Genomic DNA, 229,260 nt, shown 5'->3' with positions numbered 1-229,260 from the left:
GCTCCAACTCATCCATGGTCGCCAGTTCACCACTTTTGGTGGACGCCACTTCATCCTTCTCGACCTTGCTCGGCTGACCTTCGGCCGCCAGCCAGGACATGCGCACTTCATAGCTCAACACCTGCACCGCCGCCCCAAGGTTCAGCGAACTGAACTCAGGGTCTGACGGGATGTGCACGTGATAATGACATCGCTGCAACTCTTCATTGGTCAGGCCGGAATCTTCACGGCCAAATACCAAAGCAATCTCGGCGCCTTGCGCCGCCTCCTCAACCACCTTCACCCCGCATTCACGAGGATCGAGCAGCGGCCAAGGGATACGACGGTCACGAGCGCTGGTGCCCAGCACCAGATTGCAGCCGACCAGCGCATCTTCCAGCGTGGCGACGACTTGGGCGTTTTCCAGGATGTCACCGGCACCGGAGGCCCGTGCATCCGCCTCGTGATGCGGAAACAAGCGCGGCTCGACCAGCACCAGTCGCGACAGGCCCATGTTCTTCATGGCACGCGCAGCCCCTCCGATATTCCCCGGATGGCTGGTATTGACCAGGACGACACGAATGTTCTGCAGCAAGGGAGGTGCTCTCTGACAGGGAAATGGGGAGCAAATCTTACAGAGCATCCTACCGTTAAGCTATGAAAGCGAACGTCGTCCTTCACCTGTAGAAACTTTCTGATAGAATGCTCGGCTTTCTTTAACAACCTTAGGTGACACATCCATGCAGCCCATGCTGAATATCGCGCTGCGCGCCGCCCGCAGCGCCAGTGAATTGATCTTCCGCTCCATCGAGCGCCTGGATACCATCAAGGTCGACGAAAAAGACGCCAAGGACTATGTGTCCGAAGTGGATCGCGCTGCCGAACAGAAAATCATCGACGCGCTGCGCAAGGCCTACCCGACTCACGGCATTCTCGGTGAAGAAACCGGCATGCACGCTGGCAGCGGCGAAGGCGAAGACTACCTGTGGATCATCGATCCACTGGACGGCACCACCAACTTCCTGCGCGGCATTCCTCACTTCGCTGTCAGCATCGCCTGCAAATATCGCGGTCGCCTGGAGCACGCTGTTGTTCTGGACCCGGTTCGCCAGGAAGAATTCACCGCCAGCCGTGGTCGTGGCGCTCAACTGAACGGTCGTCGCCTGCGCGTCAGCGGCCGCACCAGCCTGGACGGCGCCCTGCTGGGTACCGGCTTCCCGTTCCGTGACGACCAGATGGACAACCTCGACAACTACCTGGGCATGTTCCGCGCCCTGGTTGGCCAGACCGCCGGCATCCGTCGCGCCGGCTCGGCGAGCCTGGACCTGGCCTACGTAGCTGCCGGCCGTTTCGACGCATTTTGGGAGTCGGGCCTGTCCGAGTGGGACATGGCAGCAGGCGCCCTGCTGATTCAGGAAGCTGGCGGCCTGGTGAGCGACTTCACCGGCGGTCACGACTTCCTTGAAAAAGGCCACGTCGTTGCTGGTAACACCAAATGTTTCAAAGCAGTACTGACGGCCATCCAGCCGCACCTGCCAGCCTCGCTGAAACGCTAAGCGCCAGGCACAAAAAAGCACCCTTCGGGGTGCTTTTTTTATGCCTGAAATTTGATCTCGAAAACACCACACCCCCAAAGGATCGCAGCCTGCGGCAGCTCCTACGGATTCGACTGCTCGGCGTAGGAGCTGCCGCAGGCTGCGATCTTGGCGATCCTCTACGCGCCGAAAGCCTCCGGCTTTTTTGAAAATTTGACAATCAGCTCAACATCACTTCGCCGGTTCGTTCTGTCCCAGGATCAGATGACCGTCCTTGTCGACCGGAATCTGATTGCCCGGATCACGATCCATCCGCACCTTGCCTTCCTTGCCGCCCAGCGAATACCGAACGTCATAGCCTACGAGCTTGTCGCTGACGTCATTGACCGTTTCGCAACGCCTTTGCATCGTGGTGGTGGTATCACCGTTCTGCATGTGCTCCTGCACCTTGTTACCGGCATAACCGCCGCCAACCGCACCCGCCACGGTGGCGAGCTTCTTGCCATTACCGCCACCGACCATATTGCCCAACAGACCACCGCCGACCGCACCGAGTACCGTACCGAGGATCTGATGCTCGTCTTTTACCGGCGCCTGCCGGGTAACAGGCACCTCCCTGCACACTTCACGCGGAGTCTTGATCTGTGTTTTGACCGGATCAACTGCCAGTACTTGCGCATACTCAGGGCCGCCGCTTTTTACCAGGCTGTAGGTGGCAACAGCGCCTCCGGCAGTGACACCGACAGCACCCAATACCGCACCAACCAGTAACGACTTGTTCACATGAACCTCCTGACCATCACATGCGGGACATGCCCGCGCTTCTCCCAGCCTTGGAGCATAAAAAAAGGCGCGAGTTCAATACTCGCGCCTTTTGGGTATAAACAGGAGGAATGACGTCTTAAGGACGGTCGTCCACTTCCTTCTCGGTATTGGCAGGAGGAATCAGATCCTCGCTGCTCAGGTTCAGCCAGATCAGCACCACGTTGGCGATGTAGATCGACGAGTAAGTACCCGCCAGAACACCGATAAACAGCGCAATGGAGAAGCCGAACAGGTTGTCACCACCGAAGAACAGCAGCGCGGAGATCGCCAGCAAGGTAGAGATCGACGTCGCCATCGTCCGCAGCAGGGTTTGCGTGGTCGAGATGTTGATGTTCTCGATCAGGCTGGCCTTGCGCAGCACGCGGAAGTTCTCACGAACCCGGTCGAATACCACGATGGTGTCGTTGAGCGAGTAACCGATGATCGCCAGCACCGCCGCCAGCACCGTCAGGTCGAAGGTGATCTGGAAAAACGACAGGATACCCACGGTCACGATCACGTCGTGGATCAGCGAGACAATCGCACCGACCGCGAACTTCCACTGAAAGCGGAAAGCCAGGTAGATCAGAATGCCGCCCAGCGCCATCAGCATGCCGAGGCCGCCCTGGTCGCGCAGCTCTTCACCGACCTGCGGGCCCACGAACTCGACGCGCTTGACCACAGCCGCGTTGTCGCCGCCGACTTTCTGCAGCGCTTCAGCTACCTGGTGACCCAGTTGCGGGTCTTCGCCAGGCATACGCACCAGCAAATCGGTGGTAGCGCCGAAGCTCTGAACGATCGCTTCGTGATAACCCGCCTCAGTCAGCTGGGAGCGAACTTTCATGACGTCGGCCGGACGCTCGTAGGTCAGCTCGATGAGCGTACCGCCGGTGAAGTCCAGACCGTAGTTCATGCCCTTGTGGAAGCAGCTGAACAACGCCAGAGCGGTAAGGAACAATGTGACGCCGAACGCAACGTTGCGAACGCCCATGAAGTTGATAGTACGTAACATGGCAGCCCCTTAAATCCACAACTTCTTGAAGTCACGACCGCCGAAGATCAGGTTGACCATCGCGCGGGTCACCATGATGGCCGTGAACATCGAGGTAAAGATCCCGAGGGACATGGTCACTGCGAAGCCCTTCACCGGGCCGGTGCCCATGGCAAAGAGGATGCCGCCGACCAACAGGGTGGTCAGGTTGGCGTCGAGAATCGCAGTAAATGCCCGGCCGAAGCCTTCGTTGATTGCCCGCTGCACCGTCATGCCGGCCGCGATCTCTTCACGTATCCGCGAGAAGATCAGTACGTTGGCGTCGACCGCCATGCCCATGGTCAATACGATACCGGCGATACCTGGCAGGGTCAGCGTTGCCCCCAGCAGAGACATCAAGGCCAGCAGCAGCACCATGTTCACCGACAGCGCAACCGTGGCGATCACGCCGAAGAAGCGGTAGATGGCCATGATGAACAGCGAAACGAACAGCATGCCCCACAGCGACGCATCGACACCCTTGGTGATGTTGTCAGCACCCAGGCTTGGACCGATTGTGCGCTCTTCAGCAAAGTACATCGGTGCCGCCAGACCACCCGCGCGCAGCAGCAAGGCCAGCTCCGAGGACTCGCCCTGACCGTTCAGGCCAGTGATGCGGAACTGAGCACCCAGCGGCGACTGAATGGTCGCCAGGCTGATGATCTTCTTCTCTTCCTTGAAGGTCTGAACCGGCACGTCTTTCTCGACGCCGTTAACCATTTGCTTGACGTAAGTCGTCACCGGGCGCTGCTCGATGAAAATCACCGCCATGCTGCGACCGACGTTGGAACGCGTCGCACGGTTCATCAGCTCACCGCCGTGACCGTCCAGACGAATGTTCACTTCCGGCGTACCGTGCTCGCCGAAACCAGCCTTGGCGTCAGTCACCTGGTCGCCCGTGATGATCAGGCCACGCTCGATTTGCGCAGGAGGACGCTTGCCCTCACGGAACTCGAAGGTCTCGGAAGTGGCTTTCGAAGCACCCGGCTCAGCCGCCAGACGGAACTCGAGGTTGGCCGTCTTGCCGAGGATACGCTTGGCTTCGGCAGTGTCTTGCACGCCTGGCAGCTCAACCACGATGCGGTTGGCACCCTGGCGTTGAACGATAGGCTCGGCAACACCCAGCTCGTTGACGCGGTTACGCACCGTGGTCAAGTTCTGCTTGATGGAGTATTCGCGGATTTCCGCCAGCTTGGCCGGGGTCATCGCCAGACGCAGTACCGCCTGACCATTGAGGTCGGCCGGAACAATGTCGAAATCGTTGAAGTTCTTGCGGATCAGCGCACGGGCCTCTTCGCGGGAAGCTTCATCACTGAAACCCAGCTGAATGGCGCCATTGAGTTGCGGCAGGCTGCGATAGCGCAGACGCTCTTTACGCAACAGGCTCTTGACGTCGCCTTCGTAGACTTTCAGGCGGGCGTCGAGGGCTTTGTCCATGTCCACTTCGAGCAGGAAGTGCACACCACCGGACAAGTCCAGGCCCAGCTTCATCGGGTGCGCGCCGAGGGCACGCAGCCACTGCGGGGTCGTTTGTGCCAGGTTCAGCGCGACGACGTAGTCATCACCCAGTGCCTTGCGCACCACGTCTTTGGCTGGCAGCTGGTCTTCAGCCTTGGTCAGGCGCACCAAACCGCCCTTGCCATTGGCCGAAAGAGTGGCCGCCTTGACGTTGATCCCGGCGTCATTGAGCGCTTTGCTCACACGATCCAGATCCGCCTGATTAACCTGCAGCGCAGTACTTGCACCGCTGACCTGAATGGCCGGATCGTCAGGATAAAGATTGGGAGCGGAATAAATCAGACCGACCGCCAGCACCGCCAGGATCAGAATGTATTTCCACAGAGGGTATTTGTTCAGCATCACGCCGCCCGCTTATGACGCGGGGCGCCTTGCGCGCCCCGTCGATTGAGTAGAAGTTGGAACTTAGATCGCTTTTAGCGTGCCTTTTGGCAGCGTGGCGGCGATGGCGCCCTTTTGGAATTTCATTTCGACCGTGTCGGAAACTTCCAGAACAACGAAATCATCTGCCACTTTAGTGATCTTGCCGGCGATACCACCGGTGGTCACAACTTCGTCGCCTTTCTGCAGGCTGCTCAGCAGGTTCTTCTGCTCTTTGGCGCGCTTGGCCTGTGGACGCCAGATCATCAGGTAGAAGATGACCAGGAAGCCGACCAGGAAAATCCACTCAAAGCCGCCGCCCATCGGGCCTGCCGCAGGGGCAGCAGCATCAGCCATGGCATTAGAGATAAAAAAGCTCATTTAGCACTCCAGTTGCAAATGTTGAATCTTGGGGTCAGAAAACTCAGTCCAAAGGCGGCACAGGTAGCCCGCGTTTGGCGTAGAAGGCATCGACAAAGGCGGCCAATGTACCCTGTTGAATAGCCTCGCGCAAACCAGCCATAAGCACCTGGTAATGGCGCAAATTGTGGATGGTATTCAACATGCTACCCAGCATTTCGCCGCACTTGTCCAGGTGATGCAGATAAGCACGGGAGAAGTTCTGGCAGGTGTAGCAATCGCAGGTCGGATCGAGCGGCGAATCATCATGGCGATGGAACGCGTTACGAATCTTCAGCACGCCAGTATCTATGAACAAGTGCCCATTGCGGGCATTACGGGTTGGCATCACGCAATCGAACATGTCCACACCGCGGCGCACACCCTCAACCAAGTCTTCCGGTTTGCCAACGCCCATAAGGTAACGAGGTTTGTCAGCCGGCATCTGGCCTGGCAGGTAATCGAGCACCTTGATCATCTCGTGCTTGGGCTCGCCGACCGACAGACCGCCGATCGCCAGGCCATCAAAGCCGATCTTGTCGAGGCCTTCCAGCGAGCGCATGCGCAGGTCCTGGTGCATACCGCCCTGAACGATGCCGAACAGCGCCGCAGTGTTGTCGCCATGAGCGTTTTTCGAACGCTGAGCCCAGCGCAACGACAGCTCCATCGACACCCGCGCTACATCTTCGTCGGCCGGGTACGGCGTGCATTCGTCGAAAATCATCACGATGTCGGAGCCCAGGTCGCGCTGAACCTGCATCGACTCTTCCGGGCCCATGAACACTTTCGCGCCATCAACCGGCGAGGCGAAGGTCACGCCCTCCTCCTTGATCTTGCGCATGGCGCCCAGGCTGAACACCTGGAAACCACCGGAGTCGGTCAGAATCGGGCCTTTCCACTGCATGAAATCGTGCAGGTCGCCGTGCTTCTTGATCACTTCCGTGCCAGGACGCAGCCACAGGTGAAAGGTATTGCCCAGAATGATCTCGGCGCCCGTCGCGGTGATGTCCCGCGGCAGCATGCCCTTGACCGTGCCGTAAGTGCCCACTGGCATGAACGCCGGGGTCTCGACGGTACCGCGCGGGAAGGTCAGGCGACCACGGCGAGCCTTGCCGTCGGTGGCCAATAGCTCAAATGACATACGACTGGTGCGACTCATGCTTGATCCTCTGGGCCGCGTGGCGCGGGATTACGGGTGATGAACATCGCATCACCGTAGCTGAAAAAGCGGTATCCATGCTCGACGGCGGCCTTGTAGGCGGCCATGGTCTCGGGATAACCGACGAACGCCGAAACCAGCATCAACAACGTGGATTCGGGCAAATGAAAGTTGGTCACCAGGGCATCGACCACATGGAACGGCCGGCCTGGGTAGATAAAGATATCGGTGTCGCCGCTGAACGGCTTGAGCACGCCATCGCGGGCGGCGCTTTCCAGCGAACGCACGCTGGTGGTCCCCACCGCCACCACTCGCCCGCCACGCGCACGGCACGCAGCGACCGCATCCACCACGTCCTGGCCGACTTCCAGCCATTCGCTGTGCATGTGATGGTCTTCGATCTTCTCGACGCGCACCGGTTGAAAGGTGCCAGCGCCGACGTGCAAGGTCACGAACGCCGTCTCGACGCCCTTGGCGGCAATCGCCTCGAGCAACGGCTGATCGAAATGCAGCCCCGCCGTCGGTGCTGCCACCGCGCCCAAACGCTCGGCGTAGACCGTCTGATAACGCTCGCGGTCCGAACCTTCGTCCGGGCGGTCTATATAAGGAGGCAGCGGCATGTGCCCGACGCGGTCGAGCAACGGCAGCACTTCTTCAGCGAACCCCAGCTCGAACAACGCATCATGACGCGCGAGCATTTCAGCTTCGCCACCGCCGTCGATGAGGATCTTCGAACCCGGCTTCGGCGACTTGCTGGAACGCACATGGGCCAGCACGCGATGACTGTCGAGCACCCGCTCCACCAGGATTTCCAGCTTGCCGCCGGAAGCTTTCTGGCCAAACAGCCGCGCCGGAATCACCCGGGTATTGTTGAACACCATCAAATCGCCCGGGCGCAAATGCTCAAGCAAATCAGTGAATTGACGGTGTGCCAGAGCGCCGCTGAGCCCATCCAGGGTCAACAGGCGACTGCCGCGCCGCTCGGCCAAAGGGTGGCGAGCGATCAGCGAATCAGGGAGTTCGAAAGTAAAGTCAGCAACGCGCATGATGGGGTTCGTCTAGCAGGGCCGGGAAGTCTAGCGGAATAATCAAAAATTCTCCATGTACCTGATTGACCAACGGTTATCACCTCTCTATACTCCGCGGCCATTAAGCCCTGATGGCGGAATTGGTAGACGCGGCGGATTCAAAATCCGTTTTCGAAAGGAGTGGGAGTTCGAGTCTCCCTCGGGGCACCAAAATTAAGAAAGGTCTTGCTTAGCAAGGCCTTTTTTTTCGCCTATAGAAAAGTGAGCCAGCCTCCCCCTCCGTAGGAGCTGCCGAAGGCTGCGATCTTTTGATCTTAAAATCCTCACCCGGCAGGAAATTTCTCAAGGATTCCCCCATGGAATTGCCACTGGAAACAGTCGCCCTCTTCTCCCTCAAGCTCGCTTACGAAACGGAAGGTCAAAGCCCGATCCTGCGCGACGACCTGATGATGAGCGATTATGAGAGGGAGGTATTCGGCTTGCTGATACGCAGAGGTGACGTCACGACTATCAAGGTCAAAGTGGCTGAATGCGTGGGGCTGGCGCTTGAGGCGATAGGTGGGGCTGGTACGCCACTGGGTCGAGAACTGGATAGATTGTCGGTTGATTTCAGCGCGGCGCAGACGCTGGAGCAACTTGACGCCCCGCTCATAGCGCTTAAGGATTACTTGAAAGATATTCAGTGAATGATCGGGTTGGGGGCAAGTTTGGTGCCCCTTTACACCGACTGATACTGGGCAGAGGTTTGGCTGAAATGAAAATGGACCTCTGCCCTTTTCTCTGTCCCCTTTTCTCTCAATCCCACCGTCACCCCGGTAGGAGCTGCCGAAGGCTGCGATCTTTTGATCTCGGGAAATACAGAGAACGACAACGATTATGGGTGTGAGAAAACGTGATCTGTCCCTGTCTTTTTAAGATGACATACATCTCGCGATCTCCAGCTTTACCCGATCACTAAAGTCCGCGAGAGCACGGTAACGGTACGGGTGGCCACAGGGGAATACGTGACAGACCACGATTACGGGTGTGAGTAAAACGTAATCTGCCCCTCCCTTTTCCTGCTCAAACTTGAAATGGGCGACCTGAACAAGGTCGCCCATTTTTCATACCAACAGCACCTGCGCCTGCAATCGTCGCCCAACCACGTCCAGCAAATCGCAGCCATCGCGCAGTGAAGTCACCAGCACCCGTGCCAGTTCACTGTGAATACCCTCGCCCACAGCAATGTTCTCCAACAATTAGGTCGCGGTGCGGATGCGGTAGGCGGCGGTTTCGTGCAGTACGTCGAGTGGCGCTTGGGTATCGATCAGCAGTGACGGGACGGTGCAGTCAATGCCGGTGACTGGCATGTATCGATCCATGACAAACCTCCATTGGGTAAACGAGCGCGGCCACTCAGTGGTGGACGGTGGGCTGACTCTCACCTGTGCCATCGGGCTGGTCGAGGTGGTCTAGCGCTCGGTTTACCAACAACTCCGCCAACACGGTCAACTGTTGCATCGCCAGTGCCACATTGCGCCGCGAGCCTTCGAGTTCGAACGCCAGGTCGGTGGTCATGGCGTTGATCGAGGCGAGGGTTTCGCTGGCGTGGACCAGTAAGGTTGGCGTGTCTACGTCGGGGACGATGGTGAATACATGGCTGACGGGATCAGGGTGACTGGGGTTACGCAAACGGGCACTGACGGCGCGTTGGGCGGTTTCGGAGAGTTCTATTGGATCGAGGTCTTCTGGTGTTGAGAGCGACGGGGTTTCAAGTGGATTTCGGGTAGTTTTTTTCATAAGGAATCTCCAGGATTTTCAGGATCCCTGCGTTTTTTCGGTCTGTCAAAACCGTCCGCTCGGCTGCTGCGAAGACAGGAGATTATCTTCCTGGAACGTTACTCGCCAGTTCATGAAAGGCGCTACGAATTGCGGGAAATGTCCTAGGACGGGGAGAAATACGGGACAGATAGCGTTTTATCCAAAGTCTGAAACTTTAGGTTACCGAGTCAAATTGACTGGGAAGCGAGCTGATCGACAATCTCCTGTCTCGAGACGAAGTCACACAGGGATTGTCATGACCAAGGACAAACAGAAAAAAGATCCTTTCAACGACATTTGGAGCCGGAAACGTCCGAACGGTGGTGCCTCGTGGGCCGCCTGGAATCCGCCCCCTGAGCCAGAGCGGGAATACATCCCCAAAGATGAATGGCCAATTCCCAAGGAGCGTTCAGACCCAGTCTTTGCCAAGTGCTGCACTCCTGAAAACTGGGGGAGTACTCACGCCGGTAGCAACACCATGCCCGCCTCAAACTTTGGTAAGGTCATGCTGGCTGGGTCAATGCTTGTCCCGTCGGCGGCACAAGCTGCCGGACTCGCTCTAGGCTTCGACGCGGTACTGGGGCGCATAGCCGGTGGCGGCATCCTGCAAAAGGGATTCACCTGGGCATTGCGCGGCAATCCTGCCGGCGTGTTTGTGCTGGGCATGCTCCCGACCAAAATGGGCGACGGCACACTCTATACCGACGATCAGCTACGCAGTATGACCCGAGCTCCGACCCGCGTGCGCTTTCAGTTCCGTCGCGATGTTGAGGGCGTGCTACAGATTTACGGCATCCATACCGGCCCCTCAGGGGATGACACCGTGCGTACGGTTCAGGCCAAGTGGAACGCCACCAGAACCGCGATAGAAGCAGAGTTAAACGGGGCCACCATTCTTTGGACACCTAGAGGACGATCAGGCATACCGCCCTTGGTCCACCCTGACGCCAGCCACAGCCAAGACCCTATTCTCGTACACCCGATCCCGGAAGGAACAGACTCCCAGATCGAGGGCTATCCGACAGGGGACGACATAGAGACCAAGGACTGCATTCTGGTTTTTCCGGCAGACTCTGGCCTGAGTTCGTTGTATCTGGTGTTCTCGCGGCCTCTAGGCGGCGATCACAGCTTCCACCCTGCGCCAAAAGGTCTGGCGGCCTTTCCTGACGCGGTCAAAGTCGATTTTAAAACGAGAGTACAGGGCGGCGGCGGGGCTCGTAGACGCTGGAAGGATGGAAAGGGGCGGATTTATGAGTGGGATAGCCAGCACGGAGCGGTTGAGATGTACGACAAACAGGGAAAGCATTTAGGTGAGTTTGACCCGGTTACCGGCGAGCAAACCAAACCCGCCAAACCCGGCCGGAACGTAGAAAAATAGGAGTATTTATGTATCTCTGTATCAGTGGATTCCTGCCTGACAGTGCTGAAGACGACTCCCTCCATTTTGAACTTGATCTGGATGGTTCCTTTAACGATGAAATCGTACAACTCCTAGGTCATAGAAATCTTAATGCGATGGCAGAAGGGGAGTGGCTGCTGGCGGATGAGCAAGCCGCGCAAATATCAAAAATCATCGGGCAATCGCTTCCAACCCATTTAAAGCTATTCATCGGTGTTGAAGCTTAGCGAACCAATAACCGCAGCGTCGGAGGGACCGTCCGATGCGCTTACGCCTCAGCGGTGACAACCCTGGATCAAACCCTGCTCCATGCCATCCGCAACGTGCCCCTCGGCGAAGTGTTGGCTAGTCATCACGGTGCGGTTGAAATGTACGATCCACAAGGGAAACACCTTGCAGAGTAAGACCTCGAAACCGGCAGGAATACAGGAACAGGTATCACCAGCAATACCCCGATTTGAAATCGGAGAAATGCGCAATAGTGCAGTTCTGCTCCGTAGAATTGCCCACGGATCTGATGCTTTTTCTTACCTGTAACACTTGCTATACATCACCCATCGACAAGCCCTCCGGGCATTAGTCCAGTGAGTGAACGCCCCGTGCCACACGCATCTAGACTTAATGGATAGTCGTAGGCAGAACCAAACACGTCGCTTTGGTGCAGATGATTCAAAGGCAGCGTGGCAAGCTGCCGTATATGCCCTGAACAGGTGCGGCAAAGACCGCACCGGGCCCAACAAGATGCCCGCTCAGGGTGCCTGGCCAACGGCCTGAAAATGCCACGATACCGTGACGTGGTGTGAGTGCCGCAGCCGACACTTTTCGGACAACCGACAACCGCCTGGTGTGTCCGTGACCGTGAGGAATGCTGTATGCCTGATGAGATGTTGCACCTGTCTATGGTCAACAGCCTGCTGGCGCGCCACAAGGGTTCGCCCGGCGCACTGTTGCCGATCCTTCATGAGATTCAGGAGGGCATCGGTTACATTCCCGATGCCGCCATCCCCGAGATTGCCCACGCCCTCAACCTGAGTCAGGCCGAGGTTCGCGGGGTGATCAGCTTCTACCATGACTTCCGCACCGCACCGCCAGCCCGGCATATCCTGCGTCTGTGCCGGGCCGAGTCCTGCCAGAGCCGCGGCGCCGAGCAGCTCGCCGCGCAGTTGCGCGAACGCCTGCAACTGGACGACCACGGCCGCAGCGCCGACGGCAACATCAGTCTGCGCCCGGTGTATTGCCTCGGCGCCTGCGCCTGCTCGCCCGCTCTGGAGCTGGATGGCCAGGTGCATGCGCGGCTCAGCGCCGAGCGCCTGAATGCCCTGCTCGACGCTTGCCAGGAGGACGCGTGATGCCGAGTCTCTATCTGCCCTGTGATTCGCTTGCCCGTGCCGTGGGTGCCGATGAGGTGGCCACAGCCCTGGCCACTCAGGCCCGGGAACGCAATCTGCCGCTGGACGTGCAACGCACCAGCTCTCGCGGCCTGTACTGGCTGGAACCGCTGCTGGAAATGGACAGCCCGCAAGGCCGTATCGGCTTCGGCCCGCTGACCGCTGCCGATGTGCCGTCCCTGCTCGAGGCGCTGCAAGGCGAGCCGTCTACCCATCCACTGGCCTTGGGCCTGGTGGAGCAATTGCCTTATCTGAAGACTCAACAACGCCTGCTGTTCGCCCGCGCCGGCATTACCCGGCCGCTGTCCCTGGAAGATTACCGGGCCCACGGCGGCTTCGAAGGCTTGACCCAGGCCATCGCCCTGGGCGGCGAGCAGACCGCGACCGCCGTATTCGATTCGGGCCTGCGTGGCCGTGGCGGCGCAGCCTTCCCGGCCGGGATCAAATGGCGCACGGTGCGTGGCACTCAGGCGGCGCAGAAATACATTGTGTGCAACGCCGACGAAGGCGACTCCGGCACTTTCGCCGATCGCATGTTGATGGAAGGCGACCCCTTCCTGCTGATCGAAGGCATGGCCATTGCCGGTCTCACTGTCGGAGCCAGCTACGGCTACATCTACGTGCGCTCGGAATATCCACAGGCCGTGGCAACCCTGCGTGAGGCGCTGAATATTGCCCGGTCCAACGGTTACCTCGGCGCCAATGTCGGCGGCAGCGGCCAGGCCTTCGATATGGAAGTGCGCGTCGGTGCCGGCGCTTACATCTGCGGTGAGGAAACCGCGCTGCTGGACTCTCTCGAAGGCAAGCGCGGGATCGTCCGCGCCAAGCCACCCATCCCCGCCTTACAGGGGCTGTTCGGCCTGCCGACCCTGGTGCACAACGTGCTGACCCTGGCCTCGGTGCCGCTGATTCTGGCCAAGGGCGCGCCGTTCTATCGCGATTACGGCATGGGCCGCTCCCTGGGCACCATGCCTTTCCAGCTGGCGGGCAATATTCGTCACGGCGGCCTGGTGGAACGGGCCTTTGGCCTGACCCTGCGGGAACTGGTGGAAGACTACGGCGGTGGTACCGCCAGTGGCCGACCGCTGAAGGCCGCCCAGGTGGGCGGCCCGCTCGGCGCCTGGGTGCCGCCAGGGCAATTCGACACGCCGCTGGATTACGAAGCGTTCGCTGCCATCGGCGCCATGCTCGGTCACGGTGGCGTGGTGGTGGCTGACGACAGCCTGGACATGGCCCGCATGGCGCGCTTCGCGATGCAGTTTTGCGCCGAGGAATCCTGTGGCAAATGCACTCCCTGCCGCATCGGCTCGACCCGAGGCGTGGAGGTGATCGACCGGCTGCTGGCCGCGCCTGACCAGAGCGGTCGCGATGAGCAGGTGATCATCCTCAAGGACCTGTGCGACACCCTGCAATACGGTTCGCTGTGTGCGTTGGGCGGTATGACCTCTTATCCGGTGGCGAGCGCCCTCAAGTACTTCCCCGCCGACTTCGGTCTACAAGCCTTGGAGGCCGACCAATGATCACGCTCTTCGACCCGAATACCGATATCGACCTCGGCACCCCCGCCCGCGACAGCCAGGTGCAGGTCACCCTGAACATCGACGGCCGCAGCATCAGCGTGCCCGAAGGGACCTCGGTGATGCGCGCCGCCGCGCTGCTGGGCACCACCATTCCCAAACTGTGTGCCACCGACAGCCTGGAAGCCTTCGGCTCCTGCCGCATGTGCCTGGTGGAGATCGACGGCATGCGCGGCTACCCGGCGTCCTGCACCACGCCGGTCAGCGAAGGCATGAGCGTGCACACCCAGACGCCGAAGCTCGCCACCCTGCGCCGCAACGTCATGGAACTGTACATTTCCGATCACCCGCTGGACTGCCTGACTTGCTCGGCCAACGGCAACTGCGAGCTGCAAACCGTCGCCGGCCAGGTCGGCCTGCGGGAGGTGCGTTACGGCTATGCAGGCGAGAACCATCTGGCCGACCTGAAGGACACTTCCAACCCCTACTTCGACTACGACCCGAGCAAGTGCATCGTCTGCAACCGCTGCGTGCGCGCCTGCGAAGAAACCCAGGGCACCTTTGCCCTGACCATTACCGGGCGCGGTTTCGAATCCCGGGTCGCGGCCGCCGGTGGCGAGAACTTCCTCGACTCGGAATGCGTGTCCTGCGGCGCCTGTGTGCAAGCCTGCCCCACCGCGACCCTGATGGAAAAAAGCGTGGTCGAACTGGGTCAGCCCGAACGCAGCGTGATCACCACCTGCGCCTATTGCGGCGTAGGCTGCTCGTTCCGCGCCGAGATGAAAGGCGACCAACTGGTGCGCATGGTTCCCGACAAGAACGGCCAGGCCAACCACGGCCACTCGTGCGTCAAAGGACGCTTTGCCTGGGGCTACGCCACCCACCCGGATCGCATCACCAAGCCGATGATCCGCAAGCACATCAACGACCCTTGGCAGGAAGTCAGCTGGGATGAAGCGGTGACCTACGCCGCCAGCGAGTTCCGCCGACTGCAGCAAACATACGGCCGCGACTCCATTGGTGGCATCACGTCCAGCCGCTGCACCAACGAAGAAACCTACCTGGTGCAAAAACTGGTGCGCGCCGCCTTCGGCAACAACAACGTCGACACCTGTGCGCGGGTCTGCCACTCGCCGACCGGCTATGGCCTGAAACAAACCCTGGGCGAGTCCGCCGGCACCCAGAGTTTCGACTCGGTGATGCAGGCCGACGTGATCCTGGTGATGGGCGCCAACCCCAGCGACGCCCACCCGGTGTTCGCCTCCCAGCTCAAACGCCGCCTGCGTGAAGGCGCGCGGCTGATCGTCATCGACCCTCGACGCATTGATCTGGTGGACTCGGTGCATGCCCGCGCCGAACTGCACCTGGCCCTGCGCCCGGGCACCAACGTCGCCATGCTCAACGCCTTGGCCCATGTCATCGTCACCGAAGGCCTGCTCAACCAGGCCTTTATCGACGCCCGTTGCGAGGGCAGCGATTTCGCCCGCTGGAGCGAGTTCGTCAGCCGCGCGGAAAACTCGCCGGAAGTCCTTGGCGACATCTGCGGCGTCGCCGCTGCCGACATCCGTGCCGCCGCCCGTCTGTATGCCACCGGCGGCAATGCGGCGATCTACTACGGTCTGGGCGTCACCGAGCACAGCCAGGGCAGCACCGCGGTCATGGGCATCGCCAACCTGGCCATGGCCACGGGCAACATCGGCCGCGAAGGCGTGGGCGTGAACCCGCTGCGCGGGCAGAACAACGTTCAGGGCTCCTGCGACATGGGCTCCTTCCCCCACGAACTGCCCGGCTACCGGCACATCTCCAACGAAGTGGTACGGGCGCAGTTCGAACAGGCCTGGCACGTCACCCTGCAACCCGACCCGGGCCTGCGCATCCCCAACATGTTCGAGGCCGCCTTGGGCGGCAGCTTTAAGGGCCTGTATTGCCAGGGCGAAGACATCGCCCAGAGCGACCCCAATACCCAGCACGTCACCGCAGCCCTGTCGGCCATGGAATGCGTGGTGGTGCAGGATATTTTCCTCAACGAAACCGCCAAGTTCGCCCACGTGTTCCTCCCGGGCAGCTCGTTCCTGGAAAAAGACGGCACCTTCACCAACGCCGAGCGGCGCATCTCCCGGGTGCGCAAAGTCATGGAACCGTTGGGTGGCAAGGCCGACTGGGAAGGCACAGTGGCCCTGGCCAACGCCTTGGGCTATCCGATGAACTACCAGCACCCGTCAGACATCATGGATGAAATCGCCAGCCTGACACCGACTTTCACCAACGTCAGCTACGCCGCGCTGGAACGCCACGGCAGCCTGCAATGGCCGTGCAACGCTGCGGCACCGGACGGCACGCCGACCATGCACATCGAGGAATTCGTGCGCGGCAAGGGGCGGTTCATGCTCACCGGCTACATACCCACCGAGGAAAAGGTCAACACTCGCTATCCCCTCCTGCTGACCACCGGGCGCATCCTCAGCCAGTACAACGTCGGCGCCCAGACCCGGCGTACTGAAAACGTCGCCTGGCACGGCGAAGACCGCCTGGAAATCCACCCGACCGACGCCGAGAGCCGTGGCATCAACGAAGGTGACTGGGTCGGCATCGGCAGCCGCGCCGGACAGACCGTACTGCGTGCGCGGATCACCGAACGGGTGGCCCCTGGCGTGGTGTACACCACCTTCCACTTCCCTGAATCGGGGGCCAACGTCATCACCACCGACAACTCCGACTGGGCCACCAACTGTCCGGAGTACAAGGTCACCGCCGTGGAAGTCAGCCGCGTCTACCACCCTTCCGAGTGGCAAAAGCGCTACCAGGCATTCAGCGACGAACAACAGCACCTGCTCGACGAACGCCGCCAGGCACGCGCCGCCGGAACAAAAGCCGAGGTACGCCGATGAGCACCGCCAACCTGATCAAAATGGCCAACCAGATCGCCCAGTACTTCGCCAGCGAACCGGACCCGCAACAGGCCGTGCTCGGCGTGCGCAATCATCTGCAGATGTTCTGGACGCCCGGCATGCGCAAGGAGTTGCTGGCCTGGCAGACCGCGCATCAGGGGGCAGATTTGCACCCGCTGGTGCAGGCGGCGGTCAGCGGGGCGGGCTGGGAGGCGTAGGTCTACACGATCCCTCTGGATTGCCCCTTGGCCGGTGAAGACAGGCCAAGGGGTGTTCCAGAGGTTCAATCAGCCCCCTCATTAATTTTCTCTAATGCTCCTGCACCGGCAACACCACCCGCGCCTCCAACCCTCCACTTGAGCGGTTGCGCACGGTCAGCGTGCCGCCATGTTCCAGAACGATCGCCCGCGCCGCCGACAACCCCAGCCCCACTCCCCCCGTGCTTTTATTCCGCGACCCTTCCAACCGAAAGAATGGCGCGAACACCTGTTCGTAACTATCAGCAGGAATCCCCGGCCCACGGTCAAGTACGCGAACCACCACCAGCTCCTCCTCCTGCCGCAGTTCAATCGACGGTTCGCTGGCGTATTTGATCGCGTTATCCAGCAAATTGGTGATAACCCGTTTCAGCCCCAGCGGGCGGCCGAAGTAGACCCGTCGGGGTGGGCCGGTGAAGGTGATGTCGATGGACTGGTCGCGGTAGTCGTCGATCAGGGTTTGCAGCAGTTCGGCGAGGTCGAATTGGGTTGCCTGTTCCAGGCGGGCGTCGTCGCGGAAGAATTCCAGGGCGGAGTTGATCATGGCCTGCATTTCGTCGACGTCGCGAAACAGCCGTTGTTGCTGTTCGGGGTCTTCGATGAATTCGCCACGCAGGCGCATGCGGGTCAGGGGGGTGCGCAGGTCGTGGGAGATGGCGGCGAGCATCTGTGTGCGGTCCTTGATGAAGTGCTGTAACTGGGCCTGCATGGCGTTGAACGCGAGGATCGCCTGACGGATTTCATGGGGGCCGACCGGTTCGATGGGCGGGGCGCGAAAGTCGACGCCAAAGCGCCGGGCGCCTTGGGCGAAGTGCTGCAAGGGTTTGGCCAGTCGGCGGGTGGCGATCAGCGCGACGACGCTGGTCGAGAGCAACACCAACAGGATCACGATCAGGGTTCGCGGCCCTTCCGCCAGCCCCCAGCTGCGTGAAGGCGCGCTGAACATCAGCCAGGACCCATCCGTCAGCTGCATCAGCAACGCGTAATGCCCGTTCTTCTGTGGCCAGTCGCCGGGTTGATAGGCTTCGACCCGGCGGGTCGGTGTGTTGAACAGACGCTGCGCTTCCGGTGAGGCGGTGCGGTACGCCGCGTCGGGAGTGTCCGGCAAGTCCAGGCCCTCACGGCTGGCATGCCAGCTCACGCTGAAGGCGCTATCGCTGGCGGCCTCGGCCAGGCGTTCGCGCTGCGACGTTTGCGAGGCTTCGATTACCCGGGTGATTGAAGCGGTTTTTTCCAGAAGGCCGGTTTCAGCCAGCGGTGGATACGCCCAGACACCGGCCAGCTGGATAAACAATGCGTTGAAGGCCAGCGATGTGAGCATCGCGATGAGGGTGGTCAGGGCGATCCAGCGCGCCACCGTGTCCCGCGGGCGCAGACGCAGGCGCAAAGCTGCCATGAGCCTTTTCACTGGCGGGTCACGCTGGGGGTGAACAGATACCCGCCGTTGCGCACGGTACGAATCATCTCGGGGCGCTTGGTGTCGTATTCCAGCTTGCGCCGCAAGCGGCTGACCTGAACGTCGATGCTGCGATCGAACGCCTCATGCGTGCGACCCCGCGCCAGGTCCAGCAGCAACTCCCGAGTGAGGATGCGCTGCGGATGCTCGACAAACACCAGCAGCAAGTCGAACTCGCCAGCCGACAGCGGGATCATCACCTGATCCGGTGAGCGCAGCTCTCGACGAGTGAGGTCCAGTTGCCAGTCGGCGAATTTGATCAGCGGGCGCGGCGCTTCCCCGGTCTGCGGTCGGCTTTCCCCGGCCCGGCGCAATACCGCGCGCACGCGGGCCAGCAGTTCCCGCGCGTCGAACGGTTTGCTCAGGTAATCATCGGCGCCCATCTCCAGCCCGACCACCCGATCACTCAACTCGCCCATGGCGGTCAACATGATCACCGGTGTCGGGTAGTGCTGGCGCAGGCGCTGGCACAGCGTCAGTCCGTTCTCGCCCGGCAGCATCAGGTCGAGAATGATCAGGTCCGGCGCCTGACGTTCCATGGCCGCCCACAACGAGACGCCATCGGTGGCAACCTCCACCGCGTAGCCTTGTTGCACAAAAAACTTCTTCAGCAGCGCGAGGACCTCAAGGTCGTCGTCCACGATCAAAAGACTGCTCACCAGCGGCATCACTTATGGTCTGAAAGATCCCACATCTAAAACCATTCGGCGCGGCTCGTCATATATTTCACGCCAGTAACAAAGCGACAGCGCGGTAAAAAAGCGGACATCTTTGCGCAAGGCTCGAATGCCAGCATCAGGCTCCTTTTTCCGAAGACTGTTTGCTCATGCCCTCGCCCATGCGTTCCACCGCTCTGGCCCGCCACGCCGCACTGCTGTTGAGCCTGACTTACCTCGCCGGATGCACCAACCGCACGCCGGACGAAAGCACCGTCACCTGCGCGAAAGTCAGCTACCCGTTGTACGACCCGGCCGAGCGAGTCAACCGTGGGATCTTCGCCTTCAACCAGACGGTCGACGAGTACGCCCTGGCCCCCGTCGCCCGCGGCTATCGGTACACACCTGAGTTTTTTCAAAAGGGTGTGCACAACTTCACGAGCAACTTCGGCGAACCCAAGGTGTTTATCAACGACCTGCTGCAGGGCAACCCGCAACGCTCGGTCAATACCCTGGGGCGTTTCACGGTCAACACCACGGTCGGTCTGCTCGGCCTGATCGATGTCTCCGGCCCGCTGGGCATTCCCCGCCACACCGCCGACTTCGGCCAGACCTTCGGCGTGTGGGGCATCGGCAACGGCCCAATCGTTGAAATGCCGCTGCTGGGCACCGCCAACAGCCGCGACGCCACCGGGCGGGTGCTCGACCTGGCCTTCAACCCCTTTGGCAACAACAGCGACACCGTCCGCACCCTCACCACCGTCAACCTGGTCGGCAGCGTCATTGATAAGCGCGCGACCTTGCTGCCGCTCACCGACAGCCTGAAACCAATGCCCGATTACTACAGCGCCCTGCGCGATGTCGCCGCCGAGCATCGCGCCAACTTCGTGCTGGAAGGCAAACAAGGCGCCACCGAACCGCAAAAGTCCCGCTGCCAGGAAGCCCCGACCGATGACCTCTGAACGCCAGTCCCTGATCCTGCAACAACGTGTGGTGAAACACGCCAACGCCAACCTGCACTGCCGCGAAGTCAGCCTGCGGCTGTCGAGTGACCAACGCGAGATGATCCTCACCCGCTACATCGAGCACTACAGCCCCGACGGCCTGCAATGGGTCGAACGTAGCCACCGCGTGCCGGTGACCGACCTGCTGCGCTGGGTGATTGAACAGGGCGAGGCGCAGACCCTGGTGCAAGGGGGTGACGCTTTGGAAGTCTTGCCGATTGATCGTTCCCACGTAGAGCGAGAGAACGATCAAGACAGTATCCTGAACGCACATTGATCGGGCTGGACGCTCACTAAGGAGACGTATGCTTTCAAGGAACAGAATGGTCCCCGAACTGATGGTCGGTGACATCAGGAAAAGCCTGGATTTCTGGAGCACATTAGTTGGATTCAGGGTCGCGTATGACCGCCCGGAAGAGGGATTTGCCTACCTCGACTTCGACGGTGTGCAAGTCATGCTGGAGCAGTACGACCCGCTCGACGGGCAATGGGTGACCGGCCCCCTGGAAGCGCCGTTTGGGCGCGGCATCAATTTTCAGATGACGGTCGACAAGGTCGAACCGATTCTCCAACGACTGACAGCCGTCGGATGGCCGCTGTTTCGCCCGTTTGCCGATGCCTGGTATCGATCCGGCACGGTAGAGGTCGGTCAGCGTGAGCTGCTGGTGCAGGATCCTGACGGTTATCTGCTACGGTTGGTTGAGAGCCTGGGCGAACGTGCGCCCTCGAACAAAACCAGCGCCACGCTTTCAGGATAAGCAGCTACAGTCGAAATGGAACCCTCCGACAGCAGCCCCAAGCGCCCAAGCAAGCATGATGCTCAAAAGGTCACCAACCGTTCATGTTCGAACACATAGACCTCAACCACCTCCTCGCGACCTACGGCTATTGGGCGGTTTTCCTTGGCTGTGTCATGGAAGGCGAAACCATCCTGATATTGGGCGGCATGGCGGCGCATCAGCATTTGCTGAAGCTCTGGCCGGTGATCGCCTGGGCCAGCGCTGGCGGAATGTTGGGGGATCAGTTGCTGTTCTGGAGCGGTCGTTATTTCGGCGCACGACTCTTGCCTCGTCTCAAACGCCAGCAAGCGCAAATCAAGCGTGTCACCGGACTGATCGAGCGTTACCCGTCGACGTCGGTTTTTTCGGTGCGATTTCTGTACGGCATGCGGTTGGTGGGCCCCATGGTGATTGGTGCCAGTGGCCTGTCGCCGTTGCGTTTCTCACTGTTGAACATGTTCGGCGCAATGGTCTGGGCCACGCTGTTTGTCACCGGTGGTTATTGGGCTGGCGAAGCACTTGAGCGATTGTTCGGCAACCTCAAGCCTTACCGGCTACCGATTGCGCTGGGCGTTGTGGTGGTCGTTGCGGTTGTGGCGATGGTTCTGCATCTGAGGAACAAGCGTAAGTTGCGGCAGTAAGCCAGGCTGTTTTTACTCGGATCAAACCTACACTTTTCAAGGAAACGTCTTGAAGACGGCAACGTTGTAGCGAGCGTTTAATCGAGGCTGCTTTTGGACCACTTCCGCTCACAAAGACCACTCGTAGGTATCACCTTGCCAATACGTACTCATTTCTGTACGGTTTTCGCATCAAGCGAGGACAATACGATGCAAACCATTAATTACACCAATGCCCGGGCACACCTTTCCGAGACTATGGATCGAGTCAATGAAGACCGCGCCCCTCTGTTGGTAACCCGGCAAAAAGGGGAACCGGTGGTGATGATTTCCCTTGCCGAATACAACGCCCTCGAAGAAACCGCCTACTTGCTCCGTACTCCGGCCAACGCCGAGCGTCTGATCAAGTCGATCAACAGCCTGCGTGCGGGGAAAACCAAGCCAAGGCTGCTCATTGAAGAATGAACATTCTGTTCACCCCCGAAGGCTGGGACGACTACCTCTGGTTTCAGCAGAACGATAAAGCCGGGCTCAAACGGATCAACCTGCTGATCAAGGCAACCCTGCGGGATCCGTTCGCAGGCCCTGGAAAGCCAGAGCCACTCAAACATAACCTTAGCGGTTTTTGGTCCCGCAGGATCACTGCTGAGCATCGTCTGGTCTACACAGTAGAAGGTGAAAAACTACAGATCGTGATGTGCAGATACCACTACTGAGCACCGGCCACCATCACGTTCGCCACCGCACCGTAGGAGCCTGGCTTACCGGCGATGGCACCCGTGAGACTGCCATCGCGGGCAAACGGAACACCTCCCGGCCGCTCCTACGAGAATGGGGCAAGCGAGATCGATCAGCCCTCTGCCCCTCTCACCGCCCGCACTACCCCCCGCACAATCATCTCCACCTCGCGCTCATCAAGGGTCAGCGGTGGCAGCAAACGGATGGTCTTGCCCCGTGTCACGTTGATCAGCAGCCCGTGATCCCGCGCAGCGATCAGGGTCAGGTCACGAATGGGCTGGGCCAGTTCGATGCCGATCATCAAGCCTTGGCCACGGATCGCCAGCACTTGCGGTTCGCCATCCAGTTCGGCGTGCAAGCGTGCGAGCAAACGTTCGCCCTGACGCTTGGCGTTTTCCAGCAAGCCTTGCTCTTCGATGATGTCCAATACAGTGCAGCCCACCCGACACGCCAGCGGGTTTCCGCCAAACGTGCTGCCGTGGCTGCCCGGCGTGAACAGTTCGGCGGCTTTGCCGCGAGCCAGGCAGGCGCCAATGGGGACTCCGTTGCCCAAGCCTTTGGCCAGGGTCATGACGTCCGGCACGATGCCTTCGTGTTGAAAGGCAAACCATTGCCCGGTGCGACCGATACCGGTCTGGATTTCGTCGAGCATCAGCAGCCAGTTGCGCCGATTACACAGTTCGCGCAAGGCTTTCAGGTAGCCGGGTGGCGCGAGCTGTACGCCGCTTTCGCCCTGAATCGGCTCCATCAAAACCGCCACGATGCGCTGGCCGTAAGCCTGGTGAGCCTTATCCAGCGCGGCGAGATCACCGAACGGGACTTTGATGAAGTCCCCCGGTAAGCCCTGAAAACCTAAACGGACTGCTGGGCCATCGCTGGCAGACAAGGTGCCAAGGGTCCGGCCATGAAAGGCGTTTTCCATGACCACCACCAACGGCTGCTCGACACCTTTGTGCCAACCGTACAGCCGGGCCAGTTTCAGCGCGGTTTCATTGGCTTCGGCGCCGGAGTTGTTGAAGAACACCCGGTCGAGCCCCGACAACTGCGTCAGCTTGTGCGCCAGCCGTTGCTGCCAGTCGATGCTGTAGAGGTTGGAGGTGTGCAGCAACAGGCCTGCCTGTTCGCTGATGGCGCTGACCACCCGCGGGTGCGAGTGACCGACATTGGTCACCGCCACACCGGCCACCGCATCCAGGTACTCACGACCGGCCTGATCCCACAGGCGTGTGCCGAGCCCTTTGGTAAAGCTCAAGGCCAGGGGTTGATAAGTGGTCATCAGGCAGGCGGCGGTCATGACATCAAGCTCCATCATCAGTCGGTGTTTTTGCAGTATCGTTAGCCACCCAAACTGGATAAACACCTTAATACTTCAATCATTTTAAAGCTGAGCTTGATAATGGACTTACTGCTGGCGATGTCGGTTTACGTGAAAGTGGTCGAGGCTGGCAGCATGACCGCCGCCGCCCTGGAGTGCGAAATGTCGACCACCATGGTCGGCAATCACCTGCGAGCACTGGAGCAACGCCTGGGTGTCAGCTTGCTTCACCGTACGACACGGCGTCAGCGCTTGACCGAATTTGGCTCGACCTACTATCAGCGCTGTCTTGAGGTGCTGGGGCTGGTGGCCGACTCCGAGCGGCTGGCCGAACAAACCCAGGGCGACCCCAGCGGTACGCTGCGCATTACTGCCCCGCTGACCTTCGGCACAGAACGCCTGGCGCCGGCCTTAAGCGAATTCGTGCTGCGCTGCCCGCAGGTCAAGCTGGACGTGGTGTTGACCAATCAACGCCTTGATCTGCTGGACAACGGCTTTGATGTTGCGATTCGCCTGGGTAACAGCGAACCGTCCAACCTGATCGCCCGGCCACTGGAGGACTACACGCTGACAATGTGTGCATCGCCGGCGTATCTGGCACGCCGTGGCACACCGCAAAAGCCGGGGGACCTGGCCGATCATGACTGCCTGGCCTTTGCCTACCCGGCGGGCGATGAATGGCGCTCGGTGGAAAAACAGTGGCGCCTGAGCGGCCCTGACGGGGAAATCGTCGTGGCGGTGAGCGGCCCGATGCTGATCAATAGCTCATCGGGTCTGCACCAGGCGGCGCGCACCGGAATGGGGGTGGTGATGCTGCCGGATGCACTGGTGGATCAAGACCTTAGGGAAGGGAAACTGGTGGCCCTGATGCAGGACTATCAACTGCCCCGACGCCCGATGAATCTGATCTATGCGCAGGATCGATACCGTTTGCCGAAGCTGCGCAGTTTTGTCGAATTTACGTTGCAGATGTGGGGTAAACAGAACTAACCGCGCACGCCATTATTACTACGAAAGAGGCTTCTATCCCTTGATTCCCGGCGCTACAGTGTCAACGTGCCATGAGTTAGTCTCGACGACTGGCCGGCCACTTGAAGATCAGGGCAGCAGGGAGAGCGGTGATGGTTGAGTCGTCCAATATCGAGCCGTTGAAGGTCAGCCTGACTGATCTGAATGAAGACATGCTGCACGCGATTCTGGCACTGGTCAGCGACGGGATCTGGGACTGGAACGCCAACACCGGGTTTGTCTACCGCAATCGCGGTTGGTACGAAATGCGCGGCTACGAACCTCATGCACTTGAGAACAACGTGCTGGCCTGGGAGCGTGCGATTCATCCTGACGATTACCTGCGGGTAATGATGCATTTCGATGACCACCTGCATCAGCGCTCGCCCCATTACCAAGCCGAGTACCGTTGCCGCAAGCAGGATGGCAGCTACATCTGGATCGAGGATCGCGGTCATGTGATCGCACGTAACGCCAATGGCTCAGTGGCGCGGATGATCGGGGCGAACCGCAGCATTGAAGACAAGAAGCGTCTGCTCGAGCAACTCGAACGGCGCAATCATTCCCTCGAAGCGATGGTCGAGGAACGGACCCGCGAGTTGTCTCTGCTCAATCAGCAGTTACAGGCTCAGTTGGACGAGAACCGCACACTGGCAGAAAGCGACACCCTGACCGGGATCGCCAACCGCTATCTCCTGGAAAAAGCCCTGCCACTGGAGTGCGAGCGCTCCCAGCGTTTTCGTCAGCCGCTGTCGCTGATCGCCATGGACATCGATGACTTCAAATGCATCAACGACCATTACGGTCATGCCTTGGGCGACGCAGCGTTGGTGCATGTGGTCGAAAGCGTCAAACGCTGCGTACGCGAAGGCGACTTGCTGGCCCGCTGGGGCGGCGATGAGTTCATCGTGATCCTGCCCAACAGCACCGTTGCCGCCGCACGCGCCCTCGCCGAAAACATCCGCCTTGAGCTGTCGGGCCTGCCACCGGTGGGCGACTTCCAGGTCACGATGAGCTTTGGCGTGGCGCAACGCTTTGAGGACGAGCAACAAACCGGCCTGCTGGCTCGGGCGGATCAGGCGTTGTATCGCTCGAAGATCATCGGCAAGAACATGATTTCCGGTTGATGAGCCTGGGTTTTGAAACCTCTACCATCGCCATGGAGCATGCGCGTAACCAATAGAACGGTAGGTTCTCCTGCAGTTTGAACACCACGGACAGTCAACTCAAAAAGGACGATCACAAAAGACTATGGACACCCCACTGAGTTATCGCCGGGCGACAGTCGCTGACCTCCTGAGCATTTGTGGACTGGGACAACAGCTCAATAGCCTGCACCATCGCGAACGGCCGGATATTTATGCGCCTGAAACGCAAGACTTCAATCGGGACCAAACCCATTGGCTTCCTTATTTGGACGGTGAAAACCAGGCAACCTTCCTCGCCGAGCAGGCGGGTGTTGCCATCGGTTTTATCACGCTCCAGGTAACGCTACTCAACAGCCCACTGTTGCAGCCGCAACGAGTTTCCCGTGTCGGCTCGGTTTGCGTCGATGATGCATTTCGCGGACGAGGTATTGGTCGAAAGCTGATGGAAATGGCTCAAGACTGGGCCATCGAACAGGACGCCAGTGACTTGCGTTTGACCGTATGGGCGTTCAACAAACCCGCATTACGCCTTTACGAAGAACTGGGTTATGAGGTTCGCGCTTTCGAAATGGGCAAACGTCTGGAAAACGGGGTGGCCTGACTAGCCCCCCGTTTCTGTCTAAAGTCCCGCCTTCACCAACACCGGTTTCTCCTGATACCGCTCCGGGTACAGCTGTTTGAGCTGCGCCACTTTCGGCAGATCATTGATCACGATGTAGGGATACGTCGGATGCTCCGTCAGGAAGTTCTGATGGTAGGCCTCTGCCGGGTAGAAGCCGTTGTAGGTTTCCAGCTTGGTCACGATCGGTTTGTTGAAGGAATGCGCTGCATCCAGCTGTGTGATGTAGGCCTGGGCGACTTTTTGTTGCTCGGCACTTTCTACAAAGATCGCTGAACGATACTGGGTTCCGGTGTCCGGGCCCTGGCGATTGAGCTCGGTGGGGTTGTGAGCCACCGAGAAGTAGATTTGCAGCAAGGTGCCATAGCTCACCTGAGCAGGATCGAAAGTGACTTCGACGGATTCGGCGTGGCCCGTATCACCGTCGCTGACGCGCTCGTATTGCGCAGTGTTCGCTGCGCCTCCGGCGTAACCGGAAACAGCATTCTTGACGCCTTTGACATGTTGAAATACGCCTTGAACGCCCCAGAAGCAGCCACCGGCGAACACCACCGTCTCGCTGTTGGCCTTGGGCGTTTCGTCGAGGGCTGGCGGTGCGATGGCCACTGCGTCTTCGGCAACCCCGAATGAAAAGGCCATGCATTGACCTGCGACTACAGCGACAGCCAACCCCAGTAGGGTCTGGCGCCAAGGGAGAAGGGCTTTCATGGTGACGACTCCTGCATAAGTAAATTCAAAGATCGCAGCCTTCGGCAGCTCCTACGGGACCGCAAGCTCATCAACCGAAGGTAAACGCATACGCCGACACGCCCGGGTCAAGGAACTCGATGCTGAAGGTCCGATCTGCCACGTCGCCGGGTTGGCGCACCAACTGGTAGAGACGTTGTTCGCTGACGTTGCCGCTGCCGTCCGGTGCGACGTCAGTGCCGTGAGCATCGCCAGGGGCTTTGCCATCAATCATGACTTTGAAGCGCACCGCTTTGCCGTCGGCGCCGGGGCCCAGTACCAGGTGCAGGTCACGGGCATGGAAGCGGTAAACGATGCGACTGGCCGGGGCCGCCGATGTGGCGCGCTCCGAACCGACATTCCATTGACCGTCCAGCGTCCAGTCATTCAGCCCCAACGTCGCAGGCGCGCTGTACGCGGCAACCTTGTCGGGCGCGAGGCTCGCCTCAGGCACGAAATGTTCTGAGCGCTGGTAGCCGACGTAGGTTTCCGGCGAACGCACTTCGTTCATGTCCGGCGCCCGTTGCACACCTTGAGCGCTGGCGTCGATCAGGCCATCAGCGACTTTCGCCGCACCGGCTTCGCGCAACAGCTGCTGGATCACCCGTTCTGATTCGACGTAGTCGCCCTCACCAAAATGGTGGTAACGAATGCGTCCCTGAGCGTCGGCAAAATAGTGAGCCGGCCAGTATTCGTTGTTGAAAGCACGCCAGATCTTGTAGTCGTTATCGATAGCCACCGGGTAGTTGATACCCAGATCCTTCATGGCTTTGGTCACGTTGCCCACATCCCGTTCGAAGGCGAACTCCGGCGCATGCACGCCGATCACCACCAGGCCCTGGTCACGATACTTCTCGGCCCAGGCTTTGACATACGGCAGGGTGCGCAAGCAGTTGATGCAGGAGTAGGTCCAGAAATCCACCAACACCACTTTGCCCTTCAACGCTTGAGCGCTGAGCGGCGGCGAATTGAGCCACTGCACGGCGCCCTCCAGCGGTGGCAGGTTGCCTTCGACGGGCAGCGTCGCGGGACCGTTGGCGGCCATTTTCATCGCACCACCGGCAGCCATCATGCCGGAGCCGGACTGATCGTCCGCGGACGGCGGGATCTGCGCCATCATCGCCCCGCTGTTGGCCGGTGATTTACCCGCCAATCGACCAACCAACGCTTGTTCAAGCCCACCGGTGGACGCGGTCGACACCCGCGCCAGAATCCCGGTGTCCAGCCCCAAGGCGATGGCGGCCACACCCGCCAGCATCGCCGCACCAAGACCACGGCGCAGCCATTCACCGGCACCGATCGAGCGTTTCATTGCCGCGAAGACTTTACCGCCCAGCAACAAGGCGACCGCGAGGGAAGTGGCGGCGCCCAGTGCATAAGCCAGCAACAGCAAGGTGGTGCCGATGCTGGCCCCTTGCAGCGCCGCGCCGGTCAGCACCAGCCCGAGAATCGGCCCGGCGCACGGTGCCCAAAGCAGGCCCGTGGCGACGCCGATCAGAAACGAAGCACCGGGACGTGGCCGGGCATCGGCGCCCGCCACTTCCGACAGCCGACTGCCGGCGGCCACCAGTGGTCGAGTCAGCCGTTCGGCGAGTTGCGGCAGCAGCAGCGTCAGCCCGAACAGTGCTACGAACAGCAACGCGAGCCAGCGACCATACTGATTGAGTTGCACCACCCAACCGCCGCCCACCGCCGCCAATGAGGCGACGAGCGCGAAGGTCAGCGCCATCCCCGCCAACAGCGGCAAGCCACTCTTGATAAACGGCTGCCCGGTGCGAGCGAAGACAAAGGGCAGTACTGGCAGAATGCACGGGCTGACAATCGTCAGCACACCACCGAGATAAGCGAGGACCAGAAGCCACATAACGAGGACCTGTATGAAGTGAAGGAAAAAACCTGCCCATGGTGTCAGGCCGATTGCGGCTCAAAAGTCATTGCCAGGCCGTTCATGCAGTAGCGTAGACCGGTCGGTTTTGGCCCGTCATTGAACACATGGCCCAAGTGCCCGCCACAACGTCGACAGTGAACCTCTTCGCGCAACACGCCGAACGAGCGGTCTTCGCGGGTCGCGATGGCATGCTCCAAAGGCGCCCAGAAGCTCGGCCAACCCGTACGGCTGTCGAACTTGGTGCTCGATGAAAACAGCGCCAGATTGCAGCCCGCGCAGGCGAAAGTGCCGTCGCGGTGTTCATTGTTCAGTGCGCTGGAGTAGGCCCGTTCGGTGCCCTCCTTGCGCAGGATTTCGTACTGCTCGGCGCTGAGCATCGCGTGCCATTCGGCATCGCTGTGAGTGACCTCGAAGGCCTCCGCAGCGCTCGCCTCACTGACCAGCGCCGAACGCAGGGTCATTTTTGGCAATACACCGGCAACCAGCGCCGCAAGGCCCAGCCCGCCGCCCGTTAGAAGAATCTGTCGCCGTGAAAACATGGCCGTCTCCCTAAATTCGCCGTGGTTTACATGGAACACAGCCTAGGCTTGAGTTGATCGCCAAATCCTCACGTGGAGTTAAACAATTCGTGATAACTCACCGAGGGGAAAACCCGCACAATGCATTCACTGCGCAACAGGATTTAACCCAAATGGATCAACCCAAACGAGTTCTGGTGGTCGAGGACGATGTGCACATCGCCGACCTGATCTGCCTGCACCTGCGCGACGAGCAGTTCGAGGTCGTGCACAGCACCGATGGCAACGAAGGCTTGCGCCTGCTCGAACAAGGCAGCTGGGATGCACTGATCCTCGACCTGATGCTGCCGGGCGTCGACGGCCTGGAAATCTGCCGCCGCGCCCGCGCCATGGCCCGTTACACGCCGATCATCATCACCAGCGCCCGGTCGAGCGAAGTGCACCGCATCCTCGGCCTGGAACTGGGCGCCGACGATTACCTGGCCAAACCGTTTTCGATGCTTGAGCTGGTGGCGCGGGTCAAAGCCCTGCTGCGACGAGTCGACGCCATGGCCCGCAACCTGAAAATGGATGCCGGCAGCCTGACCAGCGACGGGCTGTTCATCGACCCGATCACCCGCGACGTGTCGCTCGGCGGCAAGCGCCTGGACCTGACTCCACGCGAGTTCGACCTGCTGTATTTCTTCGCCCGGCAGCCGGGCAAAGTCTTCTCGCGCATGGACCTGCTGAACGCCGTCTGGGGTTACAGCCACGAAGGCTACGAGCACACGGTCAACACTCACATCAATCGCCTGCGGGCCAAGATCGAGACCGACCCCGCGCAACCGGTGCGCATTCTCACGGTATGGGGCCGTGGCTATAAATTCGCCCCGGCGCAGGAGCAGCCATGAGACTGACACTCACCCAGCGCCTGTCAGCGGTGTTTGCCCTGCTGCTGTTGGTGTGCAGCGGCACCTCGGTGTGGATGCAGGTGCGCTCCAACCACATGCATGAGCTGGAAGTGGTGCAGGGTTTGTCCCGGGATCTGGCGCAGCACATCGCCCACGACACCCAGTTGATGGACGCCAATGGCTTGAAACCCGATGCGCTGCGCGAGTTGTTCAGCCAGTTGATGCTGGTGAACCCGAGTGTCGAGGTCTACCTGCTCGACAGCAGTGGCCGGGTGGTCGGCAATGCGGCGCCCGAAGGCCACCTGCGTCGCGAGCAGGTCGACCTGACGCCCGTGCGGCGCTTGCTCAACGGCGAGGCCCTGCCGATTCTCGGCGACGACCCGCGCAGCGTTGACGGACGCAAGGTGTTCAGCGCCGCACCGCTCAAGGTCAACGGCCAGCAGGTTGGCTATCTCTACGTGGTGCTGCTCAGCGAGGAACATGACCGCTTCGCCGAACGCGGAGCTACCAGCGTGGCGCTGAACACCGCGCTGTGGTCGATCGGGATGGTGGCGTTGCTGTGCCTGATCGCCGGTCTCACAGCGTTCACCCTGATCACCCGACCGCTGCGCCGCTTGACCGACACGGTCGCGCATTTCGACATTGATGGCGCACCGGTCGCCCCGCCCTCGCCGGCACCATCAGGCCCAGCGGACAATCTCGCCACGCACGACGAAATCGCCGTGCTCGATGCCGCCTTCCGGCAGATGCAAAAGCGTCTGGGCGAACAATGGCGTTCCCTGACCCGCCAGGATCAGGAACGCCGTGAGCTGGTCGCCAATATCTCCCACGACCTGCGCACACCGCTGGCATCGCTGCATGGCTACCTCGAAACCCTGTCACTGAAAGACGCCAGCCTGACCCCGGCCGAGCGCCGCCGCTACCTGGGCATCGCCCTCGACCAGAGCCGCAAGGTCGGCGGCCTGGCGCAATCGCTGCTGGAACTGGTGCGCCTGGAACACGGCTTCGTCCAGCCGGTGCTGGAGCGTTTTTCCCTGACCGATCTGGTGCAGGACATCTTCCAGAAATTCGAGCTGACCGCCGAAGCCCGACACGTGCAACTCAAGGCGAGTTTCGCGCCGACAGTTTCGGCGGTATGCGCCGACCTTGGGCTGATCGAGCGCGTGCTGACCAACCTGTTCGACAACGCCTTGCGCCACACACCCGATGGCGGGGAAATCGACATCAGCCTTGTCCCGCAAGGCAAGTTCGTCGAGATCACCGTCAGCGACAGCGGCCCGGGCATCGCCGCAGAACTGCGCGAAGGCTTGTTCCTGCGACCGTTCAACATCGGCGGTGCGCGCCGCGACGGCGGTTTGGGCTTGCGGATCGTGCACCGGATTCTGCAACTGCATGGCCGCGAAATTCACTTGGTCGATATGCCGGGCCAAGGCGCGACCTTCCGCTTTTCGTTACCGGTGGATGAGGAGACAGCAACTGCGCTGGCGGTTCGCTCGATGAATCTGAATACGCCCCAGCGATAATCTGCTAGCTTCCCTGACACCCACTCAAGCAAGGACGCCGACCATGTTTTACGCAACCACCCTGCATCAATCGTGCGCAGGTATCCGCTGATGCTCGATACCCTTCAAGGCACGCCACTGTGGGTCTACGGGGTTTTCCTGTTGGTCTGTTATTACGGGCTCAGGGCCAGAACGCCCAGCCGCGAAAGCGAACTCTCCCTGCTCATCACTCCGGGCATCCTGACGCTCTGGTCGTTCTTTTCGCTGAATTACAACGAGCATGCCGGGTTGGCGCTGGGCAGCTGGATTGCCGGCATCGCGCTGGGCAGTCTGGCGGCGATTGCGCTGTTCTCGCACCGCGGAGTGACACTGGACAGCGACGGCAAAGGCCTGATCGTTCCCGGCAGCTGGAAAATCTTCTGCATCTCGCTGCTGTTCTTTGCAGTGAAATACTTCATCGGCTATCAGGCCGCTGTTCACCCGGAACGCTCGGCCAGTGTGCAGATGCTGGCGCTCACCGGCACAGCCTCGGGGTTTACGGTCGGGCTCTTTTGCGGTCGGGCAACCACGCTGTACCGCAAGTTGATGGCGTTGCGGGCACTCAAAAACGCTTCCGTCGCTTAAAGAAAAGCCCGCACTTCACAGCGAAGGCGGGCCTTTTCCCAGCGTCGTGACGACTACCCGGCAATTCCGGTCATGTACAGGAAACCACCCAACGCAAACGCCAGCGCAAACATTGCGTGGCTTTCAAAACTGACCTTCCAGGGTGACTCATTCACCGACGCCGCAGCCGTTACCGCGCTGATGGACACTGGTGAGATCAATTGCGAGATCATGAACATCGCGATCCACGCCTGATACTCGACCGTGACGGGCAGTTGAGTAATGGGATGGAAGACCGGGAACGCTGCGGCGAACAAGATCATCGGGTGGATACCAATGATCGTCAGCAGCGGCATCAGCCCAAGAATCAACAGCAGCTGCACAGGCGCCGAGCTCAACAACAATTTGAAGTCGCCACTCAACGGACTAAACACCTGCGCGGTTTCCGGCGCACCGAGTGCCACTTGTAGCGCTCCGCAGGCGATGAACAGCAGGATTTCGGCACTTGAACGCTGAAAACCGTCACCGATGGTCCTGGCCAGTTCCGCGATGCCGTATTTGACCAACAGCGACACTGCACCGGTGATGGAAACCGCCAGCGCGACCGTCGTCACCGTGGCGTAACCGAGCAACAGTTTACCGACCACGATCACGCTGATGAAGATGGCCAGCGGCAGCATCAGCCCGTGTGACGCGCCGTCTTTTTCCGCAGGCGCCAATTCAATTGCCGGCTCTTTCTCGCTGCGGGTAAACAACAGGCACAACAGCGCCAGCGGTAACCCGGTGAGCAATGCTTGCGACCAACTCAGCTCGGGAAACATCGCGCTGACCGCCGCCGCCCCCGCCGTGGTCGGCGCAATGAACATCGTCGCCCCCACCGCACGCATGGCCAATCGCAAGTGGTACAGATGATTCAGGCGGGTACTGCGGGTGAGCGAGCCGACGATGGGCACGGTTGCCAGGCTCAGGAAAAACGCCATGGCGCTGTAGAGAAGAAAGATCGGTCGCGCACTGCGCCGGACCGCCGGATGGCTGAGCGCCCGTTCGATCCGCCCTTTGATGTCCTGCCGATCCAGGTAAGCGCGCAATTGCCCAATCCCCAGCAACAGCAAAATCACCCCTTCAAACGAACCTGCACCACGCACCGGATTGAAAGGCATCGTGGTGAAGACGGCGAGCGCAGCGACGATCACCAACAAGCCCAACCCAAGTCGTGCAGATGTTTTGCCAAGCCAACTGCTGAAGGTCAACGCCAACCCGGCGACGATCAGGCCGAAAGTGAACGCATCCGCCACCTCGCGGTGAGGAATGACCAGCACCTTGGCGATCAGCCATATCACCAGCACCGTAGCAATCACCGCCAGCGCAGTGGCGCGTGCCCCCCACTTCGACGCCACGCAAGCGTGGAGCGCGCGCGCATCCTTGGACATTAAAAATTCCCGAGCTGGGCCGTATCACTGTGGGCGATGGTGATCGGCAAGCGCTCCTTGGCCAGTGCATCGGTGATCACCAGTGCATCGCACACGGTTTCAGAAAACGACGCCATGGCCGGCGTCCAGGTGTTCTGCTGCGCCGCGGCGAAATAGGTGTCGACGATCGCGTAGCGCTCCGGCAAGTCGAGGCTATAGATGTTGAAGCGGGACTTCTGAGCGTCGACCGTGGACTTTGGCAGTACCGCATACCCCATGCCCGCCGCGACGCAACCGAGCATGGCGTCCAGCGTGCCGAAATCAATGATGCGCACGGCCGAGACGCCGCAAGAGGCCAGCAGCAGTTCAATGCTGTGGCGATAACTGCAACCTTGGCGAAAGGCCAGGAAGGTTGCCGTCAGCAGGGTTTCCTTGGACGGCATTTTCTCCAGCGGCCGGGAGGAAATCAGCACCAGCTCCTCGGTAAACGCTTTGTACAGGTGGAACCGCCGATGATCGACTTTACCGGCCACAAACACGCAATCGAAGCGCCCTTCCACCAATCCCCTGACCAGATCTGCGGTCGGCCCGGTGGTGAGTTTGAGATCGACTTCAGGATTTTTGCCGTGGAAGCTCGCCAGGATCCCCGGCAAGCGAAACGCGGTGGTGGTCTCCATCGCGCCGATGCGCAGCTCGCCACTCAGGGACTGGCTGCCTCGGAAAAAGGCCACAGCCTCGTCGTGATTTCGCTGAATTCTGTCAGCGTACTCACTAAGTGCATGACCGGCGGAAGTGAGACGCGCCCGGCCATTACGGTCGATCAGTTGAGCGCCCAACTCGGCTTCGAGCTTTTTGATATGTGCAGTGACGTTGGATTGCACGGTGTGCAGGCGTTCAGCGGCGGCCACAAAGCTGCCCGTTTCAGCCACGGCCAAAAAAATACGAAGCGATTTGAGCTGCATGGACCTGCCATCCCTGGACGTGAACATCTCGAAAAGTGATACGCAGTATCTCGGATAATCGTTGGCAAAGCTATTTTTGCGCTGCGTATCCTGCCCCGGTTTTAAACGCATACGAGGTGGCGCTGAGCAGAACACCGCCTGATTCTGGGAATGGTCTTGCAAGACGTCGAGGTAACGCCTCGCCAAGAATAAGGGAGTTGGGCAGATGCAACAGGCTACGCTAGCGATCGCGATTATCGGCATGGGGCCACGGGGTCTGAACGTGCTCGAACGAATCACCGCCTACGCTTGCGATCAAAAAAACCACAAGAATATAGCAGTGCATCTCATCGACCCCGGTGTACCGGGCGAAGGCATTCACCATTCTGCGCAACCTGACTACCTGCAACTCAATACCGTCGCCTCGCAAATCACCCTGTTCATGGACCCGACCGTGGTCGATGCCGGGCCGTCGATTGAAGGGCCAAGCCTGTACGAGTGGGCCGTCGGCAACTGGAAGCACCCGTTACCGCTGGGGCCCAACACGTACCTGCCACGCAGTGCTTTTGGCGAGTACCTGAACTGGGTCTTCACGTTCCTGATTGCCCGGCTGGAACAGCACTGTGAAGTGCATCTGCATACGTGCACGGCCAGCGATATCGAACAGACCGCGACCCAATCGTTTGTCATCCAGACCACGAATGGTAAAACGATCAACGCTGACTACCTGTTCCTGACCACGGGCCACTCGGAAAACCACCCGGACGCTCAGGACATCGAGCGTCGCGCCTTTGTTGCGACTCACCGTTTCAACAACGCCAATCTGCGCTACGTGGTCACCGGGCCACTGCCGATCCACAAGCAACTGGATGAGATTGCCCCTGACGCCTCGGTGGCGATCGAAGGCATGGGCCTGACCGCCATCGACGCAATCACCGCGCTGACCGTGGGGCGTGGTGGCCGCTTCGCGCGTGACGAGAACGGCAAGTTGAACTATCAGCCGTCCGGCGCAGAACCGTCGCTGGCCCTATTCTCGCGCAGCGGCATTCCGTTCGCCGCCCGCGCAGTGAACCAGAAAGGTGTCTCGGGCCAATACCAGGCACGCTTCCTGACCCGTGAGCAGATCAATCAATGGAAGCGGACCCACAAGCCTGGCGAACTCGATTTCCACGGTCATATCTTCCCGCTGATTCTGCGCGACATGGCCCATGCCTATTACTTGTCCTATGCCACCCGGTTGCATGGCAGTTCCTTCGCCGAGTTGCTCGACTCCACGCTGGTCCATCTCGACAAGCCGGCGGCCGAAAACGTGCTGCGTCAATGCTGCCCGCAGATTCCGCAGTTTTCCTGGGACAAGCTGGCCAACCCCATCAGCCGCAACGCTCTGGCCAGCAAGGAACACTTCCATCAGTGGCTGACCGACTATCTGGAGCAAGACCTGGCCGAGGCGCAAGAGGGTAATTGCGAAAACCCGATCAAGGCCGCCTGCGATGTGCTGCGCGACATTCGCGACAACCTGCGCCGGGTGGTCGATTTCGGCGCGCTGTCGGCCGCGTCGCACAAGCGCTTCATGAACGAGTTCGTCCCGGTGATGAACCGCCTGGCCGTTGGTCCGCCACTGCAACGCACCGAAGAAATGCTCGCGCTGATGCGTGCGGGTTACCTGACGGTCAGCTTCGGTCCTGAGACCCGTGTGCATATGGACGGCACGTCGTACTCGTTCGCCATCAAAAGCGCGAGTCTGCCCGACCACGAGTTCCGCGCTGATGTGCTGATTCGCGCACGGGTGCCGAAATCGTCGCCTAACCAGGACAAATCACCGCTGCTCTATCGTTTGCTGGAAAAGGGCCTGGTTCGTCCGTTTACCAATCAGGGCATGGAGGTCAGCGGTATTGATGTCGATGAAGGCCTGCACATCATCCCGCTGAACGGCAAACCGCTAAGCAATGCCTGGGCCTTGGGGACTCTTTGCGAAGGCGCCAAGTTCTATACCTACATCGTTGCGCGGCCGTTCGTGAATTCCACCGCACTGGTGGACGCCGGACGCAGCGTGGGCGAATTGTTCCGGCAGATCAACGCGCAGCAAATGACCAAGAGACCGACCGCCAGCGTCGCTGACTCTTCGCGATCGCTCGTTCACCTTTAACCTCTGAAACTCAACCCGGGAGTCATTGATATGGATCTGCGCGCCACCCCTGAAAACCTGACGCTGACGCAACGGCTCGGCATCCAGTATCCGATCATCCAGGCGCCCATGGTTGGCGTGTCTACACCGGCACTCGCGGCGGCGGTGTCGAATGCCGGCGCCTTGGGCTCGATCGGGTTGGGCGCGAGCAATGTCAGTCAGGCCAAGGCGCTGATTGCCGAGACCCGGGCGCTGACCTGCAAGCCCTTCAACGTCAACCTGTTCTGTCATTGCACACCCGAACCGGACAAGGCCTTGCAGTCCGATTGGCTGAAGTATCTGCAACCGCTGTTTACCGAGTTCGACGTGCCTGCGCCCACCACGCTGAATGAGATCTACACCAGTTTCCTCGATGACCCGGACATGCTCGAATTGCTGCTGGTCGAACGTCCGGCCGTGGTCAGCTTTCACTTCGGTCTGCCGCCGACGTCCTGGATCGATGCCTTGAAGAGGGCCGGCATCGTGCTGCTGGCCACCGCGACCGATTCATACGAAGCCGAACTGATCGAACGTGCCGGCCTCGACGCAATCATCGCCCAAGGCGTCGAAGCCGGCGGCCATCGCGGTGTGTTCAACCCGCAACAGGATGCCCTGACCGGCACCCTGGCGCTGGTCAGAACCCTCAGCCGGCAGTGTTCGATCCCGATCATCGCCGCAGGCGGGATCATGGACGGCCAGTCGATCAGTGCCATGCTCACACTCGGCGCACAAGGCGCGCAGTTGGGCACCGCCTTTATCCTGTGCCCCGAAACCGCTGCCAACCCGCGCTACCGCGCCGACCTGAAAAGCCCGAAAGCCGCCCATACGCGCATCACCAGCGCGATTTCCGGGCGACCGGCGCGGGGCATGGTCAATCGCCTGATCACCGACCTGGATGCCACTGGCGCACCGCAATGCCCGGCGTACCCCCTGACCTACGACGCCGCCAAAGCCCTGCACGCCGCCGCCAGCGCCAAGGGTTGCAACGAATTCGCGGTGCAGTGGGCCGGCCAGGGTGCTGCACTGGCGCGGGAAATGAGCGCCAAGGCCATGGTTGAAGTGCTGGTCGCCGAGATGAACTGATCGTCTGTTGGTCCGTGACAACACCGCAGCGGTCCAATAGATTAGGCGACCCGAAAACGCCGATGCTGTTCTCGTCTCAAATTCTGTTTAAAGAAGTAGTGAAATTTCAATGCCAGATTCCAACACCGCTGAATCCGTAATCACCTTGTCGTCCAAAGCGGAATACGAAAACTCCATCAATCTTTCACAGCACGTGCCGCAGGCCAAAACCATCAGCGAGATGGTCCTGGACGCCTTCCACACCTCGAAAGAAAGCGACCAGATTCGCGAGCTGCGCACGGCCATCCGTCAGGCTCATGACCGCTTCGACGACGACAAAGCCTACGAACTGATGGGCGAGCTCAAACAACTCAAGGACGCCGAGGCCGCGGATATCGCTGCCCTGGAAGACCTGAGCAGCAAGTTCCCGATCAGCCGGATTCTGTCGAGCTTCAAGGACGACCCAAGCTTTCAGGAGCTGGTTTACGGCTTGGCGCTGAAAGTGCTGAACCAGACCCATCAGGCCATCAGCAACCCAAGCGCCGGCAAAAGCAAAGCAGCCCGCGCCAAGAAAGAAATCGAAGTGTTCAGCATCAGCAAGGACGGCGTCAGCGTCAGCCTGCCACTGCGCAACCCGCGCTCCAAACCGAACGTCGACCGTGAAGCCTTTGAGTTCCTCGGTTTTGCCTTCGTCGGCGAAGGCGATGAAGCCGAGCTGGCAAGCGAGACCTTCATCGACACTACCGGCACCGAACAACCGGCCACCCGCAAAGCCATCGTCACCGCCCTGCAACAGCAGACGGCGTTCGACGGTTACAGCATCGCGGCGCAGTAACCACCAGCGATTGGCAAAGGTACCTACACATCTCTGATGACCGCCAAATCTCTCGTAGGAGCTGCCGCAGGCTGCGATCTTTTGGCGTCTGCAAGGACGCCGAAGATCAAAAGATCGCAGCCTGCGGCAGCTACAGGTGATCTGACCGGAACTTGGAGATGTGTAGATACAGACGCAGCGATTGGGCCACTCGGTCCGCCTGACAAATCCTGAATCCGGTCTACATTAAAAAGCCACTACCCAAAGCGCAGGGATTCGCTTATCCTTTTGGCTGTATATAAATACAGTAGTCGTAAAAGACAACTATCGTGAAGGCATGTGAGGTGGTGAATGGCCGTCGAAGTGGTATACCGCAGCAGCCGAGATCTGGAGCGCTTGTTCATGGATAAAGCCGAAGCTGACCGTCATGACAAAATGCTCGAACTGGCCGAGTTGCTGGCTGAAGTGTTGCAAAAAGCGGTTCCGTCGCTGACCGAGCAACAGGTGGAAGAAGCCGGGATCTACATGGCGAAAAATCGCGATGTGTTCGCCAAGGCGTTCAAGAGCCAGCCGGACGCCTTGTCCGAACTGCTCAACGTGCCTGCTGAAACCGTTGAGCCCGTTGAGCCCGTTGAGCCAACTGAATCAGCCGAGCCTGCCAAACCCGCAAAATCCGCTAAGCCCGCAAAGTAAGCAACGCCCGAATTGAATAGGCCCTGAGTCACAGACTCAGGGCCTTTTTCATGCCTGGATTTCAACTGTCCGGTTGTTCCAATGCCTCGACCAACACCTTGAAGAACCGCGCCGCCTCACCGCCCGTCACCACCCGGTGATCGAAGGTCAGCGACAGTGGCAGTATCGGGTGCACCAGCACCTTGCCGCCCATCGCCACCGGTTCGTCGCGAATAGCTCCGGCAGCGAGGATCGCCACTTGCGGCGGTACTACAACCGGGTTGGCATAGCGCCCGAACAAGGTGCCGAAGTTTGACAAGGTCAGGGTCGCGCCCATCATTTCCCTGGCCGGGATCGAGCGCGCCTGCACGTCGGCGCGCAAGCGGGTTACGCCTTCTTTCAAATCGGCGGACGAGCGATTGCCGACATCGCGCAACACCGGCACGAACAAACCGTCGGGGGTGTCGACGGCAATGCCCAGATGGAGTGTGTCGTGGTGCCTGACCGACAAGGACTTGCCATCAAACCCACTGTTGAGCATCGGCTCCACGGCACAGGCTGCCGCCATGGCTTTGGCCAAACGGATCAACGGCTCACGCGCACGGCCCCAGCGATGCAGATCGGCATCGGCGAAAATGGTCACCGGCACTACCTCGGCGTGGGACCTGGCCATGTTCAGCGCCATGCTGCGGCGCACTCCGCGCAGCTTCTCACCGCCAAATTTGTCGCGCTCGGCCTGTGAGGCACTTTCAACATCGCTGCGGGTGATCAGCCCCTCGGGGCCGGACCCGATTAGCCCATTCAACTCGACGCCCAACTGCCGGGCCAGTTGCCGCACCGCCGGGGTAGCGCGAGCGCTCATGTGTTCGCGGGTCGAGGGCGCGGCGCCCACGAAAAACCGGTCGTCCTGACGGCTGCCGCCATCTTCAAGCCGGCCTACCACCGTGCCGGCATCCGCCTCGCCTTCATACCCCAGCAAGGGTTCGCCGACATGCAGAATGTCGCCTTCGGCGCCGTAGGTTTTTGCCACCACGCCGTCGTAAGGTGCAGGAATATCCACCAGGGCCTTGGCGGTTTCCACCGAGACCAGCAGTTGATCGGCCTTCACCCTATCGCCGACCTTGACGTGCCATTCGACGATTTCCGCTTCTTGCAGCCCCTCGCCCAAGTCAGGCAATTTGAAATATTTCATCGCAGCCTCCCGGGCCTCAGGCGCCTCTTTAGACGTGGTGCAGCAGCACGCTGTCGCAGGCGTGAAGGATGTCTTCGACGTTTGGCAGGTACAGCAACTCTTGCCGATACAGCGGTGGCGGAATGTCCGGCGCGGTCACCCGCAGGATCGGTGCCTGCAAATCCAGCCAAGCACGTTCGTAGAGGCTGGCGGCGATTTCCGCGCCGACGCCACAGGTTCGTGGCGCTTCATGGACGATCACGCAACGGCCGGTCTTGCGCACCGACGCCTCCAGCGTGTCGAGGTCCAGCGGCTTGATGCAGGCGACATCGATCACCTCGGCCGAAATCCCTTGTTCCGCCAGCGCATCGGCCGCCTGCAAGGTTTCCAAGACACTGGCCCCCCAACTGATCAGGGTGATATCGCTGCCTTCACGCAAGGTGAAACAGCTGTCCAGCGGCAGACGCTTGCCATCGTCGATCAACGGCTGCGGGTTCATCCGGTAGAGCCGCGTCGGTTCGAGAAACACCACCGGGTCCGGATCGTCGATGGCCGCCAGCAACAAGCCATAAGCCCGCGCCGGCGATGAAGGAATCAACACACGCAACCCCGGAATATGCGCAAACAGCGCCTCAGTGCTTTCGCTGTGATGTTCCGGCGCACGAATCCCCGCGCCCATCGGTGTGCGCAACACCATAGGGCAAGTGATCCGCCCGCGCGTGCGGTTGCGCATGCGGCTGGCGTGAGACACCAGATGCTCCATGGCGGCGTAGATGAAGCCCATGAACTGAATTTCCAGCACCGGTTTCAAGCCTTGGGCGGCCATGCCAATCACCAGTCCGCCGAGCATGGTTTCGGCCAGCGGTGTATCGATCACCCGCTTGAAGCCAAAGCTGTCGCGCAGCCCTAGCGTGGCGCGAAACACACCACCGTTCACGCCGACATCCTCACCGAGCACAATGACGTTTTCGTCCTCGCGCATGGCCCGGTGCAACGCCAGGTTGACCGCCTCCAACAGCGTGACTTTGCCGTTACTCATGGGCGGGCCCTCCTGCACGCCGCGCCGCTCGTTCAAGCAACCATTCGCGCTGCTCGGCCAGTGCGGCCGGCCACTGGGCATACACGTGATCGATCACCGATTCGGGTGACTGATTGCCCGCCGCATCAAAGTGATCCACAGCGCCCTGCACCCGCGCCTGACACTCGGCAATCAGCGCCTGTTCACGCCCCTCGTTCCAGACGCCCTGCCCGGCCAGAAAACGTTGCAAGCGTTTAACCGGTTCTTCAAGCCAGGCCTGTTTGACCTCATCGGCCGGGCGATAACGCGTCGCATCGTCTGCGGTGGTGTGATCGCCGAGGCGATAACTCACGCACTCCAGCAAGACCGGGCCTTTACCGTGGCGTGCTCGTTCGAGGGCAATTTGCACCCGGTCGTAGACCGCAAGCATGTCATTACCGTCAACCTGCTCGCCATGGAAACCGGCGCCTATCGCCTTCTGTGCCAGGGTCGGCGCCGCGCACTGAATCCGCCGTGGCACCGAGATCGCCCACTGATTGTTGTTGATCACGAACACCACCGGCAACTGCCAGGCTCCCGCGACGTTCAAGGCTTCGAGGAAGTCGCCCTTGCTGGTGGCACCATCACCGCAGGTGGTCACGGCAACCCGGTGTTCGCCGCGAATCTTGAACGCACTGGCGACTCCGCACGCGTGCAGCGCCTGGGTGGCGATCGGCACGCAGATCGGGAAGTCCTCGGCCGCCGACGGCTCGGCAAAGTCGCTGCCGCGTTCATCGCCGCCCCAGTACAGCAAAATCTCTTCCATGCGCACCCCGCGCATCAATTGCACGGCGGTGTCGCGGTAATACGGGATCAGCACATCCTCAGGCTGCATCAGGCTGCCGACAGCCACGCCGATCGCTTCCTGGCCAAGCGTGGGCGCGTAAGTACCGATGCGCCCGGTACGTTGCAGGGCGACGGCTTTTTGATCGAAGAGTCGGGTCAGAACCATTTGCCGGTAGAGGCGGGTCAGCAGATTGAAGTCGTCGGCCCAGGCGGGAAGTTCGCTCAATGCCTGGCCGTCGGGGGATAAATAGCGGGTGCAGGAAAGGTCAACCTTGTTATGCGCCATGGCACAGCTCCTTGCACACCGGGTCAGCGTGCCGTTGTCGGGCACGACGCTTGTGGCGCCAGGCTCAGGGAGCAAGTCGACCGGGTAAGGCCCTCACTCCGTCATCGGTACAACACTTTCTCTGCCAGCTCATCCGCCACTCGGGCCGGCGAGCGTTTTTCAGCCTGGGCATGGGCGAAAACTTCAGTCAGCCGCGAGCTGATTTTCGAGAGGTGTGCGGTGATGTTCGACAACGCCTCGCCACGGTGTTTGAGCGAGACATAAATCAACCCGCCGGAATTGATCACGTAGTCCGGCGCATAGAGAATGCCGCGGTTCTCCAACTGGTCGGCAATCTGCAGATTGGTCAACTGATTATTGGCCGAGCCTGCCACTGCAGCGCAGCGCAATTGCGCAACGCTGTGGCTGTTGAGTACGCCGCCCAGCCCACAAGGCGCGAGGATGTCGCACGGGGTGCTGAGCAGCGATTCGTTGGCAATCGGACGAGCGCCCAACTGCTCAATAGCCAGTTGCACCTTGCCGGCGTCGATGTCGCTGACCAGCAATTCGGCCCCGGCAGCATGCAGTTGCTCGGCGAGGGCAAAACCGACATTGCCCAACCCCTGGATCGCCACCCGCAGGCCTTCGAGGTTGTCATTGCCCAACCGGGCCATGGCAGTGGCGCGAATACCGGCGAACACCCCCATGGCGGCATGCGGCGCCGGATCGCCGGCGGCAGTGGTGCTGGTGACATGCTGGGTTGTCTGGGCAATGCAATCCATGTCGGCGACCGAAGTACCGCTGTCGATGGCAGTGATGTAACGACCGTCGAGCTGTTCGACGACGCGTCCGAAGGCCTCGAACAAGGCAGCGCGGCTTTCTACGTGAGGCGGGCGAATGATCACCGCCACCCCACCACCCTGCGCCAACCCGGCCAGCGCGGCCTTGTAACTCATGCCTTGCGCCAGGCGCACAGCATCCATCACGGCGCTTTCATCGTCGGGATAGGCAAGGTAACGGCAGCCACCGAGGGCGGGGCCCAAACGGCTGCAATGAATGGCAATCACCGCCTTCAACCCGGTCACCGGGTCAACGCTCAGGTGCAGCGATTCAAGGCGAGTGCTTTGCATGAGAGCGAACATCGTAGGGCTCCCGAATCACTTCTTGTAGTCGCCAGTATAGGCCTGCGGCTGAAAATTGCTGAAGCGCACCGGAATAAGCAGAGAGGGGTTTACAGCCTTTAGACATAACCTGCAACGGCATGTGTACAGCACTGGACGAATGCTTGAGACGGGGCTAAAACGAGGCATCCGCCGGAGATTTTGATGAACCCGCGCCACGCTTTTTTCGCCTGTCTGCAACGCTCGCCACCGGCGCTCTTCGAAGCGGCGCTGTGGATCTCTGCCGAGCACGATCCGCAGGTGAAGCCCGAGGTGCTGCTGGAGCAATTCAAGGAACTGGAACAACGGGTCAGTGCTGGTTTACCCATGTTGCCGGTCAGCGAGTTGGCCCAACCGTTGTTGCGGCGACTCAATGACATGGGTTATCAACAGGACGAATCCACCCCGCTGCGCCCGCAGGTGGCGCTGCTCAATAAGGTGCTTGAACGCCGACGCGGGCAACCGCTGGCACTCGGTTTGATCGCGCTGGAGTTGGCCCGACGGTTGGAGATCCCAATGGTTGGAGTCAATTTTCCCGGGCACTTTCTGTTGAGGGTGCCGGGCGCCGATCATTTGCTCGACCCCTGTGGCGGTCGGCGCTTGTACCCCAACGACTGCCGCGAGCTGCTGCAACGTCAGTACGGCCCAAACATGCCGCTCAACGCCGAGCATCTGCTCACGAGCGAACCGATCCAGATGCTCCAGCGACTGTCGCGCAACTTGCGCCAGTTGCATTTAGCCAACGACGACAACATCGACGCGCTGATCGATGCCGAGCGGGTGCTGGAGCTCGGCAATGCCTGCGTCAGCGACTACCTGGCCCGCGCCAGCCTCTATCAACGGCTGGACTGCCCCAACGCCGAGCGTTTCGACCTGGAGCATGCCTTGTTGCTCAGCGACGACCCGATCCAGCGCATCCGCCTGACCGACCGGCTGGGACATTTGCCGCCTAATTCCATCGTGCATTGAAGGCAAAAGATTGCAGCGTTATTTCGGGGTATCGGGCTGATTGGCCGGGTGGGCTTTGATAAACGCTGGATGCTGCACCGCCAGCGCCGCGACCCGGCGAATCCGTGGATAAGCCTCAAGGGAAATGTTGAAACGCTCCGCCGCGTACAGCTGCGCGATCAAGTAGATATCTGCCAGCCCAGGTGCGCTGCCGAAGCAGTAACCGTCGTCGCCAATCAAGTGCTCGACTGCCGACAGCCCCTGAGTGATCCAGTGGCCGATCCACTGCACCACCTGCGGCTCATCGTGACCGAGCTGGCGCAGCTGATTGAGCACGCTGACGTTGTGCAGCGGATGAATGTCACAACCGATCAACGCCGCCACCGCGCGCTCATGCGCGCGTTTGGCCAGGTCTTTGGACAAAAGCGGCACCTGTGGATAACGCTCCTCCAGGTACTCGATGATCGCCGGGGACTGGATCAGTAACTCGCCTTCATCGGTGCGCAAGGCCGGCACCCGGCCTTGCGGGTTGATCTGCAGATAAGCCGGTTGCTGGTGTTCGCCACCTTGCGGCGCGATCAAATTGATCGGCAGCGCCTGGTATTCCAGCCCTTTGAGTGCCAGGGCAATGCGCACCCGAAAGGACGACGTCGAGCGATAGTAAGTAAACAGCTCCATAGCCTGAACCTCCTAGCGTGCTGGCAGGATTTTGCCGCGGCATTCGCCGAAACCAATGGAGGCGAAACCGTCACGGCTGCAGCGTGCGCGCAGGATGATTTCGTCGCCGTCTTCAAGGAACTTGCGCACCTCGCCCGACGCCAGCTCGATCGGCTTTTTACCGCCTTCGGTGATTTCCAGCAGGCTGCCGAACTGACCGTTTTCCGGCCCCGACAAGGTGCCAGAACCAAACAGGTCACCGGCCTGCAACTGGCAACCGTTAACGCTGTGGTGCGCGACCAGTTGCGCCACGGTCCAGTACATGTGTTGGGTATTACTCAGCGTGAGGCGATGGGCTGGCAGGTTCTGTTCGCGCATGGCTTCGGTGAGCAGCAGCACTTCCAGTTCGATATCGAAGGCGCCGCCCGCCTGATCGCGCTTGTCGAACAAGTACGGCAGCGGCTGCGGATCGCCCTCGGGACGCGCCGGTTGGGCACGACGGAACGGTTCCAGCGCTTCAGCGGTGACAACCCACGGCGAGATGCTGGTGATGAAGCTTTTCGACAGGAACGGACCCAGTGGCTGATATTCCCAGGCTTGAATGTCGCGCGCCGACCAGTCATTGAGCAGGCAGAAACCGGCGATGTGCTCGGCGGCGTCGCCGATGGCAATCGAATCGCCCATCTCATTGCCCTGGCCAATCCAGATGCCAAGCTCCAGCTCATAGTCCAGGCGCGCGCAAGGGCCAAACGTTGGTTCGGTCTGGCCGGCCGGCAGGGTCTGACCTTTTGGACGACGCACGTCGGTGCCGGACGGGCGAATGGTCGACGCACGGCCGTGGTAGCCGATCGGTACGTACTTGTAGTTCGGCAGCAACGGGTTGTCCGGGCGGAACAGTTTGCCGACGTTTTGCGCGTGCTCGATACCGACGTAGAAGTCGGTGTAGTCATTGATCTTCGCTGGCAGGTGCATCTGGCAATCGGCGGCCAATGGCAGCAGTTTTGCGCCCTGGGCTTCGATCTTGCCGTGCAGGGTGCTGCCTTCAGCGAACAGTTCCAGCAAACGCTCACGCAGGGCCACACGGGCACCCCGACCGAGGTCGAAGAACGCGTTCAGCTGACCGCCACCGGTGGCTTCAACGGCCGTGCGCGCCGCCCCGTCAAACAGACCGGCTTCGAGCGCCGCTTGCAGATCGAAAATATGCTCGCCGATCGCCACACCGCTGCGCGGCGCCGAACCCTTTGTGCTGAACACACCCAACGGCAGGTTTTGCAACGGGAAGTCGGCGTGGCCGTTGGCGGAGGCAACCCAGCTACGAGTGGGGGTGGTCTGAGTCATGGGTTATCTCCGATTCGGGTTGAAAGTCGCGGGCAGCGAGGCCCAGCAAGCATCGTAGGTGTTTTGCAGTTGCGGGCACTCGAGGGCAAAGCGGCTTGGGCGCAACACCTGGCTGGTCTCGAACATGAAGGCCATGGTGTTGTCGAATTTGCTCGGCGCCAGCTCGGCATTGATCGCCTTGGTGCAGGTTTCGCCATCCGGACCGTGGGCGCTCATGCAGCTGTGCAACGACGCGCCACCCGGCAGGAAACCTTCGGCCTTGGCGTCGTAGGTGCCCTGGATCAGGCCCATGAATTCGTTCATCAGGTTGCGGTGGAACCAGGGTGGACGGAAGGTGTTCTCGGCGACCATCCAGCGCGGCGGGAAGATCACGAAATCGAGGTTGGCCAGACCGTGGACGCTGGTCGGCGACGTCAGCACGGTGAAGATCGACGGGTCCGGGTGATCGAAGCTGACCGTGCCAATGGTGTTGAAGCGACGCAGGTCATATTTGTACGGCACATTATTGCCGTGCCAGGCGACCACGTTCAGCGGCGAATGGTCGAGCTCGCAGCCCCACAACTCACCGAGGAATTTCTGTACCAGAGTGGTCGGTTGCTTGAGGTCTTCATAGTGAGCGACCGGGGTCAGGAAGTCCCGTGGATTGGCCAGACCGTTGCTGCCAATCGGCCCGAGGTCCGGCAGGCGCAGCGGCGCGCCGTGGTTCTCGGCCAGATAGCCGCGGGCTTGCGGGTCGAGCAATTCGATGCGGAATTTCAAACCGCGCGGCAGCACGGCGATTTCCAGCGGTTCCAGCTCCAGCACGCCGAGCTCGGTGGCGATGCGCAACCGACCCAGCTCCGGCACCAGCAACCACTCGCCATCGGCGTTGAAGAACACCCGCTCCATGGAGCGATTGGCGCGGTAGTGATAAATGCTGATCCCGGCCGGTTTTTCCGAACCCGAGTTGGCCGCCATGCTCACCAGACCGTCGATGAAATCGGTCGGCTCGGCAGGAATCTCCAACGGGTTCCAGCGCAGGCGATTGGGCGTCACTTCGCCCAGCGGTCCGCCGGCCAATTGCCGCTCCAGCTTAACGAACGACGGGTGATTGGCCGACGGCTGAATGCGGTACATCCAGGTGCGTCGCGCTTCACTGCGCGCCATGGTGAACGCGGTACCGGAGAACAGTTCAGTGTAGAGACCGTAAGGGGCTTTTTGCGGGGAGTTCTGGCCGACGGGCAGTGCGCCGGGCAGCGCTTCGCTGCTGAATTCGTTGCCGAAACCTGACTGGTAAACCAGCGCTGGCGCCGTTGAATCGAGGTTCATGGAGCCTCCTGAACAGGGAGTAGGCCGTGGCCCTTGGCTCCTTTTCAGAAGTCTCGGCACGCCCGGGTTATTTTTATCGTAATTCGATTACGCATAACGTAATTTGATTGGTATTGACCGTCAAGCTATAAAGACGCCCATTCGTCCCGGGATCACACCGCCTCCATGGAAAAGCCTCGCAGCAGCACCGCCGACAACGGTAAACAGAAAGTCCGCTCGGCCGAGGTCGGCACCGATATCCTCAAGGCCTTGGCCGAGTTGTCGCCCTCCACTTCGTTGTCGCGCCTGGCCGAACACGTGCAGATGCCAGCCAGCAAGGTTCACCGCTATTTGCAGGCGTTGATCGCCAGTGGCTTTGCCGAACAAAACACCGCCACCAACCATTACGGTCTCGGCCGCGAAGCCTTACGCGTCGGCTTGGCCGCTTTAAACAGTATGGACGTGCTGAAAGTCGCGGCCCTGCCGCTGGCCGAGTTGCGCGACGACCTGAACGAAACCTGCTTCCTCGCGGTGTGGGGCAACCAGGGCGCAACTGTGGTGCATATCGAGCCCGCCGTGCGCGCGGTGACGGTGGTCACGCAACTCGGTTCGGTACTGCCGCTGCTCAGTTCATCCACCGGCCTGGTGTTCAGCGCTTATTTGCCGAACCGCGAAACCATCGAGTTACGGGAACTGGAACGACAGGCAACAGCAGCCCACCCCTTGGCCGATGACCAGGTCTACGCGACTTTATGTGAACAGATCCGCGAACGTGGTCTGCATCATGTCCATGGTTTGCTGATGCCGGGAGTCGATGCGCTCTCGGCACCCGTGTTCAATGCCGTCGGCCAGGTGGCGGCGGTGCTGACCATTGTCGGCCCGACGTCATTGTTCCACGCCGACGAAAACGGCCCGGCGGCGCAGCGATTGCTGGCGGCGACCCGAGCCGTGAGTTGGCGGATGGGGTATGAGCCACCCGCCTGTATCGGTTGATCGTTCGAAACCGAACGCCGTGCTTACATCAGGATCGTGCGCTCGCTGGACTCAGGCTCCGCCAGTGCCTGCTTCATCAACTCGGTCATCACCGCGAGATCCGCCTTTTTTCCACTGAACGCGGAGACAACGCTCAAACAGGTATTCGCATCACCTAACTGTCTGGCAATCGCCTTCTGTACGGGCGAGAACCCCAACTTGCCGATGCGCATCGTGGCCAGTTCCAGCATGCAATCCAGGTAGCTTGCGAACAGCACTTGATGATTACCTTCGTGGTAAGCCTTGGCTCCATCGAGTACCCCTTTTGCAATCACGACGGCGCTCAGTCCAAAACCAATCGGCGGGAACACACAGCCTACGACGGTGACAGCCGCTACTGTAGCGTCATAAACCAGTTTGCCGACCAGCTCGGCAAGACTCGTGGTTTGAGCATCGACGCCGTTAATCACCCGGTCGATCATGTCGGCGTAACAACGAGAAAAATCACGTACGCGGCTATCAAATTGCAGGTGTGGCGGCTCAACGTCGACACTGCTGCGCTGCACTTTTTCGATGTAAGCCTTGACCACCCGTCGGTCGGTGAACGTGGTGCGCTTGCAGTAATAACGGCCTAAACCCTTCACTTTGACCGACCTGGCGAACTCGGCCAGCGGTCGAAACCATCGGTCATCCGGGGCATGAGGGGTATACAGCAAGTCCTCGGCCACACCGTCGTTCATCCGGCGAAAAACATAAACGCCTTCGATCCTGCGACCGTCCAGATGAAACGTGTACACACCGTTGCGTTGGGGAGATTCAGGCTCTTCATCGTCCCAGCGATCAGAGGGTTCCGGTTCGCGCAATCGGTCAATGGCCTCGTCGATCCCCCAACTTTGCTGTTGACTCAGTCTGCCGCTGAACAGCTCCGATAACGCGGCACGCTGCATTTCATGCAGTTGCACGTTTACATATACATCGCGTTTCAGCGCGTAACCGGGTGCGTTGGTATCCCGATAGTCTGCGGACAGCATGCCGATATATTTTTCGCCCGGACGCAAGGTCTTCGACCAGCCCACGATGTAGTTCATCAATACGTCGGACATCAACTGATCGGAGATGGCTGGATGGCCGTCCAACAAACGAAGTGTTGGGTAGAGACCCGGGTTATGTATCGGCCCGCTCTCTTGCGTGATGTGATGTTCCTTGATGATGAGTTGAGACAAGGTCAACACTTGCGAGTCGTCCAGCTCCACGACCATCAGATCGGGATTCACAACAACTGTTTCACCGTGTTCCAGCAGAATATCTTCAACTCTCTGTTTAATGAGGTTGAACGCAAACTTCTCATAGCTGATCAGCGCCGTCTCGCGGGTGGCAAGCTGGATCAGCGCTTTGAGTTCGGTGTTCAGCCGAGCGAAATACTGTCGTTGGTAGGACGAGGCCGAGCGATAACCGGCGGGAACGACCGCCTCCAGTTCCCCCAGCAACCAACCGACATCGAGTAAAACAGCCTGGCGTAATGCACCGGGACCGTACGCCGGCCAAGGGTCGCGCTGGATACCGCGCCATAGAACTGGCAGCTCCTGTATACGCCGCATATACGCATCGAGACGGCCTCGATCACTGACGTGAGATTGCTGGAGCAAGTAGCTGCGTCCTTCGGGCAGACGCGTCAGGTCAATGACATGAAAGTTCAGTTGCTTGATGCTGATGAACTCGTACCAGACCTGGCCCCCAGGAGCTTCCGGCGAATAGAGAACGCAAGAACCGTCTTCACCTTCTGGCCCGCAATAAACAATCATTCCTCGCAACGCGGTTTCTGAACCAACAAGTGTCAGGCTCCCCAGCGTGTGATTCTCGGCCCCCTGGCTGGCCCGCTCGACGATATCGAGACTGTTGTCGCCGATATGCCCCTGCAATTTCGCGCTGAACAAACTCAGGTCCGTACGACTGTCCAGCACGGCCTGCTGAGCGTGCAATACCGCCTCACTGCGGTATTTCTCTTGAAACTTCTCGGCATACAACGAACGCATACTCGCGTTGCCCATCGCGTCCAGAAGATCTTGCTCGGTAAAACCTGAGGGCAACTTTTCGCCTTCAAGGGTGATCTCCAGCGGAACAGTAGCCGGGTCATACACACCGTTGATCATAAACTCGGGAAGCGTCAGGCGATTGGCTTGAACAACCTTCTGCTCCCCGACATAGAACGTATGGCGAACGCTGACCAACATCTGCTCCGGTTCGATGACTTCGCCGGTGAGAATTCTGACAATCTCTCGGGCATAGAAATGTGCAAAAGCTTTCAGGGATTTGGTTTCACCCAGTAACTCATCCAGCGCTTGTTCTTTCTTTGCCAGAGACTGTTCGACATCGAAATAGTACTGACGATCTTCTTCGCTTGCGCGCTGTAGCCAGTCTGGCATCCGATGAGAGTGCTCAACCATCGCTCGCCTGGAGGGGCGCAGAAGTGCACCCTGGACTTCATTATTCAACACCGCCTTTACACTATTAACGCTCATGCACTCTTCCTTTTGGCACTTGATAAAACGGCACACCGCCGCTGATTTATTCAATTGGCCAATTTAAAGCACACCCACTCCCCCTTAAAAACTCAATAGTTCTTTCCAATCTTGTATCACACGAAGAAACATCAATATTTTATAGGTCACTGTAATAAAACCACACGCCCCCAATCCCCCAACACGGTTGCCTGAGCAACAGGCTGGATGAAGGGTTATCAGTCACACGCATGACGCGTACCAGACGCCAACCGCGTAGCAGCTGCCGGAGGCGGCGTTCGGCGGCGAAGCCGTCGTGAAATCACGCGCCACGGCTTGTCAGGACAACCTTGCAGTCAGGATTTACGAGCGCTACGCACTCGAACGCAGGCTTCGCCAGCTGCTACGCTGTGTGTGCCAACGACTGTTGCCGAGGCTGTAACAGTCATTGTCCAGAATCGCTATTTTTCCTTTGGGGATAAGGACTTATCCTTGCCTGGCTTTCACGCCCCCCCTGAAAGCGCACACGCAGTGAAGTGTGAACAGCCCGCTTGCACTGCGACTGAGTTCAAATGAGTTGAAGCAGCCCCTTCAGTTCATCGCCCCGTGTTCACTGACGTTGATTTGTCGCTCCTTGATCCAACGTCTTACCTTGGCCGCTGCGTTTGCAGCGGCCTTTTTTATGGGCGAAATAAAAGAACTCCGTGAGCACGGGGTTCGATGGGGGGCGGAGGCAAAGGTGATTGAGTGCATGCCAGCAATAGTCTTCGGTATTACAGCGAATACTTCTGCAGATTCGCCATCATCTCCCTCAACGCTTCAATGTTGTCTTTGGGATGCGCTGCGCCTTCAAAGTCGCAGATCTGTTGCCAATGAGCGGCGACGTCTTCAGGCGAGAAACCCTCACGCGGATCGAAACCGGCGCCGAGGCTGCGTTCCCAGCGCACTTTGCCCATCCAGCCACCGCCGACTTCGAACAGACCGGAGGTTTCCTGGCAGTTCTCACTGGCCAGGTACACCACCAGCGGGCTGACCAGTTCCGGCTTTAACTGTTCGAAGACGTGCGGCGGGATCAGGCCTTCGGTCATGCGCGTGCCGCCCGTCGGGGCGATGGCGTTGACCAGAATGTTGTTCTTGCGGCCTTCGATGGCCAGGGTGCGGGTCAGGCCATAAAGACCGAGTTTGGCCATGCCGTAGTTGGACTGACCGAAGTTGCCATAGATGCCCGACGTCGAGGCGGTGAAGATCACTCGACCGTAGTTTTGCTCACGCAAGTGCGGCCATGCGGCGCGGGTGACTTTGTAAGCACCTTCGACATGGACGCGATAGACCAGCTCCCAATCGCCGTCTTCCATTTTGTGGAACGTCTTGTCGCGCAGAATTCCCGCGTTGTTGACCACCACGTCGATGCGACCAAAGGTATCGAGGGCGTGCTGCACAAGTTTGTCGCCGTCGGTCACCGAATCGTGGTTCGCCACCGCAGTGCCGCCGGCCTCACGAATCTCTGCCACCACACGGTCGGCTGCCGACGCATTGGCGCCTTCACCTTGGGCCGAACCACCGAGATCATTGACCAGTACCTTGGCGCCCTGCCTGGCGAATAACAACGCATGAGCCCGTCCGAGGCCGCCGCCTGCGCCGGTGATGATCACGACTTTATCTTCAAAGCGCACAGACTCTTTCATTACCAAACTCCAGCAGGCCAGGGACAGTGAGTCCGAGTGTCAGGCACGGCGCGGGTGGTCACAATCAACAGGGCTGCGGCTGAATGGTGCGCGATAAGGCGGGGGGATGATGAGCGCGAGAGGCGCTGTCGCCCCTACCCGTCAGTGTTCACGGCGTAATCGAGTAGGAGGCGGCTTCACAGCCGCCGTCCTCTCACACCACCGTACGTACGGATCCGTATACGGCGGTTCAAATTATGCGATTAAGCCGGTTGATTGCATCCAGTATTGAGACCAGTCCATACCGATCCCACAGTTTCTTCGGTAGCGCGTGATTCAAATGCGCAGCACCGGAACTCCACCATGGGCCTCGGCCATTGAACGCCGATATGCAGGCGCGGTGCCTGCTGAGCCCTAGGCGTATCAGGTTACGAGCCCTTGTTGAGGGCCGCTTCCATTGACGCCATATGGCGCAGCGCAGCTTACGACGCACCCAACCATCCAACTCCTCAAGGGGCCGCTTGCTCTGGCTTAGCTTGAAATAACCTGCCCAGCCACGCAGTACAGGGTTTATTCGCTCAATGACAGATGCCATCTTGCGACCCCGCGCTCCGCGCAGTAGTTCTCTGAGTCGGTCGCGTAAGCGACTCAGACTCATCGTCGCTACTCTCAGCCTCGGTCGTTGGTGCCAGCTCATCCCGTAGCCCAGATAATCACAGACCCAAGGCCTTGCCACGCGACTCTTTGCCCGATTAAGCGTCAATTTCAGACGCTGGCTCAGAAAGCGCTCGACACCGGCCATCACTCGCGCACCAGCCCGCTGACTGCGCACATAAATGTTCGCATCATCGGCATAACGCACGAAGCGATGACCTCGCCGCTCCAGCTCACGGTCAAGTTCGTTGAGCAAGATATTCGACAGCAACGGCGAGAGCGGGCCGCCTTGCGGCGTCCCTTCCTGCCGTCGGCCGGCGATCCCGCCCGACATCACGCCGGCCTCGAGATAGCGACGGATCAGCGCTAATACCCGCCGGTCTTCAACCTGACGCTGCACATAGGCCATCAAAACATCGTGGCTGACCCGGTCAAAGAACTTCTCCAGATCGAGTTCCACGCACCAGCGGTGACCCGCCGCCACATGGGCACGGGCTGTTTCGATGGCTTGGTGGGCGCTTCTGCCCGGACGAAAACCGTAACTGTAGTCCGAGAACAGCGGGTCGAAGATCGGCGTGAGTTGTTGCAGCAAAGCCTGTTGGATCAGACGATCCACGACGCTGGGGATACCCAGTTGTCTTGTCCCGCCTTTGGGTTTGGGGATATCGACGGCGCGTACACCCTGTGGGTGATACTCGCCGGCCAGCAACCTCGCCTTGAGGATCGGCCAATACTGTTTCACGTAGTCCGCCAGTTGGTCGACCGTCATGCCATCGGCACCCGGTGCGCCCTTGTTGCTGACCACGCGCTGATACGCACGCCTGAGGTTGGCGGGTGCAAGCACCCGCTCCATCAGCATGTCCGGCTCCGCGTTCGTCCACGTCACAGACGCCGTCGATACCTGTGCGCTGTCAGCCGTCATCCTCGGATTCTGTCCGGGACTCGGAGTAACAGTCTTCTCTGGGAGAAGTTTCTGCATTTCGGTATTCAACGAGACTTTGACACCTACTAGCGGCATAACTTGTTCAGCCCTTGGTGGCGCGGTTAACCGCCACTTACTACGGCTTCGGCTGACTTCTGCACGCTCATCCCGTCGCCTCTCGACGCTCGGTAGCACAGTGGCAAACGTGCAGATCTCCCAGGGTAATTCGCGCGACCTTCCTGCTTATGCCTGTCGGATCTACGTCGCAGCGTCCCGTGCAAGTATTGGGCTTTGAGGAAGTTTGCCCCCTTACCCCACTGCGCCGCCTCTATCCGCTTCCTGTTCGTCAGGCCAGCAGTTTGCCTCGGGCTTCCTTCAGATTCGCAGTCGCCCGCGACACCCTTGCCTCTGGCTAACACTTCCCCTTGCCGGGTGTGTAGAAGACTTTCACTTCCAAGTCACCAGCAAGACCACCACAGCCAAGCTGATTGCGCTTACGCGCAACGCGCCATGCCTGGCGCACAAACAAAACGGGCCTGCATCTGCAGGCCCGTTTTCATTGGGGTGGTAAGGGTGTTTCAGCCATCAGCTATTGAGCGCGGCCTGTTCGTTCTCGAGAAATTCTTCTTCGAGCAGCGCGTCGGCATGAGCACCCGAGTTGATCGGCGTGACAGTGGCGCGTTTACCGCGCAGTTTGCCGAACAGGTGTTCCAGCGCGTGTTCAAGCTTGGTGGCCGCCCCGTCGATGGCCAGTTCCAGTGTGGCGGCTTTATGAGTAACGGAAACCGGTTGGTGGCCTTTAGGCCGCGCTTCAAGCTGGCAGCGCATGTCGTGTGGACCGGGTTTATCGCCGTTCTCGTCCCGCAGGTGCACTTCGACCCGTGTCAGGTCTTCTTCGTAACGTTCGAGCGTGCTCTCAATGGTAGTACGTACCCACTCCTCCAGTCGGATGCTGCTTTGAATATGGTTATCGCTGTTGACTTGGATTTGCATAGTTCTTCCCTTATTTCAGCTAGCTCGCGAGAGGTCCGGTGCAGTATTTGAAACCTGGGTGACCGTGACCTCTTGGTTACAGAGTTGGGCAGACGGAGAAACAATTCAACCCCTAAAAAAAGATAAATTTTCATACGCAAAAAAAGCCGGACAACGGGCAAAAGCGCTGTTAATGTCGGGAGTTGGGTCGACCTGCAATGCCGCAACAAATCCTCATAATTGCCCCTCCCCCAACGGGTGCAATCCGCGAAATATCTCCGCTTCTTCCACCAGCCAGTCATGCACCGCGCGCACGCCGGGATGGCTCAGCGCACCCGGCGAATACAGCAACACATAGCGTTTGTAGTTGGGCACCGCGACGCCAAAGGGCACGATCAGTGTGCCGCGCTCCAGCTCATCGTTGAGCAAGGTCCGACGGGCGATGGCCACGCCCATCCCGGCAATCGCTGCCTCAATGGTCAGGTGGTTGCGGTTGAAGGTATGCCCGCGCCGTACGTCGGCGCCGTCGAAGCCGATGGCGTTCAGGTAAAACTCCCACTCCGCGTATTCATAACTGCCGCGCCAGGCCGTGATGTCGTGCAACAACGGAAAATGCACCAGATCCATCGGCCCATGCAGCGGCGGTCGGCCACGCAGCAGGCTCGGCGCGCAGACCGGAAAAATCTGCTCATCGAGCAAGGCTGTGGATAACAATCCCGGGTAACTGCCATCGTTCAAGTCGATGGCCAGGTCGAAGTCGCCTTCGTGCAGCGCCACGCTGCTGTCCTCGGCCACCAGCCGCAACTGGATATCCGGAAACCGTTGCTGCAAGCGCGGCAGGCGCGGCGTCAGCCATTTACCGAGAAACGAAGGGATCGAGCGCAAACGCAGGATGCCGCTGATCATCCCCGCGTCCAGCCGGCGCAATTCCGCGTCAATGCTGCCATAGGCCTCGTTGACGGTAATTGCCAGGCGCTGGCCTTCAGCACTCAATTCAACACCCCGGGCGCGGCGGTGAAACAGGCGAAACCCCAGGCGCTCTTCCAACTGGCGAATTTGCTGGCTGACGGCGCCGGGCGTGATGTGCAGCTCTTCGGCGCAGCGGGTGAACGACAAGTGGCGTGCCGCACAGGAAAACACATGCAGCCAGACATAGGTCTGGGCATGAAATTGACGACTCATCGTTTAGTCCTACTAAAGCCTGTCTTAGGAAGTTTCGTTGGTAAGGGCTGACCGAGGGATGCAGTATCGCCGACATTGCGCTTGTCCTACAAAAAATGGCAGCGATTCCTACTCCATTGCTTGTAAGGCTTTAGCATGGCTATCAGTGTTTTCGATCTCTTCAAAGTTGGCATCGGTCCGTCCAGCTCCCACACCGTCGGCCCGATGCGTGCCGCTGCGACCTTCGCCCAAGCGCTGTTTGACCGGGGTTTGCTGGAGCAAGTCCGGCGTGTGGAAGTCCGTCTCTACGGCTCACTTTCCGCCACCGGCGTCGGCCACGCCAGCGATCGCGCCTGTGTCATGGGCCTGATGGGCGAATGGCCCGACAGCATCGACCCGAGCTGCATCGGTCCGCGTATCCAGCAGTTGCGTGAAAGCGGCGAACTGCGGCTGGCCGGTCGGCTGAACATTGCCTTCGATTGGCAACGCGACTTGCTGCTGCTCGACGAAAGCCTGCCCTACCACCCCAACGCCATGTCGCTGACCGCGTTTGGTGAAAACGGCCTGTTATGGGAACAAACCTACTACTCGGTGGGCGGCGGTTTCATCGTCGAAGCGGCCGAAGCCGAGTCGGGCGTGCCGGCCGCCAGCGACGTGGTGTTGCCGTACGAGTTTTCCAGCGCCGTGGAATTGCTGTCGCTGTGCAACCAGCACGGGCTGCGGGTTTCCGAGCTGATGATGGCCAACGAACGGGCCTGGCGCAGTGATGCGGAAATCCGTAAAGGCCTGCTGCACATCTGGTCGGTGATGCGTGAATGCGTCGAGCAAGGCCTGCGCCACGAAGGCGTGCTGCCGGGCGGTCTGGACGTTCCGCGCCGCGCCGCGAAATTGCACCGCAGCCTGTTGGAAATCGGCAAACCGAACGTCATCAGTTCGACCCTCTCGGCGATGGAATGGGTGAACCTGTTCGCCCTCGCCGTGAACGAAGAAAACGCTGCCGGCGGACGCATGGTCACCGCACCGACCAACGGCGCGGCGGGGATCATCCCGGCGGTGCTGCATTACTACATGAAGTTCAACCCCGACGCTTCGGACGACGATGTCGTGGCGTTTTTCCTCGCCGCCGCGTCGGTGGGCATCCTCTGCAAAAAGAACGCTTCGATCTCCGGCGCCGAAGTCGGCTGCCAGGGTGAAGTCGGTTCCGCCTGCGCCATGGCGGCTGCCGGCCTCGCTGACGTCTTGGGCGCGACGCCCGAACAACTGGAAAACGCCGCCGAAATCGGCCTGGAACACAACCTTGGCCTGACCTGCGACCCGGTCGGCGGGCTGGTTCAGGTGCCGTGCATCGAGCGCAACGCGATTGCCGCCGTGAAGGCGATCAACGCCACCCAAATGGCCCTGCGCGGCGACGGCAAACACTTCATTTCCCTGGACCGGGTCATCCGCACCATGCGCGATACCGGCGCCGATATGCACGACAAATACAAAGAGACTTCACGGGGTGGCTTGGCGGTGAGCTGGGTGGAATGTTGATCGGCCTGATCGCACTGTCAGCGATCATCTACTCCGTCATGCCCTGAAACAGGCCCTGAATAAAAAGGCGAGCCATTGAGTGCTCGCCTTTTTATTGCCTGTTTATTGACCCGGAGCAGGACCGGCATGTCCTTTGCTTCGTCAGAATGGAGGCACAGGGATGTTGTCGAAACCTCCGCGAACAGCCTGCCGATGGTCTGGAAAAGCGAACCAATCCTGAACATGGCCAGTCAATACCTGCACGATCCAATCAAGCGGTGACGCATTATGGATAACCCCTTCCAACTGATCACCGACGCTTTTGCGCCGGATTATCAGGTCAACCTGAGCATTCAGGGGCTCGACGGCAGCATCATGCTGACCCTCTCCAACGCCGGCCGCATCGTCGCCAAACGGATGATCAGCGCCGAACAACGCAATGACCCACAACGCCTGAAACGGCTGGTGCAAAGCATTCAGTTCGGTATCGCCATCGAACAAGGCCACAGCGCCATGACGATCCTCGAAGCCATGACCGACGGCGACAACCTCACGTTGCCGCCGCTCTCACGCAAGGGTCAGCCACCCCTGCCGGCAAGGTTTTAAAGCTCGCCCTTCTCGACTTCCGGATGTTCACCCGAGCCCGCTCCCGTCTTGCGTTGCGGGTGTTCGATCTTCATCGACGGGAATTGCGAGGAGGCATAGCGCACCACCAGAATCGAAAACGCCAGCAGCAAAATCCCGCCGCACAGGTAAATGATCCCGATGTCCGGCGGGTTGTGGTGCGACACGTTGGAGATCAGCAGGCGCGTCAACGCGGTAATCGCCACGTAGATCAGAAAGCGCACCGGCATGTGGTTGGTCTTGAAGTAAATCCCGACCATCGCCCCCAGCTCGAGGTAGATGAACAGCAGCAAGATGTCATCGATCTTGATGTGCCCCGCCTCGATCATCTGCAAAAACTCCATCACCGCCGCCCAGGCAGTGACTGCACCAATGGCGAACAGCGCCATGTAGTGGAACGTCTCGACGAACAGATTTCCCAGCGACTCGGCCAACTGATGGACGTTCTGGCGAAGCTTTTCAGCCCAATTGATATTCACGGTAGTTCTTCCTTAAGTCGGCTCGACCGGATGATGCGGGTTTGACGTGACGGTTGTCCTGCATGCAGAAAAAAGGCCAGCGGCAGGGAGTGAGAGGGTGGCGGGGTGATATGAGGCACTTTTTTTGGGGGGCTTCGGGTGAATGTAGGACCGTTCTGAATTTGGTTTTTGAACATCGGATGGATTTTCGGGTGCGCGTCAGCAGGGACGTGCCCTGCGGTGATGAATGCCCCCAAACCCACCGGAAAATCGTGCCCGAGCCAGCACATCGCTACGATTGTGCCCCTCAACGTCTCCACGCTAGTTTCAAACCGTCGCTGCCCATTCAGCGACCGGGCCTGAGAACCCGGGTAAGATACTGGCGCACCAACGCCACACCTCACAATTGCCGGCGTTTTTTTATGCCTGCAATCTGTGCAATGGCGGCTGTGCGTGGGAGACCTTCGGGTCTGCCGGGTTCCTGTATCTCCGGTTTCTCAGCCTGCGCATAGCTGCCACCCATTCGCCTGAGAACGAACATGGTAGCTCCTACTTTGACTCAGGAGTTTTGCCAATGACTAACCTCCAAGACTTGAAAACCGCCGGCCTCACGCCCTTCTCCATCCATTCCGATCAACCCCTGTTCCGCGTCAACAGCGGCGTCTCGATCCACGAAGCTTTGTCCCACGTTTCCGACTTGCTCCACCTCTCCAAACTGCTGGCCGAAGACGCAGCGATGGAACGCGGCAAAGACCGCTATGCCTGGGCGTCGCACTATTTGCAGGAGATGAGCAAGGCAGTGATCGATGACGTGGTGAAGGTGCTGGGTGCGCCGGGTAACAATCGTAATTGAGTAAAAAGCCCCGCGCTTCTCTTGAAGGCGGGGCTTTTCAGGTGTTCGGCTATCTGCTCAAACGGCTATTAGCGATTTTCCTGATACACCGCGATGCGCCCTTCGCGAGCAGGCTCGCGATAGAGGCGACACGGTCCACCAGAAAAAAATCAATAAAAAGCCAAGATCAAAGGATCGCAGCCTTCGGCAGCTCCTACGGATCTCAGCCACCCACAATGAAGTGGCGCGCCCAACCACTCAGGCCGGCTGTCAGGCCGCCGTGCTTTGCTTTTGATCTACCCGCCCCTTCGGAAGGCCGAGCGCAGGTGTTCATCAGGGGGTTGGCGCGCAGCGCCGTACGGCGCAGCCGGACACATCGAGAGGAGGTCGTCGCGAAGCAGACCGTAGGCGATGCCCCCTGATGAATGCCGGAGCGAGGGAACGCCGAGCCTAGGCGAGGTGCCGGACGCTTGGGGCGAGCGTTTTTTTGCTTACTTTTTTTAGGCGCTTGTAAAAAAAGTGAGTCGCCGTAAGGGCGAAACCATAAGCCGCCGTTACCGCAGGAATGGATATGTACACCTGCAAGAGATAGGTCGGCTGTCAGGCCGCCAAGATCAAAAGATCGCAGCCTGCGGTAGCTCCTACAGGTGGGGGTGGAATTCAAGGCAATAAAAAACCCCGCGCTTCTCTCGAAGGCGGGGCTTTTCGTACAACCGCAAAACCTTAAGGCGCGTAAGTCAGCAACAACTCGCTCGGCACCTTGAAATCCAGCGACATCATCACGCTCAGCGCGGTGATGGTGAAAATCGAAAACACGAACAGCTTGCGTGCCCACACCGTGTCATCCACCGCCTTGTAGCCCGTCCAGGCCATGTACAACCAGTACATGCCCATGGCCGCCGCGACAGCGAGATAACTCATGCCAGCGTAACCGCTGAAGGTCAGCATCAAGGTCGCCACCAGGAACGCCAGGATGTAAAGCAGGATGTGCTTCTTCGCCACCTGAATCCCGCGCTTCACCGGCAACACCGGAATCGATGCGGCCAGGTAATCATTGAAGCGAAAGATCGCAATCGCGTAGGAATGCGGCATCTGCCACAAGCTGAACATCACCAGCAGCGTCAGCGCTGCCATGTCGAAGCTATTGCTGACCGCGACATAGCCGATCACTGGCGGCATCGCCCCCGACAGACTGCCCACCAGCGTGCCGTGAACCGACTTGCGCTTGAAGTACAGGCTGTAGAAGCCGACGTAGATGACAAAACCGATCACCGCGAACAACGCCGCCAGCGGGTTGGCCACGCGATACAGCAAGGCCACGCCGGCGACACCCAGAACGGTCGCGTAAACCAGTGCCAGTTTCAGGGAGATCAGCCCCTGGACCAGCACGCGGTTCTTGGTGCGCTCCATCTTCAGGTCGATGTCACGGTCGATGCAGTTGTTGAACACGCAACCCGACGCCACCACCAGGGACGTGCCGATCATCGCAGCCAGGAAAATGGCCAGATCGACATGCCCTTTCGAGGCCAGGAAAAACCCGCCTGCCACAGAAAGCACGTTACCGAAAATGATCCCCGGTTTGGTGATTTGGATAAAGTGCTTTAAGGACATCCGGACTTTCCTCAGTGCGCCATCATGACGGAATGGATGCTGAACATGATCCACAGCGACAGACCGACCAACAGGACAATAACCAGCGCCGCGAAGACAAACGCAATCACGTTGTTACGCTGGGCGGCGGAGCGGTCCAGGTGCAGGAAGTAGACCAGGTGCACCAGCACCTGGATCACTGCGAAGGCCAGTACGATCCACAGGGTCATGGCTTTCGGCAGGGATGGGTACATCACCAGGCCGAAAGGAATGACGGTCAGGATCACCGACAGGATGAAGCCGATGGCGTAGGACTTGACGCTGCCGTGGCTGGCGTCGTGACCATCGTGTGAGTGAGCTGCGTTAGCCATTTACAGAGTCCCCATCAGGTAAACAACGGTGAATACGCAGATCCACACAACGTCCAGGAAGTGCCAGAACAGGCTCAGGCAGCTCAACCGGGTTTTGTTGGTCGACGTCAGGCCATGCTTGTTGACCTGATACATCATGATCGCCATCCAGATCAGACCGCTGGTCACGTGCAGACCGTGAGTACCGACCAGGGTGAAGAACCCGGACAGGAAGCCGCTGCGGTTCGGACCGAAGCCTTCGGAGATCAGCGTATGGAACTCATTGATCTCCATGCCGATGAAGCCCAGACCGAACAGGAAGGTGATGGCCAACCAGCCCAGCACCTGAGTCTTCTTGCCTTTGAACAACGCCAGCATGGCGAAGCCGTAGGTGATCGAACTGAACAGCAGGCAGGCCGTTTCACCCAGCACGTACGGCAGTTCGAAGATGTCGTGGCCCGACGGGCCACCGGCTACGTTGTTTACCAGTACCGCGTACACCGCGAAGATCGACGCAAACAGAATGCAGTCGGTCATCAGGTAGAGCCAGAAACCGAATACGGTCATCTCGCCCGAGTCGTGGTGATGGTCATCGTGCCCATGGTCATGACCATGAGCGTGTCCAACATTGGTCACTAAGTTCGACATGGTTTAAGCCTGTTCCAACGAGGTTTCAACACGGGTGGCGGTGGCCGGAATCGCTTTGGCCGCAACCAGACGCTTGTGCTGCTCGGCTTCGATGCGCTCGATCACGTCGACCGGCACCATGTAGCCCTGATCATCACGGGCAGCGTGGATCACGAAATAGATCACGGTGCCAGCCAGGCCAAAGATGGCCATCCACCAGATGTGCCAGATCATCGCGAAACCGAACACGGTCAACAGAGCACCCATGACCAGACCGGTCGCGGTGTTGTTTGGCATGTGGATCGGCTCGTACTTGGCCGGAGCCTGGTACGCAGTACCGTTTTCCTTGGCTTCGGTGAACGGGTCGATGCCGTCGGCTTTTGGCAGTACAGCGAAGTTGTAGAACGGTGGTGGCGACGAGGTCGACCATTCCAGCGTGTGGCCATTCCACGGGTCGCCGGCTTCGCACATGTTCTGTGGCAGCTTGCGATCACGGATACTCACGTACAACTGGATCAACTGGCAGGCAACACCGAAGGCGATCAGTACCGCACCGACCATTGCAACGTGCAGGTACGGCGTCCACTCAGGGTTGGTGGTGCTGTTCAGACGACGGGTCATGCCCATGAAGCCCAGTACATAGAGCGGCATGAACGCGACGAAGAAGCCCGAGATCCAGAACCAGAATGCTGCCTTGCCCCAACCTTCGTGCAGCTTGAAGCCGAACGCTTTCGGGAAGTAGAAGCCGAAGCCTGCGATGTAACCGAACACGGCGCCGCCGATGATCACGTTGTGGAAGTGCGCGATCACGAACAGGCTGTTGTGCAGTACGAAGTCAGCACCCGGGATGGCCAGCAGTACGCCGGTCATGCCGCCGATGGCGAAGGTCACCATGAAGCCCAGCGTCCACAGCACCTGGCTGGTGAAACGCAGACGACCCTGGTAGATGGTGAACAGCCAGTTGAATAGCTTCACCCCCGTCGGGATCGAAATCAGCATCGTCGCCAGACCGAAGAAGGCGTTGACGTTGGCACCCGAACCCATGGTAAAGAAGTGGTGCAGCCAGACCATGAAGCCGAGGATCGAGATCGCGCCGCTGGCGTAGATCATCGAGTGGTGGCCGAACAGTTTCTTGCCGGTGAAGGTCGAGATGACTTCGGAGAAGATCCCGAACGCCGGCAGAATCAGGATGTAAACCTCGGGGTGACCCCAGGCCCAGAACAGGTTGACGTACATCATCGGATTGCCACCAAGTTCATTGGTGAAAATGTGGAAATCCATGTAACGGTCAAGCGTCAGCAACGCCAGGGTGGCAGTCAGGATCGGGAAGGAAGCGACGATCAGAACGTTGGCCCAGGTGCAGGTCCAGGTGAAGATCGGCATGTCCATCATTTTCATGCCCGGGGTACGCATTTTCAGCACGGTGGCCAGGAAGTTGACCCCCGTTAGCGTCGTCCCCAGACCCGATAGCTGTAGCGCCCAGATGTAGTAGTCCACACCCACGCCCGGGCTGTAGCCCAGTTCCGACAGCGGTGGATACGCAACCCAACCGGTACGGGCGAATTCGCCGACACCCAGGGACACGTTTACCAGCACCACGCCGGAGACCAGCAGCCAGAAGCTCAGGGAGTTCAGGAACGGGTAGGCAACGTCACGTGCGCCGATCTGCAGCGGCACTGCAAGGTTCATCAGGCCGGTGAAGAATGGCATCGCCATGAAGATGATCATGATCACACCGTGAGCGGTGAAGATCTGGTCATAGTGTTCAGGTGGCAGGTAGCCAGGCGAACCCTCAGTGGCCAGGGCCAGCTGGGAACGCATCATGATGGCGTCGGCAAAACCGCGCAGCAGCATGACCATGGCCACGATGATGTACATCACGCCGATTTTCTTGTGGTCGACCGACGTCAGCCACTCGGTCCACAGGTAGGTCCACTTCTTGAAATAGGTGATCAGCCCGAAGACCGCCAGACCACCGACCGCGATCATGGCGATGGTAATCATCACAATCGGTTCGTGGAACGGGATCGCTTCCCAACTTAATTTACCAAACATCGTTTACTCCTCTGCCCCGGCAGCTGAATGCGAACTCATGTCCATCCCTTCCATACCGGCCACTTCCTTCTCTTCCTTCTCGTGGTGCATCGGCTTGCCCGGTTTCATGCCTTCATACTTGTCGATGATGGTCTGGAACAGGTTCGGCGCGTACGAGGAGTAGAGTTCAACCGGGTTGTTCTGGCTTGGTTTGGAAAGGGCTTCGTATTCAGCTTTTTCAAGCTGTTTAGGTGCCTTCTTGACATCACTGACCCAGGCATCGAAATCTGCCTGAGAGGTGGCGATTGCTTTGAATTTCATGCCAGTGAAGCCAGCGCCGCTGTAGTTGGCGGAGATGCCGTCAAACTCGGCATTCTGATTGGCGATCAGGTGCAACTTGGTCTCCATGCCCGCCATCGCGTAGATCTGACCGCCCAGGCCCGGAATGAAGAACGAGTTCATTACGGTGTCGGAGGTGATTTTGAAGTTAACGGGCGTGTTGGCCGGGAACACCATCTTGTTGACGGTGGCGATGCCTTGTTCCGGGTAGATGAACAGCCACTTCCAGTCCATGGCGACCACTTGAATGGTGATCGGCTTGACGTCGGATTCCAGCGGACGGTAAGGGTCCAGGGCGTGGGTCGACTTGTAGGTGACATACCCCAGGGCAATGATGATCAGCACTGGAACAGCCCACACCGCGACTTCAATCTTGGTGGAGTGCGACCATTTCGGGGTGTAGACAGCGTCCTTGTTGGACGCGCGGTATTTCCAGGCGAACAGGAAGGTCATGACGATGACCGGAACCACGACCAACAGCATCAGCAGCGTTGCGGTGATGATCAGGTTGCGCTCGTCCAGGCCGACCTGGCCCTTGGGATCGAGCAGAGTCATGTTGCAGCCTCCCAGCAACAGCGTGCCGAGCAGCGGCAATAAGCCTAGTAGTCTGGGGTACCTGTTTTTACTCATCTCACGACCTCTAAAGCAGCTTGCGCAATGCAGTTGGGTTTTGATCGCCAACACTTCACCCTGCCAAGGGTTGGCATTTTTCTTGGATTGAATAAGGGCTTGCCCGTCGCGCGTTAAACGCTGGTCGACACATCCTGGGCTAGCGGTGAGTTCTTATTCGAATTCGTGGTCAAAGGCCTTGTTACAGACCAATTCCATTTGGTGCGGATAGTTGGAAGGCGCCGATACCTGGCGTCGAATGAAGCCCGTTACGGCCCCACGACCGCCCCTTGTGCCAAGGAGAGCGCCGCGCCGGAATTTCAGTGCGGGCGATTGTAGATATGTAACGTTGTATAAACCATGTCTCAACTCGAAATAATTTTTATCGGATACCGCAACAATCATTAACGAAATCTGCAAAGATTGCCCATGATATCGCGATTAATTCTCAACAATAACCCCAAAAAATCCAGGCCTACTGTCCACAGTTCAGACAGCTTAAGCCCCTCTCGAAGTATCGCCGACCTCGCCCAATCCCCCTTATCACAAGGCCTTTGGCCATTCGTCCGAGCCTGTTAAAACTGCCTGTTGCGGCGTATTTGCTGGCTGCCGGAAAGGCCCGTCAACAAGGTAAATTCCTTGTCAGTTTCAGCGACGACAACCGCCTTTGAAATGAGTTGCGACACTTAGGCTGTGACAACATGTCGCACATACGTCACGCCCTGCTTTGCTGCGCATCACGATCCTTTTACAAAGCCGCTGAAACGCAAAACGCCCCGGCCTCTTTACGAGACCGGGGCGTTTTTTAGGGACCTGTGTCGGGCGCCTCAGTTCAGGTGTTTGCGGTTACGCGAAATGAGCAGCGGCACCAACACGACGGTCAACACAAAGGCCACCAGCGCCCACTGTGCCAGCGACAGACCGAGGATCGGCGGGTACGGCGTCTCGCAAAAGCCGTCGACCTGGAAGCCCAGCGGGAAGATCTTCGCCAGCGGCAAACCGTCGACAATCGGTTGCAGCACATCGATGCCGCAGCTGACCGCCGGGTAAAACTGCGTATAGACGTGGTGCCCGGCGGCTGCAGCGCCCGCGAGGGCGAAGATCACCACCAGCCCTTCAAACACGCTGATGCTACGGCGGGTGCGCATGGCGGCACCGATAAAGGCACTGATTGCGATCAACAACAGCGCATAACGTTGCAGGATGCACAGCGGGCATGGCGCCTCGCCCAGCACCACTTGCATGTAGAGCGCGCCACCGATCAGCGCCAGACAGATGATGCCCAGCAAGACCAAAAAGCGCCGCTCGCGTCCCAACCGCATCATTTCCTCACTCATCGCGTTTCCCTTCTAGCTATCTATTGCCCGGAAGTCTACACGCTGACTCTGACCTTTGAGAGCCTGGTGTGTACCGGTGGATATCGAGGAATAGACGATAAACCGGTTAAGAAGGGATTAACGTTCAAGCAGAATTTGCGAATCGATCCCGAAGATCAAAAGATCGCAGCCTGCGGAATATCCCTGTAGGAGCTGCCGCAGGCTGCGATCTTTTTAGAAGCCTTACTCCAGCGCAGCAGCCGGGCCGAAGAACTCGTAGCGGCTCTGTTTCTCTGGCACACCCAAGGCCTTGAGGTGGCGCTTGATCGCCGCCATGAAGCCTTTCGGACCGAGGAAGTAAGCATCCAGGTCGCGCTCTTGCGGCAACCAGTCGGCCAACTGCTCCTGACTCAACAGCCCGACCTTGTGCGCCGCCGGGCTGACGCCGTCATCTTCGGCGTAGCAATAGAAGTGTTTGAGTTGTGGGTGACGCTCGGCCAACCCGTTGATCCATTCGCGGAAGGCATGCACGCCGCCGTTACGCGCACAGTGGATAAAGTGCACCGGACGCTCAGTGGCCAGCGCAGCTTCAAGCATCGGCAGGGTCGGTGTGATGCCAACGCCGCCGCTGATCAGCACCAGCGGTTTGTCGCTGGCGGTCAGGGTGAACTCGCCCGCGGGCGGGAACAGCAGGATGCTCGCGCCGACAGGGAACTGGTCATGCAAGTAACTCGAGGCGCGACCGCCCTCTTCGCGTTTGACACTGATGCGGTACTGACCGTCGTCGCCCAGGGACGACAGCGAATAGTTGCGGCGGATTTCTTCGCCATCGAGGATCAGTTTCATGCCGATGTACTGGCCCGGCTCTGCCGCAAGAATCGGCCCCTTGTCCGCCGGTTCAAAGTAGAACGAGGTGATTTCCGCGCTCTCGTCCACGCGCTTGGCCAGTGTGAATTCCCGCGCCCCGCGCCAGCCGCCGACCGCTGCGGCTTTCTGGTCGTAGATCGCGGTTTCGGCGCCGATCAGGATGTCGGCCAGTTGGTTGTAGGCAGCGCCCCAGGCGCTCATCACTTCTGGCGTGGCAATCTCGTCACCGAGCACTTCGGAAATGGCCCGCAGCAGGCAAGTGCCGACGATCGGGTAATGCTCCGGCAGGATTTGCAGGGCAACGTGCTTGTTGATGATCTTCGCCACCAAGTCGCCCAACTGGTCGAGCTGATCGATGTGCCGTGCGTACATCAGCACCCCGCGAGCCAAGGCTCGAGGCTGGTCACCGCTGGCCTGGTGCGCCTGGTTGAACAGTGGACGAACCTCTGGGTACTCGGAGAGCATCATGCGGTAGAAGTGAGTGATCAGGGCTTCGCCACCGCTTTCCAGCAGCGGCACGGTGGATTTGACGATGGCACGGTCTTGAGCGCTAAGCATAAGGGGGATACTCCTGAACGACTGGGTTTACAGCTTTCTACCCATTGCGTATCAGTTTCCATGCCAATAATTAAAACGATATAAATCAACAACTTAATAAAAATGTAGTCATAACGACACACGTGGATTTATAGTCACCTCGACTACACGGAGTCACTATGACTGCAAAAACCCTGCTCACCGCGTTGCTGCCACTGGTCTCTGACCTTTCCCGCGAACTGCCCGAAGGCGAGCGCTACCGGCGCCTGCTCGAAGCCCTGCGCGCCCTGCTCCCTTGCGATGCCGCTGCCCTGCTGCGGCTCGACGGTGAATGGCTGGTGCCGTTGGCGGTGGATGGCCTGAGCACCGACACCCTCGGGCGGCGCTTCAAGGTCAGCGAACACCCGCGCTTTGAAGCGTTGCTCAGCCGCTCGGAGCCCACGCGCTTCCCCAGCGACAGCACCTTGCCCGACCCCTATGACGGCTTGGTCGACGGCCACGGCGATCACCTGGAAGTCCACGACTGCATGGGCTGCCCGCTGTTTATAGACGAGCGCCCGTGGGGCTTGCTGACCCTCGATGCGCTCGACCCGGAGCGCTTCGAGCCGATCGAACTGGACGCCTTGCAAGCCTTTGCCAGCCTCGCTGCGGCCACGGTCAACGCCGCCGAACGCATCGAGCGGCTGGCCAATCGTGCAGAGGACGAACACCAGCGCGCCGAGGTCTATCGCCAGGCCAGCGGTCAGCAGAACCGCGAAATGATCGGCCAGAGCAAAGCGCACAAGCGCTTGGTGGAAGAGATCAACCTGGTCGGCGGCAGCGACCTGACGGTGCTGATCACCGGCGAAACCGGGGTCGGCAAAGAGCTGGTGGCCCAGGCGATCCACGCCGCGTCACCGCGCGCCGATAAACCGATCATCAGCCTCAACTGCGCCGCGCTGCCCGACACCCTGGTGGAAAGCGAGTTGTTCGGCCATGTGCGCGGCGCCTTCACCGGAGCGCTGAACGACCGTCGCGGCAAATTCGAACTGGCCAATGGCGGCACGCTGTTTCTCGATGAGGTGGGCGAGTTGTCGCTGACCGTGCAGGCCAAATTGCTCCGTGTGCTGCAAAGCGGCCAGTTGCAGCGCCTGGGTTCCGACAAGGAACATCAGGTCGACGTGCGCCTGATCGCCGCGACCAACCGTGATCTGGCCTTCGAGGTGCGCAGCGGCCGCTACCGCGCCGACTTCTATCATCGCCTCAGCGTCTACCCGCTGCTGGTGCCGGCACTGCGTGATCGCGGTCGGGATGTGTTGCTGCTCAGCGGTTACTTTCTCGAACAGAACCGCTCGCGGATGGGCCTCAACAGCCTGCGCCTGAGCAGCGACGCCCAAGCGGCATTGCTGGCCTACACCTGGCCGGGCAACGTCCGCGAACTGGAGCACTTGATTGGTCGCAGTGCATTGAAAGCGTTGGGCAACTCACGGGAACGGCCGAAGATTCTCAGCCTGAGCGCGGCGGATCTGGACTTGCCCCACATGCCCCTCGAAACACCCCAACCGTCAGCGAGCATTGACCAGGCACCCACCGCTGAAGTATTCGGCGACCTGCGCCAGGCCACCGAAAACTATCAACGCCAGCTGATCACCGCGTGTCTTGAACGCCACCAGAACAACTGGGCCAGCGCCGCCCGTGAACTAGGCTTGGACCGGGCGAACCTTGGGCGGATGGCCAAGCGGTTGGGGATGAAATAGCAACCCGGTTGCCCCTCAAAAGATCGCAGCCTGCGGCAGCTCCTACAGAAAAACCCGGTCGACCGCAGGCTGCGATCTTTTGAAGCCCCCCTTCAACACACCTGTAATAAGCCTAAAGCCCACCCCGTACGCGTCGATAACCCGATATCAATAGTTGCTGGCGGTCCCAAAATCGCCCGTCACCTTTTTCCACAGAAGGTTTTTATGTCTTCCAACAAAGCCCGCGCAGATTCACTTTCGCTTCTGCTGTTTACCTTGCGCAGCGGCAAGCTGATGGCGATCAACCTGCTGAAAGTCAGTGAAATCATTCCCTGCCCGCCGCTGACCAGGCTGCCGGAGTCGCACCCGCACGTCAAAGGCATCGCCATCCTGCGTGGCGCCTCGCTGTCGGTGATCGATCTGAGCCGGGCGATCGGTGAGCGACCGCTGGAGGACCCGGACGGTGGCTGCCTGATCGTTACCGACGTCAGCCGTTCCAAACAGGGCCTGCACGTTCAGGCGGTGAGCAAGATCGTCCATTGCCTGACCACCGACATCCGCCCGCCACCCTACGGTTCCGGCGGCGTGCGCGCGTACATCACCGGCGTGACCTCGGTCGACGGCACGCTGGTGCAGGTGCTCGACATCGAGAAAGTCATCCACGGTATCGCCCCGGCACAGATCGAAGCGGCCCCGACCGAGCTGAGCATGGAAGACGCCGAAGTGCTGGGCAACGCACGCATTCTGGTGGTCGATGACAGCCAGGTGGCGCTGCAACAATCGGTACACACCCTGCGCAACCTCGGCCTGCAATGTCACACCGCACGCAGCGCCAGGGAAGCCATCGACTGCCTGCTGGACCTGCAAGGCACCGCGCAGCAGATCAACCTGATTGTCTCGGACATCGAGATGTCGGAGATGGACGGCTATGCCCTCACCCGAACCCTGCGTGAAACCCCGGACTTTTCCCACCTCTATATCCTGCTGCACACCTCGCTGGACAGTGCGATGAACAGCGAAAAAGCCCGTCTGGCCGGGGCGAACGCGGTACTGACCAAGTTCTCCTCGCCAGAGCTGACCAAATGCCTGATCACGGCCGCAAAAGCCGTCGCACAGCAAGGTCATTGAGCCTTGGCGCAAGCGTATTGCCTGCTGCTGCGGCGCGACCTCGCCGGGGTGTTGCCCGCCATTGCCTGGCCTCCAGGCATTGTGCTGAGCGAATACCGCCCCGAACTGGCCGAAGCGGTTCATCAACTGATGGAGCGGGGCTATCAGCAAGGCGGCGGTCGAGTACCGACGCTCCAGGTGTGGCGCGAGCGCTTTGAAAGCGATGCCGAATATGACCCGGCGCTATGTTTCATCGCCTCGGATGCTCAAGGCATTGTCGGCGTGGCCCAGTGCTGGACCAGCACCTACATCAAGAACCTGGTGGTGCATCCACGTGCTCAGGGCCAAGGTTTGGGACGGGCGTTGTTGTTGCATGCCTTCAGTGTGTTTCAACAAAGGCGCGAAGGCTTTGTTGATCTGAAAGTACTGGAAGACAACCATCGGGCTCAGCGACTGTATGAAAGCGCCGGGATGCGTGTGGTTCGCCGGGAACAGGTTCCAGACTGATACATTGACTGGCGCACAACTTGCTTCGGGAGCGGTCCTCGCGGTGGTTTTTCGTCATCGCTGACGCCTCTGGAATGTGACCGGTCGCCTAATGAATACGACGTTTTCCTGCGTAGGGTGCGGCAAGTGCTGCACCGACCACCATGTCCCTTTGACCCTCGCCGAGGCCCGGATGTGGGCGGCTGACGGCGGTGCCGTGATCGTGCTGGCGGAAGGTTTTCTCGGCAATGGCCTGGGCCTTCCAGCCTTGCAACGTGAGCACGCCGAACGCCGTTCCGTGGTGGTGCCCAGCGGAGCGACCCAGGCCCATGTTGCGATCACCTTCGCCGCGTACAACGCCGGTCCCTGCCGGAATCTTGACGAAGACAACCTCTGCCGCATCTACGAACGCCGGCCGTTGGTGTGCCGCATCTACCCGATGGAAATCAATCCGCACATTCCCCTGATGCCAACGGCTAAAGACTGCCCGCCCGAATCGTGGGAGCAAGGTCCAGAGTTGATCATCGGCGGTCAGTTGGTTGATCAGGCGCTGGCCAGCCTGATCCAGCGCTCGCGTCAGGCAGACCGCGACGATGTTCAGACCAAGGAAGCGATTTGCGAACGTCTGGGAATTCGAACTACGGCGCTCAAGGGTGACGGGTTTACCGCGTACCTGCCGGACATGGCGGCATTTGCCCGGGCGATTGATCAGGTTCAGGCAGAGCCGTTGCCAGGTTCAGCCGGTGAATGGCAGTTCCATGTGTCGGGCAACGACATCGCTGAACACGTACAGGCCGCCGGGGCGCACGTGGTCACGGCAGAACCGCTGAACTACACGTTTATCTCGTTGCGCGCGGCCTGAGCGTGTTAACGGGCTGCAAGGGCCAGATCAGCCGAGGTTTCGACTCAGCGCTTGCCCATCGAGCGACGGGTGCCGGGAGGCGCTGCACCCGGGGTCTTGGTGTGGCCATTCTTGGCGCCGTTCTTGTACCACGGCTGATTGGCGTTTTTAGCCGCTGCCAGATCGCCCGGCTTGAACGGGAACTTGAAAGCCGGGATGGCGGATTTGGTTTCGCTGTCGGCGCTGGAGTCGACGCTGTCTGGCAGGTCAGCCTGTTCGTCAGCAGCAGGCGCTTGTATCGGGGAAGTCATGAATGCTCCGGGTGTTACAGTGAGTCGGGCCCGATGGGTGGGCCGGGAAGGCGGGCAGTATACCTGCGCGCCCGTGATCTTTAACCTCCCGACGCATGAATGGTCGCCTTTGCTGACAGCCCTGTCAGTTAGCCGTCACCCTGCTGACCGCTACGAAGGACTATAAATAGGCCATTACTCTCCATCTTTTTTGCCCCGGCGTTCGATGCTCATGCCCACTCCAGGAAAAAAACTGCTGATCGCCGCTCTGCTGGTGACGGTCACTGCCGTGGCCATTGGGGTTGCGATCAAACCCACGACGAGCAAACTCTTGCCCCCCACTGCGATTCCGGTGCGGGTGGTCAGCGTCGTCGAACGCGATGTGCCGCGATTTGTCACCGGCATCGGTTCGGTGCTGTCGTTGCACAGCGTGGTTATCCGCCCGCAGATCGACGGCATCCTCACCAGGTTGTTGGTCAAGGAAGGTCAATGGGTGAAGACCGGTGACCTGCTGGCGACCCTCGATGATCGCTCGATCCGCGCCAGCCTCGATCAGGCCCGTGCGCAACTGGGTGAAAACCAGGCGCAGTTGCAGCTCGCCGAGGTCAATCTCAAACGTTACAAATTGCTGAGTGTCGATGACGGGGTCTCCAAGCAGACCTACGACCAGCAACAAGCGCTGGTCAATCAGTTGAAAGCCACCGCGCAGGGCAATCAGGCGGCCATCGATGCGGCGCAGGTGCAGCTCTCCTACACACAGATTCGCTCGTCGGTGACGGGTCGCGTCGGTATTCGCACCGTGGATGAAGGCAACTTCCTGCGCATGAGCGATACCCAAGGACTGTTTTCGGTCACCCAGATCGACCCGATTGCCGTCGAGTTCTCCCTGCCACAGCAAATGCTGCCGACACTGCAACGGCTGATCAGCGCAACCCCTCCCGCTGACGTGAATGCCTACCTCGGCGCCGACACCAATGGCCAGACCGGCGACTTGCTCGGCGAAGGCCACCTGACGCTCATCGACAACCAGATCAATGCCAACACCGGGACCCTTCGCGCCAAGGCCGAATTCAACAACGCCGGGCAAAAGCTCTGGCCGGGGCAATTGGTGACGATCAAGATCCAGACCGCCGTCGACAAGCATGCCTTGGTGGTGCCGCCGTCCGTGGTCCAGCGCGGGCTGGATCAGCCTTTCGTTTACCGGATCAACGGCAACAAGGTCGAATCCGTTCCGGTGCAAATGGTCTATCAAGACAGCGGCCTGAACATCATCAAGGGCGTACAGGCCGGTGATGTGCTGGTCAGCGATGGTCAGTCGCGGCTCAAGCCCGGTGCCAGCGTGCAGATTCTCAGCGAGCCGGCGCTCACGCAAAATGCTCCGGCGGAGCAACAACCATGAAGGTCCATGGCGGTATTTCCGCGTGGTGCATCGACCATCCGATCGCCACGGCACTGCTGACGTTCGCGCTGGTGCTGCTCGGGTTGATCGCCTTCCCGCGCCTGCCCATCGCCCCTTTGCCGGAGGCCGAGTTTCCGACCATTCAGGTTGCCGCCCAGTTGCCCGGCGCCAGCCCCGACACCATGGCTTCGTCGGTGGCGACGCCGTTGGAGGTGCAATTCAGCGCCATCCCCGGCATGACCCAGATGACCTCCAGCAGTGCCTTGGGTTCGAGTAACCTGACCCTGCAATTCACCCTCAACAAAAGCATCGACACCGCTGCACAGGAAGTTCAGGCCGCGATCAACACCGCCGCCGGCAAACTGCCCAAGGACATGCCGACGCTGCCGACCTGGCGCAAGGTCAACCCGTCTGACAGCCCGGTACTGATCCTCAGCGTCAGTTCGACGCAAATGCCCGGCACCGAGCTCAGCGACTACGCCGAAACCCTGCTGGCGCGACAACTGAGCCAGATCGACGGCGTCGGCCAGATCTATATCACCGGCCAGCAACGCCCGGCGATTCGAGTCCAGGCCTCGGCCGACAAGCTCGCCGCCATCGGCCTGACCCTCGCCGATGTGCGCCTGGCCATTCAGAAAACCAGTCTCAACCTGGCCAAGGGTGCGCTGTACGGCGAGTCGAGCATTTCCACGTTATCGACCAACGATCAGTTGTTCCATCCCGACGAGTACGGTCAGCTCATCGTCTCTTACAAGAACGGCGCGCCGGTCCAGCTCCGGGACGTGGCCACGGTGGTCAGTGGCTCGGAAGACGCCTACGTCCAGGCCTGGTCCGGCGATCGGCCGGGGGTCAACCTGGTGATCTTGCGGCAACCGGGCGCGAACATCGTCGACACCGTGGACCGGATTCAAGCCGCGTTGCCGGGCCTTCAAGCGATGCTCCCGGCGTCGATACAGGTCAGCGTGCTGATCGACCGGACCCAGACCATCCGCGCTTCGCTGCACGAGGTGGAAATCACGCTAATAATCGCGATCCTGCTGGTGGTCGCGGTGATGGCGCTATTCCTGCGCCAGTGGTCGGCGACGCTGATCGTTTCCAGCGTACTCGGGGTCTCACTGATCGCCAGTATCGCGTTGATGTACATCATGGGCTTCAGCCTGAACAACCTGACCCTGGTGGCGATCGTCATTTGCGTAGGGTTTGTGGTCGACGATGCGATTGTGGTGGTGGAGAACATTCACCGCCATCTGGAGGCCGGCGATGGCATGCGCGAGGCGGCGATCAAGGGCGCTGGCGAGATCGGGTTTACCGTGGTATCGATCAGCTTCTCGCTGGTCGCGGCGTTCATTCCGCTGCTGTTCATGGGCGGAGTGGTCGGCCGGTTGTTCAAGGAGTTCGCCTTGACCGCCACCTCGACCATCATGATCTCGGTGGTGGTTTCGTTGACCCTGGCACCGACCATGGCCGCCCTGTTCATGCGTGCACCGGCACACGACGCCCACGCCAAACCCGGTTTCGGTGAGCGCCTGCTCTCAATGTATGAACGTGCACTGCGCCGTGCCCTGGCGCATCAGAAACTGATGCTGGGGCTCTTCAGTCTGACGCTGTGCATGGCGATTGCCGGCTATGTGTTTATCCCCAAAGGTTTCTTCCCGATACAGGACACCGGTTTTATCCTCGGCACCACCGAAGCCGCCGCCGACGTGTCGTTTCCGCAGATGGTGAAAAAGCACCAGGCCCTGGCTGAAATCGTTGCCGCGGACCCTGCGGTGCAGACCTTCTCCCATTCGGTAGGGGTCTCGGGCAGCAACCAGACCATCGCCAACGGGCGCTTCTGGATCTCCTTGAAAAACCGCGGCGATCGCGATGTGTCTGCCAGTGCCTTCATCGACCGGATTCGTCCACAACTGATGAAGGTCCCGGGGATTGTGCTGTACCTGCGCGCCGGGCAAGACATCAACCTCAGCTCCGGCCCCAGCCGCGCTCAGTATCAGTACGTGCTCAAGAGCAACGACGGTCCGACACTGAATCTCTGGACCCAGCGCCTGACCGAAAAGCTGCGCGGTATTGCGGCGTTCCGCGACATTTCCAACGACCTGCAACTGGGCGGCAGCATCACCCACATCAACATCGACCGTGCCGCTGCGGCGCGCTTCGGGCTGACCGCCAGCGATGTCGACGAAGCGCTCTACGACGCCTTCGGCCAACGGCAGGTCAACGAGTTCCAAACCGAAATCAACCAGTACAACGTCATCCTCGAACTCGACACCCGCCAACGCGGCAAGGCTGAAAGCCTGGCCTACTTCTACCTGCGTTCGCCACTGAGTGGCGAGATGGTGCCGTTGTCAGCGCTGGCCCGTTTCGATGCGCCGACCATCGGCCCGTTGTCCATCGCCCATGACGGCATGTTCCCGGCCGCCAACCTGTCGTTCAACCTGGCCCCCGGCGTGGCCTTGGGCGATGCGGTGATTTTGCTCAATCAGGCAAAAAATGAAATCGGCATGCCGGCCTCGGTCAACGGCAATTTCCAGGGCGCAGCCCAGGCGTTCCAGAGTTCCCTGGCCAGCCAGCCATGGCTGATTCTGGCGGCGCTGGTGGCGGTGTACATCATTCTTGGCGTGCTCTATGAGAGTTTCGTGCACCCGCTGACGATCATCTCGACCTTGCCTTCCGCCGGCCTCGGTGCCTTGATTTTGCTGTGGATCCTCGGCCAGGACTTCTCGATCATGGCGCTGATCGGCCTGGTGCTGCTGATCGGTATCGTCAAGAAAAACGGCATTCTGATGATCGACTTCGCCCTCGATGCCCAGCGCAATCGTGGGCTATCCCCCGAAGCAGCGATCTTTGAAGCGTGCCTCACGCGGTTCCGCCCGATCATGATGACCACCCTCGCCGCCCTGCTCGGCGCGCTGCCGCTGATGCTCGGTTATGGCACCGGCGCCGAACTGCGCCAGCCGCTGGGGATCGCGGTGGTCGGCGGTTTGCTGGTCAGCCAGGCGCTGACGCTGTTTACCACGCCAGTCATATACTTGTGGCTTGAGCGGGTGTTCCATCGGTCCACACCAGCGCCTGCGCTGGCGACCACACACTGAGGCGGGTCATGCGCGTTCTGATTATCGAAGACGAAGAGAAAACCGCGGATTATCTGTACCGCGGCCTGACCGAACAGGGTTACACCGTGGACCGGGCCCCGGATGGGGTCGAAGGTTTGCACCTGGCACTGGAAAGCGATTACGCGGTGATCATTCTCGACGTGATGCTGCCGGGTCTCGACGGCTACGGCGTGCTGCGCGCCCTGCGTGCGCGCAAACAGACCCCGGTGATCATGCTGACCGCCCGCGAGCGCGTCGAAGACCGGATCAAAGGCCTGCGCGATGGCGCCGACGATTATCTGGGCAAACCCTTTTCGTTTCTCGAACTGGTCGCCCGCCTGCAAGCCTTGACCCGCCGCAGTGGCGGTCATGAGCCGGTGCAAGTGACGGTCGCCGACCTGTGGGTCGATTTGATCAGCCGCAAGGCGACCCGTGCCGGCACGCGGCTGGACCTGACCGCCAAGGAGTTCTCGCTGCTCAGCGTGCTGGCCCGTCGTCAGGGTGAAATCCTGTCGAAAACCGCGATTGCCGAGATGGTCTGGGACATCAATTTCGACAGCGACGCCAACGTCGTCGAAGTCGCGATCAAACGCCTGCGGGCGAAAATAGACGGGCCGTTCGAAGAGAAACTACTGCACACCATCCGCGGCATGGGCTATGTGCTGGAGAGCCGCAGTGCCTCGTAACTCCATTGCTTTGCGCTTGAGCGGCATGTTCACGCTGGTGGCGGCGCTGGTGTTTCTGTTGATTGGCTGGGCGTTGTATCAACAGGTCGAAAAGGGCCTCGCGCTGTTGCCGGAAGCCGAACTGGATGCGCGTTACAGCGTGCTCGAATCCACGGTCGGGCGCTTTGGCACCCCGGAGCATTGGCTGAAGATCAACAACAAGCTCAAGCTGCTGGGTGAAGAGGACAAGCGCATCAGCTTCTGGATCATCAGTGGCGATGCCCACTACGAATACGGCAACATCACCCCGCAGATTCGTGCCTTGGCGCAAGGGCCAACAGGCAAGCGCGACGTACAGCTGCCAGAGCAGTCCTATCCGATGAAAGTGCTGGTCAGCCAGTTTCCGGCCAAAGACCAGCGCCCACCGCTGCGCTTCATGATCGGCATCGACACACAAACCTTCTATGAAACCCAGCATCACTTGTTGACCGCCTTGATCAGCCTGGCAATCATCGGTGTGCTGCTGGCCTCGGCGCTCGGTTACTGGGTGGCGCGGATTGGCCTCAAGCCCTTGATCAAGTTGTCCCAAGAAGCTCAACGACTGGCACCGCCGTTGCTGTCCTCACGGCTGCAACTGTCGCCGCTGCCGCCGGAACTCAGTCAGTTCGTCAACTCGTTCAACTCGACGCTGGAGCGGGTCGAGCAGGCCTATACGCGGCTCGAGTCGTTCAACGCCGACGTCGCCCACGAACTGCGCTCGCCGCTGACCAATCTGATCGGTCAAACCCAGGTTGCCCTGACGCGTGGACGCTCGGCGGAACACTACTTCGAAGTGCTGCAATCAAATCTCGAAGAACTCGAACGGCTGCGATCGATCATCAACGACATGCTGTTTCTGGCCAGTGCCGACCAAGGCAGCAAGGCCACCAAACTGACGTCCACCTCACTGGCGCACGAAGTCGCCACCACCCTGGACTACCTGGATTTCATCCTCGAAGACGCTCAGGTCAAGGTTCAGGTCAGCGGCGATGCCCAGGTGCAGATCGAAATCGCCCACCTGCGCCGGGCGCTGATCAACCTGCTGAACAACGCCGTGCAACACACGGCCCCCGGCCAGGTCATTCGGGTGCGGATCAACGTCGAGGAGCATCAGGTCAGTATCGGCGTGGCCAACCCCGGCGAGCCAATCGCCAGCGAACATCTGCCGCGCTTGTTCGAGCGTTTCTATCGGGTCGACGCCTCGCGCAGCAACAGCGGCGCCAACCATGGCCTGGGACTGGCCATCGTCAAGGCGATTGCGCTGATGCATGGTGGCAATGTGTTTGCACGCAGTGATAACGGCGTGAATACGTTCGGGATCTATTTGCCGATTTGAAAGATCGCAGCCTGTGTAGGAGCTGCCGAAGGCTGCGATCTTTTGATCTTTTGATCTTTTGATCTTTTGATCTTTTGATCTTTTGATCTTTTGATCTTTTGATCTTTTGATCTTTTGATCTTTTGATCTTTTGATCTTTTGATCTTTTGATCTTCAGCGATCATACAGGCGCCAAAAGATCGCAGCCTGCGGCAGCTCCTACTGTTGTTTTTTCTGCAACAGTCCTTTATTCAATCCGCTCTTTTTCCCGACACCGAAGACCTTTACGTTGGCCGTACCAAACAGCACTTGCCAAGCAAGAAGGTTTTCAAGATGTCCAACAGTATGGGTATTGCCAGCGCTTTCGTTTTGTCGTCCTTGTTCTTGTCTCCATTTGCCATGGCCGAAGAGTCGCCGGCATTTGTCGCGCATAATGCTGCGCGTGCCGAAGCCTTCGACAAGGCACAGGCTGAACTGACCGCAAAAGCACAGAAACCTGAGCAAACCCGGCAAACATCGGCTAGCCAGGCTCAACCACAGGTTGAAAAAGACAGCTGATCGGCAACACCACCCAGTTTCCCTCGACACGTCTCAAGGCTCTTTCCCTTGAGAAGTTGTCTTCAAAGCCGCTGCTATCAGCGGCTTTTTTTTCGTGGTGTATTTATCAGGTATTCCTTCGTTATTAGCCAATAAGAAACACCCGAATTATTAAAAATTACAACTACTGTTATTGGCCCAAGGAACTGTCCCCCCGTGAGCATCACCCTCAAACCCTGTCCGCTATTCATTGCAATGGCCGCAACGATGACCGCAACGACTACATGAACCGCAACCGTCAGTAGCAGACCCACGACACTGAACTGAAAGCCGGTGAACTGTTTCTCGACAACCCGGTGATTGCCGGCGGCATGAGCCGCCTACAGCCTGCACTTTACCGTGGGCGTCGGTAGCCACAGCGTCACCGCCGCTTACCAGCGCGTTAACGGCAACACGCCGTTCGATTACATCTCCCAGGGCGACAGCATCTTCTTCGACAACTCGCAGCCGTACTCGGACTTCAACGGCCCGAACGAGCGCTCGTGGAAACTCAAGTACGCCTATGATTTCGCCGGTGTCGGCGTGCCAGGGCTGACCTCGACCGTGTCGTATTCACGTGGCACGCTGGATTTGAGCAAGGTTGATCCGAACAGTCGTGGCTATGCCAACTTCTGCAACGAAGATGGTAAAAATGCCAAACACTGGGAGCGTGATATCGATCTCAAGTACGTGGTCCAGGGCGGTACGGCCAAGGATCTGGCGGTACGTCTGCAATGGGCCACCAACCGCGGCGGCAACGGCTATGGCGCGCTGGATACCGACACCGATGAATACTGGGTGATCGTCGACTACCTGCTGAACGTTTTCTAAGAAAAATTCACAAAAAGGCCAGCACCCGCACTGGCCTTTTTTATGTCCGGGATCTATACATGCACTGAGATAAACGAACTGATATCTGCAATGTCGCCCGGCTTGTCCGGGAGCTACGCTGATGATGTCCCTGTGCAGAAATCAGAACCATGAGTGCAAACCGCACACACCGCTCCATAACGGGCTCTACCCGCCGACCAGAACTCATGCTGGTTCTCGGCAGCTCGCTGACTGTCGTCTCGATTATCGCCATTGTCACCTTCCTGCTGATCCGCGAACACGCCAATGCCATGCAGGCGGCCACTCGTGGTGCGACCAACATCGTGCAATTGATCGACGCCGATGTGCTGCGCAATGTCGAGCTCTATGACTTGTCACTGCAAGGATTGATCGCTGCCGCCCAACGCGACGACCTGCAGCAGGTTTCGGCGCAGATCCGCCACCTGGTGCTGTTCGACCGCGCAAGCACCGCACGTTTCAAGGGCGATGTCCTGCTGCTCGACAAGCATGGCGAGGTGATCGCCGATTCATCGTTGATTCAGCCCAAACCGGGCAATTTTTCTGACCGCGACTACTTCCAGGCCCACGTCACCCATCGCGACACCGGGATGTTTATCAGTCGGCCGTTCAAATCCCGTTGCGACTGCGCTGACAGTGATCAGTGGCGCATCAGCTTCAGTCGGCGCATCTCTTCGCCCACCGGGGAGTTTCTTGGCGTTGCCGCCGCTTCCATGCGGCTGGCGTACTTTGATGAGCTGTTCAGCAGCTTGAACATCGGCACTGACAGCACCCTCAACGTGCTCGACAAGGACGGCATACTGCTGGCGCAAAAGCCCATGCTGACGGATGACAGCATTGGCAAGAGCTTTGGCAGTCGGCCCAACGTCATACGCATCCTGCATGAAGGCAGTGGCAGCTTCGTCAGCGTGTCGAGCATGGACCACCAGGACCGCCTGTATACCTTTTCGCGCGTCGGGAACTTGCCGTTGACGGTGAGCGTCGCGCTCTCCATGGACGAGCTCTTCGCCAGCTGGAAACGCACCGCGTACGTAATCAGCGGTGCAACCGGTGTGCTGTGTATCGGCCTGATGTGGCTGACCTTGCAGCTGTGCCGAGAATTGCGCCTGCGCCGTCACGCCGAGCAGGAACTGGCTGAACAGGCCGCTATTGACGCACTCACCGGCGTGGCTAACCGGCGGACGCTCGACCAGGCCTTGAACCGCGAATGGTCCCGTGCCCAGCGCTCGGGCAAGCCGCTGTCGGTGCTGATGATCGACGCCGATCACTTCAAATCGTTCAACGACCGCCACGGCCATCAGGGCGGCGACGATGCGTTGCGCGTGCTCGCCAGAGTCATCAGCGAAAACATCCGTCGCCCTTCCGATCTCGCCGCGCGGTATGGCGGCGAGGAGTTTTCCGTGGTGTTGGCCGAGACTGACACCTTTGGTGCACTGCAGATTGCCGAAAATATCCGTGCGGCAGTCGAACAATTGCCACCGTTCGAAGGCGACGAGTCACCGATCACCGTCAGTATCGGCCTCAGCACCTCGACTGGCCAACCGGGCGAGAGCCTGGAAAACCTGATGTACGCCGCCGACAAAGCGCTGTATCAGGCCAAACATCGTGGGCGTAATCGGGTGGTCAGCGCGCAGGAATAGACGTCTTCCCCCCTTCACCCTCTTCCCCCTTCACCTGCGTAGGAGCTGCCGCAGGCTGCGATCTGTTGATCTTCAACACTGCCAAAAGATCGCAGCCTGCGGCAGCTCCTACGCAGGCTTTGGTGTCACCACAAAACCGCAGGCATAAAAAAAGGCCACCCGAAGGCAGCCTTTAAAAACTAGAGAGGTTTTTGCTTACACGGCCGCAACCGGGCGCATGTAAGAGATCGGTGCAGTGCTGGCGTCTTCAAACGTCACGACTTCCCAAGCATCTTTCTGCTCAATCAATTTGCGCAGAAGCTGGTTGTTCAGTGCATGGCCCGACTTGAAGCCTTTGAACTCACCAATCAGGCTATTGCCCAGCAGGTAGAGGTCACCAATTGCATCGAGGATCTTGTGCTTCACGAATTCGTCTTCGTAGCGAAGGCCGTCTTCGTTCAGTACACCATCCGCGTCGACCACGATGGCGTTCTCGACGCTACCGCCGAGTGCGAGGTTGTGCTTGCGCAGGTACTCGATATCACTCATGAAACCAAAGGTCCGGGCGCGGCTGACTTCTTTTACGAACGAAGTGCTGGAAAAATCCACGCTGGCACTTTGAGTGCGGTCACGAAACACCGGGTGATCGAAATCGATCTCGAAGCTCACTTTGAAGCCTTCGAAAGGGACGAAAGTGGCGCGCTTGTCGCCGTCTTCCACTGTCACTTCACGCAGGATCCGGATGAACTTCTTGGCTGCGTCCTGTTCTTCCAGGCCAGCCGATTGAATCAGGAATACGAAGGGTCCAGCGCTACCATCCATGATCGGGACTTCGGACGCGGAGAGCTCGACGTAGGCGTTATCGATGCCCAGGCCAGCCATGGCCGAGAGCAAGTGCTCCACCGTGTCCACTTTGACGTCACCGTTGACCAGTGTCGTCGACATAGTGGTTTCACCAACGTTTTCCGCGCGAGCAGGAATCTGCACCACAGGGTCCAGGTCGGCACGACAAAACACGATGCCGGTGTCTACAGGCGCAGGCTTGAGGGTCAGGTATACCTTCTCCCCGGAGTGCAGGCCGACACCTGTGGCACGGATAATATTTTTCAGAGTGCGTTGTTTAATCATGGCTTGGGCCGCTTCAGCGCAAATTGCGAACTGGTATCAACAAAGGCTGGCGATAATAGCAGACCAGACCTTTGCTGAACACCAATCACCTTCATCGCCCTGATACATTCCATCAATCGGCCTGACGACGCAGGAATGCCGGGATGTCCAGGTAATCCAGATCGTCTTGCGGATTCATCTTCGCGGCAGTCGCAGCACCGGCCTGAGCCTGGTTGCGCATGACGGTCGGACGGTCAAGGTCACGGTAGTTTACCGCTGGTTGTTCCTGACGTGCAGGGGATTGTTGTTGTGGCTGCGAAGCCATGGAGGTGTGAACGGTATTGTCGATAACCTTCACAGGCTTCTCGATTTTCGCGCCCAGACCGGTGGCAACCACAGTCACGTGCAGCTCGTCGCGCATGTCCGGATCGATAACGGTACCGACCTTGACCATGGCGTGCTCGGAAGCGAACGCTTCGATGATGCTACCCACGTCGGAGTACTCACCCAGAGACAGGTCAGGACCGGCGGTGATGTTCACCAGGATGCCGCGTGCACCTTGCAGGTTCACGTCTTCGAGCAACGGATTGCGGATCGCCGCTTCGGTCGCTTCACGTGCACGGTTCGGACCGCTGGCGCAGCCAGTGCCCATCATTGCCATGCCCATTTCGCTCATCACGGTACGGACGTCGGCGAAGTCGACGTTGATCATGCCCGGACGCTTGATGATGTCGGAGATACCGCGAACGGCACCGGCCAGTACATCGTCGGCCTTGGCGAAAGCCGACAAGAGGCTGGCGTCTTTACCGAGGATGGTCAGCAGCTTCTCGTTGGGAATGGTGATCAACGAGTCGACGCTTTCAGACAGCAGACGGATGCCTTCGTCGGCGATCTGCATGCGCTTGCGACCTTCGAACGGGAACGGACGGGTCACCACCGCAACGGTGAGGATCCCCATTTCCTTGGCCACTTCGGCAATGATCGGCGCAGCACCGGTACCGGTACCGCCGCCCATGCCGGTGGTGATAAACACCATGTTTGTGCCTTGCAGCACTTCGGCGATGCGCTCGCGGTCTTCCAGAGCGGCCTGACGACCGACCTCAGGGTTCGCGCCAGCACCCAGACCTTTGGTCACGCCGGTGCCCAATTGCAGGATGGTCCGCGCGCCGATGCTTTTCAGCGCCTGGGCATCAGTGTTGGCGCAGATGAACTCAACGCCTTCAATGTTGCTCTTGACCATGTGATTGACAGCGTTGCCGCCGCCACCGCCAACACCGATAACTTTAATTACCGGGCTTGCGGGGATGTTGTCTACGAGTTCGAACATTTTCCCTCTCCTTACGTTCTCTAGTTTTTTTCGCCTACTGCGCCTACTGCGTACAACGGTGCTGCGGTGTCACGGTGTGGCGGTGTTGCGGTAAATCGTTAGAAATTGCCCTGGACCCAGCTTTTGATGCGATCGATCAACGGGCTCTTGGCCTCGTCATTGTTGTAGCTATCGCGACTGCTGCTGATCCCGGAGAAGGAAATGCCATCGGACTGCTTTTGCAGGCCATACATCAGCAAACCCACACCGGTGGAATAAATCGGGTTGCGCACTACATCGTCCAGGCCTCTGACGCCATGCGGTACGCCCAGGCGAACCGGCATGTGGAAAATCTCTTCGGCCAACTCGACCGCGCCTTCCATCTTCGAGGTGCCGCCGGTCAGCACGATGCCGGCCGGGATCAGGTCTTCGTAGCCGCTGCGACGCAGCTCGGCCTGGATCAGCGTGAACAGTTCGTCGTAACGCGGCTCGACCACTTCGGCCAAGGCCTGACGGGACAGCTCGCGCGGCGGACGATCACCGACGCTTGGGACCTTGATGGTTTCACCGGCGCCGGCCAGTTTGGCCAGGGCGCAGGCGTAGCGAATCTTGATTTCTTCGGCGTACTGAGTCGGAGTGCGCAACGCCATGGCGATGTCGTTGGTCACCTGATCACCAGCAATCGGGATCACCGCGGTGTGACGAATCGCGCCTTCGGTGAAGATGGCGATGTCGGTGGTACCGCCACCGATATCCACCAGGCACACGCCCAGCTCTTTCTCGTCATCGGTCAGTACCGAGTACGCAGAAGCAAGCTGCTCGAGAATGATGTCGTCGATTTCCAGACCGCAACGACGCACGCACTTTTCAATGTTCTGTGCAGCGTTCACCGCGCAGGTAACCACGTGAACCTTGGCTTCCAGACGAACGCCGGACATGCCCAAAGGCTCACGCACGCCTTCCTGGTTATCGATCACGTAATCCTGCGGCAACGTGTGCAGAACGCGCTGATCCGCCGGAATGGCCACGGCCTGGGCGGCATCGAGCACGCGCTCAAGGTCGGCCGAGCTGACTTCGCGATCACGAATCGCCACGATGCCGTGGGAGTTCAGGCTGCGAATGTGATTGCCGGCCACACCGACGAACGCCGAGTGAATCCGGCAACCGGCCATCAGTTGCGCTTCTTCGATCGCGCGCTGAATGGACTGCACGGTGGATTCGATATTCACCACCACGCCCTTCTTCAGGCCGCGGGACGGGTGAGTACCGATCCCGACGATTTCAAGTTGGCCATCGGCCGCGACCTCGCCTACCAGCGCCACCACCTTGGAGGTACCGATATCCAGACCGACGATCATTTTGCCGCTTTGCACGTTTGCCATGGTCCTGCCTCTTCTCAATTCTTCGCGACGGCGCGTTGGGCCGTCGTGGGCGCTACAGGTTCCCGCCAGCCGACGGCCAGGCCGTTGGCATAACGCAGGTCGATGCGCGCAATGTTCGTAATCTGTTCTTTAAGCGTCTTGTCGTAGATGGCAATGAAGCGGCGCATCTTTTCCACCAGGTGATCGCGACCCAGCAACAGCTCGATCCCAGGGCCCGCGCTACCCGCGCCAGTGGTCAAAAACCAGCTGCCGCGTTCACGCAATTCCAGCCGGGCAATCGAGAAGCCCAATGGCCGTAACATCTGGCTCAACACCTGATACTGCTGCATCACTTGCTGCTGAGCCCGTTGTGGGCCGAACAGCTGTGGCAAATGTTCGTAGTTGGCCAATTCACGCGGCGTAAACGCCTGCCCCTGGTTGTTCAGCAGCGCTTCGTCACCCCAACGGGCCACGGGCAGTTGCTCTTCCAGACGAATCACCACCTGGTCAGGCCAGACGCGACGCACTTCGGCGTGCGCAATCCATGGCATCTGTTCCAGCTCGGTACGCATGCTCGCCAGGTCAATGGTGAAGAAGCTTGCCGCCACGTACGGGGCGATCCGCTGCTGCACCGCTTGCTGGCTGATGTAACTCAAATCGCCCTGCACGTTGATCTTGGTGATCGGTCGGTCGGCGTACGGCAGCAAACGCTGTGCACCTTCGTAAGTACCGAACCCCAGCGCGACCAACAGCACGGGCCAGAACAAGGCTTTGAGAAAACCAAAATTGGCTTTCGGCAGGCGCACCGACATCGGCTCTTTGGCCACCATTCGGCTGGCACCCCGCGGCACCGGCTTGCGGCCGGGTGCGGGTGGCTGATGACGTAGCTGGGCGCCTTGCATGGTCTTAACCTCGCGGCTCTTCGTTACTGGCAGCGTGACCGGCAACACTGGCCGCCAGGATCGCCAACACCAACTGCTGGAAATCCAGACCGGCGGCGCGTGCGGCCATCGGGACCAGACTGTGATCGGTCATGCCCGGTGCGGTATTGACTTCCAGGAACCAGAACTGCCCATCGGCGTCCTGCATCACGTCAGCCCGTCCCCAACCGGCGATACCCAGCGCCTCACAGGCTTTTGCCGTGAGGTCCATGAGTTCTTGTTCTTTGGCGCTATCGAGGCCACACGGGATCCGGTACTGGGTATCGGAAGCCAGGTACTTGGCGTCGTAGTCATAGAAAGTGTGTGGCGTGCCCAAAGCGATCGGTGGCAACACCTGATCACGCAGGGTCGCGATGGTGAACTCCGGACCTTGAATCCATTGTTCGACCAACACTTGCGAATCGTAGGTACTGGCCGCTTTCCAGGCTTCGATCAACTCAGTTGCCGAAGTCACTTTGGCCATACCGATACTTGAACCTTCATGCGCCGGTTTGACGATCAAAGGGAAGCCCAGTTCCGTCGCCGCCAAAATACAGTCGGCTTCGCTGCTCAGTACCGCGTGACGTGGCGTCGGAATACCCAGGCTGTGCCAGACCTGTTTGGTCCGCAGCTTGTCCATGGCCAGTGCCGAGGCAAGGATGCCGCTGCCGGTGTACGGAATCCCTGCGCATTCGAGCAGGCCCTGCATGCTGCCGTCTTCACCGCCGCGACCGTGGAGAATGATGAAGGCGCGGTCGATTTTTTCGTTCAGCAGGCGCTGCAGGAAATCGTCGCCGACGTCGATGCCGAACGCATCCACGCCCGCAGTTTGCAGGGCTTCAAGCACTGCATTACCGGATTTCAGCGAAACCTCACGCTCAGCGCTTTTGCCACCGAACAGCACGGCCACACGGCCAAAGTCTTTCGGGGCGATTGTCGAGAACAGGTTGGCGTAGGCAGCAGTCATTTCAACTTCCCCTCGCTAGGAGCGACAACGGCCCCCGCGAACAAAGGACTCTTCAACAGTTTCGGTGCAAGACCGCCGATATCACCGGCGCCCTGGCACAGCAGGATGTCGCCGGCACGCAGCAGCGGCTTGACCACCGGCGCGAGGTCGACACCACGCTCGATGTAGATCGGGTCGAGCTGACCGCGCTGGCGGATGCTGTTGCACAGCTTGCGACTGTCAGCCCCCGGGATCGGTTCTTCGCCGGCCGGATAGACTTCCATCAGCAGCAACACGTTGGCGTCGGCCAGTACATTGACGAAATCGTCGTACAGGTCACGGGTGCGGCTGTAACGGTGCGGCTGGTAAACCATCACCAGACGGCGATCCGGCCAGCCACCGCGCACAGCTTTGATCACCGCTGCAACTTCGGTCGGGTGGTGACCGTAGTCGTCCACCAGCATCACGTTGCCGCCTTCGACCGGCAGCTCGCCGTAGACCTGGAAGCGTCGGCCAACCCCCTGGAAGCCCGACAGCCCCTGAACGATGGCTTCATCGCTGACGCCCTCGTCGGTCGCGATGCAAATGGTCGCCAGCGAGTTCAATACGTTGTGGTTGCCCGGCATATTCACCGAGACATCCAGCGGTTCACGATCAGGACGCAGCACGGTGAAGAAGGTCTGCATGCCTTGCTGGCGAACATTGATGGCGCGCACGTCGGCGTCTTCGCTGAAGCCGTAGGTGACCGTCGGGCGTTTCACCAGCGGGAGAATTTCGCGTACCACCGGATCGTCCAGGCACATCACCGCCAGGCCGTAGAACGGCAGGTTGTGGAGGAACTCGACGAAGGTTTTCTTCAGTTTGTTGAAGTCACCGTCGTAGGTCGCCATGTGGTCGGCGTCGATGTTGGTGACGACGGCCACCAGCGGCTGCAAGTGCAGGAAGCTGGCATCGCTTTCGTCGGCTTCGGCGATCAGGTAACGGCTGGTGCCCAGCTGGGCATTGGTGCCTGCTGCATTCAGACGACCACCGATCACGAAGGTCGGATCCAGGCCTCCGGCCGCGAACACCGAAGCGATCAGGCTGGTGGTGGTGGTTTTGCCGTGAGTGCCGGCGACGGCAATGCCGTGGCGGTAGCGCATCAGCTCAGCGAGCATTTCGGCACGCGGCACCACGGGAATACGACGTTCCAGGGCCGTCGCGACTTCCGGGTTGGAGGTGTTCACAGCGCTCGACACCACCAGTACATCGGCGCTCGCGCTGTTCTCGGCGCGGTGGCCGATGAAGATCTGGGCGCCGAACGATTCGAGACGCTCGGTTACAGGCGAAGCCTTCAGATCGGAACCGGACACTTGATAGCCCAGGTTCAGCAACACTTCGGCAATCCCGCACATGCCCACACCGCCGATGCCGACGAAGTGAATGCGACGGATGCGGCGCATTTCCGGTTGCGGCATGGCTTTCTGATTCTCAACCATGAACCACCTCCAGGCAGATATCGACCACGTTGCGGGTTGCATCAGGTTTAGCCAGGCGACGAGCGGCGCCAGCCATGTCGTTGAGTCGTTGCGGTTGCATCAAGACCTCTGTCAGGCGTGCAGCGAGATCCGCTGCGCCAGTCGTTCTTTGCGGCATCAGGAAGGCAGCGCCTTCACGAGCCAAATATTCGGCATTGCGGGTCTGGTGATCGTCGATCGCGTGGGGCAAAGGCACCAGCATCGAGGGCAGACCGGCAGCAGCCAGCTCACTGACAGTCAGCGCGCCTGCGCGACAGACCACCAGGTCGGCCCAACCATAGGCTTGGGCCATGTCTTTGATGAAAGGCTGCACTTGCGCCTCGACACCGACAGTGCGATAGCGCTCGGCAGTCACTTCATCGTGGTTTTTACCAGCCTGATGAAACACTTCCGGACGCAGTTCAGCGGGAACCAGCGACAGGGCTTCAGGCAGCAATTTGTTCAACGGCTCTGCCCCAAGGCTTCCGCCGAGGATCAGCAAACGCGCTTTGCGTCCGGCCAAGGCTGGACGCGATGTTTCGAGGAACAACTCGGTGCGCACCGGGTTACCGGTAGTGCGCCGGCTGCCACTGGCAGCAAAGGTGTCCGGGAAAGCTTCGCAGACTCGCGCGGCCAACGGCACCAGCAGCCGATTGGCGGTACCAGCGACGGCGTTCTGTTCATGAACGATGACGGGCACACCGGCCAATTTGGCGGCTACACCACCGGGACCAGTGACATATCCGCCAAAGCCCAGGACGCAGACCGGTTTCAGCTGACGAATGACGGCACGTGCCTGCCAGATCGCCTTGAGCAATACAAAAGGTGCCTTGAGCAGCGACAGCTTGCTCTTGCCACGCAGGCCGCTGACATTGATCAAGTGCAACGGCAGGCCGGCATTCGGGACCAATTCGTTTTCGATCCCGCGTGGTGTCCCGAGCCAGTGCACGGTATAGCCACGCGCCTGAAACTCGCGAGCGCAGGCCAGCGCCGGGAACACGTGGCCACCGGTGCCGCCTGCCATGATCAGCACGTTAGCGCCCATGGGTCGGCTCCTCGGCGAAGTCGCTCTCACTGAACTCCATCTCTTCGCTGCCCAAGTGGGTTCGACTCTCCCATTCGATGCGCAACAACAAGCCAAGGCAGGCGCAGCAGATCACCAACGAACTGCCGCCATAACTGAGGAACGGCAAGGTCAGGCCCTTGGTCGGCAGCAGGCCGACGTTCACCCCGATGTTGATCAGGAACTGGCCAATCCACAGGAACGACAAACCGTAGGCGACATAAGCGGCGAAGAATTGCTTGGCCTTTTCTGCCCACAAACCGATGTACATGCCACGAATACAGACAAAGACGAACAGTGCGACCGTACACAAGGAACCCACGGCACCCAGCTCTTCGGCCAGGACCGAGAACACGAAGTCAGTGTGGGCTTCCGGCAGGTAGAACTGTTTTTGCACGCTGTTGCCCAGGCCAACGCCCAGCCATTCGCCGCGACCGAAGGCGATCAATGCTTGAGACAATTGATAGCCAGCGCCGAACTGGTCGGCCCATGGATCCGCAAAGTTGGTCAGGCGCGCCATTCGATACGGCTGCACTTGAATCAACAACACCACCGCCGCGACAGCCAGGACAACCATCAAGGAAAAACGGAACAGCCCGACCCCGCCCAGGAACAGCATCGCAGCCGCCGCCGCCATCATCACGACGGTGGCACCGAAGTCCGGCTCCATCAGCAACAGACCGGCCATTGGCAGCAACACGATGAACGGCTTGAAGAAGCCCATCCAGCTCTCGCGAACTTCTTTCTGCCGACGCACCAGATAACCGGCGAGGTAGATCACCACGAACACCTTGGCGATCTCGGAAGGCTGAACGTTGAAGAAACTGAAGCCGATCCAGCGCATCGAACCGTTCACTTCACGGCCGATCCCCGGGACGATCACCATCACCAGCAAACCGAACGCACCGATCAGCATCAGCCAGCCCAGGCGTTGCCAGGTGGCGATCGGGATCATCATGGTGACGATGCAGGCACCCAAGCCGAGCACGACGTAAATCAGGTGACGAATCATGTAATACAGGGCACTGCCCGACTGCACTGCCGCCACTTCGGTCGATGCCGAGGCAATCATGACCAGCCCCAGCCCCAGCAACGCCAGGCAACCGGCGAGCATCGGGAAGTCGAGGTCGATACCACGCCCGGTGATGAGCGGCGAAGGGTACGGTTTGATGATGTTTGTCAAGCTCATGCCAAGTCCTCCACGGCCTGAGCAAACAGGTGCCCACGCTCTTCGTAGTTCTTGAACATGTCGAAACTGGCACAAGCCGGCGACAGCAGCACCGCATCACCCGGTTGGGCAATAGCACGGCATTGCTCGACCGCTTCGATCAGCGAGTTGACGCGAATCAGTGGCACGGCATCGCCGATGGCCTGGCCAATCAGCTCGGAATCACGGCCCATCAACACCACGGCGCGGCAGTTGGCCGCGACCGGATCACGCAGATCCTTGAACTCGGCACCTTTGCCGTCGCCACCGGCAATCAGCACCAGCTTGCCTTCGATGTCTGCGCCCAGGCCTTCGATGGCGGCCAAAGCGGCGCCAACGTTAGTGGCTTTGGAATCGTTGTAGTAGCTCACGCCGTTCAGGTCGCGGACCCACTGGCAGCGATGTTCAAGCCCGGCGAAGGTGCGCAGGCTCGACAGCATGGCGTCGAACGGCAGGCCAACGGCGTGCCCCAGGGCCAATGCCGCGAGGGCGTTGGACTGGTTATGCGCGCCGCGAATTTTCAGCTCGCGCACCGGCATCAGGTTCTGGAATTCAAAGGCCAGATACTTCTCGCCATTTTCCTCGCGCAGACCAAAAGCCTTGAAATCAGGTTTGCTCAGACCGAAGGTCCAGCACGGCAGGCCCTCGCTCATCAACGGACGGCTCAGTGCATCCTGACGATTGACCACGACTTGCTTCGCGCCACGGAAGATCCGGTGCTTGGCCAGGTGATACGCCGGCAGGCCACTGTAACGGTCCATATGGTCTTCGCTGACGTTCAGCACAGTGGCCACTTCGGCCCCCAGATGATCGGTGGTCTCCAGCTGGAAGCTCGAGAGTTCCATCACGTACAGCTCGACGTCATCGCTCAACAGGTCGAGCGCCGGAGTACCGAGGTTGCCGCCCACCGCCACGCGCTTGCCGGCCGCTGCCGCCATTTCGCCGACCAGAGTGGTCACGGTGCTTTTTGCGTTGGAACCGCTGATGGCAACAATCGGCGCCTTTGCGTTACGTGCGAACAGTTCGATATCACCCGACAGCTTCACGCCACGGGCAGCCGCCGCTTGCAGGGCCGGAGTCGCCAAGGCCAGGCCCGGGCTCACGTAGAGCTCGTCGGCACGGCAGAGGAATTCGACATCCAGCTCGCCACAACGCACTTCCACCTGCGGATAGTCACGACGCAGCGTGGCCAGCTCCGGTGGGTTTTCCCGCGTATCGGCGACAGCGAACGACACGCCCCGGTTCGCCAGGAAGCGAACCAGGGACATGCCGCTCTTGCCGAGGCCGACAACGATGCGGAAGTGGTCAGAAGCGATCAGAGACACTCGTTCTACCTCAGCTTCAGGGTGGCAAGGCCGACCAGTACGAGAATCACGGTGATGATCCAGAAACGGACGATCACACGTGGCTCGGGCCAGCCCTTGAGTTCAAAGTGGTGGTGAATCGGTGCCATGCGGAATACGCGGCGACCGGTCAATTTGAAAGAGGCAACCTGAATGACCACCGACAGGGTTTCCATCACGAACACGCCGCCCATGATGAACAGGACGATTTCCTGACGAACGATCACGGCAATGGTGCCCAGAGCCGCGCCCAGCGCCAGTGCGCCGACGTCGCCCATGAAGACTTGAGCCGGGTACGTGTTGAACCAGAGGAAACCCAGGCCGGCACCGATCAGCGCGCCGCAGAACACGATCAGCTCACCTGCGCCCGGGACATAAGGGATCAGCAGGTATTCGGCGAATTTCACGTTACCCGACAGGTAGCAGAAGATCCCCAGCGCGCCGCCAACCATCACGGTTGGCATGATCGCCAGGCCGTCGAGGCCGTCGGTCAGGTTGACCGCGTTGCTGGAGCCGACGATCACGAAGTAGGTCAGGACGATGAAGCCTGCGCCCAGCGGAATGCTGTAGTCCTTGAGCATCGGCAGGATCAGGGTGGTTTCCACCGGCGACGTTGCGGTCATATAAAGGAAGATCGCCGCGCCCAGACCGAACACCGACTGCCAGAAGTACTTCCAACGGCTCGGCAAGCCACGGGAGTTCTTCTCGATCACTTTGCGGTAATCGTCGACCCAGCCCACGGCACCGAACAGCAGGGTGACCAGCAACACGACCCAGACATAGCGGTTGTGCAGGTCTGCCCAGAGCAAGGTACTGACGCCGATGGCGGTCAGAATCAATGCGCCACCCATGGTCGGAGTGCCCGACTTGGACAAGTGCGATTGCGGGCCATCATTACGGACAGACTGGCCGATCTGGCGGTTCTGCAAGGTGCGGATCATCCATGGACCCAAGCACAGCGACAACGACAATGCGGTCAGCACACCGAGAATCCCGCGCAGGGTCAGGTACTGAAAGACCGCGAAGCCTTTGTAGAACTGTTGCAGATACTCCGCTAACAACAGCAGCATTAATGTTTCTCCCCGCTCGAACCGCACAAAGCCGCAACGACGTTTTCCATCGCAGCGCTTCGCGAGCCCTTGATCAAAATAGTGGTGTTTGTATCGTGTTCGGCGCCCAGCGCCGCAATCAGATCAGCCTGATTGGCAAAGTGACGAGCCTGCTCACCGAAGGCTGCGACGGCATGCGCCATCATCGGGCCAACGGCGTAAAGCGCTGAAACCTTGCCGCTGGCGTACGCACCAACGTCGCGGTGCCCCTGCTCCGCCCACTCGCCCAACTCGCCAATATCCCCGAGCACCAGAACGGTGCGGCCGGAAAAGCCGGCGAGTATATCAATGGCCGCGCACATTGAGGCGGGGTTCGCGTTGTAAGTGTCATCGATCACACGCATGCCGTTGGTCGCCAGTTGCGCGACAGTGCGACCCTTGACCGGTTGCACCGCATTCAGCCCGGTGGCGATACCGAACAGCGACACACCCAGAGCATGAGCGGCAGCCGCAGCGGCCAGGGCATTGGCAACGTTGTGGTTGCCGAGCAGGTTCAGTTGAACCGGCTCGACGCCTTGCGGGCTGTGCAGCTTGAAGGACGGGCAACCGCGTGCGTCACGAGCCAGATCAGTGGCATGGAAATCGGCACGGCTGTCGTTCAGGGCAAAGCTCAGCACCTGACGACCGGCGGCGCGCTTCTTCCAGATGTCGAAAGCCTTGTCGTCGAGGTTCAGAACGGCGACGCCATCAGCGTCCAGCCCTTCGAGAATCTCGCCCTTGGCTTCAACGATTTTTTCCGGCCCGCCGAATTCGCCGACGTGGGCGCTCCCGGCATTGTTGATCACAGCCACATGCGGCTTGGTCATGCCGACGGTGTAGGCGATCTCGCCGATCCGCGAAGCACCCAGCTCGATGACGGCCGCGGTGTGTTCCGCGGCCAGTTCGAGCAAGGTCAGCGGAACGCCGAGGTCATTGTTCAAGTTGCCACGGGTCGCCAATACCGGCCCGCGCGTGCGCAGGATGCTCGCGAGCATTTCCTTGACCGTGGTTTTGCCGCTGGAACCGGTAATCGCCGCAACCGGGTTCGAATACGCCGCACGGTTCAGCGCGCCGAGTTCGCCCAAGGCCTGACGGGTGTCCTTGACCAGCAACTGCGGCAACGTGGCATTCGCCACTTCACGCTCGACCAGGGCCGCGACCGCGCCTTTGGCAGCAACGTCGTTCAGGTAGTCATGACCATCGAAACGTGGCCCGGTCAGGGCGACAAACAACTGGCCCGGCTTGATCGCGCGGCTGTCGATGCTGACGCCATCGAAACGGCTATCGGCAGCCAGCAGACGGCCGGCCAATGGGCCCGTCACTTCGCTCAACGTCAAGGCTTTAAGCATGGGCCACCTCCCACGCGGTCAAGGCACGGTCGGCCTCCACCAAATCAGAGAAATCATGGCGTTCGCCGTTGATTTCCTGATAGTCCTCGTGACCTTTACCGGCCAGAACAATCACGTCATCCGCACTGGCGCTGGCGATCAACTGGGCAATCGCCTGGCCACGGCCGGCGACGAAACGGACGTTATCCACCGCCGTGAAACCGGCGCGGATATCGTCGAAAATCTGTGCAGGGTCTTCGCTGCGCGGGTTGTCATCGGTGACCAGCACACCGTCAGCCAGACGCTCGACCACTTCGGCCATCAGCGGACGCTTGCCGCGATCGCGATCACCGCCACAACCGAACAGGCAGAGCAATTGGCCCTTGGCATGTGGACGCAGGGCCATCAGGACTTTTTCCAGCGCATCCGGGGTATGGGCGTAGTCGACCACCACCAGCGGCTGAGTGCCGCCGCCCAGACGCTGCATGCGACCGGCCGGGCCTTCGAGTTTTGGCAGTACGCAGAGGATTTCATCCAGCGCGTAATCCAGACCGAGCAAGGCACCGACTGCGGCCAGTACGTTGCTCAGGTTGAAGCGGCCGAGCAAGGTACTGCGCAAATGGTGTTCGCCCTGCGGCGTAACCAGAGTCGCGCGCACGCCTTCATCGTCGAACTGCGCTTCACGGCAATAGAGGTAGGCGCTGGTGTCTTCCAGGCTATAAGTGATCAGGCGCGACTCACGCTCTTGCGCAGCGAGTTGCCGACCGAACTCGTCGTCGAGGTTAACCACCCGGCACTTCAGATCGTTCCAGGCAAACAGCTTGGCCTTGGCCTCGCCATAGGCTTGCATGGTCCCGTGATAATCCAGGTGATCGCGCGACAGGTTGGTCATCACCGCCACATCGAACGCCAGTGCAGTCACGCGCCCTTGATCCAGACCGTGGGAGGACACTTCCATGGCCACGGCTTTGGCGCCGGCCTTTTTCAGGTCGGCCAGGGTGGCCTGTACCGCAATCGGGTTCGGCGTGGTGTGCAGGCCACTTTCCAGTGCGCCGTAGAAACCGGTGCCCAGGGTGCCGACTATGCCGCAGTGCTGCCCCAGCAGGTCCAGCGCTTGTGCGACCAGTTGGGTCACGCTGGTTTTACCGTTGGTGCCGGTCACGCCAATCAGGTTCAGGTTACGGCTCGGGTCGCCGTAAAAACGCCCGGCAACATCCGACAGCTGCGCGGCCAGGCCTTTGACCGGAATCAGCGGTACATCGGTAATCGGCAGAACGGTCGCGCCTTCGACTTCGTAGGCGACTGCGGCAGCGCCACGTTGCAAGGCATCGGCAATGTGCGTACGACCGTCGAGTTTAGCGCCGGGGACGGCCAGAAACAGATCGCCCGCACGGACATTACGGCTGTCCAGGGTCAGTTCGCGAATCAACAAATCACGACCCGCGTGGGCGAAAATCTTGTTCAGGCTAAGAGACATCAGCCGCGCCCTCCATTGGCTTTAACAGGGATAACCGGGGTAGCGTTGGCCTGCTGAGTGGTCGGCAGGTTGTCCGGCGTGACGTTCATCAGACGCAGGGTGCCGGACATCACTTTGCTGAATACCGGTGCCGAAACCAGACCACCGAAATAGCCGGCCTTGGTCGGCTCATCGATGACCACGACGATCGCGTAACGCGGATCACTCATAGGACCAAACCCCGCGAACAGCGAGCGGTAGGAATTCTCGGCGTAGCCTTTGGTGCCCACCGACGTCTTACGTGCGGTACCGGACTTGCCAGCAACGTGATAGGCCGGCACTTGCGCACGGAATACACCGCGCGGGGCTTCGATCACTTGCTGCAGCATACCCTGCATGGTTTTCGCCACGGCTTCCGGAATCACTTGGGTGGTTTGCGCTGCCTTGTCGGTCTTGATCAGGGTCAGCGGCGCAATACGACCGTTGTTGGCCAGCGCCGAGAAGGCGTGGACCAGTTGAATGGCGGTCACCGAAATCCCGTAGCCGTACGACAACGTGGCCGTCTCGGCCTTGCGCCATTCGCGATAGTTCGGCAGGTTGCCGACACGCTCGCCCGGGAAACCCAGACCGGTGTCCTGGCCGAGGCCGACTTTCTGTGCCAGGCGGAAAATGGTTTCGCCGCCGATATCGAAGGCGACCTTACTCATGCCGACGTTACTGGAGTTGATCAGAATGCCGGTCAGGTCCAGCACCGGGCCTTCGGTCTTGGATACGTCCTTGATGGTGTATTTACCAATCTGCAAGCTGCCCGGATACACCTCGACAGTATCGCTCGGCTTCCAGCGACCGGTTTCAATGGCAGCGCTCATGGAGATCGCCTTCATGGTCGAACCCGGTTCGAACACGTCGATCATCGCGCGGTTACGCATCATCGCCGGTTGCAGGTTGCGACGGTTGTTCGGGTTGTAGGTCGGCTGGTTGACCATGGCGAGGATCTCGCCGGTCTTGACGTCCATGATCACCAGGCTGCCAGCCTTGGCGCCGTTCTCGATGATTGCGTTGCGCAGCTCGCGGTTCGCCAGGTATTGCAGACGCAGGTCAATCGACAACGCCAAGGGCTTGCCGGCCTTGGCGTTTTTGGTCACTTGAACGTCTTTGATCAGTCTGCCGCGCCGGTCCTTGATGACCTGACGCTTGCCAGCGACACCGGCCAGCCATTCGTCGTACGCCAATTCCACGCCTTCACGCCCGTGGTCATCGATGTCGGTAAAGCCGACCATGTGCGCGGTGACTTCGCCGGCCGGGTAGAAACGCCGGAACTCTTCGATGCCGTAAACGCCCGGCACTTTCAGATCGATCACGACCTGGCCCTGCTCGGGAGTCAGCCCACGCACCAGATAGATGAATTCTTTATTCGCCTGAGCTTCGAGTCTCTCGGCCAGGGCTTTAGGGTCCTGACCCAGCGCAGCCGCCAGTGCCGGCCACTTTTCCTTGGCCAGTTGCATTTCCTTGGGGTTGGCCCACAGGGTGGTGACCGGGGTACTCACGGCCAACGGCTCGCCGTTACGGTCGGTGATCAAACCACGGTGAGCCGGAATCGGGATGTGTCGAACACTGCGCGCATCGCCCTGACCAATCAGGAAGTCACGGTCGATCACCTGCAGGTCGATGATCCGCCAGGCGATGGCTGCCACCATGACACCCAGCAAGCCGAGCACCACACGAAACCGCCACGGAAAGAGTGCCCCTTCGAGTTTCATCATGGCGCCACCATCCGCACTTCAGCGGCGCCGGGAATGCGCATCTTCAGTTGTTCGGTGGCCAATACTTCGATACGGCTGTGGGCGGTCCAGGTGCTCTGCTCAAGAATCAACCGGCCCCACTCTGCCTGCGCCTTGTCGCGCACACTCAACTCGTTGTACAGCGAGTTCAACAACTGACGGTTCCAGTGAGCGCTATAGGAAACCCCAATCGCAGAGATCAATACAGCGATAAAAAGCAGCAGCATGAAAAAGCTGCCGCCTGGAAGTGGCTTGGCGAAGAGCTTGCTCACCGAAGTTTCTCCGCGACACGCATGACGGCGCTACGGGAACGAGGGTTGGCTTTGAGTTCGGCTTCGCTGGCGAACTGTGGTTTGCCATGAATCTTGATTTTCGGCACAAAGGCTTCGAAACGTACCGGCAGGTTGCGCGGCAGGTTATCGGTTTCGCCCTTGACCAGTTTGCGCATGAACAGTTTGACGATGCGGTCTTCCAGCGAGTGGAAGCTGATCACCACCAGGCGACCGCCCACTTCAAGGGCTTCGAGCGCGGCTTCGAGGCCGGTCTCAAGATCGCCCAACTCGTTGTTGACGTGAATTCGCAGGCCCTGGAACGCGCGGGTAGCCGGGTTCTTGCCCTTTTCCCAGGCAGGGTTGGCCACTTTCAGGACTTCAGCCAGATCGCCAGTGCGCTCGAAGGGCTTGATGTCGCGGCGCTCGGCCACGGCACGGGCCATACGGCCGGAGAAACGCTCTTCGCCGTATTCCTTGAACACGCGGGCAATTTCTTCGACAGGTGCGTTGTTGACGAACTCTGCCGCGCTGACCCCGCGAGACGGGTCCATGCGCATGTCCAGCGGGCCGTCGTTGAGGAAACTGAAGCCCCGCTCCGGATCGTCGAGCTGTGGCGAAGACACGCCCAGATCGAGCAGAACGCCGCTGACCTTGCCAGCCAGGCCGCGCTCGGCAACTTCCGAACCGAGCTCGGCAAAGCTGCGCTGCACAACGACAAAGCGGCCGTCTTCGGCCGCTAGCGTTTGCCCGGTGGCAATCGCCTGAGGATCTTTGTCGAACCCCAGCAACCGACCATCGGGACCGAGCTGGCTGAGAATCAGGCGACTATGCCCCCCCGCCCGAACGTGCCATCCAGATAGCAGCCATCAGGGCGTACGGCAAGAGCCTCAACGGCTTCGTCAAGCAGTACGGTGATGTGGTTAAAGCCGCTATCAATAGTCACAGGATCAAATCACGCAGTTCATCAGGCATGGCGCCCGGTTGTTGAATAGCAGCCAGGTCAGCAGCAGAAACCGCATCCCAGGCATCCTCGTCCCACAATTGGAACTTGTTCAGTTGGCCTACCAGCATCGCGCGCTTATCCAATTTGGCGTATTCGCGCAGACGCGGCGGAACCAGAAAACGACCACTGCTATCGAGTTCGAGGTCGACGGCATTACCAATCAGCAAACGTTGCAAGCGACGGTTCTCTTCGCGAAGAGAAGGCAGTGCGCGCAGTTTGGTTTCAATCAGCTCCCACTCATCAAGTGGGTAAACGCACAAACAAGGGTCAACGGCATCAATTGTGACAATTAATTGCCCGGAACTTCGCGAAACGAGCTCGTCACGATACCGGCTCGGCATGGCGAGACGGCCTTTTGCATCGAGACTGATAGCGTTAGCTCCGCGAAACACGTCAGCGTTTCTCCAAATTCTAGCGTTTTACGCTTAAAAAACCCACTTCATGCCACTTTCCGCCACTTGCGCACACTATAGGAATGCGCCCACCACACCGTCAAGGCGCGGAGTGAAGGAAAACCCTTACAGATCGGAGATTTAGCGCTGTAAAAGAAGGGGTTACGCGTATTTGGTGGATGAGTTAGCTCAATAACTTGAAGCAGCACTGAAGGCTACGTTCAGAAGTTAAAGTGATTTATTAAGAGTAAGATTTTTTCGGTATTACAAAAGCGCTTCTGCTATTGATTCAAGCAGGGAGGGAATTGGCCACTACCCGGGTGATGCGACTAACGGTTCAAGCGCTGGCTAATCGGTATTACAAAGCCCTTCTGCCACTGATTCAAGCAGGGAGGAATTGGCCACTACCCGGATGATGCGACTAACGGTTCAAGCGCTGGCTAATCGGTATTACTCAACCCCTCCTGCTATTGATTCTGCAAGGAGGGAAATTGCTACTACGAACGCTCCGCTCAAAGATTCAAGCAGAGAGGGAAAAAGGTGGAGAGTCGATCTATAAGCCGGGTTCTGTCTTGAACAGTCATTCGTCTACGATGGCCATCACTGGACATCTTTAGCAACCTACCCGGTCCCAGCGCGGGCCACGCCTTGGGACCCTATTTGGTCTTGCTCCAAGTGGGGTTTACCTAGCCACGAACTGTTGCCAGTCGTGCGGTGCGCTCTTACCGCACCTTTTCACCCTTACCGGCACCGAAGTGCTTAGGCGGTTATTTTCTGTGGCACTTTCCGTAGGCTCACGCCTCCCAGGCATTACCTGGCACTTCGCCCTATGGAGCCCGGACTTTCCTCCCCCCCTAATTTTCATAGAGGGCAGCGACTGTCCAATCGACTCTCCGCCGCAAAGGTTAACGGCAGAGAGCCCGAAGAACAAGCGATAAAAGCCTTTTACCGCTCTACAACCCGCGTTTTTACTCGCCCTTCTGCTTATCCAGGGCCACCTGATAGAGAACGTTCTTGCGCTCGCCGGTAATTTGCGCCGCCAAAGCCGCAGCACGCTTGAGTGGCATTTCTTCGAGCAGCAGATTGAGAATACGCATCGCCTCGCTACTCACCGCCTCCTCACTCTCCGGTGCCGACCAGCCCGCCACCAACACCACACACTCGCCGCGCTGCTGATTGCTATCGTTTTCGACGAATGCACGCAATTCGGCCAACGGCAGCCCCTTGAGGGTTTCGAAGGTTTTGGTCAGCTCGCGAGCGAGCAAGGCCGGACGCTCTGCACCGAACACCAGCTCCATGTCCTGCAAGCACTCAAGAATCCGGTGTGGCGCTTCGTAAAAGATCAGCGTACGCGGCTCTTCCTTTATGGACTCCAGACGCGCACGTCGCCCCACCGCCTTGGCCGGCAAAAAACCCTCGAAGATGAACCGGTCAGACGGCAACCCCGCCGCAGACAAGGCCGCAATCAGCGCGCAAGCACCAGGAACCGGCACTACATTGATTCCTGCTGCCCGCGCCTGACGCACCAGGTGATAACCCGGATCAGAGATCAGCGGCGTCCCTGCATCGGAAATCAGCGCGACACTGTCCCCGGCCAGCAAACGCGTGATGAAGCGACTGCCCTCATCGCGCTCATTGTGTTCATGACACGCCGCCAGCGGCGTGGCGATCCCGAAATGTTGCAGCAACCGCAAGGAGTGACGAGTGTCTTCAGCTGCGATCAACGCCACTTCACGCAAGATTTTCAGCGCCCGCGCACTGATGTCGTCCAGGTTGCCGATGGGCGTCGCCACCACATAAAGCGAGCCAGCAACGGAATTCAAAGCACCTGGAGCAGTCAAAGCGCACACCTCATGATCGGTAAAACCGGCATTGTAGCGCGTAGAAGTGCCTTGAATGCGCACAGCAATCATCTTGCGCCGCGCCCTTTTGTTGATCCCCGTAACATTTACACGACCTAAATTGAAGGTTTAACGCCAGTAACATCGCGCCCCGGCCAGCGCTTGGGTACAATTCCACGCTAATTTGATCGAGTATCAGGAACATTACATGATCGCTTGCCTGCGGCTGTTCTCTGCCCTCTGCCTCGCTGCTCTGTTGGTGGCTTGCGCCAGCTCGCCCTCCTCCAGCCTTGGCGAACTTCCACGGACTGCGGATGCCAGTATCGAGCAATTGCTCGAACAGGCTGCCACCAGCACAACTCCGGAAAAGGCCGCCCTGTTGCGCCTGAGCGCGGCAGACCTGGCCTATCGCCAGGGCAATGCCGGCCAGTCTGCACAAATTCTGCAACAGGTCCCGATGGATCAGTTGAAGCCTGGCCAACAGGTCTTCGCCAGCACCCTGGCCGCCGAACTGGCGATGACTCGTAACCAGCCCAAGGCAGCACTGACCGCCTTGAGCCATCCGAGCCTGCAACGCCTGAGCGAGTTGCCGGTCGAGCAGCAAGTGCGCACGGGCACCGTCCATGCCCGCGCCCTTGAAGCCGACGGCCAGACCCTGGCCGCCGCCCGAGAACGCATCTTTATCGCCCCGCTGCTCAGCGGCGACGTGGCCAGCAAAAACCATGAGGCCATCTGGGCACTCATTGCGTCGCTGCCGACCGATCAACTGCAACCCATCACCACCGACGACCTCGGCGGCTGGATGAGTCTGGCCGTGGCGGTGAAAAACGCCGGCACACTGGAACAGCAACAGGCCGCTATCGACAACTGGCGCGCACAGCACCCCAAACACCCTGCCGCAATTGTGCTGCCACTGCCGCTGACCCAACTCAAGCAAATGGCCAGCCAACCGCTCAGCAAGATCGGCCTGCTGCTGCCGCAAGACGGTCCGCTGGCGTCGGTCGCCAAAGCACTGCGCGAAGGCTTCATGGCCGCTCACTATCAGGCCCAACAAGCCGGACAGAAGCCGCCTGCCATCGAGTTCTATGACAGCTCGCACCTGACCTCGCTGGACGACTTCTATCGCAAAGCCCAAGCCGACGGCGTGCAACTGGTGATCGGCCCGCTGGAAAAACCGCTGGTCAAACAACTCAGCGCTCGCCCGCAACTGCCGATCACCACACTCGCGCTGAACTACAGCGAAGGCGAACAAGGTCCAGCCCAACTATTCCAGTTCGGCCTGGCTGCCGAAGACGAAGCCCGCGAAGTTGCCCGTCGCGCACGTGCCGACGGCCTGCATCGCGCCGCCGCCCTGGTGCCGAAAGGCGAATGGGGCGATCGCGTGCTCAAAGCCTTCCGTCAGGATTGGGAAGCCAACGGTGGCACCGTCATTGGCATCGAACGTGTTGATCAACCGGTAGCCCTGGCTCAGCAAATCGCCGACCTGTTCCAGCTGCGTCAAAGCGAAGGTCGTGCCAAGAGCCTGCAAAGCACCGTAGGCTCGCAGGTGGCTGCACAACCTTCGCGCCGCCAGGACATCGAGTTCATTTTCCTCGCTGCGACTCCGCAACAAGCCCAGCAAATCAAGCCAACACTGAACTTCCAATACGCGGGCGACGTGCCGGTTTACGCCACCTCCCACGTGTACAGTGCCAGCGGTGACCAGAACCAGTACAACGACATGAACGGCATTCGCTTCTGCGAAACCCCATGGTTGCTGGACGCCAACGACCCACTGCGCAGGCAAGTGACCGCCCAATGGCCACAAGCCGCTGGCAGCCTGGGCCGCCTGTACGCCATGGGTGTCGACGCCTATCGCCTGGCGCCACGCCTGGGTCAACTCAAGGCCCTGCCAGACAGCAGCATCGACGGTCAGTCGGGCACCCTGAGCATGACGTCGTCGCAACGCATTCAACGTCAGCTGCCGTGGGCACAGTTCATCAACGGTCAGGTTCAACGCCTGCCCGACACGCCACGCTGATGCCCGACAGGTCACGCCAACAAAGCGGTCGAGATGCTGAAAGCCAGGCGCTCAAGCATCTCCAGCAACAAGGTCTGCGCCTCCTGGCGCAGAACTGGTTGTGTAAACGCGGCGAGCTTGATCTGGTCATGCTTGATGGCGATACAGTAGTATTCGTCGAAGTCCGCTACAGACAAAACACCCAATGGGGTGGCGCACTCGGTAGCATCGATGCGCGCAAGCGTCAGAAACTGATACTCGCCGCGCAGTATTTCCTGCAGCGCGAGTCGCGCTGGGCCAACTCCCCCTGCCGTTTCGATGTGGTTGCCATAGACGGCAGTGCGGCTCATTTGAACTGGCTAAGGAACGCCTTTGACAGCTGACTGCTCAAAGGCAAGGCCGATCTTCACTCAACACTTTTGCTCTTTGCTTTGCGGGCCGCACATTGCTGTGCCACCAAGCCGCGCTACTTAAGGTCACACAGATGGACATGCAATCCCGAATTCGCCAGCTTTTTCAGGCCAGTATCGATACCAAGCAACAGGCGATGGACGTACTTGCACCGCACATCGAGCAAGCCAGCCAGGTGATGGTCAACGCCCTGCTCAACGAAGGCAAAATGCTCTCGTGCGGCAACGGCGGTTCGGCCGGTGACGCGCAACACTTCTCCTCCGAGCTGCTCAACCGCTTCGAGCGCGAACGCCCGAGCCTGCCGGCCATTGCGCTGACGACCGACAGCTCGACGATCACCTCGATTGCCAACGACTACAGCTACAACGAAATCTTCTCCAAACAGATCCGCGCGCTCGGCCAACCCGGCGACGTGCTGCTGGCGATCTCCACTAGCGGCAACTCGGCAAACATTATTCAAGCGATCCAGGCCGCACACGATCGCGAAATGATTGTCGTAGCATTGACTGGACGCGATGGCGGCGGCATGGCTTCGCTGTTATTGCCCGAAGACGTTGAAATTCGCGTACCGGCCAATGTCACTGCACGTATTCAGGAAGTCCACCTGCTGGCGATCCATTGTCTTTGCGACTTGATCGACAGCCAATTGTTCGGGAGTGAAGAATGACCCTTAATCGCCTTGGCCTTCTGGCCTTGACTCTAAGCCTGGGCATCAGCGGCTGCACCTCGGTAATCACCGCGAGCCGCGAAGCCCCCATTGAAGACGATCGCGGCACTCGCACCTTCGGCAGCAAGATCGACGATTCCCTGATCGAAACCAAGGTCGGCGTGAACGTGGCCAAGGCCAACCCGGACCTGGACAAAAGCTCGCACATCATCGTCACCAGCTTCAACGGTGTCGTGCTGCTCGCCGGGCAAACGCCACGCCCCGACCTCAAGGAACTGGCCGGGCAAGCCGCCGCTGCAGTTCAGCGGGTAAAGACCGTACACAACGAACTGCAAGTGATGCAGCCTTCGTCGATACTGGCCCGCAATAACGATGCCTGGCTGACCACCAAGATCAAAACCCAGATGCTCGCCGACGCCAGCATCCCGGGCTCGCGCATCAAGGTCGTGACCGAGAACGGCATCGTTTACTTGCTGGGCCTTTTGACCAAACAGGAAGCCGACCAGGCCACCAATCTGGTGCAGGGCGTTTCCGGCGTACAAAAGATTGTGAAACTGTTCGAGTACATCGACTGAGATGCACTCTGTAGGAGCTACCGAAGGCTCGGGCCGCGATCGGACGATCTTTTGATCCTGGAAAGCAACGTCAAAAGATCGCAGCCTTCGGCAGCTCCTACTGTCTAGTCCTGAAATAGGTTTACACCTGTTTCACTTCAACGCCCGATGCACCGCATCGGGCGTTTTGTATTTCAAAGACAGGTGCGGTCGCTCGCTGTTATAGATCGATACCGACTCACTCACCATCTTCTTCGCCTGCGTCAAATCCTGCGGTCGCTGGAGCATAAGCTCTGTCTTTAATATCCCGTTGACCCGCTCTGCCAGTGCGTTTTGGTAGCAGTCATAGCCGTCCGTCATAGAACACCGAATGCCGTGTTTCGCGTGCAGTTCCTGGTACATTCCCGAGCAATACTGGCTGCCTCTATCCGAGTGATGGACCAGCGACTGCTCCGTTCGACGGTGTTTCACCGCCCGGCGCAACGCATGCGCTACCGACTCGGCGTGCAGGCTTTCATGGACGTGATAGCCCACGATCTTTCGCGAAAAAGCATCCGTCACAAGGCTCAGATAGGCCACACCTTCCTGAGTTGGCAAATAGGTGATGTCAGCCACCCAGACTTGTTCCGGGCCGTTTGCAACAACCTGATCAGGACCGGGCTTGAGCAGGTTCGGATGACGTCGAAAGCGATGATGGCTGTCGGTCGTCTTGTGGTAAGCCCGCCTGCGGGCCACCAATAAACGCCTTTCGCGCAGAATCGAAAACAGCCGATCTCGACCCACTTGCAGCTCAAGTTGAGGCTGGCAATGCAGCAAGTAATGCAGCTTTCGGGTGCCCAGACGTGGCTGCCGCTGACGCTTTTGCTGAACGAAATCGGCAACTTTCTGATCCAGAACGAGACGAGCAGCATCGGCGCGATTGCGTTTGTAGTAAGCCTGTCGGCTTATCCCCATGAACTGGCAAGCCCTGCTGATGCTCAGGTTTTGGATTCGTTTTTGCGCGAGGACTTGCCGGGACGCTTTTTTACGACAGAGAGACCGTAGTCATTTTTCAAGACATCGACAACTGCCTCGAAAAACTGCGCTTTCTGATTGGACAAAGCGAGCTGCTCTTCAAGCATCTTTGATGCGTTGCTCTGGCGTTAATGGTCGGTTTTTGTCGGGCATAGACCCCATCCTCGGCGAGCCAATGTATGTGCCTGAGCTCCAATCTTGCCGACCATGCTTGCGCAACCACGTCAGAACGGTCGTTTTGCCTTGAATCCCGTAGCGCTCCTGAGCCTCTTTATAACTCAGCTCGCCTTTTTCGACCTGGTCGACGACCGACAATTTAAAAGTCAGCGTGTAGTCTCGCTGACTACGCCTTTTTGCTGATTCCATTACTCCCTCCTGAAAATAGATCAGAAGGTGTAAACCTCTGGAAAGCAACGTCAAAAGATCGCAGCCTTCGGCAGCTCCTACGTAATAAAAAAGGCGATCCATCCGGATCGCCTTTTTTATTACTTCACAACCTTCAAGCTTGGCCGACCGCTAGGGCGCGGTGGCTCGCTGTCGGGTGGCGGAAGGTCATCATCCGACTCGATCTCTTCCTCGTCTTCCATAGGCGATTCCAGATCAAACACCATGCCCTGACCGTTCTCCCGGGCGTAAATGCCCAGGATCGCAGCGATAGGCACGTACAGCGTATGCGGCACGCCACCGAAGCGCCCTTCAAAGCTGACCGCATCGTTGTCCATGTGCAAATGGCGCACAGCCGCAGGCGACACGTTCAGGACGATCTGTCCATCACTGGCAAAGCCTTGCGGCACCTGCACCGACGGATACTCGGAATTGACCAGCATGTGCGGGGTGCAATCGTTGTCCACAATCCACTCATAGAGCGCGCGGACCAAATAAGGTCGACTGGAGTTCATAGCGGCTCCTTAAGCCTTAGCGCATATCGCGTTCGACACCAGACAGACTCGCCTGGAAAGCCTCACGCGCAAACTGACGCTCCATGTAATCAAGCAGCGGCTTGGCAGGCCGCGGCAGTTCAATACCCAGAATCGGTAAACGCCAGAGTATTGGCAATAGGCAGCAATCCACCAGACTTTGTTCCTCACTGAGGAAAAACGGCTTGTCAGCGAACAGCGGCGAAACGCCAGTCAGGCTTTCACGCAACTCCTTGCGAGCCTGCACACGTGCCGGCTCCTTGGTCCGCGAATCCAGAATCAGATCCACCAGAACACACCAGTCACGCTGAATACGGTGAATCAGCAGACGGCTGTTGGCACGCGCCACCGGATAAACCGGCAGCAATGGTGGATGCGGGTAACGCTCATCCAGATATTCCATCACCACGGTCGACTCCCACAACGCCAGGTCACGATCAACCAGGGTGGGCAAGCTGCCGTAAGGGTTCACTTCGATCAGTTTTGGCGGCTGACGGCCCGCCTCCACACTGATGATCTCGGCGCTGACACCCTTCTCTGCCAGTACGATACGCACTCGGTGGGAATAGTGGTCGGCGGGGTCGGAGTAACAGGCCAACCGATTGGTCACGCCCATGGCGGTCCTCCTCGCTTGTTGAAATTATCGGGAGCGGAAAAACGAGCGCGCCCAGAGGGCGCCTCCCGTAACGTCTGGATGACCAGACTCGTTACACCTTCAGAGACGCCCTTGGGCGCGCGCGATTAACAGCAATTGCTTAAAGCTTTATCAATGCACGTCTTTCCAGTATTCACGCTTGAGCAAGTAAGCGAATACGAAGAAGAACGCCAGGTACAGCAACACATAGGTACCGATGCGCTGATGCTGCAGCTTCACCGGGTTGGCCGAATAGGCCAGGAAGGTCACCAGATTCTTGACCTTCTCGTCGAACTGCTCTTCGTTCAGTGCACCGGTTTTAGGCACGATGGTCAACTGATCGCACGCTTCATGAGTCAGCGGCGTGCCGGTCAGCGGATCATACTGCTTCTTGCCGTTTTCGACGATTTGAACTTGTTTGCAGCCTACCACCTGACGACCTTGCAAGCCGACCAGAACGTTAGGCATACCGACGTTCGGGAACACCTTGTTGTTCACACCCCAAGGGCGCGAAGGGTCTTCATAGAAAGACCGCAGGTAGCCGTAGAGCCAGTCAGTACCACGAACGCGAGCCACCAGCGTCAGGTCAGGCGGCGCAGCGCCGAACCAGGCCTTGGCGTCTGCCGGCTGCATACCGGTGCTCATGTGGTCGCCGATCTTGGCACCTGTGAACACCAGGTTCTTCAGCATCAGATCGTGAGGAATCCCCAGATCGTCGGCAACGCGCTCATAGCGCTGGAACTTGGCACTGTGGCAGCCCATGCAGTAGTTGGCGAACGTACGTGCGCCATCTTGCATTGCCGCTTTATCGGAGACGTCGATATCGACTTTTTCGAGCTCTGGACCACCGTGCTCGGCCGCGAAGGACAAGACAGGCAACGCAGCAAGAATCAGTACAGCAAATAGCTTTTTCATCAGCCAGTCACCCTTTCCGGAACCGGTTTGGTCTTCTCGAGCCTGGTGTAGAACGGCATCAGAATGAAGTAGGCGAAGTACAGGAAGGTACAGACCTGCGACAGCAACGTACGTTCCGGGGTAGGCGCCATGACACCCAGCCAGCCAAGAATCACGAAGGAGATGCAGAATACCCAGAGCCAGATCTTGCTCAGCCAGCCCTTGTAGCGCATGGACTTGACCGGACTACGGTCAAGCCAGGGCAGGACGAACAGCATGGCAATCGAAGCACCCATGGCAACAACGCCCATGAGCTTGTCCGGAATCGCACGCAGAATCGCGTAGAACGGCGTGAAGTACCAGACCGGGGCAATGTGTTCCGGGGTCTTGAAGGCGTTCGCCACTTCGAAGTTCGGCTTCTCGAGGAAGTAACCGCCCATTTCCGGGAAGAAGAACACGATCGCGCAGAAGATGAACAGGAACACCACCACGCCGACGATATCTTTCACGGTGTAGTACGGATGGAAGGCAATGCCGTCCAGCGGTACGCCGTTTTCGTCCTTGTGTTTCTTGATATCCACGCCGTCCGGGTTGTTCGAACCGACTTCGTGCAGCGCCAGAACGTGCAGCACCACCAGACCGAGAATCACGATCGGCAAGGCCACGACGTGCAAGGCGAAGAAGCGGTTCAGGGTGATACCCGAAATCAGGTAGTCACCACGGATCCACTGGGTCAGGTCGTTACCGATGACCGGGATCGCACCGAACAGCGAGATGATCACCTGGGCACCCCAGTAGGACATCTGACCCCACGGCAGCAAGTAGCCCATGAAGGCTTCAGCCATCAGCGCCAGGTAGATCAGCATACCGAAGACCCACACCAGCTCACGCGGCTTCTGGTACGAACCGTAGAGCAGGCCACGGAACATATGCAGGTAAACCACGATGAAGAACGCCGAAGCGCCGGTGGAGTGCAGCAGACGCAGGATCGAGCCGTACTCGACGTCGCGCATGATGTATTCGACGGAGGCGAATGCCTCTTCCGCCGACGGGGTGTAACTCATGGTCAGCCAGACGCCGGTTACGATCTGGTTAACCAGAACCAACAGCGCCAGGGAGCCAAAGAAATAGAAGAAGTTGAAGTTCTTCGGGGCGTAGTACTTGCTGAGATGGTCTTCCCACATTTTAGTGGCAGGAAAGCGCGCATCAACCCAATCCATGAACTTGCTCATCACGCTTTCTCCGTATCGACGCCGATGACAATAATGTCGTTCGACTCATAGGAATGCGGGGGAACTGGCAGATTCAAAGGCGCGGGTTGCGACTTGAAGACGCGGCCAGCCAGATCGTAGTGGGAACCGTGGCAAGGGCAGAAATAACCACCTACCCATTTCGGGCCAAGATCGGCAGGCGCTACTTCTGGACGGAAGGTCGGAGAACAACCCAGGTGCGTGCAAATACCGATCAGCAGCAGAACCTCCGGCTTGATCGAGCGCGTCTTGGGGTCCACGTAAGTTGGCTGTACCGAATTCTTGGAGTCTGGATCAGAGAGATCACCCTCGATCTTTGCAAGATTCCCCAAAATCTCCTGGGTACGGCGGACGATGAATACCGGCTGACCGCGCCATTCAGCAATCATTTGCTGACCTGGTTCGATTTTGCTGACATTCACTTTCACCGGTGCACCTGCGGCTTTCGCCTTGGCACTGGGAAACCATGACCCCACGAACGGGACCGCAGCCCCCACCGCTCCTGCAGCACCCACCACGGATGTGGCTGCTACCAAGAAGCGACGCCGGCCTGCATTCACGCCGTCATTGCTCATTCAGTCCTCTCCCATCAGCTTTGTGGCCTGTTAAATCAGGCATCTACTAAGTAAAAATCTGAACTTATAAAAATTTTGCAGAATGGTAATGAAAAGCCCCAGTTCTGACAAGGTAATTACCACCCGAGGTCAGCGCCAAGCCTTGTAGTATAGGGGTTCTACAGATGTGGCAAGTTGTCACATCATAAATCTTCAAGCAAAAAAAACGCCCAGCTCCGCGAGGAGACTGGGCGCTTTGAACGCGAAAGCGAATTAACGCTTCGAGTACTGCGGACGCTTACGCGCTTTACGCAGACCCACTTTCTTACGTTCAACTTCACGTGCATCGCGAGTAACGAAGCCAGCTTTGCGCAGAGCACCGCGCAGAGTTTCGTCGTACTGCATCAGAGCGCGAGTGATACCGTGGCGGATTGCGCCAGCCTGACCACTTACACCACCACCGATCACGGTGACGTAGATGTCGAACTTCTCGACAGTCTCAGTCAATTCCAGCGGCTGACGAACTACCATGCGGGCAGTTTCGCGACCGAAGAAATTATCCAGGGAGCGGTTGTTGATGGAGATGTTACCAGTGCCCGGACGCAGGAAAACGCGTGCGGTTGCGGTCTTGCGACGGCCAGTGCCGTAATTTTGAGTCGCCGACATAATGAACTATTCCGTTAAAACTTCAGTTCTTGGGGCTGCTGAGCAGTATGAGGGTGTACAGCGCCCGCATAGACTTTCAGCTTACGATACATGTCGCGACCCAGCGGGTTCTTAGGCAGCATGCCTTTGACCGCGGTCTCGATCACGCGCTCAGGGGCTTTAGCGATCAGCTTTTCGAAGTTGATCGACTTGATGCCGCCCGGGAAACCGGAGTGGGAGTAGTAGATTTTGTCGGTGGTTTTAGCACCGGTTACACGAATCTGCTCGGCATTGATAACGACGATGTAGTCGCCGGTGTCAACGTGAGGAGTGTACTCAGCTTTATGCTTGCCACGCAGACGGCTCGCGATTTCGGTGGCCAGACGACCCAGGGTCTGACCTGCAGCGTCGACGACAAACCAGTCGCGCTGTACTGTTTCCGGTTTAGCAGTAAAAGTTTTCATTCTTTATAGCCTCAGGGGCCGCCCTGTAAATTTAGACGGCGGATCTTACTGAATAGTGCGTACTTTGACAAGTCAAAGGCAGCCGGGTACAGACGCTATCGGGGGCTCGGGTCGGCGCGTCCGTTCAACGGCAAGATTCTTCGGCAGGCGGCGCATCACTTCCACCGCAGAAAGAGGTGCGCAATTATGCAGATTGCGAAAAAAAATTCAACCTGCTTTTATGATTGTTTTCCTCCAAGGACTACCCGATGGACTATCGACAGCTAGGCCGTACCGATCTGAACGTGAGTGCAATCTGCCTCGGGACCATGACCTGGGGCGAGCAAAACAGCGAGGCAGAGGCCTTCGCACAGATTGAACGGGCCAAGAGCGCCGGGATCAACTTCATCGACACCGCCGAGATGTACCCGGTGCCCCCCAAGGCTGAAACCTACGCCACCACCGAGCGCTACATCGGCAACTGGTTCAAGAGCCGTGGCGATCGTGCCGACTGGGTTCTGGCGAGCAAGATTGCCGGCCCCGGCAACACCATCGACTACATCCGCGACGGCCACCTAAAACACAACCGCGAACACATCGTCCAGGCCCTGGACGCCAGTCTCAAGCGCTTGCAGACCGACTATATCGACCTTTATCAGCTGCACTGGCCGGAACGCAGCACCAACTTCTTCGGTCAGCTGGGCTACAAGCACAAGAGCGAAGTCAACCTGACCCCGCTGGAGGACACTCTCGAAGCGCTGGACGAACAGGTCAAGGCCGGCAAGATCCGCCATATCGGCCTGTCCAACGAAACGCCGTGGGGCACCATGAAGTTCCTCGCACTGGCTGAAGCCCGTGGCTGGCCGCGCGCGGTGTCGATCCAGAACCCCTACAACCTGCTCAACCGCAGCTTTGAAATCGGCCTGTCGGAAATCGCCATCCGCGAACAATGCGGGCTGCTCGCCTATTCGCCGCTGGCGTTTGGTTTTCTGTCAGGCAAGTACGAAGGTGGGGCGCGCCCGGCGAAAGGTCGCTTGAGCCTTTACAGCCGCTTCAGTCGCTACTTCAATCCACAGTCGGAAGCGGCGTGCAGCCGTTACGTGGCAGTGGCCCGTGAACACGGCCTGGACCCGGCACAAATGGCCCTGGCATTCGTGACCCGGCAATCGTTCGTCACCAGCAACATCATTGGCGCGACCACGCTGGAACAGCTGGACAGCAACATTGCCAGTTTCGATCTGAAACTGTCGGATGAAGTGCTGGCGGAGATTGAGGCGATCCACAAGGATCACCCGAATCCGGCACCGTAATTTGCGGTGATTGCGACAAGATCGTCCGAACGCGGCCCGAACCTTCGGCAGCGCCTACATGGATTGACGAACACCCGTAGGAGCTGCCGCAGGCTGCGATCTTTTCAACCATCTCAGAGATTCACAGCGACCGGGCAATGATCTCCTTCATGATTTCATTGGTCCCGGCATAAATCCGCTGCACCCGCGCATCCGCCCAGGCTCGGGCGATCGGGTATTCCCACATGAAACCGTAACCGCCATGCATCTGCACGCACTCGTCGAGGACTTTGCATTGCAGGTCGGTGCCCCAGTACTTGGCCATCGCCGCCGTCGGCACATCGAGCTTGCCTTGCAGGTGCAGCTCCAGGCAGCGGTCGACGAAGACCCGGCCAATCTGGATCTCCGTGGCCATCTCCGCCAGTTTGAAGCGGGTGTTCTGAAAGTCTGCAATCGCCTTGCCGAACGCCTTGCGCTCGCGGGTGTAATCCAGGGTCCACTGCAACGCCGCCTCGGCTGAGGCCAAACCGCCGATGGCGACCGTCAGACGTTCTTGCGGCAACTCCTGCATCAGATAGGCGAACCCCATCCCGGCCTGCCCCAAAAGGTTTTCCTTGGGCACACGGACGTCCTGGAAAAACAGCTCCGAGGTGTCCTGCGCTTTCATGCCGACCTTCTCAAGGCGTTTGCCCTTTTCGAAGCCCGGGGTGTTCGCCTCCACCAGAAACAGACTGGTACCCTTGGCCCCGGCCTTGGGATCGGTCTTGGCCACGACAATCACCAGGTCAGCGAGGAAGCCGTTGGTGATGAAGGTTTTCGAACCGTTGATCACGTACTCGTCGCCATCCAGCACCGCTGTGGTTTTCACCCCTTGCAGGTCGGAGCCGGCGCCTGGCTCGGTCATCGCAATCGCGGTGACCATTTCGCCCGAGACCAGCTTCGGCAGGTATTTGTGCTTCAGCGCTTCGCTGCCGTAATGCAGGATGTACGGCGCCACAATGTCCGAATGCAGGGAAAAGCCGATGCCGGTCAACCCCAGCCGCCCCACCTCTTCGATCACCACCGCACTGTAGAGAAAATCCGCCCCGAAGCCGCCGTACTCTTCCGGCAGGTGGGAGCAGAGCATCCCCGCCTCCCCCGCCTTGTTCCATAGCGCGCGGTCGATGTAGCCCTGCTTTTCCCACTGTCCATGAAACGGCACGGCCTTTTTTTCGAGGAAGGTTCGTACGCTGTCGCGAAAGAATTCGTGCTCGGAACTGAACAAGGTTCTGGGGATCATCGGGGCACCTGTGGTTATTGTTGATCGCAAATGAATCCCAGAGCCTAAGCCTCCAGCAGGTAACAGGACACTGGACACATCAGCCAAAAAATAAGACGATCCAGCCGCTTGGTGACCACTTTCCCCTATAAGAATAAATTGAATATGTCTATCCAACTCTCCACGCCCTTGCGGCGCGTCAGCATCCTGGCGATCGACCGGGTTTTTGCTTCCACCCTCATGCAAGCCAAGGATTTCTTCCATCTGGCCAGCCTGCGTTACGGCAAACAACTAGGCCATGGCCTGACCCCGGCGTTCGAAACCCGCCTGGTCAGCCCCGACGGCAAACCGGTCAACAGCTTCAGCGATGTGATCATGCCGGTAGACGGCGGCCTGGAAAACGCCGACATCATCATCCTTCCGGCCTTCTGGGACGACTTCGAGACCCTCTGCAAACGTTATCCACAGGTGCTGCCGTGGCTGCGCGAGCAACACGCGCGCGGCGCAGTGCTCTGCGGCGAAGCCACCGGGGTGTTCTGGCTCGCCGAGGCCGGCCTCCTCGACGGCAAGGAAGCGACCACCTACTGGCGCTTCTTCAACACCTTCGAAGAACGATTCCCCAACGTCCAGCTCAATCAGGACAAGCACCTGACCGACGCCGACAACCTGTACTGCGCCGGCGGCACCACCTCGGCCTGCGACCTCTACATTTATTTGATCGAGCGCTTCTGCGGGGCCAACGTGGCCCAGGCCGTGGCCCGAGACATTCTGTATGAAGTGCAGCGCAGCTATTCGCCCGGCCGCATCGGTTTCGGCGGGCAGAAGCTGCACCAGGACGTGATCATCCTGCAGATCCAGCATTGGCTCGAAGAGCACTTTGCCGACAAGTTCCGCTTCGAAGACGTCGCCCGCGAGCACGGCATGAGCATTCGCAACTTCATGCGGCGCTTCCAGACCGCCACTGGCGACAAGCCGCTGCATTACCTGCAACGGCTGCGCATCGAAACCGCCAAAGGCTTGCTGTCCGCCAGCCGCAAAAGCATCAAGACCATCAGCTACGAAGTCGGCTACGACGACGCGAGCTTCTTCGCACGGCTGTTCCGCCAGCACACGGAGTTGTCACCGAACCAGTATCGGCAGCAGTTTCAGCAAGCGGCGTGAGAAAAAGCCGGCGAACCACCACGCTTCTTCGGCGTAGAGGAGATCGATAAAGATCGCAGGCTGCGCCAGCTCCTACGCGCTTACCTCCGTAGGAGCTGCCGCAGGCTGCGATCTCCTCAATACCGCCCGAACTGCTGCCGGTACTCCAGCGGAGTCAACGCTGTCAGTTCCTTGAACATGCGACGCAGGTTGGAGTCACTGCTGAAGCCCAGCTCAACGCTGATCGTATTGACCGCTGCGGACGTGAGTATGAGGCGTTCACTGACCTGGTTCAGCTTGATGCAGCGAGCATAAGTCGCAACGGCAACGCCGGTTTCACTGCTCACCTTACGAGACAAGGTACGCTCGGACATACCGAGCTGCTCGGCCAACCGCTGCACGGTTATCTGTTCAGCCGGCAGTTGCTCAACCAGCGCATGCAACTGGCGCAGCAGAGTGCTCGACTGCTCAATCAGGCTCATGGCCGCAAAGGCACTATGCGCCTGTGCCGGTCGCGCCAGCACCATCAGCCTGGTGAGGTCGCGAAAGACCTCCGGGCTGACATACCGCTCGATCAAGGCCTGAGCGATGGGCAAGTAACCGTTCACGCCGGACGCGGTGGCCGTCCGCTCGTTAATGATGCAGTGACGCTCGCATTGCCACTTCACGGCTTTATGATGCTGCGCCATAACGTCTGCCAGCCACCACGTCACCGTCGCTTGCTGACTATCCAGCCTCCCGCTCGCAGCCAACAGACAGACTCCACTGCAATAACTCCACAGTTGCTGTTTCTTCGAACGCGCCGACAACGCTGCAACCAAAGGGGTATTGGCGGCCAGCGTCTCGTCGACCTGCCGGGCCGACTCGGCCCAGAAGCCGGGAATCAACAGCGCGTCAAAATCAGCCTCCGCCAGTGTGCTGTCCACTTGTAACGACAAGCCTTGAGCGCATTCAACCGTCCCGACCTGCAAGGCAACGAAGCGCGTTTCAAAGAACACATGCGAGGCACGACGATTGGCTGCATGTAACAAATCAGCAAAAGCCAACAACCCCGCTGGCATGCAACGAGGGAAAAGCAGCAAAGAAGTGGCTGCGCGAGACCCGGACTCCGGTCATCTGCACGCCGCACGACGCCGCTCATCTGGCTCAACACAATTTGAATGTTCAGCCTTTACCAGCCGATCACGAGCAACCGAGCGCCTTCCTCGGCGGTCAGATCCGCACGATTCGCTGCACCCATGGCCGGGGACTGGTCGGCAAGATGATGGAACATGGTGTGGGCTATTTGATTGAGATGCCCGGCGAGCCCAGACTCTACCTGACTGGCGATACGCTGCTCACGCCTGCCGTTGAGGCGTTCGCTGCCCTGCACCGCCCAGACGTTTCTGTGGTGCCGGCTGGCGGCGCGCGATTCGATTTGGGTGGGGACATCATCATGGGGATTGATGAGGTGCTGGCATTCACTCAGCAGTCATCAGGCACGGTGGTCGCCAATCACCTTGAAGCGCTCAGCCACTGCCCGGTGACACGCCAGTCACTGGCCAATGCCGCCCGACAGGCCAGCATCAAGTCGCGCCTGCTGATCCCGAACGACGGGGACGTGCTGGAATTCCAGATCCAGCCTCAATAAAGGCGCGGGATTATGTCCGTAGCAGCTGCCGAGCCTGCGAGGCTGCGTTCGGCCGCGAAGCGGTCGCTGAATCAAACAACGCGTTCTTCCAGGCAAACCGCGTACACAGGATTTGCGAGGACTTCGTCCTCGAACGCAGCCTCGCAGCCTCCGCAGCTGCTACGGGAGCTAGAACGAAGCCACGTTACGGCTTGTGCGCCCGCGACAGGAACTCGTGGGACTGCATTTCCAGCAGACGGCTGAGGGTGCGCTGGAACTCGAAGTTCAGGCGACCGCCGGTGTAGAGGTCTTTGAGCTCGACTTCGGCGGAAATGATCAGCTTGACGTTACGGTCGTAGAACTCGTCGACCATGTTGATAAAACGTCGGGCGATGTCGTCGGTGGTGACGCTCATCTGCTCCACACCGCTGAGCAACACGGCGTGGAAGATCTTGCCGAGTTCGATGTAGTCGTTCTGGCTACGCGGGCCGTCGCACAGTTCGCGGAAGTCGAACCAGGCCACGTCGTCGCACGTACGCAGGGCACGAATCTCACGGTTCTCGATGATCAGCACATCGTTTTCCAGCGCTTGCGTGCATTCCGGCGTGAGTGCGCGGAAGCTTTTGCGCAGGCTCTCGTGGGACGCTTCGTCGAGCGGGAAATGGAACAGTTCGGCTTGCTCAAGATGACGCAGACGGTAGTCGACGCCGCTGTCGACGTTGACGATGTCAGTGTTCTGCTTGATCAGCGCGATGGCTGGCAGGAAACGCGCACGTTGCAGACCATCCTTGTACAGACCGTCCGGCACGATGTTCGAGGTTGCAACCAGGGTCACGCCGTTCTTGAACAGCTCTTCCATCAAGGTGCCGAGGATCATCGCGTCGGTGATATCGGACACGAAGAACTCATCGAAACAGATCACCCGCGCTTCGTCGGAGAAACGCTTGGCGATGATGGTCAGCGGGTTTTTCTCGCCACCGAGGGTCTTCATCTCTTCGTGCACGCGCTTCATGAAGCGGTGGAAGTGAGTGCGGACCTTTTCCTTGAACGGCAGCGCTTCAAAGAAGGTGTCGACCAGGTAAGTCTTGCCGCGACCTACGCCGCCCCAGAAGTAAAGGCCCTTGACCGGCGCCTGGTCTTTCTTGCCAAACAGTTTGCCGAACAGGCCCGGCTTGCTCTGCGAGGCCGCGACCAGATCGTCGTACAGGCGCTGCAAATGACGCACGGCAGTTTCCTGTGCGGCGTCATGGAAGAATTCCGGGCGTTTCAGATCAGCTTGATATCGTTCTAGGGGCGTCATAATTCGTTAGCAAGGCAACAAAAACGGGCCGACACTGTAGCGACGGCCCTTGAGAATGGCAATCAGCCCTTGGTCGGGCCGCGCCGTTGATTAGTCCTGAACAGGCGTCAGCGCAACCCGCAGGGTGTCGATGGCAACATCCCGCGCCGTGCTGTCAGCGAACGCCGGGCTGTCGGCGACACACTCGCCTTCGAGCCAGACGCTGAAGCTCAGGTCTTCACTGCGAACGTCCAGCGCCTGGCCGGATTGCAGTTGTTTGGTCACCTGGCCTGCGGTTTTGCCGTCAGCAAAGTGGCGCGACAGCAGCAGTTGCTCGCTATCAGCGGCCAGCAGACGGAAACGGAAGCTGCCGTCATCTTCACGGAAGCTGACGAAACGTGCGGCTTTCGCGGCTTTCTTCTTGGGAGTGGCCGCCACTTGCGTCTGATTGACAAACGAACGCAGGCCGACCGCTTCACGCAGCTCGTTGAGGAACGGCGTGGCCACGGCGCGAGCCTTTGCGGCACCGTGCTGCAAAAGGTCTTCGAGGTCTGCCGGGCGCTCGATCAGTTGGTAGTAACGCTCGCGGGACTCGCCCAACTCGCTGTCAAGCAGTTGGAACAGACGACTCTTCGCCTCGCCCCAACCCAGGCCCTGCAACAGTTCGCTGCGGAACTCGGCGGACTGCGCCGGAGTGGCGAAGGCCTGGAACAGGGTGAACAGGTGCGAATTGTCCGGATCTTTGGCTTCGCCCGGCGCGCGGGAGTCGGTGACGATCCGCGAAATCGCGTCCTTCATCTCTTTGGCGCTGGAGAACAACGGAATGGTGTTGTCGTAGCTTTTCGACATCTTCCGGCCATCGAGGCCCGGCAGCGTGGCGACGCTTTCTTCGATCAGCGCCTCCGGCATGGTGAAGAATTCTTTGCCTTGACCAAACAGGTGATTGAAGCGCTGACCGATGTCGCGGGCCATTTCCACGTGCTGGATCTGATCGCGACCGACCGGCACCTTGTGTGCGTTGAACATCAAAATGTCCGCGGCCATCAGCACCGGGTAGCTGTACAAGCCCATGGTGATGCCGGCATCCGGGTCTTCACCGGTTTCGACGTTCTTGTCCACCGACGCCTTGTAGGCGTGCGCACGGTTCAGCAGGCCTTTGGCGGCAACGCAGGTCAGCAGCCAGGTCAGCTCAGGGATTTCCGGGATGTCGGACTGGCGATAGAACGTTACCCGATCCACATCCAGACCACCGGCCAGCCAGGTCGCGGCGATTTCCAGACGCGAGCGCTGGATGCGCAGCGGGTCATCGCACTTGATCAGGGCGTGGTAGTCGGCCAGGAAGTAGAACGAATCGGCATTGCTGTCGCGGCTGGCGAGGATCGCCGGACGGATCGCGCCGGCGTAGTTGCCCAGGTGCGGAGTGCCGGTGGTGGTGATACCGGTGAGGATGCGCGTACGAGTAGTCATGGGTAATCGCTTATCAGACTGCAATCAATTCGAAAGGCGCGGCAGGATCAGATCCTTGAGATCGGTCAGCTTGCCGTGAAAAAAGTGTCCGCATTCTGCCACTTTCAGCAGCTCATGGGGGCGATCGAGGGCGTCAGACCAATCGTAAACCAGCTGCGGATCGATGACTTCGTCGGATTCTGGCTGGATCAGCGTCAGTTCACCGTGCTGCGGCAGTTGATCCTGATCGCCCAGACGCATCACGGCCGGCGCAACCATAAACACATGTTTGAGCTGCTCGCCCTTGGCTTCCAGACGTCCGCCGAGGCTGGCGGCAACGAAACCACCGAAGGAGAAACCGAACAGGGTCATGGGCAAATCAGGGTGTTTGGCACGAAACCATTCAGCCACGGCTTGTGCGTCATCGACTTCGCCGGTGCCCATGTCATGAGTGCCGGCGCTGGCGCCGACGCCACGGTAATTGAAACGTAATGTGATCAAACCGGCGTCGCGAGCCGTGCGCTGCAAGGTCGAAACGACTTTATTGAGCATGGTGCCGCCCTGCACCGGGTTGGGGTGGCAGATCAGCGCCAGGCCACGTGGCTCGGGGGAGTCCAGGTACAAGGCTTCCAGTTGGCCCACCGGGCCATCAATCAATACAGGGGTTTCACGCATAAGCAAGGAAGGAACTCCGTGACCTCTCGAAGGGTCGACTCGTCTAGCTAAAAGTCTGTGCCTGGCATGATTGCGATCTCGTCGCGGTATACAGCGCAGGTCCGAGCCGTTAACGTAAAGCAAAGCCGTTTATAGAGGAAGGACTCGTGGAACACTCGCTCTTAGTTTGGTTGTTGCCGACTCTTGCCCTGGTTGCCGGTGTCGCCATTGGATTCCTGATTGCCCGCCTTCTGCCGAATGCCGCGCCTAGCAGCACGCAACGTCAGCTGGATGACATTCAGGAACGTTTTGACAGCTATCAGAATGAAGTGGTCACCCACTTCAACAGCACCGCATCGCTGGTCAAGAAGCTCACTCAGAGCTATCAGGAAGTGCAAGACCACCTCGCCGAGGGTGCCAACCGCCTGGCCCTGGACGAACAGACTCGCCAACGCCTGCTGGCCGCCCTGCACGCCGATGTCGCCGTGCAAGCCCCACGGGAACGCCTGACGCCGCCGCGCAATCAGGAGCCGCCACGCGATTACGCGCCGAAAATGCCAAACTCCCCTGGCATGCTCGACGAGCATTACGGCCTGAAGAAGTAATCAGGTTTCGCTCAACCTGAAAAGCCCTCGGACAGGTGATGTCCGAGGGCTTTTTTGTTGATCGTTCCCACGCGCAGCAAAGGAATGCATCCGGTGACGCGCTGCGTCACGCTTCAAACCAGATTTATCAGCGACAAAAAAACCCGCCCGATCTGCTGAGAATCGGGCGGGCTTTTTACACCTGGGGTTCAGTCAGGCGTGTTACTGGTACTGCTGACCTTGTTGCTGACCCGGCTGGCCATACTGCTGACCTGGAATCGGCTTGAGGTTGACCTCTACACGACGGTTCTGCGCCCGGCCATTGACATCACCGTTGCTGGCAATCGGGTTATCCGGACCGGCACCACGCGCCGACAGGTTGGCACCGCCGACACCTTGCGACGTCAGGTAGGTTGCCACGCTTTGAGCACGACGCTGGGACAGGTCCATGTTGTGCTGACGGCTGCCGGTGCTGTCAGTGTAGCCAACGATTTCAATCTGGTTCTGGCTGAACTCTTTAAGCGAACCGGCCAGGTTGTTCAGCGGCTGGTAGAAGCTTGGGGCGATATTCGCCGAATCGGTGCCGAACGTGATGTTGCCCGGCATGATCAGCTTGATCTGATCGCCCTGACGCTGCACTTCAACCCCGGTGTTGGCCATGCTGGCGCGCAGTTTCTTTTCCTGCTGGTCGGCGTAGTAGCCGTAACCGGCAGCGGAAGCACCACCGATAGCAGCGCCAATCAGCGCGCCCTTGCCACGGTTGTTGTGGTCAATGGCAGCACCCGCCACCGCACCGGCCAAGGCGCCGAGGCCGCCGTATTTGGCGGTTTTGCTCATGCCCGTGGAGCCGCTGTCGGCCTGACCCTGATTGTCATACGGGTTCTGGTTGGCACAGCCAGCCAGCATGGCCACGGCAGTAGCGACAATAATCAAACGACTCGAGGTGAACATGGAGAGCTCCTACTTTTACATTCTGTGGTGCAACGGACGTTGGCAATAGACCCTTGCGGGCGTTGGAACACGACCTGCGGCAAAAATTCCATCAGCTCGTTCCGCAGCCCGGAAAATCAGGCCCGCACAAAAGGATTTTCACGCATTTCGTCGCCCAGACGGGTATCGGGACCATGTCCGGTTATTACCGTCGCCTCTTCATCGAGGGTGTACAGACGCTGCTTGATCGAACGCACGATGGTCGCCTGATCACCGCCCCACAAATCCGTACGCCCTACCCCGCGACGAAACAGCGTGTCACCGGCAATCAGCAGCTTAGCCTCGGAAAACCAAAAGCTCATGGAACCCGGCGTATGACCCGGCGTGTGCAACGCTACGCCACAGCCGCAGGCCAGCGCTTCATCATCGGCCAACCAACGATCCGGCGACGGCACCGGCGTGTACGGCACACCGAACATCTGGCACTGCATCTCCAGATTGTCCCAAAGGAACTGATCCTCTTTATGCAGGTGCAACGTCGCGCCGGTTTTCTCCTTCAACTGACCCGAGGCCAGAAAGTGATCCAGGTGCGCGTGCGTATGAATGATGCTCACCACCTTCAACCCCAACGCCTCGAGCCGCGCCAGAATCAACTCATGATTGCCACCCGGATCGACAACGATGGCCTTCCTGGTGATCGGATCACCGATGATCGTGCAGTTGCACTGCAACGGCCCAACGGGAAAGGTTTCGCGGATCAGAGCGGGTTTGGCAGCGTCCATGGGCGTTCCTGAAAAAATGGATCGCCTATTCTGGCACAGCCCACCTGTCCCGCCGATTGCGATCCTGTTACAAAACGATCAACCCACCCCTGCCACCGCAACCACCCGCGTAGGAGCTGCCGCAGGCTGCGATCTTTTGATCTTGATCTTGTCGCACCCCCACCCATCGCCAACGCCACATGCCGACGCGTGCCCTCCAGCTCAAACGCCAAATCACTGGCCATCACATTCAACGACGCCAACGTTTCCGAGGCATGCGCCAACAGCGTCTCGTTGTCGAGATCAGGAATCACCGTAAAAATATTGGACGGACGTTTATCGGAAAGCGGCGCCTGAACAAACGGCGGCTTGAGGTAATGATCCAACGCCCGCTCGGCAGCGTCGTGGAGTTTGTTTGAATCGGTGGAGGCGTAAGGGGAAGTGCTTGGGGTTTCTGGTGGATTTGGAGTGACCTTGTGCATGGTGAATCTCCTATACCTGAGTTGGAACCACCGTGACTCGTCGCTAAACAAGTAAAGGTGGCGACCGTACGCAGGTTAGCGAACCGGGGGTATAGGAGCCCGGCAGACCCGAAGGTCTCCCACGCACAGCCGCCAAGACGCGATATTGCGGGCATAAAAAAACACCTGCAACAAAGTTTTGGGGTGCTGTAGCACCTATACCTGTTCGGGTCGCTAAACCCGGCCGCTGAATTGGCAGCGACACCCGGAGGTTATCCACACACCGTCCCACCCGGCAACCTTGAAGTGCTGTCGGAAAAATCTCCCGAGAGTGGGATTTTTGTAGCCGCCTCCTAGGACTGATCGAACTACCCATGTTGGGTCGTTTCCAACTAGTCGCGACAGGCAGGAAACAGCCAATAACAGACCTTCATGTCTCTACAAATTCGGTTCGCGACGTGAGCGTGGTTCCGGATTTTTCGTAGTGGACATCTATGGCGCCCCCGTTTCAGGCGCTTTGTTGCGACGCAGCCCATTGTGCCCTGGTAAGTCCGTAACACTTGCACGAGGCAGGCGCAGTGGACAGTTTCAGCTCAGCGTCATACAAGTGCACCGCGCCGATCTTCATGGCGGCTTTTTGTGAGCGAATGTTCGAAGGCGCGATGTGGAAATATACGGTGTCGTACGCCTTGAATGCATGTTCCACCATCAGTCGCTTCAGCTCGCGATTGGTATCGCCACCCCATTTCGCCCGCACCAAAAAGGTATACCCGATGGCGATACTCTCCGGCAGGTCAGGCGGCGTGTAGTAGCTCGACGTACCCACAATCTGCCCCGAGTCGATATCGATGACTGCGAGCGCTTTGCCGGTGGCCAATCGAGAGGCGAAGTACGCTTCAAATACCTGGCGCTCATAGCGGTCACTGGCGGGATGGTCGGCCCAGATGCGCGGATCACTGGCCGCCAGAAACATGCCTTCAAAATCACTTTCGGCTAGAGGTCTGAGCCTCAGCGTGCTCCCACACAAAACGGGTTGGAAGTCGAAGTCGCGCACAAGAATGGGTTCCTTTCCAGGTGAGTTGTGGGAATGGAGCCAGTCTAGAGCAGCAGATCATCGAGAAAAGATCCAATGCGACTGTTATTGATGGAGCCATCGCAAGCGGGTGCAATACGGGGACAGACCACAATTATGGGTTTAGCAAACCGTGGCCTACCCCTGAGAAACCCATTAAGCACAGTTGCTAGCGTCACTCGTCGCTGAGTGCCCGCAGGTAGTCGTCCTTGCTTGTCTTTGACCAGCCGATGGCGAACTTCGCCCGATAGCAGAGCTCCATGAAGACTAATAGAAGCGTGCGCCCGTTGCCGTCGAGGAAGGGATGTGCGAAAGCCAGCTGGCCCATCACCTCGCCAGGGTGGTCTCTGAAACGCTTCTTGTCAGCTGCCAGTTCAAGTGCATAGTCGACAGACATCTTGATGAAGTCCGGGCGCTCGAAGACGGTGCTACGGGGATCATCGTGTGAGCCCTTGAAGACTGCCAGGTGAGGTACAAGCTCGTCCCGATCTTTTCCGGCCCAGTGATAGAAGTCAGAGAATAGGATCTCGTGAACGTTGATCACTGTCTTGTAGTCGATGGACTTCTTTTTAGCCAAATAGGCAAGAGCATCTTCGATACTCAATTCGAACGAAAGATGCTCTGACTCTTTTACTTCAGTGGGATCTTTCAGCTGTAGCGAGTTTTGAAGATATCCAGCAGTTTCGAAATCGCCGAACGGATCAAAACTCATGCGCTGCGTTTCTTGGAAAGCCTCTTCTCCTGAAGGTAGCGTCCTTGGAGCGCCAGGATCTCAGACTTGCTCAGAACGCCTTTCCTCTTGAGATTGACCAGCAACTGTTCGACGCCATCCAGCTCGACGACATCGCCAGCCAGACAGGTAATGGTCACGGCCATACGGCTCATGCGGTCAGGTTCAGCAGTGACCTTGTGGGCTTTAGCAAGCCTGCGGACTTGACTTGCAACACTGACAGCGGCTGTTTGGGTCATCGGAAAGCCCTCTATTTACGATCAAACCATAGCATGGCGCTGACTGGGTGTCTCCACGGGCTGATAGGTCAAGATCACTGGAAAGAACATGACGCTCAGGCAGTGTCGACCCCACGAAAATCACGCCTTCAAACTGAACAACGCCACCTGCGGCGTCTCGCTCACCCAGTAACCGCTCACCGACCAGCCGCCACGCGCTGCCAGTTGGGTGAAGGATTCGACGGTGAATTTGTGTGAGTTCTCGGTATGCAAACGTTCGCCGTCGCTGAAGTGGAAGGTGTGTCCGGCGACCTTGACCACTTGTTCGCGACGGCTCACCAGATGCATCTCCATGCGCTCATCGGTGTCGTTCCACAACGCCAGATGGTCGAAGGCCTCGATGTTGAAGTCACCCTCCAATTCACGGTTGATGCGGATCAGCAGGTTCTTGTTGAACCGCGCGGTCACTCCTTCGGCGTCGTCGTAAGCAGCGATCAGGATGTCGGCGTCCTTGACCAGGTCCACGCCAACAATGAAGTGGGCCTCATCACCCAATAACGCGTGGGCCGAACGCAGGAACTTCACGGCTTGATCATGGGTGAAGTTGCCGATGGTCGAACCGGGGAAGAACCCTACGCAGGGGTGCCCGGCAGCTTCGGCCGGCAATTGCAGCGCGCGGCTGAAATCATCGATCAGCGGCGCGACCTTCAATTGCTTGTAGTGCTTTTTCAGCAGCGCGGCTGCCTTCTTCAGCGCAGTGGCGCTGATGTCGATGGGCACGTACAGCGCAATCTGTGGCGCGGCGTCGAGCAGCAGGCGGGTTTTCTCGCTGACGCCGCTGCCGAATTCCACCAGCGCCGCGCCCTCTGGAATCACCTCGGCAATCTGTTGCGAAACCCGGGTCAGCAGGCCGGTTTCGGCACGCGTCGGATAGTACTCGACCGTCTCGCAAATATCCTCGAACAGCTCGGAGCCCGCAGCATCGTAGAAGTATTTGGGCGACAGGTTTTTCACCGGGGCCGACAAGCCGCCGATGACATCACGACCAAATTCACTGTCGTGGTTGTTCACCGCACCCGGCTGACGCGCATCTCGGGCCAGACGCAAACCGGAGAACATCCATCGCTTGTCCGGGCCGAAAAAATTGCGATAGCTCAAGCGGGTATGGCCTGGGGAGGTGATGCTGGCACCGCCGCGCAAAACCATCACGTTGATCATGAACTTGCCGTTGTATTCGCCCACCGCGCTGTCCGCCGGACGGAATCCCGGGTAGGCGTTGTACGCACTTTGTGTCCACTGCCAGGCCACGTTATCGACTTGTTCCAGCTGACCGGCCTCAGCGGCGGCTTCCCACTCGGCTTCGGTGGGCAAGCGTGCATCGGCCCATTGGGCAAACGCAGCGGCTTCGTAATAGCTGATGCTGATCACCGGAGCCGTCGGGTCGATGGCTTCCAGACCGCGCAACGTCATCTGCCGCCAGCCCTGGTCGTCGTGCTGCCAATAGAGCGGGGCGTTCCAGCCGTTTTGCTGCACTGCCGCCCAGCCGTCTGACAGCCATAGGCTGGCTTTGCTGTAGCCGCCGTCCGCCATGAAGGCCAGCCATTCACCGTTAGTCACCAGGCGGTCGCTGATCTCGAAGGATTGCAGGTAAGTGGTGTGTCTTGGGCCTTCGTTGTCGAAGGCGAAACCGTTGCCCTTGTGACCCATTTCGGTCAGCCCGCCCTTGAGCGGCTTGAACTGGCCGCGACGCCCGGAGAGGTCTTTGGGCCAGCGCAGGTCATAGGCTGGCTTGAGCGAGGAGGTGCTGAACAAATGCAGGATGTCCATCAGCAACAGCTCTTGATGCTGTTCCTCATGGGCCAGACCCAGCTCGATCAATTCGGCGGTGCCGTCGGGCAACGCCGACTCCAGCAAGGTACGCATGTGTTTATCAACATGCTGGCGGTAGTCCAGCACCTTGTCCACGGTCGGACGTGTCATCAACCCGCGTTGTGGCCGGGGATGACGGGGGCCTATGGCTTCGTAATAGGAGTTGAACAGGTAACCGAACGCCGGATCGAACGGGTGGTAGTCGACGACGTTTTCGGCCAGCAGAAACGTTTCGAAAAACCAGGTGGTGTGCGCCATGTGCCACTTGGCGGGGCTGGCATCAGGCATTGACTGGACGACCATGTCCTCAGGGCTGAGCGGTGCAATCAGGCTCTCTGTCCGGCTGCGAATCGTTTGGTAGCGTTTGAGAAGCGCGCTACTGGCGGAGAGGTCGCGTAGCTCGCTTAAGGTGCTGGTCATCAGGTTTTCTCTCCGGTGAATCGTCGTTCCGCTGGTCTGTCGACTCTCTGGTATTTCCAGAGGAGGCAGGGCTTCGTACGTTCTTCCCATGAGTTTGATGTTCGGTGCGAGCGTAATGTTCAATCCGAATGTCGGGTAACTATAGCGTCACTGCCATATTGCCCATTGGGTGGATTTACCGAGTGGGCGGCAGTCCATCAAAACTCAAGTTGCAGCGTCTCTTTACCTTCCAGTGTGAGCAGCAACTGCTTGGCCGCGAGTCCACCCGCAAACCCGGTCAAACTCCCCGAAGCCCCAATCACCCGATGGCACGGTGCAACAATCGAGAGCGGATTCTTCCCATTCGCCGCCCCCACCGCCCGAACCGCTTTCGGATTCCCAATCTGCACCGCAATCTGGCTATAACTCCGGGTCTCCCCAAACGGAATCGTCAGCAGCGCCTGCCAGACCCTTTGCTGAAACTCTGTCCCGGCAAAATCAAGTTCCAGCTCAAAACAGACACGCTCCCCTGCAAAGTACTCATTGAGTTGGCGCTCGGCTTCCAGCAACACGGGGTTGTGGATATCTTCCTGCAACGGGCCGATACGAACCCGGTCGAGCTTTTCGTTTTCCCAGAGGATGGCGCAGAGTTTGCTGCCTTTGGCGACCAGGGTGAGGGTGCCGACGGGGGATTTCATCCGTTTGAATACGTACGACATGGGTTGACTCCTTGATCCGACGGGGGCTTCAGACGTCGTTGGACGTTGAAGGCGATCGTTCATCTGTGTCAGAGGACGTATTCAGAGTAATTGTGTGTTCAAACGCAAGAACTACGTTTCTTGCGATTGAATTTCGCAGGCTGATGCGACCCGCACGGCCTGATGCCTGTCAGTTAAGTGTTGGTTGCCCTAAAAGATCGCAGCCTGCGGCAGCTCCTGCGAATTTGCACTGCCCGCTATTGATCTTCAGCGTCCTCGGCCTCTTCAACAAAATTGCAATCACGGCGTTTGCCGCTTGGGTCGATGATGAAGACGCCCTGCCCTTTGCCGCACTCAAGCGAGTGGGGTGCCGAATCGGCTTTTTCCTTGTTGATCCAGGCATTCAGTTTGGAGATGTAGAGGCCCATACCAACGGCAATGCTCAGCACCAGCAGCAAGCAAAGAACGAACTGTGCGGTGTAATGGTCGCTTTCCTTTTCCGAGCGGGCGGGTTGCATGTCGACGTCCTGTTGTTGAATCAACTCGTCACGATAAGGAGCAGCGGGTTAACGTCAGGTGAACATTGACGCGAAGAAAGGCAACTCCGCTATCCTCTGCCCCATTAGTGAAAAACCGTGGGTCTGTGCGTGCATATTCATCTGCTGTTGGTCGAAGACAACATCGACCTGGCGAACACTGTCATCGAGTACCTGGAAATCACCGGGATCGTCTGCGACCACGCCAGCGATGGGCAAATGGGTTTGAACCTGGCGCTCGCTCAGCACTATGACGTGATCTTGCTGGACATCATGCTGCCGCGCCTGGACGGCCAGCAGGTGTGCAAAAAGCTGCGCGAGCACGGCAATCAGACGCCGATCCTGATGCTCACCTCGCTGGATGCCTTGGCCGACAAACTGGCCAGTTTCTCGGTCGGGGCCGACGATTATCTGGTCAAGCCTTTCGAGTTGCCGGAACTGGTTGCACGGATTCGCGCCCTGAGCCTGCGCCGCAGTGGCCAGGCCAGTCGGCTGCAAGTCGCGGACCTGATCATGGATCTTTCAACCCGCAAGGTCAGTCGCAACAGCCAGGAACTGCACCTGTCACCGACCGGCTGGACGTTGCTCGAATGCCTGATGCGCGCCAGCCCCGCTCCGGTCAATCGCGAGCGTCTGGAAGCGGCGATCTGGGGTGACGAACTGCCGGACAGCAACACGCTCAAGGTGCACATGCACCGCCTGCGCAAGGCCGTCGACAAAGATTTCGAAACCGCACTGATCCACACCTTGCCGGGCATTGGCGTTCAGTTGGGGGGCACATGCGCAAAGGCCTGAGCCTGAAGTGGGTGATCAGTGGCTGTCTGCTGTTGATCATTGCCGTGGTGCTGATCATCTACAACCGGCTGCTACCGGTTTACACCATGCGCGGGTTTCTGTTTACCGCCAGCGCCATGATGGAAGAGGAAGCGCAATACTTCGCCCGGCATTACCAGCGGAACCCGACGAGCCCGCTGCCCGATAATTACTTCGTCAGCAGTGCTATCGGCAAAGAGGCGCTGCCGAAAAACATCCGCGACCTGCTCGACACCACGCCGAGCATGGTGTTCGGGGCCGTGCAGTTCTTCGGTGACATCGACTCCGACGACGAAGATGACGGCACGGCCATCCTGATCCACCCGTTGAGCGACGGTAAGACGCTGTATATCTACGAAACCGATCACGACCATGAAGAAGGCGGCGTGATCGAGACGCCGTTGTCCGATGCCTATCTGGAACATGAGTTGTCGATGATCAGCATGATCGGTCTGGCGGTGTTTATTCCCGCGCTGTTCATTATCGCCCTGCTGGTGTGGTGGGTGGTCCGGCCGCTCGGTCGGCTGACGCAATGGTCGACCACCCTGGAAAGCGTCGGCGCGGCGCCCAATGGCCGACCGCATTTCATCTTTCGCGAATTCAATGTGCTGGCCGATTCGCTGGCCCACAGCGTGCAACAGGTCAAAGCCGCGAGCCTGCGTGAAGAGCGCCTGCTGCGCTACACCAGCCATGAACTGCGTACGCCGCTGGCGGTGGTCAAGGCCAACGTCGAATTGCTCGCCGTGCAGTCCGGCGGCGAACTGCCGCCGCCCTTGCAGCGGATCGAGCGTTCGGTGCTGAACATGCAGCGGATTGCCGAAACCTTGTTGTGGATGAGCCGCGAGAGCCCGCAAGCGCTGCCGGAAGAAGCGCTCGACATGCGCCAGTTACTCAGTGAACTGATCCAGGAACACCGCTACCTGATCGGCAAACGAGACATCGAACTGATCCTGCATATCAGCGACGAGCCGTGTCGGCTACCCCTGACTGCGTGCCGCATCGTTGTTGGTAACTTTCTGCGCAACGCCCTGCAATACGCCGACGATGGCAGCGTCGAAATCACCTTCGAACACCTGCAACTGCGCATCGTCAACCGGATACGCGACACCCGGCAGAATCAGGAGTCTGCCGATTTCGGCTACGGCCTCGGGCTCGAACTGATGCGCCAGCTCTGCGCAAAACTGGGCTGGCACATCGAGGTCGTGCCCGAAAAGAATCGCTTCACGGTCACCCTGAAATTTTCAGCTCAGGCACCGCAACAACTCCCGGAAGCGAAGGACGCCTGAACCTCCGTCAGTGCGCCTCCTCCAACTCATCGTGCAGCAACCCGAAGATCTCGCGCTTCATCTCGATGAACGAGCGTTCCATGACCATATCCAAAGTCCGTGGGCGCTCGATCGGCACGTCGAGAATCTGTTTGATCCGCCCAGGTCTCGCGCCCATGACGTAGACCCGGTCACCGAGCAGGATCGCTTCGTCGATGTCGTGGGTGACGAACAGCACGGTCTTCTTGCTGTTGCCCCAGACCCTTAGCAGCAGTTGCTGCATTTGCAGGCGGGTCTGGCTGTCGAGGGCGCCGAAGGGTTCGTCCATCAGCAGGATTTGCGGGTCGTTGGCCAAGGCGCGGGCGATGGCCACGCGCTGCATCATGCCGCCGGAGAGTTGCTTGGCGTAGTTGTCGGCGAAGCCGGTCAGGCCGACTTCATTGACGTAGTAGTCGACGATTTCCTTGCGCTGGGCCGCCGGCATGCCGCGACGCTTGAGGCCGAACTCGACGTTTTGCCGCACGGTCAGCCAGGGGAACAGCGTGTAGCTCTGAAAGACCATGCCGCGATCCGCGCCGGGGCCTTCAACGTGCTGGCCGCCGACGTAGATTTCCCCTTCCGTAGGTTCGGCCAGGCCCGCCGTCAGGTACAGCAGGCTGGATTTGCCGCAGCCCGAAGGCCCGACCAGCACGGCGAACTGCTGGTCCGGCACGTCGAACGAGACCTTTTCCAGTGCGGTGAAGATCCCGCCGTCAGGCTTTTGGTAACGCAGGCTGACCTTGTCCACTTGCAACCGTGGGGCGGCATGCACCGGCGCTACAGTGGGTGCGGCGAAGCGATGATTGGCGGCGGTTACTGAGCCCATGCGGCGATCCTCAGTCGAAGGAAACGGAACAGTTGATCGGTGACCAGGCCCAGCAGGCCGATGATCGCGATCGCCAGAAAGATCACATCCACCTGAAAGCCGCGCATGGCTTTGAGGCTCAGATAGCCGAGGCCACTGGAAGCGGCCACCAGTTCGGCGACCACCAGGTACGTCCAGGCCCAGCCCATGGTGACGCGCAAGGTGTCGAGCACACCCGGCAACGACGCCGGGGCGATCACATGCAGCACCGCGTCGCGGCGCTTGGAGCCCAGGGTGTAGGAGGCGTTGATCAGGTCCTTGGAGATGCCTTTGGAGACATCCGCAATCATCACCAACTGCTGGAAGAACACGCCGAAGATGATCACCGATACCCGCTGCTCAAGACCGATGCCGATCCACAGGATGAACAGCGGCACAAAGGAGGTCACCGGCAGGTAGCGAATGAAGTTGACCATCGGTTCGAGGAACGCCTGGACGATGCGGAAGCTGCCCATCAGCAGCCCCAACGGCACCGCCACCAGCGACGAGACGATGAAGCCGACCATCACCACTTCCAGGCTCGCCCAAACGTGGACCCCGAGTGTGCCGTCGCGCGCCAGGCGCACGGCGGCATCGAGCACCGCGCCGGGTGTCGGCAGGAACATGCCCGGCACCACGCCGCCGTAGGACAACCCGGCCCAGAGGCCGACCAGCAGCACCCAGGCCAGGCCGCTGGCGCTCCAGATCACCTTGACCGGCAAGCCGGTCTTGGGCGTGATGCAGCGGCTCAACCATGAATTTCGCTTGAACATGGCCACCTCCTACAGCGGGCTGACGAAACGGTTGTCGACCAGTTCATCGTGGCTGACGTTATACCGTTTGCCTTGCAGTTCGCTGGCGGTTTCGTTGGCGAGTTTGATCAGCGCTGCGCTGTCACCCGGTTTGCCCGGTGAGCCGAGGAGCTTTTCGCTCATGGCCTGATCGTAGAAGCGCACGCCTTTGGCGGCAGCGGCCAGTTCCTTCGGATCGGCAAGGTAACCGCCGACGCCTTTGGCCATGATCGCGTAAGCCTCGTCCGGATGTTCCTGGGTGTATTTCACCGCTTTGTACAAACCGGCGACCAACGCTTTGACGTCTTCCGGTTGCTTCTCGATGACCGAGCAGTTGAGCGCCACCACGTCGACGATCACGCCGGGGGTGGTGCTGCTGTCGATCAGCACTTTGCCTTGTTTCTTGTCACGGACCATCGACAGATGGGGTTCCCAGGTCACGGCGGCCGGCACACGACCGGCGATGAACGCGGTGGCGGCATCGTCGGCGGTCATGTTCTGCACGGTGATGTCGCTCATTTTCATGCCGTTCTTTTTCAGCAGGTACGAGAGCCAGAACTGCGAAGTCGAACCTTCGTTCACCGCGACCGCTTTGCCTTTGAGCTCTTGCAGGCTCTTGACGTCCTTGCCCACCAACACACCGTCGCCACCATGGCTGTCATCCAGAGCCGCTACCGCTTTGAAACAGAACTGCGGGCGATACTTGAGCACCTCATCGATGGTCGAGGCCGAGCCGGACAACTGACCCGAGGCCTGGGCGGCCATGTACATCGAGGCTTCTTCCACCACCGGCAATTCGACGGTCAGGCCGTTCTCCTTGAAGTAGCCCAGGTCCTGGGCGAGGTAGAGGGTGCCGTAACCGACCCACGTGGTGTGGCCGATGGACAGGGTGCCGGCCTGGGCGCTGGTGGCGACCCCGGCAGCGATGGCGGTGATCGCGAGGGGTTGAGCGAAACGGGTTAGCAAGGACTTGATCATGGAGCACTCCCACAGCTGTTGATTTAGTTTTGTCTTGGGCAGTACGGCCAGCGGCCTCGAACAGGGACAACGTGCGGTCTCTGAATGGACCTTGAGGTGGTCAGCGTTCGGCTGACTGGCGAGGTTGATGTTGGCCCAACGAAGGCCATAGGAAAACGAGGAAATATGTCGCCGCGAATGAAGAAAAACCTCGGTAGCGCGCACTGCAAAAGGGCGCCATGGACGGGGATGCCCGAGGTGGGTGCAGTGATGGGAAATGGTCTTTAAACATCAAAAGATCGCAGCCTGCGGCAGCGCCTACATTGGATCGACTTACATCCTGTAGGAGCTGCCGCAGGCTGCAATCTTTTCGGGATCACACCACCATCAAGTCAGATCAGAGCCGGCCGTATTCCTGCGCCGTACGATCCAGCGCACGCAAGGTTTTGCCGACCAGTTCATCCACTTCTTCACGCGTGGCAATCAACGCCGGGGCCATGATCATCCGGCCCAGCGTCGAGCGAATGATCACCCCTTCTTCGAAGCCCAAGGTGCGGCAGCGCCAGGCGATGTCGTTCTCGTTGGCAAAGCGTTTACGGCTGGTTTTGTCCTCGGCCAACTGCAACGCCGCGACCATGCCCACGCCCTGAATATCACCGACCAACGGGTGATTGCCGAACACTTCGCGCAGGCACTTTTGCAGGTACGGTCCGATATCATCCTTGACCCGTGTGACCACGCCTTCATCGCGCAAGGCCTTGAGGTTGGCAATCGCCACCGCTGCCGCCACCGGGTGCCCGGAATAGGTCAGGCCGTGGGCGAACACCCCGCCCTGCTCCACTAAAACCTGGGCCATTTTTTTCGACAGAATCAGCCCGCCCATGGGGATGTAGCCCGAAGTCAGGCCCTTGGCGATGGACAAGGTGTCAGGCTCGAAACCGAAGTGCTCGTGGGCAAACCATTCACCGGTGCGACCGAAGCCGCCGATCACTTCATCGGCGCACAGCAGCACATCGTACTTGCGGCAGATCCGCTGAATCTCCGGCCAGTAACTCTCTGGTGGAAAAATCATCCCGCCAGCGCCCTGGAACGGTTCAGCGATGAACCCGGCGACCTTGTCGGCTCCCAGCTCAAGAATCTTCTCTTCAAGTTGCTGTGCCGCCCGCAGACCAAACTCGGCCGGCGTGAGGTTGCCTTCGTGGGCGAAAAAGTACGGCTCGTCGATGTGCGCGATGTCCGGAATCATCCCGCCCATTTCGTGCATGAACTTCATCCCGCCCAGCGCCGCGGCGGCCAGGGTCGAGCCGTGGTAACCGTTCCAACGACCGATCATGACTTTCTTCTCGGGCTTGCCGAGGATCGTCCAGTAACGTCGTACCGTGCGGATCAGCACCTCGTTGGCCTCGGAGCCGGAGTTGGTGTAGATCGCGTGGCTGTAGTGCCCCGGCAGCAGACTGAACAGCAGCTCGGAGAGCTCGATCACCTGCGGGTGGGTGGTGTGGAAAAACAGGTTGTAGTACGGCAACTGCTCCAGTTGCTGGCTCGCCGCGGCGGCCAGGTCCTTGCGCCCGTAACCCAGGTTGGTGCACCACAGCCCGGACATGCCATCCAGATAACGCCGACCGTCGTTGTCCCACACATGCAGGCGGTCGCCACGGACCATCACCCGTGGCCCTTCGTCGTTGAGGGCTTTCTGATCGACGAACGCGTGGATGTGGTGCGCAGCATCGGCGGCCTGGTAGTCGCGGGTTTCACGTGGGGTAGTCATCGCCAGTTCTCCGTTTTTATTGTCAGCGCAGCTGAAACCAGGTGGTTTTCAACTGGGTGTATTTATCAAATGAGTGCAGCGACAGGTCGCGGCCAAAACCGGACTGCTTGCCGCCGCCAAAAGGCACCGTGACGTCGAGCGCATCGACACTGTTGACCGACACCGTCCCGGCGCGCAATTGCCGCGCCACGCGGTGGGCGCGATTGAGGTCGTCGGTCCACAGCGATGCGGCTAAACCATAGACGCTGTCATTGGCCAGTTGTAGCGCGTGGGCCTCATCATCGAACGCGGTGACCGCCAACACCGGGCCGAACACTTCGTCGCGAAACAACGGCATGTCCGGACTCACGCCAGTGAAAATCGTCGGCTGAATGAAGTTGTCCGAGCCGTTGAAAATAGACCGCTGACCGCCGCACACGCGCTTCGCGCCCTGGCGTTCAGCCTGCTGGATGAACTTCATGATTCGTGCCGTCTGACGTCGGTCGACAATCGCCCCGGCGGTGCTCGACGGGTCCAGCGGGTCACCCGGTTGCCAGCGCTCGACCTGAACCTTGAGGCGCTCGACAAACTCGTCATGGATCGAGCGCTCCACCAACAACCGCGAGTTGGCCGAGCAGACTTCGCCTTGATTGAAGAAGATCCCGAACGCGGCTTTCTGCGCCGCCAGGTCGAGGTCCTGACAATCGGCGAATACCAGATTGGCGCTCTTGCCGCCGCACTCCAGCCACACCTGTTTGAGGTTCGACTGCGCCGAGTACTGCATGAAGTATTTGCCGACTTCGGTCGAGCCGGTGAACACCAGACAATCGATATCCGGGTGCAAACCCAAGGCCTTGCCGGCTTGCTCACCGAGGCCCGGCAGCACGTTCAGCACGCCTGCCGGCACACCCGCTTCCAGCGCCAGCTCGCCCAGCCGCAAGGCGGAGAACGGCGATTGCTCAGCCGGTTTGAGGATCACCGAATTGCCGGCGGCCAGCGCGGGTGCCAGTTTCCACGCGGCCATGTCCAACGGGAAGTTCCACGGCACCACGGCAGCCACCACGCCGAGGGCTTCACGGGTGATGGTCGCCAGCACGTTCTGCGCACTCGGGGCGATCTGGTCGTAGAGTTTGTCGAGGCTTTCGGCGTACCAGCGAAACACCCCGGCGGCGCCCGGCACATCGATGGTGTAGGCGTCCATCACCGGTTTGCCCATGTTCAGCGAGTCGAGCAGCGCCAGCTCTTCGCGGTTGGCCATGATCAGCTCGGCCAAACGCAGCAGCACCTGTTTGCGCTCGCTGGGCGAACGCGCCGACCAGACGCCAGACTCAAACGCCTGTCGCGCACTGATCACCGCCGCATCGACGTCTTCATTGCCGCACGCGGCCACCTCGGCCAGAACTGCGCCAGTGGCCGGGTTGATCGCGGCAAAGGTCTGCCTGGATTGCGCCGGCTGTTGTTTGCCATCAATCAACGCCAACGTACGAAACTGCAGCGCGGCGGCCTGGCCTTGCCAATATTCAAGCTCGAACACGTTCAGATGCTCCTTGGACTTTTTATTGTGCAATGGAGGGTGGCTCAGGCTGCCGCTGAGGAAAAATAGTAAATATGTGGTCGCAAGCGATGAAAAAACTGGGCAGCCAAGCTCCCCACGTGCGTGCCATGTGGTTATTGTTCAAACACAACAATACCGTCGCCCACGTGGATAAGGGCGGTACGCACATTGCTTGGGTTCAGCTGTCGAGACTGGCATCGAACCCATCCACCCCGAGGTTTGCTGTGGCTGCCTACAATCTGCGTCAATTGAAGTACTTCATTACCACCGTCGAATGCGGCAGCGTCGCCGAGGCGTCGCGTAAGCTGTACATCGCCCAGCCGTCGATTTCCACGGCGATCAAGGGCCTGGAAAACAGCTTTGGCGTGCAGTTGCTGATCCGTCACCACGCCCAGGGCGTTTCCCTGACGCCCAGCGGCGCACGCTTCTACCGCAAGGCTCAGGAACTGCTGCGCATGGCCAAGGAGTTCGAACAGAACGCCCTGGCCGACAACGACGTGGTGTCCGGGCAGATCGATATCGGCTGCTTTGAAACGGTCGCGCCGTTGTACCTGCCGCAATTGATTGCCGGGTTCTCGGCGTTGTATCCGGGGGTGGAAATCCGCATCCGCGACGGTGAGCAGCAAGAGCTGGTGCAGAATTTGACCTCGGGCGCTTTCGATCTGGCGATCCTTTACGAGCACGATCTGGACGGCACCATCGAAACCGAGCCACTGATGCCGGCGCAACGGCCTTACGCACTGCTGCCGGCCGATCATCGTTTTGCCCAGCAAGCGCAGGTGTCCCTGCGTGACCTGTGCCTGGAACCGATGATTCTGCTCGACGTGCAGCCGAGCCGAACCTACTTCGTCAGTTTGTTTGAAGAACTCGGATTGACGCCCAGAATTGCCTTCAGCTCGCCGTCGATCGAGATGGTGCGCGGGATGGTTGGCCAGGGTTTCGGCTTTTCGATTCTGGTCACCCGGCCGCATTCGGAATGCACCTATGACGGGCAGAAAGTGGTGTGCGTGGACATTGTCGAGGAGGTTACCGGTTCGGGGTTGGTGGCGGCCTGGCTCAAACGCGGGCAACTGACCAAACCGGCGCAGTTATTTGCGGATTATTGTCGGGAGCAGCTCACCGCGAAGGGCCGTCCATGAGCGGACGCAGAGCGTCCATTGAGGCATTCCCACGCAGAGCGTGGGAACGATCGGCGTGTTGGGCGTTACGCCAACAACCCCAACTCCTTGGCCCGGGCCACGGCCTGAGTGCGGCGTTCGACACCGAGCTTGCTGTTGATGTGGCTGGCGTGGGTCTTGACGGTGTGCAGCGAGATAAACAGCTGATCGCTGATTTCCTGGTTCGAGCAGCCTTGGGCGATCAATTGCAGTACGGCCTGTTCGCGGGCGCTGAGCGTTTCACCGGCGTGCTGCGGCTCAACCATCTCGCGGGCAGCGGCTTGGGGCAAGCGTTCGATCAGGCTCTCACGCAGTGCACCGGCCGGACACTGCGCCAGTTGCTCACGCAGCCAGTCCGGGCGTTCGCGCAGTAACCATTCGAAGGGTTGCAGGACGCCTCCGGCCGCGGCCTCGAAGGCCTGCCCCAAGGCCAGGCACGCTTCGGGTTCACGGCCATTGTTCAGCAGCAGCGCCACCTTCTGACTCAATGCCATCACGCTGAGCATCTGCCTTCCGGTCTTCTGCCCATGTCCCAGCAGTGCGTTCAAACGTCCTTCGGCCAGCATCGGCTGCCCTTGAATGGACTCCAGCAGCGCTTGTTGCAATTCGATGTGCAGCGGCATTTGCGGATGAAACTCCGGCGGCGCCGCAGCTTGCTCGCCGTTGTAGGTCTGGCCGAGTCGCGCCAGCCAGGCTTCGGCCAGATCGGTGCGGCCCTGAGCCAGCCAAAGCTCGCATTTCACCAGCGTAATCATCGCCAGGTAGTAAATCGGCGGCACGTCCCAGATGTGCATCAGCCGTTCGGCCTCGGCCAGTTCGGCAAACGCCCGGGCGAACTCGCCGTTGCTGCCTTCAAGCTTGGCGATCACACAATGACCGATCAGCACGCTGATATCGCGACAGGCCCGCGCTTCGTTCAACCCCGTCCGCAAACGCGCCAGCCCGGCCTCGGGCTGCACACGCAGGGTCAGCAGAAAACCTTCATACAAAGTCAGGCGTGCGCGAACCGCGTACAGCCGCTGCGGCGATAAGCCCTGCAAACGTTGCTGGCCCTGATGCACTTCGTCCAGCGAACGGAGAATTTCCCCGCGCGCTTGCAGCACCCGTGCCCGGTCGTAATGGGCCAGCGCCTCGAACAGCGGATTACCGACCCGTTGCGCCAGCTCCAGCGACTCACGGTTCAACCCCCGGGCGCGCCACAGATCCGCGTCGGCGATCGCCAGGTTGGACAAGGTCGACAGGCACATCAAGCGCTGCCCGTAGCGCTTGTGCGGCAGGCTCTCCAGCGCTTCGGTGCAATACAGCAGCGTCAATTCGCGCTGGCCGCGACCACGGGCGATGATCCCGCTGAGTGCCAGCCACTGCGCCAACATGGATTTCTGCGCGGTGGCCGACGGTGCCGGCAGGAAGCGACTCAAGTGGTTGGCCAACTCTTCAGCCGCATCGAGTTGGCAGGCCAGACCCAGCGCCCAGCTGTACAGCACAATCAGCCGCGGGGTGCTGATCAGCAGGCTGTCAGGCAAGTCCATTTTCCAGCGCAGCAGCATGCCGACGTTCTGTTCGGCCAGCAGCTGTTCTTCGGAAAGGTTCTGCACCAGGTTCGCCGCTACATCCAGGTGCCCGGCGCGCAATGCCTGCTCCACCGCTTCATCGAGCAAACCCTGGGCGTTGAACCAGCGGCAGGCGCGCAGGTGCAGGCTGGCGGCGGGCACCATGGCATTAGCGATCGGCCGACTGCGTAACAAATCAGAAAACAGATGGTGATAACGGTACCAATGCCCATGCTCGTCGAGCGGCACCAGGAACACTTGATGGGACAGCAGAAAGCGCAGGATCTCGGCGCTGTCATGGGCCTCGCGCACCGCATCGCAGAGTTCGCTGCAAAAGCGCTCTTGCGGTGCGGTGTCGTACAGAAATAACTGCACCTCGGCGGGCAGGCAATCGATGACTTCTTCAAGCAGGTAGTCGCGTATCAAGCCTTCGCCACCGTGCAGCGGCTGCGGCAACGCGCCGCCATTGCGCGCTTCAGAGGCGGCCAGCAACCAGAAACGCAGCCCCGCGACCCAGCCTTCGCTGCGCTGGATCAGACTTTCCAGCGCCTCGCCGCGCAATGAACTGCTGTGTCGATCAAGCAGGGCCAGGGATTCGTCATGGGTCAGGCGCAGCTCCTGTTCGCTCAGCTCAAGCAATTGCCGCGACAGGCGCAAACGCGCCAGGTGCCAGTCGGGACGCTGGCGACTGGTCACCAGCACCAGCAGGCCATCGGGCAAATGATTGAGGAAAAATTGCAGGCAGCGATCGAGCACCGGGCCCTGGGCCAGATGGTAGTCATCCAGAACCAGCAGCAGCGGCGTGCTCGGTGACAGGTAAGTGGCCAGCTCATCGAGCAGCCCGTCCAGCCATTCTTCGAAGGCGAACGGTTGATGGCGTTGACGCATTTTCAGCAGGCCAAGGGCCTGCCTGCCCAGCGGTGGAAAATAGTTTTGCAGGCCTTCAAGCAGCCGTTCGAGGAAGCGCCCGGGATCGTTGTCGCGCGGACTCAACCCCAGCCAGAGGCTTTGCCAATGCGCCGGCAGGTTCTGACAGAACTCCACCGCCAATGAGCTTTTACCGAACCCCGCCGGCGCGCTGACCAGCAGCAATCGCCCTTGCAACCCGGCACTCAGCCGCTCGCACAGGCGAGGCCGCAGCACATAGCCGTCGGGCAAGGGTGGCCGGTAAAAGCGCCCCTCCAGCACAGGTATCGCCGCGCTGGAGGGCCTTGGGATTCGGAACAGGTCAGTCATAGCCAACTCTTGTTGAAGTGCTGTTGTCGGCATTGCAGCTGTCCGCAGACTAGCGGTAAACCGAATGGGATTGAAGGTTCCTGCTACAAATGGCTACAAAAAGACTACGAATCAAAAGATCGTCCGAACGCGGCCCGAACCTCCGGCAGCTCCTGCGTTGGGTCGGCGTACATCCTGTAGCTGCCGAAGGCTGCGATTTTTTTTTGGAAAAAAAAACGCCCCGAACCAGTCGGGGCGTTTTTCGAGGATGCGGCCTCTGGGTTACGACACGTTAGCGAACGCCGTCCTGAGCCAGCGCAGCCGGGGTGAAATCACTGGTGCTCGCGGTGAAGCCGAAGTCATATGCCCGTTTCTCTTCGTTCTTCATGCCCAGCGCCAGGTAGCGGCCAGACTGCAGGTCGTAGAGGGTTTCCAGGGCGTACCACGGCACTTGCTTGTCGTAGTAGTTCTCGGAATGCGCCTCGGCCACACGCCACAGTTGACCACGACCGTCGTAGTGATCGATGACCGAGGCTTGCCAGGTGTCTTCGTCAATGTAGAAGTCACGCTTGGCGTAAATGTGACGCTGACCTTCCTTCAGCGTGGCAACCACATGCCAGACACGACGCAGTTCGTAACGCGCCAGGTCCTGGTTGATATGACCGGCCTTGATGATTTCGTCGTACTTGAGCGTCGGCGAGTCCAGCTTGTAGCTGTCGGAGGCGATGTACATCTCTTTCTTGCCTTCGAGCTTCCAGTCGTAACGATCCGGGGCACCGTTGTACATGTCCAGGTTATCGGAAGTACGCAGGCCGTCGGCAGCCGTACCCGGACCGTCATACGAGACTTGCGGGGCACGACGTACACGACGCTGACCGGCGTTGTAGACCCACGCCGAACGCGGTTCCTTCACCTGGTCGAGGGTTTCGTGAACCAGCAGCACACCACCGGCCAGACGTGCCGGCGCGGTCACTTTCTGCTTGAAGTAGAACAGGATGTTGCCCGGGTTTTTCGGGTCGTAATCCTTCATTTTGTCGCGGAACACGAACTGATCCTGGAAGTACACCAGGCTGTACGAGCCGTTCGGCTGCGGCGTGGCCTGGGTCACCAGACGGGTCACGCTGCCGCCGCGATAGCGGGTGATGTGGTTCCAGATGACTTCGACACCGCTTTTCGGAATCGGGAACGGCACGGCCGTTTTGAAGTTCTCCAGACCGTTGCCGCCGGACACCAGGTTGGTGTTGGTGGCGTTCTCCTTGATGGCGGCGAACACGTCATCCGGCACAGTCGCGCCGCGATGGGACGGGTAAACCGGCATTTTGAAGGTGTCCGGGTAACGCTTGAACATCGCGTATTGGCCCGGCGCCAGTTTGTCTTTGTACTGGTCGACGTTTTGCGCGGTGATGGTGAACAGCGGTTGCTCACTGGCATACGGGTTGGACAGGAAGCCCTTGCTGTCGACGGCGCCGGCGTTTTTCGCCATGGGTTTCCAGGCCGGGATCGAGCCATCGGCATTGCCTGCCATTTCCGCACCCATCGGCGTCAGGCTCTTGCCCAATTTGTCCGCTTCAGCTGCCGGAACCGCCGCCATGACCGCGCTGGCCAGCAGCGAAAGCCCAAGGACACCCGCTTGCAACAGACTTTTGGTTACTTTCATAGTGTTGTTCGTCCTGAAGATGCAGTGCTTAGAAGTTCACGCCGACGCTGAGCGCAACGAAGTCGCGATCATCCACGGTGCTGTACTTGCCGCCAAAGAAGTTGGTGTACGCGAGGCTCGCGGTGTAGGTGTTCTGGTACTCGGCATCGAGCCCCAGGCTGACCGCTTTACGACCTTCCTCGAAGTTGCCGCCAGGACCTGGCGAATAACCGCTGACGTCATGGGACCAGGCCACGTTCGGCTTGAGGTTCACACCGGCGAATACGTCCGGGTATTCCCAAATGGCCCGGGCGCGGTAGCCCCAGGAGTTGGCGGTGGTGAAACCATCGTTGTTGCAGTTGCTGCTACGGTTGTTGGTCGCCGCACCCGCCCCCGCACCGTTGATGGTGGAGGTGTTGAGGATCTGCGAGCAGGTATCCAGGCCACCCGTGGCGGGCAGTTCGCCTGGGCCGAAGACCGGATCGCGGCCATAACGGACATCGGACGTGCTTTCCAGGCCACCGACGTGAGTCAGGCCGACTTCACCCACCAGGGTCAGACGCTGGGCGCCCATGACCTGATCGAAGAAGTGCGTGAAGGTGGTCTGGATCTGGGTGATTTCCTTGCGGCGATAGCCGTGCAGGTCTTCCCCTGGAACACCCTGGAGCAACGAAGCGTTGGTCAGCGCGCCACCCAGCGGACGAATACCGGCGAACAGGATATCGGTGGAGTTCAACTGCACCGGCGCATTCGGCCGGTAGCTGATCTCACCGCTCCACGCCGTACCGGTAGGCAGGGTGGTGGAGAAGCTCAGACCATAGAGGCGGATGTCTTCCGGGTACTCGACGAAGTATTGCGAGTTACCCGCGACCAGCAGCGGCCCGAGGGCCTGGAACGGTCCGGGCAATGCCTTGACACCGTTATAGATCGACTGCGGAGCACCGGTCGCACTGAAGATCGGTGCACGGCTGTGGTAGTTCATGAAGTAGGCACCGAACTCGGTGTCCAGCGGATCGAACATGTACTTGAAGGCCGCGCCCCACTGGCCGCTGTTGCTCGCCTCGCGGTCTTGCCCGCGACGCACCAGTACCCCCTCTTCGTTGACGTTGACACCATTCGCAGCCAAGGGCCCCAATGCGATGGCCGGGATGGTCGAACGCTTGTTCAGTACGCGCAGATTGTCGGTGCAACCGTTGGCAATAATGTCTGGCTGGGAGAAGAAGGTGCCGCAGTTGTCGACAACGGTCTGGTCCCAGCCGATCTGGTAGAACGCTTGAGCCGACAGGCTCTCGGTCAGGCTTTGCGAGATGTAGAACATGTTGACCGGGATCAGGCCTTCCTTGATCTCGGCACCGGGACGACGGAATGCGGACACGTCGATCGGGTTGATCGAGTTGATGCCGCCGCCGATGAAGGTACTTTCACCCCAGTTGACCACCTGTTTGCCCAGGCGTACGGAACCCGGCTCATCGGCAATGGAGTAGTTGTGGTAGACGAAGGCGTCGAGGATTTCCCCACCCGACGACTTCGCGCCTTCCTTACGGCCGTCATTGCTGACGTTCTTGAATTCCAGGTCCTGGTTTTGCAGCGCGAAGTCGTACCAGTATTTACCGCGTACGAAAACGCCGGTATCGCCGTATTTCAGTTCGAGGTCATGGATGCCCTTGAAGATCTTCGAAAAGGCTTGCCCGCTCTTGAAGTTCAAGTGACCGTCGTCGGAGGTCTGGGACAGGCCCTTGCCACCGTTGTTGACACCGATCAGGTTCTTGTTCGGTTGCTGGGTAGACACACTCATCCCCAGGGAGAGGGACGAGTCGAACTGACCTTCGATTTCACCGACATTGAAACTGACGCCGAATGCGGGCCCGGCGAGCGTAGAGGCGAGACTGACCGCCAGAGGCAGTTTTGCCCGGCGCCAGAACTGGTTTACTGATGTCATCGACGCTACTCCATGTGCTTTTATTGTTATGGCAGTGAGCACTTCTAAAAACGCTCTGAATCACGGGGAGCCCATCTCGTCCCGAAGTCATTCAAAGTTGCATCGCCTCGCTTTGTGCGTTTGCCCCGTTCTTAAAAATCCTTGAGCGGACTATAGCCAGCAGGTAGTACGGCTTGATCCCTCTAAAGTGTGATTTGCAACCCCTGACCATTCTGGAACAGTCCTGTTGCCAGTCCGACAGATGTCGGCCCGGCAAGGATGGCTGAAAACTCGGAATAAACAAGACAAGCGCTTGCTTGGTGGGCTTGCCGGGCCCTTTCGGGCACGGTAAAGGACGCTTAAAGCGTCGACAGGAAGGTGCTGTTGTTGGCCTGCCATTGCGTGATGTCGACGCGGATGCGCTTCTTGTCGAGCTTGCCGACGCTGGTCTTGGGAATTTCAGTAACAAGGGCGATCTGGCTCGGGATCGCCCACTTGCTCAGGTGCCCCAACTCGACGAAAGGCTTGAGGTGCTCTTTGAGTTCCCTGGCCCCAATCACATGGCCTTCTCGAACCACCAGCAAGGCAAACGGGCGCTCGCCCCATTGCGGATCCGGGATACCGACCACTGCTACTTCGCGTACCGCCGGATGGCGGCTGATCAGGTCTTCGAGGTCCAGGGAGGAAATCCACTCGCCACCGGTCTTGATCACGTCCTTGATCCGGTCACGGATATCGATCACCCCCATGCTGTCCAGGGTCGCCACGTCGCCGGTGTGCAGCCAGCCCCCGGCCCAGAGCTCGGCGCCCTTCTCCGGTTCGTTGAAATACCCTTCGGTGAGCCACGGCGCGCGCAGCACCAGTTCGCCCTGGGACTCGCCGTCCGCCGGCAGGAAGTTGCCGTCAGCGTCGATGATCGCCGCTTCCACCAAGGGGCCCGGCACGCCGGCCTTGATGCGATACGTGGTGCGTTCGTCTTCAGTGCCGGCCATCAGTTCATCGTTAAGGTGAGCGCAGGACACCAGCGGACCCGTTTCCGACATGCCATAGGCGGCGGTCAACTGAATGCCCTTGGCCTTGGCCGCTTCGTACAGCGCGCGATTCAGGGCGCTGCCACCGATGACGATTTTCCAGCCGCCGAAATCCGTGCCTTGCGCGGCCTTGGCGTTGAGAACCATTTGCAGGATCGTCGGCACGCAATGGGAGAAACTGACCTTTTCCTTGCGCCACAACTCCACCAGGTATTCCGGGTCGTAACGGCCGGGGTAAACCTGCTTGAGCCCAAGCATGGTCGCCACGTACGGCAAGCCCCAGGCATGCACGTGGAACATCGGGGTGATCGGCATGTACACGTCGTTGGTGCCCAGCAGGCGCACGCTGTCGATGCTGCCCATGATCGTCGACACGCCCATGGTGTGCAGCACCAGTTGCCGATGGGTGAAATACACGCCCTTCGGATTGCCGGTGGTGCCGGTGGTGTAGAAGGTGGTCGCCACCGAGTTTTCGTCGAAATCTTCGAAGCTGTACTGCGTGCTTGCGGCAGCCAGCAGTTGTTCGTACTCGCCCACCAGGTTGGGCAAGTCGGCGGTTTTCTCCGGCAAGTCGGTGAGCAGCAGGGTTTTCTCGACCGTGGTCAGGTGCCCGGCAATCGCCTGGTACAGCCCGACGAACTCGCTGTTGACCAGCACGAAGCGGTCCTCGGCGTGGTTCATGGTGTAGAGAATCTGCTCGGGCGACAGGCGCACGTTGATGGTGTGGATCACCGCACCGATCATCGGGATGGCAAACATGCATTCGAGGTAGCGATGGCTGTCCCAATCCATCACGGCCACGGTATCCCCGGCCTTGACCCCGGCCGCCGTGAGCACGTTGGCCAGCCGCGCGACACGCTCGATGAGGGTCGGGTAGCTGTAGCGCAACTGGTCGCGGTAGACGATCTCGCGGGTTTTCTCATAACGGCTGCCGGACATCAGCAACCGCTTGATCAACAGCGGGTATTGATAAGCGCCTTTGGCTGGCGGAACAACGCGAGTCTGCAACATAAGCATCCCTTTATCTGACTGCACGGTCTTGGCTGAAAAGATAAGCACTTTAGTCAGCCGGAGCGCCAGCTAAATCAGCCAAAGGGATGATTTGCAGAACCGTACAAATGCTAGCGTTACGCCAGCATCCGCCCTACCGCCACGCAATCAACCGTAGAAGCGATCTTCGTTAGCTTCGAGAGCAACTCCCGATTAATGCATCTCGGTAAAGGCCAGTTTCACGCCGATGGCGATCAGCACCACGCCCATCGTGCGGTCGAACCAGTGGCCCATGCGGGCGAAACCGGCCCGTACACGCTGTTGGCTGAACAGCATCGCTACCAGGCAGAACCAGATCGCGGTGGCCACAGCCAGGTAAACGCCGTAACCGGCCTGAATCGCCAGCGGTGTATGCGGGTTGATGACCACGGTGAACAGCGACAGGAAGAACAGCGTGGCTTTGGGGTTCAGGCCGTTGGTCACGAACCCTGCGGTAAATGCGCCGCGTGCGGTGCGCTCGCCGGCTTCCTTGTGCAGGTCTTCGCTGGCCGGTTTCGCCGGTTGCGCGCGCAGGGCCTTGAAGCCGATGTACAGCAGGTAGGCGGCCGCCAGCCATTTCAGCGCGTTGAACAACATGATCGACTGCGAAACGATCAGACCGATCCCGAGCAACGAGTAGCCCACGTGCAGGAAAATCGCCGAGCCGACGCCCAGCGCCGTCCAGGTGCCAGCGCGACGACCGTGGGTCACGGCCTCACGCACCACCACGGCAAAGTCCGGACCAGGGCTTGCCACGGCAAGCAGGTGAATCAGGGCGACGGTCAAAAACTCTGTCCAGTACATGGGGGGCTCCTTTAGGCCAAGCGTAACGACTTGTTTCATCTGGTAGGCTCGGCAGATTACGCCTTCAGACTCACGCGCAAAAGGTACAGTTAATGACCAACAATCGCCGCGCCGTATTCCTCGACCACAGTTCTCTGGACCTCGGCGACCTCGACCTCAGTGGGTTGCGGCAGTGCTTCGATGACTTGCAGCTGTGCTCACTGACCACGCCTGACAACATCGTCGAACGGCTGCAAGGCGCCAGCGTCGCGATCAGCAATAAAATCCTGCTGAACGCCGAAACCCTCAACGCCTGCCCCGAGCTGAAGCTGATCCTGATCACTGCCACGGGCACCAACAATGTCGACCTGGCCGCCGCCCGCGCCCTGGGGATTACCGTGAGCAACTGCCAGGGTTACGGCACGCCGTCGGTGGCGCAGCACACGATCATGTTGCTGCTGAACCTCGCCACCCGACTGAGTGACTATCAGAAAGCCGTCGGTGAAGGCCGCTGGCAGCAGGCCAAACAGTTCTGCCTGCTGGATTTCCCGATCGTCGAACTCGAAGGCAAAACCCTCGGCCTGCTCGGCCATGGTGAATTGGGTGGCGCCGTCGCGCGGCTGGCCGAAGCCTTTGGCATGCGCGTGTTGCTCGGCCAACTGCCAGGACGTCCGGCCCGCGCCGACCGCTTGCCGCTGGATGAACTGCTGCCGCAAATCGACGCGCTGACTCTGCACTGCCCGCTCAACGAACACACCCGCCACTTCATCGGTGCCCGCGAACTGGCGCGGCTCAAACCCGGTGCATTTGTGGTCAACACCGCGCGCGGTGGCCTGATCGATGAACAGGCCTTGGCCGATGCGCTGCGCAACGGTCATCTGGGCGGCGCAGCGACTGACGTCCTGAGTGTCGAGCCACCCACCGCCGGCAATCCTCTGTTGGCCGCCGACATCCCGCGCTTGATCGTCACCCCGCACAATGCCTGGGGCAGCCGCGAGGCGCGGCAACGGATCGTCGGTCAACTGAGCGAAAACGCTCAAGGCTTCTTCAGCGGTACAGCGCTGCGGGTCGTCAGTTGATAAACTGCCGCACTTTTTTTCAAGGAGCAGAGTATGGATCCGCGCAGTGAAGTACTGCTTCGTCAGGCTGAGTTGTTTCAGGGCGAGTTGTTGTTGGCCGGTTTGCCCGCCGATGACTTGCTGGGCAAATTGCCCAACGCCCACGGCTGGTGCTGGCACGCTGGCGACCAAGCGGCACTGGACGCACGCTTTGCCGAGCGCAGCCACTTTGGCGTGAATGCCCCGAGTCGCGCCTTTGAAACGGCCGTGGTGTTCCTGCCAAAATCCAAGGACCTGACCGACTACATCCTCAACGCCCTCGCCTCGCGCCTGGCCGGTCGTGAGCTGTACCTGGTGGGTGAAAAACGCAGCGGTATCGAAGGCGCGGCCAAACAGCTGAACCCCTTCGGCAAACCGCGCAAGCTCGACAGCGCACGGCACTGCCAGCTCTGGCAGGTGACCGTGGCCAATGCGCCCGAGGCCAAATCGCTGGAAAGCCTGGCGCAGGAGTACGAACTGCCGCTGGCCGAAGGCCCGCTGAAAGTCATCAGCCTGCCGGGCGTGTTCAGTCACGGTCGACTGGATCGCGGCAGCGCCCTGCTGCTCGAACACCTGGACAAACTGCCGAGCGGTCACTTGCTGGACTTCGGTTGTGGTGCCGGCGTTCTGGGCGCGGCGGTGAAACGGCGTTATCCACACAACACCGTCACCCTGCTTGACGTTGATGCGTTCGCCGCCGCCAGCAGCCGCCTGACATTGGCCGCCAACGGTCTGGAAGCCGAGGTCCTGACCGGCGATGGCATCGACGCTGCGCCGATGGGTTTGAGCGCGATCCTGAGCAATCCGCCGTTTCATGTCGGGGTCCACACGGACTATTTCGCTACCGAGAACTTGCTGCGAAAAGCAGTCAAACATCTGAAAAGCGGCGGCGAACTGCGCTTGGTGGCCAACAGTTTCCTGAAGTACCAACCACTGATCGAAGAGCACTTGGGGCAGTGTTCGATCAAGGCCGAAGGGCAAGGTTTCCGGATCTACCGGGCCAAGCGCGGCTGAGCACTTTTTGACAGAGCCGTTTTTGAAAAAGAAGGCTTGCCGAATGGATTTGGCCTAGGCAGAATCCGCTCCGTCCTAGGGGAGTAGTCTCCCACGAGCGCCATGCTCGTCCGGCATACGTCAACATACTTGGTCCTCAGACCATGGCGTATGCGACCCCAGCGTCCGCACAGACGGATCGCAGGGTTTGACAAGACCTATGACACGCACACCTTACCCGGGGCGGGGAGGCTGTACGTGTCATAGCCGTGTCGACCCGCCCCTTAGGAAAACCCTGATGCTGGATTCTCTGCTCGTTCCTACCGCAGTCGTTGCCTTGGCCGAAATCGGCGACAAGACGCAATTGCTCGCGCTCATTCTCGCCGCACGCTTTCGCAAACCCTGGCCAATCATCGCCGGCATCGTCGCTGCCACCCTGGCCAACCACGCCGCTGCGGGTGCCGTTGGTGCCTGGTTCGGGAGTTTCTTCTCGGACGCGACGCTGCACTGGATCCTCGCCGCGAGCTTTACCGCGACGGCGCTGTGGACCCTGGTGCCAGACAAGATGGATGAGGACGAAGCCAGCACTGCGCGCAAATTCGGGCCGTTCCTGACCACGCTGATTGCGTTCTTCCTCGCGGAAATCGGTGACAAGACCCAGATCGCCACCGTGATGCTTGCCGCTCAGTACCCTGAACTGTGGCTGGTGATCATCGGCACTACGCTCGGCATGCTGATTGCCAACGTGCCGGTGGTACTGGCGGGTAACTTTGCGGCGGACAAACTGCCCCTGACCCTGATCCGTCGCCTGGCAGCGTCGGCGTTCTTCATCCTGGCCATCGTTGCGGTGTACAAGGCGATGCAGAGCAGCGGCTGGGTGTAACCCAGCAGGAAGATCGTTCCCACGCTCCCGCGTGGGAACGATCAAGTCTTCAGCCTTAGCGCATGACCATCAGGACTTCCTGGCCTGCTGGTAAAGCGGCATGACTTTTGGAATCGCTGCCTGTAGCGACGCAACCCGGCTGCTGGAGGCCGGGTGAGTGCTCATGAACTCAGGCGGCGAACCTTCGGAAGCCTTGCTCATTTTGTTCCACAACGTGATTGCGGCGTTCGGGTCGTAACCGGCGCGGGCGGCCAGTTCCAGGCCAATCAGGTCGGCCTCGTTTTCATTGGCGCGGCTGTTGGGCAAGGTCATGCCGTAGTTGGCCACGGTGTCGGCCAGTGCCAGTGTGTCCTGTCCCAACCCGAGCAAGGCACCCGCGCCCTGCTTGGCCATTTCGATGCCATAGGCCTTGGACATTGCTTCACGACCATGTTCGCGCAAGGCGTGGGCGATTTCATGGCCCATGACCGCAGCGATTTCATCGTCGGTGAGTTTCAGGCTGTCGATCAGCCCGGTGTAAAAAATGATCTTGCCGCCAGGGCCACAGTTGGCGTTGAGTTCATCACTCTTGATCAGATTGACTTCCCACTTCCACTGCGCCGAATCTGGCCGGAAAACCGGTGCCTGAGCGATCAGCCGACTGGCAATCGCCTGGACCCGCTTGGCCTCGTTACTGCTCTTGTCCAGCACCCCCTTGTTACTCGCCTCACCCACGGTCTTTTGGTAAGACTGGGCATACATCTGATTGACCTCATCGGTCGACAGCATGCTGAACATGTACTGCTTGCGCTCCACGCCCACCGCGCCACTGCTGGTGGTGTTGACCGACTGGCAACCACTGAGCAGCAGACTTGCACTCAACGCACACAAAACCAATGTTTTATTCATGAACAAGCTCCCTGAAAACATGCCGCGTATCCTAGGCGCTGCACTGTATCAGCACCAGATACAACAGACGTGCAGCACAGCATTTACCGATACATTCCATTTCACTGTCGCAATACATTCATTTAACCCCGCTGCCCCGACAGCACGCAGGCCTGACACCTGTCTCTATGCGACCTGCAGAGTTCAAAAACAGTCATCGGCAAAAAAACCACTCATGGACCTTCCAACGTCCGCCGATACAGCTCGGCAGACGTCATCCTGCGTCCGGAGCCCCTATGAAATTCAAGTCGATCCAGTTTTCCGTCGCCGCGCTTGCCGGCGCCATCGTGCTCAGCGTGGTGGCTGCGCTGGTGCTGTATGCGCTGTTTTCCGGCGCGCGTACCCAGGAAATGGTCCAGGAGCGGACCCAGGCGCAATTCGAGCAAGTCATCGAGCAACGTCTGCGCGGACTGGCGCAAACCCAGGTCAGCCAGATCCAGCGCGAGCTCGAAGCGCCCCTGCTGATCGCCGGTGGACTGGTTCGGGTCAACGCCTTGATTGGCTCCCAGGATGCCGACGGCAAACCCCTGCTCAACCTCAGTCGTGAGCAGTTGATCAGCCTGATCAAGGAAAACGTCGCGAAGAATCCGAAGATTCTCGGGACTTACATCGGCTGGGAACCGAACGCACTGGATCACAATGACGCGGCCTACATCGGCAGTAACACCGTCGGCATCGACGCCACCACCGGGCGCTTCCTGCCGTGGTGGTTTCGCAACGACGACGGCAGCCTGGGCGTCGACAAGCTGGCAGACGTCAATGACCGCACCGTGCTGTCCACGGGTGTGCGCGCCAGTGAGTACTACCTGTGCTCCCAGGAGAGCAAAAAATCCTGCGTAATCGACCCGGCGCCTTACAAGGTCGGCGACAAGATCGTCATGCTCGCCTCCTTTATTGAACCGATCATGCTCAACGGCACCTTTCAGGGCATCGTCGGTGCTGACTTGTCGGTAAACTTCATTCAGGAAATGCTCCTCGCCGCCAACCAGAAGCTTTACAACGGTGCCGGTGAAATGGCCCTGATCGGCGGCAACCAGCGTTTGGTGGCCTACACAAAGGACCCGAGCAAGTTCGGCGAAAAAGTCAGCGACATCCTCGACGCCACTCAAGTTGCCAATCTGGGCAAGCTCAATCGCGCCGAAGTGACCTATAACGTCGACAAGGCCAACGGCAGGATCGAACTGTACTTGCCGTTCGGCATCGGCCAGACCGATGCGCGTTGGACCCTGCTGCTGCAATTGCCGCTGAACGCGGTCATGGCCGATTTGCAACAACTCCAGGGTGACCTGAACACCCAACGCAAGGCTGACACCTTTGGCATGGCCATGGTCGGCCTGGTGATTGCCGGCCTGGGCTTGCTGGTGATCTGGCTGGTGGGCCACGGCATCGCCCGACCGCTGAAGCAGATGGTCGCCATGCTCGATGACATCGCCCAGGGCGAAGGTGACCTGACACGCCGCCTGACCAGCGACCGCGCCGACGAACTCGGTTCGATCGCCAAGGGCTTCAATACCTTCCTCGCCAAGTTGCAGGCGATGATCACCCAGGTGGTGACCTCGGTGCAGAGCGTCAGCGACTCATCCGAGCACACCGCCGACATCGCCATTCGCACCAACCTCGGCATACACAAGCAAATGGCCGAGATTGATCAGGTGGCCACCGCGGTGCAAGAGATGACCGCCACCGCCCAGGACGTAGCCCGCAACGCAACCCAGGCGGCACAAGCCGCCAGCCATGCCGATCAGGCCGCCGCCCAGGGCATGCAGATCGTGCGCGACACCTCGACTTCGATTGGCGTCCTCGCGGTGGAAATCGGTAAAGCGGTCGGCGTGGTGCAATCCCTGGCCAAGGACAGCGAGAACATCAACGCGATCCTGATCGCCATTCGCGGGATTGCCGAACAGACCAACTTGCTGGCGCTGAACGCCGCCATCGAGGCCGCACGGGCCGGTGAGCAAGGTCGCGGTTTTGCGGTGGTCGCTGATGAAGTACGCAACCTGGCGCAGAAAACCCAGCAGGCGACTGAAGAAATCCAGTCGATGATTCAACAGTTGCAGCAAGGCACACGCGACGTGGTACGGGTGATGGAAGACAGCCAGAACAAGACCGACGAAAGCGTGCAGCACGCGGCCAAGGCAGCACAAGCATTGGAGACCATTACTCAGGCGGTGTCGGTGATCAACGACATGAACACCCAGATCGCCAGCGCCGCCGAAGAGCAAAGCGCTGTCGCCGATGACATCAACCGCAACGTGATCAATATCGGTCAGGTGGCCAATGAAGTCGCGGGCGGCGCGGATGAGTCGAGCGCGGCCAGTGCGGATCTGACCAAACTGGCCGAGCAGCAGCGGCGGTTGATCAATCAGTTCAGGGTTTAAGGCCAATAATCGTTCCCACGCAGAGCGTGGGAACGATCAGGCTGGCTAGCCCGGGGTCAGGCATTCCGGCGCATTGAGTTTTGGATCATTCACCAGGTTCGCCAGCACCCGCTCGCGCAATGCGGCAGGTTCGCTGGCGAGCAGCGCCTGCAAGGTGTGCAACGGAGTTTCGGGATTGAGCCAGGCCTCTTGACCGGCGGCATCGAGAATCAACGGACGACGCTGATTCGAGGCGGCCTGAGTCACCACCGCCGTGCTCAGCCACACCTGTTCCTGCACCGGATACGCTTCCCAGATCGCCGCAAAAAACAGTGACGAGCCTTCGCCCGGCGTCAGCCAGTACGGGCGTTTGCGGGTGGTGCCGCGCCATTCGTAGAAACCGTTGGCCGGTAACAGGCAACGGCGCTGACGGAAAGCCTCACGAAACATCGGCTGCTCGGCGACGGTCTCTGCCCGGGCATGGGCCGGGGTCTTCGACAGGTCGGTCAGCCACGGCGGCGTCAGCCCCCAGCGCGCGCGGGCAAGCGTGCGCTGACCCGCCTCGGCGCGCAGGATCAGCACCGAATCATTGGGCGAAATATTCCACTGCGCCTGCTGATCGGCCGGGAAGCCGGGCAAGGCCGCGAAGGCGGGATTCCAACGAAACAGGGCAAAACGTCCACACATGGGGCAACACGACTCTGAACGAAAACGGACGCCAGCCTAACAGACCAGGACGTCAGGAAAGCTATCCGGCTCGTCGCCGGGCATCGGCAGCGCGGCATTGTACGCAGCGATCAACTCCCGCGCGTATTGTGCCTGATCGTTATCCACCGCCAGTCCAAGCAGCCCAAACACCGGCAACTCGCCCGCGCCGCCCAGCAGATCACGCCCCACCAGATGCGCCTCGACCCCTTCGCTGGCCAACATGCCTTGCAATAACTCGCCTTCCATCAGGTTTTCCGGGTCGTAGATGCGTTGCATAGCGGCCACCCTTCACTCGTTTTCGCTGTGAACTTCGAGCATCCATTCATGACCGTCGGTCTGCAGAGTAAATCTGATAGGCCGACAACACACGGGGCAATCCTCGATATACGTCTGATCCCCTCCAGACAAATCCAGAACGGCCTCCGCCTCTTCACCACAATAAGGACATTCGTAGCGCTCGGTTTCCAGCATCGCGGTCTCCCAAGTGACTTGTGCGTATAATCGCCGGTCTATTTGCAGGGCTATTTTTGTTTGAGCCTATTTTTCAGACTGTACTCCTGCCGTAATCGATCTAATCCATTACTTACCCTAGCCGTTTCTAACAAGAGAGCATGATGGGCGAATTCGATGCCATCCGACCTTACGACGACAGCGAAGTCCCAGCAGTGCTGGCACGGTTGCTGGGCGACAAGGCGTTTCTAGATATCCTCACCCACTTCCGCTTCCCGCGCTTTGCCGGTGCCTTCGGCTGGATGCTCAAACCACTTATAGCTTATCGGCTGCGCCGTGAGTTTGCCGGCATCTCATCGGTTGCGACCTTGCAAGACAAGGTCGAGTTTTATGTGGACCACACCATCGAGCGTGCCACCGACGGCGTGACCTATACCGGGGTCGAACAATTCAAGTCCGGCAGCGCTTATCTGTTTCTGGCCAACCACCGCGACATCGTGATGGACCCGGCCTTCGTCAACTACGCGATCTACCACGCCGGCCTGCCGACACCGCGCATCGCCATTGGTGACAACCTGCTGCAAAAGCCCTTCGTCAGCGATCTGATGCGCCTGAACAAGAGCTTCATCGTGCACCGTTCCATCAGCGGTCGTCGTGAAAAGATGGCGGCGTATCAGCTGCTGTCGGCCTACATCAATCACTCGATCCGCCATGATTGCCAGTCGATCTGGATCGCCCAGGCCGAAGGCCGCGCCAAGGACGGTGACGACCGTACCGAGTCGGCGATCCTCAAGATGTTCCACATGAGCCGCAAGGACGAGCCGTTTGGCGAGGTGATCCAGTCGCTGAACCTGACGCCAGTGTCGATCAGCTACGAGTACGACCCGTGCGATCAGGCCAAGGCCCGCGAGCTGTACATCCGCGCCACCACCGGCAGCTACACCAAGGTGTCCGGCGAGGATGATGTGAGTATCGCCAAAGGCATTACCGGCTACAAAGGTCGGGTCCACGTGAACTTCGCTACACCAATCAGCGAGCTGTTCGACGACACCAAGCAATTGGCAATCGAGATGGACCGGCAGATCCTCGGTGGTTACCGGTTGTTCCCGGTGCACTACCTGGCGTACGCCCAATGGAGCAACGCCGACCCGCACCTGCAAGTGCCGAGCGCCGCCCAGTTGTTCCCGGCCGAGGAACTGACCAAGGCCCAGCAAGAATGGCAAAGCCGCCTCGATGCGTGCCCCGAGGAACATCGGCCGTTCCTGGTGCTGCAATACGCCACACCGGTGCGCAATCAGTACCGGGTCAAAGCGGGTTTACCGCTGTAAGGTTTCGGCTGAATACAAAAACGGCGCCTCGGGCGCCGTTTTCATGGGTGATGCGAACCTCAAAAATGCCTGCTGATCCATGATCATAGGCAGCGACGTCATGCCCCTCACGTAAAAAACAGCACCTGTGACTTGAAAGCAGCTACAAGTGGCCAGACGCTTTTTACGCCCTGCGCTTTGCACTCCGTGACCGATAATTTACTGATTAATGCGCACTGTCACCTGAGCGTCACGTTGACAAGCCAGTCTGTCGCCCTCGAAAACGACACGGAGCCTGTCATGCTGCACGCAGAAAACCAGGATCGTCTGTACCTGATCACCCCCAGCGACGAACAACAAAACCTCGTCGGCAGCCTCGCCTTCAACGTCCAGGATCGCCACTGGCTCGTCTACTGCGCCCTGGGCGGTCACCAACACGCCGACCTGCCGGAAACCGACCTGCTGACCGGTGTGAGCATGCTGGACTTTTATGTAGAAGCCGCCTGAAGCTTTGGCTTTGCCTTTGGCTTTTGATCCACCCGCCCCTTCACGCCCTGAGCCTCTCCGTCAACCCGTAGATACCTCCATCGGCGCCTCTATCAATGTTGATCCGCGCTGCGTTAAAACCACCAGCAGCCCTTACCGCAGTAACGGATATGTACACCAACAAAAAACCAGGATCAAAAGATCGCAGCCTTCGGCAGCTCCTACAGGGGAATGGGGTGCGCCCGTGGCGACAGACATAAAAAAACCCGGTGCCATCACTGGCGCCGGGCTTCTTGAATACAGCGAACCGTTATTCGCCGAGCATCTGACCCACCGTCGGATCCTTGAACAACCGGGTCAACGCATCGCTCAACACATCGCTTACCAGCTTGGTGTTGGTTTCCTGATTCGGCGCCATACCAAAACGCTGATTCAGCGACGCCGCATAACGACCACTGTAACGACGGTTGGCATTCTGCACATCAGAGCGGAAAGCCGCGCCAATAGTCGCCTCAGTCACATACATGCCTTCTTTAGGCGACTGATAGCTCAATTCAGCCAGCGTCACCGTCAACTGCGGCGCGTTGTAAGCGTTGGGCGTCGGGGTGAACCCCAACAGACGCACAGCCGCTTCGGCCTGAGCCTGCAACTTAGGCAGAATTTGCGCACCTTGCACCGTGATTGCACTCGTTTCAGGGTACAGGCCACCACGCGTGCCCAAGGTTGGCGACGGACGACCGTCGACCACCCTCACCACCACCGGCTGACCATGCCCGACCGGCGCCAACTGAGTCGTCAGTTTTGGTTCCGGGGCTAGTTGTTGCGGGCTGTTGGCGCAGCCAACCAGGGTCAAACTGGTCACAGTGATCAAACCGAACAACAGGCGTTGCAACATGCGTTACTCTCCAGATGCAAATACAGACAGACCCGCAGTATAGCGGGGGGCAGCGCCTTCGAACCAGCAACCCTGAACACATGCCATGTAGCCCACCTGACCGAACGGCTAATAAAAGTCATTAAACACGACCATTTCCCTGCGTTTCTTCGCTACAATCTCCCCCCGATTATAAGGACGTCTCCTGATCGGGCCTCGCAGCATCGCTGATACCTGCGTATCAGCTCCCCCGCACCGCCCACAGAGAGCCGCCCACACAGATCGAGTGAAGCTGGCGAGCTTGCTGTTTATCCTGCAAACCACCACTTTTCACGAATCTGCCAGAGCTGTCGTTACGCTCGGTCACTGAGCTGTTTGCCCGTTTTGCCTGCCCTGTATCCCATGGCGGCAATCCATCCGGGCACGGTGCCAGGCTGGGACAGCCCTTTTTTGAGGTTCACGTCTTCAAAAGAGCGTGAAAAAACGGGTTTTCACAACTTCACAAGAGTGTGGCGAGCAAATGAATAGTTTTGCGTCTGAACATGCACCATTAGCGTCTACAACAGCCCAACGACACAGGACCGAGTACTCCTCAAGAACTGGAGCCTGAAGCCTGTCCACTACGGATTTGGTTGCACAAACGGACGTATCGACCATAAGTCGAATTGCCTCCCGCGCGCTGAAGTGAGTTCATAGGAACCCTAAGCCCGGTAGGTAGCGTGCGTCGAAGTTGCGAAAAATTGCGAAGATTCGGACATGGCGATCCTGGCCATGGGTGACCCGGGGCTCTACAGAGTATGCCCCGTCACTCCTGGCAGCTATGCCGACAATTTGGTGCTGCAGATTTTGGAGACGCGTTAAATGGCGCATAACGAAGCAGTCGACGTAGTACTGGTTGGGGCCGGCATCATGAGTGCCACCCTGGCTGTATTGCTCAAAGAGCTCGACCCCGCGATCAAGCTGGAAGTCGTCGAGCTGATGGATTCCGGTGCCGCGGAGAGTTCCAACCCGTGGAACAACGCCGGTACCGGCCACGCCGGGCTGTGTGAGCTGAACTACACGCCACAGGCCGCTGACGGCAGCGTCGACATCAAGAAAGCCGTGCACATCAACACCCAGTTCGAGGTGTCGAAGCAGTTCTGGTCCTACCTGACCCGAAAAGGCACCTTCGGCTCGTCGAAATCCTTCATCAGCCCGGTCCCGCACCTGAGCTTCGTGCAAGGTGACGCGGGCGTTTCGTTCCTCAAGGAACGTTACAAGGTGCTGAGCAAGCACCACGCCTTCGCCGACATGGAATACACCGAAGACAAGGCAAAAATGGCCGACTGGATGCCATTGATGATGCCGGGGCGTCCGGCCGACGAAGTCATCGCCGCGACCCGCGTGATGAACGGCACCGACGTCAACTTCGGTGCCCTGACCAATCAACTGCTCAAGCACCTGACCAGCGCACCCGATGCCCAGGTCAAGTACTGCAAGCGCGTGACCGGTCTCAAGCGTAACGGCACCGGCTGGACCGTCAGCATCAAGGACGTCAACAGCGGCAACAGCCGTGAAGTCGATGCCAAATTCGTCTTCCTCGGTGCTGGCGGCGCAGCCTTGCCGTTGTTGCAGGCTTCGGGCATCGAAGAAAGCAAAGGTTTCGGCGGCTTCCCGATCAGCGGCCAATGGCTGCGTTGCGACAACCCGGAAGTGGTCAAGCACCACCAGGCCAAGGTCTACAGCCAGGCAGCGGTGGGTTCGCCACCGATGTCGGTGCCGCACCTGGACACCCGTGTCGTCGATGGCCAGAAGTCCCTGCTGTTCGGACCTTACGCCGGCTTCACCACCAAGTTCCTCAAGCACGGTTCGTTCATGGACCTGCCGATGTCGGTTCGCGCCGGCAACATCGGCCCGATGCTGGCCGTGGCGAAAAACAACATGGACCTGACCAAGTACCTGGTCAGTGAAGTGATGCAGTCGATGGAACAACGCCTGGAATCGCTGCGCCGCTTCTACCCTCAAGCCAAGGCCGAAGACTGGCGTCTGGAAGTCGCTGGCCAGCGCGTGCAGATCATCAAGAAAGACCCGAAAAAAGGCGGCATCCTGCAGTTCGGTACCGAACTGGTTGCCGCCAAGGACGGATCCCTTGCGGCACTGCTCGGTGCATCGCCAGGCGCGTCGGTCACGGTGTCGATCATGCTTGAGCTGATCGAAAAATGCTTCCCTGGCAAAGCCAAGGGTGAGTGGGCGACCAAGCTTGCCGAAATCTTCCCGGCTCGGGAAAAAGTCCTGGAAACCGACGCTGCGCTGTATCGCAAGATCAATGCGCAGAACAACGTCGCGCTGGAACTGGTTGCAGAAAGCAGCGAGACCCCAAGCTTCGCTTGATGCTCGCACGCCCTTTCCCAAAAAAAGAAAACGCCCCGTACTCATTGAGTGCGGGGCGTTTTTTTATGGCTCTTAAAAGATCGCAGCCTTCGGCAGCTCCTACGCCGACCGAGTACACTCACAATGTTTGGGGGTGTATGCAAACCCCAAGGAGCTGCCGCAGGCTGCGATCTTTTGATCTTAACCGCGAGCCTTGTTGATCAACTCGATGTAGTCAGCGGCATTGCGCTGATCCTGGATCTGGGCAACAAAGTCCTTGCCGTCCAGGTCGTAACCGGCCTCGACAAAGAACACCAGGAAACGCTCGAAATCGTCGATACGCAGGCCACGGTAGGCTTTGATCAGTTTGTGCAGGGACGGTGAAGTCGCGTCGATCGGTTCAAAATCGAGGAACAATTTGATCTGCGCATCGCCGATCTCGTCACCAATCACCTGTTTCTTATCTTTACGCATTGCCGACTCCAGCTCGCAGACATCTCACGGGGCGGGCAGTTTACCCCTGCCCCGCCCCAAGCCTCAACGACCAGCACTCAATGCGTGCGCCCGATACCGGTACGCAAGTGCGCCCAGACAGTGCGCAACGCAAAAGCGCTTGGCGCTCTGACGTGCTCGTATACAATATTCGCCATCACGCCTTGCCGGGATTCATTCACGTGCCTCTACCCAGCTTCAATGCCCCAAATCTGGGGATTGCGCCCTCAGCTTCGGAAGTCATCGCCAAGCACCTGCGCGAGGCCATCATCGGCGGTCATTTTGCCGAAGACGAACCGATCCGTCAGGACGACATCGCCCGCTTGTTCAACGTCAGCAAGATCCCGGTGCGCGAGGCGCTCAAACGCCTTGAGGCGGAAGGCCTGGTGCAGTTTCAGCGCAACAAGGGCGCGGTGGTGACGAAGATATCCGAGCCCGAACTGGCGCAGATCTTTGAAGTCCGGGTGCTGCTGGAGGTCCAGGCGATTCGCCTGGCCGTGCCGAACATGACCGAAGCCACGTTCCTGCGCGCCGAAAGTATCTGTGCCGAGTTCATCGACGAAAACAACGTCGGCCGCTGGGCCGAGTTGAACTGGGCCCTGCACGCCTGCCTCTACGAGCCGGCGCAGCGGCCGTTCCTGCTCAACCTGATCCGCTCGATTCATGACAAGGTCGAACGCTACCTGCGCATGCAGATGAGCCTGTCGGAAGGCAAGGACCGTGCGGACCACGAGCACCGCGACATTCTCGCTGCCTGCCGGGCCGGTGACGCCGACAAAGCCGCCGAACTGATCGAGCAGCACATCATTGGTGTGTGCCGCACGCTCTATGAACACCTGCCGAATGCACCTGCGCGAATCTGATCGACTGTGCCGATTTCGTCATCGGTAACGGTTAAATCCCTCAAGCCATTGCGCGCCTCAAACGCCAGTCTTGCACAGACATTTCCTGTGCAAGGTGGCGCCCTTCATGAAACGTATCCACGTCCTCGACTCTCACACCGGCGGTGAACCGACACGCCTGGTCATCGCCGGTTTCCCGGAACTGGGCACCGGCTCCATGGCCGAACGCAAGCGCCGCCTCGCCGAGGAGCACGACCACTGGCGCGCCGCCACGGTGCTTGAGCCACGCGGCAGTGACGTGCTGGTAGGCGCCCTGCTCTGCGAGCCGCAAGATCCCGGCGCTTGTGCCGGGGTTATTTTCTTCAACAACAGCGGCTACCTCGGCATGTGCGGTCACGGCACCATTGGCCTGGTGGTCTCACTGGCGTACCTGAAGCGCATCGAGCCCGGCGTGCACCGGATCGAAACCCCGGTCGGCACGGTCGAGGCGACCTTGCACGAGGATCGCTCGGTCAGCGTGCGCAATGTCCCGGCCTGGCGCTACCGCAAGGCCGTGCAGGTGACGCTGCCGGGTTACGGCACGGTCAGCGGCGACATCGCCTGGGGCGGCAACTGGTTTTTCCTGATCGCCGAACACGGCCAGCGGATTGCCAGCGATAACCTCGAAGCCCTGACCGCTTACACCTGGGCGGTCCGTGAAGCCCTGGAGAACCAGGGCATTCGCGGTGAGGATGGCGGCGAAATCGATCACATCGAGCTGTTCGCCGACGACCCCGAGGCCGACAGCCGTAACTTTGTACTTTGCCCCGGCAAAGCCTACGACCGCTCCCCGTGCGGCACCGGCACCAGCGCCAAGCTGGCGTGCCTGGCAGCGGACGGTAAATTGCAGCCCGGCGAAGTCTGGCGCCAGGCCAGTGTGATCGGCAGCCAGTTCGAAGCCAGTTACGAGCGGCTCGACGCGCAACGCATCATTCCGACCATTCGCGGTCGCGCCCACATGAGTGGCGAGAACCACTTGTTGCTGGAGGAAGACGACCCGTTCGCGTGGGGCATCGGCTCATGAATGCCGACGTCATCGTCATCGGCGCCGGTATTGTCGGCAGTGCCTGCGCCCATGAGCTGGCGCAACGCGGGCTCGACGTGCTGGTGCTCGACAGCCAGCGCGGCGGCGCCACGGCGGTCGGCATGGGCCACTTGGTGGCGATAGATGACAACCCGGCCGAATTGGCGCTGAGCCGATACTCCATCGAACTCTGGCGACAATGGGCACCGCGCCTGGACCCCGATTGCGCCTACCGCAACTGCGGCACGCTATGGCTGGCTGCCAATGACGAGGAAATGGCCGGCGCCGAGCACAAACGTCAGACGCTCAAGGCCCAGGGCATCGCCTGTGAAATGCTCGACCCGCGTGCCCTGTACACAGCCGAGCCGATGCTGCGCGCCGGCCTGAGTGGTGCACTGAAAGTCAGCGGCGACGGCATTCTCTACGCGCCGAATGCTGCGCACTGGCTGCTCAACCAGAACGCTGGCCGAATCACTCGGCGCACGGTCGACGTCTCGCAGGTCGACGGCAATCAACTGCGATTGGCTACTGGCGAACGCTTGCGTGCCGAAGCGGTGGTGCTGGCCAACGGCATTCATGCCACCGAGCTGTGCCCCGAGCTGCCGATTCGCCCGAAGAAGGGCCACCTGCTGATCACCGACCGTTACCCTGGCAAGATCCATCACCAGTTGGTCGAGCTGGGCTATGTCACCAGTGCTCACGCCAGCGAAGGCACCTCGGTTGCCTTCAATGCCCAGCCACGCCCGACCGGGCAACTCTTTCTCGGCTCGTCACGCCAGTTCGACACCACCGACCTGAGCGTCGAAGCCTCGGTGTTGGCGCGCATGCTGCGCCGGGCAATCGACTATTTGCCGGAGCTGGCCGGGATGAACGCCATCCGCAGCTGGACCGGCCTGCGCGCCGCCACGCCCGATGGCTTGCCGCTGCTCGGTGAGCATCCGCAGCAAGCGGGTTTGTGGCTGGCGGCCGGGCATGAAGGGTTGGGCGTGACCACAGCTCCCGGCAGTGCGCATCTGCTGGCCGCGCAGCTGTGTAAAACCACTCCGGCCATCGACCCGACGCCTTATCTGCCGGGGCGTTTCCTGACCACCGCACGAGGGTTACGCGCATGATTGAAGTGAGCCTCGATGGCCGCACGGTATCGGTCGACGCCGGTACAACGGTTGCAGCGCTGCTCTACCTGGCTGGCGACGGCTGCAGTCGAACCTCGGTCAGCGGTCAGCGCCGGGCGCCTTTTTGCGGGATGGGGGTTTGCCAGGAGTGCCGGGTGAGTATCGACGGTCAGCGCCGCCTTGCCTGCCAGACCACCTGCCGCACAGGCATGTGCGTGGAGACCCGGCCATGAAAGTCGATCTGCTGATTATCGGCGCGGGGCCTGCGGGCATGGCGGCAGCGTTGGCGGCCGCACCGAGCACCGCACGCATCGCCATCATCGATGACAACCCGGTACCCGGCGGGCAAATCTGGCGTGATGGCGTCAATGCACACTTGCCGAGCAATGCTCAGGCTCATCGTCAGAAACTGGCGGCAGCGAGTAACGTTCAGGTGTTCAATTCGACACGCGTGGTCGCGTTGGCCGGTGCCCGACAGCTGTTGCTGGAAGACCCCGAGCACGGCTGGAGCATCGAGTACGAACAACTGATTCTGTGCACCGGTGCCCGTGAACTGTTGCTGCCGTTTCCCGGCTGGACCTTGCCCGGCGTCACCGGCGCGGGCGGGCTGCAAGCGCTGATCAAGGGCGGCATGCCGGTGGCCGGCGAACGGCTGGTGATTGCCGGCAGTGGTCCGCTGCTGCTGGCCAGCGCGGCCACCGCGAAAAAGGCCGGGGGCCAGGTCGTGCACATCGCCGAACAAGCGCCGCTAAGAGCCGTCGCCGGGTTTGCCCTGCAACTGCCACGATGGCCAGCCAAGTGGCTGCAAGCCTTGCAGTTGTTTGATCGTCATTACCGCAGCGACAGCTACATCCTCGAAGCCTATGGCGACAACCACCTGCAAGGCATACGCCTGAAACGCCAGGGGCGGATCGTCGACATCCCCTGTGAGCGACTGGCCTGTGGCTTCGGCCTGATCCCCAATACCCAACTGGCCCACGCTCTGGGCTGCGAATTGAAGGACGACGCGATCGCCGTCGACGCGAGCCAGCTCAGTAGCCTGAACAGACACTATGCCGCGGGCGAATGCACAGGTTTTGGCGGCAGTGAGCTGGCATGGATCGAGGGTGCAATCGCAGGATTGATGGCCGTCGGTGAAGTCCGGCAAGCCCGCGCACTCTGGCCGCAGCGGCAACGCTGGCAAGCGTTCGCCGATCAGTTGCGACGCAGCTTTGCCTTGCGCGACGAACTGAAACACCTGGCCACGGCCGATACGCTGATTTGTCGTTGTGAAGACGTTGCGCTGTCAGCACTCAAGACCTGCACCGACTGGAACCAGGCCAAACTGTACACGCGTTGCGGCATGGGTGCCTGCCAGGGACGGGTCTGCGGTGCAGCGACCCGTTACCTGTTCGACTGGCCGCTAGCGGCACCACGTCCACCCTTTTCCCCGACGCGCATCGACACGCTGTTGCAGCTTGCCGAGCTTCCCAATCCCGCGTCCGCCACCGTAGAGTAAGGCTCTCTTACCTGCGGGTCGCCACCGGATGACGTTCCCCCTGTCACTGCCCTGCCCTCGCGACCTGCCCGAGCTGTTGGGCAGTTTGCACCTGATCACACCGCTGCTCGATGCCATGCCCGGCGTGGTGTTCTTCGTCAAGGACACCGCCGCCCGCTACGTGCTGATCAATCAAACCCTGGCCCAACGCTGTGGTGCCAAAGACGCCAATGCGTTACTCGGCAAAACGGCTGAACAGGTGTTTCCCTCGCGCTTCGGCCCGCATTACACCGAGCAAGACCTGCGGGTGCTGAGTGACGGCAGCCCGTTGAGCGATCAGCTTGAACTGCACCTTTACCCTGGCCGCGAACCTGGTTGGTGTCTGACCCACAAACTGGCACTGCACGATGCACAGGGCAGCATTATCGGCATGGCGGGGATTTCCTACGACCTGCTCGCGCCCCAGTCCAGTCATCCGGCCTATGAAAAGCTCGCAGCGGTCGACGGGCACATCCGCGAACACTACGCGCAGCCTGTCGCGCTGAGCGAACTGACCGCCCTCAGCGGTTTTTCCGTGGCGCAACTGGAGCGCCTGTGCAAACGGATCTTCCAGTTAACACCACGGCAGATGATTCATAAGGCACGTCTGGGCGCGGCCACGCAGCTGCTGTCGGGCGAACTGCCGATCACCGAGATCGCCCTGCGCTGCGGTTACACCGACCACAGCGCCTTCAGCCGCCAGTTCAAGGCGCTCACCGGCGTGTCCCCTTCACAGTACCGTGACAACCATCGCTGACTGTTACCCGTTACTGAGTACCCCGCCAAACCTTGCTCCCTTTTGTGACACGGCGCCCGCCTTCGAGGCGTTCGTCTTCCTGTCGTATTTCCTTGGCCGGATATTGCACCGCAAGCTGCTGGCTTCTATTTCGGGCCTCGTAGCCCATCGAGTGTTGAACCGGGTGTGAACTCCGGTTTTTTGGCACATCCAGTGCATATCAAATATCGTATACGAAATTCTAAATACCCATTTGATAAGAACTGCCCAACGCTCGACACCATCCGACAACGAGGCCCCTTATGAAAAATCCTGCATCCGCCGTCTTCATTACCGCCCTGCTGAGCAGCGCGTTCATCGCCCAGGCCCAGGCCGACAAACTCGACGACATCATCGAGTCCGGCAGCTTGCGTTGCGCGGTCACCCTGGACTTTCCGCCGATGGGCTTTCGCGATGAAAAGAACACCCCGGCCGGCTTCGATGTCGACTACTGCAACGACCTGGCAAAAACCCTCGGGGTCAAAGCCGAGATTGTTGAGACCCCGTTTCCGGACCGAATTCCGGCACTGGTTTCCGGCCGCGCTGACGTCATCGTTGCCTCCACCTCCGACACGCTGGAACGCGCCAAGACCGTGGGCATGACCATTCCCTACTTCGCCTTCCAGATGGTGGTGTTGACCCGCAGCGATGCCGGAATCAAGGCCTACGACGACCTCAAGGGCCATTCGGTGGGCGGCCCGGCCGGCACGTTTGAAGCCATCGCCCTGGAAAACGATGTGAAGAAATGGGCCAACGCCAAGGGCGCTTTCCATGCCTACCAGTCGCTGGCTGACGCGGTACTTGCCCTGAGCCAGGGGCAGATCGACGCGACCACCGTGACCTCGACGGTCGCCTCGTCGCTGATCAAATCCGGCAAGTACAAAAACCTCAGCGTCGCCGGCACCGCGCCCTATGACATCGATTACGTGTCTCTGGGCGCCAAGCGTAATGAGTTCGGCCTGATCAACTACCTCAACCTGTTCGTCAACCATCAGGTGCGCTCCGGGCGGTATCAGGAGCTGTTCGCGCAATGGGTTGGCGGCACGGCGCCACAGCTGACGGCCAGCGGCGTGTATCGCTAGCCCCCAAAAAATCGCAGCCTGCGGCAGCTCCTACAAATTTGCGTACACCCGGTAGGAGCTGCCGCAGGCTGCGATCTTGGCGATCTTAAAACCAAGGAACTCCTTTGATGTTCGACTACACCTTCCATTGGCGCGCCGCCTTCCAGGCGTTGCCGGACATGCTCGACGGCGCGCGGATCACTCTGGAAATCGCGGTGCTGTCGATGCTGGCCGGCACTCTGATCGCAATGTTCCTGGCCCTCGGCCAACAGTCCGACAAGCGCCTGTTCCGGGCGATTGCCGCCAGCTGGGTGTCGATTGCACGCAACACGCCGGCGCTGTTTCAGGTGTACATCCTGTACTTCGGCCTCGGCGCCTTTGGCATTCACATGGGCTCATGGCTGGCATTGCTGATCGGCATCACCTTCAACAACGCCGGCTACCTGGCGGAGACCTTTCGCGGCGGCCTCAACGCCGTGCCTGACACCCAATTGCGCGCGGCCCGCTCGCTGGGCATGAGCGCGCCGAAGGCTTATCGGCTGGTGGTCCTGCCGCAATTGTTGCGCGTGGTGTTTTACCCGCTGACCAATCAAATGGTCTGGGCCTTACTGATGACGTCGCTGGGCGTGGTGGTCGGGCTGACCAGCGACCTTACCGGCGTGACCCAGGCGCTGAACGTGAAGACCTTTCGCACCTTCGAGTTCTTCGCCATCGCCGCCGTTCTCTACTTCGTCCTGGCCAAGCTGGTGGTGTTGATCGCCCGCCTGCTGGCCTGGCGTTTGTTCCGGTACTAGGAGGCCTGCATGTACACCTCAAGTTTTACCTCGGGCGACTTCCTCTACCTGCTGCAAGGTGCCGGTACCACGCTGCTACTGACGTTCTGGGCCATGTTGATCGGCACGTTGCTGGGTGTCGCGTGTGGCCTGTTTCGGGCCTTGCTGCCGCGTTTGAGTCTGCCGCTGGCCTGGGTGCTGGATGTGTTTCGCAGTGTGCCGTTGCTGATTCAATTTGTGCTGCTCAACTCGTTCAAGTCGATCGTCGGCCTGAACTGGAGCGCGTTCACCGTGGCCTGCGTGATCCTTGGCGCCTACTCCACCGCTTACTGCGCAGAAATCGTCCGCGGCGGCGTGCTGTCGGTGCCGTTGAGCACGCGGCGGGCCGCCCGTTCGCTGGGCCTGAGTCACCGCCAGGACTTGCTGCACATTGTCCTGCCGATGGCCACGCGGGTGGCGTTTCCGGGCTGGATCAACCTGACGCTGGCCGTCATGAAAGACACCTCGCTGGTGCTCTGGATCGGCATCGTCGAATTGCTGCGTGCCTCGCAAACCATCGTCACCCGGCTCCAGGAACCGTTGTTCGTCCTGGCCCTGGCCGGCCTTATCTACTACGTCATGAGCCTGGTGATCGCTCGTCTGGGTGCGCGGCTCGAACAGAGGTGGCAGGAAAATGATTGAGATCGAGAACGTTCGTAAATCCTTCGGCAACCTGGAAGTCGTCAAAGGTGTCGACCTGACGGTGAACAAAGGCGAAGTGGTGTCGATCATCGGTGGCTCGGGCTCGGGGAAATCGACCTTGCTGATGTGTATCAACGGCCTGGAAGCCATTCAGGGCGGGCAGATTCGCGTCGACGGCACGCCTGTGCATGCCAGTGGCACCGACCTGAACAAGTTGCGGCAGAAAATCGGCATCGTCTTCCAGCAATGGAACGCCTTCCCGCACCTCACGGTGATGGAGAACGTGATGCTCGCCCCGCGCAAGGTGCTCGGCAAAAGCCGTCAGGAAGCTGAAGAAATCGCCGTGCGGCAACTGACGCACGTGGGCTTGGGCGACAAGCTCAAGGTGTTTCCGAGCAAGCTTTCCGGCGGTCAGCAACAGCGCATGGCAATTGCCCGGGCGCTGGCCATGTCGCCGGACTACATGCTGTTCGACGAAGCCACCTCGGCCCTCGACCCGCAGTTGGTAGGCGAAGTGCTGGACACCATGCGCCTGCTCGCCGAGGAAGGCATGACGATGGTGCTGGTGACCCACGAAATCCGCTTCGCCCGGGATGTTTCGGATCGGGTGGCGTTCTTTCGCGACGGCAAGATCCATGAAATCGGTTCACCGGACCAGGTGATCGGCCAGCCGCAGCGTGCGGAAACCGCCGACTTCCTGAAGTCGGTGTTGTAGCCCACAGACAGGCCTCAGGAGACAGTCATGCATTCAAGCAAGATCATTCATGTGGTGAGTTGCCACGCCGAAGGTGAAGTCGGTGACGTTATCGTCGGCGGTGTCGCGCCACCACCCGGCGCGACCCTGTGGGAGCAGTCGCGCTGGATTGCCGAGGACCAGACCCTGCGCAACTTCGTGCTTAACGAGCCGCGCGGTGGAGTCTTTCGCCACGTCAATCTGCTGGTGCCGTCCAGGAACCCGCTCGCTGACATGGCGTGGATTATCATGGAGCCGGCGGACACACCGCCGATGTCAGGCTCCAACTCGCTGTGCGTGGCCACGGTACTGCTCGACAGTGGCATTTTACCAATGACCGAGCCGCTGACCCGGCTGGTGCTTGAAGCCCCCGGCGGCTTGATCGAGGTGACCGCCCACTGTCGCAACGGTAAGGCCGAGCGGGTCGAGGTGCGGAACGTGGTGTCGTTTGCCGACAAGCTCGATGCCTGGATCGAAGTCGAAGGCCTCGGTTCGCTACAGGTCGATACCGCCTATGGCGGCGACAGCTTTGCGATCGTCGATGCCCAGCGTCTGGGGTTCTCATTGACTGCCGATGAAGCCGCGGATCTGGTTGCCAGTGGTCTGAAGATCACTCAAGCGGCCAATGAACAGTTGGGTTTCGTGCACCCGCTGAACCCGGACTGGAAGCACATTTCCTTCTGCCAGATTGCCGCCCCGCTCGACCGCGCCAACGGCGTGGCCAGTGCCGCCAACGCGGTAGTGATCCGCCCCGGCAAGATCGATCGTTCGCCCTGTGGCACCGGTTGTTCGGCGCGCATGGCGGTGCTGCACGCCAAAGGCCAACTGGCGGTCGGAGAAGTGTTCATCGGGCGCTCGATTATCGGTTCCGAGTTTCGTTGCCGGATCGACAGCACCAGCGAAATCGCCGGACGTCCGGCCATTATCCCGTGCCTGTCCGGGCGTGCCTGGATCACCGGCACCCACCAGCATCTGCTCGACCCAAGCGATCCTTGGCCGGGCGGTTATCGACTGTCCGACACCTGGCCCGTCGAACTGACTATTTGAAACACCGTACCTGGCAAAACCCTTTGAACCCCATGGCACGTTCAGTGCCCAACTTAAACGTATACGAAATACTAAAAGTCATCATCGGAGGCAACATGAGCAAGCACGTTAACTGGAGCGGCGTTTTCCCAGCGGTCACTACCCAGTTCAACCCGGACTTTTCCATCGATTACGAAGGCACGCACAAGGTCATCAGTGGGCTGGTGCGTGACGGTGTTTCAGGTCTGGTGATTTGCGGCACTGTCGGCGAGAACACCTCGCTGAGCACCGAAGAGAAAATCAGCCTGGTAGAAGTCGCCAAGGATGCCGCCGCGGGTCGGGTGCCGGTGATCTCCGGTGTCGCCGAATTCACCAGCGCCAACGCCAGCAAGGTTGCCAAGGAAATCCAGCGCGTGGGTGCCGACGGCATCATGCTGATGCCGGCGCTGGTCTACTCCTCGAAACCCTTCGAAACCGCCGCGCATTTTCGCAGCGTTGCCGCCAGCATCGACCTGCCGGTGATGGTCTACAACAACCCACCGATCTACAAAAACGACGTCACCCCGGACATCCTGATCTCCCTGGCCGACTGCGACAACGTTGTCTGCTTCAAGGATTCCTCGGGCGATACCCGGCGCTTCATCGATGTGCGCAATGAAGTCGGCGACCGCTTTGTACTGTTTGCCGGGCTCGATGACGTGGTGCTCGAAAGCATTGCCGTTGGCGCGGTGGGCTGGGTTTCCGGGATGTCCAACGCCTTTCCGAAAGAAGGCGAAACGCTGTTCCGTCTGGCCCGCGATGGTCGCTTCAAAGAGGCCATGCCGATTTACGAATGGTTCATGCCGCTGCTGCACCTCGATGCCCGTCCGGACCTGGTGCAGTGCATCAAGCTCTGTGAAGAACTGATGGGACGTGGCACGGCGTTGACCCGCCCACCTCGCCTGGGCTTGCTTGACCACGAACGCAACGAGGTCGAAGCACTGGTAAAGGCTGCGCTCGCCAACCGCCCGACCTTGCCGGACGTCGGTCTGTAACCGCCCTTCCCCACTGCCGCGCTCGGCATCGAGCGCGGCCATGCCGAGCATTTTTTATGTCAGCCATTATCGGCCACAACTTTATCGGCTTCGGCCGCAGCGCCGCTGGCGATCAATTTCTGCACAGCGTCGACGCCCACAGCGGTGAATCGCTGCCCTATCGCTTCAGCCAGGCCAACGCGGAGGAAATCGACAACGCCGCACACTTCGCCGCCAAGGCCTACCCCGACTATCGCAACCTGCCGGCCAGCGTGCGCGCCAGCTTTCTCGAGACTATCGCCGACGAAATCGATGCCCTCGGCGATGACTTCATCGCCATCGTCTGCCGCGAGACGGCCCTGCCCGCTGCGCGGATTCAAGGAGAACGGGCGCGAACCAGCAGCCAATTGCGCCTGTTTGCCCGGGTGCTGCGTCAAGGCGACTTCCTCGGCGCGCGTATCGACCGCGCCATGCCTGCACGCCAACCGTTGCCACGGCCCGACCTGCGCCAATGGCGCATCGGCCTGGGCCCGGTGGCGGTATTCGGTGCGAGTAACTTTCCGCTGGCGTTTTCCACCGCAGGGGGTGATACCGCAGCAGCCCTGGCCGCCGGTTGCCCGGTGGTGTTCAAGGCCCACAGCGGACATATGGCAACCGCCGAGCGGGTTGCGGCAGCGATCATTCGCGCGGCGCAGCGCAGCAACATGCCTGAGGGTGTGTTCAACATGATTTATGGTGCGGGCGTCGGCGAGGCGCTGGTCAAACATCCGGCGATCCAGGCGGTAGGGTTCACCGGTTCGCTCAACGGTGGCCGGGCGCTGTGCGACATGGCCGCTGCCCGACCGCAGCCAATTCCGGTGTTCGCCGAGATGTCGAGCATCAACCCGGTGCTGCTGCTACCCGCTGCCCTCGGGGCCCACAGCGAAACCATCGCCAGCGAATTGAGCGCCTCGATCGTTCTGGGTGGCGGCCAGTTCTGTACCAATCCGGGGTTGATCATCGGCCTGCGCTCAGCGTCATTCAGCACCTTCATTGAACAACTCACCGCGCAGATCAACGAAAAGCCGCCCCAGACCCTGCTCAACAGCGGTACCCGCCGTAGCTATGAAGGCGGCGTGCAGCGCTTGCTGGACCATCCACGAGTGACGCGTTTGAGCGGCGACCTTGCGTCAGGCAATCAGGTGCAGCCGCAGCTGTTCAAGGCTGATATCAGCCTGCTGCTTGAAGGGGATGAGGTGCTGCAAGAGGAGGTGTTCGGCCCGGCCAGCATCGTGCTGGAGGTGACTGACGAGCAAGAACTCAAGTTGGCGCTGCATGCCTTGCACGGGCAATTGACCGCTACGCTGATCGCCGAACCGGAAGACCTTGTGCTGTGCTCGAAACTGATACCGATCCTCGAACAGAAAGCCGGACGCCTGCTGCTCAACGGTTATCCGACCGGTGTCGAAGTGTGCGATGCAATGGTCCACGGCGGACCGTATCCCGCGACGTCGGATGCCCGTGGCACCTCGGTCGGCAGCCTGGCAATCGAGCGCTTCCTGCGGCCGGTGTGTTATCAGAACTGTCCGGACAGGTTACTGCCGGACGCCCTGAAGAACGCCAATCCGCTGGGGATTTTGCGTCTGGTCGACGGGGTGAATACCCGCGAGGAATTGAATCAAGCGGGCTGACGCCCGCTTTGCACCGTCAATCGAACTGCGCAAGCATCCAGGCCTGATACTCGGCAACGCCAGGCTCGCCCTCGCGGGGTGCCCAATGCGCATGTTCACCCTCGCCGACCGGACGATACGGTCCGGCCTTGCATTCGAACATGACGCTGTCTGCTTCGAGCACGACCAGACCGTGATAAACACCGGCCGGCAGATCGATCCCCAGCGTATCGCCGCCGCACTCCAGGACTCGCTTGGCAATCACCTGGCCCGCGTCGTCGAAAACCAGCACGCCCAGACGGCCCTTGAGGACCAACAGGGTTTCACCCTTGTCGTCGCTCAAATGCCGATGTGGCGGAACGTAGGTCGATGGCTGCAAGCCCACCGCCATACGGTGGCACGACTCCTCCATCTGGTGGAAGTTGTGATGCTGCCGGCCACGAGGATTGGCCGCAGCCTTCTCGACCAGTTCGGTAAACAGTGTTTGATCAAGAAAGCTCGGCGTGACCATGTTTTACATTCCTTTGACCGCGTAGATCCCTGCGGCGTTGCGCCAGTAGCCTTTGTAGTCCATGCCATAACCGAAGATGTAGCGGTCGATGCACGGCAGACCGACGAAATCGGCTTTCAGGTCCGGGCGAGCCTTGCGGTCGTGGTCTTTGTCGATCAGTACCGCAGTGTGCACGGCGCGAGCGCCGGCATGTTTGCAGAAGTCGATGATCGCGCCCAGGGTGTGACCCTCGTCGAGGATGTCGTCGATGATCAGCACGTCACGGTCGATGAACGAGACTTCTGGCTTGGCTTTCCAGAACAGGTCGCCGCCGCTGGTTTCGTTGCGATAGCGGGTAGCGTGCAGGTAGGAAGCTTCCAGCGGGAAATTCAGATAGGTGAGCAGTTTGCCAGAGAAAATCAGGCCGCCGTTCATCACGCAGAACACCACCGGGTTGCTTTCAGCCAACTGATCGTTGATTTGCGCACCGACGCGGGCGATGGCCGCCTCGACTTCTGCTTCGGTGTACAGGCAGTCAGCCTCTCGCATGATTTGACGGATATGCTCGAGATCAGCGGACATGGTGCTCTCCAAGGGGGTGGCGGATTCGGAAAAGCGAGCAAAGGTACGCATCCCGCCGGGTCAGATCAAGCGTTTCTGGACTAACGTACTGTATGTCTATAGGACAACACCCTCGGATAGATTAATCTAGGCCGGTTTTTTTGCCCGCCGCCGGAGCCTTTCCCTATGCCCATCCGTGAGATCCGCCATCCGCTGATCCGACACAAACTTGGCCTTATGCGCCGCGCCGACATTAGCACGAAGAATTTCCGCGAGCTCGCTCAGGAAGTCGGTGCCCTGCTGACCTACGAGGCCACCAAAGACCTGCCCCTTGAAACCTACGATATCGAAGGCTGGTGCGGCACGGTTTCGGTCGAGAAGATCGCCGGCAAGAAAATTACCGTCGTGCCGATCCTGCGCGCCGGCATCGGCATGCTTGAAGGCGTGCTCAGCCTGATCCCGGGCGCCAAAGTCAGCGCCGTGGGCGTGGCTCGCAACGAGGAAACCCTGGAAGCGCACACGTATCTGGAAAAACTGGTTCCGGAAATCGACGAACGCCTGGCGATGATCATCGACCCGATGCTCGCCACCGGCGGTTCGATGGTCGCCACCATCGACCTGTTGAAAAAGGCCGGTTGCAAGGACATCCGCGCGATGGTCCTGGTGGCTGCCCCCGAAGGCATCGCCGCGGTAGAGAAGGCTCACCCGGACGTGATCATCTACACCGCGTCCATTGACCTGAAATTGAACGAACACGGCTACATCATTCCGGGTCTGGGCGATGCCGGTGACAAGATCTTCGGCACCAAGCAGAAGGACGCGTGAGCATGCAGGATGAGTTCAACGACCCGCTCTGGCGCACGGTGCTGTCTGGCGCGCAAATGCTGTTCGTGGCGTTTGGTGCGTTGGTGTTGATGCCGCTGATTACCGGCCTCGACCCGAATGTCGCGCTGTTCACCGCGGGCCTCGGGACTCTGCTGTTCCAGGTGGTCACCGGGCGACAAGTGCCGGTGTTCCTGGCGTCGAGTTTTGCCTTCATCACCCCGATCATTCTCGCCAAGGGGCAGTTCGGCCTCGCGGCGACCATGGGCGGGGTGATGGCGGCCGGTTTCGTTTATACCTTTCTCGGCGTGGCCGTGAAGATCAAGGGCACCGGTTTCATCGACCGCTTGCTGCCACCGGTGGTCATTGGCCCGGTGATCATTTCGATTGGCCTCGCGATGGCGCCGATTGCCGCAAACATGGCGATGGGCAAGGCCGGTGACGGTTCCGAGCTGATTCATTACCAGACCGCAATGATGATCTCCATGCCAGCGCTGCTGACGACACTGATCGTGGCCGTGTTTGGCAAAGGCATCTTCCGTCTGGTGCCGATCATCTCCGGCGTACTGGTCGGGTTTGGCATGGCGTTTTTCTTCGGCGTCGTCGACACCGCGAAGATCGCTGCCGCGCCGTGGTTTGCGTTGCCGCACTTCACCGCTCCGGAATTCAACTGGCAGGCGATTCTGTTCATTGTCCCGGTGGCACTGGCCCCGGCCATCGAACACATCGGTGGCGTGATTGCAGTCGGTAGTGTGACCGGACGTGATTACCTGAAGAAACCCGGCCTGCACCGCACGCTGTTTGGCGACGGCATCGCCACCACCGCCGCCGGCTTGCTCGGAGGCCCACCCAACACCACGTACGCCGAAGTGACGGGCGCGGTGATGCTGACCAAGAACTACAACCCGAAAATCATGACCTGGGCGGCAATCTTTGCCATCAGCCTGGCGTTTATCGGCAAGTTCGGCGCACTGCTGCAAAGCATCCCGGTGCCGGTGATGGGCGGGATTCTTTGCCTGTTGTTCGGGTCGATTGCTGCGGTGGGGATGAACACCATGATCCGCCACAAGATTGATTTGAGCGAAGCGCGCAACCTGGTGATTGTCTCGGTCACGCTGGTGTTCGGGATTGGCGGTATGCTGATCGGCACCGGTACCGGCGCGCAGGACTTCGGCCTCAAGGGCATCGCACTGTGCGCCGTCGTGGCGATTGCGCTGAACCTGATTCTGCCGGGCAATGACAGCTGGAAGCACAAGAAGGCGGATGAGCCTTTGCTTTAAAGATCGTCCGAACGCGGCCCGAACCTTCGACAGCTCCTACGCGTCTTCTGTAGGAGCTGGCGCAGCCTGCGATCTTTTGATCTTGCTTACAACGCCAACGGCGCTCGCTCGCACAAGGTGCTCAACGCCCGCGCCCAGTGCGGGTCATCGTTGAGACACGGCACCAGCACCAACTCCTCGCCCCCCGCCTCGCGGAACTGCTCCAGCCCACGGTCGCCGATCTCTTCCAGGGTTTCGATGCAGTCGGCCACGAATGCCGGGCACATCACCAGAATCTTCTTCACGCCTTGCTTGGCCAACACGTCGAGACGCGCTTCGGTATAAGGTTCGATCCATTTGGCGCGGCCCAGCCGTGACTGGAAAGACACCGACCATTTGCCGTCCGGCAACCCCATGCGCTCGGCAAAGGCTGCGGCAGTGCGCAGGCACTGACCGCGATAACAGGTCGCGACCACTTCCGGCGGCGCACCGGCGCAGCAATCGCCGTCGCCATCAAAGCTATGGCCTGGGTTGAGTTTCTTCAGGTGCCGCTCCGGCAACCCATGGAAGCTCAGCAGCAGGTGATCGTAATCCTGCTCAAGGTACGGCCTGGCGCTGGCAACCAGTGCGTCGAGGTATTCCGGCTGATCGTAAAACGGCTGAAGGATCGAGAACTGCACATCCAGTTTATTCTCACGCACTACACGCTTGGCTTCTTCAATCACCGTGGTCACGGTGCTGTCGGCAAACTGTGGATAAAGCGGTGCAAGCGTGATTTTTTTGATGCCTTGAGCAGCCATGCGGGTCAACACCGACTCAATCGACGGCTCGCCGTAACGCATGGCCAACTCGACCGGCCCTTGGGTCCACTGCGCGGTCATCGCCTGCTGCAAGCGGCGGCTGAGCACCACCAGCGGCGAGCCCTCATCCCACCAGATCGAGGCATAGGCGTGAGCCGACTGCTCAGGGCGCTTGATGAGAATCAGCGAGACCAGTAAACGTCGCACCGGCCATGGCAGGTCAATGACGTAAGGGTCCATCAGAAATTGATTGAGGTAGCTACGCACGTCCGCCACCTGTGTGGAAGCGGGCGAACCCAGATTGACCAGGAGCAACGCGTGATCGGTCATGCAACGTCCTATTTCAAAGGCGGCTGGACACGTCGTCCAGGGCCGCACGCAAATCAGTGAACCGGAATATGAAACCCGCCGCCAGCAAGCGCGTCGGTGTCGCCCGCTGACCTCCCAGCAGCAACAGTGACAACTCGCCAAGACCGACCCTCAGAGCAAATGACGGCATCGGCATGAACGCCGGCCGGTGCAATACGCTGGCGAGGGTCTTGGCAAACTCGCGATTGCGCACCGGTTTTGGTGCGCACGCATTATAAGGACCGCGAGCGTCTTTCTGATGCAGAAGAAAATCAATCAGGGCAATTTGATCATTGATGTGGATCCACGGCATCCACTGCCGACCATTGCCGATCGGCCCGCCCAGCCCCACTTTGAACGGCAATAACAGCCGCGACAAAAAGCCGCCCTCCGCCGACAGCACCAGCCCGGTACGCACCAGCACCACACGGATCCCCAGCGCCTCGGCGCGCTGCGCGGTCTCCTCCCAGGCGATGCACAACTGACTGGCGAAGTCTTCGCTGACCGGCGGTGAGCTCTCGGTCAACTCACGCTCGCCGCCATCGCCATACCAGCCGACCGCAGACCCCGAAATCAACACCTGCGGTTTCTGCTCGCGGCCTTCAAGCCACGCCAACAGGGTTTCAGTGAGCTTGATCCGGCTGTTCCAGAGCAGCGCCTTGCGTCGATGAGTCCAGAGGCGATCAGCAATCGGGGCGCCCGCAAGATTGATCACCGCATCCACCGCCTGTTGGCCAATGTCTTCCAGACGCCCAACACCCCGTACCTGAGTACCGCATAACTTGGCGACTTTTTCGGGCCTGCGACTCCACACCGTCAGACTATGACCCTGGCTCAACCAGTGTCGGCAGAGTTGACGCCCTATCAAACCAGTACCGCCGGTCAGCAATATGTGCATGACATCTTCCTCGCGTGGCGTTTTACCCTGATCACTAGTCTATTTTTATAAGCAGGGATGTTTCGGATCGGGCAGGTTCTGTGTTTAACAATAGGACAACCTGCCAGAACGAGAACGCTTAAAGTTATACCAGAAAACAATATTGTATAGGCCTAACCCGCAGCGTAGCCTGTACAGAAAGGTAAACGAGGCCCCTATGACTGTACCCATCGCAATCATCGGCACCGGCATCGCCGGACTCTCGGCAGCCCAAGCCTTGCAAGAGGCCGGGTACGTCGTTCAATTGTTCGATAAAAGCCGTGGCAGCGGCGGTCGCATGTCGAGCAAACGCAGCGACGCCGGCGCACTGGACATGGGCGCACAATATTTCACCGCCCGTGATCGCCGTTTCGTCATCGAAGTCCAGCGCTGGCAAGCCAATGGCTGGGTCGCCGAATGGACACCGCTGCTCTACCACTATCAGGGCGGCCAGCTCAGCCCGTCGCCGGATGAGCAGACCCGCTGGGTCGGCACCCCACGCATGAGTGCCATCACCCGCGCGCTGATCGGCGATACGGAAGCGCATTTCGCTTGCCGGATTACCGAGGTCTATCGTGGCGAAGAACATTGGCATTTGCAGGATGCCGAAGGCTTCACCCACGGTCCCTTCAGCCATGTCGTCATCGCTACGCCTGCGCCGCAAGCCACTGCCCTGCTGGCCGCCGCGCCGAAACTCGCCGGGGTCGCCGCCGGGGTAAAAATGGACCCGACCTGGGCCATTGCGCTGGCCTTCGACACACCGCTGGATACGCCGATGGAAGGCTGCTTCGTACAGGACAGCCCGCTCGACTGGCTGGCGCGTAACCGTAGCAAGCCGGGCCGCGACAACACCCTCGACACTTGGGTATTGCACGCCAATAGCCACTGGAGCCGACAACATATCGACCTGCCTAAAGAGGCCGTGATCGAGCAACTGCACGGTGCCTTCGCCGAGCTGCTGCATGACTCCATGCCCCCGCCGATCTTCAGCCTTGCCCATCGCTGGCTCTACGCGCGCCCGTCCAGCAGCCATGAATGGGGCGTATTGGCCGATGCCGACCTGGGCTTGTACGTGTGTGGCGACTGGTGCCTGTCAGGGCGTGTCGAAGGGGCCTGGATGAGCGGTCAGGAAGCGGCTCGCCGTCTGCACGAACACCTGCAGTGAAGCGTATCTGTCCGCACAAGCTGCTGACGCCAGCAAAAAATTATACAAACAATTTGACTTGTACACCTTTGGACCTATGATCAATACGTGTTGTACAGCGCGAACAGCCTGTACAGGTATAGATCCGAGGTGCGCCAATGCCCAGCCACTCTGCGAGCAAACCAAAAATCGCTGTCAGCGCCTGCCTGATGGGTGCCGAGGTGCGTTATAACGGCGGACACAAAGCGTCGCGGCTGTGCAGTCAAACCCTCGCGGATTATGTCGAATGTGTCCCGGTGTGCCCGGAAGTCGCCATCGGCCTGGGAATTCCCCGCGAGCCGATTCGACTGGTCGGCGATCCGCAGCAGCCCCAGGCCGTTGGCACTATTCACCGCGAACGCGATGTCACCCAACTGCTTGCGAACTACGGTCAGCACATGGCCGGCGAGCTGGGCGACATTTGCGGCTATATCTTCATGCAGAAATCACCGTCCTGTGGCCTGGAGCGGGTCAAGGTTTACCACGCCAACGGTAGCCCGCAGGACGGTGGTGCACGCGGTATCTACGCTCAAGCGTTTTGCGCCCGACACCCGGACCTGCCGGTGGAAGAAGACGGTCGGCTGAACGATCCCGTTCTGCGCGAGAATTTCCTGACCCGGGTATTTGCCTACGCCGCCTGGCAGGAACTCCTGCAAAACGGCTTGAGCCGCCGTGGCCTGACCGACTTTCACGCGCGCTACAAATACCTGTTGATGGCGCACAACCCGTTGCAATACAAAGCATTGGGCAAGCTATTGGGCGACATGGGCCAGACCGATCCCGATGAACTCGGCCCGCGCTATTTCAGCGAGCTGATGACGGCGCTGAAAAAATGCGCCACCCGCCGCACCCATACCAATGTGCTGCAACACCTCAGCGGCTACCTCAAACAAGCCATCAGCGCCGAAGACAAACAGGAAGTGCAGCACGTCATCGGTCAGTACCGCCACGGCATCGTGCCCTTGGTGGTGCCGCTGACCTTGCTCAAGCATCACCTGCGCCATCATCCCGATCCGTACGTTACACGGCAGGTGTACCTGCAACCGCACCCGGAAAATCTCAGCCTGCGAAACACGATTTAAATGAAAACCAAACCTGACACTCACACCCATGACGAAGATGCCGGCGCCGACTATCAACAGGCCCTGGAGGACGGTTGGCTGCCGATCCGCGAAGTCGCCCGAATCACCGGCGTCAACGCCGTCACCCTGCGCGCCTGGGAACGCCGTTACGGGCTGATCGTGCCGCAGCGTACGCCCAAGGGACACCGGCTGTTCTCGGCCGAGCATGTGCAACGAATCCATCACATCCTCACCTGGCTCAATCGCGGCGTCGCCGTCAGCCAGGTCAAACAACTGCTGGACACGCCACTAGCGTTGAGCGAACCCGTCGAAAATGACTGGCATGTGCTGCGTCTGAAGCTGATACAGGCGATCAGTCAACTGGCCGAGCGCCAGCTCGATGACACGCTCAATCAGTCCATGTCGCTGTATCCCCCACGCACCTTGTGCGAGCAACTGCTGATGCCGCTGCTGGCGGAACTCGAGCAACGCTGGCAAGGGCAGTTCGGCGCGCAGATGGAGCGGGCGTTCTTTTATTCCTGGTTGCGCAGCAAGTTCGGTGCAAGGGTCTACCATAACAACCGTCAGTTGCGCGGCGCGCCGTTGCTGCTGATCAATCACTCCGACCTGCCCCTGGAGCCGCACCTGTGGCTCACCGCCTGGCTGATCAGCAGCGCTGATTGCCCCGTGGAAGTGTTCGACTGGCCGTTGCCAGCCGGCGAATTGGCTCTGGCGGTCGAGCATCTGCAAGCGCGTGGTGTGCTGCTGTATTCCAGTAAAACGATCAATCTCAAACAGTTGTCGAAACTTCTGAACAACGTCAGTTGCCCAAAACTCATGGCCGGCCCCGCGGTGTGCATCCACTACGCCGAGTTGTCCGCCAAAACCTCTGAAATAGCCGATTTGTCTCTGGCCGAAGATCCATTGTCGGCCACTCAGGCACTGGTTCAACGCGGGCTCATTTAAATGCTTATACGGAAACCAGCATGCAATTGATCTGGCTGCGCAGCGACTTGCGCCTGCATGACAACACCGCCCTCTCGGCCGCTGCAGCTCGTGGCCCGTGCGTAGCGGTGTATTTGTTGAGCCCGCAGCAATGGCACGCCCATGATGATGCTCCGTGCAAAGTGGATTTCTGGCTGCGTAACCTGCGCGAGTTGAGCCACGTCCTCGGCGAGCTGAACATTCCCTTGTTGATCCGTACTGCCACACGCTGGGATGATGCGCCGCGGGTACTTGGCCAGTTATGCACAGAGCTGAACGTCGAGGCGGTTCACGTCAACGAGGAATACGGCGTGAACGAAAGTCGCCGTGATGCGGCCGTTACCAAAACGCTCGACGCTGCAGGCATTGGATTTTATCGCTATCTCGATCAATTGCTGTTCAAGCCCGGCAGCGTTCTGACCAAAACCGGTACGTACTTTCAGGTCTTCAGCCAGTTCCGCAAAGTCTGCTACGCCCGTCTGCAGGGTGCATTACCCCGCTTGATTGCCGCACCCAGGATTCAGGCGCCAACCGCCATCAGCAGTGACCCGGTCCCATCGCAGGTCGAGGGTTTCGAGACTCCGCACGAACAGCTGCGTGCACTCTGGCCAGCCGGTGAAAGCGAAGCGCGTCGGCGTCTGGAACACTTCGCCCAAGGGCAGATCGACTATTACAAAGACCAACGCGACTTCCCGGCAAAACCCGGTACCAGCCAGTTGTCCGCGTACCTGGCGGCCGGAGTGATTTCGCCACGCCAGTGTTTGCACGCCGCCGTGCAAACCAATCAAGGCGAGTTCGAAAGCGGCAGCGTCGGCGTCATCACCTGGATCAACGAATTGCTCTGGCGCGAGTTTTACAAACACATTCTGGTGGGCTATCCACGCGTCTGCCGACACCGCGCCTTTCGCCCGGAAACCGAAGCCCTGGCCTGGCGCGACGCGCCGGATGAGCTGGCGGCCTGGAAAGAGGCGCGTACCGGATTGCCGATCATCGACGCCGCCATGCGCCAACTGCTGGAAACCGGCTGGATGCACAACCGTCTGCGGATGCTGGTGGCGATGTTCCTGACAAAAAATCTGCTGATCGACTGGCGCGAAGGTGAGCGCTTTTTCATGCGCCATTTGATCGATGGCGATCTGGCCGCGAACAACGGCGGCTGGCAGTGGAGCGCTTCCACCGGCACCGATTCGGCGCCCTGGTTCCGGATTTTCAACCCGCTGAGCCAATCGGAAAAATTCGACGCAGAAGGTCTGTTCATCAAGCACTGGCTGCCGGAGCTGGCGGGGCTGAACACAAAAACTATCCACAACCCGGCAGCCATGGGTGGACTGTTTGGCGTGGCCGACTATCCGCTGCCAATCGTTGATCTGGGTCAGTCACGCGAACGCGCACTGGCAGCGTTCAAACATTTGCCTTCGCGTCTGGATATCGAGTCGGCAGCCTCATCTGGTTAAGCGTCCGTCAGGCCTTTCACACAGCATCGGCGCACTGCCTTACACTGCGCGCCTATGAACACGATCCCCCTCAAGACCATTGCCGAACCGGCGGTCACCTGCTCGACCTGCGCAGCCTGCTGTTGCCAGCTCGAAGTCATGCTGATCACCGACACCGGCGTGCCCGAACGTTTTATCGACACCGACGATTGGGGCGGGGAAGTCATGCTGCGTCTGGATGATGGCTGGTGCGCCGCCCTGGATCGCGACAGCATGATGTGCACCATTTACGAAAAACGCCCACTGATCTGCCGGGAGTTCGAGATGGGTGCACCGGAGTGCATCGAAGAGCGTCAGGGGATTGCGACAGCGTATCGCTGAGTGACAAGCCAGCGCTACAAGATCACCGAAAGCCTGAGCGGGGGGGGACCGCCCAGCTCTTGCCAGCGATGCTTTTGAACCTTACAGCGGCATCGTGTAATGCAACGCGTAGCTTTCTATACCGTCGTTGAAACGGCTGAGACCGGCGTTGGAGTAATGTGTCGCGCGAACCCCGACTTCATGTCCCCCGGCAAATCGCAGGCCGAAGCCCAGGCGGTCTTCGAATTGGAAAGCCGAACCCAATCGGTTGTCTTCCACTTCGGTATGAGCGAACAGCGCAACGCCGATGCCGGCCTCCAGATATGGTTTGACGGTTTGCCCGGCAAACTCGTAAACGAACACCGGAGAGAACGACAGACTGTGATTGCTCGCCGTTTTGTCACCGTCCCAATAGGTGTAAGCGCCGCTCCAGTAGCCCGTCAGGCGCCCGACATCACTCTGCAACCAGCTATTATCCCAATTCCATTGCAGGCCCAGGCGATAAGTCTGGGTCGAATCGGTGGTCTGGCCCACCGCGAACTCAACGCCAGCCGCCTGAGCAGTAAAACTGTGCCCCAACAACGCGGCCGCAATCGCAGCCAAACAGAACAGTCGCTTCATTAGAAACATCCTTTTCCGAACGATTTTGTTTGGTTTTTATGACTCAACAGACGTGCAGTGGAAATCCACGCGTCGACAGAAGTTCACCCCATCGAAGCGTCCCCTCCAAGACTTCCTACAGACTGAAGCTTCGCACAACCCCAGCGTTATGCCAGAGCAGCGGCAGGATATTTCTCAGGTGCTCGGGGCTGGCACTGGTCCAGAACTGCGCGTCGCGAGGCGGCCCGTCAGCGAGCAATTCACGCTCGGCGAGCAGGCGCTGGGTTTGCCGGGCAACAGCCGCGCCAGTGTCAATCAGGCTGATGTCGGCAGGGAGCATTTGCTTGAGCAATGGCTTGAGGAAAGGATAGTGGGTGCAACCGAGAATAATCGTGTCACACCCGGCCGCCAGCAAGGGTTCAAGATAACCGGCCAGTAACTGGCACAGTGCCTGGCTGTGCAGATCACCGGCTTCGATCAGCTCCACCAATCCTGGGCACGGCTGGGTGATGACACGGACATCGGTGGCAAAACGGTCGAGCAAGGCTGCGAACTTGGCACTCTGCAAGGTACCGGTGGTGGCGAGAACCCCGACCACACCACTGCGAGTGGCCGCTGCTGCCGGCTTGACCGCAGGCTCCATGCCGATGATGGGCCAGTCCGGGTAGTCGCGACGCAAGTCCGCGACACCGGCCACGGTTGCCGTGTTGCAGGCCACGACCAAGGCTTTGGCGCCTTGCCGGGCAAAAAACTCCGCGACTACGCTGCAGCGCTGACGAATGAACTCGGGGGATTTCTCGCCATAGGGGATGTTCCCGCAATCGCCGACATACAACAGCGATTCATTGGGCAACAACTGCTGGATCTCAGCCAGCACCGACAACCCGCCGACGCCAGAATCGAACACGCCGATGGGCGCCTCACGCATGCCGGCCCCCGCAAACGCTACAGCCCGGATCACGCTTGACCCGCAACTCACGGAATCGCGACCCCAAGGCATCAATCAACAATAACCGGCCCACCAACGGCTCACCGAACCCGACCAACAGTTTCAGCGCCTCAAGGGCTTGCAGGCTACCGACCAGACCCACCAGCGGGCCGAGCACGCCGGCCTCGCTACAGGTCAGTTCGGCTTCGCTGCCATGCCCGTACAAACAGTGGTAGCACGGGCTCTCGGCGCGACGTGGATCAAACACCGACAACTGTCCTTCCAGACGAATCGCCGCACCACTGACCAAAGGTTTTCGTGCCGCCACACAGGCTGCGTTCACCGCTTCGCGGGTGGAAAAATTGTCGGAGCAGTCGAGCACCACGTCGACCGCCGACACCGCAGCCGCCAACGAGTCGTCGTCCAGCGCGGTACGGTGAGCGATCAGTTGAATCTCGGGGTTGATGGCCGTCAGACGACGGATCGCCGAGTCGACCTTGCTCAGCCCGACGCTGTCGGTGTCGTGAATGATCTGCCGTTGCAGGTTGGTCAGGTCGACCGTGTCGAAATCCGCCAGATGCAACTCACCAACGCCAGCCGCCGCCAGGTACAGCGCGACCGGCGCACCGAGCCCGCCGAGGCCGACGATCAAGACGCGACTTTGCTTGAGTCGCAACTGGCCGTCGATGTCGACATGTTGCAACAGAATCTGCCGGCTATAACGCAACAGTTCCTGATCATTCAGCACGGTAGACGCCCCAGACTGATACGTTCGTGGCCACCAAGGTCCTTGCGACTATGAACCTCTTCAAAACCTTGGGTCAGCAGCAAATTGCGCACGGCATCGGCCTGATCGTAACCGTGTTCAAGCATCAACCAGCCGCCCGTTTCCAGGTGCTGCGGCGCTTGGGCGATGATCAAACGCAAGTCATCGAGCCCGTCGCTGCCGGCGACCAGCGCACTGGCCGGCTCGAATCGCACGTCACCGGCCACCAGATGCGGGTCGGCGGAGGCAATATAAGGCGGGTTGCTGATGATCAGTGTGTAGCGACGCTCTTTCAGCGCACTGAACCAGTGACTGCTGAGCACCGTGACGTTGTTCAGGTGCAGACGCTGGCGATTGCGCTCGGCCAGGGCCACGGCTTCGAGGATCCGGTCCACTGCCGTGACTTGCCAGGCTGGACGCTCGCTGGCCAGGGCCAGGGCAATCGCGCCGCTGCCGGTGCCCAGATCGAGAACCCTGGCGAGTGTTGCAGGCAACAGTTCCAGCGCAGCTTCGACCAGCAATTCGGTGTCCGGGCGCGGGATCAGCGTATGCGGCGCCACTTCCAGATCAAGCTTCCAGAAACCCTGCTGACCGAGAATGTACGCCACCGGCTCACCGGACCGGCGACGTTGCAGGTACTCGGCAAAAGTCAACGCAGCTTCGCTGGGAACGATGCGCTCCGGCCAGGTGTGCAGAAAACTACGGGACTTGCCCAGGGCTGCGGCCAGCAGCAACTCGGCATCCAGACGCGCAGTCGGCGAGTCAGGCAGGTCGGCTGCACGTAACAAACTGGCAATGATGGTCATTTATTCACCTATCGCCGCCAGTTGGTCAGCCTGATACTCGGCCAGCAACGGTTCGATCACGGCATCGACGCCACCCGCGAGGATTTCGTCGAGGGAATACAACGTCAGGTTGACCCGGTGGTCGGTGACCCGGCCCTGGGCAAAGTTGTAGGTTCGGATTCGCTCGGAGCGGTCGCCCGACCCCACCAGCAACTTGCGCTCGCTGGCGATGGCATTCGCCGCGGCGCTGGTTTGCTGGTCATTCAATTTAGCCGAGAGCCAGGACATCGCCCGCGCCCGGTTCTTGTGCTGGGAGCGTTCTTCCTGGCACTCGACCACGATGCCCGACGGCAAGTGAGTAATCCGGATCGCCGAGTCAGTCTTGTTCACGTGCTGACCACCTGCGCCGGAGGAACGATAGGTATCGACGCGCAAATCTGCCGGGTTGATCTCGATCGCTTCCTGTTCGTCCGGCTCAGGCAACACCGCCACGGTGCAGGCCGAGGTGTGGATACGGCCCTGGGATTCGGTGGCCGGAACCCGTTGCACGCGATGTGCGCCGGACTCGAACTTCAGCTTGCCGTAGACATTGTCGCCTTCGACCCGTGCGATAACTTCTTTAAAGCCGCCGTGCTCCCCGATGTTCTCCGACAGAATCTCGACCCGCCAGCCACGCCGTTCGGCGTAACGCGAATACATGCGGAACAGGTCACCGGAGAAGATTGCCGCCTCGTCACCGCCAGTGCCGGCGCGGATTTCCAGGAACACGTTGCGCCCGTCGTTCGGGTCCTTGGGCAGCAGCATGCGTTGCAGGCTGGCTTCAAGTTCGATCAGCTGCTCTTTGGCTTCGCGGACTTCCTCCACAGCCATTTCACGCATGTCGGGATCGCTGTCCTTGAGCAGCGCCTGGGCACCTTCGAGATCGCCCTGAACCTTGAGCAGCTGTTTATAGGTGGTGACAATCGGCTCAACTTCCGCGTACTCCTTGGAATACGTGCGGAATTTGTTCTGATCGGAAATGACTTCGCCATCGCCAAGCAATGCGGTCAGTTCCTCGAAACGGTCCTGGAGGATGTCCAGCTTATTGAGCAGTGACGCTTTCATTGCGATTTTTTATCCGAAGAGCTATCCGAATTGCCCTCACCGAGGGCAAAGAGTTCCTGGGCCATGGCCAGCGCATCGAGGCGGCCTTCGGCGGTGAGCTTTTTCAACTGCACACTGGGGGCATGCAACAGTTTGTTGGTCAGGCCACGGGCCAGTTGCACCAGCACGTCTTCAGCACTGCTGCCGTTGGCAAGCAGGCGCTGGGCTTTTTGCAATTCTTCATCGCGCAGGCGTTCGCTCTGCTGACGATAGGCCTTGAGCACATCCACCGCCGCCAGTTCACGCAGACGAACCATGAAGTCGTCGGCGCCGATGGAAACCATTTCTTCCGCCGCCTGGGCAGCACCCTGACGACTCTTGAGGTTTTCGGCGACCACTTCGTGGAGATCGTCGACGCTATAGAGGTAAACGTCATCCAGCTCGCCGACTTCCGGCTCGATATCCCGTGGTACAGCGATATCGACCATGAAGATCGGTTTGTGCTTGCGCAATTTCAAGGCACTTTCGACCGCGCCTTTGCCAAGAATCGGCAACTGGCTGGCGGTCGAGCTGATGACGATATCACTGCGCACCAGTTCTGCCGGGATGTCCGAGAGCAGCACCGCGTGGGCGCCAAACTGCTCCGCCAGGATGCTGGCGCGCTCCAGGGTCCGGTTGGCGACCACGATCCGCTTCACGCCCAACTCATGCAAATGGCGGGCGACCAGGGTAATGGTCTCGCCAGCGCCGATCAGCAACGCCTGGCTTCGCTGCAGGTCACTGAAAATCTGTTTCGCCAGGCTGACCGCGGCAAACGCCACGGACACCGGGTTTTCACCGATAGCGGTGTCGGTGCGCACCTGCTTCGCGGCATTGAACGTGGCCTGGAACAAACGCCCAAGCAGCGGACCTATGGTGCCAGCCTCGCGGGCCACGGCGTAGGCCGATTTCATCTGGCCGAGAATCTGCGGCTCGCCCAACACCAGCGAGTCGAGCCCGGAGGCGACACGCATCATGTGACGAACTGCCGCATCATCTTCGTGCACATAAGCGCTTGCACGCAGCTCTTCGAGGCTCAAATGGTGATAATCGGCCAACCAGCGCAACACGGTCTCCGCCGAAAGCTGATCCTGTTCTATATAGAGTTCACTGCGATTGCAGGTGGAGAGGATCGCAGCTTCGCGGCTGTCGGTGAGTCGGCAGAGCTGCTGCAAGGCCTCAACCAGCTGCTCTGGAGTAAAAGCCACGCGCTCGCGGACGTCTACTGACGCAGTCTTGTGGTTAATACCGAGTGCAAGGAAGGCCATTCAAGGTCGCTGATGATGTCGAGAAGCCGACAATTGTCCTACTTCGCCAGAGCCAGAACAACCACTCGATATCTATTGCCTCCGCAGGAGCTGCCGAAGGCTGCGATCTTTGGTGTTTTCACGGACGTGACACGGCAAGATCAAAAGATCGCAGGCTATGCCAGCGCCTACGGGGGATTGGCCGCATACGTAAATTGACAGGCCGGTTATGTTTGGTCGAAGGCTTGTGTCATGATGATCCGACCGCAGGTTAGTCGTCCTCTTCCTATATGAATAGATCTTCCGCGTTGCTCCTCGCTTTTGTCTTCCTCAGCGGCTGCCAGGCCTTGGCACCCGTTTCGCCGAGCGGTACGCCGCCGGTCGAAGGCAGCACGAAGGCCCCTGAAAAACCCAAGGTTTACAGCTCGTTCAGCGAAGACACTATCTTCAGCCTGCTGAGCGCGGAACTGGCTGGCCAGCGCAATCGTTTCGACATTGCCCTGGACAACTACGTGACCCAGGCCGTCAACACCCAGGATCCGGGCATTTCCGAGCGTGCCTTTCGCATCGCCGAATACCTGGGCGCCGATCAGGCAGCGCTTGATAGCTCGTTGATCTGGGCGAAAAACGCCCCGAACGACCTCGAAGCACAACGTGCCGCCGCCGTGCAGCTGGCCCGTGCCGGGCGTTATGACGACTCCATGGCCTATATGGAGAAGGTTTTGCAGGGCAAGGGCGATACCCACTTCGACTTCCTCGCCCTGTCCGCAGCCGATACCGATCAGGACACCCGCAACGGCCTGACGAAAAGTTTTGACCGCTTGTTGCTGCGCCATCCGAAGAACAGCCAGCTGATTTTCGGCAAGGCTCTGTTGCTGCAACAGGACGGTGACGCTAAGGGCGCACTGACCCTGCTGGAGAAAAATCCTCCGGAAGCCGGTGAAATCGCCCCAATTCTGTTGCGCGCGCGCCTGCTGCAAAGCCTCAACCGTGGCGATGAAGCGCTGCCGCTGCTGGAAAAAAGCATTCGCAAATACCCGGACGACAAACGCCTGCGCCTGACGTATGCACGCCTGCTGGTCGAACAGGACCGTATGGACGATGCCAAAGAGCAGTTCTCAAGCCTGGTCCAGCAGTATCCGGAAGACGACGAGTTGCGCTATTCCCTGGCACTTGTTTGCCTGGAAGCCAAGGCCTGGAACGAGGCCAAGGGTTACCTGGAAGACCTCATCGCCCGGGAAAGCCATGTCGACTCGGCCCACCTGAACCTGGGTCGTATCGCCGAAGAACGCAACGACCCGCAAGGCGCCCTGATCGAGTACGCCTTGGTAGGCCCGAGTAACGACTATTTGCCGGCGCAACTGCGTCAGTCCGATATCCTGATGAACAACGGACGCACCGCCGAAGCCCAAAGCCGTTTGGCCAGAGCACGCGACGAACAACCGGATTACGCGATCCAGCTGTATCTGATCGAAGCCGAAACCCTGTCTGCCAATAAGCAGGATGATCGCGCCTGGGCAGTTCTCGATAAAGCCTTGAAGCAGTATCCAGACGATCTGAACCTGCTTTATACCCGGGCCATGCTGGCGGAAAAACGCAATGACCTGGCACAGATGGAAAAAGACCTGCGACTGATCATCAAGCGCGACCCGGACAACGCCATGGCGCTGAATGCCCTCGGTTACACCCTGTCCGACCGCACCACCCGTTACGCCGAAGCCAAGGCGTTGATCGAGCACGCGCACCAGTTGAACCCGGAAGACCCGGCCGTTCTCGACAGCCTCGGCTGGGTGAATTTCCGCCTGGGCAACCTCGATGAAGCCGAGCGCTACTTGCGCCAGGCCCTGGAGCGTTTCCCCGATCAGGAAGTCGCGGCGCACCTGGGCGAAGTCCTGTGGGCCAACGGCAAGCAACGCGAAGCCAAACAAATCTGGGGCAAATTCCTCAAGGAGCAGCCCGACAGCCCTACCCTGCGCAGTACCATCAAGCGCCTGACCGGTTCCGAGACTCTTTAAAATCATGTTTTTGCGCCACATCATCGTTTTCAGCTTCATCGCCCTGCTCGCCGGCTGTGCGGGCTTTGGCGCCCGTGAATCCGTCGAGGGCCACGGTAATCCCGCGCAATGGCGCGAGCACAAACAGCAATTGACGAGCCTGGATGGCTGGCAAATCAACGGCAAGGTCGGCATCCGAGCCCCGAAAGACTCGGGCAGCGGCACCTTGTTCTGGCTGCAACGGCAGGATTACTACGATATTCGCCTGTCCGGCCCGCTGGGTCGCGGCGCGGCACGCTTGACCGGTCGCCCCGGCCAGGTGTCGCTGGAAGTGGCCAACCAGGGTCGTTTTGAGGCGCCAACTCCCGAAGTCCTGCTCGAAGAACAGCTGGGCTGGAAGCTGCCGGTCTCACATTTGGTCTGGTGGGTTCGCGGCTTGCCCGCACCTGACAGCAAAAGTCGCCTGAACCTGGATGCCGACAGTCGCCTGGCCACTCTTGAGCAGGACGGCTGGCAAATCGAGTACCTCAGCTACATCCAGCAAAACGGTTACTGGCTGCCCGAGCGGATCAAACTGCACGGCACCGACCTTGATGTCACGCTGGTGATCAAGGACTGGCAACCACGCAAATTGGGGCAATAACATGCCTGCCACTCGCCTGACCCTGCCCTCGCCGGCAAAACTCAATTTGATGCTGCACATCCTGGGTCGCCGTGAAGACGGCTACCACGAGCTGCAGACGCTGTTTCAATTTCTCGATTACGGCGACGAAATTACCTACGCCGTACGCGATGACGGTGTCATTCATCTGCACACCGCGTTCGAAGGCGTCCCTCATGACAGCAATCTGATCGTCAAAGCCGCAACAAAACTTCAGGAACAATCCGGTTGTTCGTTGGGCGTTGATATCTGGATCGAAAAAATTCTGCCCATGGGCGGTGGAATCGGCGGCGGCAGTTCGAATGCAGCTACCACGTTGCTGGGCCTCAATCATCTCTGGCAACTGGGCTGGGACGAGGATCAACTGGCGACTTTGGGCCTGACGCTGGGCGCGGACGTACCGGTTTTCGTGCGTGGGCACGCGGCTTTCGCGGAAGGCGTGGGAGAAAAGCTCACCCCTGTAGACCCGGAAGAACCGTGGTATCTCGTGCTTGTGCCGCAAGTATCTGTAAGTACAGCAGAAATTTTTTCAGATCCGCTGTTGACACGTAACTCTTCTCCCATTAAAGTGCGCCCCGTTCCCAAGGGAAACAGTCGAAACGACTGCTTACCGGTGGTAACAAGGCGTTATCCAGATGTACGTAACGCTTTGAATTTGCTAGGTAATTTTACCGAAGCAAAACTCACCGGAACTGGAAGTTGTGTGTTTGGGGGCTTCCCAAGCAAAGCTGAAGCTGATAAAGTCTCGGCCCTTCTTACAGAGACCCTTACAGGGTTTGTAGCAAAGGGAAGCAACATTTCGATGTTGCATCGCAAGCTGCAAAGTCTGCTCTAAAAGGAACCGGGTACTGGGTACTCGTTGCAACAGATACAGGGGCGTCGCCAAGCGGTAAGGCAGCAGGTTTTGATCCTGCCATGCGTTGGTTCGAATCCAGCCGCCCCTGCCATTTTCCTATACTCATCCAGGTTACCCTCAGCCTTCAGGTACTGCGCGTGTCCAAGATGATGGTCTTTACGGGGAACGCTAACCCCGATCTGGCTCGGCGTGTTGTACGTCAGCTGCATATCCCTCTCGGTGACATTTCTGTCGGTAAGTTTTCCGACGGCGAGATTACCGCCGAGATCAATGAAAACGTCCGCGGTAAAGACGTCTTCATTATTCAGCCGACTTGCGCTCCGACCAACGATAACCTGATGGAACTCGTCGTGATGGCTGATGCCTTCCGTCGTTCCTCAGCCACTCGAATCACTGCGGTGATCCCCTACTTTGGTTATGCCCGTCAGGATCGCCGTCCGCGCTCCGCACGTGTGGCTATCAGCGCGAAAGTCGTCGCTGACATGCTTACCGTAGTCGGCATCGATCGTGTTCTCACGGTTGATTTGCATGCTGACCAGATCCAGGGCTTCTTCGATATTCCGGTAGATAACATCTACGGCTCCCCGGTACTGGTGGATGACATCGAAGATCAACGCTTCGAAAACCTGATGATCGTGTCCCCGGACATTGGCGGCGTCGTGCGTGCACGTGCTGTTGCCAAATCCCTGGGCGTGGATCTCGGGATCATCGACAAGCGCCGTGAGAAAGCCAATCACTCTGAAGTGATGCATATCATCGGTGATGTCGAAGGGCGTACCTGTATTCTGGTTGACGACATGGTCGATACCGCCGGCACCCTGTGCCACGCGGCTAAAGCCTTGAAAGAGCATGGCGCTGCCAAGGTCTTTGCCTACTGCACACACCCTGTGCTGTCGGGTCGGGCCATCGAGAACATTGAAAATTCCGTGCTGGACGAGCTGGTGGTGACTAACACCATCCCGCTGTCCGCTGCAGCACAAGCCTGTGCACGTATCCGTCAACTGGATATCGCACCGGTAGTTGCCGAAGCGGTTCGCCGCATCAGCAACGAAGAATCGATCAGCGCGATGTTCCGCTAAGGGCCCTGCCCTTCGGATACATCTCGATGACGAAAAGCGCCCCGCCCCGGCATAACCTGTCGGGGCGGGGCTTTTTTGCCCATATCGCCTTTAGCGCTGGTCGCAAACGCTGGGGCGAATGTGGTTATTTTGGAGATACAACATGAACGATTTTACTCTGAATGCTGAAGTGCGTTCCGACCTGGGGAAAGGTGCGAGCCGCCGCCTGCGTCGTCTCGCAAGCCTGGTTCCAGCTGTAGTTTACGGTGGCGAAAAAGCCCCTGAATCCATCAGCATGCTGGCCAAAGAAGTTGCCAAACTGCTCGAAAACGAAGCGGCTTACAGCCACATCATCGAGCTGAACGTTGGCGGCACCAAGCAAAACGTAATCATCAAAGCTCTGCAACGTCACCCGGCCAAAGGCCACGTGATGCACGCTGACTTCGTACGCGTTGTTGCTGGTCAGAAACTGTCCGCTCACGTTCCTGTGCACTTCATCAACGAAGCTGCTGCAGTGAAAAAAGGCGGCGAAATTTCGCACGTTGTTGCTGAAGTTGAAGTTTCCTGCCTGCCAAAAGACCTGCCTGAATTCATCGAAGTCGACCTGGCTGACGCCGAAATCGGCTCGATCATTCACCTGTCGAACCTCAAAGCTCCGAAAGGCGTTGAGTTCGTTGCACTGGCTCACGGTAACGACCTGGCTGTTGCCAACGTTCACGCGCCACGCGTTGCACCAGAAGCCGCTGCCGAGTAATTTTTTACTCCGCAACGTCGGAGTCATGGAAACATCGCGAGCTGGCAAGTAGCGAGTAAAGCGGGCGGGATCGCGAAGTTTGCATCATGTAAATGAGCACATTTCGTCCACTTTCGCCGCAACCTGTACTCCCGCGATGTTATCCACCACTCCAAAGAAGGGCCCCTGACGTGACTGCCATAAAACTGATCGTTGGCCTGGGAAATCCAGGCGCCGAATACGAACAGACCCGGCATAACGCAGGGGCCCTTTTTGTTGAGCGCATCGCGCAAGCACAAGGCGTCAATCTTGTGGCCGATCGCAAATATTTCGGCCTGACCGGGCGCTTCTCGCATCAGGGTCAGGATGTTCGTCTGCTGATTCCTACCACCTACATGAACCGTAGCGGCCAGGCCGTGGCGGCGCTTGCCGGTTTCTTCCGCATCAAGCCGGAAGAAATACTCGTAGCGCATGACGAACTCGACTTGCCACCCGGCGTTGCCAAGCTCAAACAGGGCGGCGGGCATGGCGGTCACAACGGGTTGCGCGACATCATCGCGCAACTGGGCAACCAGAATACCTTTCACCGCTTGCGGCTCGGCATTGGCCACCCAGGCGTTGCCAGTATGGTTTCAAACTTTGTCCTGGGTCGTGCGCCACGCGCCGAACAGGAAAAACTCGATGCCAGCATCGACTTTGCCCTCGGCGTGCTGCCGGATATCTTCGCCGGTGAATGGAACCGCGCGATGAAAAACCTGCACAGCCAGAAGGCCTGACTCTAACTCCTAGGGGAAACACCATGGGATTCAATTGCGGCATCGTCGGCCTGCCTAACGTCGGCAAGTCCACCCTGTTTAACGCCCTGACCAAATCCGGTATCGCGGCCGAGAACTTCCCCTTCTGCACCATCGAGCCGAACAGCGGTATCGTGCCGATGCCGGACCCGCGTCTGGAAGCCCTGGCGGCCATCGTCAATCCAAAGCGCATCCTGCCGACTACCATGGAATTCGTCGACATCGCTGGCCTGGTTGCCGGCGCCTCGAAAGGTGAAGGCCTGGGCAACAAGTTCCTGGCCAACATCCGCGAAACCGATGCCATCGCTCACGTGGTCCGCTGCTTCGAAGACGAGAACGTGATTCACGTCTCCAACAGCGTCGACCCGAAACGCGACATCGAGATCATCGACCTCGAACTGATCTTCGCCGACCTCGACAGCTGCGAGAAGCAACTGCAGAAAGTCGCTCGCAACGCCAAGGGCGGTGACAAGGACGCCGTGGTTCAGAAAGGCCTGCTGGAGCAGTTGATCGCTCACTTCACTGAAGGCAAGCCTGCGCGCAGCCTGATGAAGAACATGAGCGCCGACGAGAAAGCGGTGATCCGTGGCTTCCACCTGCTGACCACCAAACCGGTCATGTACATCGCCAACGTTGCCGAGGACGGTTTCGAAAACAACCCGCTGCTCGACGTGGTCAAGGCCATCGCCGAAGAAGAAGGCGCTGTGGTTGTACCGGTCTGCAACAAGATCGAAGCGGAAATCGCCGAACTTGAAGACGGCGAAGAAAAAGACATGTTCCTCGAAGCCCTGGGCCTCGAAGAACCTGGCCTGAACCGCGTGATCCGCGCTGGCTACGAAATGCTGCACCTGCAGACCTATTTCACCGCCGGTGTTGAAGAAGTCCGCGCCTGGACCGTCCGCGTTGGTGCTACTGCGCCACAAGCCGCCGGCGTGATCCACACCGACTTCGAGAAAGGCTTCATCCGCGCCGAAGTCATCGCCTACAACGATTTCATCCAGTACAAGGGCGAAGCCGGTACCAAAGAAGCCGGTAAATGGCGCCTGGAAGGCAAGGAATACATCGTCAAGGACGGCGACGTGATGCACTTCCGCTTCAACGTGTAAAATACACGCCCAAGAAAAAGCCGCGTTCAGACGCGGTTTTTTTTGCCTGTTGATTGCTGAAAGATCGCAACCTTCGGCAGCTCCGTTGGAATGCGATCCCCTGTAGCTGCCGAAGGTTCGGGCCGCGTTCGGACGATTTTTTCAGACCTAAACCCTCTTGGTTCTCGGCAAAAAGATCGCCAACACCCCGAACAGCGGCAGAAACGAACACAGCCCGTACACGTATTCGATGCCGTGAATGTCCGCCAGATGCCCCAGCAGCGCCGCACCAATCCCGCCGAAACCGAACATCAGACCGAAGAACACCCCGGCGATCATGCCGACATTGCCCGGCACCAGTTCCTGCGCGTAAACCACGATGGCCGAGAATGCCGAAGCCAGGATAAAGCCGATCAGCACGCTCAAGATGCTCGTCCAGAACAGGTCGACATGCGGCAGGATCAAGGTAAACGGTGCAACACCAAGGATCGAGAACCAGATCACCGCCTTACGGCCGACCTTGTCGCCAATCGGCCCTCCGAAGAAGGTCCCCGCTGCGACTGCCCCGAGAAACAGGAACAGGTGCAGCTGCGAACTGGCCACCGACAGGTCGAACTTTTCGATCAGGTAGAAGGTGAAATAACTGGTGAAGCTGGCCATGTAGAAATACTTGGAGAACACCAGCAATCCGAGTACTACCAAGGCACTGATCACCCTGCCCTTCGACAGCCCGTGAGTCGCCGCCTGGCCTTGTTTGAGCTTGAACAGGTTCAAGTGGTTGGCGTACCAGCGGCTGATGCCATACAGCACCACCAACGCAAACACTGCGAACAAGCCGAACCAGGCGACGTTGCCCTGGCCGAACGGAATGATGATCGCCGCCGCCAGCAATGGCCCGAACGCTGAACCGGCGTTGCCACCGACCTGAAAGGTCGATTGCGCCAGGCCAAAACGCCCGCCAGAGGCCAACCGCGCTACACGAGAAGCCTCCGGGTGAAAGGTCGATGAGCCGATGCCGATCAACCCCGCCGCCAATAGAATCAGCGGAAAACTGCCGACCTGGGACATCATCAGAATGCCGACCAGGGTACAGATCATCCCCGCTGGCAGCAGATATGGCTTGGGATGGCGATCGGTGTAATAACCGACCCACGGCTGCAACAGCGACGCCGTGAGCTGAAAGGTCAAGGTGATCAGGCCAACCTGGGTGAAGGTCAGCCCGTAATTCGCCTTGAGCATCGGGTAGATCGACGGCAGCACTGACTGAATCAGGTCGTTGATCAAATGCGCCAGCGCCACCGCGCCGATGATTCGCATGACCAACGGGCTGCTTTGCGAAGTCGCGAGTGCCGGCGATGCGGCCGTTTGAGCGTTACTGGTAGCCATGAGAGTTTCCATACAACGGATGGGAGCGTACTTGCAGGTGCGCCAATGTGCCATTTTTCAGTGCAGCAACGCCATCCCCTTAGCCTGCTAACGACTTCCAGAGTGTCGATCGCCACGTAATAGCGCAGTGCCATGGTCTGAATCTTGCCTTACTTATCCGCTTCAACGCGGCCCCTTACAAAGGGGATCGAGAATGGGAAGTTTCACCACAGCGCCGGTCCTACATGACCCGACGAAGTGAACTTTCGAGGCCTTTTATGAGGGCACAGGTAGCGGTCACAACGCCGCAACCGCACGCTAATGGTGCGTGGTGCCCAGAGGAGTAGTCGGGCATGCAGGCTTTTCTGGCACCGGGGATTGGACTGCTTGGGCGTTTCGGTTTCGCCCGCAAGTTTCAGTTGTTGTTTCTGCTGTTTATCCTGCCGCTGGCGGGCAGCCTGTGGATGATTGGCCAGGATTACCGCGACAAGCTCAGCCTGATCGCAGGCGAGCGTGCCGGCGTGCACCAGTTGATAGCCCTCGATGCGCTGGACAACCTGCTCGCCGCTCAACGCGACCGCGCCGCCCGCTGGCGCGCCACCGAAACCAATCGCCAGCCAACACCGGCCACCGTCGCCGCGATGGCTGCGTTCGATGCGGTGCAGCCCGCGCTGAACCAAGCCGTCAACGATCTGGGTCATGCACTGACAACCGAAGGGGCCGAGGCCGACACCCTCAGTCGCTATCAAACCCTGCAAACCGCGCTCATTGGTCTGGACTCGAAAAGCCTGAGCAGCGTTGGTTGGTGGCCGGACGGCTATGAACGCTTCACTGCGGCGCTCAGCGCGCTGCAAGCACTGCGCGAACAGATCGCCATGGATAACCGCCTGACACTGGCCCCGTGGCTGGAAACGTACTTGCTGACGCAGATCTCGACCCAGCACGCGCCAGACCTGATCGAACGGGTCGGACGCCTCGCCAGCATCGGTCAGGCGTCGGTGGTCTCCGGACAGTTCTCACTGCAAAGCCGTCTGCAGCTGCGCGACCTGCGCGGTCGCATTGGCGACGCTCGCGAGCAACTGATCAAGACTGGCAGCCTGCTCGAAGCACGGCTGCCAAGTGCGTTGCAGACCTGGGCCGGGCAGTACCACGACAGCCTCAAGCATCTGGACGCCGGACTGAAAGGGCTGGATGACGGCATGTTCGGCGCCAGCATCACGCTCAAATCGGAAGACTTCGAACGCAACCTCGACGCCCTCCTCTCTGACCTCGCCTCGCTGCGTCAGCAATCACTGGTGTCACTGGATCAGCGTCTGGACTACTACCACGGCTCAGCCATTCGTCAGTTTATTCTGGTGGCGGGCATCCTCGGTTGCCTGCTGCTGGCCGCGCTGTATTTGTTCATCTGCCTGCAAGCCTCGATCCGCCGCAGCGCCAGCGGCATTACGCTGCTCGCCGAAGCCCTGCGCGATGGTAATCTGAGCCTGCAAGTGCCCGTGCACGGTCGCGATGAGCTGGCAGCAATCAGCACCGCGCTCAACGTTGCAGTGGTGCAACTGCGCACCAGCCTGCTGGGGGTCGATCACGAAACCCTGCAACTGAGCAACGCGGTGCGAGCCCTCAATGCTCACGCCAGCGGCGCCCTCGGTGAAGTCGAAGCCCAGCAGTTGCAGATCAGCCAGATCGCCGCTGCGGCCACGCAACTGGCCGCGACCTCGCAAGGCGTCGCCCAGAGTTGCGAACAAGCCTCAGGCAGCGCTCAGCAGACCCAGCGCATTGCCGCTGACAGCAGCCGCGACAGTCAACGCACGACGGCGAGCATTCAGCAGCTCAATCAGCGCCTGAACGACACCGCCGCCGCTTTAGGCCGGGTCAGCGAACAAGCGCAGCAGATCCAACTGGTGGTGGACACTATTCGCGGCGTGGCCGAGCAGACCAACCTGCTAGCACTCAATGCCGCCATCGAAGCGGCCCGTGCCGGCGAACAAGGCCGAGGCTTTGCGGTAGTCGCCGATGAAGTGCGCAGCCTGTCGCAGCGTACCCAATCCTCCACCGCGCAGATCGCCGGCACCGTCGACAGCCTGCGCAGCACTGTCAACGAAGCCGTGAGCCTGATGGAAGCCGCCTGCGGCCAGGCACACACCGACGCTCAAGCAGTCACCGGTCTCGGCGAACGGTTGGGGGAAATCGCCAACGCGGTGCAAAGCGTCACCGATACCCTGGCGCAGATCGCTACGGCGGTAGAAGAGCAAGCCAGCACCGCCGATGAGGTCAGTGGCAACATCCAGCAAGTCGATCAGGCCGCCGTGCGCTTGCTTGAAGGCGCACGGGCAGTGAACCTGGCGGCGGACACTTTGAGTTCGGGCAGCAAGGCTTTAAGCGAGAATACCGGGCGGTTTCAGCTGGTTTGAAGCGGTAAACTCATCGGTTTTTACGAGGCAGGTCGATAACCGGTTGAAAGCGTAGAGAAATATTTTATATTTACGCTTGACACATCATCGTTACGAGCCAATAATGCGCGCCACTTGGCTACATAGCTCAGTTGGTTAGAGCATAGCATTCATAATGCTGGGGTCCGGGGTTCAAGTCCCTGTGTAGCCACCAAGTACTAAAAACGGCTTACCGAAAGGTAGGCCGTTTTTTTATGCCTGAAGAAAAGTACCCAGCCCACCGACGACTCACATCGCAATGTGAGCCGCAGTGTTCATCAAGCGCCGAGGCGTTCGACTAGATCGTGGGCAAGGCAGACAACGCCTTTTCCCAAATCTGCCGGGTACGAACCCAGACCATTTCCTGCCAGTCACTGTCGGCAGGATAGAACTGCTCAAGAAGGTTCAACTTGATATCGCGCCCCACTGCATCACGTGGATTGCCATGCAGGTGCAGCCAGTGATCATCACGCAGATGAGCATGAACCGCCTCACCTGGGTAAGTGCCGCACTCGATGACAAACGGCATCAGGCGCACCTTCGGCAGCGCATCGAGCAGCGCCTGCGAGGTGTAGCCAGTGGCCGATGCAGCAATCCCGGTTTCGCTGTGGGTCTGTGCGCCGGTCTGTATGGTGTAGAGCCACGGACCATAAAGGGCCTGCGCCTGCTCCAGTTCAGGATAGGCCGCTTGCGTAACGGTCAGCAGCATCGGATGGCCATACTCTCCCGCGCCGGAGTGCAGGTCGAAACACATGGCAACCTCGGCCTGAGAGAGATGCGCCGCAATGATCTGATGCAAGGTCCGGTTCGACCAGCTCGGCGCCAGCCCACCGTAAAACAGACCGTCGGGATGACTGTGCTGACCACCCTCGACAATCGACATCACTGCCGGCCAGCCATGCTCGCACAGTTGCGCGGCGAGCAAAGCATCGGCGCGATCACGCTCCGGGCCGTGCAACTGGGTGAAGGTATAAATCTCGTTCAACGCCGCGTAAGCCTGATTGTCGGGCAGCGGGCGATCGAAGTTCAGGTGGTTGCGGTTCAGGTCGATGTTGTCTTCGTTGACGCGACGCAGCCATGCCGTGCCCCAGGGGTTGATCAAGTGGATCATCACCACCGCGACGTCATCGGGCAGTGGGCGTTTGCCGAACTCGTTCAACCAGTTGATCTGGCACTCCGAACCGTAGAAGCCCTCAACCCCGTGGGTGCCGCTCAGCATCACCAGCAGACGCGTTGCGCCGGGGTCGCCAAGCACCGCCACGTCAGTGCTCAGGGGCTCGCCAAACGGCCCTTTGAGTGGATGCGGGTATTCGGTCAACCGGGCGCCGGCTGCGGTCGCTGCCACCAGGAATTGTTCGCGTTGCGAACGGTAACTTGGCTGCGTTGGGAACTCGGTCTGCATGTCGGCCTCTTGTTGTTATGGACTTGTTATTGGCTTGTTGTTAGCGAAGATCTCACGCCCCAGACCCTACAGAAAAACCCTCCACTGAAGAAGGAAAAAGCTGCCCATCCGTCGATCAATACACACAAGACCAGCGTTGCAGCTGACGCCTGCGGCCGATACAGTCCGCTGATCTTTTTCCCAAGGACGGAGTGCCCCACGTGTTCCCAGCTTTCCATTTGAATCGCTACCGCCTGGCAGCCCTCTCGCTGATAACCACCGCGCTGACCCTCGCTGCCTGCAACGCCCCGCCCTCTTCGCCGCCCGTCAGCGCCTTGCCGCTGGCCCCGGAAATCGCCTCGGGGTATCGCACCGACCTGCACACCCAATCCGCTTTCAAACATATGGCGGCGGCCGCCAACCCGATGGCAGCCGCAGCGGGACGGGAGATGTTGCGTCAGGGCGGTTCGGCAATCGACGCCGCCATCGCCATGCAAGCGGTGCTGACACTGGTCGAACCGCAATCCTCGGGTATCGGTGGCGGCGCGCTGATCGTGCTGTGGGACGGCAAAGCGGTGCGTACCTACGACGGCCGTGAAACCGCACCCGCCGGTGCGACTGAAAAGCTCTTCCTGCAAGCCGACGGTAAACCCATGCCGTTCACCGAGGCACAGATCGGTGGTCGCTCGGTCGCCACGCCGGGGGTGTTGCGCGCATTGGAACTGGCCCATCAGAAGCACGGCCGCTTGCCGTGGGCGACGTTGTTCGAGCCGGCCATTGCCTTGGCGGAACAGGGCTTTGCGATCTCGCCGCGCCTGCACACGATGATCGCCACCGATCCGTTCCTGCCGCGCTCGCCCGACATGGCTGCTTACTTCCTGAATGCCGATGGCAGCCCGAAAGCCGTTGGCACGCTGCTGAAAAACCCGGCACTGGCCAAGGTCCTCAAGCGCATTGCTGCGGAAGGCCCGAGTGCGTTGTATCAAGGTCCGATTGCTCAGGAGATCGTCGCCAAGGTTCAGGGCCATGCCAACCCCGGCAGCCTGTCGTTGAACGACCTCAACGGCTACAGCGCCAAAGAGCGTGCCCCACTGTGCACCGACTACAAGCGCTGGCAAGTGTGCGGCACGCCACCGCCATCGTCGGGCGGAATCGCCGTGGCGCAGATCCTCGGCACCTTGCAGGCACTGGAAACCCGCGACAGTCGCTACGCACTGGCGTCACTGAAACCCCTCAAGACCGACAAACCGGCGGGTATCGAACCGGCGCCTGAAGCCGTGCACCTGATCGCCGAGGCCGAGCGCCTGGCTTACGCCGACCGCGCGCAGTACGTCGCCGACTCGGACTTCGTGCCAGTCCCGGTCGCCGGCCTGGTCTCCACTGGCTACTTGGCCAACCGTGCAACGTTGATCAGCGAACGCAGCATGGGCAGCGCCAAACCCGGCACGCCACCGGGCATTCAGGTGGCCTACGCCCCTGACCGCTCGCCACTGCGGATCTCCACCTCGCAAGTGGTTGCCGTCGACGATCAGGGTGGTGCCGTGTCGATGACCACCACCGTGGAAGCTGCCTTCGGCTCGCACCTGATGGTGCAGGGTTTCATGCTCAACAATCAGATGACCGACTTCTCGTTCATCCCCGAAGAAAACGGCCAACCCGTAGCCAACCGTGTCGAACCCGGCAAACGCCCGCGCTCATCCATGGCGCCGACGCTGATCTTCGATCGTCAAAGCGGCGAGTTGGTCGCAACGATCGGCTCCGTCGGCGGTTCGCAAATTATCGAGTACGTCGCCAAGTCGGTGGTCGGCATGCTCGACTGGAACCTCGACCCGCAAGCCGCCATCAGCCTGCCCAACTTCGGCAGCCGCAATGGCCCGACCGAACTGGAACAAGGCCAGTTCAGCCCGGCGCTGATCCAGGCCCTCAAGGACAAAGGGCATACAGTCAATCAGATCGACATGACCAGCGGCACCCAGGCCATCGTTCGGGTACGCGACGCGCAGGGCAAAGCCTCCTGGGCCGGTGGCGCCGATCCACGGCGTGAAGGAGAAGCGTTGGGAGATTGATCGACTACAGGATCCGGCACTGATATGGCAATGCAACGGCAGACTCAAGCAACGTCTGCCCTTGCCAACTCAGGCACTCACATAGACCCACGCCTCGATTCCGGACGCCAGCACCACGCTGACCCGTTTGTAATCCGAAACTTCGTAGCTGTCGGCGGCCGCCAACTCTGTAGGCGTGATCTGGAACACCATACCCGGTATCGGCACACTGTCAGCACCGCCGGGACGCAAAATCGGATGGTGAGTCTTGCCACTGGTCGCCAACACGTCGGGGTCGGTAATTTCGACCCAGGACTGCTCGTAACCGAGCATCTGGTCCGCACTGCCAGATAACTCGCGCCCGAAGTTGGCGAGCTGCACAGCCTTGTCCTGCAGGGTTCCGTAGGAAAACAGGTAAACCTGCGTATTGCTTGAATCGGTCATCAGCGAACCTTGCCTCTAAAAGTAGTACTTCTTAACACGGCAAGCAGAACCGGTTAAAGACTCAGCTCCTGAGTAAAACGCAGATGGATCAAGGCCAGCCGCTGGCCTTGTTTGTCCTGGCGTTCTTCGATCGAGAACGGTGTGAACCCAAGTTTTGGATAGAACAACAATCCGGCCACGTTGGTGTTGAAACAGGACAGCGTCACCTCGGCGGCGCGGTGCCGGGTCTGGGCGATGGCGATCATGTGTTTGATCAGATGCCTGCCGATGCCATTGGCACGGACCTCTGGGTCGATGATCACATTGCCGATGGTACAAGTGCCTCCGCTTGTCCAGCGATAGAAGTTAGCGAAACCGACCACCGTTCCGTCCAGCTCGATCACCGTGGAATCGGAGCGCTGGGCAATCGAGCCACGCAGTTGCTCATGGGTGAGCGGCCAGGTAGCCGCCGGGAAAAAGAAAAACAGTTCCTCCTCGTTGCGGGCAAAGCTGCAGATCCGAGGGATGTCTTGCTCGTTTACCGGGCGAAAACTGATAGTCATGCGCAGGGTTCCTTATCCTTTTGGTATCTCAACGATGCCCCGCAGGTTTTACCCGACCTTGGGCGCATCAATCAACTGGCTATCCGGCTGACAGCCAGCAAGCACCTGAGCTACCGTGTCCGTCACCGAACACCCCGCTATGAAGGCTCCCCATGGGCAAGCAGAAAATCCTCACCGACTGGTTCCTGCGGGCCCCCGATACGGGCGGGCTGGAGCGTATCGAGGCATTTTTCTCCGGCCATGGTTACGACCTTCACCGTCACGACACCTACGCCATAGGCCGCACGCTGTCCGGTGTGCAAAGCTTTCAGTATCGCGGCGGCTGGCGGCATAGCTTGCCGGGCGGGACTATGGTGCTGCACCCGGACGAAGTCCACGATGGCGAGGCCGGTACCGAGGACGGCTTCAAATATCGGATGCTTTACGTCGAGCCCGCGCTGATCCAGCAGATGCTCGGCGGCCAGCCGTTGCCCTTTATCAAGACCGGCCTTTCGACGGATCCACGGTTGTTTGCCGCGACGGAGGTCTTGCTGCAGAGTATTGACCGCCCTCTCGACCCGCTGGAGCAGCAGGATGCGCTGTTTGATCTGGCGCAGGCCATGAGCGCCGTATCGGGAGTGACCGCCCATCGCCAGCGTTTCGATTATCGGGCGGCGGAGCGCGCTCGCGAGTTCATGCACAGCGCCCTGGAGCAACCCGTGACCCTGGACCAATTGGCCGAACACAGCGGACGCGATCGCTGGAGTCTATCGCGGGATTTTCGCTTGCTGTTCGGCACCAGCCCCTATCGTTACCTGACCATGCGCCGCCTGGATCTCGTGCGCTCGTTGCTGATGCAAGGCGAATCGCTGACCAACGCTGCGCTGATCGCAGGCTTCAGCGATCAAAGCCATATGACCCGAAAATTTGGCAAAACCTACGGCCTGTCACCCGCCCGCTGGATGAAAATGCACCGCCGTTGAGGCGCGCACAATCGTGCAAGAAGTGCGCTGCCGCGCAGGCTACCGTGGACTCACAATCACCAAGGGGAGCCGTGCCATGCAGCCGTATCAAAGCCTGAGTTTTGCCAACAAGCTTGCGCAGATCAACGAGCACTGGTCACCGCGGGTCATCGCCGAAATGAACGACTACCAGTTCAAGGTGGTGAAACTGCTGGGAGATTTCATCTGGCATGACCATCAGGACACTGACGAGACGTTTATCGTTCTAGAAGGCCAACTGCGCATCGATTTTCGCGACGGTCAGGTGCTGGTGTCCCAAGGCGAAATGTACGTGGTGCCCAAAGGCATAGAGCACAAGCCGTTTGCCGAACAGGAAGTCAAACTGCTGCTGATCGAACCCAAGGGCGTGCTCAATACCGGGAGCGAAGGTGGGGAGCGTACGGCGCTGAATGATCTTTGGGTCTGACGGACCTGAACAGCAGCCTGCCCCTAAGGCAGGCTCGCTCGAGCCGCGCTTAGGTCGACAGCTGATTGGCGAACTGCCCGACCGCGTTGACCACTTTCTGTGCGCCATCCTGGATCTCGACGATCACCGCGCCTGCCTCGGCAGCCAGCGCCAAACCTTGTTCGGCCTGGAGTTTGCCATCAGTCATCAGCACCACGGCATCGCGCGCCATGTCCTGGTTCTGACGCACCACGCCGACGATTTCATCAGTGGCTTTGCTGGTGCGCGAAGCCAGTTGTCGAACCTCGTCCGCCACCACCGCAAAACCTCGACCCTGCTCACCGGCACGGGCCGCTTCGATGGCGGCGTTGAGCGCCAGCAGGTTGGTCTGTTCGGCAATGCCGCTGATGGTTTTGACGATGGTGCCGATCACCAGCGACTGTTCGTTCAGCGCCTCAATCCCTTCGCCGGCCTGCTGCATGTGTTTGGCCAGTTCACGCATCACGTCCACAGCCTGAGTGACCACGGTGGTGCCGCGTTGCGCACAGCTGTCAGTCTGCAACGAGGTGCTGTAAGCGATGTTCGCCGCTTCAGCAACCGCTTGCTCCTGATTGACCTGATCGGTGATCACAGTGGCGAACTTGACCACTTTGTAGAGTTTTTCGTTGGCATCGTGCACAGGGTTGTAGGACGCCTCGAGCCAGACCACCCGACCATGGCTGTCGACACGTTTGAAGCGGCCGGCCACGAACTCACCAGCATTCAAGCGCCGCCAGAAGTCATGATACGCGGAGCTGTTGTACTCCTCCGAATCACAGAACATGCGGTGATGTTTGCCTTTGATTTGCGCCAGGCTGTAACCCATACCGTTCAAAAGCCGGTCGTTGGCCGTCAGCACATTACCGTTAAGGTCGAACTCGATGACTGCTGTCGAACGAATTAATGCCCCGATCAGGTTCTCGTGTTCACGAGAGGCTTCGATGGTGCGGGTCAGGTCACTGGAGTAAATCGAAAATTGTTTAATCCGGCCATCCGAGCTACGAATCGGCTGGGCGATGGAGCGCAACCACGCTTCCTCACCATTGCCTCTGAGCAAACGCACGGCGCCCGCGAAGTGCTCGCCACGGGTCAGGGCATTCTTGAAGCGCAGGTGAAATTCATCGGTTTTGACATGGGCCGGAACGATCTCTTCGAGATGCCGGCCAATCAGCTCATTGCCTTTGTAGAGCATTTCCTGGGCGAAATTCTGGTTAATCGATTGCACCCGTCCTTCAGAATCCAGGGTGAACACGAGCATCTCGCTTTCCAGACTGTCCTTCACTTGTTGAAGGCTGGAGAGTTCCTCGCGAAGAGCCGACAGCTCCTGCTTCAAGCGTTTGTTGAACATGGCGATACCGATGGGCAGGGTTGAGAGCGTCATTCAGACTTACCATCGGCCTTACAACGTTTTTCTGAAGAGCATTACCGGGTTGTCCTACAAAAATACTTGGCACCTAGCCACTATGCACACCGCAACGCCTCAAAACCGCGTCTTGAAGGTTGATTCAACGCGCTATAGTCGGCCGTGCACAACCACCCCCCACAGGAGAATCGAGGCATGGATCAGTCACGCAAAGCGCTATTTGAAGACATCGCCCAGCAGTTGGGACACCGCTTCGACGGTGAAATGCGCATGGGTGGCAACTATGTGCCTACGGTGCAAAACGGTGATGAGGTGTACGTCAGCGGACAGATTCCACGCATTGAAAATACGGTAATGGTGGTGGGCCGGGTCGGTGCCGAGGTTTCTATGGAACAAGGCCGGCATGCCGCGAAGATTTGCACGATGCGCGCATTGGCGATCCTCATGCAGTTGCTCGGCGACCTCGAACGCATCAAGAAGATCTTGCGCATTAATGTCTACGTGCAAAGCGCCGCCGACTTCACGCAACAAAGTGAAGTCGCCGACGGAGCATCGGAAGTGCTTTACAGGATTTTTGCCGAAGCCGGTGTTCACACACGGACCTCGGTGGGCGTGTACCAGTTGCCGAAAAACGCCTCGGTCGAAGTCGACATGATCGTCGCGCTTGAGCCTGATCCGGCGCCGCGTGGGTAAGACCAGCCTTACGATTGAAGTGTCTCAGGGACTGCAGGCCACGCCAGCCGCATGATCGACCCGCGGCAGGCGTGAGCCGAAGTACAGCGCTGCGCCAATCCCGACCGCCCCCATCACCGCGCAGAACATCACGCAAATCCACGGGCTCCACGGCATCAGGCCAATCAGCAACAACGGCGTAATACTGGCCCAAATAGCGTAGGCAATGTTGTAGGTGAACGAAATCCCCGAGACGCGAATCCGCGCCGGGAACAGGTTGACCATCACCGACGGCACCGCGCCGACCACCCCGCAACCCAGACCGGCAATGGCATAGGCCACACCAATCCAGTGCGCACCGCCAATCAGGCTGGTGTAGAGCACGCCAATCCCCAACGGCAGCAGCAGGCTATAAAGCATCACCGTGCGCCAGGCGCCGATACGGTCGACGATCAACCCGGCGATCACGCAGCCGACGTTCAGAAACACGATGCCCAGACTGCTCAGGGCGAAGGTATGGCTGGCGGTCATGCCGAAAGTCTTTTGCATCATGGTCGGGGTAATCACAACGAAGGTCACCACCGCCGAGGTCAGCACACAGGTCAGGATCACCGCCGGCAGCATCGCCAGCCGATGCTCACGCAACACCGTGCGCAGCGGCAGCTCGACGTGGAGCTCGCGACTCGCCTGCATGGCCATGAATACCGGGGTTTCATTCAGCCAACGGCGTAACCAGACGCCAATCACCCCGAACACGCCACCCAGCAGGAACGGGTAACGCCAGGCGTAATCGAGGATCTCCGTCGGGGTGAAGACCTGCGCCAGCAAGGTCGCGGTCAACGCGCCAATCAAGTAACCAAAGGTCAGCCCGGCTTGCAGAAAGCCCAAGGCATAACCACGGCGGCCGGCCGGTGCATGCTCGGCGACAAACACCCAGGCGCTCGGCACTTCACCGCCCACCGCCGCACCTTGCAACACGCGCAGCAGCAACAACAGCAGCGGTGCGAAATAGCCGATCTGGGCATAGGTCGGCATGATCCCGATCAGCAGGCACGGCAGCGCCATCATCAGGATGCTCAAACTGAAGACCCGCTTGCGCCCCAGCCGATCAGCGAAGTGTGCCATCAAAATCCCGCCCAGCGGCCGCGCCAGGTAACCGGTGACAAAAATCCCGAAACTTTGCAGCAGACGCAGCCACTCAGGCATTTCCGGCGGGAAGAATAGCTGGCTGAGGGTCAGGGCGAAAAATACGAAAATAATGAAGTCGTAGATTTCCAGCGCCCCGCCGAGCGCCGCCAGGCCCAGGGTCTTGTAGTCAGACCGGGAGAACGGCGCGGGTCGAGTGTCAGGGGTGGCAGTCATAAAACAGGCTCTGATAGCAGCAAAAAATTCACGGCGCCCATGGTCTACGCAAAAGCGCGCTCGAACAACCCGTTAGACCATAGTCCCACATAAGCAAAAGAGCACCGCAAAACCCTCTTGATTGATTTACTGTTTACGTCTGACCGCAAGGGCCTGCGCAGCCCTGCTCGCATCACAATAAACATAAAAATTCGAGGAACTCCCGTGGCCGCTGCAATCGAAGATAGCCGCTCCGCCCGCTTTGCCCTGCACTGCTCAAACTTTGCCGAACGCTGGTTTCCCGACTCCTGGGTGTTTGCCGCGCTCGCTGTCATTATCGTTGCCCTCGCCACCATGGCCATGGGCGCCAAGCCCACCGATGCGGCGATGGCTTTCGGCGACGGTTTCTGGAGCCTGATCCCGTTCACCATGCAAATGGCCTTCGTGGTGATCGGCGGCTATGTGGTCGCCAGCTCGCCACCGGCGGTGAAACTGATCGACCGCCTGGCGCGCATCCCGAAAAACGGTCGCTCGGCCGTGGCCTGGGTCGCACTGATTTCCATGGTTGCATCATTGCTCAACTGGGGACTGTCGCTGGTATTTGGCGGTTTGCTGGTGCGGGCACTGGCGCGTCGTACCGATTTGCACATGGATTACCGTGCTGCCGGTGCCGCGGCTTATCTGGGGCTCGGCGCAGTCTGGGCACTGGGGCTGTCTTCGTCGGCGGCGCAACTGCAGGCCAACCCGGCCAGTTTGCCGCCGTCGATCCTGTCGATCACTGGCGTCATCCCGTTCACCCAAACGATTTTCCTGTGGCAGTCCGGCGTGCTGTTGTTGGCTCTGATCGTGGTCTCGCTGATCATCGCCTACGCCACCGCCCCCGGCCCGAACTCCGCTCGCGATGCCAAGGCCTGTGGTGTCGACCCAAGCTTCAGCATTCCGGCACCGCAGCCACGTACCCGTCCGGGCGAATGGCTGGAGTACAGCCCGATACTGACTATTTTGCTGGTGCTGCTGGCCGCCGGATGGCTGTTTCATGAGTTCTCGACCAAACCTGCGATCAGCGCGATCTCCGGCCTGAACACCTACAACTTTCTGTTCCTGATGCTCGGTGCATTGCTGCACTGGCGCCCGCGCAGCTTCCTCGATGCGGTGGCCCGTGCGGTGCCGACCACCACGGGCGTGATGATCCAGTTCCCGCTGTACGGCTCGATCGCCGCACTGATGACCGTGGTCAAAGGCGTCGATGGCCAGACCCTGGCGCACCACATCTCGACCTTCTTCGTCAGCATCGCCTCCCACGACACCTACGCCCTGCTGATGGGCGTGTACTCGGCGATCCTGGGTTTCTTCATTCCGTCTGGTGGCGGTAAATGGATCATCGAAGCGCCGTACGTGATGCAAGTCGCCAACGACCTCAAATACCACCTGGGCTGGGCCGTGCAGATCTACAACGCCGCCGAAGCCCTGCCCAACCTGATCAACCCGTTCTACATGCTGCCGCTGCTCGGGGTGCTCGGCCTGAAGGCGAGGGACCTGATCGGGTTTTCATTCGTGCAACTGCTGGTGCACACCCCGCTGGTGCTGTTTCTGCTGTGGGCACTGGGGAAGACGCTGACGTATGTAGCGCCGGTGATGCCGTAGGCAAAAGGGCTCTGAAACCCTCTTGTCACCTCGCCGTCACATCTCGCTGCTAGCGTCCAGCCGAAATATACGGCAACACTTTTTCGCAAACCAGGATTCAGGATGAACGACGACAAAACCGGCAACGACGCACCACCTCCATCAGACGACAGCCCCACCGACACCAGCCGTCGGCGCTTTCTGGGGGGTGTTGCAGTCCTCGGTGTCGGCGCGACGCTGAGTGCGTGCGGTAACAATGGCGACACGCCAGGCAAGCCGGATGAGCGTCCGTTGTCGCCTGCCGAGCTGGACAAGGTATTGCACGATCAGGTGAAAACCGTGGTGGTGATCTACGCCGAGAACCGTAGTTTCAACAACCTGTTCGGCGATTTCCCAGGTCTCGAAAAACCCTTGTCGGCGCTCAAGCCTGAGGATTATCAGCAGCGCGACCGTGACGGCAGTCTGCTCGAAACCTTGCCGCCGGCCTGGGGTGGCGTGCTGCAGATCGGTCCGCAAACCCTCGATGGCGTGACCTATCCAAACGAAACCCAATTTCAGGAGCACTTGCCCAACGCCCCCTACGCCCTCAAGGGGCCGAATGGCGAAGACTTGCCGTTTGGCCTGGTGACGCGGGATTTATGGCATGTGTTCTATCAGAACCAGATGCAGATCAATGGCGGCAAGAATGACCGTTTTGTCGCCTGGGCCGACTCGGGCGGCTTGACCATGGGGCATTACGCCCAAAGCCGTTATTCCCTGCGCCTGTGGGACGTGGCCCGGGAGTTCGTGCTCTGCGATAACTTCTTCCAGGGTACGTTTGGTGGCTCGTTTCTCAACCATCAATACCTGATCAGTGCCGCCGTGCCGTTTTACCCGGATGCAGCCAATTCGGTGGCCAAGGCGCAAATCGCTTCGCTGCAAAGCGATGACCCGCTCGATACACGCCTCAAGCCGCTGGAAAAGTCCCCGGCCAGCGCCATGACCGGTCCACCGCAATTCGGCCCCAGCGCCCTGACCCCGGACGGTTATGCGGTCAACACCATGGCTCCGCCCCATTGGCCAACCTGGATCCGCGATCCGGAGCGCCCGGAATATGCCAAAGCCGATCTGCCCAGCGTGCTGGTGCCGCAAAGCCACGAACACATTGGCGACAAGCTGTCGAAGAAGAACATCGACTGGGCCTGGTACGCCGGTGCCTGGCAGGCAACGCTGGAGCAGTTCAAGGATTCGGGGGGCATTCCGAAGATCCCCAACTTCCAATATCACCATCAGCCGTTCAACTACTTCAAGCAACTGGGCCCGGAAAACCCCGCCGAACGCAGTAAACACCTGCGCGATGGCGGTTTGGGTGACGAGTCGAGCACCAATCGGTTTTTTGCCGATGCCGAAGCCGGAAAGTTGCCGGCGGTGAGCTTCTACAAACCCCAAGGCAACCTGAACATGCACGCCGGTTACGCCGACGTGGCATCCGGTGACCGGCATATTGTCCGCGCCCTGAAAGTGCTGCGCGAATGCCCACAATGGAAAAACATGGTGGTGGTGGTCACTGTCGACGAAAACGGCGGCTGGTGGGATCACATTGCACCACCGCAAGGTGATCGTTGGGGTCCTGGAACGCGGGTGCCGGCCCTGGTGGTTTCGCCGTTTGCCCGCAAAGGCACGGTGGATCACACGGTGTACGACACCGCGTCGATCCTGCGGCTGATCACGCGGGTGTTCCAGCTTGAGACGCTCGACGGGATCAAGCAGCGTGATACCGCAATGATTGCCCGAGGCCAGAAGCCGATGGGCGATTTGAGCAATGCGCTGCATTTCCCTGGCTGATTTTTTCTGAGTTGAGATCTTTTTGCGTGGGTACTAGACCTATCGGCACAAGTGGTTTCAGTATGTAACCGCCCCCGCTTCCGGGGACCCACGCTGAAAAGGATCTGAGCATGTTCAAACTCGCAGGATTGAGCCTCACCCTCGCCGCCCTTACCTTGGGTGCCACGGCCCACGCCGATACCGACCTGAAACTGGGCAGTACCGAACGGGTAACGCAGCTGTTCGCCTACCCCAACAACTGCAACGTGATTTGCTATCGCAACTGGACGCTGGAGCAAACGGTCGAGCACTACCTGACCCAAAGCGTTCAACGGGATGGCTACACCACGGCAAAAGTCCGGGTAAAAACCGATAATAATCAGCTCTACGCAAACATCAGCGGCGTGCCAAAGGACTACGCAAAACCGTTGACTGCATTGCTCGATGCCGGGGATCTGGCCCACGCCGGCGCCAACAAACTGAATGCCGACGGCAAGTGGGCGTTCAATTGGTACATGTTCCTGCCTTTGGGCATGGCGCTGGAAAACCGTAAAAGCGTCGAGTTGCTGCACTTCCCACCGGACTATTCGCTGACCCAGGCCCAGGATTACCTGGAATCGAAGACCACCGACCGCTGGGCAACGTTGCTGACCGCCAACGGCATTGCCGCCGAACAAACACCGCGCTACCAGACCATCATCGATATCGCACCGATTGCCGCCCCCTCCACCGCCGGCAAGGACCTTGAAGGCGTCTACGGCTACTTCAAGGACTACCAGACCACCCTGGTCAAGCAATTCAGCCAGACCACCAGCGGCGTGACCTTGCCGATGGTCGCGTTCGGTGCACCGGTGCGTAACTGGGTCAAGGAGCAGTATGGACAGACCGTGGCCGTGTTGGGGCTGGCACAAATCAGCCCAACCCCAGGCGTGAAGGTACCGGTGCTGGGCTCTAACCACCCCAGCTACATCTGGTATGCGGCCGACCCGGCGAACTATGACGACGATCAGGCCAAGGCCGATGCCGTGGGTTTGAAGGTGATGGGCCAGGACTTGAGTGCGGCGTGCTGGCAAGCGGGTATGGGCAGCAAACCCGGCAGTGACCCGAGCGCACAACTCAACACCTGCACGCAAACCTGGCAAGTGGCTCAGAAAGAGCAAACCTGCGAGCTGTTCTACACCTCGATCCGCAATCTGACGCCCGAGCAAGCGACAGCCAAGTGCTCGACCCCGGACATCAAACCCCAACTGGACCAGTTGAAGGTGCCTGCACCCGCGCTGGCCGCATCGCACCTGTAATCCTGCGAGCACGCCTGCCGCGTAAGCATTCGCTTACGCGGCAGGCAGCCTCTATCTCCTGTCAATTATGACAGTAGACCCTCTGATTCATTTGCGAGACTCTGTAAGCGTACCCATGTGCTGCAGGGCTGGCAGGATTGCCAGCTTCCGCTGGTCGCAGCCCTAAACAGACAAGGACCGTTATGAAACCTCAGGCCAAGGACAAGGCTCGTCCGCTGCCCCGCGAGTGCATTTACCCGTACGATGAGCTCAGCACTCTCCAGGGTTATCCTTCCAGGACGGACTTCACGGTTTTTCAGACTAACGACGGGCGCGGTGCGGCAATTACGGCACAGCGCGATTACCTGCGCATCAGCCGAATCTGCCGGGTGTCCGGGCTACTGACCCATGCGCGCCATCTGCATACCGTGCAACTGGCACCGGGGATCCACGTCTATGACCCGTTTTTTTCAGGGCTGCTGCTGCACGCCTGCGACCCGAATGTCTTTCTCGACATGAGTGAGATGTGGTTATGGGCATTGCAGGACATCAAACCGGGCAGCGTGCTGTGTATGGATTACGCCAGCACTGAAGACAAACTGGTGCCACAGTTCGCCTGTCAGTGCGGCTCACCCGACTGCCGTGGCTGGATCACCGGCTACGATGATCCGCCAAACGCCGAAGGCCTGAAGTTCCTGCAACATTGGCATCGACATAGCCCCTGCTGAACAGAGGCTCTGCGCTGTTTACAAGGCACCTACCGGACGCAAACGGTATTGCGGCGGCAGTTGCTCGAAACCGCTGATGGTCGCATTCAGGCTTTTCCAGCGACCGTCCTTGATGCCGTAGATGCAACCGTGGATCGACAGGTTCTGCCCGCGGTGCCAGGCATTTTGCACAATGCTGGTATGGCCGACGTTGGCCACTTGCTGGATCACATTGAGCTCGCAGAGACGGTCAACCTGCTCTTCTTCTGTCGGCAATTGGCCAAGCTCTTCGCGGTGCTCGTAATAAAGATCGCGAATCGAGCGCAGCCAGCCGTCGATCAGGCCCAACTGACGGTCCTGCATCGAAGCGCGCACGCCGCCGCAACCATAGTGGCCGGTGACCAGGATGTGTTTGACCTTGAGCACGTCCACCGCGTACTGAATCACCGACAGGCAGTTGAGGTCGGTGTGCAGCACCACGTTGGCAACGTTACGGTGCACAAACAGGTCGCCAGGCAACATGCCGACGATTTCGTTGGCCGGTACACGCGCGTCGGAGCAACCGATCCACAGGTATTCCGGGGTTTGCTGGCGAGCCAGTTTGGCGAAGAAGTCAGGATCCTCCTGCTTGATCGCATCGGCCCAACGCGCGTTGTTATCAATCAGATCTTGTAATTCGTTCATGCTCTGAAACCTCAAGAATGATGCGCTACTGTGACAGACAACCGCCCATCGGGGTCACGCGGGTGTTGCAGGTAGCCGAACAGAAATAGCTTGGAATCTTTAAGGGTAACGCCTGTCCACCCTATAGGGCCCCACATTATGAGGTTTTTCCATGACTGATTCACGACGTCCGTACGGCGCGGTCCAACCCGAGCCTATCGACGACAACGAAGACCGCATGGGCTCGATGCGCGAACTGGATTTCGATGAAGAAGAACCCGGCGAGACCATCGGCGGCCTGATCCCCGAGCATGAACGTGTGCAACAGATGCCCAGGAAACACATTCGTGAAGCGGGCATGCCCGAGGACTCGACGGATGACGACGAGTCACCCGACGACATGAGCCCGGGAAACCTGATCCGTGAAGATGGCGCCCGTGACGCCCATGAGGCCGGAGAAGGCGATCAGGCTGATTGGGATTTGAGCATTGTCGATGAGGACGAAATCGGCGGCGGCAACGGGCTGGATGAGGCTGAACTGGCGGAGCGCGATCCGATTGATGGTAATCGGTAGGCGCTGCCGCAAGCTGCGATCCTTTGATTTTGATCTTGTGTCGCAACGAAGACTGTTAAAGATCGCAGCCTTCGGCAGCTCCTACGGGATCAGTCGACCAACGTGCAGGCCATCACCACCGCATCTTCACGCCCACCCACCGCCGGGTAGTAATCGCGACGGCGACCGATTTCGTTGAAGCCATAACGCTCGTACAAGCGAAATGCTGCACGATTGCTGTCGCGCACTTCCAGGAAGCATTCCCGGGCCTGCGCCTTGTAAGCAATCGACATCAAGTGCTCAAGCAGCGTCAAACCCAAGCCGCGCCCCTGATTTTCCGGCTTGACCGTGATGTTCAGCAAATGCGCCTCATCGAGGATGATTTGCACCACGCCGTGGCCAACCTGTTGCTGACCTTCGAACATCAGCCAGATCTGATATTTGCCCAGACCATCAAGAAAAATCCCACGGGTCCAGGGATGACTGAACGCCGCGTATTCAATTTTCAGTACAGCGTCCAAATCCGCTTCGGTCATCGGGCGGAACGATACAGCGTCACTCATTCGATTCTTTCCAGCGCGCCATCAGCCGACGCATGGCTTGCCAGACATCAGCCTTACGCTGTGGCTCTTCCATTAATAATTCCAGGCCAGGCAGCGCCCAGGCCGAACCCAGGCCTTCGACCTGAAGCTCGCGGTTGTAGGATTGCGCATTCGCTTCACCGGCAAAACGCACCGCCGGCAAACCGATCAACCACAGGCACACACAAGGCGCGTCTTCCAGGCGAGCAGAAAGGAAGCCTTGAACGAAATCGCGGGCGGCTTCCGGCCCCTGATCCATGGTTCCGCGCACCAGCAGTGGCCAACGGACCGGTTCGCCGACAATTTGCGGGCTATCCGGCAGACCCGCAGCGCGCAGCATGTCCTTGAGCAGCAAGTAGCCCGGATCGCGAGCCTGGAACGCACCACCCGTGGGTAACTCCACCAGCAGCAGGCAACGGCCGGCCCGCAGCAATTGCAGGGCAAAACGCGGCGGTGGCACTGGCGGTGCCTTGGCCGCGACCGGTGCGTCTTCGGCGTCCTCGACCGGTTTGCTCGCCGGGCGCGCAACCGAAGGCGTTGGCCGCGGCACTTCGACCTTGACCCGCTCGACCGGTCTGGCCACGGGCTCTACGGCCGCTTTCGCGACCTGAGCCGACGCAATCGGCGTCTCGATCAACGGCTCTGGCGCTTCCAGCAGCTCGGGCCGCGACGGTGCGGCAAAGGGCAATTCGGTGCGCGGCAGCCAGTTGACCACCTGCATGGCGGTCAAATAGGCGCGGCGACGGGACTCGATAAGCAAAGGTCGGCCACTTGTGGATAACTGAAGTGCAGGGATTCTACCGCCCTTCGCTCAAGATCGCCCGCTGTTGATCGAGAGAAAAGCGACTGTCCGTCCCGCCGATCCCCCGAGGATGATTCCCATCGCGCGTGATGCAGTACAATCGCTGCTTTTAATCGCCAACCAGCCGGCCATTCCAATGATCGAACCCAAGCGCGTCTTGCGCGCCCTCGCCGAACACTGGGCACTTCTGGAGCCTTTGTGCGAGCACTTCGACCAAGGCACCCTGAGCCTCAACGAACTGCGCTCACAGCTGGCCGCCCAGCAACTGGACAGCACGCCACAGGACATCACCAGCCTGCTGGACGTGTGGATCCGCCTCGACATTCTGGTTCCCGTGGCCAAAAGCCCGAACCGTTTTGAACTGAACGCGCAGATTCACGACTTCCTCGCCTATCTGCGCCGTGAGCACCGCTTGGGCCTGTGCCTGGAAATCGAAGCCTACCTACGCCATCTGGAGCGGCTGGCCGGTTACATTCAGGACGCCTTCGACATCCGTGATGGCAATGATCTGGCGCGCCAACTGCGGTTGCTCGACATGCGCGTACGCGATGTCCTGAAGAAACTCGCCAACGACGAACAGGCCTTGGTGGCCGTCGCCGAACGGGCCAAGACCAGCGACCGACAGATTCCGTTGCGTCAACGTTATGCCGAAGTGTTGGCAACGTGGGATGAATACGTCGAGCCGATGATTCAGTTGGTCAACGCCGACGGCGCCTTCGAGCAAGGCGTGCGCAAGGTGGAAAACGTGCTGTTGCGCATGCTCAGCGAACAACAGCGCCTCGGCCATCTGGTCGACGACGACATGCTGCTACGCACCCACGCGCGCATCCTCGAAATGCAGACCAGCGCCCAGTTGACCTTGCGTCACGCCCGCGAGCTGTTGCTGCCGCTGCGTGAAGAAGCCCGCCGGCACAACGCCGTGACCCGTGGCGCGGCGCTTGCGCTGTCGATGATCCGCCGCAAGGGCATCGACGCGGTGCCACAAGCGGCCATGCCGATGTTCACCCGACCGCAAAGCACCTTCCTCGGCAGCGCCAGTCAGGTCGAAGCCTACGTTTATGCACTGGCGCGTTTCGAGCCAAAACCAGCGCGTTTCCCCAAGGCCCACAAAACGCAAAAAGGCGAAGCCCCACGGGCACCGCGCACCGTTCGGGAAATGCTCGAACGCTGCGAAGACGCACTGCCGATGCCGGACTTGATGACCTGGCTGCTGGAGCAGGAACCGGACGGCGCAACCGACGAGTTGCTGTACTGGTTCTCCCGCCTGTCACGGGAAAAACGCTTCAAACGCGAGCGCCTGGAACGCCGCGACTACCACACTCACGAGCACCAGGTCAGCCTGCGCTCCTTCGCCCTGCTCTCGGCCCGCGATGACGCGCCCGAGCATTCTGCGAGCACACCTCATGCATCTTGATCTATCCGAACTTTCTCAGCTGGCGCCGATCTTTCGCGAGCTGTTCAAGGGCTACCACGTCAGCCGTCGCGATCCTGAACTGTACGCGCAGCTGTCGAACTTTCAGGACCAATACCGCACGCTGTTCAAGGCCCTGGGGTTTGAGCTGGTCTGCGACACACGGGGCTTCTACTACTTTGTCCCGGACCTCGCCGCAGCAGCAGTGAACAAGACTGCCCAGCGTCTGGCGTTGTTCACCTTTATCCTCGTCGAGCACCTGGCTGACCAGGGCCGCGATCCGATTGCCGTGCTTGATGGCGGCAGCCTCGGTCGCGATGAACTGCCGTCGTTGCTGGAGAAATACCGCGACCTGTTCATTCAGGCCGAAGTACAAACCCAGGAAGAGCTGGAAGAAAAAATCATGCGCCGCATGACTCAACTCGGTTTCGCTGGCGAAGAGAACGGCATCTACCGCTTCCTGCCGCCGATGCACCGCTTCCTCGACGTTTGCCTGTCGGTGCAGCAAGACCGTGACCTGGCCGCCAGTCTGCACAGCGTACTGCCATTGCCGGCGCCGGTGCTGATCGATGACGACACTGACGAAAAACTGCTGCAAACCGATGATCCGCTCGACCTTAGCGCATTCAAGGTGGAGAGCGCGGAAGACAGCGAAGAATTCGCGTTGGCCCGTGCCATTGCCGAAGAACAGGAGCTCGACGCATGAGCAAGGAACGTTACGGCATTCGCCGCTTTGCCCTTTTGAACACCGCCGGTTACAGCCTCGGGCTGTTCCCGCTGGAAGAGCCGCTGTCGGTCTACGGCGCGAACAACCTCGGTAAATCCGCCTCGATCAACGCCTTGCAGTTCCCGATTCTGGCGCGCATGTCGGACATGAGTTTCGGCAAGTACAGCCTTGAACAGTCGCGGCGTTTCTATTTCGCCTCCGACACTAGCTACATCCTCGTCGAAGTCGCCCTGCCCCACGGCCCCCACGTGATTGGCGTGGTCGGACGTGGCCCGGGCGGTGGTTTTGGTCACCAGTTCTTCGCCTACGCCGGCAAACTGGACCTCGCCCATTACCAGAAAAACGATACCTGCCTGCGCCAGAAGGAGCTGTTCACCAACCTGGAGCGCGAAGGTCTTAAAGCCTACGAACTCAAGCCGGACGAGCTGCGTCGGTTGCTGGTGGGTGGCCACACATCGGTGCCGTTGGACCTGACACTGATCCCGCTGCGCTCCACCAGCGAGCAGAGCCTGAAGACCTTCCGCGCGTTGTTCATCAACCTGCTGCACATGCGCGAAATCACCGCGGCCAAGCTCAAGCAACTGTTCCTCGACGCTTTCGAACATAGCCTGCGTTCCGGCAGCGTCGATTACATCGCCGCGTGCGAAGAAGCTTTCCGCGACGTGCGCCGCATGGAGCAGGACTACAACTCGCTGGTCACCGCCGGTCCGTTGGTCGAAGCACTGTCCGCCGGGGTTACACAGCGCAACATCCTGCGCGGCAAATTGCACCGCATCTCGCCGTTGCTCGACTCGTTGCTTGGCACTTGGTCGGACTACGCCAGTGCGCGCAAGGAAGAACTGACGATTCAGGCCGAACACTACCGTAACGAGCAGGACGCGCTGCAAAACGACCAGCGCGGTGGTACTCAGGAATTGATGCGCCTGGAACGCGAAATCACCGGCATTCAGCGCTGGCTCGGCGAGCTGTCGGTGCTCAAGCATCGCTTCGCCCTGGTCGATGACGTCAAGGTGCTTGAGCAGCAACTGCTCGCCGCCAAGGACGCGCACGATGAACTGGCCGGTGCGCTGGCACAGTCCCGTCAATTCAGTGCCGAAGACCTCGAAGAGCGTCTGCGGGATCTGGAAAAACGCCTGAAGTCGGTCAAGCAGCAACTCGATCACGCCGACAACAACAGCTACGCCCGTTTGCGCGAAGAGTTCTCGCAACAGGACGTCGAACGCCTGATGCGTCTGTTCAACAGTGCGCTGTTCAGCTTGCCGCTGGGTGAACATGGCATTGCCCTGGACGAAGACGGCCAGTGGGTCAAATCCATGGAGCTGATCCTCGATGGCTTCAAAGGCGAGCGCTTCGAAGTGCCGGGCCTGTCCATCGACCTGTCGCACATCGAGCCACCGGCCCTGCAAGCCTTGGCTGACCGCGCAGCCTTACGCGATCAGAAAGAGCGTCTGGACAAAGAACTCAAGCAACTGAAAACCCAAGCGGCCGTCGCGGCAGATCGCGCGGCCAGCAAAACCCAGACCGAAGCGCTGTACCAGCAAGTGCTGGATGCGCAAAAAGCCCTGGAAGACTTCCGCCGCTCGCAAACCCTGAGCGCCGAGGAAGGCGACAAGCTGGAACAGCTTGGACAATTGGAGGCGGCGCAAGACGAGTTGAAGCGTTCCAGCGATGCCTTCACCGAACGCGTCCAGCAACTGTCGGCCAAGCTGCAACTGGTCGGCCGGCAGATCGGCGACATGGAAGCCAAGCAACGCACCCTAGACGACGCCCTGCGCCGCCGCCAGCTGTTGCCGGCAGACTTGCCGTTCGGCACGCCGTTCATGGACCCGATCGACGATTCCATGGACAACCTGCTGCCGCTGCTCAATGACTATCAGGACAGCTGGCAAGGCCTGCTGCGTGTCGACGGGCAGATCGAAGCGCTTTACGCCCAGGTTCGCCTCAAGGGCGTGGCCAAGTTCGACAGCGAAGACGATGTCGAGCGTCGCCTGCAATTGCTGATCAACGCTTACGCGCACCGCACCGACGAAGCCCTGACCCTCGGCAAGGCCCGCCGTGCGGCGGTCACCGACATCGCCCGGACCCTGCGCAATATTCGCAGTGACTACGACAGCCTTGAACATCAACTGGCGCTGTTCAACCGCGAGATCAACAAGCGTCAGGTCTCCAACCTGCAGAGTTTCCGCATCGTGCTGGCGCCGAACAAGGAAGCCCTCAAACATATCGACCAGATCATCCATAGCGCAGGTCAGTATGAAGAAGGCGAGACCCTGTCGGTGTTCGACCTGAGCCAAAGCGCTGATCAGGACAACAAGAACGAAGAAGCCAAGGAATACCTGGCGCGGTTGGTGGCAGCGAACCACAACCAGCTGGGCCTGAAGGACCTGTTCGAGCTGGCGTTCGAAATCACCAAGGTCAACGGACAGCCGGTGATTCACACCGACATCGATGGCGCGGCGTCCAACGGCACCACTATGACCATCAAGGCGCTGACCAACATGTACTTGTTGCTGCACTTGATGGATCGCGACCAGGCCGGGCGTGTGCGCTTGCCGTACTACCTCGACGAGGCGGCGGACATCGACGAGAAGAACCAGGCCGCCCTGCTGGAAACCAGCTTGCAGCTGGGCTTCGTGCCGATCCTCGCCAGTGTGAAGCCGCAGGTTTGCGCCAGTGTCGCCATCGACCTGGAAGGTGGCAGCGGGCCGCAGGGTATCTACATTGACGAGGCGGACTGGAAGTACATTCGTCGGCATGACGAGGTGAAGGCTACGGTCAACGTTGAGTCGACTGAACCGGAACTGGACGCGGTTTAAACCTCTCACGGGTGTCGTAACAAAAAAGGCCGCGATCCTGATGGATCGCGGCCTTTTTATGATTGCTGTTGCGGGTTATTTACCGAGGGAAATCTTCGGCGCCCAGACCAGCCACTCATCCTCGAACTTGTCGAACAACGGGAACGTCTGCTCGGGTCGTGCGGGGCTGCCCATACGATCACCATCCGGTGTAGCGAACGCAATGCCGCCTTGAATCAGGGTTTCCAGTGATTCAGTGCGCATAGTCACGCCCTTGAACAGACCAAAGTCTGCACCAAAACCGCTGCTGTTCCAGAAGCGAGTGCCGCTGCGCACCAACGGCGCATATTTCGGTTCAATCAGGATATGAATCAGCACCCGGTCCGCCGTCTGGCCCAACTCATAGCCAGTCACCTTGCCCACCGTGATCTCGCGGTAAGTTACCGGCACCCCGGTCTTCAAGGAACCGCGGCGAGCGGCACTCAACACCAGACTCAGACCGGCCTCTTGAGTCGTCGCTTCAGGGGGCTGCGACAATGCGACAAAACTCTTCTGCGACCCGAGGTTTTTCGCGGCGGGCTGAACCTCGATGTATTGCCCGGTGACTAGCGTTTCCAGGTTGGATGTTTTGATCAAGCCCAGCTCCGGCTTGACCACCCAGAACTGGCTGCCGACTCGAGCAATGCGCTCCGGCACTTCGGTGATGCGTGCGGTGAGTAAAACCGATTGCAGATCATCACTGAGGTCGACGCCTTCTACCTTACCGACGTCGAGCCCTTTGAAGCGAATTGGCGTACCGCTGCGCAAACCGTCGGCACGATCGACCTTGATCGTGACCACAGCGCCCTTCTGACTCGCCTCGTCATGGTTGGCGAACAGCCGGAAACGTGGAATCCGCTTCTGTAACGGCGCCGTGGCTTGCGGTGTTTCGAACGCAATACCGCCGGCCATCAGGCTTTGCAGGGATTCGCTTTTGACCTGAATCCCGCCGGTGAGTCCACCGGTCAGGGTGATGCCGCTGGCATTCCAGAATCGAGTCGAGGCGTTGACCAGTCCTTCGTACTCTTTCTCGATGTGGACACCGATCACCAACTGCTTTTTGGTGCGCGAGAACTGATAGCTCTGTACCGAACCGACTTTGACCTGCTTGTAGAGAATCGGGCTACCGACTTCCAGCGAACCGAGGTTTTCAGTGAACAGCACCAAATGCAAACCTGGAGAACGCAGATCCAGAGGCGGCGGCTTCGGCCGTGCCTCGAATTCGCGTTGCGGTGCGCTGCCCTTGTCGCCTGGGCGCACGGCAATGTAGTTACCTTTTACCAAGGCCTCCAACCCGGTAATCCCCGCCAGCGAGATTGACGGTTTGACCACCCAGAACTGGGTCCCGGTCACCAGGTAATCCTCGGCCAGCGGGTCCAGAGTCAGCTCGGCCGTCGCGCTGGACAAGTCCGGATCGACTTTGAGCGCTTTCAGGTTACCGACCTGAATGCCTTTGTACATCACGGGTGTACGGCCGGCCTGCAGGCCTTCGAAGTCGCTGAGTTTCACTTTGACACGAATACCGGCCTGAGCAGCGTCGAAGTCTTCATAGAGACGAAACGGCAGGCTTGGATCGGTGGGCGGGCTGTCTTTGCGGTTGTCCGGTGTGGCGAAGGCGATACCGCCCGCAACAATACTGGCCAGCGACTCACTGCGCACTTTCACGCCGGACAGGTTGGCATCGATGCTGATCCCGCTGGCATTCCAGAAACGCGTATGTTTGCGCACCAGGTTAGCGTAGGTGGGTTCGATAAAGACTTTGATTTCGACGGTGCTCTGGTCTTCGGACAGCAAGTAACTTTTCACCTGACCGACCTGAATCTGCTTATAAAACACCGGACTGCCACGGTTCAGGGAGCCCAGACGATCAGCCTTGATGGTCAAGTGCAAGCCTGGCTTGGAGTCAGACAGCGGTGGCTCTTTGGCCAAGGCCGTAAACTTGCGACTTGGCTCACCTTCACCTGGGTTGATCGCCACGTAGTTACCCGAAACCAGCGTTTCCAGGCCAGTAATCCCGGCCAGAGTGACACTCGGTTTAACCAGCCAGAAACGCGTACTGGTCCTCAGGTATTGTTCAACGTCCTTGTTCATTTCGATGGTGGCGATAACCCCGCGAGTTTTTCCCTCGTCATCCAGCGTCAGGTTTTTAACCTTGCCGACCGGCATACCTTTGTAGACAACTTCGGTCTTGTTAGCCTGAATACCTTCGCCGCTTTCAAAGCGAACCTGAACTTCAATACCGGTCTCATTGTAAGCACGCCAGCCCAGCCATCCGCCAATCATCAAGGCGATCAAGGGCAGAACCCAAATAGCCGACCAGTTCGAAGCCGGTCGAGTTTTCGCTTTAGGCAAATCAGTCATGGTCGTCGTCCGACTCCGTGTTATCCCAAATCAGTCGGGGATCGAAAGTTACTGCAGCAAGCATTGTCAGAATCACCACGCTGGCGAAGGCCACCGCGCCAAGATTCGCCTCGATACTGGCAAGTCGACCGAAGCTCACCACCGCCACCAGAATGGCGATCACGAAAATATCCAGCATTGACCATCGGCCAATGAACTCGATAAACCGATACATCACGATGCGTTGCCGTGCGGATAGAGGCTGACGGCGCTGCACCGAAAACAGCAGCAATGCGATGCCCACCAACTTGAAGGTCGGTACCAGAATACTGGCGACAAATACCACGGCAGCAATCGGAAACATCCCGTGCTGCACCAGGGTGATCACGCCGGACATGATGGTATCGCCTTCACCCTGCCCTAACGTGCTGACGGTCATAATCGGCAACACATTGGCGGGTATATAGAGAATCGCCGCGGTAATCAGCAACGCCCAGGTGCGCATCAAGCTATTGGGGCGACGCGCATGAACCAGTGCGCCACAGCGGGTGCATGTCTGCTCGTCGGTGTCCGGTTCCTGCTTGTTAAGCTCATGGCATTCGATACAAATCAGAATGCCCGCATCAATCGCCCGCATGAGCATCCTCTCCTGACAACGCCTGCCAGATCTGATGAGGCGACATCACTACCTCAAGCCAGACCTGCACCAACAGCAAACTGATAAAACACACCAGGCCCAAGCCAACCGTTATCGACGCGAGGTCAGCCAGTTTGACGATGGCCACCAGCACGCCCATCAAATAGACCTCGAGCATTCCCCAGTCGCGTAGATGGTGATAAATGCGATAGAGCAGCAAGCCATAGCTGCGTCCGACATCAAAACGAACGCTCAGCAATACCAACAACTGACAGAGCAACTTGAGCAGCGGTATTCCCATGCTGCACAGAAACACCACCACTGCCACGCCTTGCATCCCGGTATCGAACAGGCCAACGACGCCACTCCAGACAGTGTCGTGCGACGACTGTCCGAGTAGATGGAGCTGCATGATGGGTAAAAAGTTTGCAGGAACGTACAACAGCAGCGCGGCGATCACTAATGCAAGGCTACGCTCCACGACATTGTGCCGGTGGGCGTAGAGCTCATAACCACAGCGCGGACATAGGGCTTTCTCGCCATGGGCGAGTTGCGGCTTGCGCATCAGCAAGTCGCATTCATGACACGCCACCAAGTCGTCCAGCGGTAAATCTGACAGCCCTGGGGCGTCAACCGGATCTGGCATAAAAGGCTCAGGTTCTGAAAATAAGGGCTCTATTTTAGTGTTCTGACCGAAAAATAACTGTGCAATTTTGTTTCAATCCTGAAATGAAACTTTCTCGCAGGCAAAACAAAACCCCTACCTGCATACGCAGATAGGGGTTTCGGAATTTAATCTTGACGATGACCTACTCTCACATGGGGAAACCCCACACTACCATCGGCGATGCATCGTTTCACTGCTGAGTTCGGGATGGGATCAGGTGGTTCCAATGCTCTATGGTCGTCAAGAAATTCGGTAGCCAGGTCGTCACTCGCGCAACGCTCCAGCAAATGGGTATGTGATAGCTCGGTGCTTTGTGAATCGCAAACTTTCGGTTTACTTCGTCTTCACACACCGCAATCTGGCGCCCTTTCGAGTCACTAAATTGCTTGGGTGTTATATGGTCAAGCCTCACGGGCAATTAGTATTGGTTAGCTCAACGCCTCACAGCGCTTACACACCCAACCTATCAACGTCGTAGTCTTCGACGGCCCTTCAGGGAACTCAAGGTTCCAGTGAGATCTCATCTTGAGGCTAGTTTCCCGCTTAGATGCTTTCAGCGGTTATCTATTCCGAACATAGCTACCCGGCAATGCCACTGGCGTGACAACCGGAACACCAGAGGTTCGTCCACTCCGGTCCTCTCGTACTAGGAGCAGCCCCTCTCAAATCTCAAACGTCCACGGCAGATAGGGACCGAACTGTCTCACGACGTTCTAAACCCAGCTCGCGTACCACTTTAAATGGCGAACAGCCATACCCTTGGGACCGGCTTCAGCCCCAGGATGTGATGAGCCGACATCGAGGTGCCAAACACCGCCGTCGATATGAACTCTTGGGCGGTATCAGCCTGTTATCCCCGGAGTACCTTTTATCCGTTGAGCGATGGCCCTTCCATACAGAACCACCGGATCACTAAGACCTACTTTCGTACCTGCTCGACGTGTCTGTCTCGCAGTCAAGCGCGCTTTTGCCTTTATACTCTACGACCGATTTCCGACCGGTCTGAGCGCACCTTCGTACTCCTCCGTTACTCTTTAGGAGGAGACCGCCCCAGTCAAACTACCCACCATACACTGTCCTCGATCCGGATAACGGACCTGAGTTAGAACCTCAAAGTTGCCAGGGTGGTATTTCAAGGTTGGCTCCACGCGAACTGGCGTCCACGCTTCAAAGCCTCCCACCTATCCTACACAAGCAAATTCAAAGTCCAGTGCAAAGCTATAGTAAAGGTTCACGGGGTCTTTCCGTCTAGCCGCGGATACACTGCATCTTCACAGCGATTTCAATTTCACTGAGTCTCGGGTGGAGACAGCGCCGCCATCGTTACGCCATTCGTGCAGGTCGGAACTTACCCGACAAGGAATTTCGCTACCTTAGGACCGTTATAGTTACGGCCGCCGTTTACCGGGGCTTCGATCAAGAGCTTCGCGTTAGCTAACCCCATCAATTAACCTTCCGGCACCGGGCAGGCGTCACACCCTATACGTCCACTTTCGTGTTTGCAGAGTGCTGTGTTTTTAATAAACAGTCGCAGCGGCCTGGTATCTTCGACCGGCATGGGCTTACGGAGCAAGTCCTTCACCCTCACCGGCGCACCTTCTCCCGAAGTTACGGTGCCATTTTGCCTAGTTCCTTCACCCGAGTTCTCTCAAGCGCCTTGGTATTCTCTACCCAACCACCTGTGTCGGTTTGGGGTACGGTTCCTGGTTACCTGAAGCTTAGAAGCTTTTCTTGGAAGCATGGCATCAACCACTTCGTGTTCTAAAAGAACACTCGTCATCAGCTCTCGGCCTTAGACCCCCGGATTTACCTAAGAGTCCAGCCTACCACCTTAAACTTGGACAACCAACGCCAAGCTGGCCTAGCCTTCTCCGTCCCTCCATCGCAATAACCAGAAGTACAGGAATATTAACCTGTTTTCCATCGACTACGCTTTTCAGCCTCGCCTTAGGGACCGACTAACCCTGCGTCGATTAACGTTGCGCAGGAAACCTTGGTCTTTCGGCGTGGGTGTTTTTCACACCCATTGTCGTTACTCATGTCAGCATTCGCACTTCTGATACCTCCAGCAAGCTTCTCAACTCACCTTCACAGGCTTACAGAACGCTCCTCTACCGCATCACCTAAGTGATACCCGTAGCTTCGGTGTATGGTTTGAGCCCCGTTACATCTTCCGCGCAGGCCGACTCGACTAGTGAGCTATTACGCTTTCTTTAAAGGGTGGCTGCTTCTAAGCCAACCTCCTAGCTGTCTAAGCCTTCCCACATCGTTTCCCACTTAACCATAACTTTGGGACCTTAGCTGACGGTCTGGGTTGTTTCCCTTTTCACGACGGACGTTAGCACCCGCCGTGTGTCTCCCATGCTCGGCACTTGTAGGTATTCGGAGTTTGCATCGGTTTGGTAAGTCGGGATGACCCCCTAGCCGAAACAGTGCTCTACCCCTACAGTGATACATGAGGCGCTACCTAAATAGCTTTCGAGGAGAACCAGCTATCTCCGAGCTTGATTAGCCTTTCACTCCGATCCACAGGTCATCCGCTAACTTTTCAACGGTAGTCGGTTCGGTCCTCCAGTTAGTGTTACCCAACCTTCAACCTGCCCATGGATAGATCGCCCGGTTTCGGGTCTATTCCCAGCGACTAGACGCCCTATTAAGACTCGCTTTCGCTACGCCTCCCCTATTCGGTTAAGCTCGCCACTGAAAATAAGTCGCTGACCCATTATACAAAAGGTACGCAGTCACCCAACAACGTGGGCTCCCACTGCTTGTACGCATACGGTTTCAGGATCTATTTCACTCCCCTCTCCGGGGTTCTTTTCGCCTTTCCCTCACGGTACTAGTTCACTATCGGTCAGTCAGTAGTATTTAGCCTTGGAGGATGGTCCCCCCATATTCAGACAAAGTTTCTCGTGCTCCGTCCTACTCGATTTCATGACCAAGAGATTTTCGCGTACAGGGCTATCACCCACTATGGCCGCACTTTCCAGAGCGTTCCGCTAATCTCAAAGCCACTTAAGGGCTAGTCCCCGTTCGCTCGCCACTACTAAGGGAATCTCGGTTGATTTCTTTTCCTCAGGGTACTTAGATGTTTCAGTTCCCCTGGTTCGCTTCTTAAGCCTATGTATTCAGCTTAAGATACCTAACTTATGTTAGGTGGGTTCCCCCATTCAGACATCTCCGGATCACAGTCTGTTTGCCGACTCCCCGAAGCTTTTCGCAGGCTACCACGTCTTTCATCGCCTCTGACTGCCAAGGCATCCACCGTATGCGCTTCTTCACTTGACCATATAACCCCAAGCAATCTGGTTATACTGTGAAGACGACATTCGCCGAAAATTCGCAATTACTCACAAATTTTACCTTAGCCTGATCCGTTACCAGTGAAAGTAACGTTCAGTCTATCTTTCTATCACATACCCAAATTTTTAAAGAACGATTCTGATAAAGATCAGAAATCAATATTCATTCGAATATTCATTTCTGTACTCTACAATAAGCCAGCTACAAACAGTAAATGGTGGAGCCAAACGGGATCGAACCGTTGACCTCCTGCGTGCAAGGCAGGCGCTCTCCCAGCTGAGCTATGGCCCCGTAATTGGTGGGTCTGGGCAGATTCGAACTGCCGACCTCACCCTTATCAGGGGTGCGCTCTAACCAACTGAGC

Annotated in this window: 206 protein-coding genes, 5 tRNA genes, 2 rRNA genes, 1 other RNA gene, 10 pseudogenes and 1 riboswitch (2 of these 225 cut by a window edge); of the genes and pseudogenes, 103 read left to right on the top strand and 121 right to left on the bottom strand. The window is 59.5% G+C overall.

All coding sequences use genetic code 11. The annotated features are described in order from the left end of the window. Positions 1–574: the 5' portion of a tRNA (cytosine(32)/uridine(32)-2'-O)-methyltransferase TrmJ gene (gene trmJ / locus BLL42_RS19270; RefSeq protein WP_071553497.1), read on the bottom strand. It extends 197 nt beyond the left edge of the window; only the first 574 of its 771 coding nucleotides appear in the window; the start codon lies at positions 572–574; the stop codon falls past the left edge of the window. A 145-nt stretch (positions 575–719) separates the two neighbouring features. On the opposite strand from trmJ, the gene suhB reads away from it, so the two are divergent. Beyond that, entirely contained in the window at positions 720–1,535 is an 816-nt protein-coding gene (suhB, locus tag BLL42_RS19265) for a type III secretion system regulator SuhB (RefSeq protein WP_071553496.1), read from the top strand. Between the two features lie 210 nt (positions 1,536–1,745). Here suhB and BLL42_RS19260 read toward each other — a convergent pair whose 3' ends face one another. The 6 genes from BLL42_RS19260 to queA form a co-directional block, all read right to left on the bottom strand. Beyond that, positions 1,746–2,297: a glycine zipper 2TM domain-containing protein gene (locus BLL42_RS19260; protein WP_071553495.1), complete on the bottom strand. Its 552-nt coding sequence runs from the start codon at positions 2,295–2,297 to the stop codon at positions 1,746–1,748. 118 nt (positions 2,298–2,415) lie between these two features. Then, positions 2,416–3,330 (bottom strand): protein translocase subunit SecF, encoded by a 915-nt coding sequence (secF, locus tag BLL42_RS19255; RefSeq protein ID WP_071553494.1) that lies wholly within the window; start codon positions 3,328–3,330, stop codon positions 2,416–2,418. A 9-nt stretch (positions 3,331–3,339) separates the two neighbouring features. Further along, on the bottom strand, positions 3,340–5,208 hold the full coding sequence (gene secD / locus BLL42_RS19250; RefSeq protein WP_071553493.1) for a protein translocase subunit SecD: 1,869 nt from the start codon (positions 5,206–5,208) through the stop codon (positions 3,340–3,342). 63 nt (positions 5,209–5,271) lie between these two features. Next, positions 5,272–5,607 (bottom strand): preprotein translocase subunit YajC, encoded by a 336-nt coding sequence (gene yajC / locus BLL42_RS19245; RefSeq protein ID WP_007982729.1) that lies wholly within the window; start codon positions 5,605–5,607, stop codon positions 5,272–5,274. Positions 5,608–5,650: 43 nt separating this feature from the next. Further along, the gene (tgt, locus tag BLL42_RS19240; protein ID WP_162130630.1) at positions 5,651–6,766 is read right to left on the bottom strand and encodes a tRNA guanosine(34) transglycosylase Tgt; all 1,116 of its coding nucleotides are present in this window, start codon (positions 6,764–6,766) and stop codon (positions 5,651–5,653) included. Positions 6,767–6,780: 14 nt separating this feature from the next. Next, the gene (gene queA / locus BLL42_RS19235) at positions 6,781–7,830 is read right to left on the bottom strand and encodes a tRNA preQ1(34) S-adenosylmethionine ribosyltransferase-isomerase QueA (protein WP_071553492.1); all 1,050 of its coding nucleotides are present in this window, start codon (positions 7,828–7,830) and stop codon (positions 6,781–6,783) included. Positions 7,831–7,937: 107 nt separating this feature from the next. Between queA and BLL42_RS19230 the strand changes: the two genes are divergently transcribed. Both BLL42_RS19230 and BLL42_RS19225 read left to right on the top strand, forming a co-directional pair. Next, positions 7,938–8,022: transfer RNA gene (locus BLL42_RS19230), tRNA-Leu, on the top strand. A 146-nt stretch (positions 8,023–8,168) separates the two neighbouring features. Continuing rightward, a complete protein-coding gene (locus BLL42_RS19225) occupies positions 8,169–8,498 on the top strand; it encodes a hypothetical protein (RefSeq protein ID WP_071553491.1) in 330 nt (109 codons plus the stop codon). 417 nt (positions 8,499–8,915) lie between these two features. Here BLL42_RS19225 and BLL42_RS19220 read toward each other — a convergent pair. After that, a pseudogene (locus BLL42_RS19220) lies at positions 8,916–9,173 on the bottom strand (hypothetical protein). A gap of 34 nt (positions 9,174–9,207) precedes the next feature. Further along, the gene (locus BLL42_RS19215) at positions 9,208–9,591 is read right to left on the bottom strand and encodes a DUF6124 family protein (protein ID WP_071553490.1); all 384 of its coding nucleotides are present in this window, start codon (positions 9,589–9,591) and stop codon (positions 9,208–9,210) included. A 277-nt stretch (positions 9,592–9,868) separates the two neighbouring features. Between BLL42_RS19215 and BLL42_RS19210 the strand changes: the two genes are divergently transcribed. From BLL42_RS19210 to BLL42_RS19185, 6 genes are all read left to right on the top strand, one after another. Beyond that, positions 9,869–10,990, top strand: coding sequence for a colicin E3/pyocin S6 family cytotoxin (locus BLL42_RS19210; protein WP_071553489.1), 1,122 nt, complete (start codon positions 9,869–9,871; stop codon positions 10,988–10,990). An 8-nt stretch (positions 10,991–10,998) separates the two neighbouring features. Next, entirely contained in the window at positions 10,999–11,238 is a 240-nt protein-coding gene (locus BLL42_RS19205) for a pyocin S6 family toxin immunity protein (protein WP_071553488.1), read from the top strand. A 645-nt stretch (positions 11,239–11,883) separates the two neighbouring features. Further along, positions 11,884–12,360 (top strand): formate dehydrogenase subunit gamma, encoded by a 477-nt coding sequence (locus tag BLL42_RS19200; RefSeq protein ID WP_071553487.1) that lies wholly within the window; start codon positions 11,884–11,886, stop codon positions 12,358–12,360. Further along, the gene (locus BLL42_RS19195) at positions 12,360–13,919 is read left to right on the top strand and encodes a formate dehydrogenase beta subunit (RefSeq protein WP_071553486.1); all 1,560 of its coding nucleotides are present in this window, start codon (positions 12,360–12,362) and stop codon (positions 13,917–13,919) included. The genes BLL42_RS19200 and BLL42_RS19195 overlap by 1 nt, the downstream gene beginning before the upstream one ends. Then, complete coding sequence (gene fdhF, locus BLL42_RS19190; protein ID WP_071553485.1) at positions 13,916–16,804, top strand: formate dehydrogenase subunit alpha; 2,889 nt, start codon at positions 13,916–13,918, stop codon at positions 16,802–16,804. Before BLL42_RS19195 ends, fdhF begins: the two co-directional genes overlap by 4 nt. Next, complete coding sequence (locus tag BLL42_RS19185; RefSeq protein ID WP_071553484.1) at positions 16,801–17,022, top strand: formate dehydrogenase subunit delta; 222 nt, start codon at positions 16,801–16,803, stop codon at positions 17,020–17,022. Before fdhF ends, BLL42_RS19185 begins: the two co-directional genes overlap by 4 nt. Before the next feature lie 91 nt (positions 17,023–17,113). Here the strand turns inward: BLL42_RS19185 and BLL42_RS19180 are convergent, their stop codons facing one another. After that, positions 17,114–18,457 (bottom strand): sensor histidine kinase, encoded by a 1,344-nt coding sequence (locus BLL42_RS19180; RefSeq protein WP_071553483.1) that lies wholly within the window; start codon positions 18,455–18,457, stop codon positions 17,114–17,116. A gap of 8 nt (positions 18,458–18,465) precedes the next feature. Beyond that, positions 18,466–19,176 carry a response regulator gene (locus tag BLL42_RS19175; RefSeq protein ID WP_071555797.1) on the bottom strand — a complete coding sequence of 237 codons (711 nt, stop codon included), beginning with the start codon at positions 19,174–19,176 and terminating at the stop codon, positions 18,466–18,468. Between the two features lie 167 nt (positions 19,177–19,343). On the opposite strand from BLL42_RS19175, the gene BLL42_RS19170 reads away from it, so the two are divergent. The 6 genes from BLL42_RS19170 (at position 19,344) to BLL42_RS19145 (ending at position 22,292) form a co-directional block, all read left to right on the top strand. After that, entirely contained in the window at positions 19,344–20,135 is a 792-nt protein-coding gene (locus BLL42_RS19170) for an MlaA family lipoprotein (RefSeq protein WP_071553482.1), read from the top strand. After that, positions 20,125–20,454: a hypothetical protein gene (locus BLL42_RS19165; protein ID WP_071553481.1), complete on the top strand. Its 330-nt coding sequence runs from the start codon at positions 20,125–20,127 to the stop codon at positions 20,452–20,454. Before BLL42_RS19170 ends, BLL42_RS19165 begins: the two co-directional genes overlap by 11 nt. Before the next feature lie 28 nt (positions 20,455–20,482). Continuing rightward, positions 20,483–20,935, top strand: coding sequence for a bleomycin resistance protein (locus BLL42_RS19160; protein ID WP_071553480.1), 453 nt, complete (start codon positions 20,483–20,485; stop codon positions 20,933–20,935). 83 nt (positions 20,936–21,018) lie between these two features. Continuing rightward, positions 21,019–21,597, top strand: coding sequence for a DedA family protein (locus BLL42_RS19155; RefSeq protein WP_071553479.1), 579 nt, complete (start codon positions 21,019–21,021; stop codon positions 21,595–21,597). Between the two features lie 189 nt (positions 21,598–21,786). Next, positions 21,787–22,041, top strand: coding sequence for a type II toxin-antitoxin system prevent-host-death family antitoxin (locus BLL42_RS19150; RefSeq protein ID WP_071553478.1), 255 nt, complete (start codon positions 21,787–21,789; stop codon positions 22,039–22,041). Continuing rightward, positions 22,038–22,292, top strand: a complete 255-nt coding sequence (locus tag BLL42_RS19145) for a Txe/YoeB family addiction module toxin (RefSeq protein WP_071553477.1) — start codon at positions 22,038–22,040, stop codon at positions 22,290–22,292. The genes BLL42_RS19150 and BLL42_RS19145 overlap by 4 nt, the downstream gene beginning before the upstream one ends. Before the next feature lie 134 nt (positions 22,293–22,426). On the opposite strand, the gene BLL42_RS19140 is transcribed toward BLL42_RS19145, so the two are convergent. Beyond that, positions 22,427–23,608 carry an aspartate aminotransferase family protein gene (locus tag BLL42_RS19140; RefSeq protein WP_071553476.1) on the bottom strand — a complete coding sequence of 394 codons (1,182 nt, stop codon included), beginning with the start codon at positions 23,606–23,608 and terminating at the stop codon, positions 22,427–22,429. Between the two features lie 102 nt (positions 23,609–23,710). Between BLL42_RS19140 and BLL42_RS19135 the strand changes: the two genes are divergently transcribed. The 3 genes from BLL42_RS19135 (at position 23,711) to BLL42_RS19125 (ending at position 26,386) form a co-directional block, all read left to right on the top strand. Next, positions 23,711–24,619 (top strand): LysR family transcriptional regulator, encoded by a 909-nt coding sequence (locus BLL42_RS19135; protein ID WP_071553475.1) that lies wholly within the window; start codon positions 23,711–23,713, stop codon positions 24,617–24,619. 131 nt (positions 24,620–24,750) lie between these two features. Further along, complete coding sequence (locus BLL42_RS19130) at positions 24,751–25,764, top strand: GGDEF domain-containing protein (protein ID WP_071553474.1); 1,014 nt, start codon at positions 24,751–24,753, stop codon at positions 25,762–25,764. Between the two features lie 124 nt (positions 25,765–25,888). After that, positions 25,889–26,386: a GNAT family N-acetyltransferase gene (locus BLL42_RS19125; protein ID WP_071553473.1), complete on the top strand. Its 498-nt coding sequence runs from the start codon at positions 25,889–25,891 to the stop codon at positions 26,384–26,386. Positions 26,387–26,404: 18 nt separating this feature from the next. Here the strand turns inward: BLL42_RS19125 and msrA are convergent, their stop codons facing one another. From msrA to msrB, 3 genes are all read right to left on the bottom strand, one after another. After that, the gene (gene msrA, locus BLL42_RS19120) at positions 26,405–27,112 is read right to left on the bottom strand and encodes a peptide-methionine (S)-S-oxide reductase MsrA (protein ID WP_071553472.1); all 708 of its coding nucleotides are present in this window, start codon (positions 27,110–27,112) and stop codon (positions 26,405–26,407) included. Between the two features lie 70 nt (positions 27,113–27,182). Then, positions 27,183–28,994: a cytochrome c biogenesis protein DipZ gene (locus BLL42_RS19115; RefSeq protein ID WP_071553471.1), complete on the bottom strand. Its 1,812-nt coding sequence runs from the start codon at positions 28,992–28,994 to the stop codon at positions 27,183–27,185. 44 nt (positions 28,995–29,038) lie between these two features. Further along, entirely contained in the window at positions 29,039–29,557 is a 519-nt protein-coding gene (msrB, locus tag BLL42_RS19110) for a peptide-methionine (R)-S-oxide reductase MsrB (RefSeq protein ID WP_071553470.1), read from the bottom strand. 152 nt (positions 29,558–29,709) lie between these two features. On the opposite strand from msrB, the gene BLL42_RS19105 reads away from it, so the two are divergent. The 3 genes from BLL42_RS19105 to BLL42_RS19095 all read left to right on the top strand — a co-directional run bounded on the left by BLL42_RS19105 (position 29,710) and on the right by BLL42_RS19095 (position 32,552). Further along, positions 29,710–30,426: a response regulator transcription factor gene (locus BLL42_RS19105; protein ID WP_071553469.1), complete on the top strand. Its 717-nt coding sequence runs from the start codon at positions 29,710–29,712 to the stop codon at positions 30,424–30,426. Then, the gene (locus BLL42_RS19100) at positions 30,423–31,949 is read left to right on the top strand and encodes a sensor histidine kinase (protein WP_071553468.1); all 1,527 of its coding nucleotides are present in this window, start codon (positions 30,423–30,425) and stop codon (positions 31,947–31,949) included. Before BLL42_RS19105 ends, BLL42_RS19100 begins: the two co-directional genes overlap by 4 nt. 90 nt (positions 31,950–32,039) lie before the next feature. Next, positions 32,040–32,552 (top strand): hypothetical protein, encoded by a 513-nt coding sequence (locus BLL42_RS19095; RefSeq protein WP_071553467.1) that lies wholly within the window; start codon positions 32,040–32,042, stop codon positions 32,550–32,552. A 53-nt stretch (positions 32,553–32,605) separates the two neighbouring features. On the opposite strand, the gene BLL42_RS19090 is transcribed toward BLL42_RS19095, so the two are convergent. Both BLL42_RS19090 and BLL42_RS19085 read right to left on the bottom strand, forming a co-directional pair. Further along, positions 32,606–33,961, bottom strand: a complete 1,356-nt coding sequence (locus tag BLL42_RS19090; protein ID WP_071553466.1) for a hypothetical protein — start codon at positions 33,959–33,961, stop codon at positions 32,606–32,608. Beyond that, positions 33,961–34,902 (bottom strand): LysR family transcriptional regulator, encoded by a 942-nt coding sequence (locus BLL42_RS19085; RefSeq protein WP_071553465.1) that lies wholly within the window; start codon positions 34,900–34,902, stop codon positions 33,961–33,963. Before BLL42_RS19085 ends, BLL42_RS19090 begins: the two co-directional genes overlap by 1 nt. Positions 34,903–35,107: 205 nt before the next feature. Between BLL42_RS19085 and BLL42_RS19080 the strand changes: the two genes are divergently transcribed. The 4 genes and pseudogenes from BLL42_RS19080 to BLL42_RS19065 form a co-directional block, all read left to right on the top strand. Continuing rightward, positions 35,108–37,027, top strand: coding sequence for an FAD/NAD(P)-binding protein (locus BLL42_RS19080; protein ID WP_071553464.1), 1,920 nt, complete (start codon positions 35,108–35,110; stop codon positions 37,025–37,027). Between the two features lie 30 nt (positions 37,028–37,057). Next, a complete protein-coding gene (locus BLL42_RS19075) occupies positions 37,058–38,128 on the top strand; it encodes an NAD(P)H-dependent flavin oxidoreductase (protein WP_071553463.1) in 1,071 nt (356 codons plus the stop codon). 109 nt (positions 38,129–38,237) lie between these two features. Then, on the top strand, positions 38,238–38,942 hold the full coding sequence (locus BLL42_RS19070) for a hypothetical protein (protein ID WP_071553462.1): 705 nt from the start codon (positions 38,238–38,240) through the stop codon (positions 38,940–38,942). A gap of 330 nt (positions 38,943–39,272) precedes the next feature. Beyond that, a pseudogene (locus BLL42_RS19065) lies at positions 39,273–39,512 on the top strand (YebG family protein); the annotation flags it as partial. A 163-nt stretch (positions 39,513–39,675) separates the two neighbouring features. On the opposite strand, the gene BLL42_RS19060 reads toward BLL42_RS19065, so the two are convergent. The 4 genes from BLL42_RS19060 to BLL42_RS19045 form a co-directional block, all read right to left on the bottom strand. After that, positions 39,676–40,785, bottom strand: a complete 1,110-nt coding sequence (locus tag BLL42_RS19060; protein WP_071553460.1) for a dihydrolipoamide acetyltransferase family protein — start codon at positions 40,783–40,785, stop codon at positions 39,676–39,678. A 28-nt stretch (positions 40,786–40,813) separates the two neighbouring features. Beyond that, entirely contained in the window at positions 40,814–41,839 is a 1,026-nt protein-coding gene (locus tag BLL42_RS19055) for an alpha-ketoacid dehydrogenase subunit beta (protein WP_408004003.1), read from the bottom strand. Further along, entirely contained in the window at positions 41,796–42,893 is a 1,098-nt protein-coding gene (gene pdhA, locus BLL42_RS19050; RefSeq protein ID WP_071553458.1) for a pyruvate dehydrogenase (acetyl-transferring) E1 component subunit alpha, read from the bottom strand. Before pdhA ends, BLL42_RS19055 begins: the two co-directional genes overlap by 44 nt. Before the next feature lie 101 nt (positions 42,894–42,994). Continuing rightward, a complete protein-coding gene (locus BLL42_RS19045; protein WP_071553457.1) occupies positions 42,995–44,014 on the bottom strand; it encodes a Leu/Phe/Val dehydrogenase in 1,020 nt (339 codons plus the stop codon). 183 nt (positions 44,015–44,197) lie between these two features. Here BLL42_RS19045 and BLL42_RS19040 point away from each other — a divergent pair, with 183 nt between their 5' ends. Then, entirely contained in the window at positions 44,198–45,001 is an 804-nt protein-coding gene (locus BLL42_RS19040) for a SirB1 family protein (protein WP_071553456.1), read from the top strand. Between the two features lie 18 nt (positions 45,002–45,019). Here the strand turns inward: BLL42_RS19040 and maiA are convergent, their stop codons facing one another. Genes maiA through hmgA form a run of 3 tightly spaced genes read right to left on the bottom strand, consistent with a single transcriptional unit; the run spans position 45,020 to position 48,283 of the window. Next, positions 45,020–45,658, bottom strand: a complete 639-nt coding sequence (maiA, locus tag BLL42_RS19035) for a maleylacetoacetate isomerase (RefSeq protein WP_071553455.1) — start codon at positions 45,656–45,658, stop codon at positions 45,020–45,022. A gap of 12 nt (positions 45,659–45,670) precedes the next feature. Then, positions 45,671–46,975 carry a fumarylacetoacetase gene (gene fahA, locus BLL42_RS19030; RefSeq protein WP_071553454.1) on the bottom strand — a complete coding sequence of 435 codons (1,305 nt, stop codon included), beginning with the start codon at positions 46,973–46,975 and terminating at the stop codon, positions 45,671–45,673. Between the two features lie 3 nt (positions 46,976–46,978). After that, complete coding sequence (gene hmgA / locus BLL42_RS19025) at positions 46,979–48,283, bottom strand: homogentisate 1,2-dioxygenase (protein WP_071553453.1); 1,305 nt, start codon at positions 48,281–48,283, stop codon at positions 46,979–46,981. Between the two features lie 165 nt (positions 48,284–48,448). On the opposite strand from hmgA, the gene BLL42_RS19020 reads away from it, so the two are divergent. Continuing rightward, entirely contained in the window at positions 48,449–49,255 is an 807-nt protein-coding gene (locus BLL42_RS19020; protein ID WP_071553452.1) for an IclR family transcriptional regulator, read from the top strand. Between the two features lie 23 nt (positions 49,256–49,278). On the opposite strand, the gene BLL42_RS19015 is transcribed toward BLL42_RS19020, so the two are convergent. The 5 genes from BLL42_RS19015 to BLL42_RS18990 form a co-directional block, all read right to left on the bottom strand. Beyond that, a complete protein-coding gene (locus BLL42_RS19015) occupies positions 49,279–51,753 on the bottom strand; it encodes a dermonecrotic toxin domain-containing protein (RefSeq protein ID WP_071553451.1) in 2,475 nt (824 codons plus the stop codon). A 752-nt stretch (positions 51,754–52,505) separates the two neighbouring features. Further along, on the bottom strand, positions 52,506–53,417 hold the full coding sequence (locus tag BLL42_RS19010) for an SDR family oxidoreductase (RefSeq protein ID WP_071553450.1): 912 nt from the start codon (positions 53,415–53,417) through the stop codon (positions 52,506–52,508). Positions 53,418–53,646: 229 nt separating this feature from the next. Then, the gene (ltrA, locus tag BLL42_RS19005) at positions 53,647–55,068 is read right to left on the bottom strand and encodes a group II intron reverse transcriptase/maturase (RefSeq protein WP_071553449.1); all 1,422 of its coding nucleotides are present in this window, start codon (positions 55,066–55,068) and stop codon (positions 53,647–53,649) included. A 489-nt stretch (positions 55,069–55,557) separates the two neighbouring features. Then, on the bottom strand, positions 55,558–55,965 hold the full coding sequence (locus BLL42_RS18995) for an HPF/RaiA family ribosome-associated protein (protein ID WP_071553447.1): 408 nt from the start codon (positions 55,963–55,965) through the stop codon (positions 55,558–55,560). A 213-nt stretch (positions 55,966–56,178) separates the two neighbouring features. Further along, positions 56,179–57,126, bottom strand: coding sequence for a LysR substrate-binding domain-containing protein (locus BLL42_RS18990; protein ID WP_071553446.1), 948 nt, complete (start codon positions 57,124–57,126; stop codon positions 56,179–56,181). Between the two features lie 135 nt (positions 57,127–57,261). Here BLL42_RS18990 and BLL42_RS18985 point away from each other — a divergent pair, with 135 nt between their 5' ends. Together BLL42_RS18985 and BLL42_RS18980 are read left to right on the top strand one after the other, a co-directional pair. Next, the gene (locus BLL42_RS18985) at positions 57,262–58,638 is read left to right on the top strand and encodes an L-serine ammonia-lyase (protein WP_071553445.1); all 1,377 of its coding nucleotides are present in this window, start codon (positions 57,262–57,264) and stop codon (positions 58,636–58,638) included. 267 nt (positions 58,639–58,905) lie between these two features. Beyond that, positions 58,906–59,223: a DUF3509 domain-containing protein gene (locus BLL42_RS18980; RefSeq protein ID WP_071553444.1), complete on the top strand. Its 318-nt coding sequence runs from the start codon at positions 58,906–58,908 to the stop codon at positions 59,221–59,223. Here the strand turns inward: BLL42_RS18980 and BLL42_RS18975 are convergent. After that, a complete protein-coding gene (locus BLL42_RS18975; protein ID WP_071553443.1) occupies positions 59,220–59,720 on the bottom strand; it encodes a phosphate-starvation-inducible protein PsiE in 501 nt (166 codons plus the stop codon). The genes BLL42_RS18980 and BLL42_RS18975 overlap by 4 nt on opposite strands. Before the next feature lie 553 nt (positions 59,721–60,273). Between BLL42_RS18975 and BLL42_RS18970 the strand changes: the two genes are divergently transcribed. Beyond that, positions 60,274–60,552 carry a DUF3077 domain-containing protein gene (locus tag BLL42_RS18970; protein ID WP_071553442.1) on the top strand — a complete coding sequence of 93 codons (279 nt, stop codon included), beginning with the start codon at positions 60,274–60,276 and terminating at the stop codon, positions 60,550–60,552. A 702-nt stretch (positions 60,553–61,254) separates the two neighbouring features. Here BLL42_RS18970 and cyoE read toward each other — a convergent pair. The 7 genes from cyoE to hmpA form a co-directional block, all read right to left on the bottom strand. Beyond that, positions 61,255–62,142, bottom strand: coding sequence for a heme o synthase (cyoE, locus tag BLL42_RS18965; RefSeq protein WP_071553441.1), 888 nt, complete (start codon positions 62,140–62,142; stop codon positions 61,255–61,257). 11 nt (positions 62,143–62,153) lie between these two features. Next, complete coding sequence (gene cyoD, locus BLL42_RS18960; protein ID WP_071553440.1) at positions 62,154–62,492, bottom strand: cytochrome o ubiquinol oxidase subunit IV; 339 nt, start codon at positions 62,490–62,492, stop codon at positions 62,154–62,156. Then, complete coding sequence (locus BLL42_RS18955; RefSeq protein WP_071553439.1) at positions 62,493–63,119, bottom strand: cytochrome o ubiquinol oxidase subunit III; 627 nt, start codon at positions 63,117–63,119, stop codon at positions 62,493–62,495. It lies immediately after the preceding gene. A gap of 3 nt (positions 63,120–63,122) precedes the next feature. Further along, a complete protein-coding gene (gene cyoB, locus BLL42_RS18950) occupies positions 63,123–65,153 on the bottom strand; it encodes a cytochrome o ubiquinol oxidase subunit I (protein ID WP_071553438.1) in 2,031 nt (676 codons plus the stop codon). 3 nt (positions 65,154–65,156) lie between these two features. After that, positions 65,157–66,101: a ubiquinol oxidase subunit II gene (gene cyoA, locus BLL42_RS18945; protein WP_071553437.1), complete on the bottom strand. Its 945-nt coding sequence runs from the start codon at positions 66,099–66,101 to the stop codon at positions 65,157–65,159. Positions 66,102–66,907: 806 nt separating this feature from the next. Next, on the bottom strand, positions 66,908–67,417 hold the full coding sequence (locus BLL42_RS18935) for a disulfide bond formation protein B (RefSeq protein WP_071553436.1): 510 nt from the start codon (positions 67,415–67,417) through the stop codon (positions 66,908–66,910). A gap of 222 nt (positions 67,418–67,639) precedes the next feature. After that, the gene (gene hmpA / locus BLL42_RS18930; protein ID WP_071553435.1) at positions 67,640–68,821 is read right to left on the bottom strand and encodes an NO-inducible flavohemoprotein; all 1,182 of its coding nucleotides are present in this window, start codon (positions 68,819–68,821) and stop codon (positions 67,640–67,642) included. 158 nt (positions 68,822–68,979) lie between these two features. Between hmpA and norR the strand changes: the two genes are divergently transcribed. From norR to BLL42_RS18910, 4 genes are all read left to right on the top strand, one after another. Further along, positions 68,980–70,536, top strand: coding sequence for a nitric oxide reductase transcriptional regulator NorR (gene norR / locus BLL42_RS18925; RefSeq protein ID WP_071553434.1), 1,557 nt, complete (start codon positions 68,980–68,982; stop codon positions 70,534–70,536). Between the two features lie 204 nt (positions 70,537–70,740). Next, a complete protein-coding gene (locus BLL42_RS18920; protein WP_071553433.1) occupies positions 70,741–71,643 on the top strand; it encodes a chemotaxis protein CheV in 903 nt (300 codons plus the stop codon). 27 nt (positions 71,644–71,670) lie between these two features. Continuing rightward, positions 71,671–72,129 carry a GNAT family N-acetyltransferase gene (locus BLL42_RS18915; protein ID WP_081427358.1) on the top strand — a complete coding sequence of 153 codons (459 nt, stop codon included), beginning with the start codon at positions 71,671–71,673 and terminating at the stop codon, positions 72,127–72,129. Between the two features lie 91 nt (positions 72,130–72,220). Further along, positions 72,221–72,970: a YkgJ family cysteine cluster protein gene (locus tag BLL42_RS18910; RefSeq protein WP_071553431.1), complete on the top strand. Its 750-nt coding sequence runs from the start codon at positions 72,221–72,223 to the stop codon at positions 72,968–72,970. Positions 72,971–73,014: 44 nt separating this feature from the next. Here the strand turns inward: BLL42_RS18910 and BLL42_RS18905 are convergent, their stop codons facing one another. Next, a complete protein-coding gene (locus BLL42_RS18905; RefSeq protein ID WP_071553430.1) occupies positions 73,015–73,260 on the bottom strand; it encodes a hypothetical protein in 246 nt (81 codons plus the stop codon). Between the two features lie 211 nt (positions 73,261–73,471). Between BLL42_RS18905 and BLL42_RS18900 the strand changes: the two genes are divergently transcribed. The 8 genes and pseudogenes from BLL42_RS18900 to BLL42_RS18870 all read left to right on the top strand — a co-directional run bounded on the left by BLL42_RS18900 (position 73,472) and on the right by BLL42_RS18870 (position 82,814). Then, on the top strand, positions 73,472–74,638 hold the full coding sequence (locus BLL42_RS18900; protein ID WP_071555796.1) for an efflux RND transporter periplasmic adaptor subunit: 1,167 nt from the start codon (positions 73,472–73,474) through the stop codon (positions 74,636–74,638). Further along, positions 74,635–77,730 (top strand): multidrug efflux RND transporter permease subunit, encoded by a 3,096-nt coding sequence (locus BLL42_RS18895; RefSeq protein ID WP_071553429.1) that lies wholly within the window; start codon positions 74,635–74,637, stop codon positions 77,728–77,730. The genes BLL42_RS18900 and BLL42_RS18895 overlap by 4 nt, the downstream gene beginning before the upstream one ends. An 8-nt stretch (positions 77,731–77,738) precedes the next feature. After that, positions 77,739–78,416 (top strand): heavy metal response regulator transcription factor, encoded by a 678-nt coding sequence (locus BLL42_RS18890; protein WP_071553428.1) that lies wholly within the window; start codon positions 77,739–77,741, stop codon positions 78,414–78,416. Further along, complete coding sequence (locus tag BLL42_RS18885; protein WP_129586963.1) at positions 78,406–79,770, top strand: heavy metal sensor histidine kinase; 1,365 nt, start codon at positions 78,406–78,408, stop codon at positions 79,768–79,770. The genes BLL42_RS18890 and BLL42_RS18885 overlap by 11 nt, the downstream gene beginning before the upstream one ends. 312 nt (positions 79,771–80,082) lie before the next feature. After that, entirely contained in the window at positions 80,083–80,307 is a 225-nt protein-coding gene (locus BLL42_RS18880; protein WP_071555795.1) for a hypothetical protein, read from the top strand. Positions 80,308–80,609: 302 nt separating this feature from the next. Next, a complete protein-coding gene (locus tag BLL42_RS31100; RefSeq protein WP_129587010.1) occupies positions 80,610–80,699 on the top strand; it encodes a hypothetical protein in 90 nt (29 codons plus the stop codon). Further along, positions 80,668–81,156, top strand: a pseudogene (locus tag BLL42_RS18875) (OprD family outer membrane porin); the annotation flags it as partial. The gene BLL42_RS31100 and the pseudogene BLL42_RS18875, both read left to right, overlap by 32 nt. A gap of 149 nt (positions 81,157–81,305) precedes the next feature. Beyond that, positions 81,306–82,814, top strand: a complete 1,509-nt coding sequence (locus BLL42_RS18870; RefSeq protein ID WP_071553426.1) for a sensor domain-containing diguanylate cyclase — start codon at positions 81,306–81,308, stop codon at positions 82,812–82,814. Between the two features lie 195 nt (positions 82,815–83,009). Here BLL42_RS18870 and lpxC read toward each other — a convergent pair whose 3' ends face one another. The 18 genes and pseudogenes from lpxC to rsmI form a co-directional block, all read right to left on the bottom strand. Further along, positions 83,010–83,921, bottom strand: a complete 912-nt coding sequence (gene lpxC / locus BLL42_RS18865; protein ID WP_054595720.1) for a UDP-3-O-acyl-N-acetylglucosamine deacetylase — start codon at positions 83,919–83,921, stop codon at positions 83,010–83,012. Positions 83,922–84,033: 112 nt separating this feature from the next. Then, a complete protein-coding gene (gene ftsZ, locus BLL42_RS18860; protein WP_054595719.1) occupies positions 84,034–85,227 on the bottom strand; it encodes a cell division protein FtsZ in 1,194 nt (397 codons plus the stop codon). 98 nt (positions 85,228–85,325) lie between these two features. Further along, entirely contained in the window at positions 85,326–86,588 is a 1,263-nt protein-coding gene (gene ftsA / locus BLL42_RS18855; RefSeq protein ID WP_019693553.1) for a cell division protein FtsA, read from the bottom strand. Positions 86,589–86,602: 14 nt separating this feature from the next. Next, positions 86,603–87,469, bottom strand: a complete 867-nt coding sequence (locus tag BLL42_RS18850; RefSeq protein WP_071553425.1) for a cell division protein FtsQ/DivIB — start codon at positions 87,467–87,469, stop codon at positions 86,603–86,605. A gap of 4 nt (positions 87,470–87,473) precedes the next feature. Beyond that, positions 87,474–88,454 (bottom strand): D-alanine--D-alanine ligase, encoded by a 981-nt coding sequence (locus tag BLL42_RS18845; RefSeq protein WP_071553424.1) that lies wholly within the window; start codon positions 88,452–88,454, stop codon positions 87,474–87,476. Continuing rightward, positions 88,451–89,911: a UDP-N-acetylmuramate--L-alanine ligase gene (gene murC / locus BLL42_RS18840; protein ID WP_071553423.1), complete on the bottom strand. Its 1,461-nt coding sequence runs from the start codon at positions 89,909–89,911 to the stop codon at positions 88,451–88,453. Before murC ends, BLL42_RS18845 begins: the two co-directional genes overlap by 4 nt. Continuing rightward, the gene (murG, locus tag BLL42_RS18835) at positions 89,904–90,974 is read right to left on the bottom strand and encodes an undecaprenyldiphospho-muramoylpentapeptide beta-N-acetylglucosaminyltransferase (protein WP_071553422.1); all 1,071 of its coding nucleotides are present in this window, start codon (positions 90,972–90,974) and stop codon (positions 89,904–89,906) included. The genes murC and murG overlap by 8 nt, the downstream gene beginning before the upstream one ends. Next, positions 90,964–92,181: a putative lipid II flippase FtsW gene (gene ftsW / locus BLL42_RS18830; protein ID WP_071553421.1), complete on the bottom strand. Its 1,218-nt coding sequence runs from the start codon at positions 92,179–92,181 to the stop codon at positions 90,964–90,966. The genes murG and ftsW overlap by 11 nt, the downstream gene beginning before the upstream one ends. Then, positions 92,178–93,524: a UDP-N-acetylmuramoyl-L-alanine--D-glutamate ligase gene (murD, locus tag BLL42_RS18825; protein WP_071553420.1), complete on the bottom strand. Its 1,347-nt coding sequence runs from the start codon at positions 93,522–93,524 to the stop codon at positions 92,178–92,180. Before murD ends, ftsW begins: the two co-directional genes overlap by 4 nt. A 5-nt stretch (positions 93,525–93,529) precedes the next feature. Beyond that, a complete protein-coding gene (mraY, locus tag BLL42_RS18820; protein ID WP_071553419.1) occupies positions 93,530–94,612 on the bottom strand; it encodes a phospho-N-acetylmuramoyl-pentapeptide-transferase in 1,083 nt (360 codons plus the stop codon). Further along, the gene (locus BLL42_RS18815; protein WP_071553418.1) at positions 94,612–95,979 is read right to left on the bottom strand and encodes a UDP-N-acetylmuramoyl-tripeptide--D-alanyl-D-alanine ligase; all 1,368 of its coding nucleotides are present in this window, start codon (positions 95,977–95,979) and stop codon (positions 94,612–94,614) included. Before BLL42_RS18815 ends, mraY begins: the two co-directional genes overlap by 1 nt. Further along, positions 95,972–97,435, bottom strand: a complete 1,464-nt coding sequence (locus BLL42_RS18810; protein WP_071553417.1) for a UDP-N-acetylmuramoyl-L-alanyl-D-glutamate--2,6-diaminopimelate ligase — start codon at positions 97,433–97,435, stop codon at positions 95,972–95,974. Before BLL42_RS18810 ends, BLL42_RS18815 begins: the two co-directional genes overlap by 8 nt. Next, a complete protein-coding gene (locus BLL42_RS18805) occupies positions 97,435–99,174 on the bottom strand; it encodes a peptidoglycan D,D-transpeptidase FtsI family protein (RefSeq protein WP_174553365.1) in 1,740 nt (579 codons plus the stop codon). The genes BLL42_RS18810 and BLL42_RS18805 overlap by 1 nt, the downstream gene beginning before the upstream one ends. Next, positions 99,174–99,467 carry a cell division protein FtsL gene (ftsL, locus tag BLL42_RS18800; protein ID WP_071553415.1) on the bottom strand — a complete coding sequence of 98 codons (294 nt, stop codon included), beginning with the start codon at positions 99,465–99,467 and terminating at the stop codon, positions 99,174–99,176. The genes BLL42_RS18805 and ftsL overlap by 1 nt, the downstream gene beginning before the upstream one ends. Next, positions 99,464–100,410: pseudogene (gene rsmH, locus BLL42_RS18795) on the bottom strand (16S rRNA (cytosine(1402)-N(4))-methyltransferase RsmH). The gene ftsL and the pseudogene rsmH overlap by 4 nt, the downstream one beginning before the upstream one ends. Continuing rightward, on the bottom strand, positions 100,407–100,862 hold the full coding sequence (gene mraZ, locus BLL42_RS18785; RefSeq protein ID WP_071553412.1) for a division/cell wall cluster transcriptional repressor MraZ: 456 nt from the start codon (positions 100,860–100,862) through the stop codon (positions 100,407–100,409). Before mraZ ends, rsmH begins: the two are co-directional and overlap by 4 nt. A gap of 540 nt (positions 100,863–101,402) precedes the next feature. Further along, positions 101,403–101,755, bottom strand: an RNA gene (rnpB, locus tag BLL42_RS18780) — RNase P RNA component class A. Between the two features lie 75 nt (positions 101,756–101,830). Then, the gene (gene rsmI / locus BLL42_RS18775) at positions 101,831–102,703 is read right to left on the bottom strand and encodes a 16S rRNA (cytidine(1402)-2'-O)-methyltransferase (RefSeq protein ID WP_071555794.1); all 873 of its coding nucleotides are present in this window, start codon (positions 102,701–102,703) and stop codon (positions 101,831–101,833) included. 208 nt (positions 102,704–102,911) lie between these two features. On the opposite strand from rsmI, the gene BLL42_RS18770 reads away from it, so the two are divergent. From BLL42_RS18770 to BLL42_RS18755, 4 genes are all read left to right on the top strand, one after another. Then, positions 102,912–104,723 (top strand): penicillin-binding protein activator, encoded by a 1,812-nt coding sequence (locus BLL42_RS18770; protein WP_071553411.1) that lies wholly within the window; start codon positions 102,912–102,914, stop codon positions 104,721–104,723. After that, the gene (locus tag BLL42_RS18765) at positions 104,723–105,085 is read left to right on the top strand and encodes a YraN family protein (RefSeq protein ID WP_019693569.1); all 363 of its coding nucleotides are present in this window, start codon (positions 104,723–104,725) and stop codon (positions 105,083–105,085) included. Before BLL42_RS18770 ends, BLL42_RS18765 begins: the two co-directional genes overlap by 1 nt. A gap of 101 nt (positions 105,086–105,186) precedes the next feature. Next, positions 105,187–105,780 (top strand): phosphoheptose isomerase, encoded by a 594-nt coding sequence (locus BLL42_RS18760; RefSeq protein ID WP_007904374.1) that lies wholly within the window; start codon positions 105,187–105,189, stop codon positions 105,778–105,780. Further along, positions 105,777–106,355 carry a BON domain-containing protein gene (locus BLL42_RS18755; RefSeq protein ID WP_071553410.1) on the top strand — a complete coding sequence of 193 codons (579 nt, stop codon included), beginning with the start codon at positions 105,777–105,779 and terminating at the stop codon, positions 106,353–106,355. The genes BLL42_RS18760 and BLL42_RS18755 overlap by 4 nt, the downstream gene beginning before the upstream one ends. 104 nt (positions 106,356–106,459) lie before the next feature. On the opposite strand, the pseudogene BLL42_RS18750 reads toward BLL42_RS18755, so the two are convergent. From BLL42_RS18750 to rplM, 8 genes and pseudogenes are all read right to left on the bottom strand, one after another. Further along, positions 106,460–107,714, bottom strand: a pseudogene (locus BLL42_RS18750) (IS3 family transposase). 119 nt (positions 107,715–107,833) lie between these two features. Then, positions 107,834–108,247 carry a ClpXP protease specificity-enhancing factor gene (locus tag BLL42_RS18740; protein WP_071553408.1) on the bottom strand — a complete coding sequence of 138 codons (414 nt, stop codon included), beginning with the start codon at positions 108,245–108,247 and terminating at the stop codon, positions 107,834–107,836. Positions 108,248–108,263: 16 nt separating this feature from the next. Beyond that, complete coding sequence (locus BLL42_RS18735; RefSeq protein WP_019693572.1) at positions 108,264–108,881, bottom strand: glutathione S-transferase N-terminal domain-containing protein; 618 nt, start codon at positions 108,879–108,881, stop codon at positions 108,264–108,266. 150 nt (positions 108,882–109,031) lie between these two features. Beyond that, positions 109,032–109,814 carry a cytochrome c1 gene (locus tag BLL42_RS18730; protein ID WP_071553407.1) on the bottom strand — a complete coding sequence of 261 codons (783 nt, stop codon included), beginning with the start codon at positions 109,812–109,814 and terminating at the stop codon, positions 109,032–109,034. Continuing rightward, positions 109,814–111,025, bottom strand: coding sequence for a cytochrome b (locus BLL42_RS18725; RefSeq protein ID WP_071553406.1), 1,212 nt, complete (start codon positions 111,023–111,025; stop codon positions 109,814–109,816). The genes BLL42_RS18730 and BLL42_RS18725 overlap by 1 nt, the downstream gene beginning before the upstream one ends. Continuing rightward, a complete protein-coding gene (petA, locus tag BLL42_RS18720; RefSeq protein WP_019693575.1) occupies positions 111,025–111,618 on the bottom strand; it encodes a ubiquinol-cytochrome c reductase iron-sulfur subunit in 594 nt (197 codons plus the stop codon). The genes BLL42_RS18725 and petA overlap by 1 nt, the downstream gene beginning before the upstream one ends. Positions 111,619–111,870: 252 nt before the next feature. Beyond that, positions 111,871–112,263 (bottom strand): 30S ribosomal protein S9, encoded by a 393-nt coding sequence (rpsI, locus tag BLL42_RS18715; RefSeq protein ID WP_002555064.1) that lies wholly within the window; start codon positions 112,261–112,263, stop codon positions 111,871–111,873. 14 nt (positions 112,264–112,277) lie between these two features. Continuing rightward, complete coding sequence (gene rplM, locus BLL42_RS18710; RefSeq protein ID WP_007905295.1) at positions 112,278–112,706, bottom strand: 50S ribosomal protein L13; 429 nt, start codon at positions 112,704–112,706, stop codon at positions 112,278–112,280. Between the two features lie 248 nt (positions 112,707–112,954). On the opposite strand from rplM, the gene BLL42_RS18705 reads away from it, so the two are divergent. Further along, positions 112,955–113,995, top strand: coding sequence for an NADP(H)-dependent aldo-keto reductase (locus BLL42_RS18705; RefSeq protein ID WP_071553405.1), 1,041 nt, complete (start codon positions 112,955–112,957; stop codon positions 113,993–113,995). Positions 113,996–114,116: 121 nt separating this feature from the next. Here the strand turns inward: BLL42_RS18705 and BLL42_RS18700 are convergent, their stop codons facing one another. Continuing rightward, positions 114,117–115,253: an acyl-CoA dehydrogenase family protein gene (locus tag BLL42_RS18700; protein ID WP_071553404.1), complete on the bottom strand. Its 1,137-nt coding sequence runs from the start codon at positions 115,251–115,253 to the stop codon at positions 114,117–114,119. A gap of 243 nt (positions 115,254–115,496) precedes the next feature. On the opposite strand from BLL42_RS18700, the gene BLL42_RS18695 reads away from it, so the two are divergent. Next, positions 115,497–116,393, top strand: a complete 897-nt coding sequence (locus tag BLL42_RS18695; protein WP_174553363.1) for a GlxA family transcriptional regulator — start codon at positions 115,497–115,499, stop codon at positions 116,391–116,393. 116 nt (positions 116,394–116,509) lie between these two features. Here the strand turns inward: BLL42_RS18695 and BLL42_RS18690 are convergent, their stop codons facing one another. Next, positions 116,510–117,433, bottom strand: coding sequence for a GlxA family transcriptional regulator (locus BLL42_RS18690; RefSeq protein WP_071553402.1), 924 nt, complete (start codon positions 117,431–117,433; stop codon positions 116,510–116,512). Here BLL42_RS18690 and BLL42_RS18685 point away from each other — a divergent pair. Further along, positions 117,322–118,002 carry an MBL fold metallo-hydrolase gene (locus BLL42_RS18685; protein WP_408004034.1) on the top strand — a complete coding sequence of 227 codons (681 nt, stop codon included), beginning with the start codon at positions 117,322–117,324 and terminating at the stop codon, positions 118,000–118,002. The two genes, BLL42_RS18690 and BLL42_RS18685, sit on opposite strands and share 112 nt — an antisense overlap. A 184-nt stretch (positions 118,003–118,186) precedes the next feature. On the opposite strand, the gene zapE is transcribed toward BLL42_RS18685, so the two are convergent. From zapE to BLL42_RS18670, 3 genes are all read right to left on the bottom strand, one after another. Continuing rightward, the gene (gene zapE, locus BLL42_RS18680) at positions 118,187–119,281 is read right to left on the bottom strand and encodes a cell division protein ZapE (RefSeq protein WP_071553401.1); all 1,095 of its coding nucleotides are present in this window, start codon (positions 119,279–119,281) and stop codon (positions 118,187–118,189) included. 90 nt (positions 119,282–119,371) lie between these two features. Next, the gene (locus BLL42_RS18675; protein WP_071553400.1) at positions 119,372–120,727 is read right to left on the bottom strand and encodes a tryptophan--tRNA ligase; all 1,356 of its coding nucleotides are present in this window, start codon (positions 120,725–120,727) and stop codon (positions 119,372–119,374) included. Between the two features lie 24 nt (positions 120,728–120,751). Further along, a complete protein-coding gene (locus BLL42_RS18670) occupies positions 120,752–121,381 on the bottom strand; it encodes an alpha/beta hydrolase (RefSeq protein ID WP_071553399.1) in 630 nt (209 codons plus the stop codon). A 146-nt stretch (positions 121,382–121,527) separates the two neighbouring features. On the opposite strand from BLL42_RS18670, the gene BLL42_RS18665 reads away from it, so the two are divergent. Beyond that, positions 121,528–121,965, top strand: a complete 438-nt coding sequence (locus BLL42_RS18665; protein WP_071553398.1) for a Z-ring associated ZapG family protein — start codon at positions 121,528–121,530, stop codon at positions 121,963–121,965. Positions 121,966–122,166: 201 nt separating this feature from the next. On the opposite strand, the gene BLL42_RS18660 is transcribed toward BLL42_RS18665, so the two are convergent. From BLL42_RS18660 to BLL42_RS18620, 9 genes and pseudogenes are all read right to left on the bottom strand, one after another. Further along, a complete protein-coding gene (locus tag BLL42_RS18660) occupies positions 122,167–122,895 on the bottom strand; it encodes a YiaD family glycine zipper/OmpA-like lipoprotein (RefSeq protein WP_071553397.1) in 729 nt (242 codons plus the stop codon). A gap of 116 nt (positions 122,896–123,011) precedes the next feature. Further along, the gene (locus tag BLL42_RS18655) at positions 123,012–123,656 is read right to left on the bottom strand and encodes an MBL fold metallo-hydrolase (RefSeq protein WP_071553396.1); all 645 of its coding nucleotides are present in this window, start codon (positions 123,654–123,656) and stop codon (positions 123,012–123,014) included. Between the two features lie 164 nt (positions 123,657–123,820). Then, positions 123,821–124,117: pseudogene (locus BLL42_RS18650) on the bottom strand (DUF6124 family protein); the annotation flags it as partial. 487 nt (positions 124,118–124,604) lie between these two features. Then, a complete protein-coding gene (locus BLL42_RS18645) occupies positions 124,605–125,150 on the bottom strand; it encodes a GNAT family N-acetyltransferase (protein ID WP_071553395.1) in 546 nt (181 codons plus the stop codon). 196 nt (positions 125,151–125,346) lie between these two features. Then, positions 125,347–125,880: pseudogene (locus tag BLL42_RS18640) on the bottom strand (Fic/DOC family protein); the annotation flags it as partial. Further along, positions 125,877–126,137, bottom strand: a complete 261-nt coding sequence (locus tag BLL42_RS18635; RefSeq protein ID WP_071553394.1) for a hypothetical protein — start codon at positions 126,135–126,137, stop codon at positions 125,877–125,879. The pseudogene BLL42_RS18640 and the gene BLL42_RS18635, both read right to left, overlap by 4 nt. 120 nt (positions 126,138–126,257) lie before the next feature. Beyond that, a complete protein-coding gene (gene egtB / locus BLL42_RS18630) occupies positions 126,258–128,405 on the bottom strand; it encodes an ergothioneine biosynthesis protein EgtB (RefSeq protein WP_071553393.1) in 2,148 nt (715 codons plus the stop codon). 197 nt (positions 128,406–128,602) lie between these two features. Beyond that, positions 128,603–129,103, bottom strand: a complete 501-nt coding sequence (locus tag BLL42_RS18625; RefSeq protein WP_071553392.1) for a methylated-DNA--[protein]-cysteine S-methyltransferase — start codon at positions 129,101–129,103, stop codon at positions 128,603–128,605. A 236-nt stretch (positions 129,104–129,339) separates the two neighbouring features. Next, a complete protein-coding gene (locus tag BLL42_RS18620; RefSeq protein ID WP_071553391.1) occupies positions 129,340–129,600 on the bottom strand; it encodes a hypothetical protein in 261 nt (86 codons plus the stop codon). A gap of 129 nt (positions 129,601–129,729) precedes the next feature. On the opposite strand from BLL42_RS18620, the gene BLL42_RS18615 reads away from it, so the two are divergent. Together BLL42_RS18615 and BLL42_RS18610 are read left to right on the top strand one after the other, a co-directional pair. After that, a complete protein-coding gene (locus BLL42_RS18615; protein ID WP_071555793.1) occupies positions 129,730–130,413 on the top strand; it encodes a response regulator transcription factor in 684 nt (227 codons plus the stop codon). Further along, the gene (locus BLL42_RS18610) at positions 130,398–131,717 is read left to right on the top strand and encodes a sensor histidine kinase (RefSeq protein WP_071553390.1); all 1,320 of its coding nucleotides are present in this window, start codon (positions 130,398–130,400) and stop codon (positions 131,715–131,717) included. The genes BLL42_RS18615 and BLL42_RS18610 overlap by 16 nt, the downstream gene beginning before the upstream one ends. Positions 131,718–131,724: 7 nt before the next feature. On the opposite strand, the gene BLL42_RS18605 is transcribed toward BLL42_RS18610, so the two are convergent. The 5 genes from BLL42_RS18605 to BLL42_RS18585 form a co-directional block, all read right to left on the bottom strand. Continuing rightward, on the bottom strand, positions 131,725–132,561 hold the full coding sequence (locus BLL42_RS18605; RefSeq protein WP_071553389.1) for an ABC transporter ATP-binding protein: 837 nt from the start codon (positions 132,559–132,561) through the stop codon (positions 131,725–131,727). Then, a complete protein-coding gene (locus BLL42_RS18600) occupies positions 132,549–133,352 on the bottom strand; it encodes an ABC transporter permease (RefSeq protein WP_071553388.1) in 804 nt (267 codons plus the stop codon). The genes BLL42_RS18605 and BLL42_RS18600 overlap by 13 nt, the downstream gene beginning before the upstream one ends. A gap of 9 nt (positions 133,353–133,361) precedes the next feature. Further along, the gene (locus BLL42_RS18595) at positions 133,362–134,348 is read right to left on the bottom strand and encodes an ABC transporter substrate-binding protein (protein WP_071553387.1); all 987 of its coding nucleotides are present in this window, start codon (positions 134,346–134,348) and stop codon (positions 133,362–133,364) included. A 376-nt stretch (positions 134,349–134,724) separates the two neighbouring features. Beyond that, positions 134,725–136,095: an aspartate aminotransferase family protein gene (locus tag BLL42_RS18590; protein WP_071553386.1), complete on the bottom strand. Its 1,371-nt coding sequence runs from the start codon at positions 136,093–136,095 to the stop codon at positions 134,725–134,727. Positions 136,096–136,117: 22 nt separating this feature from the next. Continuing rightward, complete coding sequence (locus tag BLL42_RS18585) at positions 136,118–137,608, bottom strand: aldehyde dehydrogenase (RefSeq protein ID WP_071553385.1); 1,491 nt, start codon at positions 137,606–137,608, stop codon at positions 136,118–136,120. 245 nt (positions 137,609–137,853) lie between these two features. Here BLL42_RS18585 and BLL42_RS18580 point away from each other — a divergent pair, with 245 nt between their 5' ends. After that, on the top strand, positions 137,854–138,768 hold the full coding sequence (locus tag BLL42_RS18580) for a LysR family transcriptional regulator (protein WP_071555792.1): 915 nt from the start codon (positions 137,854–137,856) through the stop codon (positions 138,766–138,768). A gap of 65 nt (positions 138,769–138,833) precedes the next feature. Here BLL42_RS18580 and BLL42_RS18575 read toward each other — a convergent pair whose 3' ends face one another. The 5 genes from BLL42_RS18575 to BLL42_RS18555 form a co-directional block, all read right to left on the bottom strand. After that, positions 138,834–141,572: a winged helix-turn-helix domain-containing protein gene (locus BLL42_RS18575; protein ID WP_071553384.1), complete on the bottom strand. Its 2,739-nt coding sequence runs from the start codon at positions 141,570–141,572 to the stop codon at positions 138,834–138,836. 271 nt (positions 141,573–141,843) lie between these two features. Continuing rightward, positions 141,844–143,208: a DUF1329 domain-containing protein gene (locus tag BLL42_RS18570; RefSeq protein ID WP_071553383.1), complete on the bottom strand. Its 1,365-nt coding sequence runs from the start codon at positions 143,206–143,208 to the stop codon at positions 141,844–141,846. Between the two features lie 28 nt (positions 143,209–143,236). After that, positions 143,237–145,126 (bottom strand): DUF1302 domain-containing protein, encoded by a 1,890-nt coding sequence (locus tag BLL42_RS18565; protein ID WP_071553382.1) that lies wholly within the window; start codon positions 145,124–145,126, stop codon positions 143,237–143,239. Between the two features lie 338 nt (positions 145,127–145,464). After that, positions 145,465–147,147 carry a fatty acid--CoA ligase gene (locus BLL42_RS18560; RefSeq protein WP_071553381.1) on the bottom strand — a complete coding sequence of 561 codons (1,683 nt, stop codon included), beginning with the start codon at positions 147,145–147,147 and terminating at the stop codon, positions 145,465–145,467. Positions 147,148–147,339: 192 nt separating this feature from the next. Then, complete coding sequence (locus BLL42_RS18555; protein ID WP_071553380.1) at positions 147,340–147,969, bottom strand: LysE family translocator; 630 nt, start codon at positions 147,967–147,969, stop codon at positions 147,340–147,342. A 92-nt stretch (positions 147,970–148,061) separates the two neighbouring features. Between BLL42_RS18555 and BLL42_RS18550 the strand changes: the two genes are divergently transcribed. From BLL42_RS18550 to BLL42_RS18540, 3 genes are all read left to right on the top strand, one after another. Further along, complete coding sequence (locus tag BLL42_RS18550; protein ID WP_071553379.1) at positions 148,062–149,027, top strand: 2-hydroxyacid dehydrogenase; 966 nt, start codon at positions 148,062–148,064, stop codon at positions 149,025–149,027. A gap of 33 nt (positions 149,028–149,060) precedes the next feature. Then, complete coding sequence (locus tag BLL42_RS18545) at positions 149,061–150,059, top strand: methyltransferase (protein WP_071553378.1); 999 nt, start codon at positions 149,061–149,063, stop codon at positions 150,057–150,059. A 65-nt stretch (positions 150,060–150,124) separates the two neighbouring features. Next, a riboswitch (yybP-ykoY riboswitch) is annotated at positions 150,125–150,248 on the top strand. A gap of 88 nt (positions 150,249–150,336) precedes the next feature. Next, positions 150,337–150,921, top strand: a complete 585-nt coding sequence (locus tag BLL42_RS18540; RefSeq protein WP_071553377.1) for a TMEM165/GDT1 family protein — start codon at positions 150,337–150,339, stop codon at positions 150,919–150,921. Positions 150,922–150,990: 69 nt separating this feature from the next. Here the strand turns inward: BLL42_RS18540 and BLL42_RS18535 are convergent, their stop codons facing one another. After that, positions 150,991–151,809 (bottom strand): M48 family metallopeptidase, encoded by an 819-nt coding sequence (locus BLL42_RS18535; protein WP_071553376.1) that lies wholly within the window; start codon positions 151,807–151,809, stop codon positions 150,991–150,993. Between the two features lie 167 nt (positions 151,810–151,976). Between BLL42_RS18535 and BLL42_RS31095 the strand changes: the two are divergent. Then, positions 151,977–153,371: pseudogene (locus tag BLL42_RS31095) on the top strand (methyl-accepting chemotaxis protein); the annotation flags it as partial. A gap of 12 nt (positions 153,372–153,383) precedes the next feature. Continuing rightward, positions 153,384–154,226 carry a methyl-accepting chemotaxis protein gene (locus BLL42_RS31090; protein ID WP_408004033.1) on the top strand — a complete coding sequence of 281 codons (843 nt, stop codon included), beginning with the start codon at positions 153,384–153,386 and terminating at the stop codon, positions 154,224–154,226. 45 nt (positions 154,227–154,271) lie between these two features. Here BLL42_RS31090 and BLL42_RS18525 read toward each other — a convergent pair whose 3' ends face one another. The 3 genes from BLL42_RS18525 to BLL42_RS18515 are packed head-to-tail and all read right to left on the bottom strand — an operon-like array spanning position 154,272 to position 155,384. After that, positions 154,272–154,892, bottom strand: a complete 621-nt coding sequence (locus BLL42_RS18525) for an SOS response-associated peptidase (RefSeq protein ID WP_071553374.1) — start codon at positions 154,890–154,892, stop codon at positions 154,272–154,274. Between the two features lie 36 nt (positions 154,893–154,928). Further along, entirely contained in the window at positions 154,929–155,189 is a 261-nt protein-coding gene (locus BLL42_RS18520) for a putative signal transducing protein (RefSeq protein ID WP_019693603.1), read from the bottom strand. 12 nt (positions 155,190–155,201) lie between these two features. Next, positions 155,202–155,384, bottom strand: a complete 183-nt coding sequence (locus BLL42_RS18515) for a CPXCG motif-containing cysteine-rich protein (RefSeq protein ID WP_071553373.1) — start codon at positions 155,382–155,384, stop codon at positions 155,202–155,204. 143 nt (positions 155,385–155,527) lie between these two features. Between BLL42_RS18515 and BLL42_RS18510 the strand changes: the two genes are divergently transcribed. Both BLL42_RS18510 and BLL42_RS18505 read left to right on the top strand, forming a co-directional pair. Beyond that, positions 155,528–156,691, top strand: a complete 1,164-nt coding sequence (locus tag BLL42_RS18510) for a 1-acyl-sn-glycerol-3-phosphate acyltransferase (protein ID WP_174553335.1) — start codon at positions 155,528–155,530, stop codon at positions 156,689–156,691. A gap of 279 nt (positions 156,692–156,970) precedes the next feature. Next, positions 156,971–157,177, top strand: a complete 207-nt coding sequence (locus BLL42_RS18505) for a hypothetical protein (protein ID WP_071553371.1) — start codon at positions 156,971–156,973, stop codon at positions 157,175–157,177. A 289-nt stretch (positions 157,178–157,466) separates the two neighbouring features. On the opposite strand, the gene BLL42_RS18500 is transcribed toward BLL42_RS18505, so the two are convergent. Beyond that, complete coding sequence (locus BLL42_RS18500; RefSeq protein ID WP_071553370.1) at positions 157,467–158,051, bottom strand: YajG family lipoprotein; 585 nt, start codon at positions 158,049–158,051, stop codon at positions 157,467–157,469. Between the two features lie 840 nt (positions 158,052–158,891). On the opposite strand from BLL42_RS18500, the gene mqo reads away from it, so the two are divergent. After that, positions 158,892–160,400 (top strand): malate dehydrogenase (quinone), encoded by a 1,509-nt coding sequence (mqo, locus tag BLL42_RS18495; RefSeq protein WP_071553369.1) that lies wholly within the window; start codon positions 158,892–158,894, stop codon positions 160,398–160,400. A 180-nt stretch (positions 160,401–160,580) separates the two neighbouring features. Here the strand turns inward: mqo and BLL42_RS18490 are convergent, their stop codons facing one another. Continuing rightward, positions 160,581–160,853 carry a PA4642 family protein gene (locus BLL42_RS18490; protein WP_071553368.1) on the bottom strand — a complete coding sequence of 91 codons (273 nt, stop codon included), beginning with the start codon at positions 160,851–160,853 and terminating at the stop codon, positions 160,581–160,583. A gap of 200 nt (positions 160,854–161,053) precedes the next feature. Here BLL42_RS18490 and BLL42_RS18485 point away from each other — a divergent pair, with 200 nt between their 5' ends. From BLL42_RS18485 to BLL42_RS18425, 13 genes are all read left to right on the top strand, one after another. Then, positions 161,054–161,734 (top strand): GntR family transcriptional regulator, encoded by a 681-nt coding sequence (locus tag BLL42_RS18485; protein ID WP_071555791.1) that lies wholly within the window; start codon positions 161,054–161,056, stop codon positions 161,732–161,734. 106 nt (positions 161,735–161,840) lie between these two features. Further along, positions 161,841–162,776, top strand: coding sequence for a 4-hydroxyproline epimerase (locus tag BLL42_RS18480; RefSeq protein ID WP_071553367.1), 936 nt, complete (start codon positions 161,841–161,843; stop codon positions 162,774–162,776). After that, positions 162,773–163,888, top strand: a complete 1,116-nt coding sequence (locus BLL42_RS18475; RefSeq protein WP_071553366.1) for an NAD(P)/FAD-dependent oxidoreductase — start codon at positions 162,773–162,775, stop codon at positions 163,886–163,888. The genes BLL42_RS18480 and BLL42_RS18475 overlap by 4 nt, the downstream gene beginning before the upstream one ends. Next, entirely contained in the window at positions 163,885–164,121 is a 237-nt protein-coding gene (locus tag BLL42_RS18470) for a (2Fe-2S)-binding protein (protein ID WP_071553365.1), read from the top strand. The genes BLL42_RS18475 and BLL42_RS18470 overlap by 4 nt, the downstream gene beginning before the upstream one ends. Then, entirely contained in the window at positions 164,118–165,386 is a 1,269-nt protein-coding gene (locus BLL42_RS18465; protein ID WP_071553364.1) for an NAD(P)/FAD-dependent oxidoreductase, read from the top strand. The genes BLL42_RS18470 and BLL42_RS18465 overlap by 4 nt, the downstream gene beginning before the upstream one ends. 28 nt (positions 165,387–165,414) lie before the next feature. Further along, entirely contained in the window at positions 165,415–166,161 is a 747-nt protein-coding gene (locus BLL42_RS18460) for an AraC family transcriptional regulator (protein WP_071553363.1), read from the top strand. A 281-nt stretch (positions 166,162–166,442) separates the two neighbouring features. Beyond that, entirely contained in the window at positions 166,443–167,261 is an 819-nt protein-coding gene (locus BLL42_RS18455) for an ABC transporter substrate-binding protein (protein ID WP_071553362.1), read from the top strand. Between the two features lie 107 nt (positions 167,262–167,368). Beyond that, a complete protein-coding gene (locus tag BLL42_RS18450; RefSeq protein WP_071553361.1) occupies positions 167,369–168,034 on the top strand; it encodes an amino acid ABC transporter permease in 666 nt (221 codons plus the stop codon). A gap of 9 nt (positions 168,035–168,043) precedes the next feature. Further along, positions 168,044–168,694 (top strand): amino acid ABC transporter permease, encoded by a 651-nt coding sequence (locus tag BLL42_RS18445; RefSeq protein ID WP_071553360.1) that lies wholly within the window; start codon positions 168,044–168,046, stop codon positions 168,692–168,694. Next, entirely contained in the window at positions 168,687–169,409 is a 723-nt protein-coding gene (locus BLL42_RS18440) for an amino acid ABC transporter ATP-binding protein (protein ID WP_071553359.1), read from the top strand. The genes BLL42_RS18445 and BLL42_RS18440 overlap by 8 nt, the downstream gene beginning before the upstream one ends. Before the next feature lie 27 nt (positions 169,410–169,436). Next, positions 169,437–170,474 (top strand): trans-3-hydroxy-L-proline dehydratase, encoded by a 1,038-nt coding sequence (locus BLL42_RS18435; RefSeq protein WP_071553358.1) that lies wholly within the window; start codon positions 169,437–169,439, stop codon positions 170,472–170,474. Positions 170,475–170,569: 95 nt separating this feature from the next. Further along, a complete protein-coding gene (locus tag BLL42_RS18430; RefSeq protein ID WP_071553357.1) occupies positions 170,570–171,487 on the top strand; it encodes a dihydrodipicolinate synthase family protein in 918 nt (305 codons plus the stop codon). Positions 171,488–171,543: 56 nt separating this feature from the next. Continuing rightward, positions 171,544–173,136, top strand: a complete 1,593-nt coding sequence (locus tag BLL42_RS18425; RefSeq protein WP_071553356.1) for an aldehyde dehydrogenase (NADP(+)) — start codon at positions 171,544–171,546, stop codon at positions 173,134–173,136. Between the two features lie 16 nt (positions 173,137–173,152). Here the strand turns inward: BLL42_RS18425 and BLL42_RS18420 are convergent, their stop codons facing one another. After that, positions 173,153–173,626 carry a WbuC family cupin fold metalloprotein gene (locus tag BLL42_RS18420; protein ID WP_071553355.1) on the bottom strand — a complete coding sequence of 158 codons (474 nt, stop codon included), beginning with the start codon at positions 173,624–173,626 and terminating at the stop codon, positions 173,153–173,155. A gap of 3 nt (positions 173,627–173,629) precedes the next feature. Continuing rightward, positions 173,630–174,187, bottom strand: a complete 558-nt coding sequence (locus BLL42_RS18415) for a hypoxanthine-guanine phosphoribosyltransferase (protein ID WP_071553354.1) — start codon at positions 174,185–174,187, stop codon at positions 173,630–173,632. Positions 174,188–174,352: 165 nt separating this feature from the next. Between BLL42_RS18415 and upp the strand changes: the two genes are divergently transcribed. Then, positions 174,353–174,991 (top strand): uracil phosphoribosyltransferase, encoded by a 639-nt coding sequence (gene upp, locus BLL42_RS18410; protein WP_071553353.1) that lies wholly within the window; start codon positions 174,353–174,355, stop codon positions 174,989–174,991. Positions 174,992–174,993: 2 nt separating this feature from the next. Beyond that, entirely contained in the window at positions 174,994–176,268 is a 1,275-nt protein-coding gene (locus BLL42_RS18405) for a uracil-xanthine permease family protein (RefSeq protein ID WP_071553352.1), read from the top strand. An 86-nt stretch (positions 176,269–176,354) separates the two neighbouring features. Here BLL42_RS18405 and hemH read toward each other — a convergent pair whose 3' ends face one another. Both hemH and BLL42_RS18395 read right to left on the bottom strand, forming a co-directional pair. Next, a complete protein-coding gene (gene hemH / locus BLL42_RS18400; RefSeq protein WP_071553351.1) occupies positions 176,355–177,377 on the bottom strand; it encodes a ferrochelatase in 1,023 nt (340 codons plus the stop codon). A 13-nt stretch (positions 177,378–177,390) separates the two neighbouring features. Then, a complete protein-coding gene (locus BLL42_RS18395) occupies positions 177,391–178,293 on the bottom strand; it encodes a TIGR01777 family oxidoreductase (RefSeq protein ID WP_071553350.1) in 903 nt (300 codons plus the stop codon). A 196-nt stretch (positions 178,294–178,489) separates the two neighbouring features. Here BLL42_RS18395 and BLL42_RS18390 point away from each other — a divergent pair, with 196 nt between their 5' ends. The 5 genes from BLL42_RS18390 (at position 178,490) to BLL42_RS18370 (ending at position 183,353) form a co-directional block, all read left to right on the top strand. Continuing rightward, positions 178,490–179,476 carry an NAD(P)/FAD-dependent oxidoreductase gene (locus tag BLL42_RS18390; RefSeq protein WP_071553349.1) on the top strand — a complete coding sequence of 329 codons (987 nt, stop codon included), beginning with the start codon at positions 178,490–178,492 and terminating at the stop codon, positions 179,474–179,476. 137 nt (positions 179,477–179,613) lie between these two features. After that, positions 179,614–180,576: a YbgA family protein gene (locus BLL42_RS18385; RefSeq protein ID WP_071553348.1), complete on the top strand. Its 963-nt coding sequence runs from the start codon at positions 179,614–179,616 to the stop codon at positions 180,574–180,576. Further along, complete coding sequence (locus tag BLL42_RS18380; RefSeq protein ID WP_071553347.1) at positions 180,577–181,521, top strand: MerR family transcriptional regulator; 945 nt, start codon at positions 180,577–180,579, stop codon at positions 181,519–181,521. A gap of 20 nt (positions 181,522–181,541) precedes the next feature. Further along, complete coding sequence (phrB, locus tag BLL42_RS18375; RefSeq protein ID WP_071553346.1) at positions 181,542–182,993, top strand: deoxyribodipyrimidine photo-lyase; 1,452 nt, start codon at positions 181,542–181,544, stop codon at positions 182,991–182,993. A gap of 54 nt (positions 182,994–183,047) precedes the next feature. Continuing rightward, complete coding sequence (locus tag BLL42_RS18370) at positions 183,048–183,353, top strand: YkgJ family cysteine cluster protein (RefSeq protein ID WP_071553345.1); 306 nt, start codon at positions 183,048–183,050, stop codon at positions 183,351–183,353. Between the two features lie 81 nt (positions 183,354–183,434). On the opposite strand, the gene BLL42_RS18365 is transcribed toward BLL42_RS18370, so the two are convergent. The 6 genes from BLL42_RS18365 to hemA all read right to left on the bottom strand — a co-directional run bounded on the left by BLL42_RS18365 (position 183,435) and on the right by hemA (position 188,801). Next, entirely contained in the window at positions 183,435–183,953 is a 519-nt protein-coding gene (locus BLL42_RS18365; RefSeq protein ID WP_071553344.1) for an acyloxyacyl hydrolase, read from the bottom strand. A 115-nt stretch (positions 183,954–184,068) separates the two neighbouring features. Beyond that, positions 184,069–184,860: a glutamate racemase gene (murI, locus tag BLL42_RS18360; protein WP_071553343.1), complete on the bottom strand. Its 792-nt coding sequence runs from the start codon at positions 184,858–184,860 to the stop codon at positions 184,069–184,071. Further along, positions 184,853–185,608, bottom strand: coding sequence for a molybdopterin-synthase adenylyltransferase MoeB (locus BLL42_RS18355; RefSeq protein ID WP_071553342.1), 756 nt, complete (start codon positions 185,606–185,608; stop codon positions 184,853–184,855). The genes murI and BLL42_RS18355 overlap by 8 nt, the downstream gene beginning before the upstream one ends. Further along, complete coding sequence (gene prmC, locus BLL42_RS18350; RefSeq protein WP_071553341.1) at positions 185,602–186,432, bottom strand: peptide chain release factor N(5)-glutamine methyltransferase; 831 nt, start codon at positions 186,430–186,432, stop codon at positions 185,602–185,604. The genes BLL42_RS18355 and prmC overlap by 7 nt, the downstream gene beginning before the upstream one ends. Next, a complete protein-coding gene (gene prfA / locus BLL42_RS18345; protein ID WP_071553340.1) occupies positions 186,433–187,515 on the bottom strand; it encodes a peptide chain release factor 1 in 1,083 nt (360 codons plus the stop codon). Beyond that, on the bottom strand, positions 187,512–188,801 hold the full coding sequence (gene hemA / locus BLL42_RS18340; RefSeq protein WP_071553339.1) for a glutamyl-tRNA reductase: 1,290 nt from the start codon (positions 188,799–188,801) through the stop codon (positions 187,512–187,514). Before hemA ends, prfA begins: the two co-directional genes overlap by 4 nt. 269 nt (positions 188,802–189,070) lie before the next feature. On the opposite strand from hemA, the gene BLL42_RS18330 reads away from it, so the two are divergent. The 8 genes from BLL42_RS18330 to ychF all read left to right on the top strand — a co-directional run bounded on the left by BLL42_RS18330 (position 189,071) and on the right by ychF (position 195,982). Further along, positions 189,071–190,795 (top strand): tetratricopeptide repeat protein, encoded by a 1,725-nt coding sequence (locus BLL42_RS18330; protein WP_071553337.1) that lies wholly within the window; start codon positions 189,071–189,073, stop codon positions 190,793–190,795. 4 nt (positions 190,796–190,799) lie between these two features. Continuing rightward, a complete protein-coding gene (lolB, locus tag BLL42_RS18325; RefSeq protein ID WP_071553336.1) occupies positions 190,800–191,417 on the top strand; it encodes a lipoprotein insertase outer membrane protein LolB in 618 nt (205 codons plus the stop codon). Position 191,418: 1 nt separating this feature from the next. Further along, positions 191,419–192,270, top strand: a complete 852-nt coding sequence (ispE, locus tag BLL42_RS18320) for a 4-(cytidine 5'-diphospho)-2-C-methyl-D-erythritol kinase (protein ID WP_071553335.1) — start codon at positions 191,419–191,421, stop codon at positions 192,268–192,270. A gap of 37 nt (positions 192,271–192,307) precedes the next feature. Then, positions 192,308–192,382: transfer RNA gene (locus BLL42_RS18315), tRNA-Gln, on the top strand. 46 nt (positions 192,383–192,428) lie between these two features. Then, entirely contained in the window at positions 192,429–193,370 is a 942-nt protein-coding gene (locus BLL42_RS18310; RefSeq protein ID WP_003171603.1) for a ribose-phosphate pyrophosphokinase, read from the top strand. 142 nt (positions 193,371–193,512) lie between these two features. Continuing rightward, positions 193,513–194,103, top strand: a complete 591-nt coding sequence (locus BLL42_RS18305) for a 50S ribosomal protein L25/general stress protein Ctc (protein ID WP_071553334.1) — start codon at positions 193,513–193,515, stop codon at positions 194,101–194,103. A 170-nt stretch (positions 194,104–194,273) separates the two neighbouring features. Beyond that, complete coding sequence (pth, locus tag BLL42_RS18300; RefSeq protein ID WP_071553333.1) at positions 194,274–194,858, top strand: aminoacyl-tRNA hydrolase; 585 nt, start codon at positions 194,274–194,276, stop codon at positions 194,856–194,858. Positions 194,859–194,881: 23 nt separating this feature from the next. Further along, positions 194,882–195,982, top strand: coding sequence for a redox-regulated ATPase YchF (gene ychF / locus BLL42_RS18295; protein ID WP_071553332.1), 1,101 nt, complete (start codon positions 194,882–194,884; stop codon positions 195,980–195,982). A gap of 147 nt (positions 195,983–196,129) precedes the next feature. Here the strand turns inward: ychF and BLL42_RS18290 are convergent, their stop codons facing one another. Continuing rightward, a complete protein-coding gene (locus tag BLL42_RS18290; protein WP_071553331.1) occupies positions 196,130–197,347 on the bottom strand; it encodes an MFS transporter in 1,218 nt (405 codons plus the stop codon). A 332-nt stretch (positions 197,348–197,679) separates the two neighbouring features. On the opposite strand from BLL42_RS18290, the gene BLL42_RS18285 reads away from it, so the two are divergent. After that, complete coding sequence (locus tag BLL42_RS18285) at positions 197,680–199,737, top strand: methyl-accepting chemotaxis protein (protein ID WP_071553330.1); 2,058 nt, start codon at positions 197,680–197,682, stop codon at positions 199,735–199,737. A 116-nt stretch (positions 199,738–199,853) separates the two neighbouring features. Next, a tRNA-Met gene (locus BLL42_RS18280) sits at positions 199,854–199,930 on the top strand. Between the two features lie 123 nt (positions 199,931–200,053). On the opposite strand, the gene BLL42_RS18275 is transcribed toward BLL42_RS18280, so the two are convergent. Further along, complete coding sequence (locus tag BLL42_RS18275; protein WP_071553329.1) at positions 200,054–201,157, bottom strand: DUF2817 domain-containing protein; 1,104 nt, start codon at positions 201,155–201,157, stop codon at positions 200,054–200,056. A gap of 200 nt (positions 201,158–201,357) precedes the next feature. Between BLL42_RS18275 and ggt the strand changes: the two genes are divergently transcribed. Further along, positions 201,358–203,202: a gamma-glutamyltransferase gene (gene ggt / locus BLL42_RS18270; RefSeq protein WP_071553328.1), complete on the top strand. Its 1,845-nt coding sequence runs from the start codon at positions 201,358–201,360 to the stop codon at positions 203,200–203,202. A gap of 69 nt (positions 203,203–203,271) precedes the next feature. Here the strand turns inward: ggt and BLL42_RS18265 are convergent, their stop codons facing one another. After that, positions 203,272–203,625, bottom strand: coding sequence for a gamma-glutamylcyclotransferase family protein (locus tag BLL42_RS18265; protein WP_071553327.1), 354 nt, complete (start codon positions 203,623–203,625; stop codon positions 203,272–203,274). Between the two features lie 53 nt (positions 203,626–203,678). Then, entirely contained in the window at positions 203,679–204,167 is a 489-nt protein-coding gene (locus BLL42_RS18260) for a GNAT family N-acetyltransferase (RefSeq protein ID WP_071553326.1), read from the bottom strand. Between the two features lie 152 nt (positions 204,168–204,319). On the opposite strand from BLL42_RS18260, the gene BLL42_RS18255 reads away from it, so the two are divergent. Continuing rightward, positions 204,320–205,129 carry an AraC family transcriptional regulator gene (locus BLL42_RS18255; RefSeq protein WP_071553325.1) on the top strand — a complete coding sequence of 270 codons (810 nt, stop codon included), beginning with the start codon at positions 204,320–204,322 and terminating at the stop codon, positions 205,127–205,129. 76 nt (positions 205,130–205,205) lie between these two features. After that, complete coding sequence (locus BLL42_RS18250; protein ID WP_071553324.1) at positions 205,206–205,574, top strand: cupin domain-containing protein; 369 nt, start codon at positions 205,206–205,208, stop codon at positions 205,572–205,574. 49 nt (positions 205,575–205,623) lie between these two features. Here BLL42_RS18250 and BLL42_RS31085 read toward each other — a convergent pair. Both BLL42_RS31085 and BLL42_RS31080 read right to left on the bottom strand, forming a co-directional pair. Continuing rightward, a pseudogene (locus BLL42_RS31085) lies at positions 205,624–206,052 on the bottom strand (methyl-accepting chemotaxis protein); the annotation flags it as partial. Between the two features lie 159 nt (positions 206,053–206,211). Then, positions 206,212–206,850: pseudogene (locus tag BLL42_RS31080) on the bottom strand (PAS domain-containing protein); the annotation flags it as partial. 300 nt (positions 206,851–207,150) lie between these two features. Between BLL42_RS31080 and BLL42_RS18240 the strand changes: the two are divergent. After that, positions 207,151–207,648, top strand: a complete 498-nt coding sequence (locus BLL42_RS18240; protein ID WP_071553323.1) for a RidA family protein — start codon at positions 207,151–207,153, stop codon at positions 207,646–207,648. A gap of 24 nt (positions 207,649–207,672) precedes the next feature. Here the strand turns inward: BLL42_RS18240 and BLL42_RS18235 are convergent, their stop codons facing one another. After that, positions 207,673–208,989: an MFS transporter gene (locus tag BLL42_RS18235; protein ID WP_071553322.1), complete on the bottom strand. Its 1,317-nt coding sequence runs from the start codon at positions 208,987–208,989 to the stop codon at positions 207,673–207,675. Between the two features lie 204 nt (positions 208,990–209,193). Between BLL42_RS18235 and BLL42_RS18230 the strand changes: the two genes are divergently transcribed. The 4 genes from BLL42_RS18230 to BLL42_RS18215 all read left to right on the top strand — a co-directional run bounded on the left by BLL42_RS18230 (position 209,194) and on the right by BLL42_RS18215 (position 214,399). After that, positions 209,194–210,612, top strand: a complete 1,419-nt coding sequence (locus BLL42_RS18230; protein WP_071553321.1) for a short-chain fatty acid transporter — start codon at positions 209,194–209,196, stop codon at positions 210,610–210,612. Positions 210,613–210,714: 102 nt separating this feature from the next. Then, on the top strand, positions 210,715–212,415 hold the full coding sequence (locus BLL42_RS18225; RefSeq protein WP_071553320.1) for an acid phosphatase: 1,701 nt from the start codon (positions 210,715–210,717) through the stop codon (positions 212,413–212,415). A gap of 110 nt (positions 212,416–212,525) precedes the next feature. Continuing rightward, the gene (locus tag BLL42_RS18220; RefSeq protein ID WP_071553319.1) at positions 212,526–213,692 is read left to right on the top strand and encodes a hypothetical protein; all 1,167 of its coding nucleotides are present in this window, start codon (positions 212,526–212,528) and stop codon (positions 213,690–213,692) included. Between the two features lie 182 nt (positions 213,693–213,874). Then, positions 213,875–214,399 (top strand): SET domain-containing protein, encoded by a 525-nt coding sequence (locus BLL42_RS18215; protein ID WP_071553318.1) that lies wholly within the window; start codon positions 213,875–213,877, stop codon positions 214,397–214,399. A gap of 18 nt (positions 214,400–214,417) precedes the next feature. On the opposite strand, the gene can is transcribed toward BLL42_RS18215, so the two are convergent. After that, positions 214,418–215,062 carry a carbonate dehydratase gene (gene can, locus BLL42_RS18210; RefSeq protein ID WP_071553317.1) on the bottom strand — a complete coding sequence of 215 codons (645 nt, stop codon included), beginning with the start codon at positions 215,060–215,062 and terminating at the stop codon, positions 214,418–214,420. 151 nt (positions 215,063–215,213) lie between these two features. On the opposite strand from can, the gene BLL42_RS18205 reads away from it, so the two are divergent. Next, positions 215,214–215,615, top strand: a complete 402-nt coding sequence (locus tag BLL42_RS18205; RefSeq protein ID WP_071553316.1) for a serine kinase/phosphatase — start codon at positions 215,214–215,216, stop codon at positions 215,613–215,615. A gap of 89 nt (positions 215,616–215,704) precedes the next feature. Here BLL42_RS18205 and rimI read toward each other — a convergent pair whose 3' ends face one another. Both rimI and BLL42_RS18195 read right to left on the bottom strand, forming a co-directional pair. Continuing rightward, a complete protein-coding gene (gene rimI, locus BLL42_RS18200; protein WP_071553315.1) occupies positions 215,705–216,157 on the bottom strand; it encodes a ribosomal protein S18-alanine N-acetyltransferase in 453 nt (150 codons plus the stop codon). Beyond that, entirely contained in the window at positions 216,150–216,935 is a 786-nt protein-coding gene (locus BLL42_RS18195) for an energy transducer TonB (protein WP_071553314.1), read from the bottom strand. Before BLL42_RS18195 ends, rimI begins: the two co-directional genes overlap by 8 nt. A gap of 178 nt (positions 216,936–217,113) precedes the next feature. On the opposite strand from BLL42_RS18195, the gene mksB reads away from it, so the two are divergent. From mksB to mksF, 3 genes are read left to right on the top strand one after another with little or no spacing between them, the layout of a single operon-like run. Then, the gene (gene mksB / locus BLL42_RS18190) at positions 217,114–218,391 is read left to right on the top strand and encodes an Mks condensin complex protein MksB (protein ID WP_071555789.1); all 1,278 of its coding nucleotides are present in this window, start codon (positions 217,114–217,116) and stop codon (positions 218,389–218,391) included. Continuing rightward, on the top strand, positions 218,381–219,094 hold the full coding sequence (gene mksE, locus BLL42_RS18185; protein ID WP_071553313.1) for an Mks condensin complex protein MksE: 714 nt from the start codon (positions 218,381–218,383) through the stop codon (positions 219,092–219,094). Before mksB ends, mksE begins: the two co-directional genes overlap by 11 nt. Beyond that, positions 219,091–221,931 carry an Mks condensin complex protein MksF gene (gene mksF, locus BLL42_RS18180; RefSeq protein WP_071553312.1) on the top strand — a complete coding sequence of 947 codons (2,841 nt, stop codon included), beginning with the start codon at positions 219,091–219,093 and terminating at the stop codon, positions 221,929–221,931. The genes mksE and mksF overlap by 4 nt, the downstream gene beginning before the upstream one ends. Positions 221,932–222,006: 75 nt before the next feature. Here the strand turns inward: mksF and BLL42_RS18175 are convergent, their stop codons facing one another. The 7 genes from BLL42_RS18175 to BLL42_RS18145 form a co-directional block, all read right to left on the bottom strand. Then, positions 222,007–224,310, bottom strand: a complete 2,304-nt coding sequence (locus BLL42_RS18175; protein ID WP_071553311.1) for a PqiB family protein — start codon at positions 224,308–224,310, stop codon at positions 222,007–222,009. Further along, the gene (locus BLL42_RS18170; protein ID WP_071553310.1) at positions 224,303–224,926 is read right to left on the bottom strand and encodes a paraquat-inducible protein A; all 624 of its coding nucleotides are present in this window, start codon (positions 224,924–224,926) and stop codon (positions 224,303–224,305) included. The genes BLL42_RS18175 and BLL42_RS18170 overlap by 8 nt, the downstream gene beginning before the upstream one ends. After that, a complete protein-coding gene (locus BLL42_RS18165) occupies positions 224,913–225,572 on the bottom strand; it encodes a paraquat-inducible protein A (RefSeq protein WP_071553309.1) in 660 nt (219 codons plus the stop codon). Before BLL42_RS18165 ends, BLL42_RS18170 begins: the two co-directional genes overlap by 14 nt. 150 nt (positions 225,573–225,722) lie before the next feature. Next, a 5S ribosomal RNA gene (gene rrf / locus BLL42_RS18160) occupies positions 225,723–225,838 on the bottom strand. A 152-nt stretch (positions 225,839–225,990) separates the two neighbouring features. Further along, positions 225,991–228,881, bottom strand: a 23S ribosomal RNA gene (locus BLL42_RS18155). A gap of 230 nt (positions 228,882–229,111) precedes the next feature. Next, positions 229,112–229,187: transfer RNA gene (locus BLL42_RS18150), tRNA-Ala, on the bottom strand. A gap of 5 nt (positions 229,188–229,192) precedes the next feature. Further along, a tRNA-Ile gene (locus BLL42_RS18145) sits at positions 229,193–229,260 on the bottom strand (it continues 9 nt past the right edge of the window).

This window comes from Pseudomonas frederiksbergensis, assembly GCF_001874645.1.
Taxonomy (GTDB): domain Bacteria; phylum Pseudomonadota; class Gammaproteobacteria; order Pseudomonadales; family Pseudomonadaceae; genus Aquipseudomonas; species Aquipseudomonas frederiksbergensis_B.
The sequence above is the reverse complement of the archived record's forward strand: the minus strand, read 5'-3'. Positions and strand labels throughout refer to the sequence as shown.

Bases quoted from the DNA above. Each gene is read 5' to 3' on its own strand.
- BLL42_RS18725 (WP_071553406.1), bottom strand. From the start codon at position 111,025: ATGAGCAAGTTCATGGATTGGGTTGATGCGCGCTTTCCTGCCACTAAA.
- BLL42_RS18570 (WP_071553383.1), bottom strand. From the start codon at position 143,208: ATGAAAGTAACCAAAAGTCTGTTGCAAGCGGGTGTCCTTGGGCTTTCG.
- BLL42_RS18440 (WP_071553359.1), top strand. From the start codon at position 168,687: ATGATTGAGATCGAGAACGTTCGTAAATCCTTCGGCAACCTGGAAGTC.
- BLL42_RS18980 (WP_071553444.1), top strand. From the start codon at position 58,906: ATGGATAACCCCTTCCAACTGATCACCGACGCTTTTGCGCCGGATTAT.
- BLL42_RS19020 (WP_071553452.1), top strand. From the start codon at position 48,449: ATGGAAAAGCCTCGCAGCAGCACCGCCGACAACGGTAAACAGAAAGTC.
- BLL42_RS18565 (WP_071553382.1), bottom strand. From the start codon at position 145,126: ATGACATCAGTAAACCAGTTCTGGCGCCGGGCAAAACTGCCTCTGGCG.
- BLL42_RS18700 (WP_071553404.1), bottom strand. From the start codon at position 115,253: ATGATCCCCAGAACCTTGTTCAGTTCCGAGCACGAATTCTTTCGCGAC.
- BLL42_RS19165 (WP_071553481.1), top strand. From the start codon at position 20,125: ATGACCTCTGAACGCCAGTCCCTGATCCTGCAACAACGTGTGGTGAAA.
- mqo (WP_071553369.1), top strand. From the start codon at position 158,892: ATGGCGCATAACGAAGCAGTCGACGTAGTACTGGTTGGGGCCGGCATC.
- BLL42_RS18540 (WP_071553377.1), top strand. From the start codon at position 150,337: ATGCTGGATTCTCTGCTCGTTCCTACCGCAGTCGTTGCCTTGGCCGAA.
- BLL42_RS18435 (WP_071553358.1), top strand. From the start codon at position 169,437: ATGCATTCAAGCAAGATCATTCATGTGGTGAGTTGCCACGCCGAAGGT.
- BLL42_RS19070 (WP_071553462.1), top strand. From the start codon at position 38,238: ATGCCAGATTCCAACACCGCTGAATCCGTAATCACCTTGTCGTCCAAA.
- BLL42_RS18330 (WP_071553337.1), top strand. From the start codon at position 189,071: ATGAATAGATCTTCCGCGTTGCTCCTCGCTTTTGTCTTCCTCAGCGGC.
- BLL42_RS18255 (WP_071553325.1), top strand. From the start codon at position 204,320: ATGGGCAAGCAGAAAATCCTCACCGACTGGTTCCTGCGGGCCCCCGAT.
- tgt (WP_162130630.1), bottom strand. From the start codon at position 6,766: ATGTCATTTGAGCTATTGGCCACCGACGGCAAGGCTCGCCGTGGTCGC.
- BLL42_RS18385 (WP_071553348.1), top strand. From the start codon at position 179,614: ATGCCCAGCCACTCTGCGAGCAAACCAAAAATCGCTGTCAGCGCCTGC.
- BLL42_RS18735 (WP_019693572.1), bottom strand. From the start codon at position 108,881: ATGGGCGTGACCAATCGGTTGGCCTGTTACTCCGACCCCGCCGACCAC.
- BLL42_RS18620 (WP_071553391.1), bottom strand. From the start codon at position 129,600: ATGCAACCCGCCCGCTCGGAAAAGGAAAGCGACCATTACACCGCACAG.
- egtB (WP_071553393.1), bottom strand. From the start codon at position 128,405: ATGACCAGCACCTTAAGCGAGCTACGCGACCTCTCCGCCAGTAGCGCG.
- BLL42_RS18390 (WP_071553349.1), top strand. From the start codon at position 178,490: ATGACTGTACCCATCGCAATCATCGGCACCGGCATCGCCGGACTCTCG.
- murI (WP_071553343.1), bottom strand. From the start codon at position 184,860: ATGCGTGAGGCGCCCATCGGCGTGTTCGATTCTGGCGTCGGCGGGTTG.
- BLL42_RS18810 (WP_071553417.1), bottom strand. From the start codon at position 97,435: ATGTCTCTTAGCCTGAACAAGATTTTCGCCCACGCGGGTCGTGATTTG.
- BLL42_RS18365 (WP_071553344.1), bottom strand. From the start codon at position 183,953: ATGAAGCGACTGTTCTGTTTGGCTGCGATTGCGGCCGCGTTGTTGGGG.
- ftsA (WP_019693553.1), bottom strand. From the start codon at position 86,588: ATGGCAAACGTGCAAAGCGGCAAAATGATCGTCGGTCTGGATATCGGT.
- BLL42_RS18850 (WP_071553425.1), bottom strand. From the start codon at position 87,469: ATGCAAGGCGCCCAGCTACGTCATCAGCCACCCGCACCCGGCCGCAAG.
- BLL42_RS18175 (WP_071553311.1), bottom strand. From the start codon at position 224,310: ATGACTGATTTGCCTAAAGCGAAAACTCGACCGGCTTCGAACTGGTCG.
- BLL42_RS18550 (WP_071553379.1), top strand. From the start codon at position 148,062: ATGACCAACAATCGCCGCGCCGTATTCCTCGACCACAGTTCTCTGGAC.
- mksB (WP_071555789.1), top strand. From the start codon at position 217,114: ATGATCGAACCCAAGCGCGTCTTGCGCGCCCTCGCCGAACACTGGGCA.
- BLL42_RS18470 (WP_071553365.1), top strand. From the start codon at position 163,885: ATGATTGAAGTGAGCCTCGATGGCCGCACGGTATCGGTCGACGCCGGT.
- BLL42_RS19015 (WP_071553451.1), bottom strand. From the start codon at position 51,753: ATGAGCGTTAATAGTGTAAAGGCGGTGTTGAATAATGAAGTCCAGGGT.
- phrB (WP_071553346.1), top strand. From the start codon at position 181,542: ATGCAATTGATCTGGCTGCGCAGCGACTTGCGCCTGCATGACAACACC.
- BLL42_RS18290 (WP_071553331.1), bottom strand. From the start codon at position 197,347: ATGGCTACCAGTAACGCTCAAACGGCCGCATCGCCGGCACTCGCGACT.
- secD (WP_071553493.1), bottom strand. From the start codon at position 5,208: ATGCTGAACAAATACCCTCTGTGGAAATACATTCTGATCCTGGCGGTG.
- BLL42_RS18655 (WP_071553396.1), bottom strand. From the start codon at position 123,656: ATGGACGCTGCCAAACCCGCTCTGATCCGCGAAACCTTTCCCGTTGGG.
- BLL42_RS18765 (WP_019693569.1), top strand. From the start codon at position 104,723: ATGCCCGACAGGTCACGCCAACAAAGCGGTCGAGATGCTGAAAGCCAG.
- ispE (WP_071553335.1), top strand. From the start codon at position 191,419: ATGCCTGCCACTCGCCTGACCCTGCCCTCGCCGGCAAAACTCAATTTG.
- BLL42_RS19100 (WP_071553468.1), top strand. From the start codon at position 30,423: ATGAGACTGACACTCACCCAGCGCCTGTCAGCGGTGTTTGCCCTGCTG.
- murC (WP_071553423.1), bottom strand. From the start codon at position 89,911: ATGGTTGAGAATCAGAAAGCCATGCCGCAACCGGAAATGCGCCGCATC.
- BLL42_RS18205 (WP_071553316.1), top strand. From the start codon at position 215,214: ATGACTGATTCACGACGTCCGTACGGCGCGGTCCAACCCGAGCCTATC.
- BLL42_RS18730 (WP_071553407.1), bottom strand. From the start codon at position 109,814: ATGAAAAAGCTATTTGCTGTACTGATTCTTGCTGCGTTGCCTGTCTTG.
- BLL42_RS18760 (WP_007904374.1), top strand. From the start codon at position 105,187: ATGGACATGCAATCCCGAATTCGCCAGCTTTTTCAGGCCAGTATCGAT.
- BLL42_RS18370 (WP_071553345.1), top strand. From the start codon at position 183,048: ATGAACACGATCCCCCTCAAGACCATTGCCGAACCGGCGGTCACCTGC.
- BLL42_RS19205 (WP_071553488.1), top strand. From the start codon at position 10,999: ATGTATCTCTGTATCAGTGGATTCCTGCCTGACAGTGCTGAAGACGAC.
- BLL42_RS18235 (WP_071553322.1), bottom strand. From the start codon at position 208,989: ATGACTGCCACCCCTGACACTCGACCCGCGCCGTTCTCCCGGTCTGAC.
- BLL42_RS18660 (WP_071553397.1), bottom strand. From the start codon at position 122,895: ATGTTCACCTCGAGTCGTTTGATTATTGTCGCTACTGCCGTGGCCATG.
- BLL42_RS18900 (WP_071555796.1), top strand. From the start codon at position 73,472: ATGCCCACTCCAGGAAAAAAACTGCTGATCGCCGCTCTGCTGGTGACG.
- BLL42_RS18990 (WP_071553446.1), bottom strand. From the start codon at position 57,126: ATGAGTCGTCAATTTCATGCCCAGACCTATGTCTGGCTGCATGTGTTT.
- ltrA (WP_071553449.1), bottom strand. From the start codon at position 55,068: ATGCCGCTAGTAGGTGTCAAAGTCTCGTTGAATACCGAAATGCAGAAA.
- BLL42_RS18770 (WP_071553411.1), top strand. From the start codon at position 102,912: ATGATCGCTTGCCTGCGGCTGTTCTCTGCCCTCTGCCTCGCTGCTCTG.
- BLL42_RS18380 (WP_071553347.1), top strand. From the start codon at position 180,577: ATGAAAACCAAACCTGACACTCACACCCATGACGAAGATGCCGGCGCC.
- BLL42_RS18740 (WP_071553408.1), bottom strand. From the start codon at position 108,247: ATGAACTCCAGTCGACCTTATTTGGTCCGCGCGCTCTATGAGTGGATT.
- BLL42_RS18600 (WP_071553388.1), bottom strand. From the start codon at position 133,352: ATGTTCAAGCGAAATTCATGGTTGAGCCGCTGCATCACGCCCAAGACC.
- BLL42_RS19150 (WP_071553478.1), top strand. From the start codon at position 21,787: ATGCAAACCATTAATTACACCAATGCCCGGGCACACCTTTCCGAGACT.
- lpxC (WP_054595720.1), bottom strand. From the start codon at position 83,921: ATGATTAAACAACGCACTCTGAAAAATATTATCCGTGCCACAGGTGTC.
- BLL42_RS18905 (WP_071553430.1), bottom strand. From the start codon at position 73,260: ATGACTTCCCCGATACAAGCGCCTGCTGCTGACGAACAGGCTGACCTG.
- BLL42_RS18405 (WP_071553352.1), top strand. From the start codon at position 174,994: ATGCAGGATGAGTTCAACGACCCGCTCTGGCGCACGGTGCTGTCTGGC.
- murG (WP_071553422.1), bottom strand. From the start codon at position 90,974: ATGGGCGCTAACGTGCTGATCATGGCAGGCGGCACCGGTGGCCACGTG.
- queA (WP_071553492.1), bottom strand. From the start codon at position 7,830: ATGCGCGTTGCTGACTTTACTTTCGAACTCCCTGATTCGCTGATCGCT.
- BLL42_RS19010 (WP_071553450.1), bottom strand. From the start codon at position 53,417: ATGAAAGAGTCTGTGCGCTTTGAAGATAAAGTCGTGATCATCACCGGC.
- BLL42_RS18165 (WP_071553309.1), bottom strand. From the start codon at position 225,572: ATGCCAGATCCGGTTGACGCCCCAGGGCTGTCAGATTTACCGCTGGAC.
- BLL42_RS18815 (WP_071553418.1), bottom strand. From the start codon at position 95,979: ATGCTTAAAGCCTTGACGTTGAGCGAAGTGACGGGCCCATTGGCCGGC.
- BLL42_RS18605 (WP_071553389.1), bottom strand. From the start codon at position 132,561: ATGGGCTCAGTAACCGCCGCCAATCATCGCTTCGCCGCACCCACTGTA.
- BLL42_RS18575 (WP_071553384.1), bottom strand. From the start codon at position 141,572: ATGACTGACCTGTTCCGAATCCCAAGGCCCTCCAGCGCGGCGATACCT.
- BLL42_RS19140 (WP_071553476.1), bottom strand. From the start codon at position 23,608: ATGACCGCCGCCTGCCTGATGACCACTTATCAACCCCTGGCCTTGAGC.
- BLL42_RS18920 (WP_071553433.1), top strand. From the start codon at position 70,741: ATGTCTTCCAACAAAGCCCGCGCAGATTCACTTTCGCTTCTGCTGTTT.
- BLL42_RS18595 (WP_071553387.1), bottom strand. From the start codon at position 134,348: ATGATCAAGTCCTTGCTAACCCGTTTCGCTCAACCCCTCGCGATCACC.
- BLL42_RS18455 (WP_071553362.1), top strand. From the start codon at position 166,443: ATGAAAAATCCTGCATCCGCCGTCTTCATTACCGCCCTGCTGAGCAGC.
- BLL42_RS18430 (WP_071553357.1), top strand. From the start codon at position 170,570: ATGAGCAAGCACGTTAACTGGAGCGGCGTTTTCCCAGCGGTCACTACC.
- BLL42_RS19090 (WP_071553466.1), bottom strand. From the start codon at position 33,961: ATGTCCAAGGATGCGCGCGCGCTCCACGCTTGCGTGGCGTCGAAGTGG.
- prmC (WP_071553341.1), bottom strand. From the start codon at position 186,432: ATGACCATCATTGCCAGTTTGTTACGTGCAGCCGACCTGCCTGACTCG.
- msrB (WP_071553470.1), bottom strand. From the start codon at position 29,557: ATGTTTTCACGGCGACAGATTCTTCTAACGGGCGGCGGGCTGGGCCTT.
- BLL42_RS18500 (WP_071553370.1), bottom strand. From the start codon at position 158,051: ATGTTGCAACGCCTGTTGTTCGGTTTGATCACTGTGACCAGTTTGACC.
- BLL42_RS18555 (WP_071553380.1), bottom strand. From the start codon at position 147,969: ATGTACTGGACAGAGTTTTTGACCGTCGCCCTGATTCACCTGCTTGCC.
- ftsW (WP_071553421.1), bottom strand. From the start codon at position 92,181: ATGAGCTTGACAAACATCATCAAACCGTACCCTTCGCCGCTCATCACC.
- BLL42_RS18995 (WP_071553447.1), bottom strand. From the start codon at position 55,965: ATGCAAATCCAAGTCAACAGCGATAACCATATTCAAAGCAGCATCCGA.
- mraY (WP_071553419.1), bottom strand. From the start codon at position 94,612: ATGCTGCTGTTGTTAGCGGAGTATCTGCAACAGTTCTACAAAGGCTTC.
- BLL42_RS18755 (WP_071553410.1), top strand. From the start codon at position 105,777: ATGACCCTTAATCGCCTTGGCCTTCTGGCCTTGACTCTAAGCCTGGGC.
- suhB (WP_071553496.1), top strand. From the start codon at position 720: ATGCAGCCCATGCTGAATATCGCGCTGCGCGCCGCCCGCAGCGCCAGT.
- BLL42_RS19170 (WP_071553482.1), top strand. From the start codon at position 19,344: ATGCCCTCGCCCATGCGTTCCACCGCTCTGGCCCGCCACGCCGCACTG.
- cyoD (WP_071553440.1), bottom strand. From the start codon at position 62,492: ATGGCTAACGCAGCTCACTCACACGATGGTCACGACGCCAGCCACGGC.
- ftsZ (WP_054595719.1), bottom strand. From the start codon at position 85,227: ATGTTCGAACTCGTAGACAACATCCCCGCAAGCCCGGTAATTAAAGTT.
- BLL42_RS18240 (WP_071553323.1), top strand. From the start codon at position 207,151: ATGGATCAGTCACGCAAAGCGCTATTTGAAGACATCGCCCAGCAGTTG.
- BLL42_RS18305 (WP_071553334.1), top strand. From the start codon at position 193,513: ATGAACGATTTTACTCTGAATGCTGAAGTGCGTTCCGACCTGGGGAAA.
- BLL42_RS18490 (WP_071553368.1), bottom strand. From the start codon at position 160,853: ATGCGTAAAGATAAGAAACAGGTGATTGGTGACGAGATCGGCGATGCG.
- BLL42_RS19215 (WP_071553490.1), bottom strand. From the start codon at position 9,591: ATGAAAAAAACTACCCGAAATCCACTTGAAACCCCGTCGCTCTCAACA.
- BLL42_RS19115 (WP_071553471.1), bottom strand. From the start codon at position 28,994: ATGTGGCTTCTGGTCCTCGCTTATCTCGGTGGTGTGCTGACGATTGTC.
- mksE (WP_071553313.1), top strand. From the start codon at position 218,381: ATGCATCTTGATCTATCCGAACTTTCTCAGCTGGCGCCGATCTTTCGC.
- lolB (WP_071553336.1), top strand. From the start codon at position 190,800: ATGTTTTTGCGCCACATCATCGTTTTCAGCTTCATCGCCCTGCTCGCC.
- BLL42_RS19130 (WP_071553474.1), top strand. From the start codon at position 24,751: ATGGTTGAGTCGTCCAATATCGAGCCGTTGAAGGTCAGCCTGACTGAT.
- cyoB (WP_071553438.1), bottom strand. From the start codon at position 65,153: ATGTTTGGTAAATTAAGTTGGGAAGCGATCCCGTTCCACGAACCGATT.
- BLL42_RS18675 (WP_071553400.1), bottom strand. From the start codon at position 120,727: ATGACTACTCGTACGCGCATCCTCACCGGTATCACCACCACCGGCACT.
- hmgA (WP_071553453.1), bottom strand. From the start codon at position 48,283: ATGAACCTCGATTCAACGGCGCCAGCGCTGGTTTACCAGTCAGGTTTC.
- BLL42_RS19195 (WP_071553486.1), top strand. From the start codon at position 12,360: ATGCCGAGTCTCTATCTGCCCTGTGATTCGCTTGCCCGTGCCGTGGGT.
- BLL42_RS19075 (WP_071553463.1), top strand. From the start codon at position 37,058: ATGGATCTGCGCGCCACCCCTGAAAACCTGACGCTGACGCAACGGCTC.
- BLL42_RS18450 (WP_071553361.1), top strand. From the start codon at position 167,369: ATGTTCGACTACACCTTCCATTGGCGCGCCGCCTTCCAGGCGTTGCCG.
- BLL42_RS18525 (WP_071553374.1), bottom strand. From the start codon at position 154,892: ATGTGTGGACGTTTTGCCCTGTTTCGTTGGAATCCCGCCTTCGCGGCC.
- BLL42_RS18265 (WP_071553327.1), bottom strand. From the start codon at position 203,625: ATGACCGATTCAAGCAATACGCAGGTTTACCTGTTTTCCTACGGAACC.
- BLL42_RS18635 (WP_071553394.1), bottom strand. From the start codon at position 126,137: ATGACCCAAACAGCCGCTGTCAGTGTTGCAAGTCAAGTCCGCAGGCTT.
- rimI (WP_071553315.1), bottom strand. From the start codon at position 216,157: ATGAGTGACGCTGTATCGTTCCGCCCGATGACCGAAGCGGATTTGGAC.
- mksF (WP_071553312.1), top strand. From the start codon at position 219,091: ATGAGCAAGGAACGTTACGGCATTCGCCGCTTTGCCCTTTTGAACACC.
- BLL42_RS19085 (WP_071553465.1), bottom strand. From the start codon at position 34,902: ATGCAGCTCAAATCGCTTCGTATTTTTTTGGCCGTGGCTGAAACGGGC.
- BLL42_RS18625 (WP_071553392.1), bottom strand. From the start codon at position 129,103: ATGTCGTACGTATTCAAACGGATGAAATCCCCCGTCGGCACCCTCACC.
- hmpA (WP_071553435.1), bottom strand. From the start codon at position 68,821: ATGCTTAGCGCTCAAGACCGTGCCATCGTCAAATCCACCGTGCCGCTG.
- BLL42_RS18545 (WP_071553378.1), top strand. From the start codon at position 149,061: ATGGATCCGCGCAGTGAAGTACTGCTTCGTCAGGCTGAGTTGTTTCAG.
- BLL42_RS18465 (WP_071553364.1), top strand. From the start codon at position 164,118: ATGAAAGTCGATCTGCTGATTATCGGCGCGGGGCCTGCGGGCATGGCG.
- BLL42_RS18215 (WP_071553318.1), top strand. From the start codon at position 213,875: ATGAAACCTCAGGCCAAGGACAAGGCTCGTCCGCTGCCCCGCGAGTGC.
- hemA (WP_071553339.1), bottom strand. From the start codon at position 188,801: ATGGCCTTCCTTGCACTCGGTATTAACCACAAGACTGCGTCAGTAGAC.
- fahA (WP_071553454.1), bottom strand. From the start codon at position 46,975: ATGACTCAGACCACCCCCACTCGTAGCTGGGTTGCCTCCGCCAACGGC.
- BLL42_RS18705 (WP_071553405.1), top strand. From the start codon at position 112,955: ATGGACTATCGACAGCTAGGCCGTACCGATCTGAACGTGAGTGCAATC.
- msrA (WP_071553472.1), bottom strand. From the start codon at position 27,112: ATGAAAGCCCTTCTCCCTTGGCGCCAGACCCTACTGGGGTTGGCTGTC.
- BLL42_RS18285 (WP_071553330.1), top strand. From the start codon at position 197,680: ATGCAGGCTTTTCTGGCACCGGGGATTGGACTGCTTGGGCGTTTCGGT.
- BLL42_RS19210 (WP_071553489.1), top strand. From the start codon at position 9,869: ATGACCAAGGACAAACAGAAAAAAGATCCTTTCAACGACATTTGGAGC.
- BLL42_RS18415 (WP_071553354.1), bottom strand. From the start codon at position 174,187: ATGTCCGCTGATCTCGAGCATATCCGTCAAATCATGCGAGAGGCTGAC.
- rplM (WP_007905295.1), bottom strand. From the start codon at position 112,706: ATGAAAACTTTTACTGCTAAACCGGAAACAGTACAGCGCGACTGGTTT.
- BLL42_RS19060 (WP_071553460.1), bottom strand. From the start codon at position 40,785: ATGAAATATTTCAAATTGCCTGACTTGGGCGAGGGGCTGCAAGAAGCG.
- ychF (WP_071553332.1), top strand. From the start codon at position 194,882: ATGGGATTCAATTGCGGCATCGTCGGCCTGCCTAACGTCGGCAAGTCC.
- BLL42_RS18520 (WP_019693603.1), bottom strand. From the start codon at position 155,189: ATGCAACGCATCTACGACCCGGAAAACCTGATGGAAGGCGAGTTATTG.
- BLL42_RS19155 (WP_071553479.1), top strand. From the start codon at position 21,019: ATGTTCGAACACATAGACCTCAACCACCTCCTCGCGACCTACGGCTAT.
- BLL42_RS18460 (WP_071553363.1), top strand. From the start codon at position 165,415: ATGACGTTCCCCCTGTCACTGCCCTGCCCTCGCGACCTGCCCGAGCTG.
- BLL42_RS18250 (WP_071553324.1), top strand. From the start codon at position 205,206: ATGCAGCCGTATCAAAGCCTGAGTTTTGCCAACAAGCTTGCGCAGATC.
- prfA (WP_071553340.1), bottom strand. From the start codon at position 187,515: ATGAAAGCGTCACTGCTCAATAAGCTGGACATCCTCCAGGACCGTTTC.
- BLL42_RS18970 (WP_071553442.1), top strand. From the start codon at position 60,274: ATGACTAACCTCCAAGACTTGAAAACCGCCGGCCTCACGCCCTTCTCC.
- BLL42_RS19135 (WP_071553475.1), top strand. From the start codon at position 23,711: ATGGACTTACTGCTGGCGATGTCGGTTTACGTGAAAGTGGTCGAGGCT.
- hemH (WP_071553351.1), bottom strand. From the start codon at position 177,377: ATGACCGATCACGCGTTGCTCCTGGTCAATCTGGGTTCGCCCGCTTCC.
- BLL42_RS19160 (WP_071553480.1), top strand. From the start codon at position 20,483: ATGCTTTCAAGGAACAGAATGGTCCCCGAACTGATGGTCGGTGACATC.
- BLL42_RS18425 (WP_071553356.1), top strand. From the start codon at position 171,544: ATGTCAGCCATTATCGGCCACAACTTTATCGGCTTCGGCCGCAGCGCC.
- BLL42_RS19105 (WP_071553469.1), top strand. From the start codon at position 29,710: ATGGATCAACCCAAACGAGTTCTGGTGGTCGAGGACGATGTGCACATC.
- BLL42_RS31090 (WP_408004033.1), top strand. From the start codon at position 153,384: ATGATCACCCAGGTGGTGACCTCGGTGCAGAGCGTCAGCGACTCATCC.
- BLL42_RS18805 (WP_174553365.1), bottom strand. From the start codon at position 99,174: ATGAAACTCGAAGGGGCACTCTTTCCGTGGCGGTTTCGTGTGGTGCTC.
- BLL42_RS19180 (WP_071553483.1), bottom strand. From the start codon at position 18,457: ATGGCAGCTTTGCGCCTGCGTCTGCGCCCGCGGGACACGGTGGCGCGC.
- BLL42_RS19225 (WP_071553491.1), top strand. From the start codon at position 8,169: ATGGAATTGCCACTGGAAACAGTCGCCCTCTTCTCCCTCAAGCTCGCT.
- can (WP_071553317.1), bottom strand. From the start codon at position 215,062: ATGAACGAATTACAAGATCTGATTGATAACAACGCGCGTTGGGCCGAT.
- BLL42_RS19200 (WP_071553487.1), top strand. From the start codon at position 11,884: ATGCCTGATGAGATGTTGCACCTGTCTATGGTCAACAGCCTGCTGGCG.
- yajC (WP_007982729.1), bottom strand. From the start codon at position 5,607: ATGAGCTTTTTTATCTCTAATGCCATGGCTGATGCTGCTGCCCCTGCG.
- rpsI (WP_002555064.1), bottom strand. From the start codon at position 112,263: ATGTCGGCGACTCAAAATTACGGCACTGGCCGTCGCAAGACCGCAACC.
- BLL42_RS18395 (WP_071553350.1), bottom strand. From the start codon at position 178,293: ATGCACATATTGCTGACCGGCGGTACTGGTTTGATAGGGCGTCAACTC.
- maiA (WP_071553455.1), bottom strand. From the start codon at position 45,658: ATGGAGCTGTTTACTTACTATCGCTCGACGTCGTCCTTTCGGGTGCGC.
- BLL42_RS18510 (WP_174553335.1), top strand. From the start codon at position 155,528: ATGGGCGAATTCGATGCCATCCGACCTTACGACGACAGCGAAGTCCCA.
- BLL42_RS18690 (WP_071553402.1), bottom strand. From the start codon at position 117,433: ATGCCAGCGGGGTTGTTGGCTTTTGCTGATTTGTTACATGCAGCCAAT.
- zapE (WP_071553401.1), bottom strand. From the start codon at position 119,281: ATGACGCCCCTAGAACGATATCAAGCTGATCTGAAACGCCCGGAATTC.
- BLL42_RS18590 (WP_071553386.1), bottom strand. From the start codon at position 136,095: ATGACTACCCCACGTGAAACCCGCGACTACCAGGCCGCCGATGCTGCG.
- BLL42_RS18910 (WP_071553431.1), top strand. From the start codon at position 72,221: ATGAATACGACGTTTTCCTGCGTAGGGTGCGGCAAGTGCTGCACCGAC.
- BLL42_RS18220 (WP_071553319.1), top strand. From the start codon at position 212,526: ATGTTCAAACTCGCAGGATTGAGCCTCACCCTCGCCGCCCTTACCTTG.
- pdhA (WP_071553458.1), bottom strand. From the start codon at position 42,893: ATGGCGCATAACAAGGTTGACCTTTCCTGCACCCGCTATTTATCCCCC.
- petA (WP_019693575.1), bottom strand. From the start codon at position 111,618: ATGAGCAATGACGGCGTGAATGCAGGCCGGCGTCGCTTCTTGGTAGCA.
- BLL42_RS19145 (WP_071553477.1), top strand. From the start codon at position 22,038: ATGAACATTCTGTTCACCCCCGAAGGCTGGGACGACTACCTCTGGTTT.
- BLL42_RS19040 (WP_071553456.1), top strand. From the start codon at position 44,198: ATGAACCCGCGCCACGCTTTTTTCGCCTGTCTGCAACGCTCGCCACCG.
- BLL42_RS18610 (WP_071553390.1), top strand. From the start codon at position 130,398: ATGCGCAAAGGCCTGAGCCTGAAGTGGGTGATCAGTGGCTGTCTGCTG.
- secF (WP_071553494.1), bottom strand. From the start codon at position 3,330: ATGTTACGTACTATCAACTTCATGGGCGTTCGCAACGTTGCGTTCGGC.
- BLL42_RS18935 (WP_071553436.1), bottom strand. From the start codon at position 67,417: ATGAGTGAGGAAATGATGCGGTTGGGACGCGAGCGGCGCTTTTTGGTC.
- upp (WP_071553353.1), top strand. From the start codon at position 174,353: ATGCCCATCCGTGAGATCCGCCATCCGCTGATCCGACACAAACTTGGC.
- BLL42_RS18560 (WP_071553381.1), bottom strand. From the start codon at position 147,147: ATGTTGCAGACTCGCGTTGTTCCGCCAGCCAAAGGCGCTTATCAATAC.
- BLL42_RS18890 (WP_071553428.1), top strand. From the start codon at position 77,739: ATGCGCGTTCTGATTATCGAAGACGAAGAGAAAACCGCGGATTATCTG.
- BLL42_RS19125 (WP_071553473.1), top strand. From the start codon at position 25,889: ATGGACACCCCACTGAGTTATCGCCGGGCGACAGTCGCTGACCTCCTG.
- BLL42_RS18845 (WP_071553424.1), bottom strand. From the start codon at position 88,454: ATGACTGCTGCCTACGCCAACCTGTTCTCGACAATCGCCCCGAAAGAC.
- BLL42_RS18870 (WP_071553426.1), top strand. From the start codon at position 81,306: ATGAGTGCAAACCGCACACACCGCTCCATAACGGGCTCTACCCGCCGA.
- BLL42_RS18225 (WP_071553320.1), top strand. From the start codon at position 210,715: ATGAACGACGACAAAACCGGCAACGACGCACCACCTCCATCAGACGAC.
- norR (WP_071553434.1), top strand. From the start codon at position 68,980: ATGACTGCAAAAACCCTGCTCACCGCGTTGCTGCCACTGGTCTCTGAC.
- BLL42_RS18535 (WP_071553376.1), bottom strand. From the start codon at position 151,809: ATGAATAAAACATTGGTTTTGTGTGCGTTGAGTGCAAGTCTGCTGCTC.
- BLL42_RS18895 (WP_071553429.1), top strand. From the start codon at position 74,635: ATGAAGGTCCATGGCGGTATTTCCGCGTGGTGCATCGACCATCCGATC.
- BLL42_RS19185 (WP_071553484.1), top strand. From the start codon at position 16,801: ATGAGCACCGCCAACCTGATCAAAATGGCCAACCAGATCGCCCAGTAC.
- BLL42_RS18670 (WP_071553399.1), bottom strand. From the start codon at position 121,381: ATGCGTGAAACCCCTGTATTGATTGATGGCCCGGTGGGCCAACTGGAA.
- BLL42_RS18170 (WP_071553310.1), bottom strand. From the start codon at position 224,926: ATGCGGGCGATTGATGCGGGCATTCTGATTTGTATCGAATGCCATGAG.
- fdhF (WP_071553485.1), top strand. From the start codon at position 13,916: ATGATCACGCTCTTCGACCCGAATACCGATATCGACCTCGGCACCCCC.
- BLL42_RS19080 (WP_071553464.1), top strand. From the start codon at position 35,108: ATGCAACAGGCTACGCTAGCGATCGCGATTATCGGCATGGGGCCACGG.
- BLL42_RS19045 (WP_071553457.1), bottom strand. From the start codon at position 44,014: ATGTTCGCTCTCATGCAAAGCACTCGCCTTGAATCGCTGCACCTGAGC.
- BLL42_RS18475 (WP_071553366.1), top strand. From the start codon at position 162,773: ATGAATGCCGACGTCATCGTCATCGGCGCCGGTATTGTCGGCAGTGCC.
- BLL42_RS18445 (WP_071553360.1), top strand. From the start codon at position 168,044: ATGTACACCTCAAGTTTTACCTCGGGCGACTTCCTCTACCTGCTGCAA.
- BLL42_RS18955 (WP_071553439.1), bottom strand. From the start codon at position 63,119: ATGTCGAACTTAGTGACCAATGTTGGACACGCTCATGGTCATGACCAT.
- BLL42_RS18515 (WP_071553373.1), bottom strand. From the start codon at position 155,384: ATGCTGGAAACCGAGCGCTACGAATGTCCTTATTGTGGTGAAGAGGCG.
- cyoE (WP_071553441.1), bottom strand. From the start codon at position 62,142: ATGTCCTTAAAGCACTTTATCCAAATCACCAAACCGGGGATCATTTTC.
- BLL42_RS18505 (WP_071553371.1), top strand. From the start codon at position 156,971: ATGCTGCACGCAGAAAACCAGGATCGTCTGTACCTGATCACCCCCAGC.
- BLL42_RS18420 (WP_071553355.1), bottom strand. From the start codon at position 173,626: ATGGTCACGCCGAGCTTTCTTGATCAAACACTGTTTACCGAACTGGTC.
- BLL42_RS18480 (WP_071553367.1), top strand. From the start codon at position 161,841: ATGAAACGTATCCACGTCCTCGACTCTCACACCGGCGGTGAACCGACA.
- BLL42_RS18260 (WP_071553326.1), bottom strand. From the start codon at position 204,167: ATGACTATCAGTTTTCGCCCGGTAAACGAGCAAGACATCCCTCGGATC.
- cyoA (WP_071553437.1), bottom strand. From the start codon at position 66,101: ATGAGTAAAAACAGGTACCCCAGACTACTAGGCTTATTGCCGCTGCTC.
- BLL42_RS18880 (WP_071555795.1), top strand. From the start codon at position 80,083: ATGTCCAACAGTATGGGTATTGCCAGCGCTTTCGTTTTGTCGTCCTTG.
- BLL42_RS18275 (WP_071553329.1), bottom strand. From the start codon at position 201,157: ATGCAGACCGAGTTCCCAACGCAGCCAAGTTACCGTTCGCAACGCGAA.
- BLL42_RS19095 (WP_071553467.1), top strand. From the start codon at position 32,040: ATGCTCGATACCCTTCAAGGCACGCCACTGTGGGTCTACGGGGTTTTC.
- BLL42_RS18985 (WP_071553445.1), top strand. From the start codon at position 57,262: ATGGCTATCAGTGTTTTCGATCTCTTCAAAGTTGGCATCGGTCCGTCC.